At 67.3% G+C, this 225,202-nt stretch carries 215 protein-coding genes, 1 other RNA gene and 1 pseudogene (2 of these 217 only partly in view); 111 read left to right on the plus strand and 106 right to left on the minus strand.

The features are described 5' to 3' along the window. The 5 genes from Verru16B_RS04215 to rplM form a co-directional block, all read right to left on the minus strand. Positions 1-96 carry the beginning of a homospermidine synthase gene (locus Verru16B_RS04215; RefSeq protein WP_069961117.1) on the minus strand. 1,356 nt of this gene lie to the left of the window's left edge, so only the first 96 of its 1,452 coding nucleotides appear in the window; its start codon is at positions 94-96; its stop codon lies beyond the left edge, outside the window. 244 nt (positions 97-340) lie between these two features. Beyond that, positions 341-1,573, minus strand: a complete 1,233-nt coding sequence (gene argJ, locus Verru16B_RS04220; protein WP_069961118.1) for a bifunctional glutamate N-acetyltransferase/amino-acid acetyltransferase ArgJ — start codon at positions 1,571-1,573, stop codon at positions 341-343. Between the two features lie 30 nt (positions 1,574-1,603). Further along, the gene (argC, locus tag Verru16B_RS04225) at positions 1,604-2,635 is read right to left on the minus strand and encodes an N-acetyl-gamma-glutamyl-phosphate reductase (protein WP_069961119.1); all 1,032 of its coding nucleotides are present in this window, start codon (positions 2,633-2,635) and stop codon (positions 1,604-1,606) included. 129 nt (positions 2,636-2,764) lie between these two features. After that, positions 2,765-3,163, minus strand: a complete 399-nt coding sequence (gene rpsI, locus Verru16B_RS04230; RefSeq protein WP_069961120.1) for a 30S ribosomal protein S9 — start codon at positions 3,161-3,163, stop codon at positions 2,765-2,767. A 6-nt stretch (positions 3,164-3,169) separates the two neighbouring features. Beyond that, entirely contained in the window at positions 3,170-3,592 is a 423-nt protein-coding gene (gene rplM, locus Verru16B_RS04235) for a 50S ribosomal protein L13 (protein WP_069961121.1), read from the minus strand. 194 nt (positions 3,593-3,786) lie between these two features. Between rplM and Verru16B_RS04240 the strand changes: the two genes are divergently transcribed. The 5 genes from Verru16B_RS04240 to Verru16B_RS04260 all read left to right on the plus strand — a co-directional run bounded on the left by Verru16B_RS04240 (position 3,787) and on the right by Verru16B_RS04260 (position 11,708). Beyond that, on the plus strand, positions 3,787-4,170 hold the full coding sequence (locus Verru16B_RS04240; protein ID WP_237023464.1) for a DUF423 domain-containing protein: 384 nt from the start codon (positions 3,787-3,789) through the stop codon (positions 4,168-4,170). Beyond that, positions 4,167-5,567 (plus strand): CCA tRNA nucleotidyltransferase, encoded by a 1,401-nt coding sequence (locus tag Verru16B_RS04245; protein WP_069961122.1) that lies wholly within the window; start codon positions 4,167-4,169, stop codon positions 5,565-5,567. Before Verru16B_RS04240 ends, Verru16B_RS04245 begins: the two co-directional genes overlap by 4 nt. Before the next feature lie 21 nt (positions 5,568-5,588). Further along, complete coding sequence (tal, locus tag Verru16B_RS04250) at positions 5,589-6,539, plus strand: transaldolase (protein WP_069961123.1); 951 nt, start codon at positions 5,589-5,591, stop codon at positions 6,537-6,539. 95 nt (positions 6,540-6,634) lie between these two features. Continuing rightward, a complete protein-coding gene (locus Verru16B_RS04255) occupies positions 6,635-8,578 on the plus strand; it encodes a family 20 glycosylhydrolase (RefSeq protein ID WP_069961124.1) in 1,944 nt (647 codons plus the stop codon). Between the two features lie 250 nt (positions 8,579-8,828). Continuing rightward, positions 8,829-11,708, plus strand: coding sequence for a TonB-dependent receptor (locus tag Verru16B_RS04260; protein WP_069961125.1), 2,880 nt, complete (start codon positions 8,829-8,831; stop codon positions 11,706-11,708). Between the two features lie 302 nt (positions 11,709-12,010). On the opposite strand, the gene Verru16B_RS04265 is transcribed toward Verru16B_RS04260, so the two are convergent. The 5 genes from Verru16B_RS04265 to Verru16B_RS04285 all read right to left on the minus strand — a co-directional run bounded on the left by Verru16B_RS04265 (position 12,011) and on the right by Verru16B_RS04285 (position 16,693). Continuing rightward, complete coding sequence (locus tag Verru16B_RS04265; RefSeq protein ID WP_069961126.1) at positions 12,011-13,138, minus strand: 5-(carboxyamino)imidazole ribonucleotide synthase; 1,128 nt, start codon at positions 13,136-13,138, stop codon at positions 12,011-12,013. 72 nt (positions 13,139-13,210) lie between these two features. Next, positions 13,211-13,699 carry a 5-(carboxyamino)imidazole ribonucleotide mutase gene (gene purE / locus Verru16B_RS04270; protein ID WP_069961127.1) on the minus strand — a complete coding sequence of 163 codons (489 nt, stop codon included), beginning with the start codon at positions 13,697-13,699 and terminating at the stop codon, positions 13,211-13,213. Between the two features lie 95 nt (positions 13,700-13,794). Next, positions 13,795-15,555, minus strand: a complete 1,761-nt coding sequence (locus Verru16B_RS04275; protein ID WP_069961128.1) for an RDD family protein — start codon at positions 15,553-15,555, stop codon at positions 13,795-13,797. Positions 15,556-15,565: 10 nt separating this feature from the next. Continuing rightward, complete coding sequence (locus tag Verru16B_RS04280) at positions 15,566-16,147, minus strand: hypothetical protein (RefSeq protein ID WP_157772200.1); 582 nt, start codon at positions 16,145-16,147, stop codon at positions 15,566-15,568. A 21-nt stretch (positions 16,148-16,168) separates the two neighbouring features. After that, positions 16,169-16,693: an RNA polymerase sigma factor gene (locus tag Verru16B_RS04285; protein WP_069961130.1), complete on the minus strand. Its 525-nt coding sequence runs from the start codon at positions 16,691-16,693 to the stop codon at positions 16,169-16,171. 281 nt (positions 16,694-16,974) lie between these two features. On the opposite strand from Verru16B_RS04285, the gene pruA reads away from it, so the two are divergent. Beyond that, a complete protein-coding gene (gene pruA / locus Verru16B_RS04290) occupies positions 16,975-19,956 on the plus strand; it encodes an L-glutamate gamma-semialdehyde dehydrogenase (protein ID WP_069963592.1) in 2,982 nt (993 codons plus the stop codon). A gap of 6 nt (positions 19,957-19,962) precedes the next feature. Here the strand turns inward: pruA and Verru16B_RS04295 are convergent, their stop codons facing one another. From Verru16B_RS04295 to Verru16B_RS04325, 7 genes are all read right to left on the minus strand, one after another. Then, the gene (locus Verru16B_RS04295) at positions 19,963-21,273 is read right to left on the minus strand and encodes an Nramp family divalent metal transporter (protein WP_083270095.1); all 1,311 of its coding nucleotides are present in this window, start codon (positions 21,271-21,273) and stop codon (positions 19,963-19,965) included. 73 nt (positions 21,274-21,346) lie between these two features. Beyond that, positions 21,347-23,101: a solute symporter family protein gene (locus tag Verru16B_RS04300; RefSeq protein ID WP_218918811.1), complete on the minus strand. Its 1,755-nt coding sequence runs from the start codon at positions 23,099-23,101 to the stop codon at positions 21,347-21,349. Beyond that, entirely contained in the window at positions 23,101-23,409 is a 309-nt protein-coding gene (locus Verru16B_RS04305; protein ID WP_069961132.1) for a DUF485 domain-containing protein, read from the minus strand. The genes Verru16B_RS04300 and Verru16B_RS04305 overlap by 1 nt, the downstream gene beginning before the upstream one ends. An 80-nt stretch (positions 23,410-23,489) precedes the next feature. After that, complete coding sequence (locus Verru16B_RS04310; protein WP_069961133.1) at positions 23,490-24,332, minus strand: HDOD domain-containing protein; 843 nt, start codon at positions 24,330-24,332, stop codon at positions 23,490-23,492. Between the two features lie 129 nt (positions 24,333-24,461). After that, positions 24,462-25,214, minus strand: coding sequence for a hypothetical protein (locus Verru16B_RS04315; RefSeq protein WP_069961134.1), 753 nt, complete (start codon positions 25,212-25,214; stop codon positions 24,462-24,464). Positions 25,215-25,277: 63 nt separating this feature from the next. Continuing rightward, entirely contained in the window at positions 25,278-27,104 is a 1,827-nt protein-coding gene (locus Verru16B_RS04320) for a phosphoenolpyruvate carboxykinase (GTP) (protein ID WP_069961135.1), read from the minus strand. Between the two features lie 182 nt (positions 27,105-27,286). Further along, positions 27,287-28,195, minus strand: coding sequence for a cation diffusion facilitator family transporter (locus Verru16B_RS04325; RefSeq protein ID WP_237023465.1), 909 nt, complete (start codon positions 28,193-28,195; stop codon positions 27,287-27,289). 88 nt (positions 28,196-28,283) lie between these two features. Here Verru16B_RS04325 and Verru16B_RS04330 point away from each other — a divergent pair, with 88 nt between their 5' ends. Next, the gene (locus tag Verru16B_RS04330; RefSeq protein WP_069961136.1) at positions 28,284-28,739 is read left to right on the plus strand and encodes an acetolactate synthase; all 456 of its coding nucleotides are present in this window, start codon (positions 28,284-28,286) and stop codon (positions 28,737-28,739) included. Between the two features lie 9 nt (positions 28,740-28,748). Here the strand turns inward: Verru16B_RS04330 and Verru16B_RS04335 are convergent, their stop codons facing one another. The 13 genes from Verru16B_RS04335 to zigA form a co-directional block, all read right to left on the minus strand. Next, on the minus strand, positions 28,749-29,240 hold the full coding sequence (locus tag Verru16B_RS04335) for a DUF3299 domain-containing protein (protein ID WP_069961137.1): 492 nt from the start codon (positions 29,238-29,240) through the stop codon (positions 28,749-28,751). 93 nt (positions 29,241-29,333) lie between these two features. Further along, positions 29,334-29,804 (minus strand): hypothetical protein, encoded by a 471-nt coding sequence (locus Verru16B_RS04340; protein WP_157772202.1) that lies wholly within the window; start codon positions 29,802-29,804, stop codon positions 29,334-29,336. Positions 29,805-29,887: 83 nt separating this feature from the next. Then, a complete protein-coding gene (locus tag Verru16B_RS04345) occupies positions 29,888-31,246 on the minus strand; it encodes a CobW family GTP-binding protein (RefSeq protein WP_069961139.1) in 1,359 nt (452 codons plus the stop codon). A 13-nt stretch (positions 31,247-31,259) separates the two neighbouring features. Beyond that, entirely contained in the window at positions 31,260-31,988 is a 729-nt protein-coding gene (locus tag Verru16B_RS04350; RefSeq protein ID WP_069961140.1) for a phosphatase PAP2 family protein, read from the minus strand. After that, positions 31,985-33,511 carry a PepSY domain-containing protein gene (locus Verru16B_RS04355; protein WP_069961141.1) on the minus strand — a complete coding sequence of 509 codons (1,527 nt, stop codon included), beginning with the start codon at positions 33,509-33,511 and terminating at the stop codon, positions 31,985-31,987. The genes Verru16B_RS04350 and Verru16B_RS04355 overlap by 4 nt, the downstream gene beginning before the upstream one ends. A 43-nt stretch (positions 33,512-33,554) precedes the next feature. After that, positions 33,555-35,831: a TonB-dependent receptor gene (locus Verru16B_RS04360; RefSeq protein ID WP_069961142.1), complete on the minus strand. Its 2,277-nt coding sequence runs from the start codon at positions 35,829-35,831 to the stop codon at positions 33,555-33,557. Positions 35,832-35,931: 100 nt separating this feature from the next. Further along, entirely contained in the window at positions 35,932-36,354 is a 423-nt protein-coding gene (locus tag Verru16B_RS04365; protein WP_069961143.1) for a hypothetical protein, read from the minus strand. Between the two features lie 12 nt (positions 36,355-36,366). After that, the gene (locus tag Verru16B_RS04370; protein WP_069961144.1) at positions 36,367-37,260 is read right to left on the minus strand and encodes a metal ABC transporter permease; all 894 of its coding nucleotides are present in this window, start codon (positions 37,258-37,260) and stop codon (positions 36,367-36,369) included. Then, positions 37,257-38,000 carry a metal ABC transporter ATP-binding protein gene (locus tag Verru16B_RS04375; RefSeq protein ID WP_069961145.1) on the minus strand — a complete coding sequence of 248 codons (744 nt, stop codon included), beginning with the start codon at positions 37,998-38,000 and terminating at the stop codon, positions 37,257-37,259. The genes Verru16B_RS04370 and Verru16B_RS04375 overlap by 4 nt, the downstream gene beginning before the upstream one ends. A 5-nt stretch (positions 38,001-38,005) precedes the next feature. Beyond that, a complete protein-coding gene (locus Verru16B_RS04380) occupies positions 38,006-38,902 on the minus strand; it encodes a metal ABC transporter substrate-binding protein (protein ID WP_157772204.1) in 897 nt (298 codons plus the stop codon). Positions 38,903-38,912: 10 nt separating this feature from the next. Then, positions 38,913-39,623: a class I SAM-dependent methyltransferase gene (locus tag Verru16B_RS04385; RefSeq protein WP_069961147.1), complete on the minus strand. Its 711-nt coding sequence runs from the start codon at positions 39,621-39,623 to the stop codon at positions 38,913-38,915. 39 nt (positions 39,624-39,662) lie between these two features. Continuing rightward, positions 39,663-39,887, minus strand: coding sequence for a hypothetical protein (locus tag Verru16B_RS04390; RefSeq protein WP_069961148.1), 225 nt, complete (start codon positions 39,885-39,887; stop codon positions 39,663-39,665). A gap of 8 nt (positions 39,888-39,895) precedes the next feature. Then, positions 39,896-41,140, minus strand: coding sequence for a zinc metallochaperone GTPase ZigA (gene zigA / locus Verru16B_RS04395; RefSeq protein ID WP_237023466.1), 1,245 nt, complete (start codon positions 41,138-41,140; stop codon positions 39,896-39,898). Between the two features lie 92 nt (positions 41,141-41,232). Here zigA and Verru16B_RS04400 point away from each other — a divergent pair, with 92 nt between their 5' ends. Then, positions 41,233-41,763, plus strand: a complete 531-nt coding sequence (locus tag Verru16B_RS04400; protein WP_069961150.1) for a threonine--tRNA ligase family protein — start codon at positions 41,233-41,235, stop codon at positions 41,761-41,763. A 29-nt stretch (positions 41,764-41,792) separates the two neighbouring features. Here Verru16B_RS04400 and Verru16B_RS04405 read toward each other — a convergent pair whose 3' ends face one another. The 8 genes from Verru16B_RS04405 to Verru16B_RS04440 form a co-directional block, all read right to left on the minus strand. Next, a complete protein-coding gene (locus Verru16B_RS04405; protein ID WP_069961151.1) occupies positions 41,793-42,566 on the minus strand; it encodes an ABC transporter ATP-binding protein in 774 nt (257 codons plus the stop codon). Further along, positions 42,566-43,609 carry a FecCD family ABC transporter permease gene (locus tag Verru16B_RS04410; protein ID WP_069961152.1) on the minus strand — a complete coding sequence of 348 codons (1,044 nt, stop codon included), beginning with the start codon at positions 43,607-43,609 and terminating at the stop codon, positions 42,566-42,568. Before Verru16B_RS04410 ends, Verru16B_RS04405 begins: the two co-directional genes overlap by 1 nt. Next, the gene (locus Verru16B_RS04415; protein ID WP_069961153.1) at positions 43,606-44,820 is read right to left on the minus strand and encodes an ABC transporter substrate-binding protein; all 1,215 of its coding nucleotides are present in this window, start codon (positions 44,818-44,820) and stop codon (positions 43,606-43,608) included. Before Verru16B_RS04415 ends, Verru16B_RS04410 begins: the two co-directional genes overlap by 4 nt. Continuing rightward, positions 44,810-47,026: a TonB-dependent receptor gene (locus Verru16B_RS04420; RefSeq protein WP_069961154.1), complete on the minus strand. Its 2,217-nt coding sequence runs from the start codon at positions 47,024-47,026 to the stop codon at positions 44,810-44,812. Before Verru16B_RS04420 ends, Verru16B_RS04415 begins: the two co-directional genes overlap by 11 nt. Before the next feature lie 117 nt (positions 47,027-47,143). After that, positions 47,144-47,482 (minus strand): hypothetical protein, encoded by a 339-nt coding sequence (locus Verru16B_RS04425; RefSeq protein ID WP_157772206.1) that lies wholly within the window; start codon positions 47,480-47,482, stop codon positions 47,144-47,146. Positions 47,483-47,545: 63 nt separating this feature from the next. Next, on the minus strand, positions 47,546-49,657 hold the full coding sequence (locus Verru16B_RS04430) for a TonB-dependent receptor (protein ID WP_069961156.1): 2,112 nt from the start codon (positions 49,655-49,657) through the stop codon (positions 47,546-47,548). A 108-nt stretch (positions 49,658-49,765) separates the two neighbouring features. Further along, on the minus strand, positions 49,766-50,122 hold the full coding sequence (locus tag Verru16B_RS04435) for a hypothetical protein (protein ID WP_069961157.1): 357 nt from the start codon (positions 50,120-50,122) through the stop codon (positions 49,766-49,768). A gap of 55 nt (positions 50,123-50,177) precedes the next feature. Then, positions 50,178-50,882 (minus strand): hypothetical protein, encoded by a 705-nt coding sequence (locus tag Verru16B_RS04440; RefSeq protein WP_069961158.1) that lies wholly within the window; start codon positions 50,880-50,882, stop codon positions 50,178-50,180. Positions 50,883-51,064: 182 nt separating this feature from the next. On the opposite strand from Verru16B_RS04440, the gene Verru16B_RS04445 reads away from it, so the two are divergent. Next, positions 51,065-51,601, plus strand: a complete 537-nt coding sequence (locus Verru16B_RS04445; protein WP_069961159.1) for a peroxiredoxin family protein — start codon at positions 51,065-51,067, stop codon at positions 51,599-51,601. A 25-nt stretch (positions 51,602-51,626) separates the two neighbouring features. On the opposite strand, the gene Verru16B_RS04450 is transcribed toward Verru16B_RS04445, so the two are convergent. The 4 genes from Verru16B_RS04450 to Verru16B_RS04465 all read right to left on the minus strand — a co-directional run bounded on the left by Verru16B_RS04450 (position 51,627) and on the right by Verru16B_RS04465 (position 56,666). After that, positions 51,627-52,826, minus strand: coding sequence for an ABC transporter permease (locus Verru16B_RS04450; protein ID WP_069961160.1), 1,200 nt, complete (start codon positions 52,824-52,826; stop codon positions 51,627-51,629). A 10-nt stretch (positions 52,827-52,836) separates the two neighbouring features. Beyond that, positions 52,837-53,502: an ABC transporter ATP-binding protein gene (locus tag Verru16B_RS04455; RefSeq protein WP_069961161.1), complete on the minus strand. Its 666-nt coding sequence runs from the start codon at positions 53,500-53,502 to the stop codon at positions 52,837-52,839. 153 nt (positions 53,503-53,655) lie between these two features. Next, positions 53,656-55,860, minus strand: coding sequence for a sodium-translocating pyrophosphatase (locus Verru16B_RS04460; RefSeq protein WP_069961162.1), 2,205 nt, complete (start codon positions 55,858-55,860; stop codon positions 53,656-53,658). 32 nt (positions 55,861-55,892) lie between these two features. After that, a complete protein-coding gene (locus tag Verru16B_RS04465; protein ID WP_069961163.1) occupies positions 55,893-56,666 on the minus strand; it encodes a hypothetical protein in 774 nt (257 codons plus the stop codon). 251 nt (positions 56,667-56,917) lie between these two features. Between Verru16B_RS04465 and rhlP the strand changes: the two genes are divergently transcribed. Both rhlP and rrtA read left to right on the plus strand, forming a co-directional pair. Then, positions 56,918-57,826 (plus strand): rhombotarget lipoprotein, encoded by a 909-nt coding sequence (gene rhlP, locus Verru16B_RS04470; protein WP_069961164.1) that lies wholly within the window; start codon positions 56,918-56,920, stop codon positions 57,824-57,826. A gap of 43 nt (positions 57,827-57,869) precedes the next feature. Continuing rightward, positions 57,870-58,496 (plus strand): rhombosortase, encoded by a 627-nt coding sequence (gene rrtA, locus Verru16B_RS04475; RefSeq protein ID WP_069961165.1) that lies wholly within the window; start codon positions 57,870-57,872, stop codon positions 58,494-58,496. A 142-nt stretch (positions 58,497-58,638) separates the two neighbouring features. Here rrtA and Verru16B_RS04480 read toward each other — a convergent pair whose 3' ends face one another. Next, complete coding sequence (locus Verru16B_RS04480; protein ID WP_083270098.1) at positions 58,639-59,523, minus strand: NAD(P)-dependent oxidoreductase; 885 nt, start codon at positions 59,521-59,523, stop codon at positions 58,639-58,641. Positions 59,524-59,569: 46 nt separating this feature from the next. Next, on the minus strand, positions 59,570-60,340 hold the full coding sequence (locus Verru16B_RS04485; protein ID WP_069961166.1) for a sialate O-acetylesterase: 771 nt from the start codon (positions 60,338-60,340) through the stop codon (positions 59,570-59,572). Between the two features lie 220 nt (positions 60,341-60,560). Here Verru16B_RS04485 and Verru16B_RS19190 point away from each other — a divergent pair. The 5 genes and pseudogenes from Verru16B_RS19190 to Verru16B_RS04510 all read left to right on the plus strand — a co-directional run. Then, positions 60,561-61,391: pseudogene (locus tag Verru16B_RS19190) on the plus strand (DUF885 family protein); the annotation flags it as partial. Between the two features lie 104 nt (positions 61,392-61,495). Then, positions 61,496-62,230, plus strand: coding sequence for a DUF885 domain-containing protein (locus Verru16B_RS19195; RefSeq protein WP_335617966.1), 735 nt, complete (start codon positions 61,496-61,498; stop codon positions 62,228-62,230). 81 nt (positions 62,231-62,311) lie between these two features. After that, a complete protein-coding gene (locus Verru16B_RS04500; RefSeq protein ID WP_069961169.1) occupies positions 62,312-63,730 on the plus strand; it encodes a PQQ-dependent sugar dehydrogenase in 1,419 nt (472 codons plus the stop codon). A gap of 339 nt (positions 63,731-64,069) precedes the next feature. Continuing rightward, a complete protein-coding gene (locus tag Verru16B_RS04505; protein WP_169829274.1) occupies positions 64,070-66,433 on the plus strand; it encodes a TonB-dependent siderophore receptor in 2,364 nt (787 codons plus the stop codon). A gap of 159 nt (positions 66,434-66,592) precedes the next feature. Further along, positions 66,593-67,465: an AraC family transcriptional regulator gene (locus Verru16B_RS04510; protein ID WP_069961171.1), complete on the plus strand. Its 873-nt coding sequence runs from the start codon at positions 66,593-66,595 to the stop codon at positions 67,463-67,465. A 6-nt stretch (positions 67,466-67,471) separates the two neighbouring features. Here Verru16B_RS04510 and Verru16B_RS04515 read toward each other — a convergent pair whose 3' ends face one another. From Verru16B_RS04515 to Verru16B_RS04555, 9 genes are read right to left on the minus strand one after another with little or no spacing between them, the layout of a single operon-like run. Then, a complete protein-coding gene (locus Verru16B_RS04515; RefSeq protein ID WP_069961172.1) occupies positions 67,472-67,918 on the minus strand; it encodes a DUF5069 domain-containing protein in 447 nt (148 codons plus the stop codon). A gap of 53 nt (positions 67,919-67,971) precedes the next feature. Then, a complete protein-coding gene (locus Verru16B_RS04520; protein WP_069961173.1) occupies positions 67,972-69,225 on the minus strand; it encodes a hypothetical protein in 1,254 nt (417 codons plus the stop codon). A gap of 12 nt (positions 69,226-69,237) precedes the next feature. Next, a complete protein-coding gene (locus tag Verru16B_RS04525) occupies positions 69,238-70,449 on the minus strand; it encodes a hypothetical protein (protein ID WP_069961174.1) in 1,212 nt (403 codons plus the stop codon). Further along, positions 70,446-71,843 carry a tetratricopeptide repeat protein gene (locus Verru16B_RS04530; RefSeq protein WP_069961175.1) on the minus strand — a complete coding sequence of 466 codons (1,398 nt, stop codon included), beginning with the start codon at positions 71,841-71,843 and terminating at the stop codon, positions 70,446-70,448. The genes Verru16B_RS04525 and Verru16B_RS04530 overlap by 4 nt, the downstream gene beginning before the upstream one ends. 3 nt (positions 71,844-71,846) lie before the next feature. Further along, positions 71,847-72,584 carry an energy transducer TonB gene (locus Verru16B_RS04535; protein ID WP_069961176.1) on the minus strand — a complete coding sequence of 246 codons (738 nt, stop codon included), beginning with the start codon at positions 72,582-72,584 and terminating at the stop codon, positions 71,847-71,849. 3 nt (positions 72,585-72,587) lie between these two features. Further along, positions 72,588-73,001 carry an ExbD/TolR family protein gene (locus tag Verru16B_RS04540; RefSeq protein WP_069961177.1) on the minus strand — a complete coding sequence of 138 codons (414 nt, stop codon included), beginning with the start codon at positions 72,999-73,001 and terminating at the stop codon, positions 72,588-72,590. After that, positions 72,998-73,483: a MotA/TolQ/ExbB proton channel family protein gene (locus Verru16B_RS04545; RefSeq protein WP_069961178.1), complete on the minus strand. Its 486-nt coding sequence runs from the start codon at positions 73,481-73,483 to the stop codon at positions 72,998-73,000. Before Verru16B_RS04545 ends, Verru16B_RS04540 begins: the two co-directional genes overlap by 4 nt. Further along, entirely contained in the window at positions 73,480-74,907 is a 1,428-nt protein-coding gene (locus Verru16B_RS04550; protein ID WP_069961179.1) for a MotA/TolQ/ExbB proton channel family protein, read from the minus strand. The genes Verru16B_RS04545 and Verru16B_RS04550 overlap by 4 nt, the downstream gene beginning before the upstream one ends. A gap of 8 nt (positions 74,908-74,915) precedes the next feature. Further along, positions 74,916-75,698 carry a DUF3450 family protein gene (locus Verru16B_RS04555; RefSeq protein ID WP_083270100.1) on the minus strand — a complete coding sequence of 261 codons (783 nt, stop codon included), beginning with the start codon at positions 75,696-75,698 and terminating at the stop codon, positions 74,916-74,918. A 203-nt stretch (positions 75,699-75,901) separates the two neighbouring features. On the opposite strand from Verru16B_RS04555, the gene Verru16B_RS04560 reads away from it, so the two are divergent. Next, positions 75,902-76,891 (plus strand): aldo/keto reductase, encoded by a 990-nt coding sequence (locus Verru16B_RS04560; RefSeq protein ID WP_069963596.1) that lies wholly within the window; start codon positions 75,902-75,904, stop codon positions 76,889-76,891. Between the two features lie 24 nt (positions 76,892-76,915). Further along, complete coding sequence (locus Verru16B_RS04565) at positions 76,916-77,290, plus strand: hypothetical protein (protein WP_069961181.1); 375 nt, start codon at positions 76,916-76,918, stop codon at positions 77,288-77,290. A 70-nt stretch (positions 77,291-77,360) separates the two neighbouring features. Here the strand turns inward: Verru16B_RS04565 and Verru16B_RS04570 are convergent, their stop codons facing one another. Then, on the minus strand, positions 77,361-77,621 hold the full coding sequence (locus Verru16B_RS04570; RefSeq protein WP_069961182.1) for a hypothetical protein: 261 nt from the start codon (positions 77,619-77,621) through the stop codon (positions 77,361-77,363). 113 nt (positions 77,622-77,734) lie between these two features. Here Verru16B_RS04570 and Verru16B_RS04575 point away from each other — a divergent pair, with 113 nt between their 5' ends. Next, positions 77,735-79,024 carry a hypothetical protein gene (locus Verru16B_RS04575; RefSeq protein ID WP_069961183.1) on the plus strand — a complete coding sequence of 430 codons (1,290 nt, stop codon included), beginning with the start codon at positions 77,735-77,737 and terminating at the stop codon, positions 79,022-79,024. A 94-nt stretch (positions 79,025-79,118) separates the two neighbouring features. On the opposite strand, the gene Verru16B_RS18230 is transcribed toward Verru16B_RS04575, so the two are convergent. After that, a complete protein-coding gene (locus tag Verru16B_RS18230; RefSeq protein ID WP_157772208.1) occupies positions 79,119-79,319 on the minus strand; it encodes a SlyX family protein in 201 nt (66 codons plus the stop codon). Positions 79,320-79,371: 52 nt separating this feature from the next. Between Verru16B_RS18230 and Verru16B_RS04585 the strand changes: the two genes are divergently transcribed. Next, positions 79,372-80,598, plus strand: coding sequence for an alkaline phosphatase family protein (locus tag Verru16B_RS04585; RefSeq protein WP_069961185.1), 1,227 nt, complete (start codon positions 79,372-79,374; stop codon positions 80,596-80,598). 4 nt (positions 80,599-80,602) lie between these two features. On the opposite strand, the gene Verru16B_RS04590 is transcribed toward Verru16B_RS04585, so the two are convergent. From Verru16B_RS04590 to Verru16B_RS04600, 3 genes are all read right to left on the minus strand, one after another. Beyond that, entirely contained in the window at positions 80,603-81,205 is a 603-nt protein-coding gene (locus tag Verru16B_RS04590; protein ID WP_069961186.1) for a response regulator, read from the minus strand. Further along, positions 81,202-86,799 carry a PAS domain S-box protein gene (locus Verru16B_RS04595; RefSeq protein ID WP_157772210.1) on the minus strand — a complete coding sequence of 1,866 codons (5,598 nt, stop codon included), beginning with the start codon at positions 86,797-86,799 and terminating at the stop codon, positions 81,202-81,204. Before Verru16B_RS04595 ends, Verru16B_RS04590 begins: the two co-directional genes overlap by 4 nt. Positions 86,800-86,874: 75 nt before the next feature. Beyond that, positions 86,875-89,139, minus strand: a complete 2,265-nt coding sequence (locus Verru16B_RS04600) for a thioredoxin domain-containing protein (protein WP_069961188.1) — start codon at positions 89,137-89,139, stop codon at positions 86,875-86,877. A 115-nt stretch (positions 89,140-89,254) separates the two neighbouring features. Here Verru16B_RS04600 and Verru16B_RS04605 point away from each other — a divergent pair, with 115 nt between their 5' ends. Together Verru16B_RS04605 and abc-f are read left to right on the plus strand one after the other, a co-directional pair. Further along, complete coding sequence (locus Verru16B_RS04605; RefSeq protein WP_069961189.1) at positions 89,255-90,121, plus strand: NAD-dependent epimerase/dehydratase family protein; 867 nt, start codon at positions 89,255-89,257, stop codon at positions 90,119-90,121. A 168-nt stretch (positions 90,122-90,289) separates the two neighbouring features. Then, a complete protein-coding gene (gene abc-f / locus Verru16B_RS04610; protein WP_069963597.1) occupies positions 90,290-92,146 on the plus strand; it encodes a ribosomal protection-like ABC-F family protein in 1,857 nt (618 codons plus the stop codon). A 31-nt stretch (positions 92,147-92,177) separates the two neighbouring features. On the opposite strand, the gene Verru16B_RS04615 is transcribed toward abc-f, so the two are convergent. Then, positions 92,178-92,528, minus strand: coding sequence for a winged helix-turn-helix transcriptional regulator (locus Verru16B_RS04615; protein WP_069961190.1), 351 nt, complete (start codon positions 92,526-92,528; stop codon positions 92,178-92,180). A gap of 66 nt (positions 92,529-92,594) precedes the next feature. On the opposite strand from Verru16B_RS04615, the gene Verru16B_RS04620 reads away from it, so the two are divergent. Continuing rightward, positions 92,595-93,203, plus strand: a complete 609-nt coding sequence (locus Verru16B_RS04620; RefSeq protein ID WP_069961191.1) for a DinB family protein — start codon at positions 92,595-92,597, stop codon at positions 93,201-93,203. Next, complete coding sequence (locus tag Verru16B_RS04625; protein WP_069961192.1) at positions 93,200-94,591, plus strand: MFS transporter; 1,392 nt, start codon at positions 93,200-93,202, stop codon at positions 94,589-94,591. The genes Verru16B_RS04620 and Verru16B_RS04625 overlap by 4 nt, the downstream gene beginning before the upstream one ends. Here Verru16B_RS04625 and Verru16B_RS04630 read toward each other — a convergent pair whose 3' ends face one another. The 8 genes from Verru16B_RS04630 to Verru16B_RS04660 form a co-directional block, all read right to left on the minus strand. Then, a complete protein-coding gene (locus Verru16B_RS04630; protein WP_069961193.1) occupies positions 94,592-94,927 on the minus strand; it encodes an antibiotic biosynthesis monooxygenase family protein in 336 nt (111 codons plus the stop codon). It lies immediately after the preceding gene. 98 nt (positions 94,928-95,025) lie between these two features. After that, positions 95,026-95,772: a class I SAM-dependent methyltransferase gene (locus Verru16B_RS04635; protein WP_069961194.1), complete on the minus strand. Its 747-nt coding sequence runs from the start codon at positions 95,770-95,772 to the stop codon at positions 95,026-95,028. 395 nt (positions 95,773-96,167) lie between these two features. Then, positions 96,168-96,656, minus strand: a complete 489-nt coding sequence (locus tag Verru16B_RS04640; RefSeq protein ID WP_069961195.1) for a hypothetical protein — start codon at positions 96,654-96,656, stop codon at positions 96,168-96,170. Positions 96,657-96,931: 275 nt separating this feature from the next. Continuing rightward, on the minus strand, positions 96,932-98,152 hold the full coding sequence (locus Verru16B_RS04645; protein WP_069961196.1) for an ABC transporter permease: 1,221 nt from the start codon (positions 98,150-98,152) through the stop codon (positions 96,932-96,934). A gap of 10 nt (positions 98,153-98,162) precedes the next feature. Beyond that, positions 98,163-98,924, minus strand: a complete 762-nt coding sequence (locus Verru16B_RS04650) for an ABC transporter ATP-binding protein (RefSeq protein ID WP_069961197.1) — start codon at positions 98,922-98,924, stop codon at positions 98,163-98,165. Positions 98,925-98,926: 2 nt separating this feature from the next. Then, on the minus strand, positions 98,927-99,094 hold the full coding sequence (locus tag Verru16B_RS18235) for a hypothetical protein (protein ID WP_157772212.1): 168 nt from the start codon (positions 99,092-99,094) through the stop codon (positions 98,927-98,929). Between the two features lie 7 nt (positions 99,095-99,101). Continuing rightward, on the minus strand, positions 99,102-99,830 hold the full coding sequence (locus Verru16B_RS04655) for a LytR/AlgR family response regulator transcription factor (protein ID WP_069961198.1): 729 nt from the start codon (positions 99,828-99,830) through the stop codon (positions 99,102-99,104). Next, a complete protein-coding gene (locus Verru16B_RS04660) occupies positions 99,827-101,038 on the minus strand; it encodes a sensor histidine kinase (protein ID WP_069961199.1) in 1,212 nt (403 codons plus the stop codon). The genes Verru16B_RS04655 and Verru16B_RS04660 overlap by 4 nt, the downstream gene beginning before the upstream one ends. A 178-nt stretch (positions 101,039-101,216) precedes the next feature. On the opposite strand from Verru16B_RS04660, the gene Verru16B_RS04665 reads away from it, so the two are divergent. After that, positions 101,217-102,173, plus strand: coding sequence for a ribokinase (locus tag Verru16B_RS04665; RefSeq protein ID WP_069963598.1), 957 nt, complete (start codon positions 101,217-101,219; stop codon positions 102,171-102,173). 25 nt (positions 102,174-102,198) lie between these two features. Here Verru16B_RS04665 and Verru16B_RS04670 read toward each other — a convergent pair whose 3' ends face one another. Next, on the minus strand, positions 102,199-102,591 hold the full coding sequence (locus Verru16B_RS04670) for a VOC family protein (protein ID WP_069963599.1): 393 nt from the start codon (positions 102,589-102,591) through the stop codon (positions 102,199-102,201). Between the two features lie 74 nt (positions 102,592-102,665). Between Verru16B_RS04670 and Verru16B_RS04675 the strand changes: the two genes are divergently transcribed. Beyond that, positions 102,666-103,154 (plus strand): YdeI/OmpD-associated family protein, encoded by a 489-nt coding sequence (locus tag Verru16B_RS04675; protein WP_069961200.1) that lies wholly within the window; start codon positions 102,666-102,668, stop codon positions 103,152-103,154. A gap of 50 nt (positions 103,155-103,204) precedes the next feature. Further along, positions 103,205-103,624, plus strand: a complete 420-nt coding sequence (locus Verru16B_RS04680) for a c-type cytochrome (RefSeq protein WP_069961201.1) — start codon at positions 103,205-103,207, stop codon at positions 103,622-103,624. A 37-nt stretch (positions 103,625-103,661) separates the two neighbouring features. Here Verru16B_RS04680 and Verru16B_RS04685 read toward each other — a convergent pair whose 3' ends face one another. The 6 genes from Verru16B_RS04685 to deoC form a co-directional block, all read right to left on the minus strand. After that, on the minus strand, positions 103,662-104,057 hold the full coding sequence (locus Verru16B_RS04685; protein ID WP_069961202.1) for a hypothetical protein: 396 nt from the start codon (positions 104,055-104,057) through the stop codon (positions 103,662-103,664). Between the two features lies 1 nt (position 104,058). Next, positions 104,059-104,925: an aldehyde dehydrogenase family protein gene (locus Verru16B_RS04690; RefSeq protein ID WP_069961203.1), complete on the minus strand. Its 867-nt coding sequence runs from the start codon at positions 104,923-104,925 to the stop codon at positions 104,059-104,061. 12 nt (positions 104,926-104,937) lie between these two features. Further along, positions 104,938-106,302, minus strand: coding sequence for a POT family MFS transporter (locus Verru16B_RS04695; RefSeq protein ID WP_069961204.1), 1,365 nt, complete (start codon positions 106,300-106,302; stop codon positions 104,938-104,940). 5 nt (positions 106,303-106,307) lie between these two features. Beyond that, positions 106,308-106,571, minus strand: coding sequence for a zinc ribbon domain-containing protein (locus Verru16B_RS04700; RefSeq protein ID WP_069961205.1), 264 nt, complete (start codon positions 106,569-106,571; stop codon positions 106,308-106,310). A gap of 4 nt (positions 106,572-106,575) precedes the next feature. Continuing rightward, a complete protein-coding gene (locus tag Verru16B_RS04705; RefSeq protein WP_083270103.1) occupies positions 106,576-108,075 on the minus strand; it encodes an aldehyde dehydrogenase family protein in 1,500 nt (499 codons plus the stop codon). Positions 108,076-108,163: 88 nt separating this feature from the next. Next, positions 108,164-109,102: a deoxyribose-phosphate aldolase gene (gene deoC, locus Verru16B_RS04710; RefSeq protein ID WP_069961206.1), complete on the minus strand. Its 939-nt coding sequence runs from the start codon at positions 109,100-109,102 to the stop codon at positions 108,164-108,166. A 106-nt stretch (positions 109,103-109,208) separates the two neighbouring features. Here deoC and Verru16B_RS04715 point away from each other — a divergent pair, with 106 nt between their 5' ends. The 5 genes from Verru16B_RS04715 to Verru16B_RS04735 all read left to right on the plus strand — a co-directional run bounded on the left by Verru16B_RS04715 (position 109,209) and on the right by Verru16B_RS04735 (position 112,538). Further along, positions 109,209-109,757 carry a hypothetical protein gene (locus Verru16B_RS04715; RefSeq protein WP_069961207.1) on the plus strand — a complete coding sequence of 183 codons (549 nt, stop codon included), beginning with the start codon at positions 109,209-109,211 and terminating at the stop codon, positions 109,755-109,757. 25 nt (positions 109,758-109,782) lie between these two features. After that, positions 109,783-110,172, plus strand: a complete 390-nt coding sequence (locus Verru16B_RS04720) for an acyl-CoA thioesterase (protein ID WP_069961208.1) — start codon at positions 109,783-109,785, stop codon at positions 110,170-110,172. 16 nt (positions 110,173-110,188) lie between these two features. Then, on the plus strand, positions 110,189-110,653 hold the full coding sequence (locus tag Verru16B_RS04725) for a nuclear transport factor 2 family protein (protein ID WP_083270104.1): 465 nt from the start codon (positions 110,189-110,191) through the stop codon (positions 110,651-110,653). A 120-nt stretch (positions 110,654-110,773) separates the two neighbouring features. Continuing rightward, entirely contained in the window at positions 110,774-111,655 is an 882-nt protein-coding gene (gene rarD, locus Verru16B_RS04730; protein WP_237023467.1) for an EamA family transporter RarD, read from the plus strand. Positions 111,656-111,734: 79 nt separating this feature from the next. Further along, positions 111,735-112,538, plus strand: a complete 804-nt coding sequence (locus Verru16B_RS04735) for a GDSL-type esterase/lipase family protein (protein WP_083270105.1) — start codon at positions 111,735-111,737, stop codon at positions 112,536-112,538. Between the two features lie 108 nt (positions 112,539-112,646). Here the strand turns inward: Verru16B_RS04735 and Verru16B_RS04740 are convergent, their stop codons facing one another. From Verru16B_RS04740 to Verru16B_RS04755, 4 genes are all read right to left on the minus strand, one after another. After that, positions 112,647-113,114 carry an FKBP-type peptidyl-prolyl cis-trans isomerase gene (locus Verru16B_RS04740; protein ID WP_069961210.1) on the minus strand — a complete coding sequence of 156 codons (468 nt, stop codon included), beginning with the start codon at positions 113,112-113,114 and terminating at the stop codon, positions 112,647-112,649. Between the two features lie 11 nt (positions 113,115-113,125). Next, positions 113,126-114,154: a D-alanyl-D-alanine carboxypeptidase family protein gene (locus Verru16B_RS04745; RefSeq protein ID WP_069961211.1), complete on the minus strand. Its 1,029-nt coding sequence runs from the start codon at positions 114,152-114,154 to the stop codon at positions 113,126-113,128. A gap of 152 nt (positions 114,155-114,306) precedes the next feature. After that, positions 114,307-114,699 carry an RNA recognition motif domain-containing protein gene (locus Verru16B_RS04750; protein WP_069961212.1) on the minus strand — a complete coding sequence of 131 codons (393 nt, stop codon included), beginning with the start codon at positions 114,697-114,699 and terminating at the stop codon, positions 114,307-114,309. Between the two features lie 230 nt (positions 114,700-114,929). Continuing rightward, positions 114,930-115,370, minus strand: a complete 441-nt coding sequence (locus Verru16B_RS04755; RefSeq protein WP_069961213.1) for an acyl-CoA thioesterase — start codon at positions 115,368-115,370, stop codon at positions 114,930-114,932. Between the two features lie 126 nt (positions 115,371-115,496). Between Verru16B_RS04755 and Verru16B_RS04760 the strand changes: the two genes are divergently transcribed. The 11 genes from Verru16B_RS04760 (at position 115,497) to Verru16B_RS04805 (ending at position 125,016) form a co-directional block, all read left to right on the plus strand. Continuing rightward, entirely contained in the window at positions 115,497-116,117 is a 621-nt protein-coding gene (locus tag Verru16B_RS04760; protein WP_157772214.1) for a TetR/AcrR family transcriptional regulator, read from the plus strand. A gap of 240 nt (positions 116,118-116,357) precedes the next feature. After that, the gene (locus Verru16B_RS18240) at positions 116,358-116,522 is read left to right on the plus strand and encodes a hypothetical protein (protein WP_157772216.1); all 165 of its coding nucleotides are present in this window, start codon (positions 116,358-116,360) and stop codon (positions 116,520-116,522) included. Between the two features lie 105 nt (positions 116,523-116,627). Continuing rightward, positions 116,628-117,764 (plus strand): acyl-CoA desaturase, encoded by a 1,137-nt coding sequence (locus Verru16B_RS04765; protein ID WP_069961215.1) that lies wholly within the window; start codon positions 116,628-116,630, stop codon positions 117,762-117,764. A gap of 150 nt (positions 117,765-117,914) precedes the next feature. Then, the gene (locus Verru16B_RS04770) at positions 117,915-119,201 is read left to right on the plus strand and encodes an NAD(P)/FAD-dependent oxidoreductase (RefSeq protein WP_069961216.1); all 1,287 of its coding nucleotides are present in this window, start codon (positions 117,915-117,917) and stop codon (positions 119,199-119,201) included. 84 nt (positions 119,202-119,285) lie between these two features. Further along, positions 119,286-120,200, plus strand: coding sequence for a DUF1365 domain-containing protein (locus Verru16B_RS04775; RefSeq protein ID WP_083270107.1), 915 nt, complete (start codon positions 119,286-119,288; stop codon positions 120,198-120,200). After that, a complete protein-coding gene (locus tag Verru16B_RS04780; protein WP_069961218.1) occupies positions 120,197-121,495 on the plus strand; it encodes an SAM-dependent methyltransferase in 1,299 nt (432 codons plus the stop codon). The genes Verru16B_RS04775 and Verru16B_RS04780 overlap by 4 nt, the downstream gene beginning before the upstream one ends. Continuing rightward, positions 121,492-121,890, plus strand: a complete 399-nt coding sequence (locus tag Verru16B_RS18245; RefSeq protein ID WP_069961219.1) for a DUF1475 family protein — start codon at positions 121,492-121,494, stop codon at positions 121,888-121,890. The genes Verru16B_RS04780 and Verru16B_RS18245 overlap by 4 nt, the downstream gene beginning before the upstream one ends. Continuing rightward, positions 121,887-122,381, plus strand: coding sequence for a DUF2062 domain-containing protein (locus tag Verru16B_RS04790; protein WP_069961220.1), 495 nt, complete (start codon positions 121,887-121,889; stop codon positions 122,379-122,381). The genes Verru16B_RS18245 and Verru16B_RS04790 overlap by 4 nt, the downstream gene beginning before the upstream one ends. Positions 122,382-122,390: 9 nt before the next feature. Beyond that, a complete protein-coding gene (locus Verru16B_RS04795; RefSeq protein ID WP_069961221.1) occupies positions 122,391-123,194 on the plus strand; it encodes a DUF1295 domain-containing protein in 804 nt (267 codons plus the stop codon). Between the two features lie 56 nt (positions 123,195-123,250). Beyond that, on the plus strand, positions 123,251-124,270 hold the full coding sequence (locus tag Verru16B_RS04800) for an SAM-dependent methyltransferase (protein ID WP_069961222.1): 1,020 nt from the start codon (positions 123,251-123,253) through the stop codon (positions 124,268-124,270). Next, positions 124,267-125,016, plus strand: a complete 750-nt coding sequence (locus Verru16B_RS04805) for a tetratricopeptide repeat protein (RefSeq protein ID WP_083270108.1) — start codon at positions 124,267-124,269, stop codon at positions 125,014-125,016. Before Verru16B_RS04800 ends, Verru16B_RS04805 begins: the two co-directional genes overlap by 4 nt. A gap of 23 nt (positions 125,017-125,039) precedes the next feature. Here Verru16B_RS04805 and Verru16B_RS04810 read toward each other — a convergent pair whose 3' ends face one another. The 3 genes from Verru16B_RS04810 to Verru16B_RS04820 all read right to left on the minus strand — a co-directional run bounded on the left by Verru16B_RS04810 (position 125,040) and on the right by Verru16B_RS04820 (position 127,460). Continuing rightward, on the minus strand, positions 125,040-125,927 hold the full coding sequence (locus Verru16B_RS04810) for a DMT family transporter (protein ID WP_069961224.1): 888 nt from the start codon (positions 125,925-125,927) through the stop codon (positions 125,040-125,042). A 60-nt stretch (positions 125,928-125,987) separates the two neighbouring features. Then, positions 125,988-126,482 carry a TlpA family protein disulfide reductase gene (locus Verru16B_RS04815; protein WP_069961225.1) on the minus strand — a complete coding sequence of 165 codons (495 nt, stop codon included), beginning with the start codon at positions 126,480-126,482 and terminating at the stop codon, positions 125,988-125,990. Between the two features lie 69 nt (positions 126,483-126,551). Next, a complete protein-coding gene (locus tag Verru16B_RS04820; RefSeq protein ID WP_069961226.1) occupies positions 126,552-127,460 on the minus strand; it encodes a LysR family transcriptional regulator in 909 nt (302 codons plus the stop codon). Positions 127,461-127,531: 71 nt separating this feature from the next. On the opposite strand from Verru16B_RS04820, the gene Verru16B_RS04825 reads away from it, so the two are divergent. The 4 genes from Verru16B_RS04825 to Verru16B_RS04840 all read left to right on the plus strand — a co-directional run bounded on the left by Verru16B_RS04825 (position 127,532) and on the right by Verru16B_RS04840 (position 131,135). Then, positions 127,532-128,224 (plus strand): YggS family pyridoxal phosphate-dependent enzyme, encoded by a 693-nt coding sequence (locus tag Verru16B_RS04825; RefSeq protein ID WP_069961227.1) that lies wholly within the window; start codon positions 127,532-127,534, stop codon positions 128,222-128,224. Positions 128,225-128,317: 93 nt separating this feature from the next. Continuing rightward, the gene (locus Verru16B_RS04830; RefSeq protein WP_069961228.1) at positions 128,318-129,187 is read left to right on the plus strand and encodes a transglutaminase-like domain-containing protein; all 870 of its coding nucleotides are present in this window, start codon (positions 128,318-128,320) and stop codon (positions 129,185-129,187) included. Between the two features lie 131 nt (positions 129,188-129,318). After that, positions 129,319-130,227, plus strand: coding sequence for a shikimate dehydrogenase (gene aroE, locus Verru16B_RS04835; RefSeq protein WP_069961229.1), 909 nt, complete (start codon positions 129,319-129,321; stop codon positions 130,225-130,227). Then, positions 130,224-131,135, plus strand: coding sequence for a prepilin peptidase (locus tag Verru16B_RS04840; protein ID WP_069961230.1), 912 nt, complete (start codon positions 130,224-130,226; stop codon positions 131,133-131,135). The genes aroE and Verru16B_RS04840 overlap by 4 nt, the downstream gene beginning before the upstream one ends. On the opposite strand, the gene Verru16B_RS04845 is transcribed toward Verru16B_RS04840, so the two are convergent. Both Verru16B_RS04845 and ygfZ read right to left on the minus strand, forming a co-directional pair. Continuing rightward, on the minus strand, positions 131,127-131,336 hold the full coding sequence (locus Verru16B_RS04845) for a hypothetical protein (protein ID WP_069961231.1): 210 nt from the start codon (positions 131,334-131,336) through the stop codon (positions 131,127-131,129). The two genes, Verru16B_RS04840 and Verru16B_RS04845, sit on opposite strands and share 9 nt — an antisense overlap. Then, the gene (gene ygfZ, locus Verru16B_RS04850; protein ID WP_169829275.1) at positions 131,329-132,156 is read right to left on the minus strand and encodes a CAF17-like 4Fe-4S cluster assembly/insertion protein YgfZ; all 828 of its coding nucleotides are present in this window, start codon (positions 132,154-132,156) and stop codon (positions 131,329-131,331) included. The genes Verru16B_RS04845 and ygfZ overlap by 8 nt, the downstream gene beginning before the upstream one ends. A 324-nt stretch (positions 132,157-132,480) precedes the next feature. Here ygfZ and Verru16B_RS04855 point away from each other — a divergent pair, with 324 nt between their 5' ends. Next, complete coding sequence (locus Verru16B_RS04855; RefSeq protein ID WP_069961233.1) at positions 132,481-133,536, plus strand: 3-deoxy-7-phosphoheptulonate synthase; 1,056 nt, start codon at positions 132,481-132,483, stop codon at positions 133,534-133,536. Between the two features lie 105 nt (positions 133,537-133,641). Further along, complete coding sequence (locus tag Verru16B_RS04860; RefSeq protein WP_069961234.1) at positions 133,642-134,625, plus strand: malate dehydrogenase; 984 nt, start codon at positions 133,642-133,644, stop codon at positions 134,623-134,625. A 133-nt stretch (positions 134,626-134,758) separates the two neighbouring features. Here the strand turns inward: Verru16B_RS04860 and Verru16B_RS04865 are convergent, their stop codons facing one another. Together Verru16B_RS04865 and Verru16B_RS04870 are read right to left on the minus strand one after the other, a co-directional pair. Continuing rightward, positions 134,759-135,463 carry a hypothetical protein gene (locus Verru16B_RS04865; protein WP_069961235.1) on the minus strand — a complete coding sequence of 235 codons (705 nt, stop codon included), beginning with the start codon at positions 135,461-135,463 and terminating at the stop codon, positions 134,759-134,761. Between the two features lie 162 nt (positions 135,464-135,625). After that, positions 135,626-135,889 (minus strand): hypothetical protein, encoded by a 264-nt coding sequence (locus Verru16B_RS04870; protein ID WP_069961236.1) that lies wholly within the window; start codon positions 135,887-135,889, stop codon positions 135,626-135,628. An 89-nt stretch (positions 135,890-135,978) separates the two neighbouring features. Here Verru16B_RS04870 and Verru16B_RS04875 point away from each other — a divergent pair, with 89 nt between their 5' ends. The 11 genes from Verru16B_RS04875 (at position 135,979) to Verru16B_RS04920 (ending at position 149,447) form a co-directional block, all read left to right on the plus strand. After that, positions 135,979-136,374: a (deoxy)nucleoside triphosphate pyrophosphohydrolase gene (locus tag Verru16B_RS04875; RefSeq protein ID WP_237023468.1), complete on the plus strand. Its 396-nt coding sequence runs from the start codon at positions 135,979-135,981 to the stop codon at positions 136,372-136,374. A gap of 119 nt (positions 136,375-136,493) precedes the next feature. Next, positions 136,494-137,366 carry a DUF2911 domain-containing protein gene (locus tag Verru16B_RS04880; RefSeq protein WP_069961238.1) on the plus strand — a complete coding sequence of 291 codons (873 nt, stop codon included), beginning with the start codon at positions 136,494-136,496 and terminating at the stop codon, positions 137,364-137,366. After that, complete coding sequence (locus Verru16B_RS04885; RefSeq protein ID WP_083270111.1) at positions 137,366-139,885, plus strand: PIG-L family deacetylase; 2,520 nt, start codon at positions 137,366-137,368, stop codon at positions 139,883-139,885. The genes Verru16B_RS04880 and Verru16B_RS04885 overlap by 1 nt, the downstream gene beginning before the upstream one ends. After that, positions 139,882-140,016, plus strand: coding sequence for a hypothetical protein (locus Verru16B_RS19030; protein WP_257785153.1), 135 nt, complete (start codon positions 139,882-139,884; stop codon positions 140,014-140,016). The genes Verru16B_RS04885 and Verru16B_RS19030 overlap by 4 nt, the downstream gene beginning before the upstream one ends. After that, complete coding sequence (locus Verru16B_RS04890; protein ID WP_069961239.1) at positions 140,013-141,719, plus strand: sodium:solute symporter family protein; 1,707 nt, start codon at positions 140,013-140,015, stop codon at positions 141,717-141,719. The genes Verru16B_RS19030 and Verru16B_RS04890 overlap by 4 nt, the downstream gene beginning before the upstream one ends. A gap of 38 nt (positions 141,720-141,757) precedes the next feature. Continuing rightward, complete coding sequence (locus tag Verru16B_RS04895; RefSeq protein ID WP_169829276.1) at positions 141,758-142,534, plus strand: hypothetical protein; 777 nt, start codon at positions 141,758-141,760, stop codon at positions 142,532-142,534. Next, positions 142,531-143,673 (plus strand): N-acetyl-alpha-D-glucosaminyl L-malate synthase BshA, encoded by a 1,143-nt coding sequence (bshA, locus tag Verru16B_RS04900; RefSeq protein WP_083270112.1) that lies wholly within the window; start codon positions 142,531-142,533, stop codon positions 143,671-143,673. Before Verru16B_RS04895 ends, bshA begins: the two co-directional genes overlap by 4 nt. 161 nt (positions 143,674-143,834) lie before the next feature. After that, positions 143,835-144,189: a transfer-messenger RNA gene (gene ssrA, locus Verru16B_RS04905) on the plus strand. Between the two features lie 168 nt (positions 144,190-144,357). Further along, positions 144,358-147,453 (plus strand): sensor histidine kinase, encoded by a 3,096-nt coding sequence (locus Verru16B_RS04910; RefSeq protein ID WP_083270113.1) that lies wholly within the window; start codon positions 144,358-144,360, stop codon positions 147,451-147,453. After that, on the plus strand, positions 147,450-148,082 hold the full coding sequence (locus Verru16B_RS04915) for a response regulator (RefSeq protein ID WP_069961241.1): 633 nt from the start codon (positions 147,450-147,452) through the stop codon (positions 148,080-148,082). Before Verru16B_RS04910 ends, Verru16B_RS04915 begins: the two co-directional genes overlap by 4 nt. 132 nt (positions 148,083-148,214) lie before the next feature. Continuing rightward, positions 148,215-149,447, plus strand: a complete 1,233-nt coding sequence (locus tag Verru16B_RS04920; protein WP_083270114.1) for a LacI family DNA-binding transcriptional regulator — start codon at positions 148,215-148,217, stop codon at positions 149,445-149,447. A gap of 34 nt (positions 149,448-149,481) precedes the next feature. Here Verru16B_RS04920 and Verru16B_RS04925 read toward each other — a convergent pair whose 3' ends face one another. The 5 genes from Verru16B_RS04925 to Verru16B_RS04945 form a co-directional block, all read right to left on the minus strand. Then, positions 149,482-150,738 (minus strand): hypothetical protein, encoded by a 1,257-nt coding sequence (locus tag Verru16B_RS04925; protein WP_069961243.1) that lies wholly within the window; start codon positions 150,736-150,738, stop codon positions 149,482-149,484. 28 nt (positions 150,739-150,766) lie between these two features. Continuing rightward, positions 150,767-153,502, minus strand: a complete 2,736-nt coding sequence (gene galB / locus Verru16B_RS04930) for a beta-galactosidase GalB (protein ID WP_069961244.1) — start codon at positions 153,500-153,502, stop codon at positions 150,767-150,769. Between the two features lie 163 nt (positions 153,503-153,665). Then, the gene (locus Verru16B_RS04935; protein WP_069961245.1) at positions 153,666-157,415 is read right to left on the minus strand and encodes a TonB-dependent receptor plug domain-containing protein; all 3,750 of its coding nucleotides are present in this window, start codon (positions 157,413-157,415) and stop codon (positions 153,666-153,668) included. Positions 157,416-157,803: 388 nt separating this feature from the next. Continuing rightward, positions 157,804-158,415 (minus strand): CAP domain-containing protein, encoded by a 612-nt coding sequence (locus tag Verru16B_RS04940; protein WP_157772218.1) that lies wholly within the window; start codon positions 158,413-158,415, stop codon positions 157,804-157,806. 26 nt (positions 158,416-158,441) lie between these two features. Next, positions 158,442-159,380 (minus strand): MBL fold metallo-hydrolase, encoded by a 939-nt coding sequence (locus tag Verru16B_RS04945; RefSeq protein ID WP_069961247.1) that lies wholly within the window; start codon positions 159,378-159,380, stop codon positions 158,442-158,444. A gap of 102 nt (positions 159,381-159,482) precedes the next feature. On the opposite strand from Verru16B_RS04945, the gene Verru16B_RS04950 reads away from it, so the two are divergent. The 6 genes from Verru16B_RS04950 (at position 159,483) to malQ (ending at position 167,641) form a co-directional block, all read left to right on the plus strand. Next, positions 159,483-160,115, plus strand: coding sequence for an RNA polymerase sigma factor (locus Verru16B_RS04950; protein ID WP_083270115.1), 633 nt, complete (start codon positions 159,483-159,485; stop codon positions 160,113-160,115). Positions 160,116-160,183: 68 nt separating this feature from the next. Then, positions 160,184-161,101, plus strand: a complete 918-nt coding sequence (locus tag Verru16B_RS19095) for a zf-HC2 domain-containing protein (protein ID WP_069961248.1) — start codon at positions 160,184-160,186, stop codon at positions 161,099-161,101. Continuing rightward, the gene (locus Verru16B_RS04960) at positions 161,098-162,138 is read left to right on the plus strand and encodes a DUF4097 family beta strand repeat-containing protein (protein ID WP_069961249.1); all 1,041 of its coding nucleotides are present in this window, start codon (positions 161,098-161,100) and stop codon (positions 162,136-162,138) included. Before Verru16B_RS19095 ends, Verru16B_RS04960 begins: the two co-directional genes overlap by 4 nt. 135 nt (positions 162,139-162,273) lie before the next feature. After that, on the plus strand, positions 162,274-164,844 hold the full coding sequence (locus tag Verru16B_RS04965; RefSeq protein ID WP_069961250.1) for a hybrid sensor histidine kinase/response regulator: 2,571 nt from the start codon (positions 162,274-162,276) through the stop codon (positions 164,842-164,844). A gap of 5 nt (positions 164,845-164,849) precedes the next feature. Beyond that, entirely contained in the window at positions 164,850-165,995 is a 1,146-nt protein-coding gene (locus tag Verru16B_RS04970; RefSeq protein ID WP_069961251.1) for a DUF3667 domain-containing protein, read from the plus strand. A gap of 71 nt (positions 165,996-166,066) precedes the next feature. After that, positions 166,067-167,641 (plus strand): 4-alpha-glucanotransferase, encoded by a 1,575-nt coding sequence (malQ, locus tag Verru16B_RS04975; protein WP_237023469.1) that lies wholly within the window; start codon positions 166,067-166,069, stop codon positions 167,639-167,641. 314 nt (positions 167,642-167,955) lie between these two features. On the opposite strand, the gene Verru16B_RS04980 is transcribed toward malQ, so the two are convergent. Then, positions 167,956-168,687 carry a YebC/PmpR family DNA-binding transcriptional regulator gene (locus tag Verru16B_RS04980; RefSeq protein ID WP_069961252.1) on the minus strand — a complete coding sequence of 244 codons (732 nt, stop codon included), beginning with the start codon at positions 168,685-168,687 and terminating at the stop codon, positions 167,956-167,958. Between the two features lie 88 nt (positions 168,688-168,775). On the opposite strand from Verru16B_RS04980, the gene Verru16B_RS04985 reads away from it, so the two are divergent. Both Verru16B_RS04985 and Verru16B_RS04990 read left to right on the plus strand, forming a co-directional pair. Beyond that, a complete protein-coding gene (locus Verru16B_RS04985) occupies positions 168,776-169,342 on the plus strand; it encodes a DNA-3-methyladenine glycosylase I (protein WP_069961253.1) in 567 nt (188 codons plus the stop codon). A gap of 117 nt (positions 169,343-169,459) precedes the next feature. Further along, a complete protein-coding gene (locus Verru16B_RS04990; RefSeq protein WP_069961254.1) occupies positions 169,460-170,356 on the plus strand; it encodes a DMT family transporter in 897 nt (298 codons plus the stop codon). A 10-nt stretch (positions 170,357-170,366) separates the two neighbouring features. On the opposite strand, the gene Verru16B_RS04995 is transcribed toward Verru16B_RS04990, so the two are convergent. Together Verru16B_RS04995 and Verru16B_RS05000 are read right to left on the minus strand one after the other, a co-directional pair. Then, entirely contained in the window at positions 170,367-170,855 is a 489-nt protein-coding gene (locus Verru16B_RS04995; protein ID WP_069961255.1) for a RidA family protein, read from the minus strand. Between the two features lie 4 nt (positions 170,856-170,859). Next, complete coding sequence (locus Verru16B_RS05000; RefSeq protein WP_157772220.1) at positions 170,860-172,416, minus strand: flavin monoamine oxidase family protein; 1,557 nt, start codon at positions 172,414-172,416, stop codon at positions 170,860-170,862. Positions 172,417-172,568: 152 nt separating this feature from the next. Here Verru16B_RS05000 and Verru16B_RS05005 point away from each other — a divergent pair, with 152 nt between their 5' ends. The 5 genes from Verru16B_RS05005 (at position 172,569) to upp (ending at position 177,134) form a co-directional block, all read left to right on the plus strand. Next, positions 172,569-172,841, plus strand: coding sequence for a hypothetical protein (locus Verru16B_RS05005; RefSeq protein ID WP_069961257.1), 273 nt, complete (start codon positions 172,569-172,571; stop codon positions 172,839-172,841). Between the two features lie 20 nt (positions 172,842-172,861). After that, positions 172,862-173,317 (plus strand): DUF5069 domain-containing protein, encoded by a 456-nt coding sequence (locus Verru16B_RS05010; RefSeq protein ID WP_069961258.1) that lies wholly within the window; start codon positions 172,862-172,864, stop codon positions 173,315-173,317. A gap of 7 nt (positions 173,318-173,324) precedes the next feature. Then, positions 173,325-175,718, plus strand: a complete 2,394-nt coding sequence (locus Verru16B_RS05015) for a penicillin acylase family protein (RefSeq protein WP_069961259.1) — start codon at positions 173,325-173,327, stop codon at positions 175,716-175,718. 69 nt (positions 175,719-175,787) lie between these two features. Next, positions 175,788-176,423, plus strand: a complete 636-nt coding sequence (locus Verru16B_RS05020) for a hypothetical protein (protein WP_157772224.1) — start codon at positions 175,788-175,790, stop codon at positions 176,421-176,423. Positions 176,424-176,516: 93 nt separating this feature from the next. Further along, positions 176,517-177,134 carry a uracil phosphoribosyltransferase gene (gene upp / locus Verru16B_RS05025; RefSeq protein WP_069961261.1) on the plus strand — a complete coding sequence of 206 codons (618 nt, stop codon included), beginning with the start codon at positions 176,517-176,519 and terminating at the stop codon, positions 177,132-177,134. 84 nt (positions 177,135-177,218) lie between these two features. On the opposite strand, the gene Verru16B_RS05030 is transcribed toward upp, so the two are convergent. Next, positions 177,219-178,718, minus strand: coding sequence for a Gfo/Idh/MocA family protein (locus Verru16B_RS05030; protein ID WP_069961262.1), 1,500 nt, complete (start codon positions 178,716-178,718; stop codon positions 177,219-177,221). A gap of 104 nt (positions 178,719-178,822) precedes the next feature. Between Verru16B_RS05030 and Verru16B_RS05035 the strand changes: the two genes are divergently transcribed. From Verru16B_RS05035 to Verru16B_RS05065, 7 genes are all read left to right on the plus strand, one after another. Further along, positions 178,823-179,155, plus strand: a complete 333-nt coding sequence (locus tag Verru16B_RS05035; RefSeq protein WP_069961263.1) for a nucleoside triphosphate pyrophosphohydrolase family protein — start codon at positions 178,823-178,825, stop codon at positions 179,153-179,155. Between the two features lie 160 nt (positions 179,156-179,315). Further along, the gene (locus Verru16B_RS05040; protein WP_069961264.1) at positions 179,316-180,206 is read left to right on the plus strand and encodes a class I SAM-dependent methyltransferase; all 891 of its coding nucleotides are present in this window, start codon (positions 179,316-179,318) and stop codon (positions 180,204-180,206) included. A 2-nt stretch (positions 180,207-180,208) separates the two neighbouring features. Then, positions 180,209-181,219 (plus strand): lipid A deacylase LpxR family protein, encoded by a 1,011-nt coding sequence (locus Verru16B_RS05045; protein WP_069961265.1) that lies wholly within the window; start codon positions 180,209-180,211, stop codon positions 181,217-181,219. Between the two features lie 5 nt (positions 181,220-181,224). Further along, positions 181,225-181,953, plus strand: coding sequence for a sugar isomerase domain-containing protein (locus tag Verru16B_RS05050; protein ID WP_069961266.1), 729 nt, complete (start codon positions 181,225-181,227; stop codon positions 181,951-181,953). An 83-nt stretch (positions 181,954-182,036) separates the two neighbouring features. Continuing rightward, positions 182,037-182,996, plus strand: coding sequence for an N-acetylglucosamine kinase (locus Verru16B_RS05055; protein ID WP_069961267.1), 960 nt, complete (start codon positions 182,037-182,039; stop codon positions 182,994-182,996). A 36-nt stretch (positions 182,997-183,032) separates the two neighbouring features. Continuing rightward, complete coding sequence (locus tag Verru16B_RS05060) at positions 183,033-183,926, plus strand: 3-methyladenine DNA glycosylase (RefSeq protein ID WP_069961268.1); 894 nt, start codon at positions 183,033-183,035, stop codon at positions 183,924-183,926. A 99-nt stretch (positions 183,927-184,025) separates the two neighbouring features. Then, positions 184,026-184,484 carry a hypothetical protein gene (locus Verru16B_RS05065; protein ID WP_069961269.1) on the plus strand — a complete coding sequence of 153 codons (459 nt, stop codon included), beginning with the start codon at positions 184,026-184,028 and terminating at the stop codon, positions 184,482-184,484. Between the two features lie 19 nt (positions 184,485-184,503). On the opposite strand, the gene Verru16B_RS18590 is transcribed toward Verru16B_RS05065, so the two are convergent. After that, entirely contained in the window at positions 184,504-186,096 is a 1,593-nt protein-coding gene (locus Verru16B_RS18590; protein WP_069961270.1) for a hypothetical protein, read from the minus strand. A 100-nt stretch (positions 186,097-186,196) separates the two neighbouring features. Here Verru16B_RS18590 and Verru16B_RS05075 point away from each other — a divergent pair, with 100 nt between their 5' ends. Then, on the plus strand, positions 186,197-187,303 hold the full coding sequence (locus Verru16B_RS05075; RefSeq protein ID WP_237023470.1) for a hypothetical protein: 1,107 nt from the start codon (positions 186,197-186,199) through the stop codon (positions 187,301-187,303). Positions 187,304-187,399: 96 nt separating this feature from the next. Next, positions 187,400-187,927, plus strand: coding sequence for a methyltransferase family protein (locus Verru16B_RS05080; RefSeq protein WP_069961271.1), 528 nt, complete (start codon positions 187,400-187,402; stop codon positions 187,925-187,927). Positions 187,928-187,944: 17 nt separating this feature from the next. Here Verru16B_RS05080 and Verru16B_RS05085 read toward each other — a convergent pair whose 3' ends face one another. Then, complete coding sequence (locus Verru16B_RS05085; RefSeq protein WP_069961272.1) at positions 187,945-188,406, minus strand: DUF5069 domain-containing protein; 462 nt, start codon at positions 188,404-188,406, stop codon at positions 187,945-187,947. 111 nt (positions 188,407-188,517) lie between these two features. Then, positions 188,518-188,853 carry a glutaredoxin family protein gene (locus Verru16B_RS05090; RefSeq protein WP_069961273.1) on the minus strand — a complete coding sequence of 112 codons (336 nt, stop codon included), beginning with the start codon at positions 188,851-188,853 and terminating at the stop codon, positions 188,518-188,520. Positions 188,854-188,947: 94 nt separating this feature from the next. Between Verru16B_RS05090 and Verru16B_RS05095 the strand changes: the two genes are divergently transcribed. From Verru16B_RS05095 to recA, 3 genes are all read left to right on the plus strand, one after another. Continuing rightward, positions 188,948-189,964, plus strand: coding sequence for a DUF2891 domain-containing protein (locus Verru16B_RS05095; RefSeq protein WP_069961274.1), 1,017 nt, complete (start codon positions 188,948-188,950; stop codon positions 189,962-189,964). Between the two features lie 159 nt (positions 189,965-190,123). Further along, positions 190,124-190,477 carry a DMT family protein gene (locus Verru16B_RS05100; protein ID WP_069961275.1) on the plus strand — a complete coding sequence of 118 codons (354 nt, stop codon included), beginning with the start codon at positions 190,124-190,126 and terminating at the stop codon, positions 190,475-190,477. A gap of 120 nt (positions 190,478-190,597) precedes the next feature. After that, positions 190,598-191,680, plus strand: a complete 1,083-nt coding sequence (gene recA, locus Verru16B_RS05105) for a recombinase RecA (RefSeq protein WP_069961276.1) — start codon at positions 190,598-190,600, stop codon at positions 191,678-191,680. Positions 191,681-191,759: 79 nt separating this feature from the next. On the opposite strand, the gene pdxH is transcribed toward recA, so the two are convergent. Beyond that, entirely contained in the window at positions 191,760-192,341 is a 582-nt protein-coding gene (gene pdxH, locus Verru16B_RS05110; RefSeq protein WP_069961277.1) for a pyridoxamine 5'-phosphate oxidase, read from the minus strand. 124 nt (positions 192,342-192,465) lie between these two features. On the opposite strand from pdxH, the gene Verru16B_RS05115 reads away from it, so the two are divergent. The 7 genes from Verru16B_RS05115 to trmB all read left to right on the plus strand — a co-directional run bounded on the left by Verru16B_RS05115 (position 192,466) and on the right by trmB (position 200,106). Next, a complete protein-coding gene (locus Verru16B_RS05115; RefSeq protein ID WP_069961278.1) occupies positions 192,466-192,921 on the plus strand; it encodes an SRPBCC family protein in 456 nt (151 codons plus the stop codon). A gap of 92 nt (positions 192,922-193,013) precedes the next feature. Next, complete coding sequence (locus tag Verru16B_RS05120) at positions 193,014-193,799, plus strand: tetratricopeptide repeat protein (protein WP_069961279.1); 786 nt, start codon at positions 193,014-193,016, stop codon at positions 193,797-193,799. Positions 193,800-193,843: 44 nt separating this feature from the next. Beyond that, positions 193,844-195,196, plus strand: coding sequence for a tRNA uridine-5-carboxymethylaminomethyl(34) synthesis GTPase MnmE (gene mnmE, locus Verru16B_RS05125; RefSeq protein ID WP_069961280.1), 1,353 nt, complete (start codon positions 193,844-193,846; stop codon positions 195,194-195,196). A gap of 42 nt (positions 195,197-195,238) precedes the next feature. Continuing rightward, positions 195,239-197,119 (plus strand): tRNA uridine-5-carboxymethylaminomethyl(34) synthesis enzyme MnmG, encoded by a 1,881-nt coding sequence (gene mnmG, locus Verru16B_RS05130; RefSeq protein ID WP_069961281.1) that lies wholly within the window; start codon positions 195,239-195,241, stop codon positions 197,117-197,119. A gap of 248 nt (positions 197,120-197,367) precedes the next feature. After that, entirely contained in the window at positions 197,368-198,069 is a 702-nt protein-coding gene (locus tag Verru16B_RS05135; protein ID WP_069961282.1) for a response regulator, read from the plus strand. Next, positions 198,066-199,337, plus strand: coding sequence for a sensor histidine kinase (locus Verru16B_RS05140; RefSeq protein ID WP_069961283.1), 1,272 nt, complete (start codon positions 198,066-198,068; stop codon positions 199,335-199,337). The genes Verru16B_RS05135 and Verru16B_RS05140 overlap by 4 nt, the downstream gene beginning before the upstream one ends. Before the next feature lie 142 nt (positions 199,338-199,479). Continuing rightward, a complete protein-coding gene (trmB, locus tag Verru16B_RS05145; protein ID WP_069961284.1) occupies positions 199,480-200,106 on the plus strand; it encodes a tRNA (guanine(46)-N(7))-methyltransferase TrmB in 627 nt (208 codons plus the stop codon). 12 nt (positions 200,107-200,118) lie between these two features. Here trmB and Verru16B_RS18250 read toward each other — a convergent pair whose 3' ends face one another. After that, complete coding sequence (locus Verru16B_RS18250; RefSeq protein WP_157772227.1) at positions 200,119-200,283, minus strand: hypothetical protein; 165 nt, start codon at positions 200,281-200,283, stop codon at positions 200,119-200,121. Between the two features lie 197 nt (positions 200,284-200,480). On the opposite strand from Verru16B_RS18250, the gene Verru16B_RS05150 reads away from it, so the two are divergent. From Verru16B_RS05150 to Verru16B_RS18255, 11 genes are all read left to right on the plus strand, one after another. After that, the gene (locus Verru16B_RS05150) at positions 200,481-201,347 is read left to right on the plus strand and encodes a F0F1 ATP synthase subunit A (RefSeq protein WP_069961285.1); all 867 of its coding nucleotides are present in this window, start codon (positions 200,481-200,483) and stop codon (positions 201,345-201,347) included. 67 nt (positions 201,348-201,414) lie between these two features. After that, the gene (locus Verru16B_RS05155) at positions 201,415-201,624 is read left to right on the plus strand and encodes an ATP synthase F0 subunit C (RefSeq protein ID WP_069961286.1); all 210 of its coding nucleotides are present in this window, start codon (positions 201,415-201,417) and stop codon (positions 201,622-201,624) included. 61 nt (positions 201,625-201,685) lie between these two features. Continuing rightward, positions 201,686-202,261 (plus strand): F0F1 ATP synthase subunit B, encoded by a 576-nt coding sequence (gene atpF / locus Verru16B_RS05160; protein WP_069961287.1) that lies wholly within the window; start codon positions 201,686-201,688, stop codon positions 202,259-202,261. A 41-nt stretch (positions 202,262-202,302) separates the two neighbouring features. Beyond that, a complete protein-coding gene (locus tag Verru16B_RS05165; protein WP_069961288.1) occupies positions 202,303-202,689 on the plus strand; it encodes a F0F1 ATP synthase subunit delta in 387 nt (128 codons plus the stop codon). Positions 202,690-202,720: 31 nt separating this feature from the next. Further along, complete coding sequence (atpA, locus tag Verru16B_RS05170; RefSeq protein ID WP_069961289.1) at positions 202,721-204,250, plus strand: F0F1 ATP synthase subunit alpha; 1,530 nt, start codon at positions 202,721-202,723, stop codon at positions 204,248-204,250. 41 nt (positions 204,251-204,291) lie between these two features. Then, positions 204,292-205,164 (plus strand): ATP synthase F1 subunit gamma, encoded by an 873-nt coding sequence (gene atpG, locus Verru16B_RS05175; RefSeq protein WP_069961290.1) that lies wholly within the window; start codon positions 204,292-204,294, stop codon positions 205,162-205,164. A 72-nt stretch (positions 205,165-205,236) separates the two neighbouring features. Next, positions 205,237-206,658 (plus strand): F0F1 ATP synthase subunit beta, encoded by a 1,422-nt coding sequence (gene atpD / locus Verru16B_RS05180; RefSeq protein WP_069961291.1) that lies wholly within the window; start codon positions 205,237-205,239, stop codon positions 206,656-206,658. 6 nt (positions 206,659-206,664) lie between these two features. Beyond that, positions 206,665-207,072, plus strand: a complete 408-nt coding sequence (atpC, locus tag Verru16B_RS05185) for an ATP synthase F1 subunit epsilon (RefSeq protein ID WP_069961292.1) — start codon at positions 206,665-206,667, stop codon at positions 207,070-207,072. 78 nt (positions 207,073-207,150) lie between these two features. Beyond that, the gene (locus Verru16B_RS05190; RefSeq protein WP_069961293.1) at positions 207,151-207,405 is read left to right on the plus strand and encodes a FeoA family protein; all 255 of its coding nucleotides are present in this window, start codon (positions 207,151-207,153) and stop codon (positions 207,403-207,405) included. Further along, complete coding sequence (feoB, locus tag Verru16B_RS05195; protein ID WP_099093258.1) at positions 207,402-209,540, plus strand: ferrous iron transport protein B; 2,139 nt, start codon at positions 207,402-207,404, stop codon at positions 209,538-209,540. The genes Verru16B_RS05190 and feoB overlap by 4 nt, the downstream gene beginning before the upstream one ends. Positions 209,541-209,618: 78 nt before the next feature. Then, the gene (locus tag Verru16B_RS18255) at positions 209,619-209,789 is read left to right on the plus strand and encodes a FeoB-associated Cys-rich membrane protein (RefSeq protein WP_157772229.1); all 171 of its coding nucleotides are present in this window, start codon (positions 209,619-209,621) and stop codon (positions 209,787-209,789) included. Positions 209,790-209,926: 137 nt separating this feature from the next. On the opposite strand, the gene Verru16B_RS05200 is transcribed toward Verru16B_RS18255, so the two are convergent. The 3 genes from Verru16B_RS05200 to Verru16B_RS05210 form a co-directional block, all read right to left on the minus strand. Continuing rightward, positions 209,927-213,235: a PPi-type phosphoenolpyruvate carboxykinase family protein gene (locus tag Verru16B_RS05200; RefSeq protein WP_069961294.1), complete on the minus strand. Its 3,309-nt coding sequence runs from the start codon at positions 213,233-213,235 to the stop codon at positions 209,927-209,929. Between the two features lie 76 nt (positions 213,236-213,311). Continuing rightward, positions 213,312-215,687, minus strand: a complete 2,376-nt coding sequence (locus Verru16B_RS05205) for an ATP-binding protein (RefSeq protein ID WP_069961295.1) — start codon at positions 215,685-215,687, stop codon at positions 213,312-213,314. After that, positions 215,684-216,235 (minus strand): heme NO-binding domain-containing protein, encoded by a 552-nt coding sequence (locus Verru16B_RS05210; RefSeq protein WP_069961296.1) that lies wholly within the window; start codon positions 216,233-216,235, stop codon positions 215,684-215,686. Before Verru16B_RS05210 ends, Verru16B_RS05205 begins: the two co-directional genes overlap by 4 nt. Before the next feature lie 142 nt (positions 216,236-216,377). On the opposite strand from Verru16B_RS05210, the gene Verru16B_RS05215 reads away from it, so the two are divergent. Continuing rightward, positions 216,378-217,379, plus strand: coding sequence for a zinc-binding dehydrogenase (locus tag Verru16B_RS05215; protein ID WP_069961297.1), 1,002 nt, complete (start codon positions 216,378-216,380; stop codon positions 217,377-217,379). On the opposite strand, the gene Verru16B_RS05220 is transcribed toward Verru16B_RS05215, so the two are convergent. After that, complete coding sequence (locus Verru16B_RS05220) at positions 217,369-217,791, minus strand: hypothetical protein (protein WP_069963609.1); 423 nt, start codon at positions 217,789-217,791, stop codon at positions 217,369-217,371. The genes Verru16B_RS05215 and Verru16B_RS05220 overlap by 11 nt on opposite strands. A 118-nt stretch (positions 217,792-217,909) precedes the next feature. On the opposite strand from Verru16B_RS05220, the gene Verru16B_RS05225 reads away from it, so the two are divergent. Genes Verru16B_RS05225 through Verru16B_RS05245 form a run of 5 tightly spaced genes read left to right on the plus strand, consistent with a single transcriptional unit; the run spans position 217,910 to position 221,555 of the window. Then, positions 217,910-218,347: a DUF1232 domain-containing protein gene (locus Verru16B_RS05225; protein ID WP_157772231.1), complete on the plus strand. Its 438-nt coding sequence runs from the start codon at positions 217,910-217,912 to the stop codon at positions 218,345-218,347. 10 nt (positions 218,348-218,357) lie between these two features. Next, complete coding sequence (locus tag Verru16B_RS05230; protein ID WP_069961299.1) at positions 218,358-219,371, plus strand: TerC family protein; 1,014 nt, start codon at positions 218,358-218,360, stop codon at positions 219,369-219,371. A 6-nt stretch (positions 219,372-219,377) separates the two neighbouring features. Continuing rightward, positions 219,378-220,229 carry an ion transporter gene (locus Verru16B_RS05235; RefSeq protein ID WP_069961300.1) on the plus strand — a complete coding sequence of 284 codons (852 nt, stop codon included), beginning with the start codon at positions 219,378-219,380 and terminating at the stop codon, positions 220,227-220,229. A 24-nt stretch (positions 220,230-220,253) separates the two neighbouring features. Continuing rightward, on the plus strand, positions 220,254-221,249 hold the full coding sequence (locus Verru16B_RS05240; protein ID WP_069961301.1) for a sodium-dependent bicarbonate transport family permease: 996 nt from the start codon (positions 220,254-220,256) through the stop codon (positions 221,247-221,249). A gap of 3 nt (positions 221,250-221,252) precedes the next feature. Further along, entirely contained in the window at positions 221,253-221,555 is a 303-nt protein-coding gene (locus Verru16B_RS05245; RefSeq protein ID WP_069961302.1) for a P-II family nitrogen regulator, read from the plus strand. Here Verru16B_RS05245 and Verru16B_RS05250 read toward each other — a convergent pair. From Verru16B_RS05250 to queC, 3 genes are read right to left on the minus strand one after another with little or no spacing between them, the layout of a single operon-like run. After that, a complete protein-coding gene (locus tag Verru16B_RS05250; protein ID WP_069961303.1) occupies positions 221,552-222,199 on the minus strand; it encodes an exopolysaccharide biosynthesis protein in 648 nt (215 codons plus the stop codon). The genes Verru16B_RS05245 and Verru16B_RS05250 overlap by 4 nt on opposite strands. Continuing rightward, a complete protein-coding gene (locus Verru16B_RS05255) occupies positions 222,196-222,888 on the minus strand; it encodes a 7-carboxy-7-deazaguanine synthase QueE (RefSeq protein WP_069961304.1) in 693 nt (230 codons plus the stop codon). Before Verru16B_RS05255 ends, Verru16B_RS05250 begins: the two co-directional genes overlap by 4 nt. Before the next feature lie 48 nt (positions 222,889-222,936). Next, the gene (queC, locus tag Verru16B_RS05260; protein ID WP_069961305.1) at positions 222,937-223,626 is read right to left on the minus strand and encodes a 7-cyano-7-deazaguanine synthase QueC; all 690 of its coding nucleotides are present in this window, start codon (positions 223,624-223,626) and stop codon (positions 222,937-222,939) included. A 113-nt stretch (positions 223,627-223,739) separates the two neighbouring features. Here queC and Verru16B_RS05265 point away from each other — a divergent pair, with 113 nt between their 5' ends. Both Verru16B_RS05265 and Verru16B_RS05270 read left to right on the plus strand, forming a co-directional pair. Continuing rightward, a complete protein-coding gene (locus Verru16B_RS05265; RefSeq protein ID WP_069961306.1) occupies positions 223,740-224,429 on the plus strand; it encodes a glycerophosphodiester phosphodiesterase in 690 nt (229 codons plus the stop codon). A gap of 45 nt (positions 224,430-224,474) precedes the next feature. Next, positions 224,475-225,202 carry the 5' portion of a histone deacetylase family protein gene (locus Verru16B_RS05270; RefSeq protein ID WP_069961307.1) on the plus strand. It continues 130 nt past the right edge of the window, so the window shows 728 of its 858 coding nt (coding positions 1-728); its start codon is at positions 224,475-224,477; the stop codon falls past the right edge of the window.

Here is a 225,202-nt window from a genome sequence, read left to right on the forward strand (position 1 = left end):
CGCCGGCACCTTGAGGTGCTGGAAGAGGATCGGGAGGGTGCACTCGGCCACGGCGCCGTAGCCGACGAACAGGATTTTGTTTTGGAAGGATAGCATGATGCGTAACGTTGGATTTTGCGGTGATCTTGACGTGGGCCGCGCGGCGAAAACCGGCGCGGAGCGTCAAAAAATATTGGGATGTATGTGGGGGGCTAGCGTCGGTGACTGCAAGCGATTTGTGAGTGACGAACGGGTGGCGGAAAGGGCGGAGCCGAGCTCAGGGTTTCCTGCAGGGTGGGCGCTGGCGCCGACCTGACGCGCGAGGTCGTCGCCCCGCGACGACTCTACAACCGGGCAAGGCTTACTCGCTCTTGTTGTAGTTCACGTAGCCCTCGGTGAGGTCGCTCGCGAGCAGGCGGAACGACGCCTTGCCGAGGTGGAGGTTGAGCGTGATGGTGAAGCGGCGGGCCTTCACGATCTCCTTCCACTTTGGCTTGAGCTCGGGATGCGGCTGGCCGGCGGTCATGGCGGGCGTGTCGTTGTAAAGGATGTCGAGCTTGGCCTCGACCAGCTTGGCCTTGGCGTAGCCGGCGGCGTCGGCAAGCCGGCCCCAGTTGGGGTCCTCGCCGTACCAGGAGGATTTCACCAGCAGGGAGTTGCCGATGGCGCGGGCGACCTTTTCGGCGTCCTCGGAGGAGGCGGCGCCGAGGACCTTCACCTCGACGACCTTGGTGATCTTCTCGCCGTCGGCCACGATCTTCTCGGCCAGGGCTTCGCAGGCCTTCCAGACCGCCTCGGCGAAGAGGACGCGCAGCTCGCGCGGGCTCTTGTCGCCCACGCTGACGCCGGAGTGACCGTTGGCCAGCATGAGGACGGTGTCGTTGGTGCTCATGTCGCCGTCGACGGTGATGCAGTTGAAGGTGCCGCCGACGGCCTCGGAGAGGGTCTTCTGGAGGAAGCTGCGCGGCACGGAGAAATCGGTGGCGAGAAAGGCCAGCATGGTGGCCATGTTGGGCTGGATCATGCCCGCGCCCTTGGCGATGCCGGAGACGAAGTGCTTCTTGCCGTCGTAGGTGAAGCTGACGGTGACGGTCTTGGGCTTCGTGTCGGAGGTGAGGATGGCCGAGGCGGCCTTGGTGCCGTGCTCGGGGCTGCGGCCCTTGTCGGTGACGGTGCGCTCGAGGCCCTTGAGGAGCTTCGGCATGGGCAGCGGCTGGCCGATGCGGCCGGTGGAGCAGACGAAGAACTGGTCGGGCTTGAGGTTGAGCGAGGCGGCGATGCGCGTGGCGGTAAGCTGGGCGTCCTTGAGCCCGGCGGGGCCGGTGCAGGCGTTGGCGTTGCCGGAATTGGCGACGATGCCGTGGAAGGGGCCGCCGTGCGCGAGGTGTTTCTGGCAAAGGAGCACGGGGGCGGCCTTGACCTGGTTGGTCGTGAAGGTACCGGCGGCGGTGCAGGGGCGGAGGGAGAACAGCAGCGCGAGGTCGAGCCGCTTGAGGTCGTTCTTATCGCGGATATCGCAGGCCACGCCGGCGGCTTCGAAACCGGGGACATCGGTGATGCCGGCGCTGTCAGGGGTAACGGTCAGATGGGTCATTGAAGGTGGAAGGGGGATGCGGCGCCGGGATCAGACGAGGCCCGCCGTCTCCGGCAGGCCAAGCCACAGGTTCATGATCTGGACGGCCTGGCCGCTGGCGCCCTTCACGAGGTTGTCGACCGCGGAGGTGAGGATGAAGTTGCCGGTGCGGGGGTCGTGCACGGCGGACAGGTCGAGCCGGTTGGTGCCGGTGACATAGGCGGAGTCGGGCGTCTCGCCGGAAGCGAGAATCGAGATGAAGGGCTTGCCGGCGTAGGCGGCGCGCCACGCCGCGTAGAGGGACTCGATCGTCGCGCCGGGGGCGGCGGGGACGGTCGTGGTCGTGATGATGCCGCGGCGCATGGGGGCGAGGTGCGGGTTGAACTGGAGGACGATCTTCGCGCCGGCGAAACCGGACAGCTGTTCCTCGATCTCGGCCAGGTGGCGGTGCTTGGTGAGGCCGTAGGCCTTGGCGCTCTCGGCGCGCTCGGCGTAGAGGTATTGTTCCTCGGCCTTCTTGCCGGCGCCGCTGACGCCGGAGAAGGAGTTCACGACAATGTGATCCTTGGCCACGATCCCGGCCTTGAGCAGCGGGGCCAGCGGCACGATGGTGCTGGTCGGGTAGCAGCCGGGGGCGGCGGCAAGCTTGATCTCGGATTTCCATTTCGGATCCGTGAGCTCGGGCAGGACGAAACGGGCCGACGGGAGCAGGCCGGGCGCGTGGTGGGTGCCGTAGTACTTCTCGTAGGTCGCGAGGTCGGCGATGCGGAAATCGGCGCTGAGGTCCACCACCTTGCGGCCGGCGGGGACCAAAGCCTGGGCAAAATCAGCGGCGGCGCCATGCGGCAGCGCCAGGAACCAGAGATCCACGTCGGCGCGGGCGGCGGTGCTGGCGGGGTCGGAATTGGTGAACCGCAGCTGCTCGGCCGCGGTGCCGCGGAGGGCGGGGATGACCTGGGCGACGGGTTTATCCGCGTGCTGGCGTGACGTGACCGCCGTCAGTTTGACCTGCGGGTGCCCGAGGAGGAGCTTGACCAGAACTTCGCCGGAGTAGCCCGACGCGCCGACGATGCCGACATTCATGAAAGGGAGGAGCTAGAGATAGGGATTCCCGCGGGGGAATCGAGAAGTTTCCGTGTGACGGCCGGGCAACAAAAAAGCGGAGGCCGCGAGGCGCTCCGCTTGGGTGAGTCGGGATTCCAGGTAAGCGGTTTAGCGCTTGGAGAACTGGAAGCGCTTGCGGGCGCCGGGCTGGCCGGGCTTCTTGCGCTCTTTCTCGCGGGGGTCACGGGTGAGGTGGCCGGCCTTCTTGAGGGTGACGCGGAGCTCGGGATTGAACTTGAGGAGGGCGCGGGCGATGCCGTGGGCGACGGCGCCCGACTGGCTGCTGATGCCGCCGCCAGCGACGTTCACGATCACGTCGAACTTCTCCTTGGCGTCGGCGGTCGTCAGGGGGGCGAGGGCGCGGCGCACGAAGTTCTCGTGGGTGAAGTAGGTCTCGAACTTGCGGTCGTTGACCGAGGTCTTGCCGGAGCCCGCGATGATGCGGACGCGGGCGGTGGAGGACTTGCGGCGGCCGGTGCCGAGGAAAACGGAGGTTTCAGCGCTCATGGTTACTTAAAGCTTAACGGGGTTCTGGGCCTCGTGGTCGTGGGTGGCACCGGGGAAAACGCGGAGCTTGGTCAGCATCTTGGCGGCCAGGCGGTTCTTCGGGAGCATGCCCTTGACGGCCTGCTTGATGATGAACTCGGGCTTCTGGACGCGGACGTCGGCGAGCTTACGGTACTTTTCGCCACCGACGTAGCCGGAGAACGACATGTATTCGGTGTGCTCTTCCTTCTTACCGGTCAGGACGACCTTGCCGGCATTGATGACGATCACGAAATCACCGGTATCGACGTGGGGCGTGTAAGTGGGCTTGTGACGGCCGCGAAGGATGTTGGCGGCTTTAACGGCGAGACGGCCCAGCACTTTGCCTTCGGCATCGATCAGATACCACTTGGGCTGCACAGTCTCTTTCTTGGCCAGATAGGTTTTCATTTGCGGAAAGGGGCCAAAAGGAAGGATTCCGGCATACCCTGTCAACACCCAACCTTTCACATTTCTAATCCGACCGGTTTTGCCCGGGAAAATCCGGCAAGAACCGGCCGCTCCACCCTCTTCCAGGGCCCCGAAGTCGGGTCTGCTTCAAACCGTGTTTGTTTTTCCACGGAGTTGCCAGCACACTGTTTTCCATGATGAAGACCTCTGGCCAAAAATTACTGGTTGCCGCCGCCTTGCTCGGGTTCACGGGGGTGGCGTTGGGAGCCTTTGGCGCTCATGGCCTTAAGCAAACTCTGGAAGCGACCGGACAACTCAAAAACTGGGAAAAAGCCGTGTTTTACCAGTTGGTCCATGCGGTGGCCCTGCTGGCGCTGACCGGCCGACCGCTCCCCGCCTTGGGGAAGATCGGGGGATGCTGGATTTTCGGCGTAGCCTGCTTCTCGGGCTCTCTATATTGGATCGCGCTCGGCGGGCCGATCAAGGGCCTGTGGCCGGTCACCCCGCTGGGCGGATTGGCGCTGCTGGCGGGCTGGGCCATGCTGGCTTGGTCCGCTTTCCGCCAAAAAGACGCATGAAACTTCCCCCTCCGCTCCAAGCCGCCCTGACCGCGCTGCGTTCCGCCGGCGGTCGCCCGCGCCTGGTCGGGGGCAGCGTGCGCGACTGGCTGCTCGGCCTCGAGGCCAAGGATTTCGACATTGAGGTCTATGGGATGGATTACGAAGCCATGGGCCGGGCACTGGCGGCTTTCGGGCCGACCGATGTGGTCGGGCGCAGTTTCGGGGTGGTCAAGGTGCGGATTGCGGGCGCGGAGTACGATTTCTCGCTGCCCCGCCGCGAATCCAAGACCGGGGCCGGCCACCGCGGCTTCGTCGTGGCGCCTGATTCCACCCTCACCGAGGCCGAGGCGGCGGCGCGGCGGGATTTCACGGTCAACGCGATCGCCTACGACCCGCTCGAGGACCGGATCCTGGATTTTCACCACGGGGTGGCGGACCTGAAGAAAAAGATCCTGCGCCACACGAGCCCCGCCTTCACGGAGGATCCCTTGCGGGTGCTCCGGGCCTTCCAGTTTGCCGCGCGGTTTGAATTCACGCTGGCCCCCGAGACCGCGGTGCTCTGTCACTCGATTCGCGACACCAACGCCGAATTGCCCGTCGAGCGCGTTTGGGGGGAATGGGAAAAGTGGGCCGTGAAGTCAGCCAAACCCTCCCTCGGCCTGACCATTCTCAAACAGACCGGCTGGCTGCAGCACTATCCCGAGATCGCGGCCCTCGACGGCCTGCCCCAGGAACCCGAGTGGCACCCGGAAGGCGACGTCTTTGTGCATACCGGCCACTGCTTGGACGCGTTGGTCCGGCTCGACTCCTGGCGAAAGGGAACTCCGGCCACCCGGCGCATGCTTTCCTTGGCGGTGCTGGCGCACGACTTCGGCAAGGCGGGCACGACCAAGCAGGCCGAGCGGCGCGGACGGCTGCGGTGGACCAGTCCGGAACACGAGGCCGCCGGCGGCCCGCTGGCCGAAACGTTCCTGCCCCGCATCGGCGCCCCGCTCGACCTCATCACTTTCGTCCGACCACTCGTCGTGAACCATCTCCTGCACCACGATGGCCCGGCCGAATATCGCGACACGACCGTGCGCCGGCTCGCGCGCAAGGTCGCGCCCGCCACCCTCGACGACCTGATGGCCGTGATGTGGTCGGACCACCTGGGCCGGCCGCCGCTCGTCTCGGCCGAGACGGAGAAGCGCCTGGGCTTCCTGCGCCAGGCCGCCCAGAAGCTCGCCCTGGAGCATGCCGCCCCCAAACCGATCGTCCTCGGCCGCCACCTGATCGCCTTGGGCCGCAAGCCCGGCCCGGACTTCGGCCCCGCGCTGGATGCCGCCTTCGAATCCCAACTCGACGGCGCCTTCGCCGACGAACCGGGCGGCCTGGAATGGCTGAAAAACTATTTGCGGGCCCATCCCTCGCTTTAATCTGTCCATCCACGCATCCCCATGAGCACCCCCAACCAGCTCGAGCAACTCAAGCAGTTCACCGTCGTCGTCGCTGATACCGGCGACTTCGCCAGCATGAAGCAGTTCGCCCCGCGCGACGCCACCACCAACCCCAGCCTCATCCTCAAGGCCGCGGCCATGCCCGACTATGCCTGGCTCATCGACCGGGCCATCCAGGAGGCGGGCCCGTCCGCCGCCACCGGCCAGGTGATCGACCGCCTGCTGGTGCTCTTCGGGCTCGAGATCCTGAAAATCGTGCCCGGCCGCGTGTCAACCGAGGTGGACGCCCGCCTCTCCTTCGATCGCGACGGCACCGTGGCCAAGGCCCACGAGATCATCGCGCTGTACGAGAAGGCCGGCATCCCCCGTGAGCGCATCCTCATCAAGATCGCCTCGACCTGGGAAGGCATCAAGGCGGCCGAGCTCCTGCAGCGGGAGCAGATCAACTGCAACCTCACCCTGCTCTTCTCCTTCGCCCAGGCCGTGGCCTGCGCCGAGGCGGGCATCCGGCTCATCTCGCCCTTCGTCGGCCGCATCCTTGACTGGCACAAGAAAAGCACCGGCCGGGACTTTGCCCCCACCGAGGATCCGGGCGTGAAGTCCGTCACGCAGATCTACACCTACTACAAGAAATTCGGCCACGCCACCGAGGTGATGGGCGCCTCGTTCCGCAACCGCGGCGAGATCACCGAACTCGCCGGCTGCGACCTGCTGACGATCGCCCCGCCCCTGCTCGCCGAATTGCAGGCGAGCACCGAACCGCTCGCGCGCAAACTCGATCCTGCCGCCGCGCGGGTCGCGGATTTGAAAAAAATCTCCTTCGACGAAGCCAGCTTCCGCTTCGCGCTGAACGAGGATGCCATGGCCACGGAGAAGACGGCCGAGGGCATCCGCCTGTTCTCCGCCGACATCGTGAAGCTCGAGCAGCTGATCGTGCAGAAACGAGGCTGAGCTGCTGCGGTCACCGCGGTTCCCGCCCGCGGCGCCGGTAGGGGCTTGCTTGCAGGCGATGCTTGGGCCGGAATTGCCGGCACGCAGGCTCCCCCATGGCAAAATCCGAGGCACCCCCAACCCTAGTTCGCGCCTTTCAGTGGGACCTCGCCCGCCAGGTTGAGCGCCTGGATTTCCTGAAGAAGCTCCTCCCCCGCTACGCCGCGTGGGGCTACCAGGAACTCTACCTCCACCTGGAGGATGCCATCCACTACCCGAGCCTGCCGGGTATCGGCCGCGAGGATGCCTACACCCATGCCGCACTCGGCGAACTCGTCGCAGCCGCGACCCGCTGCGGCATCCGGGTCGTGCCCATCGTCAACCTGCTCGGCCACACCCAGTACCTCATCAAGCATCCCGACCTCCGCGACCTCAATGAGCTGCGCGACGAACGCGGCGGGCCGCGGCCGCAAGGCCAGGTTTGCCCGCTCCACCCTCGCCTGCCGGAGATTGCCGGGAAACTGCTCCACGATCTGGCCCCCTATTGCACTGCCGGCAAGGTCCACGTCGGCTTGGACGAATCATTCCACCTCGGGAAGTGCCCGCGCTGCCGCGAGGAAGTCGCCCGGATCGGCCTCGGGGGTCACTTTGCCGGCCACGTCAACCGCCTGCACCAGCAGGTCACCGAGCTCGGCCTGCAAATGGGGATCTGGGCCGACATGCTTTATTTCGTCCCGGAGGCCATTCCGCTGCTGCCGGCCGGAATCACCGCCTACGACTGGTATTATTATCCTTTCCGCCGGAAGCCGAAGGTCGAGTTCTACAACTTTGCCGAACGCGACCTGCACCCGGCCCTGAAAAAACAAGGCATCGCCTACTATGGCTGCCCGATGAACGGCGCGTTCCGGCATGAACCGCTGCCGGTCTACGGCGACCGGCTGGCCAACATTCGCTCCTGGTGGCAACGCTGCCAGAACGTCGGGGCCGAAGGCCTGCTCATCACCTCTTGGGAAGCCAACCGGCTCGCCCTCGAGACCGCCACGGTGGTTGACGCCGCCGCCGCCAGCCTCTGGCTGGAGCCCGGTCCCGACGACGCCACCACGATGCTGACGCGGGGTTTGGCCCGCCTGGGGGTCGGTCCACCGGCCCGCGCCCAGGCGCGAGCGCTGCTGGCGGCGGATGACCATGCCTTTTCCGGCTACGCGCGTTGGCAGATCAATGACCGCTGGGATGTCCTCGCGGGCACCGAACCGCTGAAAAGGTATGACACCGACCGGCGTTTCTACACCCGACTGCATGCCGCGGCATATTCGTGGAACGAGGCCTTTGCGGCCGCGCTGGGTTTCCGGCTCTACCTGGCCGAACGCGATGTCTTCGTGCGGCAGGCCGCCCGGGATGTGTTTCGGCTGAGACGCCTGCTGGCCCGGTCCGATCAAGCAGGCCTCGAGGCCCTACATGCCGCCATGGGCCGGAACGCCGACGATTTTGCCCCCGCGTTGGACGCGGGGATCGCCGCCGCCCGCGCCATGAGGCGGCACAGCCGTGACCGCCGGCGTCCGGGCCAGAATGAAGCCCTTCTCCGGAAAGACCGCGCGCGCCTACAAGTCTGGCGACGCTGGCTCACCAAAATCAGCCACGACCCCACGGCCATTGGGGCAGCCACTCCGGTATGCGGGGCGTGGCAACTCCAGCTCATGGTCCATAATTTTACCCCGGCCGTTCAGAAAGTGATTGTTGAACAACGGGTAAACGATGAAGCCTGGCAGGAAATCGCCAGCCGATACACGATCGAGTTTCGGGCCGAAGCCGCCCGATCGCACTCGCGTATCGTCCGCGAATTGACGGTTCCCATCCCCCATCCCGACTGCCCACTGCGACTACGGGTGGGCGGGGTCGGCGAAGTCATGGTCTCCCGGGTCACGTTGACCGACGGCATCCAGGTGTATCAGGCCTTGCCGCCCAAGCGCCGGAAACGGCTTGGATTGAAGGCGCCGCAGGCCGGTTTCCCGGATCTGACGGCGGCGGACAGCCGGTCGGCATGGTTGATCCGCTGGTTATAAGGGAGGTCGGGCGGCTATTAGCTGCGGGTTAAGGCACCTGAAGTTTGCGACGAAACGCCATAATTTCAGGTTGAATGTATGACACGGGCGTGTTTTGTGCTTCACGAACACATTACAGAGTGGCCGCTGCAAATCGGCGTTCTGTCCTAACACAACACACAACCCACTAACTATGAACGCTCGTTCCGTTAGCAATAACGGGGTGCTTCGTGCACTCACGCGCATCCGCCAAGCGGCTGGTGCTTTTACAATGGCGCTCGTGCTCTCCCTTGCCTTCTCGGTAAGCAGCACGACGGTCTTCGCTCAGCAAACCGCCGGCGCGATCTACGGTAAAGTTGCCGCTGGATCCACGGTCACGGTCGAAAGCACCGGCACGGGCTACAAGCGCTCCGCCACCGCCTCGGCTGAAGGTAATTACCGCATCGGCTCCCTGCCCCCCGGCACCTACAAGGTGACCTACAGCGACGGCAGCGCGACCCAGACCAAGGAAGCCGATGTGGCCATCGGCTCTAGCACCCTGGTGGGTTCTGAAACCGGCGTCCTTGAGCTCGAGAAGTTCGTCGTCGGCGGTCTTTCCGTCAACCCGGTCGACTTCAGCAGCACGGAGTCGGTTTCCGTGTTCAACGAGAAGCAGATCGACCTCCTCCCGATCGCCCGCAACCCGAGCTCGATCGCCCTGCTCGCCCCCGGCACCACGCTGGGTGACACGGCCTTCGGCAACCTCGTCTCCTTCGGTGGCGCCTCCGTCGCGGAGAACGCTTACTTCGTGAACGGTTTCAACATCAGCAATTTCCGTAACGGTCTCGATCCGGCCACCGTGCCCTTCGAGTTCTACAGCCAGTTCGAAGTCAAGACCGGCGCCTATTCCGCCGAGTTCGGCCGTTCGACCGGTGGCGTGATCAGCGCCTCCACCAAGAGCGGTACCAACGAGTACAAGGCCGGCGCCAACGTCTACTTCCAGCCCAGCAGCGGCTACGAAAACCGCCCGGATTCCTACTACAAGGATGCCGCCGGTCAGATGCAGCTCCTCACCTACAACGGTGGCGACAAGCGCGAGCAACTGACCTCCAACGTCTTCGCCAGCGGCCCCCTCCTGAAGAACAAGATCTTCTTCTACGGCCTCTATCAGACCCGTGACATCAGCCAGACTGACGTCATCAGCGCGGGAACGCAGATCCTCACCCAGGAATCCGATGATCCGTTCTGGGGCGCCAAGCTCGATATCGTTCCCTTCGACAACCACCGCCTGGAGTTCACCGCCTTCAAGGACAAGTCCCGCGTCACCGGCACGCAGTATCCCTACGTGTTCGCCAACCGGGCCGTCGACCGCACCGCCACGCCTTCCTACCAGTACACGGATCGCGGCGGCGAGACGAAGATCGGCCGCTACACCGGCACCTTCTTCGAGAATCTGACGATCTCCGCCCTCTACGGCAAGAGCGAGCAGGACCTGACCGACAGCGGTTCGCTCGACACGACCCCCTACGTCCTCGACGGCCGCAGCGGTCCGTTGAATTACGTCACGGGTAATCCGAACGGCACGATCGCGACCGCTTCCGATGAGCGCGAGGCCATGCGTCTTGACGCCGAGTATACCTTCACCCTGGCCGGCAACCACCGTCTCCGCGCGGGTTTCGACCGTGAAGACAATATCTCGAAGGACGTGACCACGTATTCCGGCAATGTCTACTTCCGGTACTACAACGTGCCCAGCAGCGGCGTCGTCAACGGCGCCACCGTCACCGGCTCGAACGTCGGTTATGTCCGCGAGCGCCTCCTCCAGCAGGGTGGCAACTTCAAGGTCAAGTCCGATGCCTGGTACCTTGAGGACAATTGGACCCTGATGAATGACCGCCTCAATCTGCGTCTCGGCGTGCGCAATGAGTCCTTCGAGAATCTCAACGGCGCCGATGAGTCCTTCATCACCATCAAGGATCAGAAAGCCCCTCGCCTCGGCGCCTCCTACGACCTCTTCGGCAACAAGAAGACCAAGGTCTACATGAACTTCGGCCGCTACCACCTGCCGGTCGCGTCGAACACCAACGTCCGCCTCGCCGGCGGCGAGCTCTTCACCCAAGACTTCTACGTGCTTAACTCCGTAGGGGCTGACGGCCTGCCGGTCAAAGGCGCCAAGCTGGGCGGAACGGTTGTTCTCGGCGACGGCACCGTGGGTGACACCCGCACGCTGGTCGACCTCGACATCGCCTCGATGTACCAGGACGAGTGGGTCCTCGGTGCGCAGCACGCCCTCTCCAAGGACCTGCTGGTCGGCGTCCGCTTCACCAGCCGTGAAATCGCCGGCACCGCCATGGATGACATGCTGGTCGACCACGCCCTCACGGAGTGGGCCCACGCCAACGGCTTCCCGGCCTTCGATGGCAGCGGCCTGAACCACTACGTCCTCGCCAACCCCGGCCGCGCGATCCGCACGTTCTGGGACTTCAGCGAGAACGGCACCCTCGAGGCCAACGAAGAGGCGATCCTGACCACCGACATGCTCGATTATCCCGAGGCCATCCGCAAATATTACGCGGTCGAGCTCACCCTCGAGAAGGTCTGGAACGGCAAATGGAGCGCGCAGGCTTCCTACACCTGGTCGCAGTCCTATGGTAACTACGAAGGTTGGGTTCTCTCCGACAACGGCCAGGATGATGCCGGCATCACCCAGCTGTTCGACACCCCTGACCTGACGATCAACACCTACGGCAAGCTCCCGAACGACCGCCGCCACCAGTTCAAGGCCTTCGGCGCCTACGCCCTGACCCCGGAACTCTCCCTCGGCGTCAATATGCTGCTCTCCAGCGGCCGTCCGATCAACCAACTGGTTCCGTATGACGACGCGATCCTGGGCGGCGCTTATGGCGTTTCCTACCTCGGCGTACCGCGTGGTTCGGCCGGCACGACCGACTGGCAGTTCAACACCGACCTGTCGCTCGTCTACCGCCCCAAGTGGAGCAAGGACCGTCTGACCTTCACCTTCGATATGTTCAACGTCCTCAACGGCCGCGCCGTGACCGAGGTGTTTGAATCGTATCAGGACGACGGCGGCGACCTCGACTACCGCTACGGCGCCCCGACGTCCTGGCAGGCCCCGCGCTACATGCGCCTGTCCGCCAGCTTCGAGTACTAAGCTGATCTAGGATTGGTTCTCTCAACTCCCGCCCACCAGGGCGGGAGTTTTTTTTGGCCCACCTGCTCGCGAACGGCAGGTGGAACCCGGCCTCCGGACGGGTTGTTCCAATGCCCGTCGCCAAAGCGGAGCTCGTCCTGGTCGCTGGTTGTCCGGCCGCTTGATCCGATTCCGGGTGGGCGGCTAGCTCGCTCGCGCCACGAGGACCGCATACCCTTCGTGGCGCCAGCAAGCTAGCCGCCCACGGGTCGGGTACGATGCGTGCCGCCCGACCCACCGGTCTCCTCGCGCCGGAGCCTGTCTCAGCCCAGCAAGGCGGCCTTCGCCACCCGAGCCTGTTCGAGCGCCGAATCCACGTCCGCCGCCAGCACGTTGAAATGCCCCATCTTGCGCCCGGGCCGCGCCTCGGCTTTTCCGTAAAGATGGAGGTGGATGCCGGGGCGCGCCTGCAGGCCCGCCCAGTCCGGCTCGCCCTTCGCCCACACGTCACCCAGCAGATTGACCATGACCACCGGCGAGGTCAGCGCCACGGAACCGAGCGGCAGCCCGCAAATGGCCCGCGCCTGCTGCTCAAACTGCGACGTCACACACGCATCCATCGTGTAGTGCCCGCTGTTGTGCGTCCGCGGCGCGAGCTCATTGATCAGCACGGCGCCGGACTTGGTCACGAAAAATTCCACCCCCAGCACGCCCACGAGTCCGATTTTCTCGGCCACGACACCGGCCATGGCTTCCGCCGCCGCGGTGATCGCCGGATCCAGCCGGGCCGGCACGATCGAGAAATCGAGGATATGGTTCGCATGGAGATTCTCCGCCACGGGAAAAACCGCCGTCTCCCCGTTCACGGAACGCGCCACCACCGCCGAGACTTCGCCGGCGAAATCCACGAACTGCTCGATCACGACCGGCTGGCCGGCAAAGCGCGCCACCGCGGCCGGCACATCCGCCGCCGTCATCACCTTCAACTGCCCCTTGCCGTCGTAGCCGAAGTCCGCCGTCTTCACCACGCAGGGCACCCCGACCTCCCGGATGCCGGCCACCAGGTCACCCCCGGCCGCCACCTCAGCGAAACGCGCGTGCGGGAAACCGTGCTGCTTCAGCCAGTTTTTCTCCCGGGAACGGTTTTGGGCCGTCGCCAGCACCCGCCAGTCCGGCCGCAACGACGTGAGCCCCTCGATCGCGCGCAAGGGGGCCGAGGGCACGTTCTCAAATTCGTAGGTCACCACATCGCACTCGCGGGCGAAGGCCGACAGCGCCGCGATATCCTCGTACGCCGCGTTGATCTCCTTGTCCGCCACCGCGCCGGCCGGACACTGCGCCTGCGGCTCGTAGACGTGGATCCGGCCACCCAGCCGTTTGACGGCCTGCGCCAGCATGCGGCCCAGCTGGCCGCCGCCCAGCACCCCGATTGTTTTACCCTGAAGGATCATCGTTTGAACCACAAAAGGCACGGTGAGGCTGAGGCGAACAAACCTATTCTCAGCGTCTTTGCGCCACCGGGGTTAAGCCGGCAGTTTGGTCTTCAGGACCTTCTTGGTCTGGGCCGACCGGAAAGCCGTCCACGCCCGCTTCGTTTTCGGGTCGCTCTGCGCCAGCAGCGACGCGGCGAACAGGGCGGCATTGATGGCCCCGGCCTTGCCGATGGCAAACGTGGCCACCGGCACGCCGCCCGGCATCTGGGCGATGGAGAGCAGGGAATCCAGGCCCTTGAGGGTCTTCGATTCCACCGGCACCCCGAGCACGGGCAGGGTCGTGAGCGAGGCGGTCATCCCCGGCAGGTGGGCGGCCCCGCCAGCGCCGGCGATGATGAGTTTCAACCCGCGCTTCTCGGCCGATTCGGCGTAGCTCACCATGAGCTTCGGGGTGCGGTGGGCACTGACCACGCGTTTCTCATACGGAACCCCGAGCGCATCCAACGTCGTCGTGGCATGCTGCATGGTCTCCCAATCCGAGGAGCTGCCCATGATGATTCCAACCAGTGCTTTCGCCATAGGCTACAAGGCTGTAGGGGACAAAGGCCGCCTTCGGCAAACGAAAAGGCAGGGCCCGTGGGCCCTGCCGGAAATCGGTGCGGTTCTCGGGTCGGTTACAGCAGCGCCGTGCCCTTCGGCACCTTCACGATGGTCGTGCCGGCGATCTTGTCGTGCCAGCTCTGCTTCTCGTCGTCGAAAGCCACCCAGATGAAGCCCAACCCGGCCACCGCCAGGGAAAGGAACGCGCCCAGGGCCCGCACCACCGCCACGCTCCAGTCGAGCGGCCGGTCGTCCAGCCGCACCACTTTCAGGCCGCAGACGATGCCGCCGATGGTCGTGCCCTTGGTGGCCCACATGGCCACGTTGTAAACCGCGAACCACAGCGGGAAGGCTCCGCCGAAGCTGAAGAGCCAGCCGAGCATGCCTTCGAGCAGACCGAAGAGGATACCCACGAGAACCACGTCCAGCAGCGTCGCGGCGATGCGGATCCAGAACCCGGCCCGGGGCAGCGTGACCGCTGAGATGACCGGCGGGGCGGCGGAGACCGGCGGCGGCATCGCCTCGGTGGAGCCAGCCAGTCCTGCCACCATCTGGTCGCGTGCGGCCGGCGCGGGGACCGCCACCGGCTTGGGCGGACGGCTGGCCTCGATCTGGCGGATGATGGTGTAGACCACCACGCCCAGGCCCAGGATACCGAGCAGCTTGTAAGTGATGAAGCCCAGGACCGGAACCGTGTAGAGCCCGAGCACGATCGTGCCGCCGATCAGCACGCCGAACACCGGATGGGCCAGCGGGCCATCACCCAGCAGCTTGGTGAACCGCCGGCCGAGCCAGGCCAGCATCACGATCTTGCCGAAGATGGCGGCGAGGAACAGTCCGAGCGAAAACACCGGGATGAGCACGAAGCCGATCGCAATGAAACAGAGCAGGGCCAGGAGAATGTAGGCCACGGGCGTGAGCAACAGGGTCAGCAGCGCGGCCAGCAACGAGGAGCCGGGCCGTTGCTCGAGCGTCTCGGCACACTTCACCACGCCACCCGGGGCCAGCAGGGCGATGAGCACGTAGAAACCAAGAAAGCCTGCGGCCACCATCCAGGCCCAGAACAGATCACGGTGGAAGGCTAGCGGGCGGGCATAGAGCACGCACTCGGTGAACCAGGTGGTCAGCGCGCTGAAATCGAAATGACGGCCCGCAACGGCAATGTTCTGCACATTGCCGCGCACCACGGCCTTGGGGTCGCGGGTGATTTGCCCGCCGACGCAGACCATCTCCCCGTCCACAATCGCCTCGGGCCCAAGCTCGATGTTCCCGAGCACGGCCACCACCTCTCCCTGCACGTGGCCGTTCACATAGGTGTTGCCCATGACCGAGACCACGGAATCGCCCACCGTGCCGCCGGTCACCCGGCTGCTGCCCAGCACGGAGACCACCGCCTCCTGCACTTTGCCGGCGGAGGTGGAGGAACCGAGGATCGAGATCACCGCCTCGGCCTCATCGCCCGCCGCCAGAATGCTGTCGCTGCCGAAACTGACCCGCTCGTTGCCCTGCCGGCGCCGCGAGTGCTGCTGTTCAGAATCGGAGTCTTGCTCCTCCGCGACGGCAGGTTCCTGCCCTTCGGTCGAGCCCAGCTCGCGCATCTCGCCTTCCGCCGCAACGGGGGCGTCCGCAACTTCCGCTGTCCCTGCCTCCGGCGCGGCTGTCGATTCAGGCTCGGCGGGGAGCGGGGGGGTGGCGGGGGCTTCCGCCGGCGCGTGGGGGGACTCGAGGGCAACAGGGGCGGGCGTGTTTTCCTGGGCGTGCGTAACCGGGCCGAGCGTCAGGCCGAGGGTCAGCAGCAGGAACAGAAAAGAGGAGAGGTGACGAACTGTCTTCATGGAAAGGATCTTAATGATGGCGATAGAGGTAGCGGTAGGCGGCGGTGCCGAGACCGACAAAGGTGGCGTACATCGCGGTGACAAAGGCCAGGCCGCCATAGAGCCAGAGCGGCGGGATGCCGGCGACCAGCTGGTGGATGAAATGGTAGGTCCAGGCGACCGCCCCGGTGAGGCGGGTGATCCAGCCGAAGCCGGAAGCGATTTCCTGCACGACGGCGTCGCCCGCCGCGCCTTGGCTGAGCAGATAGAAGGCCGCGATGGCCGCACCCGCCACGCCGGTGGCCCCGGCCAGGAAAGCCGCCCGCACGGGCGCGGGCCAGTAGCTCCAGCTCTTGTGGTACCAGGCGATGGCGGCCCGGCGCTCGATCTCCGCCAGGACTCGGCCCTCGAGGCTGCGCGGGGCGCGGCGCATCGGCAGGGCCCGCAGTTCGCGGTGGATGCTCGCCTCAAGCTGGGCCGGCGCCAACGCGCCCGCGGTCGTGCGGGCCTCGACGGCGGCCTGGAGGCGCGCCTCAAAACCGGCCGGCGCCTTCCGCGGCGGCAGGGCCCGCAGTTCGCGGTGGATGAATTTCTCGAGGTCTTCGGGTGACATTTTGGGGTCCATGGGGCACCTTCAGGTTTGAAATTGTTCGTGGCTGGCGCCGCTGCGCACCAGCACCTTGGCCAGGGCCTCGCGGCCCCGGAGGATGTCGGTCTTCACTTTGCTGAGCGACACGCCGAGCTTCTTCGCGATGTCCTCGTAGGGCAGGTCCTCGAAATGATAAAGCACCAGCGGGATCCGCTGGTGGTCGGGGAGCTTTTCCAGGGCCCGCTCAATCCATTCGCGCCGCTCGCTGGAATCGACTCCGCTGAAAAAGGTGTCGGGGGCGGCGAACTCCACTTCCTTCTCCTCACCCTCGTCACTGCGATGCACGAGATCCGAGAAAAAGCTCCAGCGCTTCTTGTAGCGCTGGATGTGGTTGATCGAAAGGTTGGTCGCCACGGTCTTGAGCCACCCGCCGGCCGTGGGGCTGGAACGGAGATTGTCGAAGTGCTCGTGGGCCTTGATGAACACATCCTGCGCAATATCCTCCGCCTGCGTCTCGTTGCCAATGAGACGCACGGCCGTGGAATAGACCATGTCTTGGTAGTTGCGCATGAACGTGGTGAAGTCGAGCGGGGGGGTTATTCCCTGGGTAGGTGTTTGCACTGTGAGATCGTCATTCACGCTAAGAACACGGCGCCACGTCACCGAGTTGCAGAAAGCTACTACCCCGCAAATCTCTTTGCGCCAAGCTTATAAGAATTTTCCAGGGTAAGACGCCCCCGTTTCTGCGCCCTACCTAAACACCGGGATTAGGCTGCGTGTTGTCGTAGTCCATGACCGCCGTGCCCTTGCGTATTTATGACACCGGCAAAGACTCGGGCAAAAAATCCCCCATGTCTGCCTTTCTCCCCCCTGACACCACCCTCGAAAGCGCGATCAAGTCCAAGGGCGAACAGCTCTTCGCCCTCATGGACCAGCAGCCGCCCCCGGCCCTGTTCTCCAAGAAGGGCGCCTACGCCCGCCTGATGGAGTGGTCCATGAAGGACCCCGTCTTCAAGACCCAGCTCTTCCGCTTCGTCGACGTCCTGCCCTCGCTGAACTCGTCCGCCGAGATCGTCCGCCACCTGCAGGAATACCTCGGCGACAAGGCCGTCGAGCTCAACCCCGCCCTCAAGGCCGGCCTCGCCGCCTCCTCCTTCGCCCCCGCCCTCGTCGCCACGCCGGTCAAGGCGCAGATCGTGGACATGGCCAGCCAGTTCGTCGCCGGCGAAACCGGCGAGGACCTGCTCAAGCAGATCAAACGCAACACCAAGCTCGGCCTCGCCACCACCATCGACCTCCTCGGCGAGACCGTCCTCAACGACGCCGAGGCCGACGTGTTCCTCCAGCGCAACCTCGAGATCCTCGACTCGGTCTCGAAGTTCTACGCGAAGGAGCCGACGCCCTCCTTCAGCGACCTCGGACCCAAGGGGCCCCTGCCCCGCCTCAATCTCTCGGTCAAGATCTCCGCCCTCACCCCCGACGTCCACCCGGCCGACCCGGAGAATTCCATCGCCGCGCTCAAGGAGCGCTTCCGCCCGATTCTCCGCCGCGCCGCCGCGGTCGGCGCGCTCATCAACTTCGACATGGAGAGCTACAAGCTGAAGGACCTCACCCTCCAGCTCTTCAAGTCCATCTTCGAGGAGCCCGAGTTCCGTCAGCAGCCGGCCATCGGCATCGCCATCCAGGCCTACCTGCGCGACTGCGAGTCCGACCTCCGGGACCTCGTCGCCTGGGCCCGCCGGCACAACCGCCCGCTCAGCGTCCGCCTCGTCAAGGGCGCCTACTGGGACTACGAGACCATCATCGCCCAGCAGCGCGACTGGCCGGTCCCGGTCTGGCAGAAGAAGCCCGAGTCCGACGCCAACTACGAGAAGCTCTCCCTTTTCCTGCTCGAGAACATCGACATCGTCACGCCGAACTTCGCCTCGCACAACGTCCGCTCCTGCGCCCACGTCATCGCGCAGGCCGAGCGCCTCGGCATCGACCCGCGCGCCTACGAGTTCCAGGCGCTCTACGGCATGGCCGACGAGCTGAAGTTGTCGCTCCTCCAGATGGGCCACCGCGTCCGCGAATACTGCGCCATCGGCGAACTGCTCCCCGGCATGGCCTACCTCGTCCGCCGCCTCCTCGAGAACACTTCCAACGAGGGCTTCCTCCGCATCAAGAACATGGGCGAGGCCACCAAGGACCAGCTCCTCGGCAACCCCGTCAACGCCATCGCCGCCGCACCCGAACCGCTGGCACGCAAGCCGCATGCCGCCGGCGCCTTCGTCAATGCCGCCAACACCGACTACACGCAGGCCGCCAACCGCGACAAGCAGCGCGCCGCGCTCACCGCCTGCACGGCGCAGCTCGGCAAGAAGTGGCCGCTGATCATCAACGGTAAGAAGATTACCGACCGCGCCTACATTCCTTCCGTCAACCCGGCCAAGCCCTCGCAAATCATCGGGTCCTGGGCCCGCGCCACCGTCGCCGACGCCGAGTCCGCCGTCGCGGCCTCCGTGGCCGCTTTCCCGAAATGGCGCAGCACGCCAATCGACGACCGCGCCAGGATCCTCGAGCGCGCCGCCGACCTCATGGAGTCGCGCCGCCTCGAGCTGAATTCCCTCCTCATCCTCGAAGCCGGCAAGCCCTGGATCGAGGCCGACGGCGACATTTCCGAGGCGATCGACTTCTGCCGCTTCTACGCCGTCGAGATGCGCAAGCTCGCGAAGCCCGTTGTCACCCAGTCCGTCCCCGGCGAGCGCTGCGTGCAGACCTGGACGCCCCGCGGCGTCGGCGTCGCGATCGCGCCGTGGAACTTCCCGTTGGCCATTCTCACCGGCCTCGTCGTCGCCCCGCTCGTCGCGGGCAACTGCGTCATCATGAAACCCGCCGAGCAGACGTCCGTCATCGGCGCCGTGCTGATGGACCTCCTCGTCGAATCCGGCGTCCCCGCCGGCGTGCTGCACTTCGTCCCCGGCTTCGGCGAAGACGTCGGAGCCCACCTGGTCGGCCACCCGCAGGTCGATTTCGTCGCCTTCACCGGCTCGCGCGCCGTCGGCTGCAAGATCTGGGAAACCGCCGGTAAGACCCAACCCGGCCAGCAGACCCTGAAGAAGGTCGTCTGCGAGATGGGCGGCAAGAACGCGCTCGTCATCGACAACGACGCCGACCTCGACGAAGCCATCCCGGCCGCGCTCTACAGCGCCTTCGGTTTCAGCGGCCAGAAATGCTCCGCACTTTCCCGCCTGATCGTTCTCGACGAGGTGTATGACCATTTCATCGAGCGCTTCGTCTCGGCCTGCGGGTCGTATCCCATCGGCGACCCGGCCCAGCCCGGCACCATCCTCGGCCCGGTGATCGACGCCGACGCGCAGAAGAAAATCCTCGGCATAATCGAACAGGGCAAAAAGGAGGCGAAGCTCGCCTTCCAAGGCACCGCACCCGCCGAAGGCTACTTTGTGCCGGCGACCGTCTTCGTGAACGTAAAGCCGGAGCACAGCATCGCCCGCGAGGAGATCTTCGGGCCGGTCGTCGCCGTCCTCCGCGCCAAGAACCTCGACGAGGCCTTCGCCCTCGTGAACGGCACTGACTACGCCCTCACCGGCGGCCTCTTCTCCCGCAGCCCGAAGGCCTTGGAGCGCGCCCAAAACGAGATGCTCGTCGGCAACCTCTACCTCAACCGCGCCTGCACCGGCGCCATCGTCGAGCGCCACCCGTTCGGCGGCTTCAAGATGTCCGGGGGCGGCACCAAGGCCGGCGGCAAGGGTTATCTCGAGAATTTCCTCTTCCCCCGCTCGGTCGCCGAGAACGTCATGCGCCGCGGCTTCACTCCCCCGGAGGAAGCCTGATGCCTCTCACCCCCGCAAGGCGCTGATGACCTGGTAGAGGCCCAGGGCGGCCATCAAGGTGGAGGCGATGATCAGGCTGACGACGGAGAACCGGCCGGCCCGCAGGTCGCGGTGTGGGTTGGTGAAGTGATAGTAGATGGCCGCCCCCGCGAGGAACGGCAGCATCAGCCCCTGCCCCACCGCGCCGATGAAGACGAGGCTGACCGGGGCGCCGACCAGCATGAACACCGTCGTGAACGCCACCGGCAGCGCCACGCACATGTATTTCAACCAGCGCAGTCGCTCGGCGCTGTCCCGGTAACGCTTGATCTTGAAGAGATCCAGCGCGTCGACCGCCAGGCGCGCATTGGAGGCCGTCGCCCCGAAGATCGTTGAGTAGAGCACCGCAAACGCGCCAACCAGGAACATCCAGAAGCTCCATTCGCCGAAGACCTCGCGATACATGAGCGACAGGGTCTCGATCATCTGCGAGTTCTCCACTTTCACGTTCTTCGCGTACAGAATCGCTGCACCGAGCAGGTAAAACGCCAGCGTAGTGCTCGTGTAGAGGCCGAAGGAGACCCAGGCATCCAGGCGCATGATCTTCAGCCACCCTTTGGCGTTCTCCCGCCAGGCCGCGGTGCCGTCATCCGGCCCGATGTTCTTCGCGTAGCCTTTCTCGAGGCACCAATAGGGATAATAGATCAGCTCCGACGCACCGACGCCGATGATGCCGAAGGCCGCGAACGCGGTGACCAACTTGTCCGGCAGACCCAGGGTGAAGCCGGAGGCCAGCTGCGCGCCGGTCACGGCGTAGGTGGTCTTCTGCAGCAGCCCGACCGCAATCAGCGTCGCGAGGGTAAATAGGGCCACGAACGCCGTGGACAGGTTTTCCACCAGCTTGTACCGCCCGACCACGAGCAGCACGGCGCAGCTCCCGCCGATCAGCACCGCCAGCAGGTTGATCGGGAGAGTCATCCCGCCGAGCGCAAAGACGCGCGCCACCCCGCCCACCATCCCCGCCACCTGGAAGACGAGCGACAGGTACATCGCCAGCCACAGCCAGAGCACCCACGAAACCACCGCCCGCGGACCGGGCAGGGTATTGAGCGACGCCAGGGTCGTCTGGCCGCGCAGCACGGCATGGCGGCCGAGCTCGATCTGCACGAAAACCTTCAGCAGGCAGCCCAGGATGATGAACCAAAGCAGCTTGAACCCGGCCTCCGCCCCGAGCTTGGGGGTGACAATCAGCTCACCGGAGCCGACGATCACCGCGCTGATGATCAGGCCGGGGCCGAGTTGGCGCAGGACGCCGCCCAGCGAACGGGGCGGCGGCATACGTCCGGGGGGTACAGCCGGCGTGGAGGCACTCATGGGGTGCCGGACACTGGGGCGAAAAACACCCCGGCCGTCAATGCCCCATGCCCGTCTGGTGCTCCTGGATGTATTCCTGCTTGAGCCCGAGCTTCTCGGGCGCGTGCAGGACCAGCATCTTCATGCGGATGTCGGCCGGCACCCGCACCGCCGTCAGCTTGGAGACGACGATCATGAGGCCGATCGCCAGCGGCACGGTCCAGATGGCCGGCTGCTCGCAGAGGATGCGCAGCAGCGGGTTGGCCTTCCAGAATTCCGCCAGGTTCACGACCTTGAGGTCGCTCAGGTTGATGATCGTCGTGCAGGCCAGCGCCGCGAGGCCGCCGCCCAGCATGCCCGTGGCCGCGCCCTGCATCGTCATGCCGCGCCACCAGACGCTCATGAAGAGCAGCGGGAAATAACTGGCCGCCGCGATGGCGAAGGCCTGGCCCACCATGAAGTTGATCTGCAGTTGCTCGACCTGCGAGCCGAGCGCGATGGCCACCGCGCCGATGATGACGGCGGAGACCTTGAACATGAACATCCGCTCGGCCGGGGTGGATTTCGGCCGCAGGATGCGTCCGTAGACGTCGTGCGCCAACGCACCGGTCATCGAGACCAGCAGGCCGCTGAAGGTGCTCATGAACGCGGCGAAAGCTCCGGCGCAGGTGATGCCGCTCAGGATGCTGCCCCAGAGGCCGCCCACCATGCGTGGCAGTTCCAGCACGACCTTGTCGGTGCCCTTGGCCCCGGTCGCGGCGTACAGCTCGGGCATGAGGTTACGCCCGATCACGCCGAAGACCGGCGGAAACACATAGAAGACCCCGATCAGGATCATCACCCACATCGTCGTCTTCTTGGCCGCGACGCCGTCGGGGTTGGTGTAGAACCGCACGAGGATGTGCGGCAGGCCGGCCGTGCCGCACACGAGCGCGATGATCAGCGAATAGGTGTAGAGCAGCGAATAGGGCTTCGCCGCCTCGTCGGACAAACCGGCCGCCTTGGCCGCCTTGGTCGTGAGCGGGCCGAAGGGCGAGATCCACGCGGTGTCCGCCGGCGCCTTGGCCGTCAGCGGCTGGCGCTGGACCTCGTCGCCCGCCGTCACCCCGGCCACGAGGGCGGCCGGATCCCGCCCGTCATTCGCCGCGAGGTGTTTGCCGTAGAAACCGTAGACCGACATCACCACGAAGATCGGTACGCAGATGGCAAACATCTTGATCCAATACTGGACCGCCTGGACCAGCGTGATGCCCTTCATGCCGCCGAGCGCCACGTTGAGCGTGATGACCGCACCGACCAGCACCACCCCACCCCAGTAGGGCATGCCCGGGAAAATGTAGGCGAGGGTCGTGCCCGCGCCCTTCATCTGCGGCATCGTGTAGAAGAACCCGATGAAAAGGACGAAGCACACGGCGATCTTGCGGAAGAGCGGCGAATCAAACCGGCCCTCGGCGAAGTCCGGAATCGTGTAGGCACCGAACCGGCGCAGCGGCCCGGCGATGAAAAGGAGCAGGAACAGGTAACCGCAGGCGTAACACACCGGGTACCACAGGGCGTCATAGCCCGATGACATCACCATGCCGGCCACGCCCATGAAGGAGGCGGCGGACAGGTACTCGCCGGAGATCGCCGAGGCGTTCCAGCCCACGGAGACCGAGCGGCCGGCGACAAAGAAATCGCTGGCCGTCTTGGAGGTCTTGGCGGACCGGAAGCCCATCCAGACCGTCACCACGACGGTGATGAACGAGAAGCTGAAGATCCACGGATCGACGCCGCCAAACATGCTGGCGAGGGGCAATGACAGGGCATGCATCACTCGGTCCTCCCTTCTTTCACCTGCCGGACCTCATCCTCTTCCAGCCAGATCGAGCGCTTGATGAAGATCCAGGAAATGGCCCAGACCGCCGGAAAAAACAGCACGCCCAGGATCAGCCAGGTCAGGGTAAAACCAAAGACCCGGGTCGCCATCAGGCCGGGCGCGAAATAATTCGCCAGCGGCAGGCCCAGCAACACCACCAGAAAGGCGGCGGCACAGGCGATGGAAAGCTTCAGTTGCCGGCGCATCAGCGTATGCAAAAACTCCTCGCTGTGCACCCTGTCGTGGGGGGTCGGGGTGGGCATGAACCCCGCAGCATGGGGATGAGCCTGAGCCTGACAACTCCCGTTCTAGGCCAACACTAGTCCGGTCCGGTCGGCCCGCCTCACGCTGCCTGCGACCACTCCAGCAGCGCAAACCGGGCGAACTGCCGCCGGGCATCCGCCTCGGCGCCTTCCAGCAGATCGGGGTCGATGCCTACCTGGGCGAGCAGGTCCGCATCACGCCGCCAGCGGGTGACTTCACCCGGCAGCGCACAACCCCAGGTCGCGGCGAAACTGCACGCGAGGTGCAAGGTCGCGGCCCCGGCACTGAACTCCCCCGCACTTTCCGGCTGCGGGTGGGTGCACACCGCCCCGGCGATCTCGACGGGGAACCGCCAGTGGTCGAGCAGCACCGCCGTCGCCTCCGGGGCCGTCGTCCCATGCATGGCTTTTTCCCACCCAAAAACATCCGGCTGGGCCTCCTCACCGGGATAGGTCACGCCGCCGCTGTGGTTGTTGAGGATGATCTTGCCGAGGTTGCGGAGCAGGCCCGCCGAATACGCCGCCGGCGCATTGCCCCCCGCGCGTTCGGCAAAGGCCGAGGCGAGTGAACCCACCGCGACCGCGTTTTCCCACAGCCGGCCGGCCGGAATCCCGTAAAGCATCAGGTCGCCCTGGAACACCTGGCGCGAGACGATCAGGCCGACGAGCTGGTGGATCTCGCCAAAACCCACCCGGGCCACGGCCTCGTCCAAGGACTGACTGCGGCTCCTCAGCCCGTACATCGCGCTGTTGCTGAGCTTGATGATCTGGAAGGTCAGGGCCGGGTCCACGCGCAACAGCTCCACGATCTCGTCGAGATCGCCGTCCGCCTGGTCCAGCAACCCGCGCAACCGGCCGAAGATGCCGAGGGCGGGCGGCAGCTTGCTGCCAAGAGTGATGATGGTATCGCGGCCCAGGCTCATGACAGAGGGGTGGTGCCGCTCAATCGGCACAACCCGCCCCCACTGTAGCCTTAACGCCCGCCCGCTCCGGTTGGCACCCCCTTGTTACGCACGATGCCGCCGCGACCCCGCTGCGGTTCGCCCCCGACCTCAAAAATCCAGATAATTCAAATCCTGCAGCTTTACCTGGAACCGCTCGTCAAACGGCGTCACCCGCTTGAATTCCGTCCGCTCCGCAGTGAACGCACCACCCACCTTGATGAGCAATACCGTGGCCTCCCCCTGCCCGCTCACCACCTGGACCACCGGGCTGTGCTCCACAGTCGGGCGGGCAAACTGAATGCGAGCTCCACCTTTCTTCACCTTGGCGACCAGCGCCATCCGCATCGGCTCGCGCAGGACAATGTCGATGCTCGCGAGCCGCCAGGGCTCCGGCGTCACCGTGACCAGCACCTGGAATTTCTCCGGGGGCAGCTTCTCGTTGTTTTCCTTCCGCAGCGGCACCTCGTAGACCGTCGTGGTGGTATCGGACCGCGTCACGACCGCCCGGTCCAGCTGGAGGAATTCACTCAGCTTGATCCGCTTGTTGCCCTCCTTCGTCATCTGGCGGCGGAACTTCTTCTTGGCCTTCTCGCTGGCCGGCCGGCCCTCCTCCTCCAGCAACAACCACCGATCCTCCGGCGCCAGCGAGGGATCGAAGCGGTACACCTTGCTCTCCTGGGTGACGCCTTTCCGGTCCGTGCTGGTGACCCGCTCGGTGTAGGCCCACCGGTCCCGCTCCTGGGCGAAGGCCTGCAAGGCCTCGGCCAGCGGCGCGGGCGCGCTCGCCAGCAGGTCCGCCGTGGCGGCCCCGGCGTTCAGCCCCGGCCCGAGCAGGATCAGCCAGAAAAAGAAACGGCGCATGATCGTGAGACCATGCGCCGGAAAACCGTTCCGGCAAGCGCCGGCGGATGAACGGGGATCCGCTCAGAGCAGGCGGCAGATGAGCAGTTCGCGCTCGAACATCATCTCCTTGGGCAGGTGGGCGTGCACGTCCAGGAAGAGCTCCTCGTGGCTGAGCACCTCGGTGCGCCACGCGGCGCGGTCCACGGACTGCAGCTCGTCGAACTTCTCCTTCGGGAAATCCAGGCCCTTCCAATCGATGTCCTCGTAGCGGGGCATCCAGCCGATGGGGGTTTCCTTGGCCCGGCCGCCGCCGCGGGCGCGGTCGACGATCCACTTGAGGACGCGCATGTTCTCCGAGAAGCCCGGCCACATGAACTTGCCGTCCTTGTCCTTGCGGAACCAGTTCACGTGGAAGACGCGCGGGGTCTCGCTGATGAGCTTCTGCATCTTGATCCAGTGCCGGAAGTAGTCGCCCATGTGGTAGCCGCAGAAGGGCAGCATGGCCATCGGGTCGCGGCGCACCTTGCCGATCGTGCCGGCGGCGGCGGCGGTCATCTCCGAGCCCATGGTGGCGCCGGTATAGACGCCGCCCGACCAGTTGAAGGCCTGGTAGATGAGCGGCATGGTCGTGGCGCGGCGGCCACCGAAGATGAAGGCGCTGATTGGCACGCCCTCGGGCTTCTCCCAGTCGGGATCGATCGTGGGGCACTGCGAGGCGGGGGCGGTGAAGCGCGAATTCGCGTGCGCGGCCTTGACGCCCTTCTCCTTCGCCAGTGCGGGGGTCCACTCGTTGCCCTGCCAGTCGATGAGGTGCGCGGGCGCGTCATCGGTCATGCCCTCCCACCACACGCCGCCGTCATCGGTCAGGCCGACGTTGGTGAAGATGGTATTCTTCGCCAGCGAGGCCATGGCGTTGGGGTTGGTCTGCATGCTCGTGCCCGGGGCCACGCCGAAGAAGCCGGCCTCGGGGTTGATGGCCCGCAGGCGGCCCTCCGCGTCGGGCTTGATCCAGGCGATGTCGTCACCGACGGTCCACACCTTCCAGCCCTGTTTCTGGAAGTGTGGGGGCGGGATGAGCATCGCGAAGTTGGTCTTGCCGCAGGCGCTGGGGAAGGCGGCGGCCACGTAGGTCTTCTCGCCCTGCGGGTTCTCGACGCCGAGGATGAGCATGTGCTCGGCCATCCAGCCCTCGTCGCGCGCCATCGCGCTGGCGATACGGAGGGCGAAGCACTTCTTGCCGAGCAGGGCGTTGCCGCCGTAACCGGAGCCGTAGCTCCAGATCTCGCGGGACTCCGGGAAGTGGACGATGTACTTCTCCTTGTTGCAGGGCCACGCCACGTCCTTCTGCCCCTTCTTGAGCGGCGCACCGACGGAATGGATGCAGGGGACGACGCGCTTGAAGTCGGCGTCGATCAGCTCGAACACCTTTTTGCCGATGCGGGCCATGATGCGCATGTTCACCACGACGTAGGGCGAGTCGGTCAGCTCCACGCCGATCTGCGACATGGGCGAGCCGATCGGGCCCATGCTGTAAGGCAGCACGTACATCGTGCGGCCCTTCATGCAGCCGTTGAACAGGCCCTTGAGCGTCTTGCGCATCTCAAAGGGATTGACCCAGTTGTTGGTCGGGCCGGCGCTGTCCTTGGAGAGGGAGCAGATGTAGGTCCGGTCCTCGACGCGCGCGACGTCGCCCGGGTCGGAGCGCGCCAGGAAGCAGCCGGGCCACTTCTTCTGGTTGAGCTTGATGAAGGTGCCGGCGTCCACCATCTGGGCGCACAGCGCGTCGTTTTCCGCCTGGGACCCGTCCACCCAATGGATGGCGTCGGGCTTGCACAGGGCAGCCATCTTGTTCACCCAGCGAATAAGATTCGGGTTGTTGCTCAAGGGGGTGCTTTCAGCAGTTTTCATGACACGAACAAGCTACCTCCGCCCCCCCGGGTAGTAAACGGGAAAGGCTGGGCACGCCTTGTGAATCTCACGCGGCCTTTTGCGGAGCAGCATTAAACTCACGCATGGATTGACCAACGACCGGTGGGCGCCGGGGACAATATATGCAGATTGAATGCAACCCCGCGGCGGGCGAACCCAAATCAGGTCTGCTGGTCCGGCTCCACGTGCACCGTGACGTCGCTGATCGCATGCGTCCCCGAGGCCGTGAGTGCGTCCTTCACCGCGTGCGCGATGGCGTGGCCCTCGCGCACGCTCAGACCGCCATCCACCCGCACCTGGATGTCCACGAGGTGGCTGAGGCCGCTCTTGCGCACCCGCACCTTGTCCAAGGCCGCGACGCCCGGCACCGCGAGGGCGAGGGCCCGCACCTCGCGTTCGAAATTCTCCGGCGCGGCCGTGTCCATTACGTCGCCCAGCGCTTTCTTCAGCATGCCGAGTCCGTTGAAGGCGATGATCACGCAGGCAAACAGCGCGGCCCAATCATCGGCCGTCTCCCAACCCGGGCCGCCCCAGATCGCGATGCTGATGCCGATAAAGGCCGCCGCGGAGGTCATGGCGTCCGACCAATGGTGCAGCGCCTCGATGCCGAGCGCCGTGCTGCCCACCTCCTCGCCCGCCGCCCCCATGCGTCGCGAGAACCACAGTTTGGCGGCGATCACCGCTGCCAGCACCAGCAATGTCCACCAGGCGGGCCCCTGGTGCGGGGTGTTGATCTCCCGCACGGCATGCCACGCCACCCAGCCTGCCATCAGGAAAATGAAGGCCGCCACCATCAGGCCGGAGAGCGACTCGGCCTTGCCGTGGCCATAAGGGTGATCCTCGTCCGGCGGCCGCGCCGCCACCTGGAAACCGGCCCACACCAGCAGGGACGAAAGGATGTCGAGCAGCGACTCGGCCGCGTCCGCGATCAGGGCGTAGGTGTGGCCGAAAACGCCTCCAGCCAGCTTCACCGCCGCCAGCACCGCGTTCAGCACGATGCCCCGCAACACCAGCCGCGCACTCTCGTGCGCCCGGCGGGCCGTGCGGGCATGGGTTTCGGGCAGAACCATCCCAACAGCCTGCCCCCTCGCCAGCGCCGGCACAAGGCGGCATTGACCGTCCACCGCCCCGGGTGTAGGGTCCCGCCCAGATCCTCCGATGTCCGATACCGCCGCACCCGTCGCCGCCGAGCCCGTCAAACAATTCTCCGTGTTCATCGAGAACCGGGTTGGCCGCCTGCACGACCTCGTCGCCCTGCTCGCGCAACACAACATCCACCTCATGGCGATGACCACCATCGACCAGACCGACACCGCGCTGGACCGCATGATCGTGGACGACCCCGATCGGGCCCGCGAGCTCATGGCGGCCAACAATTTCTTCTTCACGGAGTGCGATGTCCTCGCGGTGGAGTTCCGGGATGAGTCCCAGCTCAAGGACGTGCTCAACGCCCTGATCACCGTCGAGTGCAACATCCACTACGCCTATGCCTTCCTGGTGCGGCCCAAGGGCCGCTCGGCGCTCGCCATGAGCGTGGAGGACCTCGACCTCGCCGCCAGCGCGCTCAACACCCGCGGCTTCAAGGTCCTCTCGCAGCGGGATATCTCGCGCTGACGCGGCGCGTCAGCCCTTCGTCTCCACCCGGCGGTCGCCCTTCAGCAGGTAGAGCCCGGTCAGGTAGCCACCCTCGTAGAGCTGGCCCACCGCGAGCGTGCCCTCGAACGTGATCGGCACATCCATCAGGGGCGCGACGCCCTTGCCGTTCATCTTCACCACGACCCACTCGTTGACCTTCGGCATCACGCCGTAGCAACACATCATCGGATCCTTCACCAACAGAAATTCCGTCACCAGGCCTTCCTCCATCTTCACGGGCAGCATGAAGCCCGTCACCGCGACCTTCTTCGCGTCGAGTTCCCTCACCGCGGCCGGGATCTGGGCGTCGGCTTCCTTCGCCTTGGACTCGTCCGGCGGGGCGGTGAACTCGTACGAGGCCAGCCGCTCGAAACCCACCGCAATGGCCGGCTCATCGGCCGTCCGGCCGGGGGTCGCGATCGCCAAGAGCAGGCCGGCCAGCAGGAGAGGACGGAGGGACGGGGAGAGCGGAGCTTTCATGAGCACGGGTAAAAGAGGGAGGACGGCGGGAAACTGTCGCGAAACCTAGCCGGTTTCACCCCGCCGTCAAAAGCTTTGGTCGACCGGCGTGCCTCAGCCCTGCGGGTGAAAATGGAACGTGATGTCGCGGAACACGGTGTCGCGCACCTTGATGGCCTTCACCACGCCGTCGAAGTGTCCTACGGCACCCAGCCACCCGGCCTCGCCCTCGAACGCCGCCGTGTCCCCGGATTTCTCCCCGGTCATCTCGTTGGCCACCGCCCGCAGCGTGATCGTACGCTGGGCCCCGCCCGCCTCCTGCACGTCGAACAGGGCCATGCTGACGCGCACGAAGTTCTCGGCGTGCCCGTCCAGCACCCAGGCCTGCAGCACGCCGCGCGTCGCATCGTATTTGAACTCGAGGTTGAACTGATGCTCGCCGACCTCGACCAGCTGTCCGCCCATCAGCGGCCGGTGGGCATGGCCGGAACCGGACTCGTGCTCATGCCCGGCATGAGCATCGGTCGGAGCGGGAGCGCTTTCCTTCCGGCCGCACCCTGTGGCCGACACGGACAGAAGAACCAACAGAGACAGAAAGGCTTTCATCGGAGAATCGGTTAGGAATGAAAGTGAATACAAATGGAGCGGGTTGGCCAGTGCTTCCTGCCTCAGCGGCAAAGGCAGGAGGCGAAGCCGGCGGATAATTCCGCACGGTCGAGGTTTCGCCCAATGAACACAAAGGTGTTCTTCCGGGGCTCGGAACCCCAGGGCCGGTCGAAGCGCCCATCGAACAACATGTGTACGCCTTGGAAAACCAGACGGTTTTCCGTTCCGCGCACCGCCAACACCCCCTTGCTGCGGAAGATGTCATTCCCCTTCGTGCGCAAAAGCTCGCCCAGCCAGGCGTTGAGGCGCTTGCCGTCCACGTCGCCGGGGAATTCGAGACCGACGGAGGTCACGGCCTCGTCGTGTTCATGGTCGGGTTTGAGCGCCTCCTGCCGGGCCGGTGTCACAGGGCCACCCTCGACCAGCAGGGTGGCCGCGAATTCGTCGGGATGGTGCTGGGTGAAAAGGGCATACCAACCGGAGGCCGGGATCCTGATCTGGAAGATCTGGTCCGCCGCCGGCAAGGCGAGCCGCTGCCGGCCCTGCGCGGGATCAATGATGCCGCCCTCCGCCAGCCGGTGCGGCGGCTCGGCGAACAACCGCACGGCCGTCTCCTTGGCGGCGGCAACGGGTGCGGAACCGGGGCCGGGGATGGGCACCAGCGCCAGATCCATGGTCGGATCCGGTCCCGCCTCCAGCCGGTAGACCAGCTCACCCGGCGCGAGCTGGTAAAGCCCCATCCACTCGAACGGGTATTCGGGCTCGAGAAAATTCGGGGCCATCTCGCTGGCGCGGCTGAGGTTGAACCCACCCACCTCCAGCACGTGCCGGAGCGGCACCTCGGCCTGCACGGCGCGATGCACGCGGGCGGCGGCGTTCATTTTCCGCAACCGCGCCTCAAGTACGGCCAACTCGTCCGGGCTGACGAGGTCGGTCTTGTTCAGCACGATCACATCGGCGAAGGCCACCTGGGCGCGGGCCTCGTCGCTGTCGTCAAGGTGCAGCCCCAGGTGTTTCGCGTCCACGAGCGTGACGATGGCGTCAAGCTGGTAGCGTTCCTTGATGTCCGCCGCGGTGAAAAACGTCTGCGCCACCGGCCCGGGATCGGCTAGGCCGGTAGTCTCGATTACGACGGCATCGAGCGGGTCCTTGCGCTTGGCGAGACGCTCAAGGATGCGGATGAGGTCGCCACGCACGGTGCAGCAGATGCAGCCGTTGTTCATCTCGAACAGCTCCTCGTCGCTCTGGATGACGAGTTGGTGGTCGATGCCGACCTCCCCGAACTCATTCTCGATGACGGCAATCTTCCGGCCGTGTTGTTCCGTGAGAATGCGATTGAGCAACGTGGTCTTCCCGGCGCCGAGGAAGCCGGTGAGGACGGTGACGGGGATGCGAGTGAGGACAGGTTGGTCGTCGGACATGGGAGGGTTGGGTCTAGGGTTGGGAGGAAACGGAAAGGCTGCGGAAACGCGCCGCCTCGACACGAAGGACGGGAAGTTCCTTCTGGAAACGAGGGGAAGAGAGGAAGGCTCGGGCGAGCCGCTCGCCGGCGATGAGTCCGGCGCTCACGTCGCTTGGATAATGGTGCCCGCCCCAGATCCGCATCCACCCCTGACGACGGATTTCAGCCTCCAGCCGGGGCCGGCATTCCGGGTGCAGCTCCGCGAGCAGGAGACCGAGGTTGTAGAAACTCCACACCTTGGCACTGGGATAGGATCCGATGTCGGTGCGGGTGCCGAGCAGGCGCACCCTTTCGTCCCGGTTCGGCGGCCGCGACCGCGGGTAGGCCTGGCGGGCGGCCGCGAGAAAGGCCTCGAAATCCGCCCGCACCCCGGCGAGCACCCGGTAGGTTTCCGGACGGTTGACGGCATTGAAGTGCGGGCCGAGCACATCGCGGATGAACTCATCCCACGGCCGGTCGCCGTGGGCTTTGGCGTCGGTAAATTCCGCCTCGCTCAGGCGGCTCTGCACCCAAAGCACCGTTTCCAGATCGGCGAGATCCTCCGGCGATCCGGGCGCCGGTGGCGGCGGCAACAGCGTCGCCACCGGTGCCTCCGCCAGAGTAAGGTAGGCCGAGACGGTGCTTTGGGCGGTTTGCGCTCCGGCGATCGCCCAGAGGAGCAGGACGGTGGAGGAGATCCGGATGAGGTGGCGGCGTTTCATGGGGAGGAAGACGATTGCGGGCGGGAAAACTCCGCCCGCAGCCGGCGCACACCGACCACGACGCCGAGCACGGAAAGCGACAGGCCGCCGGCGCAGAAGGCGATGACCACGACATCCCAAAGCGGACGACGCGACCACAGCCACCACCAGTCGAAGGAATGGAGTCCGTTGTAGAGCCAGCGGAAGACGCGGTTGGTCCGCGTACTCCGGTCGAGGACCTGGCCGGTGGCAATGTCGAGGTGGAACCAGGTCGCCTCCGCATCCGCAAATCGCACCCGCAGGACCGGCAGCGGGCGCGTGCCGGTCTCGGGGTGGCGGCTGTAGTAGTAGTCGTCGTATTCGGCGAGCACCTTGGATTCCACCACCCGTGCTTCCGGCCGGAGTTCCGGGGCCCGGGCGAGGAGGGCGGCGACGGTTGGCGGCCGCAGCGGTGCATCGGCCCGGGCCGCCACCAGCGTAGTGGTGCCGTCGCGCCGCGTGGCGCGATAGAGCGGCTGTCCGTCGTAGTGGTGCAATGCCGCCTCGACGGTGCCCGCGGGCAGGACCGGCAGCGCCGTGAACGCCACGGCATCGAAACGCGTGCCAGCCAGCACGGCTGTCTCGGTTGCAGTGGGGGCGCGCGGCGGGTTGAGTTGGCCGGGATTCATGGACATCCAGCCGCTGAAGACCCAGGTGAGCGTGACTACCCCGAACACGGCACCGGTGACATAGTGCCAGCGGACGAGACGCTGCTGGATTGTGCGGGTTTCCGGCACCCGCCGCCGCGCCCGCAGCACACCGACCCAGAGACCGCTGAGCGCGAGCACGCAGCCGGTGGCGGCGACGATGTCCACCCCCCAGGCCCAGGCGTCGGGATATTGCCGCAAAACGTGCGGATAGAGGTAGTGCGTGACCGCGCCGAAATAGTTCAGCACCCGCTCGCGCCGCGTGCTGTCGCGCACCACCTCGGCCGTGGACGACGACACGTAAACTTCCGTGCCGGCCGGATCGTCGTAGGCAAAGTGGTGCAGCGGACGGTGGGCATTGAGCGCAGACGAGACGGCCCATTGGTCGGACTGGATCGTGCCGAGGAAGCGCGGTTGGGTGCCGGGGCGGAAGGCGCGCGCCGCCGCCGCCGCCTGCTCCGCGGTGGCGCGGCCCAGCTTCTCGCCGTTGTGGGCGAAGACCACCGCCGGCTGCGCCGGACCCGACGTGAACACATAGGCCGGGCGGCCCAGGATCTGCGCCAGGCGGACGCCGTCCGGCTGCACCGGAGCCGCCGGATCCGGGAGCGCGAGCGGCACGTTGCGCGTCGGCGTGCCGCGCTCGGCGAAATCGCCGGCGACGAGCGCACGCGTCGCGCCGCGCGGCGTGAACCGCGCGGCGGAGAAGTCCAGTTCCGCCGCCGCCGCCAGCCGTTCGGGCCGGGTCAGCTGCGGATATTCCACATACATCATGAAGAATCCGCTGCAGAACCACGCGGCGAAGAACAGGCAGAGCCCGATGCCCAGCCAGCGGTGGAGGAGATGAAGTTGGCGTTTCATGGCGGAGGCGACCGGCGGGTGACGCCGCCGGTCACGCGCGGGGTCAGAACCGGGCCCGGGCGGTCAGCTCGACGCTGAGCGGATCGGCGAGCCGCTGGAGCACGCCGCCATAGATCGAGGTGTCGGAATACAGCTCGTCGAGCAGGTTGCGCCCGCGCAGCGTGAAGGTCCAGGCACCGACCCGGCGACCCACCGCCGCCTCGAGCTCGGTGTAGGCATCGAGGGTGATCGAGTTGTTGTTGTTGGCGTAGGTTTCGCCCACATGGCGGGGTCCGCCGGAGAGAAACCAACCTCCGCCCAGCTCGTAGCTGCCCCAGAGGCTGGCGATGACCTTGGGCACCCCGACCGGCGTGTTGCCGGCGCGACTGACCCGGCCCTGGTCGCCCACGGTGGCCACGCCGGTATTCTCGATGAACTGGTCGAACTCCGCCTCAGTCCACGCAAAGGCGGCCTCAAGCCGCAACCGCTTCGTCGGGGCGACGGACAACGCGAGTTCAAGGCCTTGGGAATGCTGTGCCCCGACGGACTGGGTGACGAAGGCGCCGGTGGTGCTGTCGCGGGTCGTGGTCGCCAGGTCGCGGCGGTCGATACGGTAGATGGCGGCGGTGAGATCGGCGCGACCGTCCCAGAACGTGCTCTTGAGACCGGCTTCCCATTGCACTCCCTTCTGCATCGGCAGGGCCAGCGAAGCGGCGGCCGTCGGGAGGGACACGAGCTGCGTGGCCGGTTCCTGCGCGTAACTGTAGCTGGCGTAGAGTGCGGTGGCCGGGGTCAGGTCATGAACCATCCCGGCGCGCCACGTCAGCGGCCGGTAGGTCTTGGTCGCGACCAACTGCGTGATGCCGCGAGTGGGGTCGTTGCGGGTGGTGCGCTGGACATCGAGATGGTCTAGCCGCAGGCCGGTGACGAGCGTCAGATCGGGCCGGAGCTTGAGCGCATCCTCGGCGAAGAAGGCCGCGGTCTTCACCACGACGTCGCGATCCCGCGTGAGCGCGTAGGTCTGGAGCCGGCCCGGGTCGAAGCCGGTGAGCGACACCCCGCCGGCGGGCAGGTCCGTGGTGGGCCGGTCGGGGAAACCACTGGGATTGATGCCTCGCTCGTAGCGGACGCGAGAGACGTCCACGCCGGCGAGGAGCTTGTTGGCCATGTCGCCAAGAGCGCGGTCGAACTGGAGCTCGGTGCGGTTGCCCAGCATCCAGTCGTTGCGGTAGGCCTGCCAGATGAAGTCACGTTGCACGAGCTGCGTGGCGGAGTTCCAGCGGTAGCGCTCGAAGTTCTCGCTCTGCAGGAAGTGGTGAACGCCGTAGAGCGTGTTGCGCAGCCGGAGGTCGGGCGCGAGCGTGGCTTCGGCGAGCAGCCGCAGGCGCACGTTCACCGAATCCGCGGAGGCGTCGGTGATGTTGTAGTTCTGCCGGCGGGAGCGCGGGTCGATGCGCGGGTTGATGAGGCGGTCGGTGTTGGGATTGGCCACCCCTTGCAAAATCGGGGCGCCGGGCAGCAGCGTGTTCTGCACCCCGTCATGCCGCACCGGTGTGCCGTAGTAGGGCTCGAACTGATCCTCGGTGTAGGTGGCGAAGAAGTTCAGGCTGAGCCGCTCCGTGGCACGCCAGCCCAGCGCGAGGGAGGCGTTGAAAAGCTCGGTCTGGTTGCGGTCCACGTAGCCGGCGCTCGTCGAGGTCGAGACGTCGGCGCGATAGGCCAGTCCCGGCGCGAGGGTGCCGCCGGTCCCGACGCCCGCGCGGAAGGAGCCCCAAGAACCTGCGGCGAACAGCAGATCGGTGCGCGCGACACCGTCCGGTTGCTTTGAGACGTAGTTGATGGAGCCGCCGATGGCCCCTTCGCCGAAGAGCACGGAGGACGGACCCTTGAGCACCTCGACCCGGTCGAGGTTGAAGGCGTCCACCGGCCGCTCGCTCTGCGACTGGGTGTTCATGCGGACGCCGTCGAAGAGGATCGTGACCTGGTTGCCGCTGAGTCCGCGCATGGTGTAGCGCGGGATCGAGCCGACCCCGAGACCGCCCTGCACGCCGACGACGGAGTTGACGGTTTCGACGGTGGTGCGAAGCCCGCGGGCGGAGATGACCTCCTGGGTCATCACGTTGAGGCTGGCGGGGACCTCGCGCAGCGAGAGGCCGAGTCGCGAGCCGGTGCCGGACGTCGCGTCGAGCGGCAGGGTGAAAGCGTCGGCCTTCTCGGCCTTGGTGACGAACTTTTCGAGTTGGATCACGCCCGGGTCGGGCGCCGCGGTCGTGGTTTGGGCGCGTGCCGCGGTCGCGGCGCAGGCAATGAAGGAAAGAAGGAAAGAAAAACGGAGATTCATGTGGGTTGGGTGGTTGGGAGGATCGTCGCGCGAAGGCGCACAGAGCGGAGCAAACGTGCCGCCCGCCCCTATTGCGGGCGGCGGGACAACAGAGGACGCTTCAACCCAACGGCGGCGCCTGCGCCGGCCGATGCCAATAATCCGGACGCCCGGCCAACATCCCGAGACAGACCCTGCCCCACTCGCGGATCGCGACGAGCGGATAGGAAAGGGGCAACACGGCCAGGATCAGGACAGTCAGGCCCTGTGCAAACAGCGTGACTGCGCAAACATGGTCGGGCTCCCCGACGGGGGCAGTGCAACCGGCCGGTCCTTTCGCCGCAGAGCCCAGCGGAATCGCAAAGGGATGCGGCGCTCCCTCGGCCACAACCTCCCGCGGATGCCCGCAGTCGTCATGCCCATGAATCCACGCGTGCCAGGCGGGACTGGCCGACAGCAGCCCCAGCGCCAGCACGAGCGCCGCCAGAAAGGCGGCGGTGCTTCGGGCCAGGAAACCGGGAGAAGGGGTGGACGTGAGGCGCATGCCGGTGTCAGTTTAATCCGTGGTGTGGCGCACGGTGTGCCGTTCGTGCCGGGCGCGGCGCAGAGCAGCCAGCAACCCATACCGCGGGCTGCCCACGGCGGACATGAGGAACCCCGCGCCGAGGCACAGCACGATGGCCGGTCCGCTAGCGAGGCCGGTGTGATAGCTAAGGAGGAGGCCCACGGTGGATCCGACCATGCCCGCGCCGACCGAGCACCCGAGCATGCCGCCGAAGCGGTCGCACCAGAGGTAGGCGGTGGCGGCCGGCAACAGGAAAAGCCCCAGCGCCAGGATCACGCCCATGGTCTGGAGCGCGGCCACCAAATTGAGCACCGCCAGAGCCAGGAATCCGAGATGAAACCAGCCGCCACCGAGGCCCGCGGTGCGGGCGAACACCGGATCAAAGACCTCAAGGATGATCCCGCGCCGGAAGAGACCGAAACCCGCGACAGTCAGTGCGGTGGCCCCGGCGGTGAACCAGAGATCGGCCGGCGCCACCCCGAGCACGTGGCCGAAAAGAAAATGGAGCAGGTCCACCCGGGTGCCCGCATGGCTCACCAGGGCGATGCCACCGGCGTAGGCGATCAGGAAAAAAGCCCCGAAGGCGGCGTCTTCCTTCAACCGGGTCAGCCGGCTCAGCAAGGCGCTGCCCAGCGCGGTGAGCAGTCCGGCCAGCAACGCGCCCAGCAGCAACGCCCCGGGGCCACGGCCGAGCAGGAACCAGCTGGCCGCTAGTCCGGGCAGCAACGAGTGCGAAAGAGCGTCCCCCATCAGGGACATGCGGCGCAGGACCAGCACGCTGCCGAGCATGCCCCCGCTCACGCTGAGCAGCAGCGCCGAGCCCAGCCCGCGCTGCATGAAGCCGTAGTGCCAGGGCTCGCTGAGCATGTTCCAGACGGCGCTCATGGGCGGGCTCCCAGCACCGGGATGCGTTGGCGGTAGGCCGCGGCGAGATTGTCGTCGGTCAACACGGCGTCGACCGACCCCGCCGCGACCAGGCGCGTGTCCAGCAGCAGGGCATGGGCGAAATGCACCCGCACGAGCGGCAGGTCGTGCACGGCGGCGATCACGGTGCGTCCCTGCCCCCGCCAGCGGTGCAGCAGATGCAGGAGTTCGGCGGTGGCCGCGAGGTCGAGCCCTGTGAACGGCTCGTCGAGAAGGAAAATGTCCGCCCCCTGCGCGACGGCCCGCGCGAGGAACATGCGTTGTTGCTGCCCGCCGGACAGCCGGCGGATCTGTTCGCCCCCGAAGGCGGTCAGGTCGAGCTCCTCCAGCGCCTCGTCCACGCGCTGCCAGTCGGCGGCGGTGAGCCGCCCGAAATACCCCCGCACCGGCCAGCGGCCCTGGGCCACCACTTCGCGGACGGAGACCGGAAAATCCCATTCCACCTCCGCGCGCTGCGGCAGGTAGGCCAGCCGCGGATGCAGGTGGCTGGGGTGCCGGTCGCCCAGCCGCACCTCCCCCCGGGTCAACGGCAGCCAGCCCAGCAAGGCCTTGAGCAAAGTGCTCTTGCCGGCTCCGTTGGGGCCAACCAGGGCGACCAGGCCGCCACAGGGAATCTGGGCCGTGACGCGCTCCAAGGCGCACCGCGCCCCGTAGTGCACGGTGATCTCGTGCAGGCGGAAGATGTCGTGGGATGATTCCATGCGGGTCAGCGCAGCGCCTGCACGATGATCGTGAGGTTGTGCCGCATCAGCGCCTCGTAGGTCTGGGCCTCGTCCGCGCCCAGGCCGTCGGCGTGGAGCGTGCCGCCGAGCCGGACCCCGGTTTCGCGGATCACGGCCTCGACGAGGCGGTTTTGCGACGAACTCTCGGCGAACACGGCCTTGATCCGATGCCGCCGGATCAAGTCGATGATGCGCGCCAGCTGGCGCGCATCCGCCTCCTCCGCCGTGCTCAGCCCGATCAGCGGATGGACCGCAAACCCATGCTCGCGGGCCAGGTAGCCGAAGGCGTCGTGCGTGGTCACCAGGTGACGGCGGTCCGACGGCAGTCCCGCCACCAGGGCGACGGACCACTCCCGCAGCTCCTCGAGACGCGCGCGATACGCCGCCGCGTTGCGGGCGAATTCCTCCGCCCGGGCCGGCCGGAGCCGGGACATTTCCCCGGCGACCACCTCCACCGCCGCCTGCACCTGGGTCAGGCCGTGCCACCAATGGGGATCGGGTTCTTCGGCGATCTGCCGGAAGTCGGGGCCGTGTGGAACCGCGCCTTGAAGGAGGCCGGGCAGCCGCGGACCCACCTCAATCAACCGGCCGGGAACGACCACCGCACCGAGGCGGTTCAGGTAGGTTTCCAAACCCAGACCACCGGCCAGCACGAGGTCGGCTTGCTCCAGCAGCCGCATATCGGCCGGCGTTGGCTCGAAAAGATGCGGATCGACGCCCGGCCGGACGAGCCCGGTGACCTCGACCCGGGATCCGCCCACCGAACGGACAATCTCCGTGAGCACCGTGTGCAAACTGACCACGCGCAGCGGCGCGACGGGCGATTCCGAACGCAATGAGCCGGCCAAAGCCAGACCAAGAATAAATAGACGCAGGATCATGAGAAAGGGCTCAAGGCAGGATGGACTTGCGCCGCGCAAACCAGGCATGGATCAGAAGAGACTGGGAAATACGCACCGGCCGGTCGAAACCGGCTTCGACCAGCAGGGCTTCCATCACCGGCGCGGCCAACAGCGCCATGTCATGCTCATAGGTGGCAAACATGGCCTGAATCTGGGCCTCGCTCGCCCCGACATGCCGCATCATCTGCGACCAGACACCGAGCAAACGTTCGTGCTGCCCATCTGGCGCGGTGATCAGATCGGCCGTGATGAGCAGGCCGTCGGGCCGCAGGCGCCGCGCGATTTCGCGGAAGAACTCCGTGCGCCGCGCCCGGTCGGTGATGAATTGAGAAACGAGGACCGAGGTGGCCGCGTCGAAAGGCTCCCCCGCTGGCACTTCGTGGATGAAGCAGGAATGAAACTCGCAGCGGTCGGCGACGCCCGCCTCGGCCGCCTTCCGCCGGCAGACGTCCAGCATGGGCGCGGAGGGATCGACCGCGACGAAGCGCCAGCCCGGAAAGAACCGGGCCAGCGCGAGCAGCTCCGCCCCGGTGCCGACACCCACGCAGAGCACGCGCGCGGCGGCGGGCAGCTGCTGCAGCACGAACCGCATCTGCAAGTGCAGGCTGTCACGCAACGGCGCCAGCGGCGCCCAGCGGTCGTCGTAGACCGCCGCGTGCTGCGCGTCAAAGGCGTTGGGTGAGGAACACGATTGGCTCATGGAATGGTAAGCAACAGACGGGGAATGCAAAGGAAAGCCTCAGGCGAGGCCCAGCTCCCGCTGCGCCTGGGAAAACCAGACGAGCAGGTTGCGATGATGCGCCTCGCCGTAGAGGCGGCGCAGCTCGCGCGTGTGCGGATCATTCGTGTCGTTCAGGGCGGCGAGCCGGGCGGTCACAAAGGCGGGGGACAGTTCAATCCCGCACTTCACGGTGATGCAGTGCCGCCAGCCGGCGTAGGTGGAGGGGATGATTTCGTCGTTCATGGTTGGTTTCACTCCCATTTCGGGAACGGATCCTCGTAGGCGGACCAACGGCGGGGGCCGCGGGCAAATTCGTCGTCGGTGAGCAGGCAGGCGTCGAGCTGGGCGGTGAGCGCGGCCCGGTCCATGGCGTCGGTGCCAATGAACACGATCTCCTGGCGCCGATCGCCATAGGGTTCGTGCCATTTCAACTGGATCGAGTTCAGCGATGCCGGCGAGGCCGGCCACTCGTTTTTCGGGGTGTCGGCCCACCAGTTGCCGATCTGCTCCACCCGTCGGATGCCGCCCGCCTGCGACCACTCCCCCACCCACGCCATGCGCGTGGCCAGCCAGAAGAAACCCTTCGAGCGGATGACGTTCGCCGGCGCCCTCGAGGCCCAGGCATGGAAACGGGCCGGATGAAACGGCCGGCGGGCGCGATAGACAAAGCTGTTGATGCCGTATTCCTCCGTCTCGGGATGGACCTGCCCGCGCAGCGTCCGCAGCCAGAGCGGAAACTTGCTGGCGTGCTCCATCGAGAAACGGCGGGAATTGACGATTTCGCGCACCGGCACGCGGCCGTGCTCGGCGAAAAGGAAGTGCGCGTCGGGATTGAGCGTGCGGACCAGGTGCGTCACGAGCTCGAGCTCCTCCGGCTTCAGCAGGTCGCATTTGTTGAGGATGATCACGTCGGCAAACTCGATCTGCTCGGCGAGCAGCGTGGCCAGCGTGCGGGTGTCGCTGGCGTCGGTGGCCTGGCCGCGCTGGAAGAGCGAATCGTCGGAGCAGTAGTCCTTGAGGAAATGGTAGCCGTCCACGACGGTCACCATCGTGTCGAGGCGGGCGACGTCGCCGAGGCTGACGCCGTCCTCGCCGGCAAAGGTGAAGGTCTCGGCCACGGGCAGCGGCTCGGCGACGCCGGTGGACTCGATGACGAGGTAGTCGAAACGGCCTTCCTTCGCGAGGCGGGCGACCTCGACGAGCAGGTCCTCGCGCAGGGTGCAGCAGATGCAACCGTTGGAGAGTTCGACGATCTTTTCGCTGCGCTGGGCGACGGCCGCGGCGCCCTTGCCCACCAGCGCGGCGTCGATGTTCACCTCGGCCATGTCGTTCACGATGAGCGCCACGCGCAGTCCCTCGCGGTTGGCGAGGATGTGGTTGAGGAGGGTCGTTTTGCCGGCGCCGAGGAAGCCGGAAAGCACGGTGACGGGGAGGCGGCGGTCGGTGGTTTCGACCTCCATTACGCCCGTGGCAGCGGAAGGATTGGGGGGATTCATGCGGTGGGAACCTGGAGCATAGCAAAGTCGTCAAGGGGGGTCGAACCGGCCGCCCGCGGCGGGGGGCTTGACGGCTTTGCTAGGGTGGACGCGTGGAAACGAGTTTCATCACCCTGCACAAGGCCAAGCACCTGCTCTCGCATGTGCTGGTGGTGGCGGGCGCGCGCCGCTGGCCGCGGGCGCTGCTCGGGGAGAGCGGGGAGACGGCGACGGGGTTCTACGCCGACTTCGGCCTGATCGACCCGCCCGACGAGATCGAGCGGGGACTGTTGGCCGAGGAGATGGGGCGCGTGCTGGCGGGTTTTCAGATCTTCCGCGACGTGCAGCTCACGCCCCGCGAGGCCCGGGAGCGCTTTGCCGGCCAACCCTGGAAACAGCAGCAGGTGGCCGTGCTCGCGGAACTGGGCGAGCGCATCGGCTGCTACGAGCTCGACGGTTTTCTCGACGTCTGCGACTGCGCCATCAAGTCCCCCCGCGAATTGCGGGCCGTGCATCCGGAGAAGTTCCTGCTGACGGCCGCCGAGACCGTGCTCTGGCGCGACCGCACGGCCACGCGCCGCCTGGTGCGGATCACGGGCGAGATCTTCCCCGCTCCGCCACCTTGCGAGTGCTGCGTGCCGTGAGCCAGCCACGGAGATGAAACTGCATGCGATCATCTTGCTGATCTGAGTTCAAACCGCCCCAAGCGCTCCGAGAAAACCACCTCGCGGGTGTCGAAGGCGCGGCCGATGGCTCCGGCGGACACCAACTCAGGGGTCGTGCCCGTCACCAGTCCGCCCTGGCCGCCCAACAGCCAGATCGTGTCGGCCAGTTGCAGCGATAGATCAAGGTCGTGACTGGAGAGGATCACCGAGGCCCCAGATGTGCGCGCGTGCTCACGCAGCAGCGTCATCACCTCGACCCGTCCCGGCAGGTCGAGGAAGGCGGTGATTTCGTCCAGCAGCAGCAGCCGGGCGTCCTGCGCCATGGCCCGCGCAATCATCACGCGCTGGCGCTCGCCGTCGCTGAGGTCGTCGAAGAGCCGGCCGCGAAAGGCCGCCGCCCCCGCCCGGGCAAAGGCGGATGTGATGCGGGCGTGATCGTCCGCTGTTAGCCGCCCCGTCCAGCCGGTGAACGGCTGGCGTCCCAGGGCCACGACGTCGTCCGCGGTCAAACCGGGGCTGGAGGCCCGCTCGGTCAGGACCACGGCGATCCGCCTGGCCCGCTCGGCGGCGGGTAGGCGGTCGACCTCGTCGCCCTGCACTCGCACGCAGCCGGCCAGCGGCGGCAACAATCCTGCCAGCGTGCGCAGCAGCGTGGACTTGCCGGCGCCGTTGCGGCCGAGGACGCAGACAAAGCGTCCGGCTTCGGTGTGCAGCGACACCGGGGCAAGCACCGCGCCGCGCGCGCCGGGATAGCCAACGGATAAATCTGAGGTGGTGAGCATCAGCGGCTTCCTCGCATTGACGGAGAATAGATCAGGAGGGCGATCACCACCGGGGCCCCGACGATGGCGAGCACCGCGTTGAGGTGCAGGAAGTGTTGCGGCCAGGGCAGGTGCACGACGAGGTCCGCCGCGAGGGCCAGCGCCGCGCCGGCGAGGGCCGCCAGCGGGAGCAGCGAGCCCACCCTCGCTGTGCCCGCAAGGGCCCGCGCAAAGTGCGGCACAATCAAGCCGACAAAGGTCACCGGCCCACAATAGGCCGTCACCGGTGCCACGAGCAGGACCGCCGCCGCCAGCGTGCCGACGCGCACCCGGCCAAGATCCACGCCCAACGATCGCGCATAGGTCTCGCCCAGCAGGAGCGACGTCAGCGGCTTGGCCACGAGCACCGCGCCGATCAGGCCGAGCACCACCGGCGCGGCGAGCACGGGCAGCTCACCGGTCGTCACCCCGGCGAAATTACCGTCGTTCCAGCCGGAATAGATCCGGCCGCCGGCGCGGCTGGCGAAGTGCATGATCACACTCACGAGTCCCTGCGACGTGAACCACGTCATCAGGCCGACCACGAGGAGCGACACCGTATTCAGTCGCCGTCCGAGCATCAGCATCAGCGAGGCGGCGACCGCGACCCCGATCCCGGCGGCCACGGTAAGACTCAGGCCCTGGAAGGCCCCGAGAAACGACAACGCCGCCGGCCCGGCGAAGGCCGCCGCCGCGACGGCCAGCGCCACGCCAAGTTGGCCGCCAGCCGTAAGCCCGAGCGACCACGGATCGGCCATCGGGTTGCGAAACAACGCTTGCATCAGGACCCCACCGACCCCGAGCGCCGCTCCGGCGAGCAACGCGGTGGCGATGCGCGGCAACCGGATCTCCCGCACAATTTGCCGGGAGATGTCGTCCCGCTCCGGTGAGAAAAGGGCCGACCCAATCTCCCCGGGCGGCAACCACACGTGCCCAATGGCCAGCGCGAGATAGCCAAGCACGAGCACGAGTGCCACTAGGCCGGCACTTCCGGCCACGACGCGTTTGTTTGTTATTCCGGTCATGGGGACGAGGCGACAGTGCGCACGGGTTCGAGATAGCGGAAAGGTTCCGGCCGCAGTTCCGGGTGCAGCGCCTTGATGATGTCGCCCAGCAGGTAGTCCGGGCGCAGAATGCCGATCTCGTAGATCTCGTAGGCATCGCGTTCCCGCTTCTGGCGTCCGGTCACGGCAAAGACCCGGCCCTCCCGCCAAGCCTTGAAGCGCCGCAAGACGCGCTCGTCCGGATAAGCCTTCGAATGCGGGTCGCCGCTTACCCAGACATCAGCCTCCGTCCCCTGGCGCAGCAACGCCTCGGTTGAAAGCCATGAGAAGTTGTCCCGCCTCAGGTCGTCGGACTCACCGAGCAGCAGTTCGGCATGGGCGTCGTGGATCTGGTGCGCATCGGCGTTCCGCACGGTGACCGCCCACTTGTCACCTGCTCCAGGCCAGGCCCAGAGCAGGCGCTGGCGAGGCTGGGTGGCAGCCAGCGCCTTGAGGCGCGCATACTCGGAGTCGACTTCGGCGACGAAATGTTCCGCCTCGGCCTCGCGGCCGGTGAGCAGGCCGACGAGGCGAACGTATTCCGTCCGGCCGAGGCAGGTCGGCTCCGCCTCGACGAACATGGGCACGACCGGAATGCCTAACGCCTGGAGCCTTGGGATGGACTCGGCGTGGGAAATATCGCCCAGAGCCATTAGAAACACCTCCGGCCGCGCCGCCACGAGCGCGTCCATCACCGGCGGGCTGTGCCAGCCATAGCCGACCTGAGCGAGTTCGCCGGATTTTACCCGCGCATGAATCGCATCGTCATAGGAGAACGTGCCGCCGACGGCCACGAGCCGGTCGGCCACGCCGAGTACGTTCAGCATGGCCTCGTGCGAGGTGTAGTTTACGGCCACGCGCCGCACCGGGGTGCGGATGATCGGCGCACCAGCGAGATCGGGCGGCAACGCGGGGAGCGTGGCCTCGCGCGGCACCAGGATGAGCCGGGCGGTCTGTTCCTGCCCGCCGGCAGCGGCTCCCCAACTCACGATCGAGGCGCGCAGGGTCACCACGCGATATCCGGCTCCCTCCTCAACCGTGAAGGTGCGCGCATGCCGGAGCGGCAGCACTGTGTGTGTCGACGCGACCGCGGCCACGGCGCCAGGCTCGGGCGCACGCCCGCAGCCCGCCGCGACCAGCAGGATCGCGGCGAGGATGCCCGGAAGGAAGGGAGCGGTGCGCTCAGAACGCATAGCGCAGGGTGGTCAGGAACTGCCGGGGCGCTCCAGGATACGCTTCCACGGGTTCGCGGCTCGTGCCGCGCAAGAGGTTGTATTCCTTGTCGAAGGCATTTCGGACTACGACGCTCCACTCCCATTGCGAGGCCTGCTTGGGCCGCCAGGTGAGGCTGATGTTCGCCAAGCCGTGGGCACCGTCCACCAGCTGGTTCAATCCATCAACCGGATAGTCGCCGACGTAGTCATACCACGCGCTCAGCGCGAGGCCGGCCGCCGGAAGATTTTTCGTGAGGCCGAAAGAGAACTGGTGCTTAGGCACGCGCACCACGCTCTTGCCCGAGAGGTCGATCTCCTCGCCGGTGAACTCGTCCACGATAAAGCGATTCTTGATCCACTTCGCGTCGGTATAGGTGTAACTGGCGAAGCCACTCAAGCCCTCCGCAACGGCGCGCAAATCAAAGCGCGCCTGCAGTTCCAAACCTTCGGCACGCTGCTTACCGGCGTTGATGGTCTTGGTCGCGACGCCATCGGCGACGTATTGGAGCAAATCCTGGCGTTCGAGGCGATATACCGTGGCGGTCAGCCCCAGCGCACGGTCGAAGAACTCACCCTTCACCCCGACCTCGAAGTTACGGGCTGTTTCGGGCTTGAGCGTGGTGTCACGTCCGCCGAATGACCAGACCGGCCCGAACGCCGGACTGAAGCCCTCGCCGTAGGCGAAATACGTGCTAAGCTGCGGCGTCCACTGGTAGAGCGCGGAAAACTTCGGACTGAGGTTGTCGTCGCTATCGGCTTTTCGACTGCCGGGGAGCGTGACGGTGCCGTTTTCCTCTGTCGTCGGACCAAAGGCCACGTCGCGTTCGAAGCGATCGAGCCGCGCGCCGACCGTGAGCGTCAGGCGGTCGGTCGCCTTGAACTCATCCTGCACAAACAGCGCCCCGACCTTCACGTCGGTGTCTGCGTCCAGCAAGCGGTCCTGGATCCAGTCCGCCTTGTTCAGTAGCGCGCCGGTGCGGTAGCTGCGGAACTGGTTGTAGAAGTAGAAATCAAACGTGGCGAAATCGAAGCCGTATTGGCCCGTCCAGGTCTCGCGATCCTGGCTGGCGATCCATTCATGGTTAGCCCCGACCAGCAGGTGGTTGCGGGCGGTCTTCCAGGACACCTGCGCCTCGGCGAAGGTGGTTTGATCCGAGCCGTCGCCCCGAAAGCCGTTCCAGCGGATCGTCTCCGCAACTTCGTCAAATCCCTCGTTGAAACCGCCGTTGTAGAGCGAGTCATTGTCGCGGTGGTGGAGCGTGAACGTCGCCTCCACGGCGTCGCTGACCGCGAGCTTCGCCCTGGCCGTCCCGAACCATAGCGTGCGTTCGGAACGGGCGTCATCGATGTTGGTGTTGGCCTCGCGCCCGCCCGTGACCGCGACGATGCTGCCGTCGGCGCGCAGCGGGAGGTGGCTGGCGATCTGCTGCTCGGTGTCGGAGTAGCTCCCGGAGAGCGTCAGTTCCAGTTTCGGCGTCACCTGCCACACGTCCTTCAGAAAGGCCGAGGAGGAGCGGCGCGCCGTGCGGTCGCGCCAGCCGTCGCCGCGTTCGTGACCGAGGCGCACGAGCAGGCGGTTGGTGTCACTCACGGGCGTGCCGTAGACGAGCGAGGGGGCGAAGTAGTTGTTGCTGCCGTAAGAGAGAGTCAGTTCCCCGGCAGCCTGGTCGCCGACCTCGCGGGTGGAATACGCGACCGCACCGCTCACCCCGCCGCGGCCATAGAGCGCGGAAACCGGACCGCGCACGACTTCGACGCGATCCACCGCGCCATACGGCACCGATTCCAAGAGGACCTCGTCGTCCGGCGTCACAAAGGGCACGCCGTCGAGCAGGAGGAGGAAAGTGTCGTTGAGGTGACGCTCTGGCGCACCGCGGATGACGAGGGCGGCCTCGACGCCGGATTGTTCCTGGCGGAGGGTCACGCCGGGCACGCCGACGAGCTCCTCGCCGATCCGGAGGAGGCCCTTGTTTTCGCGGTCCTTGAGGGACACGACGGAGACACTGGCCGGAACTTCAATGAGTGGCTTTTCGGTGCGGGTCGCTGACACCACGAGGGTGTCGAGCTTCACGAACGGGTCGGCGATTTTGACACCGGGTTCGGCCGGAGGCAGCTGGACCTGGGCGATCGCGAACGAGGTCGTGAACGCAAGGGAAGGAACAAGGCGGGAAAGACGGAGATTCATGGTGATGGGCTGAAGGGCTGGGAGAGTTCCTGCGGTCGCAGCACGCCGCGACCGGACATACGGAAACAAGCGGGTGCGCCGCGGACAGCGCGGCGCACCCACACACACAACTACCAATCAGACCACCGGCGGCGCGTGCGACGGCACGTGCCGGTAGCGCGGCCGGGCCGCGCGGAAGGTCTCGGACAAACCGCCGGGAACGGTTGCGAAGGTCGGTTGCTCAACGACGGGCAGCCTCCAGACCACCAACGGGAGCACCCCGTGACAAAAAAGTGTGACCGCGCAACCCGCCTCCTCCGCCGCGGCGGGCGCTTCATCGGTGTGATGATGCTCGCAGGCGTGGGTCTCGTCGCCTGCATGGCCGTGCAGCCAGACGTGGACCGCCGGCGAGGCGGCGGCCACGGTCAGAAGCAGCACAAGCCCCGCCCCCACCCCGGCGATGATTCGCCGGGACAAGGAGGGCTGAGGTGGGACGGATAACTTCACGCGGCTTTACTTATAGCAAAGTCGTCAAGCACCTCAGAAGCTGAAGCGCACGCCGGCGGTGAAGTTCCGGCCGGGCAGCGGGGCGAGGTCCTTCAGGAAGGAGGCGTGCACGCGGGCGGTCTCGTCGAGGAGGTTGCGGCCCTGCACGAACAGCTCGCCGTGGGTCCGGCCGGCGGTGAAGCGCCAAGCGGTGCCGATACCAACCATGTCGTAGGCGGGCGAGGCGGTCTCGCCGGGGGCGAGGCGGTCCGCTTTGACCACGTGCCGCCAATCGGCCGACACGGACCACGGGCCGTGCTGCCAGTCGAAGCCCAAGCCGAGGCGCACCGGCGTGGTGCGCGGCAACGGCGTGTCGTCCGACGTGTTCGTCGCCCGCACGCTGTCGGCCATCACCCGGACATCGGCGACCGTCTCCTTGGTCTCGTGCAGATGGAACACCAGCTCGGCCTCGGCGCCGTAGAGCTCGGCGTCGCGCTGCACAAAGGCGTAGACGGGCAGGCCGTCCTCCTCGGCCCCGGTGGCCGCCTCGTAGATGTAGCCGTCGAAGCGGTTCAAAAACACGCTGAGCTCGCCCGTGACCGCGCCGCGGCGGTGGCGGTAGCTAAGGTCGAGGCCGCGGGACTGCTCGGTGCCCAACGTGGGATCGCCCAGCTCGTAGGCGCCGGTGCCGGCATGCGGACCGTCAGCGTAGAGTTCCTGCGCGTTGGGGGCACGCTCATTGGCCGACGCCGACAAGGCCAGGCTGCCCGCCTCGCTCACGCGCCAGATCAGGCCGGCCGTGAAGGTCTCCCCCGTGTGGCGGCGCGCCGGCAGGCCGGAGACGGCTGCGGGCGTGATCTTCTGCCATTCGACGCGGGCGCCGAACTGCGCCGTCCAGTCACCCCGCCCGCGTTCCTCATAGAGGAAGACGGCCTGCTGCCGCGTCACGGACGGCGGCATGAAGGCCTCCGCACCGGCCGCGGCGAAATCACTCCGGGCAAATTGCCAGCCGAGGGCGCCCTCGAAGTCACCGACCTTCTCGTGCAGCAGCTCGAGCCGGCCCTCATGGGCCTGGTTGGTGAAACGGGTGCCGATCTCGTCCCCCTCGAGCTCGGTATGCTCATAGTCTGCCACGCCCAACTGGAAGCGGGCGGCGCGCAGGAGACCCACGGGGGCCAGCCACTCGCCGTGCACGTCCCCGCGGCGCTGCCGCAGATCGATGCGCACGCCGCCGTGCTCGTCATGACCTGCGTCCTCATCCTCCGCCTCGCCGGCCGCGGGCTCCTCCTCGTGATGCTCGTGGCCGGGCACGCCATACAGGGAGTCCAAACCGCTGTAGCTGAAGCCGAGGTGGCCCCGGCCGCCGATGTAGCTCAGGCCGAAGGCGGCGCCGTTCGTCTCCGTCGCGGTGTTGGGCAGCGTGCCGAAGGCCGGGGCCTCCTCCTCGTGCTCCTCGCCGGCGTGTTCTGCCTCCTCAAGTTCATGCTCGGCGCGCAGGGCCGCCGTCTCCGCAAAGCCGGGGATGTCGATGTCCCCCGTCAGGCGGCGGAAACCGTCGAGCCGCCAGGCAAACTGGCCGGCGGCGCCGGTCAGGACGCCGGCCGTCGTACGCTCGTCGGCCGCGGTGTCACCCCGCACCTCGAGCCGGCCCGTGACGGGTCCGGCCGGCAGGGCCTCGGGAATACGGCCGTCGATGACGTTGACCACGCCGCCGATGGCGCCGCCGCCGTAAAGCAAGGCGGCCGGGCCGCGCACGACCTCGACGCGGTCGATCAGCAGGGGATCCAGGCTCACGGCGTGGTCGGGGCTCACGACGGAGGCGTCGAGCGTGCCGACGCCGCCCGTGAGCACACGGATGCGGTCGCCGCCGAGGCCGCGGATGACCGGCCGGCTGGCGCCAGGCCCGAAATAGGTGGAGTCCACGCCGGGCAGACCGGCGAGTGTTTCCCCGAGGGTGCCCTGCTGGCGCCGCGCGAGGGCGTCGCCTGCCAGCACGTGGGTCGGTGCGCTGATTTCATCGGCGCCGCGGGCGAGCGGACTGGCCGTGACGACCAGATCGTCGAGATGGAGCGGGTCCGCCGGCGGGGCCGGCGGCACGGTTTGGGCGCGCCCCGCGACTGCGGCGAGCGCCAGAAAGGTAAGGGAAAAGGAATGACGGAAAGACATGACGGAGCTGGGTTGAGGAAGACCGGGGCGCGGCAAGGCGCAGCCCGGACCAAGAGACGGAAAACGGCCAGGGCGCCACGCGCCTCAGCCGGAACGGTTCGGTTCAACTCAGGCCGCCGGCGGCGCGTGCGACGGCACGAGCCGGTAACGGGGCGACAAAGCCACGACCTCATCGGTCGCGCGCAGCGTCAGGCCGGCCACGGTGGGCCGCGCCAGGATCAGCAGGAACAGCACCAGCAGGGTCATCGCCCCCTGGGCAAAAAGCGTCACCGCACAGGCATGGTCCGCATCGCCGACCGGGGCATCGGGCCCGGGATGCGCACAGCCGGCTTGCCCGGCATCGGGCGCGGCGTGCAACCCGGCGTGCAACCCGGGGCTAGCGGCCAGGACCGCCAGCACCAGCACGCACAACGCCGCCACCAGGGCGGTGGCGCGGGTCAGCGGGTGCTCGGCGGGACGGGACATGCGGGAGAAGAAGGACGGGGACGCGTGCGTGTCAAATGAAGTGTGGGACCCGGCCTCAGCCGTGCGCGTGGAAATGCTCGACCAGGATGAACGCCCCGCCGCAGAGGATGAGCAGGGTGCCAAGGACCTGGGCCTCGCATTTTTCCAGCCACTTGAAGCGCACCCGCTCGACCCCCAGCAGCGTCAGCCAGGTGAACAGCAGCATCGCCGCCCAGGTGCCGGCCGCGAGGAGCACGCTGAGGAGCGTCACGCCGCCCCAGCCGAACTGCACGCCCGCCAGATAGACCGGGAGCAGCCCCTCGCAGGGGGAAAAGGTCAGCATCGTGAACAGGCCGCTGATGGCCGCCCAGTCGCTGGTGCGGGCGACCGGTTTTGCCGGCTCATGGTGATGGCCGTGCCCATGATCGTGCTGGCAGTGTCCCTCGATCCACTCGCCATGCCCGTGGGTCCACCCGCGCCAGTGCCGGACGAGGATGAGGACGCCGATGGCGATCAGCGCGCCGCCCGCCAGATAGGGGAAGGTCTCGACCCAGTGCTCGTCGATCTGGAGGCCGAACCAGGCCAGCGCCAGGCCGATCGCCGTCATCACCAGCAGGTGACCGCCCGAGCAAAGCGTCACGATCGCCAGGGTCCGCCCCCGGGACCAACCCTGGGCCCGCGCCACCACCACGAAGGGCAGCCAGTGCGTCGGGATCGCGGCATGGATGAACGCGACCGAGAGGCCGGTGGCGGCGAGGGTGAGGAAGGCGGCGAGATCCATGCTGGGAAGGTGTAGGCGGACCCACCCTACCAAAGTCGTCAAGCCCCCTTGTGGCCGGGAACGCCCGATTGGGCCGCCTTGAGGCCGTTAGGCGACCCGGTCCGCTTTCTTGACCGACGCTGGAATAAGCCAGCTCGCCGAACCTCTTCCCTCTACATCCGCTCCGCCGACTCCCCTAGCCTATGAAAACGCTCCTCTGTCTCCTTTCCCTGCTGGCCCCCGCCTGGCTCGCCGCCGAACAACCGGGGCTCAAGGTCGGCGAAACCGCGCCGGATTTCACGCTCGCCAGCTCGGCCGGCGGATCCCTCTCGCTCAAGACCGCCCTCGCCCAGGGCCCGGTCGCCCTGATTTTCGTGCGCTCGGCCGACTGGTGCCCCTTTTGCCGCCGGCAGCTCGAGGACCTGCAAACCGCCCGCGCAGCCATCGAGGCCGCCGGCGTCCAGCTGATCGCCGTGAGCTACGATGCCCCGGCCACGGGCGCCGCGGCGGCGAAAAAGCTCGGCCTCATCTACCCGCTCCTCGCCGACCCCGACAGCAAAGTGATCTCCGCCTACGGCATCCTCAACCACGAGGTCAGCGGCAAGGGCGCCGGCATCGCGCACCCCGTCGCCTATATTCTCGACCGTCAGGGCGTCATCCGCGCGAAGCTCATGCGCGACAACTACCGCGACCGCCCCGAGAGCGCGGAGCTCATCGCCGCAGCCAAAGCACTCCCGTAGGATCGATCCAAGTCCGGTCCGGCCCTCACGAGACCGGGGCGATCGTCTCGGCCACCGGCACGCGGTATGCCTTGATCGCCGGCACGAGGCCGCCCAGGGCGCACAACCCGACGAAGGTCGCCGGGCCCCACCAGAAGATCGGATTCCATTTCAGCGGCTCCAGCACCACGCCCGTTTGCGCCTGGATGATGCCGGCCACGACCGCGGCAAAGGCGGCGAACACCGCGAAACCCGCGACCGCGCCGAGCAGGCCGATGACGGCCGCCTCGCCCACCACGGCGCCGAAGACGGTCCGCCGCCGCGCCCCGAGCGCGCGCAGGATGGCGATGTCGCGCTGGCGGGCGCTCATGGAATTGTAGATGCTCACCAGCACCGAGGCCGACGCCACCGCTGCGACCACCCACGCGAGAAGCGTCAGCACCTGGTCCACCCAGCTGATCTTGTTGAACAGGTCGGCCACGATGGCGCCGATGGGATAGGCAAAGGTCATTTTGTTACCCTGCTTGTTGATCATCATGTCGAGCATGAGGCCGGCCGTGGGTGCGCGCAGCTGGATGAGCACGGCGCTCACGTCATTGGCGGCGCGCGCATCGTGTCCGCCCATCGTCTGCACGCCCGCCAGCGGGATCCAGATCACCCGGTCCACCGGCGTGCCGGTCGGCTCGAGGATGGCGGTGATCGTGTAGGTTTCCTCATGCTGCGCCTTCGGATCGAAGGCCAGCCCGTGGTAGGGTTGAAAGGTGTCGCCCGCCTTCCAGCCCAGCTGTTTTGCCGCATAGGCGCCGACGACCGCCTCCCGCGTGCCCTCGGCGAACAGCTTGCCGCCGGGGGCGACCGCGTAATTCCGCCCGGGCCGGTACTCGACCGCGAACAAGGCGGGCAGCGTGCCCACGATGCGCCAGCCCTCGTAGTTGTCGCCCACGGCGATCGGGATGGCCGTCTTGATCGCCGGGTGGCGGCGGATGCCCTCGTAGTCGGCCGCGGCCAGGTTGCCCGGCGAGGCCTCGAGGTGGAAGATGGCGTTGAGCACCAGCTGCAGCTTCGACCCGCGCGCGCCGAGCACGGCGTCAAACCCGGAGTTGGTCGCGGCGAACACGGACTGCGACTGCGTCTTCACCACCCACACCGTGAGCAGCAGCCCGGCCGCGAGCGCGATGCTCCCGGCCGTCACGAGCGTCGAGAGCGCGTGCTGGCGGAGGCTGCGGTAGATGAGGTTGAGAATCATTCAGGGTATATCATGACGCGGCCGGACGTTCGACCCGGTTCAGCTGGGTGAAATCGGTGACACCCTCGAACTGGCTCAACACCCCCTCGTCGTGGCTCACCAGCAGGAGCGCGGCCCCTTCCTCGCGGCAAACCTCGCGGATGAGCGCCAGCGCCTCGCGGCTGTTCCGCGCATCGAGGTTGCCCGTCGGCTCGTCGGCGAGCACCAGCTTCGGCCGGTTGGCCAGCGCGCGGGCCACGGCCACGCGCTGCTGCTGGCCGGTCGAGAGCTGCCGGGGGAAATGCGCCAGCTTGTCGCCGAGCCCCACCCGCCGGAGCAGCGCGGTCGCATGCGCCCGGTCCACGCCGCGGCCGAAGGCCATGCCGAGTTCCACGTTCTCGAGGACCGTGTGCCCCTGCAGCAGATTGAAGGTCTGGAATATGTAGCCGATGGTCTCGGCCCGCAACCGGTCGCGCCCCGCCTCGCCGAGACTCGCGAGGTCGCGGCCGGCCAGCTCGATGCGGCCGGCGTCGGGGGCGAGGATGCCGGCGAGGAGATGCAGGAAGGTCGTCTTGCCCGACCCGCTTTCCCCGCGGAGCGCCACCTGCGCGCCCGCTTCGAGGCCAAACGCCGCCACGTCCACCACACGGTGGGGGCCGTAGGCCTTGGTCAGATCACGGACGGCAAGGAGGGACATCGGCGGGAAGGGGAAGACACCACGGAGGCTCAGGACACGCGAAACGTCAATGGCCGGATGCTCCGCCCGCCGCACGGCGGGTCAAAAAAGCGCGCCGGCGGTCAGGCCGGCGCGCGGGGGGGAACACACAACCAACAATTCTGGCCCGAGGGCTTAGAAGAGAGTGTAGGCAATGTTCACGCCGGCGGTGACGATTGAAACCATGCTCATCAGCTTGATGAGGATGTTGAGGCTCGGACCGGCCGTGTCCTTGAAGGGATCGCCGACCGTGTCGCCAATGATGGCGGCCTTGTGGGCCAGGGAGCCCTTGCCGCCGTGGTGACCTTCCTCGATGTACTTCTTGGCGTTGTCCCACGCGCCGCCGGAGTTGGCCATGAAGACCGCGAGCACGAAACCGGTGGAGAGGGCGCCGCCGAGCAAGCCGAACACGCCGGGCACGCCGAAGATGAGACCCGTGGCGATCGGGATGATGACGGCGAGGAGCGAGGGGATGATCATCTCCCGCTGCGCCCCGGCGGTCGAGATCGCGACGCACCGCGCGTAGTCCGGCAGGTCCTTGCCCTGGAGGATGCCGGGCTTGGCCTTGAACTGGCGGCGGACCTCCTCGACCATGCTGGCGGCGGCGCGGCCGACGGCGTTGATGGTGAGCCCGCAGAACACGAAGGAAACCATCGAGCCCAGGAACATGCCGAGCAGGACCTTGGGGTTCATCAGGTTCACCTCGAAATGATTCATGAACTCGGTGAGCGTGGCCGTGGCCGTGGGCACCGCCACGCCGGCGACCTCCATCGTGACCTGGCCGGCATGGATCATGGCGATCTTCAGTTCCTCGACGTAGGAGGCGAGCAGCGCAAGGGCTGTGAGGGCGGCCGAACCGATGGCAAACCCCTTGCCGGTGGCGGCGGTGGTGTTGCCCAGCGAATCGAGCGCGTCGGTGCGCTTGCGGACCTCGGGGTCGAGGCCGGCCATCTCGGCGTTGCCGCCGGCGTTGTCGGCGATGGGGCCGTAGGCGTCGGTGGCGAGCGTGATGCCCAGGGTGGAGAGCATGCCGACCGCGGCGATGCCGACGCCGTAGAGGCCCATGGCCATGCTGGCCGGGGAGAAATGCCAGCTGCCGGCGGCGAAGCAGTAGGACAGGGCCGTGCCGATCACGATGGCGACGACGGGGACCACGGTGGAGAGCATGCCCGTGCCGAGACCGGAAATGATCACGGTGGCGGGGCCGGTGGTGGCATTGTCCGCAATGCCCTTGGTCGGGCTGTATTCCTGCGAGGTGAAATACTCGGTGACCTTGCCGATCACCAGGCCGGTGATGAGGCCCGTGACGATGGCGCCCCAGATGCCAACGTAGTTGGGCAGGTCGAGCTGGCGCAGCACGACGTAGGAGAAAACGAGGATGAGGGCCGAGCTCAGGTTGATGCCGCGGCCGAGGGCGTTGAGCAGGTCGCGCTGCGTCGAGCCGGATTTCACGCGCACGGCATACATGCCGATGATCGAGAAGACCGTGCCGATGGCGGCGACGACCATCGGCGCGATGACGGCCTTGTAGGCGTTGGCCGGGTCGCCCGCCTGGGCGTAGGCGGCCGCGCCCAGCGCGGCGGTGGCGAGGATGGAACCGACGTAGGACTCGTAAAGGTCGGCGCCCATGCCGGCGACATCGCCGACGTTGTCGCCGACGTTGTCGGCGATCGTGGCGGGGTTGCGCGGGTCGTCCTCGGGGATGCCGGCCTCGACCTTGCCGACCAGGTCGGCGCCGACGTCGGCGGCCTTGGTGAAGATGCCGCCGCCCACGCGGGCGAACAGCGCCTGCAGCGAGGCGCCCATGCCGAAGGTCAGCATGGTGGTGGTGATCAAAAGGAGCTTGTGGGCCGGATCGGCGTCCTCGACGTAGTGGCTCAGTACGAGGAACCAGACAGAGATGTCGAGGAGGGCGAGGCCGACGACAACCAGCCCCATGACCGCGCCACTCCGGAAGGCGAGGCGGAGGCCGGCATCCAGCGAGTGGCTGGCGGCATGGGCGACGCGCGCCGCGGCGTAGGTCGCGGTCTTCATGCCGAAGAACCCAGCCAGGCCGGAGAAAAAGCCGCCGGTGAGGAAGGCGAAGGGCACCCAGTGATTCTGCAGGTTGAGCCCGTACGCGAGCCAGGCGAACAGGAGGGTCAGCACCAGGAAGAAGATGCCGACTACCTTGTATTGCTGGCGCAGGTAGGCCATGGCGCCGGCGCGCACATGGGAGGCGATCTCCACCATGCGGGGAGTGCCTTCCGGGGCGGCCTTCATGCTGCGGTAGAAAAGGGCCGCGACGCCCAGGGCGAGGAGCGAGGAGGCAGGGGTGAGCCAGAACAAGGACGATTGCATTGAACGGGGGGGTTAGGGGAAAAAGCCGGGCCTCAGGCGCCGAAGGAACTGAGCGCGGAGCGCCACCACGGGAAAAACTCGGTCTCGAGTTGATGCTGGGTGGGCATGGGGAAATAGACGAACTTGCCGCCGACGCCGGCCAGGTAGATGCCGCCGGTCAGGGTCCGGAACAGCACATCCTGCTGGAGGTAGCGGATGACCGTCTTGGTGGGCTTGCCGTGTTTGAGCCGGAGCTCGCGGAGACAGTCGCGCAGATGCTCGAGATTCGGATAGGGCAGGTTGTCCACGTCCGTGGCCTCGGGGTCATCCCCCAGACGGTCGAGCTTCAGCTCGGCGAAAACCAGGGCGGGCAGGGAGACGGGCGCGGCCGGATCGGTGATGTGCGCGGCGAACTCGCGGGGTTCGAAGGCGCTGACGACACGCGGGGTCACCGGGCAGAACTCCTGATAAAGGTGGAAACGCGGGCCCGGGTTGGTCTGGTACGGCGCCGGCTTGAGCGAGAGGACGCGGCCGTCATCGGCGGTGAGGTGGACGGACTCGATGGCCTCGAGGGGAGTGTGCTCCAACACGCGGTAGATGGACAGATAGAGCGAGCGCCGCGGGTTGCGCTCGGCCATGCGGCGGGCGACATCACCAGTGATCTGCGTGGCGGCGTAGGCGTCGTTAAGCTTGAAGAAGATGGCCTGGCCGCGCGCGCGTTTCTTGGTGCCGGTGGCGATGTAGGAGCCGAACTCCTCGGGGGTCAGGTGCGATGCCACCAGGGATTCGGGCATCAGCGAGATATAGAGATGATTGGGGTGGCTCATGGCGGGGGTGGGGCTGGGAGCGCCGACCGATGTCGGCATCGGCCATCATCCTGCCAGAAAATGCAAACGGGTGCCGCGCACGGTTTGCGATGTGCCGTGCGCGAATTGCGCGGGCCGCCATGTGGCCAAAACCCCGCCGCGCTTTCGCGCGTGCGGCGGGCGAACCGGGCCCGGCCCATCAAAATTACCGATGTCGCGCATCAGGTTTATCAACTAACACCCGCGCCGTGAACCCGGCTAAAGTCGCGGGCATGCACTCCCCTCTCCTCCCCCGCCCCGGCCTCCGCCGCCTGCTCCTGCCCGCTCTCGCTGTCGCGCTCGCCTTCAGCCTCGCCGGCTGCGTCGGCATGTGGGGCCAGCGCCGCCACCACGAGTCCAGCAGCGTCGTCCAGTTCCTCTACCCCGACCAGGACCTACCCTTCGTGCAACCGGCCATTCCCACGCTGCGTCTGCCGCTGCGGATCGGCGTGGCCTTTGTGCCGGCGGGCTTGTCCGGCGGTCGCGGCTTCAGTCACATTCAGGCCAATTTCACCGAACTGCAGAAGACCGAGCTCATGCGCAAGGTGTCCGCCCAGTTCAAGACCCTGCCCTTTGTTCAATCCATCGAGATCATCCCGGCCACCTACCTGCGACCGGGCGGCGGCTTCACCAATCTCGACCAGCTGCGCACGATGCTCGGCATCGATGTGATCGCGCTGATCGCCTACGATCAGGCCCAGAGTTCGGACGACACCGAGGCAAGCCTGGCTTACTGGACCATCGTCGGCAGCTATGTTGTCCCGGGGCAGCGCAACTCCACCCACACGCTCATGGAGGCCGCGGTCTACGACATCCCCAGCCGCAGCCTCCTCTTCCGTGCCCCCGGCACGAGCACGATCCAGAATCACGCCACTCTTGTCCGCAACGCCCACGAGCTGAAAAAATCCTCCGCCGCCGGCATCGAGCAAGCCTCGGCCCAGATGACGGCGGCCCTCGCCCAGGAACTTGAACTCTTTAAGGTCCGGGCCCGGGAGGAACCGGCCACGGTCAAGATCGAGCACAAGCCGGGCTACACCGGCGGCGGCTCCCTGGATGCCGGTTTCAGCCTGGTGCTGCTCGTCCTGCTTGGCACGGCGGGGGTGCGCGCGGTGCAGGGCAAGCATCCCCATGCCCGCAAATGAACCAGACTGCTGGGCTGTGTCTCCGAACCCCGCTCTGCCATTGATGAAGACCCTGCGCGTTCCGCTGCTGCTGTTTGTCCTGCCCGCGGTGCTGCTGGCGTTTGCTCCCGCGCGACACGGGCTGGTCCTCCTTGATCGTTCCGCGGTGGCCGCCGGCGAGGTCTGGCGGCTGTGGACCGGGCACTGGGTTCATTTCTCCGCCTCGCACCTGGGCTGGAACCTCGCCGTGCTCCTCGCTGCCGGGACCTGGCTGGAGCGCCAACGCCCCGGCCTTCTGCTGCGTCACACCGTGATCGCCGCCCCGCTCATCGGTCTGGCTGTCCTCATCGGCGAACCGGCACTGCAGGCCTATGGCGGATTGTCCGGCCTGGCCACCAGCGTCGTCGTGCTGCTCGGCCTGCACCAGCTTCGCTCCGGAGGGGCCTCACGCTGGCTCTGGACAGGATTGCTTGCCCTTGTGGCGGTCAAAACGACGGGTGATGCCATCCGCGCGGAGACCTCGCTGGTCGCCTTTGCGCTACCCGGGGTGCGCCTCTCGACCACCGCCCACTTCGCCGGGGCGCTCAGCGCCCTCCTGCACGAGGGCCTGGGCTGCCTCCGTCGTTCGAAAATGACACCGCCGGGACCCGTGACGGGCTCCCGGCGGCAAGATTCCGGCTATTACCCCTAACAGCCAGAGGGACACACAAACCTACTAACACCCCCTTAATCGGCACGCGCCGACGCGGGCCGCGACTTTTTTCATTTTCCGCGCAAAAATGTAACAGAGCCCGGAAAATTACCCGCGGATGAACGCGGAAACCTCGCCCGCCTCACCCGTGCCGGCCCTTGAAGGTCAGCTCGGCCACGCCGCTCTTGTCGAGGCCGCCCAGACCCAGCGCCACCATCCGGTCGAACTGCGCCTTGGTCGCCTCCGCAAGCGGCAATTTCAGCCCGGCCTCACGCCCCAGCTGCGCGGCTATGCCCGAGTCCTTGGCGGCATGCGCCCCGGAGAAATAACAGTCGTGCGCCCGATGCTGCATGTCCTCGCCGTCCGTCTTCAGCACCTGCGAGTTGGCTCCGGTCTGCGCAAAAACCTCGCGCAGCAGGTCCAGGTCGAGCCCGAGCGCCGCCCCCAGCCCCAGGCCCTCGGCCAGACCCGCGGTGTTGATGTTCATCACCATGTTCACCAGCGCCTTCACCTGGGCGGCCTGCCCCGCGGGCCCGATGTAACGGGGCGTCGCGCTGAGTTTTTCCAGCACGGGCCGCACCCGCTCATACCCGGCCCGGTCGCCCCCGCACATGAGATAAAGCGTCCCATTGCGCGCCTGCGGGATCGAGGACGCCATGCAGCCTTCCAGCGACACCGCCCCCGCGGCCCGGGCCCGCCGCTCCACCTCGACATGGGTGGCGGGCGAAATCGTGGCGCAGTTGACGAACACTTTGCCCCGCGCCCCGGACAACAAGGAATCACCCGCCTCCGGAAACACCGCGAGTTGCGCGGCATCGTCGGTCACGACCGTGAAGATAATCTCGGCGGCGGCTGTCACCTCCGCCAGCCGGGTCACGGCCGTCGCTCCCAGCTCCGCCGCGAGCACCGCCGCGCCGGCCGAGTTCACATCGTACACCGCCGTGACGGGGTAACCACAGTCCTTGAGGCGGCGGGCCATGTTGGCCCCCATGCGACCGACCCCGACAAAGGCGATTTTTTCGTTCATGATAATTCAGGATTTCCGTGGGTGATAGTGAGGTTCAGACACTCGCTTAGTGAGCCCGGGCCTTTAGGGTCAGCCACGCCGCGGCATAGCGGCGGCCGAGTTCGCGGAAGCCGGGCGACTCGAAGTGGAGGACCTCCGGTTCCTCCGGCCGGCCGGGTAACCCTTCCGACGAAACCAAGGCGCATTGCGGGACCAAGCCGGGCAACTCGCGGATCGCCGCATTCACCGGTCCTTCATTCGGACAAAAGCGCCCGATCTCGCCGACGATCACCGGCACCTCCGGCGCGTCGAGGTCGGTCCGCAGCTGGGCGATGAAACTCTGGAATCGGGCCGCGTAGGTCGCCACCTTGTCCGGCGCGCGGTCCGACTCCCCCTGGTGCCAGAGGATGCCGGCGAGTTGCCCGTGCTTGCGCGCCTCCCGGGCGCGCGCCAGGGCATTCACGTAATGGGGCGAACCCGGCGCCCACTCGTCCAGGGCGCTGCCCCCGAAGGCCGCCGGGATGAGCCCGATGGCCTGGCCCGGGTTGGCCTCCGCGATGACCGCGCCGAAGGTCTTCCCCAGTCCGGTCCCGATGCGCTCGGGTTTGTCGAAATGCAGCGGGTCCACCGCCGGCACCCACGCCAGGTCCCGATTCAATACCCACACCCGCGGATGCGGCGCCCGGTCCTCCGCCTCGACCCGGCCGCGGCCGGCCATGTTGGACTGCCCGATGAGCAAAAAGAGCTTCAAGTCGGCGGGGACGGTTTCGGTGGCGACCAACGGCATGGCGGAAAAAAGCAGGAGCGCCGGCAGGACAAACACGGGGTGACGGGGCATGGGCGCAGTGTGGGCACGACCTGCGACGGCGCAAGCGGGCGCTGGCGGTGGGTGGAGGCCGAGATCAAGCTCTCCCGCTGGACTTCATCCCGGTGACCGCTAGCCTCCGCCCATGCTGATCCCCCGCCCGCGGCTCCTGCTGGCCGCCCTGTTCCCGGTGCTCGTCTTCGCCTCGGACCCCGCCTTCGACTCCTGGGTGGACCAGCTCACCACCGCGTCTATGCGAGCCGACCCGAGTGGGGCCACCCGCACGCAGTTCTTCACGGGCGCGGAGCAGGATGCCCTCGACCGGCAGCTCACCCCGATCACCCCCGCCTACCGGGCGGAGCAGCTGGCCTTTGCCCGTGACGCGCTGGCGGAGCTGGCGCGATTCGACCGCGCCAAGCTCGATCCCCAGCAGGTCGCCTCCGCACGCGTGATCGAGTGGGACCTGCAGGAACGCGTGAAGGCCGCACCGTTCGAGGACCACCGCTTTGTGTTCAACCAGTTCTGGGGCCTGCACGTGACGCTGGTCAATTTCCTCAGCCAGACCCACCCCGTCCGCCACCGGCGCGACATCGAGAACTACCTCGCGCGCCTCACGCTCGTGGCCGGGCAGATCGACGAGGGCGTGGCCCAGGCGCGGGAGGCAGCGACCCGCGGCTTCCTGATGCCCGACTTCATCACCCGGTCCGCGCTCGGCCAGTTCGACCGTTTCCTCGACGCCGAACCCGCCCAGAACGTGCTCGTCACATCGCTCGCCGAGCGCGCCGCGAAGCTCGCCGACCTGCCGGCCGACGACCGCACCGCCCTGGTCGCCGCGGCCACGCAAACCGTGCGCGAACAGATCATCCCCGCCTTCAGCCGCGCCCGGGCGCTGTTGCAGGAGCAATTGCCGCTCACCACCGCCGACGCCGGCCTCTGGCGCCTGCCGGGCGGCGAGGCCGCCTACGCGGTCCGCCTCGGCTATTTCACGACGACCAGCCTGACGGCGCGCGAGATCCATGAGACGGGCCGGCGCGAGGTCGCCCGCATCGAAGCCCGGATGGACGGCCTGTTGCGGGAACTCGGTTACAAGGAAGGTTCGGTGCGCGAGCGTTTCGCCCGTCTCAACCAGGACCTCCAACCCCCGCCGCGCCCGACCCGCGCCCGGCCCTCATCGCCCGCTACCAGGCGATCCTCGATGATTCCGTCCGCCGCGCCCAAGCCCTGTTCGACCTGCAACCCCAGGCCCCCTGTGTCGTGCAACGCGAGCCCGCCTTCACCGAGAAAACCGCGGCGGCCCACTACTCCACCCCGGCGCCGGATGGTTCGCGCCCGGGAACCTTTTGGGCCCCGCTGCCCGGACCGGTATTCAAGATCCTGAACATGCGGACGCTCACCTACCACGAGGCCATCCCCGGCCATCATTACCAGCTCGCCCTGATCCAGGAGATGCAGGACCTGCCCCGGTTCCGCCGCGATCGCATCTTCGGCGCCAATTCCGCCAACGCCGAGGGCTGGGCCCTCTACGCCGAGCAACTGGCCACCGAGCACGGCTGGTACGAGGGCGACATCCCCGGTTTGCTCGGCCAACTGGATGCCGAGCTGTTTCGCGCCCAGCGCCTCGTGGCCGACACCGGCCTCCACGCCATGCGCTGGACCCGTCAGCAGGCCATCGACTACGGGATCCCGCCGCACGAGGTGGACCGGTACACAGTCATCCCCGGTCAGGCCTGTTCCTACAAGATCGGCCAGCTGAAGTTCCTGGAGCTGCGCGCCAAGGCCCGGGCCGCGCTCGGCGACCGGTTCGATCTCAAGCAATTCCACAACACCGTGCTCCGCGCCGGGGTCGTGCCGCTGTCCGTCCTTGAGACCATCGTGGACGACTGGATCGCCACCACCCTCGCCCCGGCCGCCCGCCCCGCCTGAGCCCCCCGGAGGCGCCCCGGAGGGGGCGTGTCTTTCCCGTTGCGAAAACGGTCATCGCACACACGGTGCCTGCCTACCCGCATGAAACGTACCCTCTGTGCCCTGGCCGTCCTCGGCCTCACCGCCACCCTCCCCGCCCAGCCCGCCTTGAACAAGGATGTGGCCAAGATCTATGCCGAGATCTGCGCAAACTGCCACGGCGCACAGCTGGAAGGCGGTTCCGCCCCCTCCATGCTCGATGACCAGTGGTCCAGCGGCAACGGCGACGACGCGAGCATCGCCCGCATCATCTATGACGGCTCTCTCGAGAAGGGCATGCCCGCGTTCCACTCGCTCATGTCCGAGGGCGATGTCCGCGCGATGGTCATCTTCATCCGCGAGCAACGCGCCAACCACCAGCGCAGCCGCCAGGCCAAGACCGTGCCCACCGGGACCATCACCACCACCGAACACCCCTACCGCATCGAGACCGTCGCCACCGGCCTGTCCACGCCGTGGAGCATCGCCTTCCTGCCCGGTGACCGGGTGCTGGTGACGGAAAAGACCGGCCGCCTCCGGGTCATCGAGGGCGGCCGCCTGCTCCCGCAGGCCATCAAGGGCACCCCCGCCGTGCGTGATGACGGCCAGGGCGGCCTGCTCGAGGTCGCGGTGCACCCCGACTACGCCACGAACGGCTGGATCTACCTCGCATACTCCGACCCGGCCAAGAACGCCGCCGGCAAGGAGGTCAGCCTCACCATGCTGGTGCGCGGCCGGATCAAGGCCGGCGCCTGGGTCGACGAGGAGAAAATCTGGCAGGCCCCGATCGAGTTTTATCATCCCGGCGGCGGCGTGCATTATGGCTGCCGGATCGCCTTCGACGGCCAGGGCTACCTCTATTTCTCGCACGGCGAGCGTGGCCGCGGCCCCGAGGCCCAGGAAATCCGCCGGCCCAACGGCAAGATCCACCGCATCCATGACGACGGCCGCATCCCGGCGGACAACCCCTTCGTCAACACCCCCGGCGCCTTCCCCACGATCTGGACCTACGGCAACCGCAACCCGCAGGGCCTCGATTTCGACCCGCGCACCGGCATCCTGTGGGAAACCGAGCACGGGCCGCGCGGCGGCGACGAGCTCAACATCGTGCGCCGCGGCGCCAACTACGGCTGGAACACGATCACCTTCGGCATGAACTACGACGGTTCCCCCATCACCGCCGAGACCGCGCGCGAAGGCATGGAGCAGCCCGTAACCTACTGGGTGCCCTCGATCGCCGTCTGCGGCATCGATTTCTACGAAGGCACGCTTTTCCCGAAATGGACGGGCAACCTCTTCGTAAGCTCCCTCGCGCAGCAGGAGCTCCGCCGCCTCGTCATCGACGGCGACAAGGTCGTCAGCCAGGAGGTCATCCTCAAGGGCATCGGCCGTCTCCGCGACGTGCAGTGCGCCCCTGACGGCAGCATCTACGTGGCGGTGAACGATCCCGGCGCCATCATCCGGCTGGTGCCCGCAAACTAAGACCAGAGCCGAGCGAGACCGCCTTCGATCTCGCGGCCACCCTCACCCCGATCGGTCGCCCCGGCACTCCGGGGCGTAACTGACGGCCAGCGCCCGTAATCCATCATCCCGGCGGGGCGACCTGCCGCGGCCGGCACGACCGTGCCGGCTGGCATGCGCGTTTTGTGCAATTTTCGGAGCGCGGTGGATACTTTACGCGGCCGCCGCCCGCGACAGTTACTGTCGCCACCCTCGTGCTGTTCCAGCCCTAACCCCTCGGCACCCTTGTCGGCGGGCACGACTCACCCTCGTTCCCCGCCGCCCGCCGGGACGGACCTTCGGCACGCCCAAACCAACCCCATGAATACCCAATCCCCCCGTCCGTTGCTACGCTTCACCGCGGCCGCCCTCCTTCTGGGCGCGGCCGCCGTTGCCGCCGCCCAAACCACCCCGGCCGCCCCCAAGGAGGAGGTCGTCAACCTCCCGACCTTCACCATCACCGAGGAGCCGGTGAACCCCTACATCTCCAAGCAGGCGCTCTCCTCCTCCCGCGTCGCCATGGACCTGCAGGATATCCCGCAGACCGTCTCCGTGGTCACCAGCGACTTCATCCGCGACTCCATGAGCATGCGCATGCTCGACGCCGCCAAATATGTGACCCCGGTCACCGAATCGACCCTGCCCACCGGCGGCGACCGCTACACCATCCGCGGCTTCCAGGTGTCGCATGAATTTGTCGACGGCATGGAGATCTCCGGCGCCGACGGCTACAGCGCCGCGCTGATGAGCTACAACATCGACCGCATCGAGATCATCAAGGGACCCAACGCGATCCTCGTCCCCGGCGGCGCGGCCGGCGGCCAGATGAACCCGATCACCAAGTCCCCCATCATGAAGGACCAGGCCTCCGCCACCCTGGAGCTGGCCCAGTATGTCGGCAACTCCCTCAGCTTCGACGTCAACCGCATCGTCTCGCAGGACAAGGGCATCGCCGCCCGGCTCGTCGCCGCCCTGTGGAAAAACGACGGCTACTCGAACAGCCACTTCCGCGACGGCTGGATGATCGCCCCCTCGCTCTCGTGGCAGCTTTCGCCGGCCCACAAGTTCACCGTCAAGGCCGAGATCATGCAGAACGACGAGACCAACGGCACCTTCCTGCCCATCGACCCGAGTGTCGGCAGCGACGACTACGCCGTGATCGCCCGCGGTCTCCCGCGCGACTGGTCCTTCGGCAACAGCGATGATGTCCGCCACCGCGAGACCGAGCGCCTCACCTTCGAACTGCTCTCCGAACTCGGGCAGCACGTCAGCTCCCGCCTGATGTTCACCGCCAACCACGTCGTCCGCGAGGACCAGGGCGGCACCAGCGGCTCGATCAATGGCTTCTCGATCACCCGCAACCCGACCACCGGCAAATACGAGCCCGGCGTCGTCTGGACCGTGAACCAAACCGGCCCCATCGCCCTCCCCTCCTCGACCAACGTGCCGCTGGCCGATCCCAGCACCTACGTCTTCGGCCGCACCAACGGCAGCGACCACCTCTACTACAACGAGCTCCACCTACGCAACGACTACGCCATCAAGTTCGAGGGCACCGGCTGGAAATCCACGACGATCGCCGGCCTGGCGGCCAACGGCGTGAAGACCCACTGGAAGAGCTTCCCCGCCTACAACCGCGGCAACGTGGCCAACAACAACCTCGCCGCCATCACCTTCCCCGACTGGAACCACGCCGCCCCCTCCGCCCCGGCCAATGGACAGAACCGCAAGGCCAAGCAGACGGACGCCCAGTTCTTCGTCTTTGAGAACCTCGGCCTGTTCGACGACAAGCTGCTGCTCTCCGGCGGCGTCTCCCGCTTCTACGGTACCCTCACCCGCGTGGACACCAGCGGTATCCAACCGACGCCGTTCCCGAGCTATGACCTCGCCGACACCGCCACCAGCTACGGCGCGGTCTACAAGCCCATCAAGGAAGTATCCCTCTTCTACAGCCACAACACCTCGGGCGGCACGATGCCCGGCTCGCTCAGCGCCGGCAACGTGGCGCCCACTTTCCGCGCCTCCGTCGGTGACCAGGACGAGTTTGGGGTGAAGACCTCGTTCCTCGAGGGCAAGCTCACCGCCTCGTTTGCCTACTTCGACATCACCTCGTCGAACTATGCCGTGCCGAACAGCGAGTACTACGTCCTCGTCGCCCAGGGCAATCTCGCCGCGGCCAACGCGCTGCAAAACCCGCTCTACCTCGACCTCACCTCCAAGGGCTGGGAATTCGAGGGCAGCTACACCGCCACGGCCAACCTCACCGTCATCGGCAACTACACGTCCTACAAGATGCGCCAGCCCACCGGCGTGCGCCTCCGCGGCGTGTCGGACAAGAGCTACGGCCTGTATGCCGACTACCGCTTCAACGGCGGCGCGCTGAGCGGCTTCGGCGTGAATCTCGGCCTCGACTATCGCAGTGACCTCGTGGGCGAGAACGTCAACGCGTTCACCACCACCAAGCCGCTCGCCGGCGGCGTGCTCGTGCCCCAGCAGCCCAGCTTCAAGATCGCCCCCCGCACGGTCATGAACCTCGGCTTCACCTACCGGGCCAAGGACTGGACCGCCCGGCTGCAGGTCAGCAACGCCCTCGACAAGGACTACATCATGGGCGGCATCAACCGCAACGCCATGATGGTCGCCGAGCCGCGCAACCTGAAGGCCTCGGTCACCTACAACTTCTGATCTGGCGGCCCAGGCCCCCGCTTCGCGGGGGTCGATCCGGCCGGCACCAGCCCAGGTGCCGGCCTTTTTGTGCCCCGTCTCGGACTGGCCGAATCGACCGGGGCTCGTTTACCGCGGCCCCGCCCGCACCATGGGGGCGCTTCCACCCCCCCGCACTCCATGCTGCGTTACCTGGCCAATGGCCGCATTCGTTGGAAAAATGGCATGCGCTGCAACACGCGCACCAATTGGGAGTTCTATGCCGTGATCGATGGCCGCTGCGGCGTCATGTTGCGCGACGGCCAACGCCCGGTCCTGCAGGAACACATGTTCTGGGTATTCGCCCCGGGGTGCGCCCATGCCTGGGTCGACGACGGGCACCACACCTACCACCGCCTGTCCCTGCACTTCAGCAGCGTGCCCTTCCCGCTCGACGAGCTCGTCCAGCAGAACGGCGGCTGGCTCGCCCGCCCGCTGGCGGCGGCCGACATCACCCGTCTCCTGGCCATCGCCGGCGACCTCGAGCAACACTTCTGCGCCCCGGTGATCGCCAGCCCACTGCATTTCCAGCGCGGGCTCATGGAGCTCGCCCTGCTCCTGCTCGAGGGCCACCGCCGCGCCGCGGAGCCGATGGCGCTGACCGACGTGGCCTCCTTCCGCGTCGAGCGGGCCCTGACCTGGTATACCGAACATCTCGGCCGCAATCCCTCGGTCAAGGAGGTGGCGGAAGTCGTGCACGTCTCGCCCAGCCACCTGCGCCGGCTGTTCGCCGAGGTGCGGCAGGCCAGCCCGAAGGAACTTTTCCGCCGTGTCCGGCTCGAGAAGGCGCAGGATCTCCTCGGCCGCACCAACCTCACCCTGGATGAGATTGCCCGCCGTTGCGGCTACACCACGGCCAGTCATTTCTGCCGCGATTACAAGGCGGTACACCGCTTCACCCCCTCGACCTGGCGCCGCCGGCTCATCGACCGCTTCACCCGCCCGCTCCCCGCCGGGATCGTGCCCGTGCGCGAATTCAGCGCCCGCCCCGGTGAACGCCGCCTCAAGGCCTGATCCGGATCAGGCCTTCATCGCGGGGGGCTCGCGCTCCTCGCTCTGTTCAATGAGGTCGAAGGAAGTGATGGCCGTGAGATGCTCCCAACCCGGCTCGGTCTTCACCTTGGCGTTGAAGGCCGCCACCCGGTCGTTCCAGCCGATTTTCCGGGAATGCTCGTTCCAGACCAAGGTCTGCATGCGGTTCGGCCGGAGCCCGGTGGTAAAAATCCACTCCGCGACGTCGCCGTCGGCCCGCCCGGCCGCCACCTGCGCCGCGACGTCGGCAAAAGCCACGCCGAGAAAACCGCAGAGCTGGCCATCCAGGCCGATGGAGAGGCCGTAGTTGCGATGGTAGTGCTCCGGCAGCGCGCCCGACTGCATCAGCCGGATCTTGTCGAGCATGCGCCCCAGATGATGCAGGCCGCCGACCGACTTGTCGTAGGGGGAGCGGAGACCGGCAACGCGGGGCATGGACGGTACGAAACCAGCCGGCCGGGAGGGCGCGACGCTATTTTTGCGGCCGGTCAGAGGTCTGCCAACCGCACCTTGGCCGTGCCTTCCATCGCCTTGCCCTGCGCCAGGGCGGGCAGGTAGAAGACCTCGCCCAAGGCCGCCAGCGCGGCTGGATCGTCGAGTTGCAGGCTGCAGGCCTCGTCGATGTAGGCGCCGAGCAGCGCGCCCTCCGGGGAAATCCGGACGTGGAGCGTGCGGTTGAGCTGGTCGAGGCTGAATTGCTGGCGGAGTGCCCGGGGCAGCGTGCCCGGCACGGGGGCCGCGGGCACCGTTGCCCCCTTGTGCATGCCCAGGTGATCGATGAGAAGGTATTGGTGCGCCTCCGTCCGGCTCAGCTCGACCCGCTTGGGCGACACATTCGTGGCAACCTCCCGGCCGCGATTGTAGACGTGCACCTCGGAATCGAGGTATTTGAAACCGACCGGCAGGCCCCCCTCGCGAATGCGGATGTATTTCGGCTTCGGTCCGATCGGCTCGAGGGCCTTGGCGTGGATGAGCAGGCTATCCTGGCCGGGCTTGGCCCCGCGCTCCAGGAACTTGAAGAGGATGACCACATAGGGTTCCTCCAGCTCGACCGGTGAGGAGATCTTGAAGGCCACCTCCATGGCGTCGTAGTTGGCCTCGTCGAGCTCCTGCATCATGCGGTGCGCCTGCTGGCCGGTGTTGTACCGGTCCTGGCCCATCGACGCGTTGGCCATGTCGAACTGGCGCATCGCATCGTCCAGCCGGCCCTGCGCGGCATCCGCGGCGCCTTGGGCGGCGGCGGCCCCGGCACCGCCGGCGGCGCTGGCCGCCGCCCCGGCGGACAGCGAGGCCCCCAGCGAGGCGCTGATCATGGCCCCATAGGCCAGATCCTGCACGGCGGCCGCCCCGCCCGCCGCCCCTGACTCCCGGTCGAATTTGTGCCGCGGATCGTTCGCGGGCGTGTAGCCCGGACCGGCCTCCAGGCCGTCGAGCTGCGCGGCGGCGGCCGTGAGCTTAAGGCCGTAATCCACCTTGATGCCGGTCTGACGCCGGTGCGTCGGCACCAGGAATTCCTTCTGACCGATGCGGATCTTGAGCTCGCTGCCGATCACATCCCGCACCCGATAGTACTTGCTGGACCGCTCGACATCCAGGTCGGCACCCATGAAGAGGACGTACGGCTTGGGCTCCCCGGTATCGGCCGGCACCGGCTTTTTTTTCACCGCCGCGGGCAGCGCGGGCAGCAGACAAAGGCTGAGCAGGGCGGGCCGGAGGAGGCGAAAAGGGGTGGAGGCATTCATGGTGGGAAAAACTCAGAGGGCCAGTTCGGCGACGCGCACCCGGACGACTCCTTCCATCGGCTTGCCCGCCGCGACGGCCGGTATGAAAAAGGCCCCGGCCAGCGCCGCGTTTACCGCGGCGTCGGGCTGCGGCAGGCTGGCGGCCTCGTCGACAAAAACGCCCAGCAACTTCCCTTCACGTGAAACCCGCACGTAGCACACCCGGTTCAACTGGTCCGGCTCCAGCCGGCTGCGCAGGCCGGGGGGCAAGCTGCCCGGCACCGCGGCGGCCGGCACCGTGTCTTTCTTGTGGGCCGCGAGATGTTCGATCACCAGGTACTCGCGGGCCTCGTCTCGACTGAGCTCCACCCGTTTCGACGACTCGCTGGTGGCAACCTCCTGGCCGCGGTTGTAAATGTGCACTTCATGGCGCAGGTATTTGAAACCGACCGGCATGCCGCCCTCGCGCATGTGGATGAATTGGGGCTCGGGGCCGATGGGATCCAGCGCCTTGGCGTGGATCAAGGTCGCCGTCTCGCCGGGCTTGGCGCCGCGCGGCTGGAAATCCACCACGATCACCATGTACGGATCGTCCAGCGGCTCGGGCGACGAAACCAGGAAAGAAACCTCCATCAGGTCGTAGTTCCCCTCGGCCAGCTCCAGGGCCAGTTCGTTCTGCATGCCCGGGATCGACACGTAATCGTTCGAGCCCAGCAGCTGGTTGAGGGGCACCTGCGCGGTTTTTTCCAGATCGATGATGTCCTCGTACTGCTTGCGAAACTCAGGAAATCGGACCTTGGAGAGTGAGTCCTCGGCTTCGGCTTGCCGCGCCGCACTCCAATTGCGGGCCATCTCGGCGCCGCCCTGGGCGCCGGACCGGGCGTTGTATTTGTGCCGGGGATCGGCCGCGGGCGTGTAGCCGGCGGCGCCTTGCATGGCGTCGAGCTTCACCGACAGGGGGGCGAGCTTCAACGCGCGCTGCACCTTCACGTTATTCCGCGCCATCCGGGTCCGCACAAACGTCTTCTCCCCTTTCTGCCGGATGATGAACTCGCTGCCATCGACGTCCTCGACGTCATAGTACCGCTTGCCCTGCTGCACCGAGAGGTTGGCGCCCATGTAGAGCACGTGGGACTTGTCCGCCGGCGGGGCGGCCGCCGGCTCGACCTCGGCCGTCGCACACACGTTGGCCGCTCCGCCCAACAGGAGGGCGGCCAGACCAAGGCGGGCAACGGCGGGGTTCATGGGGTGGCGGGGGTTTCGTCCGGAATGAGGGCGCGGACGCGGGCGAGGTAATCGGCGACTTCGTCGGTGTGCTCGAGGCTCAGAGCTTTGCGGAGGTGTTCGACACTGCGGGGATAGTTTCGGTTCCGAAGCTCGAGGTTCGCCAGCTCGAGGCTGGCCCGATAGGTGGCCTCGGGCACCCGGCTGGCGGCCTCAAAGACGAAGGCCGCGCGGATGTCGTCCCCCTCGCCCACATGCACCGCGCCAAGCGCCAGCAGCGCCGCACCATTCATGGGTTCGTCAGCGAGCACCGTTTCCAGGTCCCGCCGCGCCTTGGCCCAGCGCTGGGCCGCGCGGGCGATCTGGGCCTGGACGAGCAGCCGCGTGACGCGGCCGGCCGGGGTGAGGGTGGCGGGCAGGGCCTGCAGCGCGGCGAGCGCCTCGGCCGGCCGGCCCGCGGCGGCGAGGGACCGGGCGAGGCGGATGAGCTTGTCCTCCCCGGTGGCGGGCGCGAGGGGGACCAGCTTCGTGTAGATGGCCAGGGCCTCGGCGTGCAGGTTTTGCTCCGCATACAGGTCGCCGAGCAGGATGAGTTCGTCGGGGCTGGCGGCGCCGACGCCGGCCGCCAGTTCGAGCACGGTCAGGGCCTCGATCCGGCGGTTGTCGGTGAGCAGGACGTTGGCGAGGATCAGCCAGAAGCGGGACTCGCCGGGCCGGGTCTTGATCAGCGTCCGGGCGATGGCCTCCGCCCGGGCGAGCTGCCGCCCTTGCACGCAGAGCCGCAGCAGGCCCTCCTGCCAGTCGGCGTTGCCGGGGTCGCCGCTGAGCGCCTGCATGTAGGCCACCTCGGCGGCGACCAGGTTGTTCTCCTTCTCCAGACTATAGCCGAGCAAGCCGTACGTGGTGGGATCGCGGTCGCCGAGCGAGACGGACTTCGAAAACGCCTGCACGGCGTCGGCAAAGCGGTCGGTCGAGTAGTAGAGCACGCCGAGGTTGTTCCAGGCGCGGAGGAAGGTCGGGTAGCGTTCCACCGCCTTCTTGTAGCTGGCCTCCGTCTTCTCGTTTTCCCCGGCGGCGTAATAGACATTGCCGAGGATGAACTCGAAGGCCGGGCTGGCTTCCTCGCCGCCGCTGATCATGCCCTCGAGCAGGCGCAGGGCGAAGGTCGGGTTGGTGCCGAGCATGTTGACCACCTTCTCATACAACGCGTACTCCTCGGCGGTCATCTCCGGTTCGCGCTCCTTCAGGAACGAGGAGGACTCGTTGATGATCCGCTTCGGATCCAGCGCCGGGGCCTTGGCCGCGCGGCGGGCGAAGGCGTTCTGGATGTTGGAGGCATCGAGCAGTTCGGTGTCGGTCTGCGCGGCCAGCAGGACGGGCAGCAGGAGAAAGGGAAGCAGGTGGCGTGATCTCATGGCTCAGTAGGAGTCGAAGGGGGAACCGCCGGACCAGACGACGCGCACGTTCTGCTGCACGAGGCAGCGGACCTTGCGTCCCTTCTTCATGGCGGGGCTGAAGACCCAGGAGTGGCTGATGTCGTAGAGGATGATCTTGTCGAAGTGCTCGTTGCCCGAACCCTGCAGCACGCGCACGTTGCTGACGGCGCCGCGGGTATCGATGAGGATGAGTACGGAGATGCGGAGGGTGTCGGCGTTGCCCCGCACCACCGGCGGGATGTACGGCTTGGGCCGGGATACCACCAACGGGCGCTGGTCGACCTCATGCTGCTGGAAGACGCGGGAGAAATCGCCGGTGAGCTCGGTGCGCGGCTTGAACTCGGTGTAAAGCTGCGCGGGCTCGATCTTCGCCGCGGGGGCCGTGCTGTTGGTCGGGAGGAGCGTGGCGAGATCCGGCGGGACCACCGCGATGCGCACCGGGCTGTCCGTGGCGCTGACCTCCAACCCCGCAAACGGGGAGCCTGACACCGCCACCGGTGGGGTCTCGACCGGCCGCGGCGGCGGGGTCTCCAACGGCACCGACATGGCGCGCATCTCGGCGAGATCCGCCTCCTCCGCGGGCGCCTCGGTGGCCTCAAAGTGGGCGACGCCGAGGAAGAGGGCCAAGGTGACCGCCAGGCCCAGGACCACGCTCAGCGCCTCCGCCGCCGCGTTGGCGACGGCGCTCTCCGGAGGCGGCAGGGTGACGGTCTCCGCCATGGCTCAGGGCCCTTCCGCCTTGGCGGTGGCGAACTGCACCTGCTGGATGCCGGAACGTTTCGCCTCGGTGTAGACCTGTGCGAACACCCCCAGGTCCGAGGCGGCGTCGCCGCGCACGATGAGCGAGGGCGAGCGGCCCACCGCGGCCTGCTTGAGCACGGCGGCGACCTGGTCGGTCCGGATCTCCTGCCCGTCGAACCAGATGCGGTTGTCCGCGGTGATGGCGATGAGCAGGGCATTCTGGTCGCTGCTGAGGGCGCCGATCACGTCGGGCTTCTGCACCTCGACGCCGGGGTCGTTCACGAACGAGCTGCTGACCATCAGGAAAATCACCAGCACCATGATGCAATCCACCATCGGCACCATGTCGATGTGCGTGGTCTCGAACCGGTGCTGACCCTGGGCGCGGCGGATCATGGGCGGCCTCCTGTCGGGACCGCGTGCCGTTCGAGCCGGTTGACCGTCTGCACCTGGCTGTTGACCTCGCGGTGGGCGAGGTAGACCAGCAGCATGGCCGGGATCGCGACCGTCAGGCCCGATTCCGTCGCGGCCAGCACCTCGGAGATGCCGCTCGCGAGGCCCTCCATGGATTTTTCGCCGGCCGCGGCCGAGAGGCTCTCGAAGGTCTTCTCCATGCCGCTGACCGTGCCCAGCAGGCCGAGCAGCGGCGCGGCGGCGATCATCGGCCCGATGGCCGCCCGCTGGCGGCGGAAGGATTCCCGCGCCTCGGTCTGCAGGCTATGGCGGGCGGCCCGGGACAGGGGCTGGCGCAGTTGCCGGCGCAGCCGCCACAGGGAAAACAGCAGCCGGAAGCACCGCGAATAGAGCACGACCGACAGCGTGATGATGACCGGCATCACCCATCCGCCCCGGTCGATCAACTGGAGCAGGGCGTTCACCGGGCCACCTCCGCCGGGGTGAGGCCGCTCTGGGCCGAGCTGGCCGCCGTGACAAACTCCAGTGCCTGGCGCTCGAGCCGCGCCATGTTCTTGTTGATGCGGTGGGCGAGGAAGCCGTGGACGACGAGGGCAGGGATGGCCACGGCCAGACCCAACTCGGTCGCCACCAGCACCTCGGAGATGCCGCTGGAGAGTTTGGCCGCGTTGCCCGTGCCGAAGACGGTGATGAGGGTGAAGGTCTTGACCATGCCCACGACCGTACCCAGCAGACCCATGAGCGGGGCGGCGGTGGCGATGACCGCCAGCAGGGGCAGCCGGCGCTCAAAGTGCAGCCGTTGGCCGAGCAGCACGGCCTCGAGGCGTTCCTCAAGGATGTTGACGGGGGCGTCGAGGTGCTTGAGGCCCTCGGCAAAGATCTCGCGCGTGGTGCGGCTCAGGCCGCCCACCGCCGCCTGCGCCTCGGCGCGGGCCCCGCTGGCGACCGCCCGCAGACACGCCGGCACGCGCGCCGAGCCGTCCACCCGCATGGCGGCGACGTCGATGAACTTGTGGATCATCAGCAGCAGCGCCACGAGGCCGACCAGCACGATGGCAAAGGCCACCTTGCCGCCCTTCGCGATGTGCTCGAGCACGGTACCCCCGGTCTGCTGGAGCCGGAGGGCCTTGCCGCCGGATGAATCGACCGGCAGCGAGCCGAGGCGGCCCGCAAACAGCGCCGCGCTTTCGGCGGCCGACCATGCGGCCTGAGGATAATAGACCGGCTGGCGGGAGCCTTCGCGCAGGCGCACGGCGCCCGCCGGACCGCCGGCCGCCGGTTGAAAGAACACTTCGGGGCCGACGAAGGCCAGGGTGCCGTCCTGAACCAGATTGTCGGCGGCGTTCATCGCGCGGCCGGCCACGAGCTGGCCGCCCAGCGCGCGCTCGGTGCGCTCCAGCAGGAAGCCCGCGATGTCCAGCGCGGCCGGTCCACCCGTGCCCGCGGCGGCCGCGGTCTCGAGGGCCTGTTGCAGTTCCTGCAGGCGTTCCGTCACCAGGCCCTCACCTCCCGGCGGCAGGCCCTCGGTCAGGGCCTTCAGGGCGTCGCCGGCGAGGGTCGTCACGTAGGCCCCGGTCTTCCGCACGTCCTCGATGTCGCGCAGGATACGACGCTTGGTGGCGACGGACTCCTCCTGCCCCGTGGTCAGGCGGATGGCCTCCCGCTCCAGCGTGATGATGCGGTCCTCGGTCGCCCGCAGCTCCTGGAGCAGCGGGGCCTTCTCGCCCGCGATGCGTTCCCGCGTACGGTTCAGCTCCTCGTTGGCCTGGCGGAGCCGGTTTGCGTAGTCGGTCGCGGCGCGTTTGAGCGCATCATCGAAATTGTCGGCGCCCGCGAGACCGGTCAGCAAGGTGCACGCGAGCAGGGCGGAGAAAAAGTGTTTCTTCATGGCCGGGTTCAACGGGCGGGTTTGAGCCGGGCGGGGATGGAAACAAACTGGGGGTCGGCCTCGTCGAGGCGGATGGCCATCAGGGTGGCGACGGCCGGCGCGGCACCGGGCAGCGGTTCCCACTGCCAGCGTTCGGTGCCGGGCGTGCCCAGCCAGGCCTTGCCGGCGGCCCGGTCGAGGGCGTAGCCCTGGCCCAGGCCCCAGTAGATCACGTCCACCGCCTTGGGGCCGGCCTCCCCCTCGAGCGTGAGCACCTCCTCGCCGTGCGTGAGGGTGTGGTTGAACTGGGCGCAGCGGTTGAGCACCGTCATCACCAGCTGCATGCGCTCAGCGGGACTGGCCGCCGGGTTGGCGAGACTCCGGTACGACATCTCCAGTGCGTCGGCCAGGCGGGGGGGGAGCAACGGGCGGAGCCGGACGATCTTCTCGGTCAGCGCGATCAGGCGGGTTTCGGTGGCCTGCAGGCTTTCGCGTGAAGTGGTGAGCTTGGCGTTCAGCGCGGCTTGTTCGGCGCGCTCCTCGGCGGTGACGGCGAGCAGGTGATCCCGGCGGTCCTGCAGGCGCTCCGCCCGCTCCTTCAGGGCGTTGAGGGTGGAGCCGAGCATCGCCCGGTCCTGCGTCCACGCGGTCTCGAGGCGCACGGTCTCGGCGCGGGTCTTGACCCACTCCGAGGCGGTTTTCCCGACCTCCTGAATCGGATCGGCGGCGCGAGCCAGGCCGGCGGCGAGCAGGCCGGCACAAAAAAACAACGGTCCTCGGACCAGACGGTGGAGTGAGGCTGGGATGGGCATGGGGTCCTCGACGAGGCACCCACACGACAAAGCGCAGGCGCTTGGGGGGTTGGGAAAGCGCCAACAGAGCACTCCCATGCGCCGGGGGAGTCAATTTGGAACGCCCCCGTCCATCCGTCACACGTTAGACCGAATGAAGGGTGATGGGCGCGCAACCCGACAATCGGTTTTCCTTTCGCGGACTTTCGTGCATCGAGTCTTCCATGCAATACCGCCCCTTCGGCCGCCATGGCATCCCCTGCTCGGAGATTGGTTTCGGCGCCTGGGCCATCGGCTCCCACTGGGGGGCCCAGGCCGACACCGATTCCCTCGCCGCCCTGCACCGGGCGCTGGATCTCGGTTGCACGTTCATCGACACCGCCGCCGGCTACGGTGACGGCCACAGCGAAAAACTCATCGCGCAGGTGCTCCACGACCGCCGCGCGGCGGGCAAGACGGCCCGGGTCTTCGTCGCCACCAAGACGCCACCCGCCGCCGGCCCCTGGCCACCCTCACCCTATTGCCGGGCCGAGGACCGCTACCCGGAGAAATACCTGCGCGAGAACATCGCGGCGCGGCTCGCGAATCTAGGCACGACCAAGCTCGACCTGCTCCAGCTGCATACCTGGACCCGGGCCTGGAACCGCGACCCCGTCCCCTTCAAGATCCTCCGCCAGCTCCAGCAGGAGGGTCTCGTCGGCCTCATCGGCGTCTCCACGCCCGAGCAGGATCAGAACAGCGTGATCGACCTGATGCGCGGGGGCTGGATCGATTCCGTCCAGGTGATCTACAACCTTTTCGAGCAGGAACCCGCCGCCGAGCTGCTCGACGTCGCCGCCGAGCACGGCGTGGCGGTCATCGTGCGCGTGGCCTTCGACGAGGGCGCGCTCACCGGCAAGTTCACCGCCGCCACGACTTTCGGGCCCGACGATTTCCGCGCGAGCTACTTCGCCGGCGACCGCATCGGCCGGGCCGTGGCCCGCGCCGACGCGATCAAGCCCGACCTGGCGGGCACCGGCTACACCCTGCCGCAGGCCGCGCTCAAGTGGGTGCTCGCCCATCCGGCGGTCTCGACCGTGATTCCCGGCATCCGCAGTGTCGCCCAGGCTGAGGCCAACTGCGGCGTGAGCGACCTGCCCGCGATGCCCGCCGCCCTGGTGGAAAAACTCCGCCGCCACAACTGGCGGCGCGGCGTCTGGTACGGGGGCAAATAAACCGCCGGCCCGCACCCGCAGCCCATGAATCCCTTCGCCCTGCTCGCCCCCCTCTTTCTCGCCCTCGAGGTCTGGCAGCTCGTGCTCAGCGAGCGTTACCTGGGCGTGAAGCAGATCCGCGTGAACGCCGATCCCCGCGCCCTGCCCATGGCGGGTTGGATGGCGGCCGGCTGGGCGGGCGGGCTGCTCGCCTATTATGTCTGGATGTTCACCCTCCTGCTCCACCCGGTCGGCCGCGCGCAGGGCGTGGTCCTGCTCGTCGTCACCGCCCTGGGCTACGCGGTCCGCACGACCTGCAGCCTGAAATGGGTGCTGGTCGTCCTGACGTTCGAAGGCTCCGTCCGCATCGGCATGCTGATCTCGCTGTTCGGCAGCACCTGGCGCCGCCTGATGATGTGAGCAGGAGGGCCGCTTCGCCCGCCAGCTTCCCGACTGATCTTGGGGCCACGGCGGCCTCGCCGTGGACGCCCTACCCCCGCGGTCCCGGCTCCGGCTGCGACTGGGCGAAAAAATCCTGCGCCGCCGCGAGCAGCTTGCCGTACTGGCCGTAGTCACCCGCCCACGAGTTCGGCACGCAGATCCGCTTGATCACCCCGCGGCCCACGCGGTCGGGCGCCTCGCCGTCGGGCGTCAACTCCAGCGTGAACTTCGGATCGTGGGTGTGCACCACATAGTGCCGTGCGCGCCCCTGGCGTTCCCGGTCAATCCGCACGAAGTGGGGGAAGTTCATCGCTGAGCCGCAGCTTGCCGCGGCCGGCCCGCCGCTCAAGGCCCAACTGGACCGGTTTAGCCTTGAGCCAACGGCCTCCTCCGGCGAAAACCTGCCTGCGCGCGACTCGCCCTATGAATCTCGACCCCGCCCCCCGTCCGTCCAAGCTGGTTTACCTTTCGATTGATGCCGGCTTGTTGGTCACCGCCCTGATCATCGTTTATTTCGCGAAGGATCCCTACGCCCCCCTGCCCTTCGTCAGCGCCGTGCTCTGCGTCGTGCTCGCCGCGATCATCGGCCTCGTTCCCTTCCTGATCGAATACGCCGCCGACTCCGCGGAATACGTGCAGGCCGAGCGCGGCCGCGTGGCCGAGCAGGTGCAGCGCCTCCACGCCGCCGGCGAGAGCCTCGCCCGCGCCGCCGCCCAGATCAAGGCCGTCGAGGAGGCCGTGCACAAGACCGCCCATGCCGCCGAGAACCTGCCCTACCGCATGCAGGAAAAACTCGCCGAGTTCAACGAGGCCCTCGCCGCCAAGGACAATGACGATCGCGAGGCGCTCGAGCGCGAGCTCGAGGAATTGCGCGCCGCCAACTCCACCGCCCTCAAGGCCGCCGCCGACAAGATTGCCAAGGCCACCGCCGAGTGGACCGCCCTCGAGGCCGCCAGCCGCAAGTCACTCGACGCCGCCCACGATACTTCCACCAAGCTCACCGACCGCCTCCACGCCGCCCTGGGCCAGCTCGATGCCCGCGTCGCCGACCTGAACAAGGCCGCCGCCGCGGTGCCGGTAAAGGCGGTCTCTGAACGCCGCGAGGCACCGCCGCTTCCGCCGGAGCCCGTCGCCGAGACACCCACCCCCGTGGTCGTGGTATCCTCGCCGGAAGCTCCGGCCGCCCGCCCTGAGCCCGTCGAAGGGGCCCGCCCTGAGCCCATCGAAGGGGTCATCGAATCCGTCACTTTCAGCGAAACCACCGGCAAACCGGCCAGCGAGGAAACCAAGCCGAAGAAGCCCCGCGCCCCGCGCAAGCCGAAGCCCGAGGACACTCTCGCCGCCCTGTCCGCCGACCCCGCTCCGACTGAATCCGGGCCCGCCGCCGCGGCGGACGAGGAGCCGGCCTCCATCGCGGAGGAAGCCCCCGCCAAGCCCGAATCCTCCGCCTCCTCCGATGGCGCCACCCGCCTGCTCGTCACCGCCTACATCGGCATTGGCAACAAGCTCTACCTCCGCGGCGAGGGCCCGGGGCTCAGCTGGGACAAGGGCGTGCCCATGCAATTCGTCTCCATCGGCAAATGGGGCTGGGCCTCGCACGACGCCACCGGTCCGGTGAAGTGCAAACTCTACAAGAACGACGACACCGCCGCCCTCTCCGGTGAGGTCACCCTCGAGCCCGGCCAGCACGTCGAGGTCACGGCGCTGTTCTGAGTTCCGGCTGTAGCGGCGGTCTATGACCGCCGTGAGGCACGGTCCTCGCTCGCAACGACGGCCATAGACCGCCGCTACAGCCAGGAGCACCCCCTCAATAATGCGGCGGGCGCTCGTCCGGCGCCTCGCCGGTTTCGGTTCCGCCCGCGGCGCGGGTGCGCAGCACGACCACTTCCTGCCGCAGCTTCGCCAGCTCATCCGCCAGCTCCAGCATCACCTTGTCCTGTTCCGCCTGGTGCCGGTGCAGGTGCGCGTAACGTTCTTCCAGTCGGGTGATGCGGTCGAGATCGGCCATGGACCGGACAATGTGCATTGCCGGACCGCACTCAAACCCTAGTTTCCCCCGCATGCGCCGCGTCCCCCTCCTTCTGCTGCTCCTCGCCAGCCTTGGGCTCATTTCCTGCACGACGCCCGGGACCGGTCCCGCCGCAGGTCCGCTGATCCTGGTCTCCATCGACGGTTTCCGGTGGGACTACCTGGAGAAATACGACGCGCCCGTGCTCCGTCGGCTGGCCGCCGCCGGCGTGCACGCGCGCCGGATGACGCCGAGCTTCCCCTCCAAGACCTTCCCCAACCACTACACGATCGTCACGGGGCTGCGGCCGCAGCGCCATGGCATCGTGGCCAATAGCTTCTACGATCCCGCGCTCAACGACACCTTCGGCATGCCGCGCAAGGAGGAGGTCTGGTGGTCGGGCGGCGAGCCCCTCTGGATCACCGCGGAAAAGCAGGACGTGCGCACCGCCATCTATTTCTGGCCCGGTTCGGAATCCTCCCTGCAGGGCCGGCGCCCGACGCAATTCCAGCCCTTTCAAAAGAACCGGCTGACCACCGAGCGCGTGGACGGGGCCCTCGCCTGGCTGGACCGGCCCGCCGCCGAGCGCCCGCGCTTCCTCGCCCTGTACCTTGAGCACCTCGACATCGCCGGCCACGCCCACGGGCCCGACGCGCCGGAGACCGCCGCCGCGGTGAAGGAAGCCGACGATGCCATCGCCCGGCTGCTCGCGGGTCTGGAAAAACTCGGCCTGCGCGATTCCGCCAACCTTGTCATCGTCTCCGACCACGGTATGTCCGCGGCCAGCCCGGACCGCGTGGTGTTCTTCGAGGATTTGATGGACCTGTCCCTCGTCTCGGTCGAGGCCGCCGGCCCGTACGGCGGGGTGCGGCCCAAAGCCGGCGTGGACCCCGCCGCCCTCGTCGCCTCGATCCGCGCCCACGCGCCGCCGCAGGTGCAGGTCTATCGGCGCGAGGACATGCCCGCGCGCCTGCACTACAACCACGGCGACCGCGTGCCGCCGATCCTGCTGCTGATGGACGATGGGTGGAGCATCGAGCAAAAGCCCGGGTGGCCGGCCTTGCGGGCCCGCTATTCCAAGGGCAACCACGGCTGGGACCCCGCCCTGCCCAGCATGGGCGCGCTGTTCATCGCGACGGGCCCGGCCTTCCGGCGGGGCACGCAACTCGCGGACGTGGACAACGTGGACGTGTACGACCTGCTTTGCGCGGTGCTCGGCATCACGCCGGCCCCGAACGACGGTACCACCAAACTCACCCGCGCCGCCCTGCGGCCCTGAACGGTTACGGGTTTACCCGGCGGACCTGCGGATAGGGCGGCGGCTCCACCCCGAGATCCCGCATCTGAGGCACGATGACCCGGTCGTAGCAATCCGGGCACACGCCATGGCTGAAACTGGCGCCGGTCTGCCGGCCGATGTACTCCTCGACCTGACTCCAGTAATTCTGGTCGTCCCGCAGCTTCCGGCAGTACCCGCAGATGGGGATGATCTCCTCCAGCTGGCGCACCTGCGTGGCGTAGTTCAGGATGCGCTCGGCCACGTGCAGTCGCGCCTTGAGCTCGGCCACCTTGGCCGGCTTCGCGAGAAAATCGTCGACCCCCGCGCTCATGGCCTGATCCAGGTTCTCCCCACTGGCCGACAGGTTCGAGAGCAGGATGAAATAGGTGTACTCGCCCCCCGTCCCGCGGATGCGCCGGCAGAGTTCGAGGCCATCGAGTCCGGGCATCATCCAGTCGCTGATCACGACGCGGGTCGGCGCCTGCTGGAACTGCGTCCAGCCCTCGAGCCCGCTCATCGCGAGGGTCGGCTCATGGCCCAGCACCTTGAGCGAGGCCGACAACAACGTGGCGGCAATGGGGTCGTCCTCGACAATTTGGATTCTCATGGGACGGAAGGCGGGCGCAGGGCGCGCAAAGCGTCCTGTACCAACTGCCATTGCCGGTCAAGTCCCGAGCCATGCCCGTCGGCGGCCGCCCAGTCGCCTGCGTGCGCCGCCTGCTCAAGCCCGAGCAGCAGCGCCCGCAGCGGCCCGGCACCCAGGCTGGCCGCGCTGCCGGCGAGTCGGTGGGCCAGCGAGGCCACCTCAGCGGCGTGGCGGGCCTCGAGCTCGCTCCGCAACCGCCCCAGGCTGGGCGGCATCTCCTGGAGAAACTTGTCCGCCAGCAGCTCCAGCAAGGTCTCGCCCGGCCGGGTCCCGGGCAGCGCCCGCAGCTCCGCCAGCTGGCCCGCATCCAGGATCGCCGGTGCCGCCACCGGTGGCGCATTCTCCGGGGTGGCCAGCGTGACCGCCACGCCGTAGCGCTGGAGCACCACCTGCAGTGCCTCGAGCCGCAGGGGTTTGGACAGATAATCATCCATGCCGGCATCCAGGCACTTCTGCCGGTCCCGGGCCTGCGCATGCGCCGTGAGCGCGATGATCGGCACGCGCTCGCGGGCCGACCCGGCGGCCCCGGCCCGGATCTGGCGCGTCGCCTCATAACCGTCCAGCCGGGGCATCTGGCAGTCCATCAACACCAGTGCATAATGCTCCCGGGCCAGTTGGCCGATGGCCGCCTGCCCGTCACCCACAATGGTATGGGCCACCCCCATCTTGCCCAGCAGCAGGCGCATCACCAGCTGGTTGGCCTCGTTGTCCTCGGCCACCAGAATGCGCAGGGTCGCCGGTAGGTCGGCCACCGGCGCGGCGGGGGCCGGCAGGGCCGGGCCCGGCGGCGGCATGGCCAGTTCCAACTCGACCCAGAACACCGAACCCCGGCCCGGCTCGCTCTCGACACCGATGCGGCCCCCCATCAACTCGACCAGCTGCCGCGAGATGGCCAAGCCCAGCCCCGTGCCGCCGTAGCGCCGCGTGGTCGAGCCGTCGGCCTGGGTGAAGGGCTGGAACAGCCGCGCCCGCTGCGCCGCCGTGATGCCGATGCCGGTGTCACGCACCTCGAGGCGGAATGCGTAGCGCCCCGGGCCCGTGGGCGGACTCGGCCGCACGACCACCGTGACGGTGCCCCGCTCGGTGAACTTCATCGCATTGCCCACCAGGTTGACCAGCACCTGCTGCAACCGCCCGGCATCACCGTGCAATCGCGCCGGCAGCCCGGCCGGCAGGTCGCTCTCCAAGGCCAGCACACCGGCCACGGCCCGCGGGGCCATGAGCGCCAGCGTCTGATCCACCTGCTCCGTCAGGTTAAACTCCCCTTCCGTCAGGCTCAGTTTGCCCGCCTCGATTTTCGCGAAATCCAGCAGGTCGTCGATGATCGTGAGCAAGTTCCGGGCGCTCGACTGGATCACGCGGCCCATCTGCTGCTGTTCCTCCGCCAGGGTCGTGTCCATGAGCAGGTCGGCCATGCCCAACACCCCGTTCATCGGGGTGCGGATCTCATGGCTCACGTTGGCGAGAAATTCCGACTTCAGCTTCGACGCCGCCAGCGCCTGGTCACGGGCGGCCGACAGACTTTGTTCCAGCTCCTTCCGGCGGGTGATATCGATGGCCACCCCCACCAGCCAGAAATCTCCGGAACTGAGAGGCGAAATGGAGACCGTTTCATTGATCCACGTGACGGCCCCCTCGTTCCGGAGCTGAAACTCCTGCGTGTATCCCCGCTTGCCGCCGAGCAGCGCATCCCGCGCCCGGCGGTCCATCTCGGCCATTTCGGGCACATTGCGGTTGTTCCAAAGCCCCCAGTGCTCTTCGGGCATACATTCCCCGGCGATCCGTTGGAGCAGGCCCGAAGGCTGATAGGTGAAGCGCCACTTCCACTCGGTCCCCACGATGGTGACCTTGGCTTCCCAAACCAGGCAGTCCGCCTGCCCCAGGACGCGTTGCAGCCGCTCCTCGCTTTCGCGCAGGGCCATTTCCTGCTGCCGTTTCTGAGTCACGTCCGAAAAGCTGGCCACCACGGCCTTCAGGTGACCCTTCTCATCCAGGATCCCCTCCGTGTTCACCGACAGCCAGCTGATGGCGCCGTCGGTCTTGCGGACCCCCATGATCACGCCGCGCAAGGATTTCCCGGTCATGCGGGTGAGAGTCGCCGGATGATGGTCCGGATGGCAGGGGGTGCCGTCCGCGTTCAAGGCCTGCCAGCGCGAGTCAAAGGACGTCAGGCCCATCATCTGGGCCCGGGACAGGCCGAGGATCGTTTCGGCGGCGTCGTTGCATTCGATGATCCGGCCACTGGCATCGTGCAACACCAGGCCCTCGGCCATGGAGCGGAATACATCCTTCAATCGTTGCTCGCTGGCCGCCTGCCGCACTTCGCTCTCGCGCACCTCGGTGATATCCCGGTTCACCCCGACCATGCGCACCGGCCGGCCCTCCAGGTTGCAAACCACCATTTCGGCCGCCTGAATGACACGACTGGCCCCGTCGGAATACCGCCGGATGACGAACTCCCGCTGGGAGCGACCCCGTTGCTGGATGGTGTTCTGCAAAATCCCTTCCTGCCGGGCAACCTCGGCGGGCGACATAGCCCCCGTCCAAACCTGGTAATCCACGACGCCGCCGTCGTCCGGCCGTCCATAAATCACCTGCATCTGCCGATCCCAGTTGACTTGATGGTTGGCCAAGTCCCAGTCCCACACCCCCAGTCCGGCGACGGAGGCCGCCAGACGCAGCCGCTCTTCGCTCTCGGCGAGCGCCTCCACCGCCCGTTTGCTTTCGGTGACATCGGCAAAGCTGGCCACCACCGCGTGGAGCGTGCCGTTTTCATCCCGGATCACCTCCGTATTGACGGAGAGCCAACGGATCGGGCCGTCGGGCCTCCTGATCCCCAGAATCACGCCCCGCTGGGGTATCCCCGTCCGCAGCGTCACCATCGCGGGCAAATCCTCGCCTTGGTAGGGGCTGCCGTCCTCCTTCAACGCCTGCCACCGGCGATCCGCGGTTTCCAAACCCAGCAACTGCAAGCGGGACAGGCCCAGGATGCTCTCGGCGGCGGCATTGCACTCGATGATCCGACCTTGCCCGTCCTGCAGCACCAGGCCCTCCGTCATGGAGCGGAAAATTTCACTCAGCTGCCGCTGGCTGGTCACCAGCGCCTGCTCCGCCTGCTGCCGGGCCGTGATGTCCTCAATCTGCGCGATGAAATGCAGCGGCGCGCCGGTCAGGTCGCGCACCAGCGTCACCGTGAGGCGGGCATGCACGATGCGGCCGTCCTGGTGGATGTAGCGTTTCTCTATCTGATAGTGCCGGTGGCGCCCCTGCAGCAGATCATCCACCTTTGTGAGGTCCGTTTGCAGGTCCTCCGGATGCGTCACTTCCTGAAAGGTCCGCGTGCTCAGCTGCTCCTCGGTGTAGCCCAGCATGTCACCCAGCACCCGGTTGACTTGCAGCCAGCGGCCGTCGAGCCCCACCAACGCCATGCCGATGCCGGCAAAATCGAAGGCGTTGCGGAAGCGTTCCTCGGTGGCACCCAGCGTTTGCTCGAGCTGCTTGCGATCCGTCACATCAATGACCACACCCACCAGCCAGAAATGTCCCGCCTCCTGCCGCCGGACCGCCACCGTCTCGCGCAGCCAGGTGACGCGGTTGTCCTGCACCAGCTGGAATTCCTGGACGTAGCCGTTCAGGCCCTGCTCCATCGCGTCGCGGCTCCGGCGGTTCATCTCCTCCTGTTCCGGGATTTTGAAATTATACCACAGGCCCGCGCGCGGCTCGGCGACCTGCCCCGCGGTCAGCCGTCGATAGAGGCCGGAAGGATACACGGACATCCGCCAGGCCCAATCGGTGGGCTGGAGGGTCACCTGGGCCTCCCAAACGAGGCACTCGGCGTGCCCGAGCACCTGCCCCAGCCGCTCTTCACTCCGCTTCACGGCCACCTCAGCCCGCTTGTATTCGGTCAGATCCTGGGCCACCCCCAGGAAACCGGATATCTTGCCGTCGTGGTCCCGTAACGCGGTCACACTCAGCCGCACCGGAAAGCGCGAGCCATCCTTGCGCACATAGGTCCACTCCCTTTCGTCGGCCGAGCCTTCCCGGGCCCGGGCCACAAAGGCCTCGAAACCCGGTTCGATCCGCCGGTTGAGCTGGACCGAAAGCTCGGCGGCCCGGGCGGAAATTTCCTCGCTGAGATGGATCAATGCAGGTGTCTGCCGGCCAACCATCTCCTCGCGCCGGTAACCGAGCATCTGCGTCGCTCCCGCGTTGAATTCATGGATGAGGCCGTCCGGCCCGGTCGCGATGATCGCCAGCACCGTGCCATCCAGCACGGCGCGTTGCACGCGGTTCGCATCGGTCAGCTCCTGCTCCGCCCGCTGCCGCGCGCGCATCGAACGGATGGTGAGCACCGAGCTGCCAGCCATGACCCCCGCCACGAGGATGCCGCCGATGACCAGGATCACGCGGACATTCATCTCCATGGTCTGCTGCAGGCGCAGGCTGCGGCGGTGGAGCAGGTCCTCCTCCGCCAGCATCTCCTCCGCCACGACGACGAGCCGGCCCGTGCGCGCCACGGGCAGGCCCTGGAGAAAGCGCGCGGCCGCGGTCAGGCCGTGTTGCCGGTAATTTTCCGCGAGGGACTCGGCTTCCGCAATCTTGAAACCCGCCAGCCGCTGCACCTCGGCCAGCCGTTCCTCCTGCCGAGACTGGCCGCGCACGAGACCGGGCAGGGCCGCCAGTTGCACCTGCATCTCCGCGGCGTGCACCCGGACGCGGGCCCCAAAGCCTTCCTCGCCCGTGAGCACGAAGGCGCGCGCGGTGGATTCCATGCGGGCGACCCGTGAGACCAGGTTGTTGATCGCCGCGCGTGACTCCTGGGCCCGGGTGACCATCCGGTTGGCCTCGATCAGCTGCGTGGCGCCCACGATCATGAAAATCGCTAGGGAGATCATCAGGGCGAGCGAGGCCCCCGCGAGGACCCGCGGGCCATTGTCCGCCAGCTTTCCCCCCAGTTGCAGGTATAGGCCCAGGCCGAGCACGAGCAGACCGAGCGCGGTCGGGATCGCCATGTTGCGCACATCCATGGTCCCCTCCAACAGGACGATGACGGCATAATGCAGCAGCGGCAGTAGGCTCATGCCGATCAGGAAGCCGGCATGGGTCCGCCACATCCGGCGGGTGGCCCAGCGCGTACCCGTGAGCGCGAACGTCAGCCCGGCCAGCAGGAAGGCGAGCGTCGCATGCGGCGCGATGCGGCCGGGGATCCAGAGGAAAAGACTAGTCTGTTGCGGCCAGAACAGCTGGTTGATGCCGGCCGGCCAGCCGGTCAGGGTTTCCAGAAAAATCAGGCTGGTGATCCCGACCAAAAGCCACCCGACCACCCGCGCCACCGCGGTGACCCGCCACGACCAGCCCAGCAGGCCGCAACCGCAGAGAAGCAGGCAGACACCGGCGTTCATGTTCGCCTCCGCCCCGTGCGGCACAAAGCTGCGCGCGACGGGCCAGTCCAGCACATGGCCGGCGATGATCAACCCGGCCAAAGCCAGCACGAGGCTGCCGCAAATGCGCAGCCAGCGGGTCGGTGCCGTGGACAGGGGAAAGGGAGCTGGCAAGGGTGTGTCCTAGAATCGACACATTGCGGCGCCTGTAAAGTCGTCTTGCGCCCCACCACCCACCGCCCGGCGCCCTCAGCCGGGGAGCAGCGCGGCCCGCAGCGCCACCGGATCCCCCACGGGTGCCTGACAGGCGAAACGCTCACAGACATAGGCGGTGACACGGCCGGCTTGCCGGTTCATCCCCGCCAGGTAGGGCCGGCGGGCGGCCAGCCAGGCCTGGCCGGCGGCCCCGTCGAGCGCCAGAATGGCCCGGCGCGGGCCGAGGGCCTCATGCAGCACGGCGGTCATGGCCTGGAATTCCGGTGAGTGCGGATCGCCCGCCAGGACCACGGTGCGCGGATCCGCCAGCGCCAGCTCAATCGCGCCGAGCATCTGCGGCAACGCCTGGGGCAGACGGGACCACTGCGACCGCAGCGCCCCGATGGCTTTCAGCGCCCGGTCCCGATAACTGTCGCCGGCCCCGGGGTCAGCAACCCCGGCTGCCTCGCCGAGCATCCAATCCAATCGGAGCAGATTCATTGCCGCCACCGAGTTGGGCGCCGGCTCCGCCCCGTCGTAATCCTCCTTCAGCCGCACGATCACCGTCGGGTCATCGGCCCGGGAATTAAAATACCCGCCCCGGGCGTCGTCCCAGAAGTGCTCGTTCATCTTGGCCTGCAACACCTCGGCCCACTGTAGCCAGCGGATCTGAAACCCCGCCTCATAGAGATCGAGCAGGCCTTGAATCAGATACGCGTAATCCTCGGCAAAGCCCGGAATGTCGCTCCGCCCCTCGCGCCAGCTGCGGTAAAGCAGGCCCGTCGCCGGGTCGTAAAGCTCGCGCGCGATGAATTCCGCCGCCCGCGTGGCCGCGCCCAGATAGCCGGGAGCCGCGGCGACCCCGCCGCGGGATTCGGGCCCCGGGGCCGGGGCACCCCCAAGGATTTGTTGGCCCCGCGCCAGCGCCGAGATCATCAGCCCGTTCCACGCCGTGAGGATCTTGTCATCGCGGTGCGGACGCGGGCGCTTGGCCCGCTCCAGGCGCAGTTTCTCCAGGCAACCCAGCAGCTTCTCCTCCGCCGCAGCCACGGGCAGCTTGAACAACTCCGCCGTGCGCGCCAGCGGACGCAGCTGCCGCAGCACGTTCTTGCCGCCAAATTCGCCATGCGGATCGGATGCGACATTGCCGTCCGGTTTCACATCGTAGTGCCCACAGAAAAATTCCGCGTCCGTGCCCAACACGGTTTCAATCTCGGCCTTGGTCCAAACATAGAACGCACCCTCCGCGTGGGCTGCTTTCTTGTCACTTGATCCTTGATCCTTGTCACTTCGCGCCGTCTCGAGTGGCGCGCTGTCCGCGTCCTCCGCCGAATAGAATCCACCCTGCGGGCTGGTGAGGTCGCGCGCCACGTAGTCAAAGATGTCCCGCGCCGCCCAGCCGAACACCGGCAGCCCCGTCGCCTGCTGCGCCTCGAGGCAGTTCAGTGCGATGAGCGCCTGATCGTAGAGCATCTTCTCGAAGTGCGGCACGTGCCACTCCGCATCGACCGAGTACCGGTGAAAGCCGCCGCCCAGGTGATCATGCAGCCCGCCCTCGATCATCCGCTGCAGGGTCGTGGCCGCCATGCCAATCGCGGTCTGCCCGAGGTCGGTGGCCGCGCCCTGCAGCGCCGCCGACCGGAAGAGAAAATCCAGGATCGAGGCCCGCGGGAACTTCGGCGCGCCGCCGAAGCCGCCCCAGCGCGCATCGTGCGCCTCGTAGAAATACTGGAAGCATTTTTCGAAGGCCTCGCCCGCCGCCTCGTGCAGGGGCACCGGCTCGCCCGCGGGTTTCTCTTCGCGGCCCGCCCCGTCGACCGCATAGCGCCGCAGGGCCTGCACGACTTCCTCCGCGCCGGTCTCGATCTTCTCCCGCGACGTGCCCCAGTGGACGGCGATGGTGGTGAGCAGGGTGAGGAAACCCGGCCGGCCGTGCCGGTCCTCCTTCGGAAAATAGGTGCCGCCAAAAAACGGTTTGCCCTCCGGCGTCAGCCACACGCTCATCGGCCAGCCGCCGGAACCGGTCGTCTGCTGGACATAGGTCATGTACACGCGGTCGAGATCGGGCCGCTCCTCGCGGTCCAGCTTCACCGGCACAAAGTCGCGGTTGAGGACCGCGGCCACGGCCGGATCCTCAAATGACTCGTGCGCCATGACATGGCACCAGTGGCAGGTTGAATAGCCGATGCTGAGGAAAACCGGTTTCCCCTCGTTCCGGGCCTGCGCCAGCGCGGCCTCACCCCAGGGCCGCCAGTCCACGGGATTGTCGGCGTGTTGACGGAGGTAGGGGGATTTTTCGGCGGCCAGGAGATTGGGCATGCGGCAAAGTCGCGCAATTTCCCCCGGTGGCAAAGCGAATGTTAGCCCGCGCCCGGCGGACAATGTCATTGCGGATCAGGTGACCCCGGACAGGTTGCCTTGCATCACCCCACCCATGTCCTCCAAGCGCATCATCGTCACCGGCGGCAGCGGCAAGGCCGGCCACTGGATCATCCGCCACTTCCTCGAGCAGGGCTACGACGTCACCAACGTGGACACCCGCCGCCCGGCGCAGCCGCTCTGCCGCACCCTCGTCGCCGACCTCACGCAGCTCGGACAGGTCGTGTCGGCCTTCTCGCCCCACAGCACGGGCAACCGCGCCCCCTTCGCCGGCGTCGTCCACATGGCCGCCATCCCGCGCGCCCACGAAAATCCGAACGACGAGATCTTCCGCGTCAACAGCCTCACCACCTACAACGTCCTCGAGGCCTGCGGCCTGCTCGGCATCAAGAAGGCCGTCGTTGCCTCCAGCGAGTCGTCCTACGGGATCTGCTTCGCCGATAAATTTTTCGCCCCGCAGTACCTGCCGGTCGATGAGGCGCACCCGCAGCTGCCTGAGGACACGTACGGCCTCACCAAGGTCGTGAACGAGGCCACCGCCGCCATGTTCCACCGTCGCGACGGCACGCAGATCATCTCGTTCCGCATCGGCAACGTCGTGTGCCCCGAGGACTATGCGGGCCTCCGGGCGCGTTTCGCCCACCCGGAGGACCGCCTCCGCATCCTCTGGTCCTACATCGACTCGCGCGATCTCGCGGCCGGCTGCCGTCTCGCCATCGAAAAGGACGGCCTCGGCTGCGAGCCGGTCATCATCGCGGCCGATGACACCTCCTCGAACCTGCCCACCGCCGAACTCATCGCCCGCTTCCTGCCTGGCCAGCAGGCTTTCAAGTCCCCCCTCCCCGGCCGCACCGCCCTGATCTCCAACGCCCGGCTCAAGCAGCTCCTCGGCTGGAAACAGGAGCATTTCTTCCCGCTTTAACTTGGTGATGAGTCTCCTTCCGGCCGCGACCGGCTGTCGCTAATTCCTGTGGGGTCGTCGCTTGCGGCGACCTCGGCCACGAGTTGGGGGCAAGCCCCGACCCTGCAAATTCGCCGCGAAAACCCGCCATTGACGGCGACCCAGCGGCCGGGCTCACTGACCGATTCCATGCTGACCCTGGCCGACGTTTCCAAGTCCTACGGTACCCGCGAGCTCTTCTCCGAGGTATCGCTCTTCGTCGCGCGCACGGATCGCTTCGGTCTCGTCGGCCCCAACGGCGCGGGCAAGTCCACCCTCTTCAACCTCATCCTCGGCGAGGAACAGGCCGACGAGGGCACCATCGAGTGGGAGCGCGGCGCCGACTTCGGCTACCTCCCCCAGGAAAGCGCGCCCATCGGCGAGGAGACCGTCATCCAGATCGCCACCAGCGGCAAGAAACTCGTGCCCGAGACCGACGACGATTACGACATCGACTGGACCCTCGAGCCCCGCGCCAAGAAGATCCTCGCCGGCCTCGGCTTCCGCGAGACCGACCACGACAAGCAGGCCAAGTCCTTCTCCGGCGGCTGGGTCATGCGCGCCCACCTCGCCCGCCTCCTCGTCAGCGAGCCCGCGTTGCTCATGCTCGACGAGCCGACCAACCACCTCGATCTCGAGGCCCTGCTCTGGTTCCAGGACTACCTCACCCGCTATCCCGGCGGCCTGGTCATCATCTCCCACGATCGCGAATTCCTGAACGTCCTCTGCACCGGCATCCTCGAGCTGCGCGGCGGCACGCTCAACAAGTACACCGGCAACTACGACGACTACCTGAACGAGAAGGACGCCCGCAAGGAGCAGCAGGCCGCCGTCTTCAAGAACCAGCAGCGCGAGATCGCCCACCTCCAGAAGTTCGTCGACCGCTTCGGCGCCAAGGCCTCCATGGCCTCCCGCGCCAAGTCCAAGGAGAAGCAGATCGAACGCCTCAAGGATGTCGCCGTCGAGGAACCCTGGGAGGACCTCCAGCGCATCAATTTCCGTTTCCCCCAGCCCCCGCGCTCCGGGCTCCGCGTGGTCAACCTCAAGAACGTGCACCAGGCCTATGGCGACCATGTCGTCTACCAGGACCTGAACTTCGACGCCGAGCGCGGCCAGAAGATCGTGCTCGTCGGCCCCAACGGCGCGGGCAAGTCCACGCTGCTCAAGATCCTCGCCGACGTGATCCCGATCCAGGGCGGATCCCGCGAGCTCGGCAGCAACGTCATCCCCGGCTACTTCGCGCAAAACCGCGCCGACAACCTCAAGCTCGACCTCACCGTGTTCGAGAACGTGATGGAGCTGCGGACCAACGAGAACCAGCTCACCGAACAGCAGGCCCGCGCCGTGCTCGGCGGCTTCCTCTTTCGCAAGGACGACGTCCACAAGAAGGTCAGCGTGCTCTCCGGCGGCGAAAAGTCCCGCCTCGCCCTCGCCCGCCTGCTCGTCAACCCGCCCAACCTGCTCCTGATGGACGAGCCGACGACCCACCTCGACATCCCGTCGATCGACGCGCTTGTGGGCGCGCTCAAGCAGTACGAGGGCACCTTCATCTTCATCAGCCACGACGTGTATTTCATCCGCGCCCTCGCGCAGACGGTGCTGCACGTCCACTCGGGTCGCCTCACGCCCTACGCCGGCAACTACGACTACTACCTCGAGAAATCCAAGGCCTCGAACGCCCGCGCCGCCCTCACCGCCGGCTTCACCGACGCCCGCCCGAAGCAGGCCGCCGCGGCCGCCAAGGCCCCGAGCTCCGAGCCCAAAGCTGCGCCGGTGGATGTGAAGAAGCTCCGCATCGAGGTCGGCAAGCTCGAGCAGCGCGTGAGCGAGCTCGAGACCAAGCAGGGCGAGATCACCGCCGCGCTGGAGTCGCCCGACACCTACGCCGACAAGGGCAAGTTCCACCACCTGAACAAGGAACTCAGCGTGGTCGTCGACCAGCTCTCCACCGCCACCGCGGAGTGGGAGAAAGCCGCCACCCGTCTGGCGGCAGCCGAGAAAGCCTGAGCGGTCTCCGCCTTCCCCGGCCCGGCCTGAGTCAACGGCCGAGCTTAACCTTCGTTCCCTTTTCCCACGCCAGGCCCCAGTCGCGCATGGCGGCCAGGATGGGCTTCATGGCCTTGCCTTTTTCGGTCAGCCGGTACGCGGGGTGACGCGACCCATCGGCCGCGGCCGTGAGCTCCACGATGCCGCTCGCCTGCAACCGGCCGAGCCGGTCGGTGAGAATGTTGGTCGGTATCCCCTCCGGTGAGGCGGCAAAATCCTTGAACCGCTCCGACCCCAGCACGAGGTCCCGCACGACCAGCAGGGTCCAGCGATCGCCGAAGATGTCCAGGCCGCAGGCCACGGGACAGGGGGAACGTCGGTCGGGGGAGGTCGCGGCAGCCATGCCCGAAATCTAGGACCCGAGAATTTACTTGCAACTCGCAACTTATCTTACTTGCGTTTTGCAAGCATGACTTCCCTGCCCCCTACCTCTCCCCGCCTCGCGCCGCCCGGCGCGGGCCTGCCCAAGCCCGAGCTGCTCGTGGCCAACCTGATGTTCCACGGCGGCCGTATGTTCACCGGCCGCGGCCAGGCCGAGGCGATGATCCACGCCGAGTGCGACGCCCTCATCGCGCTCGCCGGCGACTGCGACCCGGCCGCGGGCGCGCGACCGGTGCTGATCCCGCGGCTGCCCGGCCTGGAGGACAGCAGCCGGCACTGGTCGGTCTTCATGACGCTCGAGCACCTGCGGATCGTGAACGCGGCGGTCACCGAGACCATCGGTCTCCTGGCCGCCGGCCAGATCCCGGCGCAACCGGCCAGCACCGCCGCGGTCAAGCCCGCCCCGGGGATCGACGCGCGGGTGATCAAGGCCTTTGGCCGCGGCTGTAACGAACTCACCCTGGCGGCCGCCGCCGTGCCGGAGCTACGCACCGCCCACCGCTTCCCCCACCCGTGGTTCGGTCCGCTCGATGCGGCGGGCTGGTATTTCCTCGCGGCGTTCCACCTCCGCCTGCACCGGCGGCAGGTGGAGACTATCCTCCGCCATCTCGCCCTCAAACCGACGGCGGCCGCATGAACCCGCCGGGCGCCGCCGGGCCTTCCCGCACCCTGGCCCTGGCGTGCGCGACGGTGTTTCTGGTCTCCTTCGACGCCACCGCCCTGGTCGCGGCGTTCACGGCGTTGCGGGCGCACTTCGCCGCCACCACGCCGGAGGCGCTGTCGTGGATCCTGAACGCCTACACCCTCGTCTACGCCGCCCTGCTCGCACCCCTGGGTGGCTGGGCCGATCGCCGCGGCCGCAAATCCGCCGTCCTGCTCGGCCTCACCGTATTTACCGCAGCCTCGGTCCTGAGCGGCCTTGCCACCTCGCCGGCCACTTTGATCGCGGGTCGGGTACTGCAGGCGGTCGGCGCAGCCTGGCTCACCCCCGCCACCCTGGCCTTGGCCCTCGACGCCGGTCCGCGGGAAAAACGCGCGCAGGCTGTCAGCCTCTGGGGCGCCTCCGGGGCGCTGGCCGCCGCCGTCGGCCCGGCCCTGGGTTCCTGGCTGGTCGACACCGTGTCTTGGCGGGCGATCTTCTGGGTTAACGTGCCACTCGGACTCCTGCTGCTCCATCTTGGCCGCCGGCAGCTGCCTGAATCCACCGTCGGCCGCTCACCGGTCCGGACGGACTGGCCCGGCGCGATCCTCCTCAGCGCGGCCGGCAGCCTGCTCGTGCTGGGCATCGTGCGGGCCAACGCGGTTGGCTGGCTGTCCGTCCCCACCGGGGCCAGCCTCGGCGCCGGCCTGCTGCTCACCCTGGCTTTCGTGGCTTGGGCCCGCGGCCGGCCGCACGCCGCCGTCGATCTGCGGCTGTTCGCGGATGGGAACTTCCGTCTGGCGAATCTCGGGACGCTGCTGTTCGGCGCCTGCTTCGGGATGATGTTCCTGGCGTTCTACCTCTTCATGACCGGGGTCTGGCACTATTCCCCCAGCCGCGCCGGGCTCGCCGCGGTGGTCGGACCGCTCGTGGTGGTGCCGTTTGCCCTGCTCGGGGGGAATATCGCGAGCCGTCGCGGCTATCGGCCGGTGTTGGTGGCGGGCGGATTGCTGTATGCCGCGGGACAGCTCTGGTATTTTTTGCGGGTGGGCGCGCACCCCGCCTACCTGGCGGCGTGGCTGCCGGGCCAGCTGGCCACGGGCGCGGCGATCGGCTTTGTGCTGCCCGGTTTGGCGGGTGTGGCCGTGGCAAATCTGCCCGCGTCTTTGCTCGCCTCGGGCAACGCCGTGAACCAAGCCATCCGCCAGCTCGGCATGGCCCTCGGGATCGCCGGTGCGGTGACGCTGGCCGGCCACAGCCGCGTCCAACTCGCCGACTTTCAGCCAATCTACTTGCTGCTCGCCGGCGGCGGCCTCGTCACCGCATTGCTGGCGCTTCCGCTCAAGGTCCTGCCGGGCGGTCCGGCCAGACGATCGCTGCCCTGATCAGGGTTTGCCATAGGCGCGTTCCACCTTGGCGATGCGCACCTGGTAGTCGTCATACCACGCCTGTTGTCCCGCCCGCTGCGCCTGCTGGTGGTCGGGGTCGCGTTTCCAGGCGCGGATCGACTCTTCGTCACGCCAGTAGGAGACGGTGATCCCGAGGCCGTCGGCGCCCCGCGCGCTCTCGACGCCGAGAAATCCCGGCTGCGTGGCGGCCAGCGCGACCATGCGCGCGGCCATGGCGTCGTAGCCCCGGTCGCCGTCCGTGCGGCGCGAGGTAAAGATGACGGCGTAATAAGGCGGCTCGGGGGTGGCGGACCCTTGGACAGGTTGGTTCATCGGAAAGGCAGGAATGAAGTTAAACGCGGAGGACGCGCAGCCCTCGGAGCATGACCCCAGTCCGTTTTTGTGCTTTTTGCGCTTTTTGTGGCCATGCTTCAGGTGGTCTGCGGGTTGAGCACCAGCATGGAGCTGCTGCCGACGAAGAACTCGTAGTTCACCTTGCGCACCTCGGTGGTGATCCCGAGCGCACCGAGTTCCCCCCGCAGGCGGTCGAGCTCGGCGTAAGGCTTGCCGCCCGGGCCGACGAGCGGGTGGATGCGCACCTCGCCGTGGCTCACGCGCGCCAGCTCGGCGCAGGCGGTGACGTGCCAGGCGAAGTCGAAACGCGTGGCATAGATGAAGAGCAGGTGGGCGCAGAGCACCAGGTCGAAGGCCCCGTCGAGGAACGGCAGCAGCGGGAGCGACGCCCGCACGTAGCGGCCGTGCCGCCCGTTGCCCTCGTAGTCGGCAAGGAACCGCGCCGCGGCCGCCCGCCGGTCCGTCTCCGCCGCGTCGAAGGTCGGGAAGGTCTTGAACCGGAACAGCCGCCGTTTCTCGCGGATTTGCTCGAACATGCGCGCGTAGTCGTCGCGGACCCGCGCGGCGAGCTCGGCGTGCGGCCGGTCGTAGAGCGGGTCCACCGCCACGGCGTCCACGCCGCGACGCCGCGCCTCGGCGGTGAAGGACGACGGGCCGGCCGCAACATCGAGCACGGCCCGGCCGCGCAGGGCGCTCGGGTCGAGGGCGAAGAAGCGGCCGTATTCGTCGAGCGTGCGCCCGAAGAAGGAGACGGCGGGCAGGTCGAGGGTCGACGCGGCCGCGGCCGGCCGGACCCGCGGGGTGGGCCGGGGTGGGGTGGTCACTGGGGATAGGGTGGGTGCGAGCGTGGGCATGGCATGATCAGGTCTGGTTGCGTTGGTGTTCGGGACGGGAAAATAAAAAACCCGACTCGGAAGAGTCGGGCTCGGGTAGTGGGGGAGTTTTTGCTTTTTGCTTTGTTTACGCGGAGTGCGCGTGATCCCTGCTACGCCGAGCCTTGGTAATCCACCAGGCGCGTTTAGCCATGGCCATGACGGCCACGGAAGACGAACGGCGAAGGTTGGAGCAGGAACTCACGGACGCGTTGATGGGGAGCCGGCGGGCCGCGGGCAAGCGGAAATTTTTATGGCCGCCCCGCATCGATGCAGCCCGTGACGAAGGATTCCTTCCGGCGTTCCTCGTTCCCTGGCGCATGCGCCGGTCAGAATTTGTCGGACCGTCAGGCGGACTTGCCCCCGGACAGGAGGTTGCGCGCGGCGGCAAAAGGGCCGGTGGCGCGGGCCCGGGCCGGGACCGGCGCGGGCATGGCCTTGGCGGCCAGTTCCTGTTCGCGGACCTTCACCCAGGCCTCGCGCCGGGAAACCTCCTGCTCGCGGATCATCAGCTGGTCCTCGCGCTCCTTGAGCGCCATGCGATCGTCGCTCAGGCCCCGGCGGGCGGCCTCGAGCAACGCATGCGCCCGGTCATATTTCTCCCAGGCCGCATCGATATTGCCCCGGTCGGCGCTGTTGCTGAAGCGATAATGCTGGTTGGTGCTCTCCGGGGGACGGGTCTGTTGGCTATGCTCGATCAGCAGGCGGAGGCGCTGCTCGTATTCCTTGAGACTGGCTTCCTTCTCATGCATGGCCTCCATGTCGGTGGAGAGTTGGGTGCGAAGTTTCTCGAGGTGGGAGACCTCGGTGCTGCCCTGGGTGTGTGTCGGGTTCATGGCGGTGTGGGACGCGACCTTAGCAGGGATGTTGCCTGTCGCCTAGAGGCCGGGGGGGCATTTACCCGGCCTTTACCGCTGATGACCCGTGTTTTACGTAATTGTAAAGAAACGCCCGCCCCTGCGGCGCGGGGGCGAAACCGGCTTGGCGGCAAGATATCTCGCGTCGCCATCGCCGGAATCGCCGGCCAGCCCACGCCGCCCGCGGGAGCCACGACCAAAAAAGAAAGCCGCGCGGAGGCCGCGCGGCTTTCGACACACACTCACTAACAAGATTAAGCCCGGAACATCACATCCTCGCGGTTGAACATCCAGACACACAAGGCCAGGGCCCCGGCAGCAAAAGCCGCGGTCGAACCAAAGATGAGTGCGAGGTAACCCCAGTGCCAGACGCCGGAGAGCATCTCCTTGCAGGCGAGACAGACGTTGAGGATGGGGATCAGCGCCGTCTTCGCACTGAGCTCGATGCCGGGCAGCATGCCCATCATCGCGGGGAGCAACACGACGATGATCAGCGGCGAGACGTAGCTCTGCGCCTCCTTGTAGCTCTTGGCGAAGAGCGAGATCGTGAGCAGGATCGCGGCAAAGAACGTGGCCACCGGCGCGATCATGGCGAAGACCCCCAAGATGCCCGCCGGATCGATGACCGGCACAAACCCGCCGCCCCCGGCTGCCGCCGCGCCGCCGCCCTTGCCGGCCAGCATGCTGCCGCCCAGGATGATGCTGGCCGCGGTCGAGACCAGGGTCAGCGCGATGGTGGCAATGGAGGCCGTCATCACCATGAGGAACTTCCCGAGCACGATGTTCACCCGGTGGACCGGGCTGCAGAGCAGCGTCTCCATGGTGCCGCGCTCCTTCTCACCGGCGGTCAGGTCGATCGCCGGGTACATTGCGCCGGTGAAGCACAGGATGATGATGATGTAGGGCACGAGACCGCCGATGATGTTGCCCCCGACCTTCGCCGGCGGGGCGACATTCTGCTGCTTGATCTCAAACGGATGCACCAGGTCCGCCGGAAGCCCGCGGGCCGTGAGCCGCGTCTCCACCGTCTTTTCCCGCAGGTTGCGGAAAAAGCGCTCCACCTCGCCCACGCCCATGGAGGATTTCATCTCCCCCTGATAATGATAGAGCGTGACCGTGCGGGCCTCCCCGTTCTGCAGAGCGGCCTCGAAACCCTCCGGGATCTCCACCGCGAGGCGGATGTGCTTCTCCGAGATCATCTTTTTGAAATCCATGTACGGCTCGACGAGCTTGAACTTCGGGTCGGCCTTGAGGGCGGCCACCACGGCCGGCGAGTCCGCCCCGCCGAGAACCACCAGCGAAGTCGCCTCCGCCTTGGCCTGCCGCATGACCTTGGACATGACGTAACCCGCCCCGAACATGATGACGGGCATGAGGAGCGTCGGGACGACGATCATCGAGATCAGCGTGCGCCGGTCGCGTAGCGAATCCTTCAGCTCCTTGAGGTAGATCGTGACGATGGTGTGCCAGTTCATGGGGGATTGCTCAGGTTTTCAGGGCGGCGGCCAGCGCGGCCTCGCCGCCGACGGCCTTCACAAAGATCTCTTCCATGTCGCGCTCGCCGAACCGGGCCTGCAACTCCGGGAGCGTGCCTTCCGCCACCAGCCGGCCGCCGTGGATGATGCCGATGGTGTCGCACAGCTTCTCGACCTCGCTCATCACGTGGGTCGAATAGATCACCGTCTTGCCGCGGTCGCGGCAGTCGCGGACAAACTTCACGATCGAGCGGGCCGTCATGACATCGAGACCAAGCGTCGGCTCGTCGAAAATCATCACCGCCGGATCATGGATGAGCGTGCGGGCAATCGAGGTCTTCTGCTTCATGCCGGTGGAAAACTTGTCGCAGCGCCGGTCGAGGAATTCATGCATGTCGAGCTCATCGGCCAGATGCTTGATCCGCGCGGCGATCGCCGCCTCGGTCATGCCGTTGAGACGGCCGAAATACGTGATCATCTCCCGGGCCGTAAGCCGCCCGTAGAGGGCCGTGCTGGCCGCCAGGAACCCGACATTGGCGCGGACGAGCTCCGGGGCCGTGCCGGCGTCGTGCCCGGCGACTGTGCAGGATCCGCTGGTCGGTTTGAGCAGCGTGGCCAGCATCCGCAGGGTGGTGGTCTTGCCCGCGCCGTTGGCCCCGAGGAGACCGTAGATCCTGCCCGGCTGGCAGGTGAAGGACACCTCCGCCGCGGCCGTGATGAGGCCGCGCTTCTTGTCCTTGAAGGTCTTGGTGAGTTGACGGGCTTCGATCATGGTCAGCAGCCGAAACGGCGGTGGTTGAGGACCAGGCCAAACACGAGGGCGAGCGCCGCGCCGACCGCGATGCCGGTCGCCGGCCCGTTGGAAACGCTGAGCGCGACGCCCACGCCCACGCCGACGGCGACGCCGCGGAGGTTGAAGGGAGGTTTTTTCGTTTGGTTCATGGGAAAATCACAGGCTCATGCGCTCGCGGAAGTCCTGCGCCTGGCGGCGGGAGAGCTCCACCTTCAGGCCGCCCTTCAGCTTCACCAGCAGGCCGCCGCTGAACCAGGGCTCGATGCCCTCGACCCAGGTCAGGTTGATGACCTGCTTGCGGTTGGCCCGGAAGAAGTGCCGCGAATCCAGCCGCTCCTCCATCGCGGTGAGCGAGCGGAAGAGCTGCGGCTTCTGGTCATCAAAATAGAGGCGCGTGTAGTTCCCCTCGGACTCGAGCAACCGGATGCTCTTCACCGGGACAAACCAGCAGCGGTCGCCCTCGCGCACGAACACCTTGTCCTCCAGCGCGAGCCGCGTGGTCGGGACGGGCGCGCCGCCGGGCGTGGTGGGCGTCTCGCGCGCCCGCAGCCGCTCCAGCGCCGCGATGAGCCGGTTGGGGTCCACCGGCTTCAGCAGGTAGTCGAGCGCGTTGAACTCAAAGGCTTTCACCGCAAACTCATCGTAGGCGGTGGTGAAGATCACGGCCGGCAGCGGCGGCTCGAGCCGCTCCAGCAGGCTGAAACCGTCGGCCCCGGGCATTTGCACGTCGAGGAAGAGCAGGCCGGGCTTGAGCGCGGCGACTTTCTCGAGCGCATCCTCCACATCCACGGCCTCGCCGACGATCTCGATGTCGGGATGCGCCGCCAGCAGGCGGCGGAGTTCGTTGCGCGCCAGGCGCTCGTCGTCGATCAGGAGGGCTTTCATCGGTTGCCTTTGGCGGTCGCCGGCCGGCCGGGAATGAGCACGTGGGCGGTTACACAACCCGCCGGGCCGGCAGACAGGCTGAGCCGGGCGCGATCGCCGAAAAGAAGCTGCAGGCGCTCCGAGGCGTTGCGCAGGCCGACGCCGGTGGAGGAGCCGGCCATCGCCGCCGGAGCGCTCACCGGACCCGCCAGGTCGCCGGGATTGCTGACCCGGATGTGCAGGTCGTCACCCTCCAACGCCGCCGTGATCGTGATCTCGCCACCTTCCCGGCGCACCGAGATGCCGTACTTGACGGCATTCTCGACCAGGGTCTGCAGCAGCATCGGCGGCACCGGGAGATGGCGCACCGTCTCGGACACCGCCCAACGCACCCGGAGGCGGGCCTCATGGCGGATCATCTCGAGCGCCAGGTAATCCTCCACGATGCGGACCTCCTCCTCCAGCGGGACCGTCTCCTGCTGGCCGGATTGAAGGGAGTAACGCAACATGTTGGCCAGGCGGGTCACCGATTCACGGGCCCGCGGGGCATCTTCGTCAATCAGGGCGCGCAGGCTGTTGAGGGAGTTGAACAGGAAGTGCGGGTTGACCTGCGACTTGAGGGCGCGGAGCTCCGCTTCCTTGGCGCTGGTGGCCAGCCGGAGTTGCTCCAGCTGCATGCGGCGCAAGCGCTCGAAGACGTGGTAGATGAAGTAGAGGCTGAACCAGCCGCAGAACAGCAATACGCCGTTGATCGTCGAAGCCACGAAGCCGAGCCGCAGCGTGATCTGGCTCGAGGTCCAGGGTTCGTCCAGCACGCCGTAGATGTAGCCGTAGCCGACCACCGACCAGGCCAGCGACATCAGCGCCGCCAGCCCCAGCAGCCGCGGCACGAGGGGCGCCCAGCCGAGTTGCAGCCAGCCCCAGCGCCGGATCAGGGCCCGCACATAATGCGTGAGCAGCAGACCCTGCAGGATGATCATCACGAGGATCGCCCGGTCGTGCAGCGGGGTGTCGGACTGCTTGTCCACCGCATCCTGGTAAAAAAGCTGCATGGCCAACAAACCACCCCAGCCCGCCGCCTGGCACAGGACATAGAGCCGGTGTTTGGCGCGCTCCAGCTTGGCTTCAGGGTCGGCGGTCATCGCCCGCGAGCGAACCACGGGAACCGGGCCGGCGGCAAGACCGACCGGCCGGGCATAGCGGGCGCTGATGGTGCGGGTGACGGACATCGCCGCAAGCTGGGGTCGGTGGCCCGCGCGGCCACGGTGGATTGGACGAACGGTCACCCCCGGGCGATAAACGGCGGACCCAAGCCACGTGCCCGGGAAAAAACGCCGGGTCGGGAAAAACCCCTTTACCCGCCCCAGCCCGCCGCGCACGCTGCCGGCCGTCCCTCCCGCCCAGCCCATGAAAGCCCGTGTCGTCATTGTCGGCAGCTACGTCCAGGACCTCGCGTTTTATGTGGAGGCTTTTCCGGGTCCCGGTGACTGCGTGCTTGCCGAACTGCGGCCCGGTGCCGGGGGCAAGGGCTTCAACCAGGCCGTGGCCGCGACCCGCGCCGGAGCCCCCACCCTCTTCGTCGGCGCCATCGGTCAGGACAGCGCCGGCGCCCACGCCCGCGAGTTTGCCCGCCGAAACGGCGTCCAGACGGAATTCATCCTGAAAAAGAAGGAGCCCACCGGGGCCGCCTCCATCGCCGTCAACCACGCCGGGCAAAACCAGATCATGGTCGCGCTCGGCGCCAACCTCGCCCTGCACGTCCGCGACCTGCCGGTGCGCCCGCTCGCCGCCGCCGACGTCGTCCTCTGCCAGGCCGAGAGCGACATGAAGACCGCCGCCCACGTCCTGCGGGTGGCCCGGCGCCACGGGGCGGTGACGGTCTTCAACCCCGCGCCCATGCACCCCGGGGTCGACCTGGCCATCCTCCGCCACGTCGAGGTGCTGATCCCCAACGAGGCCGAGTTTGTCAGCCTGGTGAACCGCTCCCCCCGCAGTGGCGTGAAGAATTTCACCGTCGAGGCCCTGCACCGCCTCGCCCCCGACCGCCTGCACACCCTCTGCCGCTCGTTCAATGTGCCGATCGTCATCGTGACCCTGGGCGCCCGCGGCTGCTTTGTCTCCCAACCCGACGTGTATGCCCGCGTGCAGGCGCATGAGGTCGACCCCGTGGATACCGCCGGCGCGGGTGACGCCTTCGTGGGCGGCTTTGCGGCGGGCCTGGTAAAATTCAACAAGAACATCATCGAGGCCGTCCACTTTGCCAACGCCGTGGCCGCCCTGGCCGTCACGCAGCACGGCACCGCCCCGGCCATGCCTACGGCCCGTGAAATCGCCCGCTTCCTGCGCCGCCGCGACCATGCATGAGTGCCCCGGCGGCGCCGGCGCCGCGTCAGCAACCCGGACCGTCACCCGGCTGGTAAAGGGCGGCAACCGCGCCGGCGGGATCGCGGATCACCGCCATCTTCGCGCCGCCCATTTCCTTCGCGTCGCGGATGATCTGGCCGCCTTTGGCCTGGCAGGCGGCCAGCGCCGCCGCGAGGTCGGGCACCGTGATGTAAACCAGCCACTGTGCGGGCAGGTCGGCGTTCGGTCCGCGCGCATGACAGATACCCGCCGCGGGCATTTCCGCCCCGGGCGGCATCATGCAGAAGTCCTCATAACCATCCATCGCCACGGGCATCACGCCCCAGCCCGCCACCGCCGCATAGAAGTCCTTGACGCCGACAGCGTCCGGAACCGTCAGATCCGCCCAGGAGATCGTGCCTGTCTTGGGTTTTTCCATGCCCGCCATGCTGGCCGCCTCCCCGCGGCGCGCAACGCTGCCAGCGTCTCGGCCTGCAGCTATAATCCCCGTTCATGAGTCCTGCCCCTTTCCGCGCCAAACTCTACAAGGTCGCCCTGATCCACTGGGTCGACCTGCCGAAACGCGACATCGACGCGCTGGCCCTACCCCGCGCCGACATCAAGGGCGGGGGCCTGGGCCTGAACGCGCTGCTCCGCTTCAACGACGATCTCGACCGCGTCACCTTGCTCCCCTGCAAGCGCGGGCGCTACAAACTCGCGTTCAAGGCCGAGCTCCTGCGCGCGGCGGAGGTCCACGCCGGGGACACGATCGACTTCACCCTCGCCCCCGACACCGCCTCGCGTGAGCCCGATCTGCCCGGCGAGCTGGCCCGCGCCTTCCAAAACCGGCCTGAACTCCGGGTCCGCTGGCTGGCCCACAGCGTGGCGATCCGCCGCCAAGTGGTGCGCTACATCACGGATGCCCGGACGGCGGAGACCCAGGCCAAGCGCTGCTGGATCTTCATCGAGCGCCTGGCCGAAACCGGCAAACTGTCGGGCTGAAAAAATTCTGTAACCCCGGGTTTTTTGCGGGGTATTACCGACTCTCACCCATGAAATCCACGCCCTCCCCTCGTTCATTCCTCCTCCTGCTGGCCGCCGCGGCCCTGCCCCTGACCGGCGCCGAAACGGCCGATGCGCTCATCGAGCGCGGCCGTTACCTGGTCCATGACGTCGCCGGTTGTGTCGACTGTCACTCGCCCCGCGACGAAAAAGGCCAGTTCCTCGCCGACCGGCACCTGACCGGCGCGGTCCTGGGCTTCGCGCCCACGGTGCCGATGCCCTGGGCCCCCGCCGCCCCGTCGATCGCGGGACTCGAAGGCTACACCACCGAGCAGGCGGTGACGTTCCTCATGACCGGCACCCGGCCCAGCGGTGTACCGCCGCTGCCGCCCATGCCGGCCTACCGCCTCAATCAGGCGGACGCCCGGGCTGTCGTCGCCTACCTGCAGTCGCTGGCGAAAAAATCCTGAGCCGTCACATCAGCGCGCCGGCGGCGTGGTGGCCCGGTCAATCCGGCCGCGCCGCCAGCTTGCCGGCGAACAACGGCATGAACTGCATCACCCCGAGGACGCCCAGGACAAACAGGTCGTCGCGGTAGGGTCCGCCGAGAAAAATACCCAGGAGACCGCAGCCCTCGGCCAGGGCCAGGCCGACGATGTACACCGGCAGGGCGCGGTTCACCTCGGTGTAGCGCGGCAGCACGAGCCAGCGGAGGATGATGCTCACGAACAGCGGGACCAGACCGACCAGGTTTTGCCACGCGACCGCGTCGGCCGCCGGTTGGACCGGACCGCGTCCGAGGAAAAAGTAGATCACGACCAGCCCGTTGAGGATCGCACCCCAGATGATCCACCACACGAGCAGCTGGGTCTTGTTGGCGGGGAGATGCGGCGTGTTTTGCATGTCAGGCGCCGATCGGATGCCACGTGGTCTTGAACTCCAGCGTGTCGCGCAGTTCGTAGAGGCCCTGGGCCCGGTCGGCGTACCAGTCCACGGCGTCCTCGGCCTTGAGGAGCTTCACGCGTTTCACGCTGTCGGCGGCACCGAGCTTGAGGGTCTTGCGTTCGTCGGCGTTCGCCACCCCCGTGATGGCGCGCAGATGGGTGTGCGTCGCGAGGGTCGGCACGATTTCCTTGCGGAAGCCCGTGAGGAGGTTGACCACGCCGCCGGGCAGGTCGCTGGTGGCGAGCATCTCGCCGAGCACGATGGCCGGATAGGGCTGGGTGGAGGAGGCCAGCGCGACGACCGTGTTGCCGCTGGTGATGGCGGGGGTCAGCAGCGAGACCAGCGCGAGCAGGGGAGCCTCGTCGGGGGCGAGGACGCCCACGATGCCCATCGGCTCGGTGACGGTGAAGTTGAAGTGCGGCGACGCCACCGGGTTCACGCTGCCGAGCACCTGCTCGTACTTGTCGGCCCAGCCGGCGTAGTGGATGAGGCGGTCGATGGTGGCGGTGATTTCCTTCGTCGCGGCCGCCGGGCGGGCGCCGCCCACGGCCAGGGCATCCGCCATGTCGGCCTGGCGGGCCTCGAGCATCTCGGCGAGGCGGTAGAGGATCTGGCCCCGGTTGTAGGGCGTGCGCTTCGCCCAGCCGGGACCGGCCTTGGCGGCGGCCTCGACGGCGTTGCGCAGGTCCTTGCGCGTGCACTGGGGGATGTTGGCGAAGAATTTTCCCGTGGCATCCGCGAGCGGGAATGTGCGCGCGCTCTCGGAGCGGATAAAGGCGCCGCCGACGTAAACCTTTGGCGTTTTGGTGATGGGGAGGCGGGTCATGGGAGGATGGGGTCAGGTGGCGGCCGGCGCCTCGTCCTGCAGGTAGGTCTTGGGCGTGTAGAGGCGCGCGACAAACACGTAGACGACCGCGGTCAGCAGGCAGAGGCCGACAAAAAAGAGGTAGAACCAGGCGCCCGGCAGCTTGGAGGATCCGTCCGCATTGGCGATGAACTTGTGGACCAGCGCGGTGAAGAGGTTGCCGGCGGAGATCGCCCACATGTAGAGCACCATCACGATCGATTTCATGCGCTTCGGCGCCTGGGTGTAGGCGAACTCCAGCGCCGTCACCGACACCATGACCTCGCCCGTGGACAGCAGCAGGAAGGCCGGCACCTGCCAGATGATGTGGGGCCGCAACCCGGCCGTGATCTGCGATTCGATCCAGGCGGCGATGATAAACGACACCGCCGTCACCACCAGCCCGAGGCCGATCTTGCGCAGCTCGGTGAGCGGAAAGACGCGGCTGATGAGCGGAAAAAGCACGTAATTGCACACCACGATCATCGCGAGGATGAACACGCTGTTCAGCGTCTGGATCTGGGCGGAGAGGATCTCGAAATTGTAGCCCAGGACCGAGACCTGCCGGTCCATCTTCTCCGCCTGCAGCACCCATTCGCTCCCGCTCTGGTCCCACAAGGACCAGAAGATGGCGACGAAGACATAGATCGCGGCAATCCGGCCGATGGCGGAAAAACCCTCGCGGTTGAAGTTCTCGCGGAAAAACGAGCGGCCGGCCGGCGGGATGTGCACGAACTTGTAGCGCCCCGCCCAGAATATGACTGCCGCGATGCCCATCAGGATGCCCGGGACGCCAAAAGCCCAACCGGGGCCCGCATACTTGAGCAGCAGCGGCGTGAGCGGGATCGAGATCATGGAACCCGCGTTGATCGCAAAATAAAACCACCCAAAGGCCTTCGACAGGAGGTGCTGGTTGCGCGCGCCGAACTGGTCGCCGACGATCGCGGACACGCAGGGCTTGATGCCCCCCATGCCGATGGCGACCAGGATCAGACCGGAGGTCAGCCCCAGCCGGGTCTCATCCAGTGCCAGCGCCAGGTGTCCGCCGCAGTAGATCAACGAAAGCCAGAAGATCGTGCGGTACTTGCCGAAGAACACGTCGGCGAGGATGGCGCCGGCCACGGGCAGGAAATAACCGAGCGACAGGAACAGGTGGTATTGCTGGTTGGCCTCGTTTTCCGACATCACCGCCAGCGCCCCGGTGGCGTCGCGGAGGTACTGCGTCATGAACACGACCAGGATGGCGCGCATCCCGTAGAAGCTGAACCGCTCGGCCGCCTCCGTGGCGATGATGTAGGGGATGCCCGGGGGCATCTGGTCCGTCTTGAGCGGCGCCGTGATGAGTTTTTTGTCGTCCATGTAGATCAGCGGAAAAGGAAGGTGATGATCAGCGCCCCGAGGGTGAGAAAAGCCACGACCGGCCAAAGCCAGCGCGGCGCGCGCCGCGGCGATGCGGGCGGCTCGTCGTCGAAGGCGGCGTCCGGCAGGTCGAGCCCGTCATAACGCGTGGCCTCCTCGTTCCACCCCGAGCGCTCGTCCGCCCCGCAACCCGGGCACGCGCGCGCGCCGCGCGGCACGGCTTCGCCGCAGACGGGGCATTCGGTGGGAGGAACGAAGGCATGGGGCATCGCGTCAGATGAGCTGGCAATAATCGAGCAACCCCTGGCGGCCGCCCTCGCGGCCGAAGCCGCTTTCCTTGTAGCCGCCGAAGGGCGACGCGGGATCGAACTTGTTGTAGGTGTTGGCCCAGACGACGCCCGCCTTGAGCTCCGTGCTCAGCTTGAGGATGCGCGAACCCTTGTCGGTCCACACCCCGGCGCTCAGGCCGTAAGCGGTGTTGTTCGCCTTCTCGACCGCCTCCTCGGGCGTGCGGAAGGTCAGGATGCTGAGCACCGGCCCGAAGATCTCCTCCCGGGCGATGCGATGGCTCATGCTGACGCCCGAAAACACCGTCGGGCGGAAGTAGTACCCCTTCGCGGGCAGCTGGCCGGGGGGCTGGTACATCGCGGCCCCCTCCTTCACGCCGGCGGCGACGAGCTTCGTGATGCGTGTGAGCTGCTCCTTCGAGTTGATGGCGCCGATGTCGGTGTTCTTGTCGAGCGGGTCGCCGACGCGCAGCGTGCGGATGCGGGTCTTCAGCTTGGCGAGCACGGCGGCGGCCACGGGTTCGTGGACCAGCAGGCGCGAACCGGCGCAGCAGACGTGACCTTGGTTGAAGAAGATGCCGTTGACGATGCCCTCCACGGCCTGGTCGAGCGGCGCGTCGTCGAACACGATGTTGGCCGCCTTGCCGCCGAGCTCCATGGTCATCTTCTTGTCCGTGCCGGCCAGCGAGCGCATGATGATCTTGCCCACCTCGGTCGAGCCGGTGAAGGCGACCTTCGCGGCTGTGGGGTGGTTCATCACCGCCGCGCCCGTGTCGCCGAATCCGGTGACGATGTTGACCGTGCCGGGCGGGAGCCCGGCGTCCTGGATGATCTCGGCGAATTTCAGCGCGGTGACACTGGTGGTCTCGGCCGGCTTGATGACCACCGTGTTGCCCATGGCCAGTGCGGGGGCGATCTTCCACGCGAGCATCAACAGGGGGAAATTCCAGGGAATGACCTGACCGACCACGCCCAGCGGCGCCACCTTCCGGCCGGGCGCCACGTAGTCGAGCTTGTCGGCCCAGCCGGCGTGATAGAAGAAATGCGCGGCCGCCATCGGCACATCAAAGTCGCGCGATTCCTTGATGGGTTTGCCGCCGTCCATGGTCTCGGCCACGGCAAACTCCCGGGCGCGGTCCTGCAGCAGGCGGGCGAGGCGGAAGATGTACTTCGCACGCTCCTTGCCCGGCATTTTTCCCCAGGTCGTGTCGAACGCTTTCTTGGCCGCCACGTAGGCGGCATCCACGTCGGCGGCATTGGCCTGGGCGATCTCGGCGAGCTTCGTCTCGTTGGCCGGGTTGATGGAGTCGAAATACTTGCCCGCCGTGGGCGCGACGAACCGGCCGCCGATGAACAGGTCATAGCGCGGCTTCAACCGCGGGTCGGCGGTCTCGGGCGCGGGATCAAATTCCCAGAGATCGCCGAAGATGAGCGCGGGCGCGGGCCGGGCGGCGGAACGTTTCTTGGGGGAAGTGAGTGTTGCCATTTTTTGAATCACCGAGGTCCAAAGCCCGCCAAGGTGTAACCTCGGGTTTCTCTGTGCCCTCTGTGTCTCCGTGGTTAATTGAAAAGGATTAGTAGGATTCGGCGGCTTCGCTGAAGTAATACGGGGCCTGGTAGGCGCCGGTGCGTTCCTTCTCCAGCTGGCGGACGAGGTCGTTGAGCAGCGCCGAGGCGCCAAAGCGGTAGTGGGTGTTATTGAGCCACGTGTCGCCCAGCGTCTCCTTGACGGCGACGAGAAAGGTAAGCGCCTGCTTGGCCGTGCGGATGCCGCCGGCGGGCTTCATCGCGATCGCGAGACCCGTCTCGAGGTAAAAGTCGCGGATGGCCTCGAGCATCACCTGGTTGTTGCCAAGGGTCGCGTTCAACGTGGTCTTGCCGGTGCTCGTCTTGATGAAATCGCCGGGTCGCAGGACGCGCATCGCCAGGAAGGACGCGCCCCGGATGTTGTCGTAGGTCTCAAGTTCGCTGACCTCGAGGATGACCTTGAGGGTCGCCGCGCCGCAGGCATCACGCACCGCGACAATCTCATCCTGGACGCGCGCGAATTCACCCGCGAGGAACGCCCCGCGGTTGATCACCATGTCGATCTCGTCCGCCCCGTCGGCCACGGCCGCCTTCACCTCCGCCAGCCGCGTGCGCAGCGGCGCCTGGCCGGACGGAAAGGCGGTGGCGACCGACGCGATGCGCACGGCGCTGTCGCCGCCCAGTGCGCGGCGCGCGTGTTTCACCATTGCGGGATAGACGCACACTGCGGCGACCGGAGGGATCGCGGGATCGTCGTGCGGGCGCCGCGCCTTCTGGCAGAGCGCGGCCACCTTGCCCGGCGTGTCTTTGCCCTCGAGGGTCGTCAGGTCGACCATCGTGACCGCGGTCTTCAGGCCCCAGAGCTTGGCGTGCTTCTTGATGCTGCGGGTGCCATATTTCGCGACCCGTTCCTCGATGCCCACCTGATCGACCGGGCCGATCTCGTTGAACAAACGCCGGAACCCGGCCTGTGCTTGGACTGCCATTGTGGGCGGGAATATCCGGTCATAAGCGCCCGAAAACAATGTCAAAGTCGGTCCGGCCCACCGCGCCCGCGATGGACATTGCGGCGACCCGCGCCAGACTCGCCCCATGCCTGACCTGCTTGACCAGCTTGCCGGGGGTGACCCGCTCACCTTAGGACGGACCGCCGCGGTGGCCGCGTCCGTGCTGGCGCAGCCCGAACTGATCGACGCGTTGTTTGACGGAGTTGCCGATGACGATGAAGCCATCCGCAACCGATCCATGGACGCCCTCGAGCGGATTTCCTCCCGGCGACCCGAGCTGCTGCGGCCCTACAAACGCGAGTTGCTCACCCGTGTGGTCCGGATCGGGCATTGGTCCGTGCGTTCCCACCTCTGCCAGGTTCTGGCGCGGCTGGACAACTACACCCCCGTCGAACGGCGTCGCGCGATCACCACCGTCGGCGGCTGGCTCCATGACCGGAGCAGCATCGTCAAGGCGGTCGCCCTCGACTGCGCCGTGCAGCTGAGCCTCGCCCCCGGATTCGCCCCGGAGCGGGCCGCGGCCACCAGGCTGGTGAACGAGTGCGTCCAGCACGGCGGGACCCCGGCCTTGCGCGCCCGGGCCCGCAAGCTGCAACGGCAGCTCGCCAAACTTGCGCCCCCGGCCCGGGCCTGATTGCCTGCGGTCCAGGATCCCCACCATGTCCGATGCCCCGACCTATCCCCCCCGCGGCGAACTTGTCATCCGTACGATCGCGATGCCGGCCAACACCAATTCCAACGGTGACATGTTCGGCGGCTGGCTGGTCTCCCAGATGGACCTCGGCGGCGCCATCCTGGCCCGTAACACCGCCCGGAGCCGCATCACGACCGTCGCGATCGATGCCATGTCGTTTCACGATCCGGTCTACGTCGGGGATATCGTCAGCTGTCATGCCTTGCTCGGCAAAACCGGCCGTACCTCGATGCGCATCGAGGTCGAGGCCTGGGCCCAGCGCCACAAGGGCGGCGAACACGTGCGCGTGACCACCGGCATCTTCACCTACGTCGCGATCGACGACCACGGCCGGCCCCAACCGGTCCATCGCTAGTTTCCCTCCGCGCCGCATGCGCTCCATCACCCTCCCAAAACTCTTCCTGTTTGGCCTCGCGCTGGCCGCCGGACTGTTCGCCCGCGCCAGCGAGGCGGAGGTGCTGGCCGCTGTCCGCGCCGCCGATGACGCGCGCATCGCCGCCACGCTCGCCGTCGATGCGACCCGGCTCGACGCGATCCTGTCCGACGAGCTGCATTACGCCCACTCCAGCGGGGTGATCGATTCCAAGGCTTCCCTCCTCGAGTCGCTCACCAGCCGCCGCGTGGTCTATGAGTCGGTGGAGCATGTCGCCCGCGACTTCGTGGCCGCCGGTCCCGGCCTCGTGCTCATGCGCGGTCGGATGCTCGTGCGGGTCGGCAGCGCCACCCAGCGAAACCTGATCGACCTGAACTACCTCGCCGTGTGGCGGGAGGAAGGCGGTCGCTGGCGTTTCCTCGCCTGGCAATCCAGTCGCAATCCGGCCCCGGCCAAGCCGTGACGCTGTATCGGCCCGAATTCACGGGCGTTGGCGCGCACCTGATTTGACGCCGGCACCCCGGCCCCGCAAGGTGCCGGCTTGTCCACCCTCCCCCCTAATTCCGCACGATCCGGCAACGGCGTGGCTGCCGCCGCCGCCGGTTTCCTGCTGTGGGGCATCGTGCCGATCTATTGGAAGCAGATGCAGGGCGTGTCGGCGCCCGAGCTGATCGCCCACCGCATTGTCTGGTCGCTGCTTTTTCTCTGCGGCATCCTCGCGTGGCAGCGCAAGTTCGCCTCGCTGCGCCCCGCCTTCGCCGGGGTCCGCGCCGCCGGGCTGACCTTCGCCAGCGCCCTCCTCATCACCGTCAACTGGACCGTCTACGTGTGGGCGGTGAATGCCGGTCACATCCTGGAAACCAGCCTCGGTTATTTCCTCGTACCGCTCATGAACGTCGCGATCGGGTCGTTCCTGCTCCATGAGAAGCTTCGCCCCTTGCAGTGGGGCGCGATCGGTCTGGCCGCGCTCGGTGTCGTCCTGTTGCTGCTGCGGGTCGGTCACTTCCCGTGGATCGCGCTGGTCATCGCCAGCACCTGGGCCGCCTACGGGCTCTTGAAAAAGCAGTCGGCCCAGGGCCCGATCGCCGGTCTCACGGCCGAAACCATCGTCCTCTTTCCCGTCGCCGCCGGCTTGCTCCTGTGGCTGGCGGCGCACGGCGGCGGCGCACTCGGGCATGCCCCCGCGCGCACCCAGGCCTTTGTGCTCAGCGCCGGCGTGATCACCGCCGTGCCCCTGCTGCTCTTTGCCTACGGCGCCCAACGGATGCGGCTGACCTCGCTTGGCCTGCTCCAATACCTCGCCCCGTCCGTGCAGTTCCTGATCGGGCTCTTCGTCTACCGCGAACCGTTCGATGCGGCGCGCTTCCAGGCCTTCGGGCTCATCTGGGCGGGTTTGGTCGTCTACTCCGCCGACACCTTCTGGGCCCAGCGCCGCCAGCTCCTCCGCGCCGCCGGCATGACCTGAGCCGGAACGCCAAGGCGCTGGCATGGTGCCGCCCGGCGCTTGCGTGGGTGGCGACCCGGCGCTTCACTGACGTCACCCCATGAAAAACCGCCTCCCCCTGCTCCCGCTGGCGCTGGCCGCGCTTTGCTCCCTCGCGCTCGCCCAACCCGCAACCCCGCCCGCCCCGGCTCCCGCTGCGCCGGTCGTCGCCGACGCACCCCCGCCCCTGCCGGATGCCTCCGCGCCGATCCCCAAGACCGGCAACGCCCGCTTCTTCGAAATGCACGAGTCTTTCCTCGCCCGGGGCAAGAGCGGCCCGATCGGCGTGCTGTTCCTCGGCGACTCCATTACCGAGGGTTGGCGCGGGGCCCCGCACATTTGGGAGCACTATTTCGGCCAATACCAGCCCGCCAACTTCGGCATCGGCGGCGACCAGACCCAGCACGTGATCTGGCGCATCGAGAACGGCGAGCTCGACGGCATCAGCCCGAAGGTCGTCGTCCTCATGATCGGCACCAACAACTCCGCCCGGCACTCCGGCGAGCAGATCGCCGACGGGGTCAAAAAGATCGTCGAACTGACCCGCGCGAAGATCCCCGGCGTGAAGGTCCTGCTGCTCGCCATCCTGCCGCGCGACGCCCGCCGCAATGCCGACGGGTTGATCACCGAGGCCGCCATCGCGGACGCCACCAAGCGTGTGGCCGCCAATGACCGCGCCAACGCCCTCCTCGCCCCGCTCGACGACGGCGTGAACGTGCGGTTCCTCAACACCAACGCCCTCTTCCTCGGACGCGATGGCCGGATTCCGTGGACCCTCATGCCCGACCAGTTGCATCTCACCGCCGCAGGCTACCAGCTCTGGGCCGAGGCGATTGCCAAGCCGCTCGCCGAGATGATGAAGTGAGAATTGAGGTGACACCTGCGCTCCGCGCAGGTGCTTATGGCTCCGCGTCCACCGAACCCCGACATGGTCGCCGCGGCTCCAGCCAGGCATTCATGCCCTTCGCCGGACTTACTTCAGGTCCTTGCCGAAATCGAGCAGCTCCATCTCGAACACGAGCGTGGCGTAGCGCTTGATGCCGGGCGGCCGGCCCTTGGCCCCGTAGGCCAGCTCGGGCGGGACGATCAGGAGCCACTTCTCCCCCTTCGTCATCTTTTGCAGTGCCTCCTCCCAGCCCTCGATCAGGTCGCCCCGGTCGATGCGCACCTTGAGCGGATTCTCCGCGGTGTTCTGGTCGAAGATTTTTCCGTCGAGCAGCATGCCCTTGTAGACCACGCTGACCTTCATGCCCGTCTTCGGCATGCCGGCGGCGGGATCCCCGGCTTTCAACACGATGTAGCGCAGGCCGGTGAAGGTCTTCTTGGCCTCGGGCCAGCGCTGTTCGACGATCTCCAGGTCCTCGGGCGGCAGTTTTTCCCGCTGGGCCAGGAGCGGACTGGCGGCGAAGAGGGCGAGGCAGAGGCAGAGGAGCGGACGCATGGTGGGGGTAATCACGGTTTCTTTTCGGGAGGAATGACGCGGAAAATGACCACCGGTTCCTTCGGCGTCGAGGCTTGTTCGGCCCGGGCGGCCGGCGCGGGATCGGCCGGCACGGTCTTGACCGTGGGCATGGGCGCGGCCTTGGCGGGCGGCGCCGCCGGCGCCGGGGCCGGCGCGGCAACCGACACCACGGGCATCGCCGGCGGCACTGTGGCGAAGCCGCGCTCGAGCAACTCGCGGGCCTTCACGTCGCGCACGACCCGCTGCTCGCTGCCGAGCACGACGGCGATGAGCCGACGGCCGTTGCGTTCGGCCGTGGCCGCGAGCGAGAAACCACCCGCGCTGAAATACCCGGTCTTGAGTCCGTCACATCCCGGGAAGGCGGTGAGTAGGCCGTTGTGGTTGCGCATGATGAAGGGTTCCGCCGCGACCTCCCGGAAGGCGCGCTCCTTGATCGAGCTGTAACGCAGCACCTGGCCGTGCCGGATCAGTTCGCGCGAGAGCCGGGCGAGATCACGCGCGGTCGTGACATCCGGAGACTGGCCCTTGCTGGGCGGCAGACCGTGTGGGGAATGGAAGGTCGTGCTGGTCATGCCGAGCGCGCGGGCCTTCGCGTTCATGAGCTCGACAAACGCCTCGCGCGAACCGGCCGCATGGGTGGCCAGGGCCACGGCGGCATCATTGGCCGACTGGATCATCAGCGCGTGCAGCAGGTCATCCACCGTGAAGACCTCGCCCTGCTTGAGGTAGACCTGCGAGCCGCCGGTGCGCGCCGCCTCGGCCGACACCGTCACCGGGTCGGTCAGGGCGATCCGGCCGGATTCTACCTGGTCGATCACCACGAAGAAGGTCATCAGCTTGGTGATGCTCGCCGGAAACCCGCGCGCATCGGCATTCTCCTCGATCAACACGGCCCCCGTCGCGGCATCGGTGACGATGGCACTGAGGTAGGGATTGCGGGAAACCTTCTCGATGGCGAATGAGGCGACCGCCGTCCCGGCGACCAGTCCCACCACCACCACGCGCTGCAGGAAATTCATCCGCGCAAGGCAGTGACCGGAAACCGGCAACGCAATATCAATTCAAGCCATCCTGCTCACGGCCATGCCTGGGGGCCCACCGGGCATAAAAAAAGGCGGAGCCCGGAGGCTCCGCCTTGAAAGTGGATTTTCGCCGAAGGCGAAAGTCGGAATTAGTAACGGTCGCGACCGCCGCCACCGCCGCCGCCGCCGAAACCGCCACGGCCGCCGCCGCCGAAGCCGCCACGGCGCTCGCCGCCGAAGCCGCCACGACCGCCGCCGCCGCCGCCGTAGCCGCCGCCGGCCGGACGATCTTCCTTCGGACGGGCCTCATTGACCTGGAGAGCGCGGCCGCCGAAATCGACGCCGTTGGTCTTCTCAATGGCCATCTTGGCCTCTTCCGGGGTGCCCATGGTGACGAACGCGAAACCGCGGGGGCGGCCGGTCATCTTGTCCATGGCGACATAGGTGTCGGTCACGGTGCCGAACTGGCCGAAATGGGCGCGGAGTTCGTCATCGGTGGTCTTGAACGATAGGTTTCCAACGTAGAGTTTGGAATTGCTCATGTGATAAATCGTAGATCCTTCGCCATCTGCCAGTCTGTTCCCAACGTGGGTTTCGAAATCATCACTTAAGCCAAACGCTCAGCCAACGACTCACCAGTTCCTGTCATCAAACGCTATCTCTAACGAGGGGCGTAAGAACGCCGATGCAGGGCGCGCTTGCAAGGGAATTTTTTTAGCAGGGTCGTCAACCCACTGCCCGACAGGGAGTTGAATTTAGACGTGGCTCCCGATTAAATCGAGTATTTCCGCCGGATCGCATCCGGGATCCGCACCGGGCGGGTCGTCTCCAGCGAGATCATCACGTAGTCAAACCAGCCGTCGCACACACGTTTGCCGTCGGGTCGACGTTCAATCTCGAACTGCAACCGCAGGCCAATGAGCGTGAATTTCTCGATCCAGCAGCGCACGGTCATCTTGTCACCCAGGGTGAGCGATCGCCGGAAATTCATCTGGGTCGCCGCGATAACCCAACCAAATCCGAGCTGCTGAAATTCCGCCATCGGCATGCCATAGCAGCGCTCCATCTGGTCAAACCGGGCGGCGAGCACGTAATCCATGTACCGGCTGCTATGCACATGCTGGTACATGTCGATGTCGTCCGGCCGCACCGCCAGTTCGCTCTCGAATTTGGCGTACACCAAGCCCGGCTCCACCGCCTCTGCCGCATCCATGCCTGATTTTGCTTCGTCCACCTCCGCAAACTGCGATCCCGAAGCGGCCGCTCCAAGGCAAATCGGTGCGCCACCAAGGGAATCCTAGCTTGAATGTATTATTTGTTTCATACAAGTGTTTGCCTCATGGCCTCAAGCTCTTCCGCCACCCCTGCGAGGATATTAGCTGCTGCTGAAGCGCTATTTGCAGACAATGGATACGCCAACATCACCTTGCGGCAGATCACGGCTCACGCCGGGGTAAACCTGGCCGCGGTCAACTACCACTTCTTCGATAAGGAAACGCTGTACCGGGAACTGCTCACGCAGCGCCTGCGGCAGATCAATCATCAACGCGCGGTCTTGCTGGAGGCCGCCGAGGCCCGGGCACCGGACGGTCTGGCGCCGCTGGATGAAATCATGGATGCCCTCGCCCGGCCCGCCTTTCTGCCCGAGGGGGCCTTCACCCCTGCCAGTGCCCGCCTCCTTGGCCGCGTTCTGCTTGAGCAGGCTACCTTGACCGAGGGTCTGTTGCAGCAGGAATTTCAACCCATGATGACCCGTATCGGCCAGGCCTTGCGTCGTCACCAACCCGGCCTGCCCCCGGCGGATTTCCTCTGGCGCTTCAGTTTCATCGTCGGCGCTCTGCACCACTCACTCGCCACCCTGCCCAATATGCATGCCCTGACCCAAGGGATCTGCCGGGACAACGATGCCAATGCCGCTCTCGGCAGTTTTACAAAATTCGCCATCGCGGCGATGCGCTAGCAGCCACCCGCAGAGGGTCGGGCTGTAAATCCGATCACCCGGACTGACGAAACGGGGCGGTATGCAGATATTTCGTCTCCGTCCTTGTCACCGCGAAATATCTGCCTCACTTAGCCCCCAGCAGCGCTGACCACGCTGCGGCGGTTTCCCTGAAACTTCGCACCCCTGACCCGGGTTAGAGGACGACAGGAACAAAGACCCGCCACCCGCGCTCTGAACCAGCGCGCCCGACACCAAGCCATGCTCACCGCCATCATCATCCTTGCCTTGCTTTCCCTCCTCGTTGCCACCGAGGGGGATCCCGCGAACCCGACTGTCGAGACCAACGCGGAAAAGCCGGTGCGCCCGGCCGGTCAGAACGGGGCTGAGGGCAAGGCCGACAAGCGCTGCCGCCTCGCCGCTTAGGCTGTCGCCCCGCCGCCCAGCGGCTCCCATGGCGGTAAGATAACTTAGGGAAACCTGGCTTGCGCTTCCGGAAGGCTTTCATTCCCTACCGGCTCACAACCTTCCATGCGCCGTTTCTTCGCCTCCCTTGTCCAGTGGATTGATTCCGACTACTCCGTCGAATCACCTGATGCCATCCGCGCCCAGCCCGATGGCGTGAATCTCGTCCGCTGCATTCCCTTCATCATCCTGCATCTCGGCTGCCTCGGGGTCATCTGGGTCGGCTGGAGCTGGTTCGCCGTCTGGACCGCGGTCGCCCTCTACTTCCTCCGGATGTTCGCGGTCACGGGTATCTTCCACCGCTATTTCTCGCACAAGACCTACAGCACTTCCCGTTTCGGCCAGTTCCTGCTCGCCCTCTGGACCGGCACCACCGTCCAGCGCGGCCCGCTCTGGTGGGCCTACCACCACCGGCACCACCACCAGCATTCGGACGAACCGGAAGACGCCCACTCGCCGCACGTGCACGGCTTCCTCTGGTCGCACATCGGCTGGATCACCAGCAAGCGCAACTTCCCGACCGACTACTCCAAGGTCAAGGATCTCGCCAAATTCCCCGAGCTCGTCTGGCTGAACCGGTTCGACATCGTGGTGCCCGTCCTCTTCGCCACCGGCCTCTTCGGCCTCGGCCGCTACCTGGAACACGCCGCCCCCGGCCTCGGCACCTCCGGCGCCCAGCTTCTCGTCTGGGGTTTCTTCATCAGCACCACCTTCCTGTTCCACGGCACGGCCTCGATCAACTCGTTCACCCACCTGTGGGGCAAGCGCCGCTTCAACACCACCGACGACTCCCGCAACAGCTTCATCCTTGCGCTCGTGTGCCTCGGTGAGGGTTGGCACAACAACCACCACCGCTACCAGTCCTCGACCCGCAACGGTTTCTACTGGTGGGAAATCGATCCCACCTACTACGGCCTGAAGCTGCTCTCCTGGACCGGTTTCATCTGGGGCCTCAAGCCCGTGCCCGCCTCCATCTACGAGGAAGCCGCGCAAATCGCCCACCACGACACCATCCGACGCTTCAGCACCTCCTCCGTGCAGCACGAGATCAACACCCTGCGCAAGGTCGTGCCGACCGCCGCCGCCATCGCCATAGCCACGGTGAATTCCCCCGAGGTCGCCAGTCAGCTGAAGAAGGACGGCCCGGCGATCCACAAGGACGTCGCCGAGCAGACCGAACACCCCGGCACGGACCAGCAGTAAGGCCAATCCCAGGCTGGCCACCGCCCCCGCCCCGCGCGCCTCCCGCCGCGGGGCTTTTCTTTGAATCCGCCGCCCCGTGCCGGGCGTAGCTTGCCACGTGCGCCCGTCCGGAATTACACCTCCTGCCATCAAAACCCGCCCCGCCCTGCGATGACCAAACTCGCCATCATCGGCACCGGTATCTCCGGCCTGGGCTGCGCCCATTTCCTGCACCGCCACTTCGACGTCACCCTCTTTGAGCAGAACGGTTACGTCGGCGGCCACACCAACACCGTGACCGTGCCCGAGGCCGGCACCGGCCGTCCGCTGCCCATTGACACCGGCTTCATGGTGTTCAACTACGCGACTTACCCGCAGCTGACCCGCCTCTTCGCCGCGCTGAACGTCCCGGTGAAGAAGACCGACATGTCGTTCAGTGTGCGCCACGAGGACACCGGTCTCGAATTCTGCGGCTCCTCCCTCAACCACCTCTTCGCCCAGCGCCGCAACCTCCTCCGCCCGTCCTTCTACCGGATGCTCTTCCAGATCGACCGCTTCAACCGCGATGCGATCGCCGCCCTGGACGACCCGGCCCTCGATACGCAAACCCTCGCCGACTACGTGCGTGCCCGCGGCTACGGCGCGGACTTCCTCGATCTCTACCTCGTGCCGATGAGCAGCGCGGTCTGGTCCACTCCGCCCGACAAGATGCTCCTCTTCCCCGCCCGGGCGCTGCTGCGTTTTTTCCACAACCACGGCTTCCTTGGGCTCAACACCCAGCACCAGTGGTGGACGGTCGACGGCGGCGCGCAGGAATACGTCAAGCGACTCACCGCGCCCTGGGCCGACCGCATCCGCCGCACGGCCCGCGTCACCCGCGTCACCCGCGGCCCGGTCGGCACCTTCGTCACCACCGCCGACGGCATCACCCAGCGCTTCGACAAGGTCATTCTCGCCGCCCACGGCCACGAATCCCTCGCCCTGCTCGCCGACCCCACCCCCGACGAGGCCCGCCTCCTCCGCGAATTTCAGTACCAGGCCAACACCGCCACGCTGCACACCGATGCCTCGGTCATGCCCCGGACCAAGCTCGCCTGGTCAGCTTGGAACTATTCGCTCGCCCGCGACGCCACCGGCCGCCTCGAGCCCATGACCATCTACTGGATGAACCGCCTGCAGGGAGTCTCCGAACGGGAAAACTACTTCGTCTCCATCAACCGGCCCGATCGCATCGCGCCCGATCGCATCCTCAAGACCATCTCCTACGAGCATCCGCTCTTCACCCTCGGGGCGGTCCGGGCCCAAACCGAGATCCCCGCCCTCAACGCGGCCGCCCGCGGCACCACGGAGACCTATTTTTGCGGCGCCTGGACCCGCTATGGCTTCCACGAGGACGGTTTCCTCTCGGCCGTGAACCTGTCCGGGCTCCTGTTGGCGCGGGATCCCTGGACCGGGTGAGACGCTTGTCCCCGAGCCGGTTAAGTGTATCGTAGTCAGAATCTCCTGCATCTGTTTGCCGGAACCGCCCGTAATCCTTCCTCGGTGAATTCCTGTCTCTACGAGTGCCATGTCATGCACGCCCGTTTTGCGCCCAAGGCGCACCGGTTCGTGTATCGCATTTTCCTCTTCGCCTTCGACCTCGACGAGCTCGACACCCTCCACCGCAAGCTGCGCCTGTTCTCCTGGAACCACCGCAACCTCTATTCCTTCCGCGACACCGATTTCCTCCCTACCGGTGAAAAACTGCATAACCCCGGTGGCGAACAACCCGCGGCCGCGATCAACCCGCCCACCCCCGCCGCCAGCGTGGCCCGCACCCTGAAGCAACGGGTGATCGCCCACCTCGCCACCCAAGGGGTCGATCTGACGGGTGGCCGCGTGCTGCTCGTCACCCTGCCTCGCGTGATGGGCTACCTCTTCAACCCCGTCTCGTTCTATTTCTGCTACGACCGCGCCGGCAGCCCCGTCGCCGCCCTCGCCGAGGTCACCAACACGTTCAAGGAAATGAAGCCCTACGTCCTCGGTCCGGATACCCGCCGTGACGGCGCCTTCACCTTGCGCGTCCCCAAGCATTTCTACGTCTCCCCGTTCAGTGACGTCGATGTCGCCTTCGACTTCACGCTCCGCGCCCCCGGCGAGCGTCTCGCCGTCCAGATCGACGACTACGTCGGCGCCCAGCGCACGCTGACCAGCACGCTCGCGGGCCCGCGTCAGCCGCTCACCGACGGACGCCTCGCCTGGTTCACGCTCAAATACCCGCTCATCACCCTGCGCGTGATCAGCCTTATCCACTGGCATGCTTTCCGCCTCTGGCTGAAAAAACTGCCTTGGTTCGCCAAGGCCGCCCGTGCCGCCGACCAGCGCGATCTTTATCGACCGCATGCCTCGCTGGCGGTGCCGGTCCCGTCCGGCGCCATCCTTTCCTCCCCGTCCCTCGCCCCTTCGCCCAAAGCATGAGTTCCACCGCCTCCACCGCTTCCGCCTCCCTTTCCGCCCGCCCCGTCAGCTTCGCCGAGCGCGCCGTTCTCGCCTCTTTCGCCGCCCTGCCGCTCGGCCGCCTGCAGCTGGACCTCCCCGACGGCTCCGTCCGCATCTTCGGCGACCCCGCCCTGGCCACCGCCGACCTGGCCCCCCACGTCACCAACCACGCCTCCCTCCGCGTGCGCCGACCGGCTTTCTTCAAAAAGTGCCTGCTCCACGGCGACATCGGTTTTGCCGAATCGTTTATCGACGGAGACTGGGAAACCCCCGACCTCACCGCCGTGGTCGCGTGGTTCGTGCTGAACCACCGCCAGGCTCCTACCCTGTCCGGCTCCCATCACGCCCGCTCGCTCGTCCTGAATTTCCTGCGCTTCGCGGACCGCCTCGGCCACCTGCTCCGGCCCAACGACCGCGCCACCGCGCGCCGCAACATCGCCGAGCACTACGACCTCTCCAACGACTTCTTCGCCCTGTGGCTCGACGAATCCATGATGTACTCGGCCGCCCGCTGGGAACGCGCCGACGCCACCCTGCGCGAGGCCCAGGACGCCAAGAATGACGCCCTCTGCCGCCACTTGCGCCTCCAGCCCACCGACCACGTCCTCGAGATCGGCACCGGCTGGGGCGGCTGGAGCATCCACGCCGCGTCCCGGTACGGCTGCCGGGTCACCACCGTCACCATCTCCCGCCAGCAACACGACCTTGCGGTGAAACGCATCGCCGCCGCAGGTCTCGCCGACCGCATCGAGGTGCGGATGCAGGACTACCGCGACATCACCGGCGCCTTCGACAAGATCGTCTCGATTGAGATGCTTGAGGCCGTCGGACACCAATATCTCCCGGACTACGCCGCCGCCTGCCACCGCCTGCTCAAGCCCGACGGCCTGCTCGCCCTCCAGTTCATCACCGTGCCCGACCACCGTTACGCGGCGCTGCGCTCGGGCGTGGACTTCATCCAAAAGCACATCTTCCCCGGCTCGCTGCTGTTGTCGGTCAACCGGCTGAACTCGCTGCTCAGCGAAAAGGGCGGCTTCGTCCTGCACGCCTTCGACGATTTTGGCAGCGACTACGCGCAAACCCTCCGGGCCTGGCGGGCCAGCTTCGCCGCCAAGCTCGACCAGGTCCGCGCCCTCGGCTTTGACGAGCGGTTCATCCGCAAGTGGCACTACTACCTGTGCTACTGCGAGGCCGCCTTCGCCCTGCGCCACATCTCCGTCGTCCACACCCTGCACTCGCGCGCCAACAACCTCGCGCTGTCCTCCCGCGCATGATCTGGTTCCTGCGCCTCCTCTTCGTCGTCGTCATCGGCTCGATGCTCTGGGTCACGAGCTGGGCCAGCCTGCACCAGCCCCTCGGGGACTTTGCCCGCAGCGCCACGTTCCGCGACCCCTGGGTGATCGCCACCCTCTTTGATGCCTACTGGGCCTTCATCACGTTCTACGTGTGGATCGCCTGGAAGGAACAGTCCCTCGCCGCCCGCGTCCTGTGGTTCGTCGCCGTCATCCTGCTCGGCAACTTGGCGATGGCCGCCTACATGCTCCGCGAACTTTGCCCCGGCCCGGCCGATGGCCGGCTCACGGACATCTTCACCCGCCGCAATCCCGGCACCCTCCTGCTGCCCGGCCTGTTGACCGCCGCCGCCGTGGGCGTCTACCTGCTGGCGTGACCACCGCCGCTCCCGCCCGCTCTTTCTGGCAACGCCGAGTGCGGGATCCCCTGCTGGCGCTGTTCACCCAGGGCATCACCCCCGACAAGGTCGCCGCCACCCTCGCCGTCGGCACCGCCTGCTCCTTGTTTCCCTTTCTCGGCTTCACCGCCGCCCTCAACCTCGCGGTCGGACTCCGGCTGCGCATGAACCAACCCATCATGCAGGTGTTAAACCAGCTCCTCGGTCCCCTGCACCTGGTCATGATCGTCGTCTACGTCCGCCTCGGCGAATGGCTCTGGCACGCCCAGGACGAGCGCTTCACCCTCACCGAAATGCTCCGGGTCTTCCGGGAGGAAACCTTCGTCTCGTTCCTCCAGCGTTTCGGCTGGACCGGCGTCCATGCCTTCAGCGCCTGGGCCTTGACGGCCCCGCTGCTCGTGGCGGTACTCTACTACGCCCTCCGGCCCCCTCTGCGCCGGCTGGCGTCCAGCACCCGGGCCCAAGCGTAACTTTCCCCGATGGCCCCGCTCCCCCTCCTTTTCCTTGCCTTGGCCGGACTCTGCGCGCTCTTCGCGTTGCTCTGGTTGGTTTGCCGCCGCCTGGACAACTACGGGTTTGTGGACGTGGCCTGGTCGTATGCGTTCGCGGTCTTGGCGGTCTTCTACGCCTGGTTCGGCCCCGGCTGGTACCTGCGCCGCTTCACCCTGGCCGCCATGGCCTTGCTCTGGAGCCTGCGGTTGGGCACCCACCTGCTGAAACGCGTGGCAGCCCACCATCCCGTCGAGGACGGCCGCTACCTGCAGTTGCGCAAGGATTGGGCCGGCAACTTCGGGCCGAAGATGTTTGGATTTTTCCAGCTCCAAGCCGCGTCCGTCGTGCTGCTCGGCGCGGCGTTTCTCCTGCCGGTGTTCAATCCCGCCCCGCGCTTCCACCTGCTGGAAATCATCGGCGTCTGCCTGTGGTTCGCCGCGCTCTACGGTGAAGCCATGGCCGACGCCCAGCTCGCGGGATTCAAGCGCAACGCGGCCAACAAGGGCCAGGTGTGCGCCGTCGGTCTCTGGCGCTTCAGCCGCCACCCGAACTATTTCTTCGAGTGGCTGATCTGGGTCGCGTTCTTCATCTTTGCCCTCGCTTCCCCCTGGGGCTGGCTGGCCGTGATCGGCCCGGCCAGCATCCTCTACCTCCTGCTGCGCGTGACCGGTATCCCGCTCACCGAGGAGCAGGCCGTCCGCTCCAAGGGCGACGCCTACCGCCGCTACCAGCAGACGACGAGCGCCTTCATCCCCTGGTTTCCCAAATCATCCACCGCGAAGGACGTGTAGTTGCGCGCCAGCCCCGTCCCTCGCGGCGCGGCCCCACCCTCGCAGTCAAATTTCCCATGATCGATCTGCTGCTCAAAAAAAACCTCCTGCCCGACTGGCTCATCCGCGTCGGCATCCGCCGGCTGTTGCGCCAGCGCCTGCAGGAAATCGACCACCCGTCGCCCGACCTGCAGGTGGCCCAATTTGCTGAATCGCTACGCTCCCTGCCGATCGCGATCAATACGGCCGAGTCCAAGGAACAGCATTACGAGGTCCCGACGCGATTCTACCAACTTTGCCTGGGCCCGCGCCTGAAGTACTCCTCCTGCTACTACGAGCGGGGCGACGAGACCCTCGCCATCGCCGAGGAACGCATGCTCGCCTTGACCTGCGAGCGCGCGCGGCTCGCCGACGGCCTCGACATCCTCGAACTCGGCTGCGGCTGGGGTTCGCTCACCCTCTGGATGGCGGAGCGTTATCCCCGCGCCCGCATCACCGGCGTCTCGCACTCCCGCACGCAGCGCGAGCACATCCTCGGCGAGGCCCGGCGCCGCGGCCTGGCCAACGTCCAGATCCTGACCTGTGACATGAACGACTTCGCCCCGGCCGCCGCCGCCTACGACCGCGTGGTTTCGGTCGAGATGTTCGAGCACATGAAGAACTGGCCGCGCCTGATGGCGACCGTCGCCCACGCGCTCCGCGCCGAGGGGTTGTTCTTCGCCCACGTCTTCACCCACGCCCGCTTCGCCTACCACTTCGAGGTGCGCGACGAGTCGGACTGGATGAGCCGCTACTTTTTCACCGGCGGCATGATGCCGGCCCACGGGCTCTTTCCCTGCTTTCAGGACGACCTCAAGCTCGTCTCCGACTGGAAGGTCAACGGCCAGCACTACGCCCAGACCGCCGAGCACTGGCTGCAGAACATGGACGCCCACCGCGCCGAGATCATGCCGCTCTTCGCCGAGACCTACGGCGCCGCGCACGCCCGCCAGTGGTGGGCCTACTGGCGCGTCTTCTACCTCGCCTGCGCCGAGCTCTGGTGGTTCCGCTCGGGCGACGAATGGCTCGTCAGCCACTACCTGTTCCGCAAACCGTGAACCGGCTCACCACCCTGCTCCTACTGTTGGCCCTCGGCGTGACCCTGGGCGCCGCCTCCGCCGGCACTCCGCTTGATGAGGCCTTGGCCGCCGAGGCGCGGCTGGATTCAGCGCGCGCCCTGACTCTGTTCCAGCAGGCCGCCGCCGGGCAGCCGGACGACGCCTTCCTCCTCTACAAGATCGCCAAGCAGTACTCGGACCAGGTGCCAGACCAGACGACGGACGAGGCAAAAATCGACTACGCCCGCCGCGCCCTCGGCTATGCGCAGCGCGCCTTTGCCTTGGAGCCGACCAACGCCGTCTACGCCCTCTCGCTCGCGATCTGTCACGGCCACCTCGCCGCCAGCAGCGACGTGCGCACGCGGGTGGAAATGTCGCGCCTGATCAAGGAGGATGCCGAGCGCGCCCTCCGCCTCGACCCGGACTACGCCTGGGCCCATCACGTGCTCGGCCGCTGGCACTACGAGATCGCCTCGCTCGGTCCGACCGCCCGGTTCTTCGCCCGGCTGTTCTACGGCGGCATCCCGACCGCCTCGGTGGACGAGGGCATCATCCATCTCCGTCGGGCCACCGCCCTCGAGCCCACCGAACTCAACCATTGGATCTACCTGGGCTTTGCCTACGCCGCCGCCGATCGGACGGCCGAGTCTCGGGCCGCCTGGGAACGCGGCCTCGCCCTGCCTGACCGCAGCAAGCACGACGGGGTCGCGAAGCGCCGCGCGCGCGAGGCCCTGGCCCGGGGCTAGACTCCCGGTCCGCCGGCGCCGGCTCACACCAACACGAGCACGATGGCCGCCAGCATCAGGCCACCCCCGACCAGCCGGAGGCGCAACACCCGCGGGTCCAGGTGCTGCTCCTGGCTGTGAAACCAGTGACCGATGGCCCAGACGACGAGCACGCTGACCAGTCCGCGCGCGCTATAAACAATGTTCACGGCGGTGGCGCCGCCCCAAATGCCGATGGCCAGCACGATGCCGGCGTTGTTCAAGGCCATCAGGACTGAACCCACCCCGACCCACCGCCACGACGAACCGTTCATCGCGCGCAAGGGCGCGCTGAAAAAGGGAATCAGAGCCAGCGAGTAGACACCTACCCAGCCAAACATCGCCGGGGCAAACGCGGCTGCCCCCCACGCGGGCGCCCACTTCTGGATGAACACGTCGCCCAGGCCGTAAAACGACGCGCTCAGCCAGGCGAGCAGCACCGTCCGTCCGATCATCCGCGGGACGACCGTCCCCTTGCCCAGATGCAGCAACAGCACGGCGGCCGTGCTCAGCCCGGCCCCGACCCACCAGCGCCAGGGCATGTCCCCGGCGTTGAACAGGACCGTGAAGAGCGCCACCATGAGCACCTTGGTCCCCATGACTGGCGTCGTGACCGTCACATCCCCATGCTTGAGGGCCAGAAAGATGCTCGCCTGACCGAGCAGGAAAAACGCGGCCGCCAGCGCCGGCTGCCAATAGAGCTCCAGCGCGACCACCGGACGCCCGGCCGCCAGCCAAAAAGGCAGGAAAGCCAGGCCCGCCGTCCAGTTCGCCACGAAAGTCGTGCGCCAGACCCCCACACCGAGCTCGGCCGCCCGCTTGAAGGCGAGTGCCGCCAGCACGTAGGTGAAGGCGCACGCCAGCGGGATCAGCAGGTGCCAGGAGAAGGACATCGCCCAGCAGGGAGCCGCACCTGGCCACGCGGCTCAAATCTAATCCGGCCGCCTCGGCGGTCAGAGCGCCTTCTGCACCAGCTCCTCGTACTTGTCGTGCGCCCAGGCGCCGCTCTTCTGGTGGATGATCCGGCCGTCACGACCGATCAGGAACGTGGTGGGAATGGAATTGAAACCCCCGAACGCGTCCACGGCTTCGTTGTCACCCATGACGATGGTGTAATCCATGCCGCGCGCCTCGACGAATTTCTTCACGTGGGCCGGGCCCTTCTGGTCGAGCGACACCCCGACGATCACGAGGCCGTCCTTGCCGTATTTCTTCTGCAACGCGATGTAGCCCGGGATCTCCTGGATGCAGGGGCCGCACCACGTGGCCCAGAAGTCCACGACGACCACCTTGCCCTTGAGGGCCGCGAGGCTGACCTCGGCGCCGGCGAGATCCTTGAACACGAGCGCCGGGGCGGCCTGGCCGGTCAGGGTGCCCTGGGCCAGGGCGGCGGCGGGCAGCAGCCCGAGGCAAAGGATCACGCAGAGGGAGCGGAGGAGTGTTTTCATGGGATCAAAATAGGAGGCACGAAGCGGACGTTTGTTCCCGCCTGGCGTGACCTGGTCGCCCGCGGGCGCTCAGGCCTTGGTGGCGGCCTCGGCGGCCGCGCCCTCGGTGGCGAGCATCTCGACGAACTTCCGCATCGCGGGCGTGAGCACGCGGCCCTTGCGGTGGAGGATCGCGAGCGGGCGGGTGAACTCCTTGCCCTTGAACGGCACGATCGCGAGCGTGCCCTGCCGCAGCTCCTGCTGCACCGTGGCCTGCGGGACGATGGCGATGCCGTGGTCGATCTCCACCGCGCGCTTCACCGTCTCAATGTTGTCGAATTCCATCACCGGGGTGATCTCCAGCTTGTTGTCCCGGAAAATCGTGTCCACCGCCTTGCGGGTCGGGATGTCGGGGTCGAAGCCGATGAATTTCTGGCCGGCGAGCGTCTTGAGGTCGACCTCCGTGCCCTTGGCGAGCGCGTGGTTGGGGTGCGTGATGAGCACGAGCCGGTCGTTGCGGAACGGCAGCATCTCGATCTGGCGGTGCTTCTGCGGGAAGGCGACCAGGCCGAAGTCCACCGCGTTGTGCAGGATGTCCTCGTACACCAGGTTGGAACGGCGGTACTCGATGCGCACGTTCACCGAGGGAAAAGCGTGCAGGAAGTTTTTCACGTAGGGCGGCAGCTCGTGCAGGCCGATCGAGTAGATGGTCGAGATCCGGATCGTGCCGCTGATGACCTTCTTCATCTCCTGCAGCTCGCTCTCGAGCTTCTCATACACGTGCAGGATTTCCTTCGCCGACTCGTAGATCCGCTGCCCCTCGCGCGTCAGGTTGAACTGCTTCTGACTGCGATCAATCATCAGCGTCTTGAAGTTGCGTTCCATGGCCCGCGCCTGCTGGCTGACGGCGGATTGCGTGATGCCATTGAGTTTGGCCGCCTTGGAAAAGCTTTTGGTTTCGACCAGGTCGGCGAAGATTTTGAAGTTCTCGATTTGCATGCCGCGTGTATTATTCCGACGCAGCATAAACCTTACTTATCGCCAATCCATCCTAAAAGCTCTGCTCATAGATGTTTATCGAATACGATATCTTTTCCCAACGGGCTGATGCATTGCGCGCGCGAATAGCCTCCGCCTGCGCCACGGCCGGTCGCAACCCCGCGGAGGTCACGCTCTTACCCGTGACCAAGACCCACCCCGCCGCCGCGGCCGACTACGCTGCCCGCTACGGTTTTGCCGCCGTGGGCGAGAACCGCGTGCAGGAAGCGGCCGAAAAACGCCCCCTCGCCCCCGCCACTCTCCGCTGGGAGCTCATCGGCCACCTCCAGTCCAACAAGGCCCGGCTCGCCGTCACCCACTTCGCCCGCATCCAGAGCGTGGACAGCGAGAAACTCCTCCTCGTCCTCGACCGCGCCGCCGGCGAACTCGGCAAAAAACTGCCTGTGCTCCTCCAGATCAACGCCGGCAACGATCCCGCCAAATTCGGCGTCGACCCCGCCGACGCCCCCCGCCTGCTGGAATCCGCCCTCGCCCTCCCCCACCTGCAAGTGGACGGTCTGATGACCATCGCCCCGCTCTCCGACGACCCGACCGTAGCCCGGCGGACCTTTGCGAATTTACGCACGATCCGCGACCAACTCGTCACCCACACCGGGGCCACCCTGCGGGAACTCTCCATGGGCATGACCGGCGACCTCGAGGCCGCGGTCCTGGAGGGCAGCACGCTCGTGCGCATCGGCACCGCCCTCTACGGGCCGCGGTAACGGGGGACGGCCCCGACCGACGCTAGAAAAATATTCATCCCGGCCCCCACTTTCCCCGTTGCCCCGCCGGGTGATCCGATTTCGCTCACATACGTGGATGCGTCACCCTTCACGGCCGAGCAACGGGCGGCCCTCACCGGCCTGCTCGATGACCCGTCGCCGGTGGTGCGCCAGTCCCTGCTCGTGCATTTCGCCCGGCACGGCCGCGCCAGCGTCGATTTTCTCCGCCACGTCGCCAGCCAGCCCGACCCCGCCCTGGCCCTGCATGCCCAAAATTTCCTGCGGGAGCTCAACTTCGCCGATCCGGTCGCCGAGTTCCGCGGTTTCATCCGCTCGCTCAACTACGAGCTCGAGACCGGCGCCCTCCTCCTCAGCCGCACGATCAACCCCGACCTCGACATTGGGGCGAACTGCACCCGCCTCGACACCCTGGCCGCCCGCTGCCGCGAACTCATCGCCGAGCCCGCCACCGTCCGCGACAAGTGCCGCGTGATCAACCGCGTCCTCTTCCACGAGTACGCCCTCCGCGGCAACACCGAGCACTACGCCGACCCGCTCAACAGCTTCCTCGACCAGGTCCTGATCCGGCGCCAAGGCCTGCCGATCTCCCTGTCCATCGTTTATCTCCTGGTGGCCGAGCGCCTCGGCCTCACGCTCGAGCCCGTCGGCCTGCCCGGCCATTTCCTGGTCGGTTGCTACGCCGAGGACCTGCCGTTCTACATCGATGCCTTCAACGGCGGCCGCTTCCTCGCCGCCAGCGAGGCCGTCGCCCTCGTGCGCCAGCAGACCGACCACCCCACCCTCGCCGACCTGGCTCCCACACCCATCCGCGAGGTGCTCTGCCGCTGCTGCCGCAATCTCGTGCATCATTACTCCGCGGCCCAGGACCCCGACCGCGCCCGCCTCTTCGCCGAGTTCGTCGCCGAGTTCGAGTCCACCTACGAGCGCCACGCCCAGCCGTAGAGCGCCTGGCGGCGGGGTGCCCCCACCCCGCGGAACGCCAGTCACGCCACGCCTCACCGGGTGCAGACACCCCGCCGGCTAAAGATCAGGCTCGTTCTCCGTGGCGAAACGGATTTCCCTCCCGAGGCCGCATGAGCGCCGCCGAGTCCACCCACACCCTCGACCATCTGTCCGCCTGGACGCATGCCGGTCCCTCCCTCGCCGTGCTCGGCCACCCGATCCGGCACTCGGTGAGCCCGGCCATGCACAACGCCGCCCTCGCCGCCCTCGCCGCCCGCGACCCTGCCTACGCCGCCTGGAAATATTTCCGCTTCGAGGTGCCCCCCGCCGAACTGGCCGCCGCCCTCCCCCGGTTCCATGCCGCCGGCTTCCACGGCCTCAACCTCACCGTGCCGCACAAGATCCTCGCCTTTGATCTGGTCGCGGAGATCGATCCGTCCGCCACCGCCATCGGTGCCGTCAACACCCTGCTCCGTACCGCCACCGGCTGGCGCGGCTACAACACCGACGGCCACGGCCTGGCCGCCGCCCTCCACGCCGATCTCGGCGTGGACCTCGCCGGCGCAGACGTCGTGCTCCTTGGCGCCGGCGGCGCGGCCCGCGGCGCCGCGGTCGAATGCCTGCGGAAAAAATGCGCCTCGCTCTGGATCGCCAATCGCACCCGCGCCAATCTCGATGCCCTCCTGGCGGCCCTGCGCCCGCTCGCCGGCACGATCCCGGTGTATGGTTTCGATCCGGTGCATCCCCCCGCCGCGCTCCCCGCCGGCGCCGTGGTGATCAACGCCACCTCCGCCGGCCTCAAGCCCGGCGAGCCCGCGCCAATCGCATTGCCCCGCCTCCCCGCCGGCCTCAGGGTCTACGACATGGTCTATAACCCGCCGCAAACCGCCCTGCTGCGCGACGCCGCGGCGCGCGGCCTGTCCCACGCGAACGGCCTCTCCATGCTCGTGCATCAGGGCGCGCGCTCCCTCGAAATCTGGACCGGCGTCACCGCGCCGGTGTCCGTGATGCACGCGGCCGCCACCGCCGCCCTCGCATGATCGACCACCTGCAGGAAATCAACCTCATCGCCCCCTGGTTCTTCCCGCTCTGGGTCGGGCTGACCGGCGCGTGCATCGGCAGCTTTCTCAATGTCTGCATCTACCGCATCCCGCAGGGCCGGTCGGTGGTGACACCCCGCTCGCACTGTGGCTGTGGCACGATGATCGCCTGGTACGACAATATTCCGGTCCTCAGCTGGTTTCTGCTGCGCGGCCGGGCGCGCTGCTGTGGCCGGCCTTTCAGTTTCCGTTACCCCGCCATCGAGCTGCTGACCGCGGCGCTCTTCGTCGCCTGCTGGCGACTCTTCCCACCCGGCCAGGCGTTCGCCGGGGCCGTACTCTGCTGCATCGTGATCTGCGCCCACTTCATCGATCACGATCACATGATCATCCCCGACGTGTTCACGCTCGGCGGGGCCGCGGTGGGTGTGCTCCTCTCCCTCCTCCTGCCCTCCCTCCACGGCCACACGCACGAAATCTGGCTGGTCGCCGGCCTGCGCTCCGGGGTCGATGCCGTCCTCGGCGTCTTCATCGGCTCCGCCCTCATTCTCTGGGTCGCCCTCTTCGCCGAGGTCCTCCTCAAGAAGGAAGCCATGGGCTTCGGCGACGTGAAATACCTCGGCGCCCTCGGCGCCTTTGTCGGCTGGCAGGGTGCGGTCTTTGGCCTGTTCGGCGGCGCCATCCTGGGCTGCATCTGGTTTATCGGGGCCTACGGCTGGCAGAAGCTCACCGGTCGGGCCTCCCCGGTCGCCCTGCCTGCCGAAACCCCGGAAGGCCAGCCCGCCGAACTCGGCTTCGGCGTCCACGTCCCCTTCGGCCCCATGCTCGGCCTGGCCGCGCTGATCTACTTCTTCTGGGCCCACCGGATGGTCGACGCCTACTTCGCGGAACTGGCGCTGCTACTGTGACCCCGGCGCCGGCGGCACCTTGCCCTGGCGGCCGTCCACCAGGATCTGGAGCAACTGGGCCAGCGCGGCCTCGCGGCTGATCCCCCGCTCCGCGGCCCGCTGGTCCGCGCGCTTCAACAGCTGACTCGCCATGGTCGCGGCCTGCTCCGGCGGGGCGCCGAGCCGGACACACAGGGTCGTGATTTTCTCGAGCTCAGACACGGCGGAGAATCGTGAGACTACCCTCGCCCCCGGGCGCGAGGCCCAGCGGCGCGGCCGGATCAAGCTGCACGAGCGAGAGCATCGCCATCGCAAGAAAATTGCCCCCGTCCGCCGCGCCAGACCGCACCTCGCCGGCCTTGCGTTCGCCCTGGTACAAAACTGTGCCCGGCGCCGGCGGCGCACCCACGCCACCCACCACATGCAGCGCGCGGCGCACCTGGCCGAGATTCTTCAAACGCGCCATTACTTCCTGTCCCAGGTAACAGCCCTTCGTGTAGGAAATCGCGACCTCGTCGAGGGCGCCCTCGGCCGGCAGATCGCGCGGACCGAGATCGGCGGGTACACTTGGCATCCCCGCGCGCAACCGCGCCAGTTCCGCGGCCGCGCGGTCACCCACGACGGCAAAGTGTCTGACCTGCGCGAGCAGCGCTTCCGCCTGCGCGGCCGGCACGAGGATTTCCCCGGCGCCCACCCCGGCGCGACGACTCGGAAACCCCACCGCACCCACCGGCAAAGGGAACACGGGTTTATTGTCGCCCCACAACAGCACGCTGACCCACTCGCCCGTCTCGTCGTGCAGCTCCACTTCATCCGCGATCAAGTATGCTTCGAGGCGCGCTTGGAGCACCGCCGCTGGTGCAGTAAGGGAAATCACTAGGTATTCATTCTCGGCTATCTGTTGGATATGACTGTCGGCCAATACTTTGCCTTTTTGATCCAGCCAAAGCCCGTAGCACGGACCCATTTTCGCCTGTTTCAGGTCCTGCGTGAACTGTCCCTGCAAATAGCTATTAGCATCAGGCCCTCGGACGCGGAGCACAGCTGATGTAAACTTTAAGTCGTTGTCTGTCAGTAGATAGTTCACTGCATTTCTGGGCCTATAGTTGGCACGGGACCAGCTTTATCAAGTGTGTTCTCTGAAAAGTCCTGCGAACCATTTGACGGAAGGCAGGAACAAAGTATCAGTCTCCATATCCAATTTAAACACTTCTCCCGCCTAGCGGGAGTTTTGGGGTAACTAAGAAAGCAATGGCCGGTCGTGTAGGGGTACACGACCGGCCTTTTCTTTGCCCAAGTTCCAGAGTGCGTCACGAACCAAGCCGAGGCTTGCCCCGCCCGGGACCCTTTGCAGGGTTGGCCCCCTGTGCAGAAAACATCGGACATCAATGTCGTCGAAACCCGGGCCCTGCCTTCGCCGGCCGCCCTCCTGAGCGAGATCCCCAAGACCGAATCCCAGGCCGAGTTCATCGCCAAGGCCCGCAGCGAGATCCACCGGCTCATCTTCACCGACGACAAGCGCTTCCTGCTTATCATCGGCCCGTGCTCGATCCACGACCCCGAGGCCGGTCGCGACTATGCCCGCCGCCTCGCCGCCCTCTCCCGCGAGGTCTCCGACCGGATCATGATCGTCATGCGGGTCTACTTCGAGAAACCCCGCACGACCGTCGGCTGGAAGGGCCTCGTCATGGACCCGCACCTCGACGGCTCCCACGACATCGCCGCCGGCCTGCGCCTCGGGCGGATGTTCCTGCGCGACGTGCTCGATCTCGGCCTCCCCACCGCCACCGAGTTTCTCGACCCGATCACACCGCAATATGTGGCCGACCTCGTCTGCTGGGGCGCCATCGGCGCCCGAACCACCGAGTCACAGACGCACCGCCAAATGGCCTCCGGCCTGTCCATGCCCCTCGGTTTCAAGAATGGCACCGACGGCTCGATCCAGACCGCCATCAACGCCATCAAGGCCGCCGGCCAGCCGCAGACTTTCCTCGGCATCAACCTCGACGGCGCCTCATCCGCCATTGTCACCCGCGGCAATCCCAACTGTCACATCGTCCTCCGCGGCGGCGCCGGTGGCCCCAACTATTCTCCTGAACACATCGTCCGCACCGAGGAGATCCTCGCCAAGGCCGGGCTGCCGAAATCCATCCTCGTCGACTGCTCGCACGACAACTCCGCCAAGAAGCCCGAGCTCCAGCCCGACGTGATGCGTGCCCTCCTCGCCCAGATCACCGCCGGCAACCACTCCATCATGGGCGCCATGGTCGAGAGCAACCTCGGCGCCGGCAGCCAGCCTTTCCCGCAGCCCAAGGAAAAACTCCGCTATGGCGTGAGCATCACCGACGGCTGCATTGACTGGACCGCCACGGAGGTCATGGTCCGCGAGATCCACGCCACCCTCGCTCCGCTCTTTCGCTGAGCCGGGTACCGCGGTCGCCACGTTCCCTCCAAAACCGCCCAGCCTTCCGCAATTCGTGCGTTTCACCGCACCCGGTTTTCTGGTTAACTCTTTCCCCTCAACCCTATGAAAGCACCCATTCGTGTCGCAGTCACCGGCGCCGCCGGCCAGATCGGTTACGCTCTCCTCTTCCGCATCGCCTCCGGCGCGATGTTCGGCCCTGACCAACCGGTCATCCTCCAGCTCATCGAGGCCCCGATCGAGAAGGCGCTCCTCGCCCTCAAGGGCGTCGCCATGGAGCTCGACGACTGCGCCTTCCCGCTGCTCAAGGGCATCGTCCAGACCTCCGACGCCAGCGTCGGCTTCAAGGACGCCAACTGGTGCCTGCTCATCGGCGCCAAACCCCGCGGCCCCGGCATGGAGCGCGCCGACCTCCTCAAGGATAACGGCAAGATCTTCATTGAGCAGGGCAAGATCATCGACGCCGTCGCCGCGGCCGATGCCCGCGTTGCCGTCGTCGGCAACCCCGCCAACACGAACTGCATGATCGCCGCCTCCCAGGCCAAGCGCCTCCCGGCCGACCGCTTCACCGCCATGGTGCGCCTCGACCAGAACCGCGCCCAGACCCAGCTCGCCCAGAAGGCCGGCGTCGACCTCACCGCCGTGAAGGACATCTTCATCTACGGCAACCACAGCCCCACCATGTTCCCGGCCTTCGCCCACGCGACGATCAACGGCCAGCCCGCCGCCTCGGTCATCAACGACCAGGCCTGGCTCCAGGGACCGTTCTGCGAGACCGTCGGCAAACGCGGCGCCGCCATCATCGCCGCCCGCGGCCTGTCCTCGGCCGCCTCGGCCGCCAATGCCCTCGTCGACCATGTCCGCTCCCTGGTGACCCCCGGCGCCATCCACTCGATCGCCGTGAAGTCCAACGGCCTCTACGGCTTCGACGCCAACGTCTGGGCCGGCATGCCCGTGAAGACCACCACCCCCGGCAGCTACGAGGTCATCACCGGCTACGCCATGGATGATTTCGCCAAGGCCAAGATCGCCACGACCAACAAGGAGCTCGTCGACGAGCGCGCCTTCGTGGCCGACATGATCAAGTGACGCGTAGCGTCATCCTGAGCCTGTCGAAGGATTCATCTCTCTCAAGGCGGCCCACTTCGGGCCGCCTTTTTTTGTAGGGGCGTGGCTTGACCACGCCCTTCGCGGGCAGACGCAAGGTCCGTCCCAACAAAAATTACAACAGCCCCGCCAGCACCCGGTCCTTCGTCAGCGCAAACGCCGCCCGCACCGCCAGAAACGCCGTCACCATCTCGCGTGGCGAACCCGCCCGCGGAAATCGCATCTCCAGCGTCGCCCCGTCGCACACGACCTCCGCCGCCACGCCCTCGACCGCCAGCGTGCACTGCCGGCAATCCGACGGATAACTCACCGTCATCGCATCCCCCGCCGGCCGGGCCTCCACCGCGTCTATCACCGCCTCGACCTTCACGCCCTTCGCCAGCGCGAACACGATCGTCGAAAAGGTCCCGGCAAACAACCGGTCGAATTCCTCCAGCTCCACCAGCTCGCCGCTGCGCAGGCTGTGCAGCGTCCGCGACACCCGATAACCCGACGGATCCTCGCGCTCCAAGGCGTAGGCGATTTCCAGCGTGAAATCCTTCGCCGTCAGCACCGCCGTCGGGCTCGTGATGTCCAGCGCCAGGTCCGCCCGCTTGTAGCCGAGCGCTTCCTTCGCCCGCTGGTAGAAATCCTCGCCCTCGCTCGCCAGTTCCGTGGCGCATAGCTTGCCCAGGAAAGCCGTCGTCACCGCGTTGACCGCATCCGGCACCGTGTGATGCGGCTTCCGGAATCCCGCCAGATTCCTGACCGCACCCGTGCCGTGCCCCAGCAGGCTGACCTGGGAGACGAACTTCTTTTCACGATCCGGCGTTTTGCCCATGCCCCGCGAGTGAGGCAGGCGACCGGGAGCGCCGCCAGAAAATATGCCGTCCGCCCAGCCGCATCTCCTCCATCTCGTTCAGGGCCGGTCTCCGCCCGGCCTTTCCTCCACCCCAAAAACAAAAAACGGCGGCCCGAAGGCCGCCGTTTCTTCTTCCACCGCTCAGGCCGTGACGACGTTCGGCTCCTTGCTGCGGAAAAGTTTAACCAACCCGATCACGCACAGGACCGGAATCCAGATGGGCGACAAGGCGACGGTCAGCGCCAGCAGCACCGCCACCAGCAGGGCCACGAGCGAGAGCCCGATGGAACCCAGCACCGCCGCCGCGATCAGGCCGACAATAGCCCCGATGAAAATCACCGGGCTGAGCTTGATCGCCACGATAAGCAGCGCCGCGATCAGCAGGACTTTGAGGAAAGTTTTCATAAGTGATGGAATAACACTCCCCGCCCGCGAAAAGTTGCACCCGGCTGATAATGCCTTGTCGCCCGGATTCTTCCGTGTGTGCTCAGCCCGTGGCCACCGCCCAACCCGTCCCCGTCGTCTGTGCCGTCATCGAGCAGGCGGGCCGCGTGCTCATCGCGCAACGGCCGCTCACCAAGCTCCTGCCTCTCAAATGGGAGTTCCCCGGCGGCAAGGTTGAACCCGGCGAGGACCCCGCCGCCGCCATCATCCGCGAAATCCGCGAGGAACTCGGCTGCACGGTCGTCATCTCCCGGGCCCTCACGCCCTTCATCCACGACTACAAGACGGTGGTCATTCAGATGATCCCGTTTGTCTGCACCCTGGCGCCCGGTTCGCACCCGCCCCACCCCCACGAACATGTCGCGATCGCCTGGCTGCCACCCGTGGAACTGCGGGCCTATGACCTCGCCGCCGCCGATTGGCCCGTGGTGGCCGCACTGACGTAATTCCTGCCCCCGTCCGCCCAAGCGGCCGCTGCTCGATTGATAGTGCGCCGTATGCCGCAGGCCGGTGCTTGTCCTTTACCCGCTTCTGGTTATATCCTGCGCACCTTCTTTCCACCCCCATGAACAACCACCTGTTCCGCACCAGCGTCGCCCTTCTCGGCGGCCTCTGTCTCGCCGCCGGCCTCTACGCCCAAGCCCCCAAGATCAATTTCCCGGCCGCCAGCCCGGCCGCGACGGTCACCCAGCGCGTCGGCCTCACCGACATCCAGATCAACTACAACCGCCCCGGCGCCAAGGGCCGCAAGGTCTTCGGTGGCCTGGTGCCCTACGACCACATCTGGCGCACGGGTGCCAACACCGCCACCAAGATCTCCTTCAGCACCCCCGTGAAGCTCAACGGCACCGAGGTTCCCGCCGGCACCTACGAGCTCTTCACCATCCCCGGCGTCGATGAGTGGACCGTCATCATCCACCAGAACATGTCGCAGTGGGGCGCCTACGCCTACGACGCGAAGAACGACGTCGCCCGCATCAAGGCCAAGCCCACCACCCTCCAGTCCCACCTCGAGACCCTCGCCATCGGCGTCAACGACCTGCGTGACGAGTCCGCCACCCTCATCATCGCCTGGGAAAAGGTCCGCGTCGACGTGACCATCACCGTGGACGTGAAGTCCACGCTCGTCCCCCAGATCGAGGCCGTCATGGCCGCCGGCGGCGACAAGCTCCCCTACGCCTCCGCTTCCATGTATTACCTCGAGAACGGTCTCGACCTCGCCAAGGCCGCCGCGTGGATGGACGCCGCCATCGCCGCCCAGCCCGACGCCTTCTACCTCGTCTACCGCAAGGCCCTCATCCTCGAAAAAATGGGCGACAAGGCCGGCGCCATCGCCACCGCGCAGAAATCCATCGAGGGCGCCAACCTCGCGCCCAGCCCCGCGCTCAAGGAAGAATACCTCGGCCTGAACCAAGCCCTCATGGCCCGCCTGCAGTGATGAGCGCCGGTGCCCCTACGCGGCCCGCCGCGCACCTGGCCGCTCTCACCGTTGGCCTCCTCGCCTTGGCCTCTCCGGCCCCCGCCGAAGAACCCGGCCGTACCCCGGCGATCGTGCAGCAGCTCCGTACTTTCGCCAGCACCGGCACCGTGCTGCACCTCGCCGCTCACCCGGACGACGAGAACACCCAGCTGATCACCGCCATGGCGCGCGGCCGCGGTTACCGTGCGGCCTACCTCTCCATCACCCGGGGCGATGGCGGCCAGAATGAGTCCGGCCCAGAGTTCGGCGAGAAACTCGGCCTGGCCCGCACCCAAGAACTGCTCGCCGCCCGTCGCCACGACGGCGGCCGCCAGTTCTTCACGCGCGCGATCGATTACGGCTATTCCAAATCTCCCGAGGAGGCCCTGCGCATCTGGGACCACGCCGCCGCCCTGGGCGACGTGGTGCGCGTCATCCGCCAATTTCGGCCCGACGTCATCATCACCCGCTTCCCCATCCCGCCGGGCAGCGGCGGCCATGGCCAGCATACCGCCTCCGCCATGCTGGCGGTCGAGGCCTTTAACCTCGCCGGCGATCCCACCGCCTATCCCGAGCAAATCGCCGAAGGCCTGCTCCCTTGGTCGCCCAAACGCCTCGGCTGGAACAGCTGGGCCGGCCGGAGTACCGGGGGCCTGACCGGGCCGACCATCGAATTTGATATCGGTGGCGCGGATCCGGTGACCGGCGAGCCCTTCGGCACCATCGCCAACCAGAGCCGCGGCATGCACAAGACCCAGGGACTCGGTATCTTCGCCGCGCGCACGGGCGGTCCCGGCCCCAATCTGCAGACGTTCCTGTTGCTCGCCGGCGATCCGCCGACCACGGACATCATGGACGGCGTTGACACCACCTGGGCCCGTTTTCCGAGCGGGGCCGCCCTCATCCCGGTCATCGACGAGATCATCGCCCAGTTTCGCCCGGCCGATCCCGCCGCCAGCGTGCCCTCCCTCCTCGCCCTGCGCAGCCGGCTCGACACCCTGCCCGCCGACCCCTTGGTGCGGGAAAAGCGCGGCGATCTCGACCGCATCATCCAGGCCTGCCTCGGTCTCACCGTCGAATCCTTCCTCCCCCGCGCCGAGGTCGTCCCCGGGGAAAAACTGGCGCTCCGCCATGAGGTCTTCATCACCGCAACCACACCCGTCCGCTGGATCGCGCTCCGCTACCCGCTCAACCAGTCAGAGTCGAAGGTTCGCACCACGCTGACCCCGGGGTCCGTTACCGCCCACGCCAGCACCCAATTCCTGCCGGCCACCACCTTGCCCAGCCACCCCTACTGGCTGCGCGACGAAGGCACGGCCGGCATGTTCCAGGTCGCCACGCCCTCCCTGATCGGCGCGCCGGAAAATCCGCCGGTCTTTCCCGTCGAGTTCATCTTCGAGATCGACGGCAAGGTCCTCGTCATCCCCGACCAACCCGTCCAGATCGTTGCCGGTGCACCCGAGGCGCAGCAACGCCGCCCCCTCGCGGCCATCCCTCCGGTCTCTCTCGGCTTCGCCCATCCGATGGAGCTCTTTGCCACCGGGGCCACGAAGCAGGTCACCGTCGAGGTCACCGCCGCCCGCGCGCAGACCGCCGGATCCCTACAACTCGAGGCCGCCGGCTGGACTATCCGGCCATCCGCCCAGTCGTTCACCCTCGCCGCCAGCGGCGACAAGGTCGCGCTGACTTTCGAGGTCACCGCCCCCGCCCAACCCGGCACCGCCCAGCTTTCCGCCTCCGCGAAGATCGGGACCGTCACCTACGGCACCGAACGGTTCGTGCTCAGTTACCCCCATCTGCCCGTTCAACTGCTCCAGCGCCCGGCTCGCAGCCAGGTCGTCGCCTTGGAGGTGCAAACCCGCGGCCGGCGCGTCGGTTATCTCCCGGGGGCCGGCGACAGCACAGCCGAAAGCCTGGTCCAGCTCGGCTACGAAGTCGTCACCCTCAGCGGCCCCGACCTTTCGCCGGAGAAACTCGCCGGGTTCGATGCCGTGGTCATCGGCGTGCGCGCCTTCAACGACCGCGACGACCTCGCCGCCAATCTGCCGGGGCTCTTCGCCTGGGTCGAGGCCGGCGGAACCGTGATCGCCCAGTACAACCGCCCCAACAATCTCAAAGCCACCGCTCTGGGACCCTATCCGCTCTCGATCGAGGGACCGGCCCCGCAGCTCCGCGTGACCGATGAAGACGCCCCCGTCACCTTCCTCGCCCCCGATCACCCGGTGCTCAATACGCCGAACAAGATCACGGATGCCGATTTCACCGGCTGGGTCCAGGAACGCGGCGCCTATTTCCCCAGCAGCTGGGATGAGGCAAAATACACGGCGATCCTGGCGATGAACGATCCCGGCGAGGCCCCGCTGAAAAGCAGCCTGCTCGTCGCCCAACACGGCAAGGGTTGGTTCGTCTACACTGGCCTTTCCTTCTTCCGGCAGCTCCCCGCCGGCCACCCCGGCGCCCACCGCCTCTTCGCCAACCTCGTGTCCCTCGGCCGATGACGCCCGAACCCCCCGATGACGCCCCCGGTGTCCCCGGCTTCCGCACGTGGCGGGGGGTCTACTGGTTCGTCCTCGGCTGCTTCGTCCTTGTCGTCCTCGCGCTGACGCTCTTCTCGCGCTTATTCGCATGACGACCCTCGACTGGATCGTCCTCTTGGGAACCATGCTCGGCATCGCGGGCTACGGCGCCTGGCGCACGCGCCACACCGCGCAGCTCGACACCTACATGAAGGGCAGCCGCACCACCGGCTGGTTCACCATCGGCCTCTCCGTCGCCGCCACCCAGGCCAGCACGATCACCTACCTCTCGCTGCCCGGCCAGGCCTACGAAAACGGCATCGCTTTCATCCAGAATTATTTTGGCCTGCCGCTCGCGCTCATCCTCGTCTGCGCCGTCTTCCTGCCGATCTACCGGAAGCTCGGCGTCTACACCGCCTACGAATACCTCGGCCAGCGCTTCGACCAGAAAACCCGCCTGCTCGGCGCCGGCGTGTTCCTCCTGCAGCGCGGCCTGCAGAGCGGCATCACGATCTACGCGCCGTCCATCATCCTCGCCACCGTGTTCGGCTGGCGCCTCGACTTCATCATCATTGGCATCGGCCTGGTCGCCATCATCTACACCGTCACCGGCGGCAGCGTGGCCGTCAGCCTCACCCAACAGTGGCAGATGGCCGTCATCTTCGGCGGCATGCTCACGGCCTTCATCATCCTGCTCACCAAGCTCCCCGACCACGCCACCGCCATCGCCGGCGCCATGGGCAAACTGCAGGCCGTGGACTACTCGGTTGACCCGCAGGTGCGCTACACCCTCTGGAGCGGTCTGCTCGGCGGCTTTTTCCTTTCCCTTTCCTACTTCGGCACCGACCAGACCCAGGTCCAGCGCTACATCGGCGGATCCGCCCTGCGCGAGGGCCGGCTCGGCCTGATGTTCAACGCCGTGCTCAAGATCCCGATGCAGTTCTTCATCGTGATGCTCGGCGCGCTGCTCTTCGTCTTCTACCAGTTCCAGCCCGACACCCCGCTCGTCTTCAACCGCGCCGCCTGGGAACAGCAGGTCAACGGCGCCCGCGGCGCGGAGTTCCGTGCCCTCGAGGCCCAGCACGCCACCCTGCACGCCGACAAGCTGGCCAAGATCCAGTCCTGGGTGGCCGCGCGCGATCGCGGCGACCCCGCTGCCGAGACCCAGGCGCGGGCCGCGGTGGCCCAAGCCCAGCAAGCCTCCGAATCCGTTCGCGTGCAGGCCCGCACCGCCCTCGCCGCCGCCGCGCCCGAGACGAAACGCACCCGCGACTCCGACTTCGTCTTCATCACCTTCATCACCACCCAGCTGCCCTCCGGCCTGGTCGGCCTGCTCATCGCCGTGATGTTCGCCTCCGCCCTCGGCTCCAAGGCCTCCGAACTCAACGCCCTCGGCACCACTACCACCATCGACCTCTGGCGCCACCTCCGCCCGCTCGCGGCACATGATGAGCAGCGCAACGTCCGCATCGCCAAAGCGTTCACCGCCTTGTGGGGACTGTTTGCCATCAGCTTCGCGCTCTTCGTCAGTTTCGCCGAAAGCCTCATCGAGGCGCTGAACATCGTGGCCTCCATCTTTTATCCCACCCTGCTCGGCATCTTCATCGTGGCCTTCTTCGTGAAGCGGGTCGGCGGCACCGCCGTCTTCTGGGCCGCGCTCACCGCCCAGGCCGTGGTCCTCGCCATCTTCTTCGCCGGCAAGGCCTGGCCCGCCCACGAAATCGGCTACCTCTGGCTCAATCCCATCGGCTGCGCCGCCTGCGTGCTCTTCAGCCTCCTCTTCCAAGCTGTACTCCCCAAGCGGCAGACCGGCTGAGCGCCTCACTTCTTCCTGCTTAATTCTTCCTTCTTCCTTTGCCCGCCTCCCCCATCATCTGCTTTGGCCAGCAACCCTGCGGTTTCTTTCCGCGGCGCTTCCTCTACGCCAAGTTCGTGACCGCCCGGCGCCTCCAGGCCGAGATCGGCGGCGAGATCGTTTTTTTCTACCACGACAGCGACCATGACCCGCGCGAGACCCAGACCACCCTGCGGCACCGCAAGACCGACGCCCCCACGACCCTGAACTTCACCTTCGCCAACAAGGTCCAGCGCAAGTGGTCCCCGCTCGCCGCCAAGCGCATCCCCGCCGACTGGCCCGCACACACCGCCCGGCAGCTCGGCGCCTACGTCAGCCCCGCCGCCGCCACCGTCTTCAAGGGCGTGCAGGCCGCCACCGTCGCGGATTTCTGCCTCGAGATGTATCGCGGCCTCGGCCTGCTCGACGGGATCCGCGTGGTCCGCTCCGCCGATCCCGCCGTGCGCCGCGCGGCCTGCGACATCACCGACTGCTTTGTCGACGTCCCGTACGAGGGTGAAACCGTCCGGGCCCGCCGGATGCCCGACGGCTCGCTCTGCCTGCACGAAGGCGGCGACTCCTACGTGCAGCTTCCCTCCAGCGCCTTCACCAAGGAACAAGTCAGCCCCACGCGGGACACACGATTGCGCTGGATGCAATCCGTGCTTCACTGCACTCACTACATCGCCGGCGCCGGTGAGCAGGCCTACCTGAACCAGGCCGACGCCCCCGAGATCTCTTTCCTAACCCGCGACCCCATTGACCGCTTCGATGAAGCCTGGACCGATTACCCATGACTGACCGTGCCCTGCGCATCGGCATCACCTGCCACCCTTCCGTGGGCGGCAGCGGCATCCTCGCCTCCGAGCTCGGCGAGGAGCTGGCCCAGCGCGGCCACGAGGTCCACTTCATCAGCCACGCCCCGCCCTTCCGCATGCCGCGCAACCGCGAGCGGGTCCACTTCCACCCGGTCCGCGTCAACGATTACGATCTCTTCAAGTATCCCGACTACACCCTGCCGCTGTCCGTGAAGATGGCCGAGGTCGCCGCCGCGCACGCCCTCGACATCCTCCACGTCCACTACGCTGTGCCACACGCCACCGCCGCGATGCTGGCGATGTCGATGTTGCCGCCGGACCGACGCCCGCGCGTGATTGTGACGCTGCACGGGACCGATGTCATGCTGCTCGGCAGCGACGCCGGCTACGGCCCGGCGATCAAGCATGCCCTGGAGGCCGCCGACGGCGTCACCACCGTCTCGCAATTTCTGCAAGGGCAGGTCCGGACCCACCTCGGTTTCACCGGATCCGTCGAGGTCATCCCTAATTTCTTCGCCCCGCAGCCACCCACCCGCACCCGCGATGCCGTGCGGGCCGACCTCGGCCTTGAGCCCGGCGAGGCCATGCTCCTGCACGCCTCAAACCTCCGCCCGGTGAAACGCATCGATCTCCTGCTGCAGACGATCGCGCAGATCCGCCCCCGCGAATCCTTCAAGCTCGTCGTGCTCGCGGGCGGGGACTTCACCCCCTTCGCAGCCGAGGCCGCCAAGCTCGGCCTCACCGACCGCATTGTGGTGCGCGAGAACGTCACCGCCATCGAGGACTACCTCAATGCCGCGGATGCGGCCCTCTTCACCTCCGAGCTCGAGAGCTTCTGCCTGAGCATCCTCGAGGCCATGACCTTCGATTGCCCCAGCGCCGCCTTCGCCGTCGGCGGCATTCCCGAAGTCGTCGAGTCCGGCCTGCACGGCCTGCTCGTCCCGTTCGGTGACACCGCCGCCCTCGCCCGCGCGATCGAGATTCTCATTGCGGATCCCGTCCGCCGCGCCGCCTTGGGCAAGGCCGGCCGCGAGCGCGCCATCGCCCTTTTCTCCGCCGACCGCATTGTCGGCCGCTACGAACAGTATTACCGCGGCCTCTGCGCCGCAAAGGGATAAGCCTCATCGCGGGCGGGGAGCTTGCATTCGTGGTCGCCTGTGGCAAGTTGACCGATCCCACCGCTGGCCCTGAGCCTGTCGAATGGGCTGTTCTTTGACGGTGCACCACTGCATCGGTCGTCATGGTCCTTCTCACTTGGAACTTGTTACTTTCTTCCTTTGGGGGTGTTCCGGATTCGACCCTTGGTTAGAGTGCGCAGCTGCCTGTCGAGAGCCGAAGGCCTCTCGTAAATCCCCCTTCGAACAAAACAAACGGCAATAACGAAGAAATGCTAATGGCCGCCTAAGTGCGGTCACGTTTTCACTCCGACTCCTGCTAGGGGATGAAAACGTCGACAGCAGGAATAGCGGTTGAGGGCCGTCATGACCTCGCCGCCGTATCTTCAACCATGGCTGGCCAAAGGGGAAGCGCGCGTCCACGCGTCCCTCGAGGCGAGATCCAAACCGACGCTATATAGGTAGATGCTGCGTGCGAAGGCCTGGGGCACAGGGGTTCAACTCCCCTCACCTCCACCAATCAAAAACCCCGCGCCGCAAGCGCGGGGTTTTTGATTGGTGCCGCGCCGCTGCCCGGCGGAGGCGGGCCTGCGCCCGCGAAAACCATGCTGGGGCGGGAAGATTCCCCTCTCCTGCCCGTCGCAAAACATCTTGCGCCCGGCTGCGCGCTGCGGCCTGTATTTATCCATGCCCCTTCCTGGTGTCAGCCCGTCCGTGCCGGGCGGCCCAACCGAACGGACCCCCGCGTGCCGCCGGCTGAGCCGGATCGTCCGCACCTGGTGCTGGGGCGGCCTGCTCGCGGCGTCCTCCCTGACCCGCCTGCACGCCCAAGCCGAGGCCGGCGGCGAACTCGGGCTGCCGTTCACCCGCTTCTATTCCTTCGAGGAAATCGGCCACGCCTCGCGCGGCATGCGCCTGGGCTTCGACCCGCTCGGCCGGATCGCCATGACCCGCGGCGGCTCCTGCATCGTGCTCAACGACACGGACTGGATCGACATCGCCAACCGCACCGGCAACGGCACCGTCATGCAGCGCCTCGTCTTTGCCCCCGATGGCGAGGCCTATTTCGGCGCCTTCGGCCTGTGGGGTGTCGCCCGCATGAACGGCGGCCGGCTCGAGCCGCTGGCGCTGGTCCCACCCACCGCACCCAAGTGGACGCGCATCACCAATTTCAATGAGGTGGTCGCCGCCCCGGGCAAGGTCTGGTTCGCCGGGCTCAACGGGGTCGTCCATTGGGACCGCACCACCGGGCGGCACGCGTACTTCGAGATCCCCGGCATCTCGCGCGTTTTCCTCCTCGGCGACCGCCTTTATTTCTCGTCCTACGCCGCCGGCATCGGCGCGCTGGATCCCGCGCAGGAAACCGTGGAAAAAATCCGCACCCCCCTGGCCGAGGGCGTCGAGATCGACCAGGCCACGGCGTTCGACGAGACCCGGGTGCTCACCACCGACATCGACGGACGCCTCCGTTTCTTTGACGGACGGGATTTCACGCCCTTCCCCGGCCCCCTCGGCGAACGACCGCTGGGCCGGGCCACCGCCCTGACGCGCCTGCCCGACGGCAATGTCGCCCTCGCGATCAACGGCCTGGGCCTTTACCTGGTGTCGCCGACCGGGCAGATCCTCATCGCCCTGACGACACCGGACTACCACCGCGTGACCGACCTGGCCGCGCGCGAAAACGGTGTGCTCTGGGCGGTCAACGAAACCGGCATCGAAAAAATCCTCTATAAGAGCCCGTTGACCGTCTTCGGCCAGCGCCAGGGCCTCCCCCTCAGCTGGCCCCAGTTGGTGCGCTGGAACGGCCGCATCGTCGTCGCCTCCGGTGGCCGGCTGTATGAAACCATCGCCGGCCCCCCGGGGGAAACCACCCGCTTCCGCCTGATGGCGGAACAGCCGGCCGCCAGCGGCGTATGGGGCCTGGCCGCCGCCGGACCGGAATTGCTGATCGGCACCAACCAGGGCGTCCAACGCCGCGGTCCCGACGGCGGCTTTACGCCCGTCATCGCGGGCATGGACGTCGCCCGTCTCGTCCACGTGAACGGCACCGTCTATGTCCTGGGCACCACGGAAATCGCCGCGCTGCGCCAGGTGGACGGCCGGTGGACGGAGTGCGCCCCCCGCGTCCGGGGCGTGGGCTACCCGATGATCGTCCACGGCACCAACCACGCCGCCTGGATCGAGCTCGGACCCAACCGCGCCGCCCGGGTGCACCACCGCGACGGCACGCTCCAGGTCCGGGTGTTCGAGGAATTTCCCTGGAGCTCCGCCCGCTGGATCAACATCGGCTGGGCGGGCTCGACGGTCGCGCTGAGCGGACTGCCCGACGGACGACTCTTCTTCGACGAGGAGACAGAGTCGCTGATCCCCGCGCCCCCCTTGGGCCGGATCCTCGACCAGGCGCCGTTTCCGGTCACCCGCTTCCGGCAGGATGCCGACGGCACCCTCTGGGGCACGCACGACGAGGGTCTGCTCACCATCCGGCTCGCCGGTGACCAACCCGTGTTCGATGCCGAAACCTTCGGCAAGGTCCCGGATCGCTTCCCCCTCGCCCAGTTGCTGGCCGACGGCGACATCTGGCTGGTCACTGGCCAGTCGCTGTATCACGTGAACCAGACTTTCCCGGCGCGGCCGAAACCCGCCTTCCAGCCGACGCTCGTGTCGCTGACCAACGGACGGACCGACCGCGAGCTGCTCTCCCAACCCGGCCGCCCGACCGGCCTGCCGGTCCTCCCGTATCAGGACAACAGCCTCGTGCTGCGTTTTTTCTCCGGCAGCTACGCCTCGCGCCAGCCCCCGGCCTATACGTTCCGGTTGTACCACGGAAACGACAGCCGGATCGTGCTGGGCAACCGCTCCCTGCTGACGCTCACCAACCTCCGCGAGGGCCAGTATCGCCTCGAAGCCACACTCACCGGCACCCGGGTGCCGGCCGGTCCGCCGCTGGCCTTCGCCTTCGAGATCGCCCCGCCCTGGTACCGCACCGCCTACGCCTATGCGCTTTATGCCGCCGCCTTGGCCGGTCTCATCGCCGGTCTCATGTGGTGGTCGGCCCACCGCTCCCGCTCGCGCAACGTCGTGCTCGAAAAACTGGTCGCCGACCGCACCAACGAGCTCCGCGCGGCCATGCAGCAGCTCAACGAGGAAACCCGCAACACCGCCACCCTCGCCGAGCGCGACCGCCTCGCCGGCGAGATCCACGACAGCCTGCAGCAGGGCCTCAGCGGGCTCATGCTGCAGCTCGATGCCACCCTGAAACTCGCGGACCTGACCGACGACGTGCGCTCCCGCCTGCTCGTCGCCCGCAACATGGTTTCCTTCACCCGGCACGAGGTGCAGCACGCCGTCTGGGACATGGAGACCCCGCTGCTCGAGGGCACCGAGCTCGGCGACGCCCTCAAGAAGATAACAGGCCTGATTGGTCCGGGTGCCGTGAACGTCCAGATCCGCGTCACCGGCGCGGTCCAGGCCCTGCCGTCGGCCACGAAGCACCACCTCCTGCGCATCGCCCAGGAGGCCATCACCAACGCCGTGCGCCATGCCGCCGCCCACGCCATCACCATCCTGCTCGCCTATGAACCCGCCGGCGTCCGGCTGGAAGTGACCGACGATGGCAACGGTTTCGTGCCCAGCGAGGTCCTCACCAAGGGCCTCGGCCATTTCGGCCTGCGCGGGCTGCGCGGCCGCGCCGGCAAGATCGGCGGAGAACTCCAGATCCAAAGCGCCCCGGGGCAGGGCACCACGGTCCGGGTCTGGGTGCCGAGCCTTCAACCTGTCGTATGATCACCGCCGTCAAAAAAATCCGGATCCTCCTCGTCGATGATCACATCGTCATGCGCATGGGTCTTGTTACCGCCACCGGCGGCGAACCCGACATGGAGGTGGTGGCAGAGGCGGACAACGGCACCGAGGCCATCCAGGCCTACCGCCTGCACTGGCCCGACGTGGTCGTCCTCGACCTGCGCATGCCCGGCCTCAACGGCGTCGAGACCATCCGCCTGCTGCGCGAGGAATTTCGTGACGCCCGCGTGCTGGTGTTCAGCAATTACGCGGGCGGCGAGGAGGTCTTCCAGACCTTCCGCGCCGGCGCCTGCGGTTTTGTCGTCAAGGAGATGCCTTTGGAACGCCTGCTGGAGGCCATCCGCAAGGTGCACCAAGGCGAACATTACATTCCCGCGGAGATCTCGGCCCGCCTGAGCGGCCGCGTTCTTTCGCAACTCTCCTCGCGCGAGGTCGAGGTGCTCACCCTGATTGCCCAAGGCCTCAGCAACAAGGAAATCGCCGCCCGCTTGAACCTCGTGGAAGGGACCGTGAAGGTCCACGTGACCAACATCCTCGCCAAGCTGCATGTCTCGGACCGCACCCAGGCGATTCTCGCCGGCGTCAAACAAGGCATCATCCAGCTCGAATAGCGCGAAGGGGCGGCCCGCTCAGTCAACGGTTGATATAACCAAGGGGATAGCGGGGGCATAACCATCGGCCGGTTGCATGCCGTCCTTTCCCCTTGGAGGTTAGCGGTCCACCCCACCCCGGACCAAGCGACCATGCGTTTACCCCGACGTTCGCCCGCGTCTACAGCACGCCCCCCCCTTGATGTTGCCCAGCAGCCGGGCCCGGCCTGCGCCCCCGACAGCAGCACCCTGGCATCGGACGGGGCACCGAGAAAAGCCCGCGTCACCCAGACCGATATTGCCCGCGTCGCCCGCGTGCACAACACGACGGTTTCACTCGCCCTGCGCAACTCTCCCTTGATCCCCGCCGCCACGCGCGACCGGATCCAGGCGCTGGCCCGCCAGCTCGGCTACTGTCCTGACCCGGCCTTGCAGGCCTTGGTGGCCTACCGCAAGGGCTGCCGTCCGCACGCCACCGGCGAGACCCTCGCCTATGTCACCCGCTGGCACACCCAATGGGGTTGGAGCCGCCTGCCCGCCGAGGGCACCCATTACCTGGCCGCCAAACAAAAGGCGGAGGAACTCGGGTACCATCTCGAACATTTCTGGCTCGGTGAACCCGGCATGAATCCCCGCCGGCTCGACCAGGTGCTGCTGCACCGCGGCATCCGCGGCGTCATTTTCGGCGCCGCCCATGCCGCGTGCGAGGATCTCACCGAACTGAGCTGGTCCCGGCTCTGCGCGGTCCGAATCAGCGGTCTGCCCCTGACACCGCCCCTGCACCACATCACCCTCGATCCGGTCGCCGTCATCCGGCTCGCGATGCAGCACGTCCTGTTCGCCGGCTACCGCCGCATCGGCCTCGTGCTCCCCCAGACCTGGGACAAGCTCACCGATCAGGTCTGGTCCGCCGCGTTCCAAGCCGAGCAATTCCGCTGCCACCTGAAGGACCGCCTGCCGGTGCTCCAGTTGCAGGGTCCCCCCGAGGAGGCCGAGGCGGCCGGCCTGTCCTCGCACGACGCGGCCAATGACGCGGCTTCGTTGTTGTTCTGGTACCGCCAATACCGGCCGGAGGTGGTCCTGGGCACCACGCCGACCATGCTCCAGCACATCCGGCAGAGCGGCTTTCAGGTTCCCCATGATTTTGCCTATGCCAATCTGCTGATGCCGGCCGCGACCCCCGGCCATGCGGGCGTCCGGGTGAACCACGCCCGGGTGGGCGAACTCGCGGTGGAGATGCTCGCCGGCCAGCTGCAGCAAAATGCCCTCGGCGTGCCGGCGATCGCGACCGTCACGTCGGTTGGCGGCACCTGGTGCGAGGGTGCTTCCCTGCCCACCCCCGCCTCCGTTCCGGCAATCGCGCCGACCCTGATTTCGTCCAGCTGATCGCACCCCGGTTTGGGCGATTGGATGAGATGCGTCAGCGCGGCGGTTCCAGCTGCAGCGGCAGCAGCGATTCCACCGGCTTGCCCGCCGCCAGCGCGGGCGCGAACCGCAAGGTCTTCAGCACGGCGACCAGCCCGGCATCGGACGCCGGTTGCTTCCCCGCGGCATCGGCGAACACCGCCGTCACCCAGCCGTTCCGATCCACCCGGACATGCCAGGTGCGACGCCCTTGTTCCGCGGGTAGCGTGGCCCACGCCGCTTCCACGAGCACCGGATCCATCGGGCTGGCCGGCAACGTGTGGCCCCGGTGGTTCGCGATGTACTCGAAAATCCGAAATTCCTGCGCCTCCGCCTCGGTCACCTCGACCCGCTTGCGGGACAGATTGGTCGCCACCTCCTCGCCGCGGTCGTACACGTGGACATCCCAGCTTTCGAGCACGTAGCCCGGCGGCAGTCCGCCCTGCAGGGCACGCACCTTGCGGGTGCTCCCGGCCGCCATCGGACCCAGCGGCTTGACGTAGGTCCACTTGCGGGTGTCGCCCGTCCGGCTGCCCGGGTCGCGGATCAGCGCGATGAGCGCGTAATAGGGCCGCTCCAGGTCGCGCTCCGCGCGGATCTCAAACCCAAGGCGAATCGCGTCAAACCTTTCCTCCCCCACCGCCCCCTGGCTGCGCTCGAGCAGACTGGAACTGTATCCCGCCCCTTGCACGGCCTGCGTCACGGCCTGTTCGGCCGCGGCCAGCCGGCCCTGGGCCTGCGCGAGCATCTGACCGGCGGCGGCCCGATCCTCGGGATTGCCGGCGGCGGCCACGGCGGCTCCCGCCCCGGCCACCGACTGGTCGGCCCGCATGCGCTCACCCTGCGCGATGTCCGCCACCGCCGACTCGCCGGCCGCCAGCGTGACATTCCGGGCCATGCCGGCAAAGGGATCGCTGCCTTCCGCGTACGCCCGTTCCGCCTTCAAGCCGTCGATGGCCACCCTCGCGGCGCTTAACTTCAACACGTCCTTGATCCGGATGTCCGTCACCCGGCGGTGCGGGATCTCGACGGACCTTCCCTCCCGATCGACGATGAGGGCGTGATCCGTGGCCTCCCGCAAAGGATGCAGACTCCGGTCCAGTTCAACGGAGATATCGGCCCCCATGAACAGGACCTGGGTCTTGGCAGTTTCGCCCGAGGCGGGTGCGCCCACCGGATCGGAAGCGAGCAGGGTGACGCTGATCAGCGGGCACAACGCCACGAGGAAGCGGACGTTCAGACCGCGGGAGGGGATACGAACGGGAGCATTCATGTTTTTTGGGGCGGGGGGCAAGGGTCGATCAGGGTCCGACCCGGCGGGTGGTGATGATCGTGGTCGCGGCCCGCAGGCCCTCACCGGCGGCATGGAGCCGGATCTCGCCGGCTTCGCCGGGCTTGGCGCGCACGATCACCAGACAGAGGCCGCTGAAGGCCTCGCGTGTCGGTGAGGGAAAGGGCTCGAGGTTGGTCGGGTCGCCGTTGTCCGTCGCCACGATCTCCCCCGGTCCCTCGATCGTGAAATGGAGGCGGTGGGTGGCGCGCGGGGTGGTCACGCCATCCGCATCGACCACCCGCACGGTGACGAAGGCCAGATCCCGTCCGTCGGCCCGGATGGACGTGCGGTCGGGCTGCAGTGCCAAAGCGGACGCCGCCCCGGCGGTGCGCACCGTTTCCCGGGCCCACTCGCGGCCGGCCTGGTAGGCGACGACTTCCAGCTGCCCGGGCTCATAGACCACGTCGTCCCAGCGCAGGCGGTATTCGTAGGCGCCTTTCTTTTTGCGGCCGAGCGAACGGCCGTTAAGGAACAGCTCGGCCTCGTCACCCGAGGTGAACACGTGCACGGGCGTAACCTCACCCACCCGCTCCGGCCAGGTCCAATGCGGCAGGAGATGAACCATCGGATGATCCGGCCGCCAGCGTGACTGGTAGAGAAAGAACCGGTCCTTCTTGAACCCCGCGAGGTCGATCATGCCGCAATAAGAGCTGCGCGCCGAATAGTAGGGCGTCGGTTCGCCCAGGTAGTCCCATCCGGTCCAGACAAACTCACCGGCCACGTAGGGATGGCGGTCCAGCGAGCCGAACACCTTGTCCGCCGTGGACCCGAAATCCACCGCGTGCAGCTCATAGGCGCTCACGTGCGCGAGCTTCGAATCGCCGCCGCGGCCGTCGCGCACCGGCGCGCTGACCAACGGCGACACGGGGAAGAAGTAAACGCCCCGGCTGCTGAACGCCGACGCCGACTCGCTGCTCAGCACGACCTTGTCAGGAAACTTCGCATGAAAGAACGGATATTGCGGCGGCGTCCGGATACGGTCCGTCCCCTCGAACTCGGGTTCCTGCCGGATACCCTCGCCCTGATAGTTCAGGCTGATCACGTCGACCTCGGCCGGCAGCGGCATGTCGGGTTTGGCCCAGTTCATGGCGGTGGTCGTGGGCCGCGTGGGATCCTCCTCGCGCGTGATCTGGTGCAGCCGCCGCGCGACCGCCGCGCCGGCCGCGTCGGTGTATTGCTCGCCGACCTCGTTGCCGATGCTCCACAGGATCACCGACGGGTGGTTGCGGTCGCGCCGCACGAGGGCGCGCATGTCGGGCTCCGACCAATCCGGGAAGATCAGATGGAAATCGAGTGGGGTCTTCTTCCGCTCCCACACATCGAAGGACTCGTTCACGACCAGGAAACCCAGGCGATCGGTTAGTTCCAGCAACTCAGGCGCGGGTGGGTTGTGGCTCAGCCGGACCGCGTTGCAGCCCATCTCGGCCAGGATTTCCAGCTGGCGCTCGGCGGCTCGGACGTTGAACGCCGCACCCAGCGCACCCAGGTCGTGGTGCTGGTTCACGCCCTGCAAACGGATGGGTTCGCCGTTCAACATCACCCCGCGCACCGGATCGAAGCGCAGGTCGCGGATGCCAAACCGCGTTTCCTGGGTGTCCACGACCTGGCCGGCGTGCGACACGGTGGTGACCGCGAGATAGCGGTGTGGCGTCTGCGTGGGCGGCGGGCCCCAGCGTTTCGGATTCGCGAGCACCACGGAGCCCTGCGTGGTGGCTCGCTCGCCGGCGGCGAACGTGAGTTCGACCGGCGCGATCCGCGCGACCGGCCCGCCCGTGCGCCGATCCATGGCGTCGAGCTCGAACAGTTCGCTGGCCACCCGGACGGTGGCCGTCCCGGCGGACGCGTTCGCCAGGGTCACGGCAAGGTTAATCGTGGCGCGGTCCGCGCTGACCTCGGGGGTCGTCACAAACACGCCCCACTGGTCCACCTGCAAGGGATGCGTCTTCGTCAGCCAGACCTGGCGGTAGAGACCGCCGCCGGGATACCAGCGGGACGAGGCCGGCGGATTGTCGAGGCGGATGGCGAGCTGGTTGACGCCGCCGGGCACGACGTGCGACGTGAGATCCACGCGCCACGAGGCATAACCGAAGGGCCAGCCGCCCACGAGCCGGCCGTTGAGCCAGACGGTCGCATAGGCCATCGCCCCGTCGACCTCCAGATAGATGCTCTTGCCCGCGTCACTCGCGGGGATGTCGAGTTTCCTGCGATACCAACCAATGCCCCAACTCGGCAACCGGCCCATGCCGCCGACATCACCGTCGCGGATGAAGGGGCCGGCAATCGCCCAATCGTGCGGGAGCGTGACCGCTTGCCAGGCCTGATCGTCGAAGCCGGCCTGCACATAAGCCACATCTGCACCCGGATCGCCGGCTGGCCGGACATGATGCCGGGCGGGATCCTTGATGAAGGGGTTGGCCGTGGGCAGAATCCACGGCTTCAAGACGGTCCGGGCCGCCGCCGCGATCCGCGCGGCTTCTTCCGGCCGCGCATCGGCCGGGCCGTCATCGCGCCGCGCCGAGACTTCGGGCCGCACATCATAACGCAGATCCACGGTGGTGCCGGGCGGATCATCGTGCTGATAACGCCAGCCCTCGTTGAGCGGGAGACGTTCGCGTGGTGATGCGGCGGCGATCACGGCCGGGAGCAGGCACACGATCGGAAACAGGCGGAGTCTCCAGCTGAGGATACGGGTAAAAGTAATCATGGGAGAGAGCGGGACGAGACTGGCTGAATTCCGCGGCAGTCCGAGCCTTCGCGGTTTCAGAGAATGCAGCGTTGGTTGGGTCGTCACGCGGCGGAATAAAAAAAGATCCCCGGATCCGACTGACGGATCCGGGGACCAGACTACCTCATTAATACACCAAGCATCAGAAGGAGAACGAATTCGTCACGAACCACTCCTGGGCGGGAGCGATGCGGACCGAGGCCCAGGTGCGGCCGTCGGGTTGGACCGAGATCGGAATGAGCCCGTTGCCCTGGCCCACGTTGCGGATGTTCAGCTGGATCCGCCAATTGATCTTCTCGTTGATCTTGCGCTCGTAGCCGGTCCAGAGATCCACGGACCCTTCGGAGGGACCGTAGTAGGGCTGGCTCAGGTCAAAGCTGGCGAGACCGCCCGTGCCCGGGATCACCGGGTAGCCGATCACGACCTTGTCCTGCCAGCGGTAGCTGCCGCCGACGCTCACGTTCTTGAGGAAGCCCTCGCGGAACGTGTAGTTCGTCACGACATTGTAGCGCCACTTGCGGAGTTCGGAGGCGGCGGTGCTTTCCTGCAGCTTGAGGAGCGTGTACTGGCCGCGCCACGGGAGCCACGCCTGGCGCAGCTCGTTGCCCGCGGAGTAGTCCGAGTTGAAGCGGACCAGGTCGCCGCCGGGGCCGGCCATCAGGGTGTCCATGTAGGCCACCAACTCGTCGAGGACCGGGCCGCCCACGTTGGTGCGGACGGCGGTGGTCTTCGACGCGTTGATCGCGATGCGCCAGTTCGGCACCGGGTTCGCGGTGAACTCCATCTCATAGCCCTTCGACTGGGTGTCCGCGGTGACCGCGAAACCCGAAAGCAAGGGGGCCGTGCGATAGTCGTACACGCTGGCCGGATTCGGCAGGATGGGGCTGGCCTCATACTGGCCGCGGGTCTGCAGCGCCGCCTGGGTGGTCGGACCGGCGCCGTAGTTCCACGCTTGGAAGAAGCCCTTGTCCGCGAGCCAGACCTGCATGTCGTTGATCGCCTTGATGGAGGCATCACGACGGGTGTTGGCTTCCGTGACGGTTTCCAGCCGGGAGCCGGCGGGACCGGAGGCGAGCGCGCCCGAGGCCACCGGGCGGCCGGTGGTCGTGTTCACGTAGACGGGATCCCACAGGTAGCGCTGGCCGGTGTACGGATTGAGATTCGTCTGGCCGGCGGTGGACCAGGCATAGGCCGACATGTAATAGGTCTTGATGTTGCGCCAGTTCAGGGCGTCGCGGATGGTGCCGTAGATGCCGCTGTTATCCAGCGGGGTGCTGGCGCCGGCGAGGGCCGTCTCGTACTTTCTCACGCTGAGCGAGTACTTGCCGTCCTTCGTGCCGAGCAGCACGCCGTATTCCTTCGTCTCGCCGGTCGGGTTGGAGATCGAGTTGCCGTAGATGTCGCGGCGCAGGTCGGTCACCTGGAAGTTGTTCGACTTGTTGTACGACAGACTGACGTTGAGCGGCAGCGCATCGCGCTCGAAGAGCTTGTTCAGGTGCACCACCACGCCACCGGCGGTCGAGTGATCCTTGAAGATCTGGGTCGCGGGGAAATCGGCCGGCAGCATGTAGATCGTAGGATCCAGGTTGAGGGCACCGCGATTGGCGGCCCCGCTCAGCGGCTTGGCGGTGACGCTCTTGCTCTTCACCTCGTCGTAGCGCCAGCCCGCGGTGGCGACGATGGCGTCGTTCCACAGGAAGCCCTGCCACGAACCGGCATAGGACTTGGTCTGCCGCAGGCTCTTCGTCGCCGCGGTGACCAGCGTCGGGTCCGCGCCGTTGTCGTAGCGCAGCAGATTATTCCGGAAGGTGCTGTTCCAGCCGACATAGTTGGCCGGATTGGACGCCTCCGTGAGCTGGGGATAGACCGCGCCGGTGGTCGGGTTGATCACCGGGGCGCCGTTGAAGATGCTCTGCAGGTTGGCCGGGACATTCCACGGCGTGCTGGGGTTGACGCCGTTCGGGTTCAGCCAGGTCGAGGCGAACTGGTAGATGTTGCCGTCCTCCAGCGTCACGTTGGAGCCGATGCCGGGGATATAGGCGCCGGCGGCGGTGCTCGCGCTGGCGAGCGAGGGCCCGAGGTAAATGACCGCCACCGGGGGCAGGTTGGTGATGCCGTCCGGATTGCCCTGCAGCTTGTAGGCTGCATAGGCCGCGGAGTTGGCGTACATCTGCCACGAGCGGTTCTCGGTGTTGTACTTCTCGCCACTATAGACGCCGTTGAAGCGGTGCTTGCCCAGGATCTTGGTCAGGAGACCGTCGCGATCCAGGAAATCGCCGGCGCGTAGTTCGCCGAAGAGGGAGGCGCGGACGTACTCGCGGTCGCTTTCATAGGAATTGCCACGGCCCGGGCCGCCGGCGACGAAGGGCCGGCCGAAGTTGCTGTTGGCCACGCCGGGGTTGCTGGTGTTGTTCGGGCCCGTGACGTAATCCTGGAAGTTCTGGAGCACGTCGATGTTGAGCGTCGGGTTGCCGAGCAGCGCCTCGCCGCCGCGGTCGTACTTCTGGCGGTCGTAGGTCAGTTGCACGCCCAGGCGGTCGTTGAAGGCGGTCTGGCTCAGGTCGATGTTGTACGCATCCCAGCCTTCCCACTCCTTCTTGTTCGGGCCGTCGATCAGCTGGTTGTAGAAGTCGAAGACCGACGGGTCCTGCAACGACATGTTGCGGTACTGGCCGTACTGGTAGTTGGTCAGACGCGCGTTGTTCGCGTACGAGTTGAAGCTGGTGAGATTGGAGAACACGTCCGCATAGCGCTGGCCCGTGACCGAGGTGGAGGCACCCTGCGGATTGCCGGCGGCGTTGAGCGCCCCGGTGTTCACGTACCCGCCGTAGATGCGATAGAGCTGGCTGCTCGAGCCATCGATCAACCACAGCGGTTGCTGCTGGTTGACGAGACCACCCAGCCAGGCGCTGTAATTCGCCGCGGCCGAACCAATGGTGTAGCCATTGGGGACCGAGAGCTTGCCCATGCCGCCTTCCATGTTGTTCGGATCGAGATTAATCGGGCGGAACCAGGGCGTGATGCTGTCCTGCGGCGGGATGTTGCGCGGGCGGTTGGCGTCGATGTCACCGTGTTCATACTTCAGCTTGATGCTGGTGTGAAATGACGGCCCGAAGAGCTTCGGGTCGAAACGCAGGGCGCCGTAGATGCGCTCGTCTTCCTGAAAGGCCGGGTTCTGCTGGTACTTCTCGTGGTTCCAGAGGCCGTCGAGGCGCACGGCGAGCACGTCCTTGATCAGGACCTGGTTCACGTCGAGGCTGACGCGCTTGGAGCCGTAGGAGCCGAAGCGGAACTCGACGTTGCCGCGATCGCGGAACGCGGCGCCGTTGAGCGAGGCGTTGACGATGCCGGCCGGGCTGCCCAGGCCGAAGAGGATCGAGTTGGGTCCGCGCTGGATGTCGATGCGATCAACGTTGTAGCCATCCCACGGGATGTCGGTCGTGAAGAAGTCACGGGTGTTGTCCGCCGCGGCGAGGCCGCGCACGCGCTGGGCGCCACCGGGGGCGCGCAGCGTACCGGTCTCGTCCACGCTGGTGCCGTTGCCCAAGCCGGCATAGGTGCCGCGGGTGCCGGCCACCTCGGCGTTGGTCGTGTATTGCAGGAGCGTCGAGTTGTCGGTCGCGCCGATGTCCTTCATGAATTCCTTCGTGATGACGGAAATGGCCGAGCCGACATCCCGCAGGTCCGTGCGGATGCGGGTGCCCGCGAGGGTGGAGGTGGCGACGTAGCCCGAGTCCTCGTCCGCCGTCACTTCAAACGGGGAGAGTTGGAGCACCTCCTCGCTTTCCGGGGCGGTGTTGGTCGGGGCAGGCGTGGTAGTCTGGGCAAGCAGGCTCGGTCCGGAGGCCAGCGCTGCGACAAGGGTGAACACGACGGTTCTGGTAGTCTTCATGGGTTGGGGTGATGCTGGGTGCCCACAAGATGCGAGGCCGCGAAGCCACTGGGTAACAAGGGACGCAAAACGCCGTATCTTGGGGGTCTCCAACCAGAAGCGATCCGTCAACGGCACCGCAATGGGGGGGGCATTCATACTTCTGAATCCGGGCCGGTGCGTCCGACCAGAGCCCGCTTTCGGCATTCAGTGAGATGTTGCGCTAGTTTATATATTATAACGTTTTACGCAGGTCTATTTCAGCATCCCCACCACGTCACTCCCTCCAGTCTAATGTGCGTACAAGCCCGGCAACCCGGACGACCCCTTGGATGCGTCGGCGGGCGCTTACTTATACCCTATATATATACCCGGACAGCGTCCCCGGCCCGAGGCGGCCGAGCCGTGCTTATCGCGGCGTGAAAAACACCTGCACGGCGTAGATCTGCTCATGCCGGGAACCCACACTGCGGCAGGGCCGGGTGGCGCAGCCCAGGGACTGCAGCTCGGGATTCACGATGTTCGCCCGATGCGGTGGTGAGTTCATCCAGGACCGCACCACCTCCTCGGCAAAACCGGCATAGGTGCGCGTCACCACCGGCAACTTCGTGTCGAGGTGGTAATATTCCTGGCGACCCTCGCGCGTCCTGACCCCGACCTGCGTGCGGCCCGGCGGCAGATCGAACCCGTTCAGCCGCGCCAGGTTTTCCGCCACCTGCCGGTAATGCAGACCCACGGCCCGCACCCGGTCGGCCGGGGTCGCGGTCAGTGGCAGCGGATTCTCGTGGATCAGCTCCCCCTGCACCACCCCGATTGCCGCCTTCAGTTCGGCGGCATTGTCCAACTCCGGGACATGCGTGAAGGCCGGCAGACCCAGCTGCAGCCGGACCCGGTTGGTCTCGTGGAAAATGGCCGCGTTCAGGAGGACCGGGTCGAACGCGGCAAAGTCGATCCGGGCCTGCACCTCGGGCCGCCGGACGAATTCCTCCGGCGTCAGCTCCGCCGCCATCGGGACCGCCATCGCTAGAAAGATGAGCAACCACCCGGTCATGCGTTAGTCAGCTCGTCGTAGGCCACGGCCAGATTCCCCGGCAAGCGATTCCCCCGGCCGGGCGGCACATGGAAGTCGGGAAAACCCGGGAGATTCTCCAACTGCATGATCTCGGCCTTCGCCTGGCCGGCGGCGATCCCCCGCTCCACATGGATCAGCAAGGCCGAGAGGTAATCGCGGAAAACCAACAGGTCCGCCGTCGTGCCGGTCACGCCGAACTTCTCCTGACCGTGACCGAACACATAGATCGCATCCCGGGGATACTCCGCCGCGATCTTCTCCAGCACATTGACCCACGCGCGGATGCTGGCGCCACCGGGCCGGTCGATCACCGGGTACATGCGGTTGAACAGGAGGTCGCCGAGGTGCACCACGTTCGCTTCCACGAACTGCACCACGATGTCACCCCGCGTATGCGCGGGTCCGAGATACCGGGCGCTGATCGTCTCGTCGCCGAACCCCTGCATGAATCCATCGGTGAAACGCAGGTTCGGCAACAGCGCCGGATCCAGCACCCGCTGGTCAGCGGCGGCCCGCGCCCGCATCAACTCGGGGACGTGGGCATGGGCGACGATGGATTTCGTCACGGGCCGCAACGTGGGATTGCCCCCCACATGGTCACCGTGGTGGTGGGTATTGATCACCGTGTCGATCATCCGGCCGTCCCTCCCGGGCAGGTCCCGCAGGAAAATCTCTGCCGTCGCGGGAAACTGCGTGTCCACCACCGCCAGCGCGTCCGCATTCACCAACCAGCCGATAGTGCCGCCCTGCCCCGTGAAAATTCCAACATTGCGCCGCAAGGTCTTGAACGCCGTGGCCGGTGGCGGCGGGGCGGTCGGGACGGTCGGAGGGGTCTGGCCCAGGATCGTCCCCGGCCCCAACAGGCTGAGCGAGGCCGCTGCCCCGGAACGAATTAAGAATTCCCGGCGGTTCATGCCCGTAGCCTAGCCAGCCCCGCCCGACCCGCCAGTGATATTTCCTGTAACCCCGGGCCTCACCCCCGGTTATACCCTCCGTCCATCCCATGATCCCTCGCCATGTTTCTCGCCTCCGTCACCGAATTCCGAGTTTCCTCCGTCGCCTCACCGGTTAGCCTGCCCGTCACCGTGGACGCCGACTCCGACCATGAACTCATGATTGCCGTGCGCGCGGGCGAGATCCGCCGCCTGGGCGAACTCTTCGAGCGCTACCACAAGCCGCTCTACGGCTTCTTCGTGCGCCTGACCAATCAGCCTTCCGCCAGTGAGGATCTCGTCCAGATCGTCTTCTACCGCATCCTGAAATACCGCCACACCTACCGCGACGAGGGCAAATTCTCCGCCTGGATCTACCACCTCGCCCGCAAGGTCGCCGCCGACCACTTCCGCAAGCACGCACGCACCCCGACCCCGGCTGATCCGACCGACTTCCACGACCAGCCTGACCAGGATCCCGCCCCCGACACCCAGGCCGGCACCGCCGACGACCTCGCGCTCATGCGCCGCGCCCTCGCCCGCGTCAGCCACGAACACCGCGAGGTCCTCGTCCTCGCGCGCCTCCAACACCTCAACCACCAGGAAATCGCCCGCCTCCTCGACTGCTCTGTCGGCGCCGTCAAGGTCCGCGCCCACCGCGCCCTCAAGGAACTCCGCGAGGTCTATTTCAAGATCCGCAAGGAACAGGCCGCCTGACCGGCGAAACCACCCGCCTCGGCCCGCCCCCCAACTCCGCTCTCCGCTTCCCGAACCTCGATCCTCCCATGAACTGCCAACGCGTCCAGGACCACTTCATCGACTACCAGGACGGCACCCTCGCGGCCGAAGACTCCGCCGCCCTCCGCGCCCACCTCGCCTCCTGCCCCACCTGCCAGCGCGAGTGGTCCGCCCTCCAGGAAATCACCCGCAAGCTCGAAGCCCTCCCCGCCGCCGAGGAACCCTCGCCGCGCCTCCGCGAGCAGTTCTACGCCATGCTGGAGACGCACCAGCGGGAAGCCGACAGCGTCAGCCCCTTCGCCCTCGCCCGAAGCCGGCTCGACCGCTTTTTCGCCGCCCTCCTTCCGTCCACACCCGCCCTCCAATTCGCCGGCGCCCTCGCCGCGCTCGCGGTCGGGGTGTTCACCGGCGCGCGCTACCTCACCCCGCCGCCCTCGGCTGCCGCCCCGGTCGCCGTCGTGGACCAGGCCGCCCAGCAGAAGATCGCCGACCTCGAGGCCCAGGTGAAGGACATGGGCAGCCTCGTCGCCGCCTCCCTCCTCCAGCAGAAATCCACCAGCGAGCGCATCACCACCATGCTCGCCACCATGGACCTCAAGAGCCCCGACCGCCGCGTGCTTACCGATGTGGTCAGCGCCCTCGCCCTCGACCCGTCGGTCAACGTTCGCCTCGCCGCGGTCGAGGCCCTCACCGACCACGCCGACCAGGCCGTCGTGCGCCAGGGCCTGCTCGCCGCCCTCACCCGCGAGACCGCCCCGCTGGTCCAGGTCGCCATCATCGAACTGCTCGCTGACGTGCGGGAATTCGACGCCGCCCCCCTCTTCGAGCGCCTCAGTCGCGACGAGGCCACCGACCAGAACGTCCGCGACTCCGCCCGCCGCGGCCTCGCCGTCCTGCGCACCCCCTCACCCACTGACCCTCTCAAAAATAACAATCCGTCCAACCCCGCTCCCGCCGTCTCATGAAAATCTTGTCCCGCTCCACCCTCCGCCTGACCAGCCTGCTCGCCGCCGCGACCCTGCTGCTCGCGCCCGCCGTCCGCGCCCAGGACGACGAACCTGCCGGCGCCACCGCCCGCGTGAAGTTCTCCGATCCCGCCAAGCCCGGCACCCTCCGCCTCATCCTCCCCTGGGCCGAGGCCCGCATCACCGGCACCGATGGCTCCGAGGTCGTCGTCACCTCCTCGCTCGACCAGAAGGGCCGCGCCGAGGTGGACAGTGACGGCTTCCGCCGCCTCGACGAGGACGTGACCTTCGAACTCATCGAAAAGGACAACATCGCCTCCATCTCGATCGCCGGCGACAACCTGTGGGCCACCCACGGCGCCGAGTTCGAGATCCAGGTCCCGCGCAACACCAATCTCGTCATCCGCACCGAGATCGGCGGCGACCTCGATGTCGAGGGCGTCGAGGGCGACCTCGACATCAGCTGCATGAACGGTGAGGTCAACCTCACCGACATCGCCAGCTCCGCCGTGGTCAACAGCATGAACGGCGAGATCCGCGCCAGCTTCAAGCACGCCCCCGTCAAGGCCGTGTCCCTCTCCTCGATGAACGGCGAGATCGACGTCCATCTCCCCGGCGACACGAAGGCCAACCTCCGCATGCGCACCCACAACGGCTCCATCCGCACGAACTTCCCCGCCGGGGTGCTCGCAACCAAGACCGAGAACGTCTCTGCCCGTACCTCGATTGCGGCCGACAGCCGCGAGGGCCAGCGCGAGCTCCAGCGCGAGCTCGCCAAACTCGGGCGGGAACAGGCCCAGCTCGCCAAGGAGGCCGCCCGCGCCGCCGTCGAGGAGGCCCGGCTGGCGATGGAGGTGGCGGTCGAGACCCGGGTCGAGACCGAGGTCCGCGCCGGCGCCCCCGTGCCGCCGGTCCCCCCGGTGCCGCCCATGCCCAACTTCGGCGGCAAATCCATCGTCGGCACGCTCAACGGCGGCGGCGTCGACATCAAGCTGACCTCGATGAACGGCACGATCACGCTGCGCGCCGCCAAATAATCGGTCGCCCAATCACGGCTTATTCCGGCCGGCCTGCGGGCCGGCCGTTTTATTTTCAGTTGCGCGGCCCGCGCACGCGACCCAAGGTCCGCGCTCACCGGCGTCCGCCCGACCCGACCCGGTTTCGGTCACCTAATGCCGGTCAATCACCTTCAGATTATCCTCCTGCTGCATGCCGCGTTTGGCGGCGTTTTTCTTTTCCTGCACTGGCAGCACCCCGCTCGGTTTTCCCGCCTCCTCGGCCAGGCCTGGCTCCTCGAGGCCTTCCGCACCGCCCTTCTCCTCCCGGAAATCAACGGTCTCGGCGGCTGGTCGCACCACTGGTACACCCTTTCCGACGCCACCAACCTGCTCGCGACCTGGTGGCTGCTGGCGGGCTGCGCCGATCTCGCCCGGGTGCGGCTGCCCGCCTGGCTCGGACGCGTGGCGCTGGGCGCCGGCGTGCCGGTCATCCTGCTGTTCCGCTACGTGCTGCCCGACCTCGTCGCGGACCGGATGGGTCTGCCCTACCTGACTGCCTTCCGGTACTGCAATATCACCGAACTGGTGCTGCTCTTTGTCCCGGTCACAGCCGCCCGCGTCACCGTGCTGGTCTGGTTCTACCGCCTCTGGCGCGAGGAGCGGCTCCCGGGCGCCGGGATCGCCATCGTGTTCGGCGTGCCCTACGCGGTGTTCGCCTTGGCGGTCCCGCTCCAGATGTACTTCGAGTATTACCCGGCCTGGATCTCGTTCTTCTGGTTCGCCCGCGTGCTCGGTTTTTCCCTCGGTCTCGTGATGCTTGTGCTCAGCCAGCAGATGGCCGCCCTGCGCCACAGCGAACACCGGCTGGCCTCCGCCCAGGCCAGCGCCCGCCTCGGCAGCTGGGACTACGATGTCGCCGGCGGCCAGGCCGCCTGGTCCGTCGCCCTCTTCCGCCTACTCGGCCGCGATCCCGCCGCCGGCCCGCTGGACTGGTCCGGCCTGACCGCCAGCCTGCATCCCGACGACCGCGCGGAATTCACCCGGCTCGCCGACCTCGCGCGCACCGAGCTGCGGCCCACCGCGGGTGAACACCGCCTGCTCCAGCCCGAAACCCCCGCAACCTGGGTCGAGTGCCGCCACGATCCCGTCACCGGGCCCGGGGGCCGCCTGCTGCGCCTGACCGGCACCATGCAGGATATCACCGCGCGCAAACGGGCCGAAGCCCGGCTCCGCGAACAGGCCTTCATCATCGACCACGCCCCGTTCGCCATCGTCATCACCGACCTGGCGCACCGCATCACCTACGCCAACGAGGGCGCGGCCCGGCTCCAGGGCCTGACCCGCGACCAGCTGCTCGGCCGGACCGCCGAACAGGCCTTCTCCCCCACCGCGATGGCCAAGATCGTCGCGGGCCGCGAGATCACGCTGGCCACCGGCCGCTGGCAGGGCGAGGTGCCGCTCACCACCCCCGACGGCTCGGCCCGCATCGTGGAATACTACATGAGCCTCATCCGCGACGACCGCGACCGCGTCATCGCCCGTCTCAGCATCGGGGTGGACGTCACCGAGAAGAAACAGATCGCCGAGCAGCTGCTCCGCTCGCAACGGATGGAGCATCTCGGGTTGCTCGTCGCGGGCATCGCCCACGACCTGAACAACATTCTCTCCCCCTCCCTCCTCGTCGCCCCTTTCATGCGCCCGCTCGTCACCAAACCCTCCGAACATGCCTTCCTCGACAGCGTCGAGCGCAGCGCCGAACGCGGTGCCGCGCTCGTCAAGCAGATCATGCTTTTCGCCCAGGGCCGCGGCGAGGGCCACATCCCGGTGAAGCCCGGCAGCCTCGCCCGCGAGCTGGTCAGCCTCGTCCGTGAGACCTTCCCCCGTTCCCTCACCTTCGAGGAGCACATCGCCGCCGACCTCTGGCCGGTGAACGCCAACCCCACGCAGCTGCACCAGGTGCTGCTCAATCTCCTGGTCAACGCCCGCGACGCGCTCAACGGCCACGGCGTGCTCACCCTGCGCCTGACCAACCGCTCGCTGGACGACGCCGCGGCCGACCGGATCGCGGGCGCCCGCCCCGGGGCCTACGTGTGCTTCGAGATCGGTGACACCGGACCCGGCATCCCACCCGAGGTGCTCCCGCGCATCTGGGAACCCTTCTTCACCACCAAGGAACCCGGCAAGGGCACCGGGCTGGGCCTTTCCACCGTGCGTGGCATCGTCAGCAGCCACCTCGGCTTCTGCGAGGTGCAGACCGCGCCCGGCGAAGGCACCGTCTTCCGCGTCTACCTGCCGGCCGCCACCGCCGCCGATGACCACACACCCCGGAGCGCCCACCCCTTCCTTCCCCGTGCCCACGGCGAGCTCATCCTCGTGGTCGACGACGAACCCGGCGTCCGCGAGCTGCTCAACGCCGTCCTGGTCAACCACGGCTACCAGGTCCTCACCGCGCGCGACGGCATCGAGGGCATCAACATCTTTTCCGCCCAGCAGGCCCAGGTCGCCCTCGTCATCACCGACATGCAGATGCCCCACGGCCGGGGCGATTCCTTCGCCGGCCTGCTCCGCCTCATCCGGCCCGACATCCGCGTCCTCTACATCAGCGGTCTGAGCGCCGAGGAATCCGGCCGGCCACCCCAGGCCGCCGGCACCGAGGATCCCTTCCTGCTCAAGCCCTTCAAGCCCGCCGTGCTGCTCGCGGCGGTCCACAAGTTGCTCCACCCCGACGCGCTGGTTAACCCCTGATCCGCATGTCCCTTGATCCCGAGCCGCCGGATCCGCCCGAGCTCGCCGTCCCCCCGGTCGACGCCGCTTTCGCCGCGGACCAGGCCGCGGCGCATGCCACCGGGGCGGCCGGCCACCACGGGCCGTTTCACACCCATTGCGAGAACTGCGCCACGCCGCTCGCCGGCCCTTACTGCCACCACTGCGGCCAGCACGACTTCGAGTTCCACCGCTCCTTCTGGCATGTCTTCCTCGAGGGCCTGGAAAGCTTCCTGCACTTCGACTCCAAGCTCTTCCACACCGTCGCCACGCTGTGCTTTCGCCCGGGGCGCCTGACCGCCGCGTTCAACGCCGGCAAACGCGCCTCCCAGATGCCGCCGCTGCGGCTCTACATCTTCGTCAGCCTCGTCTTCTTCTTCCTCTTTTTCCTCGATAACCACACCCCGGATCAGCTCGTAGGCGGGACCGGCGACGCCGCCACCCCCACGCGGCCCGCGGATGCGGCCGAGATCAAGCAGGCCTGGCGCGACGTGGGCACCGCCTTGACCGGCGAGTCCGGGGGCAAACGCACCGTCGATCGGGTACGCGAGGCCGCGGAGAAGACCCGCGTGGCCGCCCAAGTCGAACCCGCGCCCGCCGCCGATTCGACCGGGGCGCCCGGCGAGCCCAACGGCCTGAAGATCCGGACCGTCCCCATCGAGGACCCGGACTCCCCTTTTCTCCACTGGCTGCAGGCCCAGGGCCAGCGCGCGTCCGACCCGGCCCAGCAGCGCCTGATGGTCGACAAATTCCTGCACGCGCTGCCCAAGATGCTGCTCATCTGCCTGCCCATTTTCGCCCTCTTCACGCGCGTGCTGTTTCGCCGGGCCGGCCTCGTCTATCTCCAGCATCTCGTCCTCGCCCTGCATTTCCACACGCTCATCTTCCTTTGGGCCATGCTGCGGGATGGCTGGGGCTTTCTCGCCGATCTGGCCAGTCCCTCCCTGGCGGGCCTGCTGCGGGGCGTGTTCAACCTCTGGCTTTTTCTGTACCCCTTCCTGATGTTTCGCCACCTCTTCGCCGGCTCGTGGGTGAAGACGATCATCAAGACCGGCCTGCTGGCCGGACTGTACGCGTGCACGCTGATGCTGGCCGCGATGGTCAGCGGTTTCATCATCTTCGCGCTGCTCTGAACCCCCGGGCCGGCCGGCGCCGGGGAAATCAGGCTCGCGCCCCGGGCGGCGCGCGTGCTTGTTTCCGTGCCGTGCCCGCACCGCGCAAATCCGCTCCCTCCGCCCTCCCGATCCTGTCCGCCGCGCCCGCGGCCCCGCTGTTCAACTGGCTGCAGGAGCGCAGCGCCGGCGTGCTGCTGCACCCCACCGCACTCCCCGGTAACCAGGGTTGCGGGGTGCTCGACCAGCACGCGGTCCGCTTCCTCGATTTCCTCCAGGCCGCCGGCTGCCGCTCCTGGCAGGTCTGCCCCCTCGGCCCCACCGGCTACGGCGACTCACCCTACCAGTGCTACTCCGCCTTCGCCGGCAACCCGAACCTCGTGGACCTGGCGCCGCTCGTGCGCTTCGGCCTCCTCCCCGCCAGCGAACTCACCGCCTTCGCCGCGCTGCCGGTCGATCACGTGGACTTCGAGGCGATCGCGCGCCTCAAGCCGCGCCTGCTGCAGACCGCCCACGCCCTCTTCCGGCAGAAACAGCCGGCCCTGCCCTACGGCGACTACGCGGCCTTCTGCCGGCGCGAGGCCCACTGGCTCGACAACTACGCCTTCTTCCGCGCCCTGAAGGATCACTTCGGCGGCCGCCCCTGGTGGGAATGGCCCGCCGCGGAACGCGATCACCCCCGCGCCCTGAAATCCCCGCTCCGCACGAAGCTCGCCGTCGAGACGGATGCCTGGCGCTTCGGCCAGTACCTCTTCTTCGGCCAGTGGACCCAGCTGCGCGCCGCCGCCCGCGACCGCGGCATCAGCATCATCGGCGACCTGCCGATCTTCGTTGCCGGCGACTCGGCCGATGCCTGGGCCGGTCCGCATCTCTTCGAGCTCGACCCCGCCACGCTGCAGCCGGTCGCGGTGGCCGGGGTCCCGCCGGATTATTTCTCGGCCGACGGCCAGATGTGGGGCAACCCGCTCTATGCTTGGGCCGCGCACCGCGCCGACGGCTACGCGTGGTGGTGCGCCCGCCTCCGCGCGTCGCTCGCCCAATGCGACATCGTCCGCATCGACCATTTCCGCGGCTTTGACGCCTACTGGCGCATCCCGCTGCCCGCCGCGAACGCCCGCGCGGGCGAATGGCGGCCCGGCCCGGGCCTCGAGCTCTTCCGCGCCTTCCAGCGGGCGCTGCCCGGCGCGCGCATCATCGCGGAGGATCTCGGCATCCTCACCGACTCCGTCAACACGCTGCGTGACGCCACCGGCCTGCCCGGCATGCTGGTCCTCCAGTTTGCGTTCGGCGGCGACGCGCGGAACTCCTACCTGCCGCACCAGGCCCCGCGCAACGCCGTCGTTTATTCCGGCACGCACGACAACGACACCACCGTCGGCTGGTATCGCGCCGCGTCCGAACACGAGCGCGATCACGTGCGCCGTTACCTGCGCGTGTCGGGCGACGACATCGCGTGGGACTTCATCCGCGCGTGCTACGCCAGTCCCGCGCGCCTCGCGGTCGTGCCGCTGCCGGATCTGTTTTCCCTCGGCAGCGAGGCGCGTTTCAACACGCCCGGCGTCGCGAGTGGCAACTGGCGCTGGCGCGTGCGCGCCGATGCGATCGAAAAACTTTTCGGCGGCGCCGCGGTTTATCTGCGCGAGCTCGCCGCGTTGTACGGCCGCTGATTTCATTTTTTCGCGCGCGAAAAAAAATCACCCGACTGTAAAATTGTGCGTGCATCGCGCACGCGGTTCTTCTAAAAAGTTTTCATGGCCAAGAAAAAACCTGCCAAGAAGAAGGCTAAAAAAGCCGGCAAAAAGAAGAAGTAACTTCGGTTACCCTTCGTTCTTCTCTCGACGCTGGTCACCCCAACTAGCGTTTTTTTTAAAAACCCCGCTGCCGTCATTGGCGCGGGGTTTTTATTTTTCCCCTCTGAAATCCAGCGAAAATCAGCCGCGATGGAACGCGGGCGACCTCGCCCGCGGGTTTCCATCCGCGCCTACTTCACCGCCGCCCACACGCGCTGCACGTCGTCGTGCTCCGACAACTCGTGCAGGAATTCGCCCACCTCCGCGCGGCCGGCGTCGTCCAGCTCGGGGAACTGCTTCGGCAGGTAACCCAGTTCGGCGGTGACCACCGACCAGCCGTGCTCCTTGAGCCAGGTGGCGACGGCGTGCACGCCGGTGCGGTCGGAAATGAAGCGCGCGCCGGTCGCCCCCTCGGGGATGTCGTCGTTCTCCGCGTGGCTGAGCGGCGAAAAATCATTGGCGCCGGCCTCGATCGCCGCGCCCTCCAGGTCGGTGCCGGGCGCCGCCGTGTGCGCCTCGACCATGCCCACATGGTCGAAGAGAAACTTGTTGCTGTGCGCGGCCCCCAGCACGCCCTTCTTGAACAACACCCGGATCTCGGGCGCCGTGCGCTGCTGGTTGTCGGTGTAGACTTCCACGATCACGGGCACCTTGTGCGGCGCGTAGCCCTCGTACACCACGTGGTCGAGGCTGCTCTTGTCCCCGCCCGTGCCCGCGCCCTTGGCGATGGCCCGCTCGATGACATCCCGGGTGACGCTGGCCTTGCGCGCCTTCTCGAGCGCGGCGAACAGCCGCGCGTTGCCCGCGGGATCACCGCCGCCGAGTTTCGCGGCCACGGTGATTTCCTTCACCAGCTTGCCGACCACCTGGCCCTTCTTGAGGTTGACGATTGCGCGTTTCGCGTGAAGCCATTGACGTCCCATAAGGGGTGCAGACTACGACACCTGCCCGGCCGGCCGCAAGTCTGCTGACAGACCGCTGTCAGGACCGCCTGTTATACCTCTCCCCACTATGAAACGCTGTCCCTGGGCCGAGGCCGAGCTGCACCACCACTACCACGACACCGAGTGGGGCGTGCCGTCGCATGACGACCGCCATCTCTTCGAGCTGATCCTCCTTGAGGGCGCGCAGGCCGGCCTGAGCTGGGCCGCGATTCTGCACCGCCGCGAGGGCTACCGCGAAGCCTTGGATGGCTTCGATGCGGCCACCATCGCCCGCTACGACGAACGGAAACTGGCCCGCCTGCTGGCCGACCCGCGCATCATCCGCAACCGGCTCAAGGTGCAGTCCACGGTCATCAACGCCCGCGCCTTCCTCGCCATCCAGGCCGAGTTCGGCTCCTTCGACCGCTACCTCTGGGCTTTTGTCGACGGGCGACCCGTCCTGAACCACCGCCAGACCTCGGCGGAGGTACCAACCCGCACCCCGCTGTCCGACACCCTGAGCCGGGACCTGAAAACCCGCGGCTTCAAATTCGTCGGCACCACGATCTGTTACGCCTATCTGCAAGCCACCGGCCTGGTGAACGATCACCTCGTGTCCTGCCCGCGCCACGCCGCCTGCGCGCATCTAACTTGAATTAGTGGGCGAGGTCTCCGCTCGTGCGCGGCTTAAGTCTGGAACCTGGGTGGGATCTGGAAATCCCGCCCTACAGGTGTTGCATCCCCATGCGCCCGCCGTCACATCTCGCGATCCTTGCCCTGGGTCCTCGCCAGCCTCATCTCCGCCCTCTTTCTCGGGTTCTATGACCTGAGCAAGAAACACGCGCTGCGCGACAATGCCGTCCTGCCCGTGCTCTTTGCCGGCACCCTCTGCGGCGCGGCCGTGTGGCTGGTGCTGCTCCTCGCCGGTCTGGCCGCCCCCGGCGCCGTGCCCGCGGCCTTCATCCCAGAGCCGCTGACACCCGCCCAACACGGGCTCGTGTTCCTCAAATCCTTCATCGTCGCCTCCTCCTGGGCGTTCACCTATTTCGGCATCAAGCATCTGCCGCTTTCGCTCGCCGCGCCCATCCGCGCCACCGGGCCGCTCTGGACGCTGACCGGCGCGCTCCTTGTGCTGGGTGAGCGCCCGGCCTGGCTGGAGACCGCCGGCATCCTGATCACCCTCACCTCCTTCTACGGCCTGTCCGTCGCCGGCCGGAATGAGGGCGTCCATTTTCACCGCAACAAATGGGTCGGCTGCATGATTGCCGGCACCCTCTGCGGCGCGGTGAGCGGGCTCTACGACAAATACCTGCTCGGCACCGTCGGCCTGAGCGCCGCCGCCGTGCAGGCCTGGTTCACCCTCTACCTGCCGGTGGTGCTACTGCCGCTCATCATCGGCTGGTGGCGCCGCTGGTGGCCGCGCAACGAGTTCCACTGGCGCTGGAGCATCCCGCTGATCGCGCTCACCCTGCTCGTCGCCGACTACGTGTATTTCGAGGCCTTGCGCGACCCGGAGGCACTCGTCTCGGTCGTCTCCAGCCTGCGCCGCGGCAGCACGCTCGTGGCCTTCGCCGGCGGGATCTGGCTGTTCCACGAGGCCCGCGGCGCCGCCAAGCTTCCCGCCGTGCTCGGAATCGTCGCCGGCATCGTGCTCACCGTGCTCGGGTGACCGGTCCGCGTCAGGGTTGCGCCGGGTAGGCCGCAAAGGCCTCGATCTCGATCAACCAGTCCGGGCTCACCAGCGCGGACACCGCCAGCGTCGAGCGCGCGGTCTTCCGCGGATTCTCCGCGTTGTTGAAATATTCCCCGTAGGCCTTGAACCAGCCCGGGAAGTCCGGCTTGCCGTCCTTCGCCGCATCCGGCGTGAGGTAGACGCGGAGGTACACCACGTCCTTCAGCGTGAGCCCCTGCTCCGCGAGCACCGCCTCGATGTTCTTCAGGCAGCTGACGCCCTGCGTGTAGGTGTCGCCGTAGCGCTCATACACCGTCTTGCCGTCCTTGTTGATCTGGGTCGGCACCGTGCCGCTGGTCCAGAACACCGCGCGGCCGGCGGGCAGGGCGACCCCCGAGGCGATGGACCAGTCCGGTCGGCCGGTGAGGATCACCTCGGTCGGCGCGGCGGCGCGCAACAGGGCGGCGGTGGCAAGCAGGAGGATCAGTTTTTTCATGGGGTCAGGTGGTTTGGGAGCGAGCGTGGAGGAGGGCGCAGGCGCGGTGGGCGGCGACGAAGGCGCCCGCCTGCCAGCCATTGAGGTTCGAGGTCCAGTCCCCCGCAAAATAAAACGGTCCGTCCGCGACGCGCAGCACCTGTTGCGCCGCCTCGAAGCTCGCGGCGCTCTCCCAGCGCATCCACGGCGCCTCGTTGTAGGCCACGCGGTGCCAGGCCACGGAAAAGGAATTCTCGAATTCCGCCGGATACTGCGGGTGGATGCGCGCGCCTTGCTCGAGGGCCACCCGTTCGCGCTCCGCCGGGGTCCGGTCGTCCAGCAGCTCCCGGGCGCCGCCAAAGTGATAATAACCGACCAGCACCCCGGGGCCCGCCGCCCCAAAGCGATCAAAGGGATAATACACCTGACCGATGGGGTCGTCGGTTTTGGAACTGCCGCTGTAGATGTCGTCGTCTTCCTCCCAGAACCGGCGCTTGAACTGCAGGCCAATCTTGCCGGAGAGGGCGGCCTGCGGCGCGTTCAACGCCGCGACGGTCGGGGCGGAAAAATCCGCGGGCAGCCGGCGCAACAGCGTCGGCGGCAGCGTGCAGATGCAGAAATCACCCTCGATTTCCTGCCGGGCGCCGTCGCGGGCCGCGTCCGTGTAGCCGATGCGCACCCCGCCGTCGGCCGTGCGCCGGATGTCCTTCACCTCGCACTGGTAGCGCACGACGCCATCGAGCCGCTCGGCAAACCCGTAGGCGATCCGGTCCATGCCGCCCACCGGCGTCAGCATCGTGGGCTGCTGGTGGTAGTCCTTGAGAAAGTCCAGGCTCTGCCCGTAACCCGCCTTCACCAACGCCTCGAGCTCCAGCGGCGTGGTCGGCTCGCCCGGCCCGCCCAGCGCCCCGGGTGAATTGGTGTACCCGCGGCTGTGCTCGAGGTGGGTGGGCGTGTCCGAATTGTCCCCGGACCGGGCGTAGACCAGGTCGGCGTTGAGCCGGCCCTCGCCCCGCAGGTACTCGATGAAGCGCTCGCGATCCTCGGCCGTCAGCTCCTGGTCCAGTTCACCGCGCCGGACCACCTTGGCCAGCAACTCGGAGGTATGGCCGCTCAGGTCGGCGAGGACCTCGCGGATGCGCAGCTTCGGGTGCCCGCGCCGGACGATGTAGGCGGCCTCGTTGAAATTGCTGAACATGGTGAGCGGGATGCCGAATTCCCGGCAATAGCCCAGCGTCGTCGTGTGGTGGTGCGAGATCCGCATCGGCCCGGCGTTGAGAAAATGCCCGTCGGCAAAGGCGCAGACCTGTCGCGGATTCCCGAGCTCGGTCTCCTCGGTCCCGCGCCGCACCGTCCAGTTCCGCCCGCCCGGCCGGGTCCGGGCCTCCAGCACCGTGCAGTCATAGCCCAGGCGCCCAAGTTCATAGGCCGCGCTGAGCCCGGCCATGCCACCGCCGAGGATGATCACGCGCCGGCGGCGCCCCGCCGGTCCCGCCAGCCGCAGGTGAAATCGTTCCTCCCGGGCCAGGAGGTTCAGCCCGAACATCGACCCGAGCACGGCACCGCCGCCGTAGCGGGCCATCCGGGAAATAAATTGCCGACGGGTCACTCCGGACAAGCCAGGACGGTGGTGCATGCCCCACCTAAGCAGGGCCCGGTCCAACGACCAAGCCAGATTCTCCGCGCTGGGTCCGGCTTTGCATTTGCTCCGCCCCGCGCTAAGGTGGGCGCCGGATGTTCGCCAATTTGCTCCAGTTCCTCTCCCCCCGCGACCCCGCTGACTTCGACCGGGCCTTCGTCACCTCAGTGCAGGTCAAGCGGCCCCTGCCCCGCGACCCGCGCGCCGAGCGGTTCATCCTCCTCTGCTGGGGTCTGATCGCCGTAAAACATGTGGCGGTGATCTGGGCCGTGACTCACTACGCCGTGCCTTTTCACCAGCTCTGGGTCAACTTCCCCACCTTCCTCCTCGGGCTCGTCGCCACCTGGGCTTATTACGCCGGCGATTAAGCCCGCTCACCCCACACCTTATGCCTCACGTCCCTGGTCTCCGCAGCCCCTACGTCAAGGTCGGCCGTCTCGTCTACTTCGGCCGCATGCTCGACAAGATCCGCCTCCAGGCCGCCGGCCAGCTCCCCCTCGGCGACTACGGCGCCAACCTCGGCAAGGGCTTCGACGGCCGGGCCTGCAGTTTTCTCCGCGTCGCCTACGACGACCTGAAGGCCCGTATGCTCGCCGGCGATCTCGACGACGCCGCGCTGCTCGCCTGGTGCCACGAACGGGGCGGCCCGCGCACCGATGAGGAATGCGAGGTCTGGAACGGTTTCATGATCAAGCGCGGCTGGCGCGACGCCGCGGCCGAGGTGCTGGCCAAGCGCATCGAGGAAAGCGGCCTCGGCGCCGCCCCGGTCTTCACCATGTTTGACTACCTCGACTACGACGAGGGCCGGGCCTCCGCCGCCGACCGGCCCTGGGAAAAGAGCTGATCCGCCCGTGACCGACCCGCTCTGGAAACGCCTGCAGCTGCTCGTCTCCGTCCTGAGTGTCGTGCTCGTCCTCGCCTTGCTGGTCGCCGGGGTGTTCGCCTGGCGCATGCGCGGCAGCCTGGCCGTGCTCGACGGCCAGCTCTCCATTCCCGGTCTCACGGCCCCGGTTAAGATCGAACGCGACGCGCTGGGCATCCCCACCCTGACCGGCGCCTCCCGCACTGATGTCGCCCGCGCGACGGGTTTCGTCCACGCGCAGGACCGCTTCTTCCAGATGGATCTGCTGCGCCGCAGCGGAGCGGGCGAACTCGCGGCCCTGGTCGGCCCCGCCGCCGTACCCCTCGACCAGGCCCACCGGCTCCACGGCTTTCGCCGCACCGCGGAAAAGGCCCTCGCCCGGCTTGAGCCCGGTCCGCGCGCCGTCCTCGAGGCCTACACCGTCGGGGTCAATGCCGGGCTCGCCGTCCTCCCGCAATCCCCGTGGGAATATGCGGTGCTCCGCACGGCGCCCGAGCCGTGGCGCGCCGAGGACAGCCTGCTAGTCATCTACGCCATGTGGTTCGACCTGCAGGATGCGACCGGCAGCTTCGAACTGAGCCTGGGCACCCTGCGCGAAAGCCTCGGCGGCCTCGGCGCCAATTTCTTCGCCCCGCGCGGCACCTCGTGGGACTCCGCCCTCGACGGCAGCACGTTCCCCGCCGCCCCGCTGCCGCCCCTCCGTCTCCCATCCGCCACCCCGGACGCCCCGCCCACGGCCCACACCGTCTCGGAGCGCCTGCCCGTCGGCTCCAACAGCATGGCCGTGGCCGGCACCCACACCGCCGGCGGTGCCGCCCTGCTCGGGAACGACATGCATCTTGGCCTGCATACCCCCAACATCTGGTATCGCGCCGTGCTCGCCTGGACGGATCCGGCCGGTACGCCTCGCCGCGTGGTCGGCGTCACCCTGCCTGGCACCCCGGCCGTCGTCGTCGGCAGCAACGGTCACGTCGCCTGGGGTTACACGGTTTCCTATGCCGACACCTCCGATGTGGTGATCGTCGAGACGGAGACCACGGCCGAGGCCTTTTACCGCACGCCCACCGGCTACAAGGAAATCGAGCACCGCCGCGAGACGATCGCCGTCAAAGGCGGCGAACCCGTCACCTTCACGGCGCGCTGGACCGAGTGGGGGCCCCTCTTTGCCGCGGCGGGCAGCGGGCAATTCCACGCCCTGCGCTGGAACGCCCACGACCCCGAGGCGACCGACCTGACGGTCCTCGAGCTCGAAACCGCCCCCACCGTGGAAACGGCCCTCGCCATCGGCCGGCGCGCCGGCCTGCCCAACCTTAACCTGCTCGCCGCTGACTCCGCCGGTTCGATCGGCTGGACCCTGACTGGACGGATCCCGCGGCGCGTCGGCTACGACGGACGCCTCCCGGTCTCCTGGTCCTTCGGCGACCGCGCCTGGGCCGGCTGGCTCGCGCCCGATGAGATCCCCGCCATCGTCAATCCGCCCGACGGCTTTCTCTGGACCGCCAACCAACGCCTGGTGGGCGGCGAGGCCTACGCCAAGCTCGGCGACGGTGGCTACTTCACCGGCGCCCGCGGCGCCCAGGTCCGCGACGGCCTCCGCCAACTCGTCGCATCCGGCCAGCCCGCGCAACCGGCCGACCTGCTCGCCATCCAACTCGACGACCGCGCCCTGTTTCTCGCACGCTGGCAGAAAGCCTTGCTCACCGTGCTGACCGACGAAGCCGTCGCCGCCCGCTCAGCCCGCGGGGACCTGCGCGAGGCGGTGCGCGCGTGGGACGGGCGCGCAAGCGTCGACTCCGCCGCCTACCGCCTGGTGCGCCTGTGGCGGCTCAAACTCGCCGCCCGGGCCTTCGCCCCGTTCTTCGATCGGGCCGGCGCCACCGAACCCCGTTTTTCCTCGGGCAACTTCCAGTATGAGGACGCCCTCTGGCAGCTCGTGCAGGAACGGCCCGACCGCCTGCTCAATCCCGCGCACGATTCCTGGGAGGCCTTGCTTCTGGCGGCGGCCGACGACGTCCTGGCCGAGACCGAACGCGCCGGCATCTCCCCCACCCGTTTCACGCAGGGAGCGGCCAACACCCTGCGCATGCGCCATCCTTTCAGCCGTCTGCTTCCTGATTTTCTGGCCGGCTTCCTCGACATGCCGGCCCAGCCGCTCCCCGGCGGCAGCGACCTGCCCCGCATGCAACAGGCCTCGTTCGGTGCCAGCCAGCGGATGGTCGTCGCCCCCGGCCGCGAAACCGAGGGCCTCTTCCACATGCCCGGCGGCCAGAGCGCCCACCCCTTCTCCCCCTTCTACCGCGCCGGCCACGACGCCTGGGTGAAGGGCGAGCCCACGCCACTCCTCCCCGGCCCGGTACAGCACACGCTGATACTCAATCCGTGATTCGTATCTGAACATCAGGCTTGTTGGCTTAGGCTGCCGGAGGTACAGGACGTGCGGGCCATTAACATCATGAAGTCTTTGCGTCCGGCTCTTGCGTTGATCCTGATCGCCGTCGTCGCCGGGTTTCTCGCCTGGGGCTACCGCCAGTTTGACCGCGGGGCCACCATCCCCCTGATCGACCGCAATGATCCCGTGTATGCGGACGTGCTCGTGCATCTTGATCGCCGAGCCCTGTTCACGCTGACGGGGCTTCCCAACCGGTCGCTCGAGGATGTGAGTGCGGAGCGTCTGCAAGTAGTCCAGCAACTATCCCGCGCCCGCCTTTCCCAAGCCGTTTACGAAGCAAGTATTGCGCGCGTGCAATCCCGCGCGGGCCAGGCCGTGCGCATCGAGGTTGACCCCTATCGCTGGGCCGGAAGGAAACTCGAACGCCAGGTGATGCACGAATGCAGTTCTCGCGATGACGCGGAGCAGCAGCGGCGGATCCGGAACTTTTTCATGGATTTTGGCACTCCCCGGCAGGTGCTTACCGTCACCACGCGGACGGAACAGATCGATGGCAGTCCGCTCGCCGTCTATTCCATCCGGCATGATTTCGGCGGCTGGAACGTGATCCCGATGTCTGTCGGCTCGTTGCTTCCCGCGTCGCATCTCGTGCTCTACGCGCCCTTCCAACAGTGGTTCCCGGTGCCTGATCAGCAGTAATCCAAAGACGCTTCCCCGCACGGGATCAGACCACTTATTGAGCGTTGAATGTTGGATGTTGATTGTTGAACGTTCCAGTGGCCTCCGCCGCCCATGCCTCTCCACGTCCTGAACCACCCGCTCGGCACCCATGTGCTGACCCACCTGCGCGACAAGACCACCAAGCCCGCGCTGTTCCGCACCCTCAGCTACCAGATCGCCCTGCTCCTCTCCCTCGAGGCCACCCGCGATCTCGCCACGGAGGAAAAGAAGATCGAGACCCCGATGGAGCCGATGACCGGCCGCGTCCTCGCGCGCCCGCTCGTGATCGTGCCCATCCTGCGCGCGGGCCTCGGCATGGTGCAGCCCTTCCAGGATATCTACCCCGATGTCTCCATCGGCTACGTCGGCCTCGAGCGCGACCACACCACCGCCATCGCCCGCAGCTATTACTGCAAGCTCCCCCCGCTCGACGGGCGGCGCACCATCGTGGTCGACCCGATGCTCGCCACCGGCGGCTCGGCGGCGCAGGCGATTGACGTCGTCAAGGCCGCCGGCGCCCGCGAAATCGTCTTCGTCTGCATCGTCGCCGCGCCCGAGGGCGTCGCCACCCTGTCCCAGGCCCATCCCGAGGTTCCCATCCACGCCGGCGTCCTCGACCGCCAACTCAACGCGAAGAAGTACATCATGCCCGGCCTCGGGGACTTCGGCGACCGGCTCTACGGCACCTGACCGCCGCCCGCCGCGGTTGCGCGTGCGCTTTTGTGCGGTCGCCCCGAGCGGCCGTTTTCGGGTCCGAGGTCTTGCCTCCACCCGTCACGCCAGCGCTGGCACGATGTATGGCGCCCGGTCCGTGCGCTTGAGCAGCGCGTTCGCCACGGCCGCCCCTTCACCGATGCACCGCTCGGTCGCGGCATCCACCGTGAGCAGGGCGCCCAGCACCACCGGCGTCCGCCCGAGATCCACCGCGTTGGCGGCGACGTGCTCGGTCATCCGGCCGTAGGCTTCGGCCAGCGCGGCGTCGCCCTCGAGGCTCTCGCGGATCTCCCCTTCCGGGGCCGCGCGACCGAGGGCGTGCGAGATGCCGCCCAGATGACCGAGCGCGCTCGAGAGGTGCGCTTCCTCGATCTGGCCGTAGAGCTCGGCCGTCTTCCGGCTGCGCACGACATCGATGAAATTCTGCATCAGTCGATCTTCGCCGCGGAACTCGCGCAGCCGCTTGCCCTCCCGGTCGTAGGCGGCGGCCGCAAAATACTCCGGCACCACAATGGAGCCGCCCTCACAGTCGATCACGTTGCCGATCCGGACCCCGCGGTATTCGTCCATCGAGGCCGCCAGCGCCCCGGCCGCCTCGGCGCCGACTGCGCCCGGTTTACCTTCGTCGGGATCCTGCTTCGCCGGCAGGCCGCGCACCTCGAAAATCAGCGGGGCGGTGGGAAAATCATGCACCACAACCTGCGTGTTGGGCGTCTCGCCATCATCGACGTAACCCAGCCGGCCGCCGATGCTCAGCGTGTGCCGCGGCAGTCCCGGCTCGCCCAGGAACAGGCGCGCCACGTCCATCTGGTGGATCCCCTGGTTGCCGATGTCGCCGTTGCCGTAGGCGTTGAACCAGTGCCAGTCGTAATGGAAGCGTCCGCGCCGCGGCGCCTCAACGGGCGCCGGCCCGAGCCAGAGATCGTAATTGAGGCCGGCCGGCACCGCCTGCGGTCCCGTGGTGCGCCCGATGCTCTTGCGGCGCTTGTAACAAAAACCCCGCGACGCGGTGATCGGGCCGAGATGCCCCGCCCGCACCCACGCCACCGCCTCGTGCAGACCGGCGCCGGAACGCATCTGCGTGCCCGCCTGCACCACGCGGTTGTATTTCGTCGCCGCCGCCACCAATTGGCGCCCCTCCCAGAGGGTGTGCGAAACGGGTTTCTCCACGAAGACGTCCTTGCCCGCCTGACAGGCCCAGATGCCCATCAGCGCATGCCAGTGATTCGGGGTGGCAATGGTGATGGCGTCGATGTCCGGCGAGTCCAACAACGCGCGCACATCGGTATATTTCACCGGCGTCAGCCCGTCTTGCGCGAGTCCCGCCGCCGTGCGTTCGAGCACCGCCGGATCCAGGTCACAGATCGCCACGATCCGCACGCCCGCCACCGCCCGGAGGCTGGTCAGGTGGTGCCGACCCCGGCCGTTGAGGCCGACGACCGCCACGCGCACGTCTGCGTTGGCTCCCGCCACCTGCGCCCAGGAGCGCGCGCTCCAGACGGTCGTGGCGGCGGCCAGCGTGGCGGTTTTCAGGAAGTCACGACGGGTCGGGGATTTCATGCGGACCAAGGGGGTTGGGGTTCAGTCTACGTACAACCGGACCGCCCGCCCCGCAAACGGAATTCTTGCCGTGTCTTTTTTCCGATCCGTGACAGACCGGGTCCATGGAATTGTCCCAGCTCTCCACCCGCGCGCTCCAGATCCGGGAACGCTTCGCCGCCCACGAACAAGCCCGCGCCGGCCGCAGCTGGACCCGCGAGGAAATCATGCAGGGCTTCGTCGGCGATGTCGGCGACCTCATGAAACTCGTCATGGCCAAGGCCGGCGCCCGCCCGATCGCCGAGGTCGACCGCAAGCTCGCCCATGAACTCAGCGACTGCCTGTGGAGCGTGCTCGTGCTGGCCCAGCTCTATAACGTGGACCTCGAGCGGGAATTCCTGGGCACGATGGCTGAGATCGAGGCCAAACTTCAGGCTCCCCCGCCGGCGAAACCCTGAAGGACGGCCCCCCATCATCTTCAATGCGGCGCAGCCTCCAAGACCTGTGGGCGGCCGGCTCAGCTGACCGCCGCCGGGTCTACGGCCCGACCGGATTCCCCCCGGCCCCGCCCGTGATTTGGCATTTGGCGTTTGGCTTTTTCCCCCTCTACTACGCCGCATGACCATTGCACGCCCAGGCCTGATTGTCGCCGACCGCTGGCAGGATTACCGCCTGCTCGACTGCGGCGACGGCATGAAGCAGGAGCAGTGGGGCCGCTACAACCTCGTGCGCCCCGATCCCCAGATCATCTGGCCCAAGACCGGCGGCAAGTCCTGGACCAACTGGGACGGCTTCTACCACCGCAGCGAGACCGGCGGCGGCAAGTGGGAATACCGCCAGCAATTGCCCGAGCACTGGACCGTCCGCTACGGCGCCCTCACCTTCAAGATCCATCCCACCAGCTTCAAGCACACCGGCCTCTTTCCGGAACAGGCGGTCAACTGGGACTGGTTCTCCCAGAAGATCCGTGACGCCCGCGCCGCCGGCCGCGAGATCAGCGTGCTCAACCTCTTCGGCTACACCGGCGCCGCCTCGGTCGCCGCCGCCGCCGCCGGCGCCAGCGTCTGCCACGTGGACGCCGCCGAGGGCATGGTGAAATGGTGCCGCGAAAACGCGACCCTCTCCGGCCTCGCCGACGCGCCGGTCCGCTACATCACCGACGACTGCATGAAATTCGTCCGCCGCGAGATCAAGCGCGGCCGCAAGTACGACGCCATCATCATGGATCCGCCGACCTACGGCCGCGGCAGCACCGGGGAGATGTGGAAGCTCGAGGACCACCTGTGGGGCCTGCTCAGCGAGTGCAAACAGGTACTGAGCGACCGCCCGCTGTTCTTCCTGATCAACGCCTACACCGCCCGCCTCTCCCCTTCCGTGGTGATCAACCTCCTCGACGGCCTGATGCACGACGCCGGCGGCCACATCCACGGCGGCGAGGTGGGCCTGCCCATCCAGAAGGATGGCAAGATCCTCCCTTGCGGGATCTACGGCCGCTGGGAGTCCGCCTGACCATGAAACGCCTTCTCCTTTTGCTGCCCCTCCTCGTGACGGGCGCCGCCGCCGACTTCCTCCCGGCCTTCCGCTTCCGGCACAGCACCGTCAGCGTGGTCAGCGAGAACGACAAATACTTCGCCGGCACCGACCGCCACTACACCAATGGCTTCAAGCTGACCTGGCTGGGCGAGACCGACCTCAACCAGTCCAAGGAATTCGTGCAGACGGCCGCGCGCCTCATCCCGTGGATGGATCCCCTGCACCAGGACTGGCACTACAAGGTCGGCTCCGCCCTCGGCCACAACACCTACACCCCGACCTACACCGACACGCCGGCCCTCCAACCCGACGACCGGCCCTACGCCGGCTGGCTCTACGGCTCGATCCTCCTGCACGCGCAGGTGGAGAATCAGCTCCGCCTGGTCGAGCTCTCCGTGGGCATCATCGGTCCCTCCGCCCTCGGTGAACAGATTCAAAACACCTGGCACGACGTGATCAACGTCCCCCACGCCGAAGGCTGGGCCCACCAGTTGCACGACGAACCCGGCCTTCAGCTGTCCTGGGAGCGCCGCTACCGCACCAAGCAGTGGAACGAGTCGACCGGCTCGCGGCTCGGCATCGATCTGATGTTCCGCCATCGCGTCACCCTGGGCAATGTCGCCACCCACCTCGCCGGCGGCGCAGTTGTGCGCGTGGGCTGGCGCCTGCCGGCGGATTTCGGCGCCGACCTGATCCGCCCCGGCGGCGGCAACATGGCGAACGACGGCTCGCCCGACCGTTTCTCCGCGTACACCTACGCCAGCGGCGAGGTGCGCGCCGTGGCCCGCGACCTCTTCCTCGACGGCAACACGTGGCGCGACAGCCCCTCGGTCCGCAAGCGCCCGGTCGTCGCCGACCTCAGCCTCGGTTTCGTTCTCCACTGGCCCGAATTCCAGATCGCTTACACCCAGAACTACCGCACCAAAGATTTTTACGGCCAACGCCGCCGCGATGTGTTTGGGTCCGTGGGCCTCTCCTACTCCCGCTGAAACCCATGGCCTCGATCGCCGACACCTACTACGCCACCGCCACCGCCCTGCTGGCCCGCGCCCGTGAACAGAACGCCCCGCGCCTCAAGCAACTCGGCGCGATCCTCGGGGCCTCCGTCGCCGGCGGCGGCGTGATCCACACCTTCGGCAGCGGCCACAGCGAGGTCATCGGCCGCGAGATCATCGGCCGCGCCGGCGGCCTCGTCTGCGTCAGCGGCCTCTTCGACCCCACCGGCGGCTTCATCGAGAACATGGTCGGCTACGGCACCAAGCTCGCCGAGCGCTACGACCGCCAGTACGGCCTCCTCGCCGGCGAGACCATCATCGTCATCTCCAACTCCGGCAAGAATTCTTCCCCCATCGAGGTCGCCCTCTACGCGAAGCAAAAGGGGATGACCGTCATCGGCCTGACTTCTGTCGCGATGTCCTCGACCGCCGCCACCGTCCACCCCGGCGGCAAAAAACTTCACGAGGTCTGCGACCATGTGTTGGACAACCTCGGCCTCCCCGGCGACGCCATCGCCCCCGTGACCGACGGCGTGATGGCCGGACCGACGTCCACCCTCATCGGCGCCACGCTCCTGAACCTGCTCATGCTCGAGACCATCGACTGGCTCAAGGCCGGCGGCCATGCCCTCCCGATCCTCCGCAGCCAGAACATGCCCGACGCCATCGCCTACAACCGCACCCTCGGCGCGAAATACAAGGGCCGCCTCAGCCGCCAGCTGGCGTAGGCTTGGGTCACAGAGATCACCGAATCCAAACCTGAGACCACCGAGCCAGTTCTCCGTGCCCTGCTCCTAACTCTGCGCTCTCTGTGTCTCACTCTGCTTTCAAGATCGGCGTCGACGGCGGCGGCACCAAGACGGAGCTCATCCTCGTCGATGCCACCAGCACCGTCGTCGCGCGACACCTCGCGCCCGGTTGCAACCCCAGCCAGACCGGCCCGGACCAAGCCCGGGAGATTCTCCGCGCCGGCCTCCAAGCCCTGCTCGCCGCCTATCCCGTCTCCGGCCTCCCCCCTTCGGTCTCCGCCCTGCATCTCTATATGGCCGGCTCCCCCCTGTTCTGGCGCGAGGTGGCGGACTCCCTCACCGGCTATGGCCCCGTGGTGACCGGTCCCGATTCGCTGCCCGTGCTCGAACTCGCCACCGCCGGCGCCCCCGGCCTGGTGCTCCACGCCGGCACTGGTTCGTTCGTGGCCGCGCGCGCGCCCGGCGGCTCCGTCCACTACGCCGGTGGCCTCGGCTGGAAACTGGGCGACGCCGGCAGCGGCTTCGACCTCGGCCGCCGCGCAATCGCGTACGCCCTGCTGGAACTGCAGGCCCGCTCCGCCACCGAGACCAGGCCCCTCTCGCCGCTCACCGCGGCGCTCCAGGCTCACACCGGCCTGCCCGACTACGCCACGCACTCCCGCTTCTTCTACAACGACCCGGCGGCCAACGCCACGATCTCCGCGTTTGCCCCCCGCGTGCTCGAACTCGCCGAACACGACTGCGGCCCCGCCCAGCAGGTCGTCGCCGACTCGGTGACCGATCTCGCCCGCCTCGCCGACCAGGTCATCCACCGCCTGTTCCCGGCGGATCCTCAACCAAGTCGAGCGGGCATCTCTTATCCTCCCCCGCTGCCCTGCGGCGTGAGCGGCCGCATCCTCAATTCCGTCCCCGCCGGCTTCGCCCTCCGCTCGCTGGTCGCCAAGCTGCGCTGGCCGGTGACCCTCACCTTTATCACCGCCGCCCCGTCCGAGGGCGTGCGGCGCCTGCTCGGCAAGCTGTAGGAGTCTGTTTACCCCCGTCCGGCTCCCCAACCTCGCTTGCAAGCAAGCCCCCACAGTGCCGCGCTCACCCTGCTGGCCGAGCCCGACTGGCGTGCCCGCCAGTCCGCGCACGAGGCGCGCGTACGCGCGTGGACCGATCCGCACCAGGCCCGCCAAGCGCGCGGCGAGAAGCACCCGGTGGAGGACTTCCTGTTCGAATACTACCGCTTCCGCCCGAGCTGGCTGCGCCGCTGGCATCCCGGACCGGATGTCGTGCTGCTGGGCGAGAGCGCCCGCGAGTTCCTGCGCTGGCCGGAGTATCACGAGTCCGATGGCGGCATCGCCCTCAACGTGGCCGCCTTCGAGGCGAAGCGGCGCGACTCCCTCGTCTGGCTGCTCGGTCTGCTCCGCGCCACCGCGGAGCGTCCGCCGATGTTCGCCTGCTTCGGCCTGCACGAGTGGGCGATGGTTTACCGCCAGACGCCCGACGAGGTGCGGCACAACGCCTGGCCGCTGCGCTTCCCGCCCGACGAGCTCGCCCGCATCGTCGAGGCCCAGCCGGTCCGCTGCTCCCACTTCGACGCATTCCGATTCTTCACTCCGCCGGCCCGGCCGCTCAACCGTCTCCAGCCCGAGCGATCCACCGTCACGCAGCTTGAACAGCGCGGCTGCCTCCACGCCAACATGGACCTCTACAAGTGGGCGTTCAAACTCGCCCCCTTCACCCCCGCGGAACTCACCGCCGACTGCTTCGCCCTCGCGCGCGACATCCGCGAGGTCGACATGCGCGCGAGCCCCTACGACCTCGCCCGGCTCGGCTATCCGCCCATTGGGATCGAAACCCCTGAGGGGCGCGCCACCTACGAAACCCACCAGCGCGCCTTCGCCGACCGCAGCCAGCCCCTCCGCGCCCGCCTGATCGCGCTCTGCGCGCGCCTCCTCGCCCCCTGAACCCCTGATGCGTTGAAACCTACCCCCTTCTGCGCGCTATCCCCTTCCCTTGTTTTGCCCCACTTGAATTCCGACGCTCCCACCCCATCCATCCTCCCCATGTCCACCCCCGCCCCCGGTTCCCTGCTCATTGACGAGGTCGAACGCCTCTTTCCTTCCTACTTGGAGGATCCGGTCGATCGCGACATGTCGCGCGGCAATGCCGCCGTCGCCGTAATCGAGCCGGATGGACGGATCCACGGACGCATCTTCGGGACCGAGGCCGCCCGCGGCCAGTGGTGCCTCGGCATCGCGCACCGGAAGCTCGCGCAGGTCTGGCGCACCGGCTACGCGACCGGCCATTTCGAGACCCTGGTCTTTGCGGGAAAACTCGACGAGGGGAAATTCGGCGTGAACCGCCCCGACTTCATCGGCTGGGAGGGCGGCGTGCCGCTCGAGGATGCCTCGGGTCGTCTGTACGCCGCCGCCTTCTCCGGCTTCCGCGGGGTGAAGGACATCGAGATCCTCGCCCGTGCCGCGGTCGCGGCCGGCCTGCGCGTGCGCCAGAATCCCAGCTGAGCTCCGGGTGGACCCGCCTTCAAGGCGAGGTCGCGCGCCCCGGCACCAGCCGCGCGCCGAAGCAGGCGAAGCTGATGCCCCGGGCCGTGTTGGCCGCGCCCTCCTGCGCCGGCGGCGCCGGGCTGCGGAGTTCCAGCGCCAGGCCGCCCCTTGCCGCCGGCAAGGACGGCAACGTGATCCACTCCGGCCGGTCTCCGATGCGCCCCTGCCAGACGCGGACGCCGGCATGCCAAACCTCCAGCGCACGAGGCGTCACCCCGCGCACCTGCAGCTCGACCTGCACGTGCGACTGATGCGGCCAAACGCGGAACGACAGGCCGCCCTCGCCTTCACACCACGACCAGCGCCACCGGTTGTTCCATTCGGCCACCGACCAGCGGGCATCGGTCTCCAGCACATAGCTCGTCCGTCCCGCCGCCGCGCTGGTCAGCAGGTGCGGCGCGCCCGGTGCGGCGTGAAACGACCAGAGTCCGCTCACCACTGAAAGGTTGCCCAGCAGCAGCCACCCCAGCGCCGCCCGCCGCCGCGCCGCGAGCACATTGAAAACCAGGGCCACCGGCAGCAGCACGCGCGAATACGCCCCGGGCAACCCCTCCCAGACCGCCGGGCCGAGCACGGCGCCAAGCAGCACGAAGAGCAGGCCCACCCGCCACCACGGGCTGCGGGTTTCGCGAAAACACAGCAGGTAGGCGGCCTGCCCGGTGAGCGCCACCAGATCAAGCCAGCCACACAGCAACAAGCCGCGGTTCGCCTCCACCCCGGTCGACCGCCACAGCTCGCGCCACTCTCCCAGCCAGCCGACCAGCGGCAGCGTGACGTTTTCACTCCCCGCGCTGGAGGGACCCACCGACCGCTGCACATAACTCCACCACACCACCAAGGGCAGTCCGGCCAGCAACGCCAGCAGGCCGCGTCGCACCCAGAGGCCGCGGGGCGTTTTCCCCTCGGGCCACCACGCGCCGGCGCCCAGCAAGGCCGTCTCGCGCGCCAGTCCGGCCAGTCCCAGACAGAGCGCGGCGGTCTTCTCCCGCCCCCGCTCGATCAAAAGCAGGCCGCCGGCCAGCAATGTGGTCGCGGCCAGGTCCGTCAACGCCAGTCGCACGCTGGCCAGCGTGCCGCTGGCGAGCAGCACCGCCGCCCAGGCCGCGGTGTTCCGCCAGCCCCCGGCCGCCGGCAACACGCGCCAGAGGATTCCGGCCAGCCCAAACCAGACGATGACATTGAGCCAGGCATACGCGTGGACGGCGGCCACCGGCGCCCCGCCGCCCGCCACCCACGCCACCGCGCTGAGCAAAATCCGGCGCGCGCGGTACCCGAGATCGTCCACCGCCGTGGCGAGCTCCGGGTCCCGCAGGGCGGGACTGGTCGCGATCTGCGCATAATAGGCGCCGTCGTAGCGTCCCGCCTCGCGATGGATGAAGACCGGCGCATCGCGCAGGCTCGCGGGCAGCAGCGCCTCCGTGACCGGGTCGGCCTGGAGCAACGAGGTGAACCCGTAATACGGCGACCAGAAGCGCGCGATGAGCAGCGCAAACGCCACCAGCAGGGCCCCGCGCGCCACGCGGTTCCCGGTCGCCGCGGAGGGCAGGTGTGCGCGCAAACGATCGAACATCCCGCGCACCACAAGGCGGGACCGGCCCCGACGCAACCCCGGAGCAGCCGGCCCCGCGGGTGTTGCCACGGGCTCGGCACCGGTCCAAGGTGGCGGGCCGATGGAAGACACGCCCGCCCAGACCCCCGCGTTGCGCACGCGCAAAAAACCGAGCTACCCCATCGGCGAGGGCCTGCGCGCCTACCTGAAAAAATTCCGGCGCGAGCGCGACCTGCCGGTCACCTACGAGCGGCTCCGCCACTTCCACGAGGCCGTCCCCATCATGGACGGCACCGGCCGGCCCACGCTGTGGGACTCGGTCGCCTACCGCGCCGAGGACATCCCCGCGCTCAACGAGGATCTCAAGCGCATCTACGCGTTGCTGCGCGTCGACGGCGATTTCTCGGTCATGCAGCACCTCTACATCGACCGGGTGGACTTCTGCACCTTCGGCAACTCGATGCCGTTCCGCATCCGGATCGTTAACGCGTTCAACGACAATCCCGACTACTTCTACATCAAGAAGGCCGACGCCTCGCGCATCTACGGCCTCGAGCTCGAGCACCTGCTCTCGCCCAACCGCCTCAACTTCCTCACCCACGGCAACACCCTGATCGAGGAGCACATCGCGGGCGTGCCGGGCGACATTTTCAGCGTCCGCTGGCTCAACAGTCCGGAGATCAAACCCATCCGCATCGCCAAGGAGCTGGTGAAGTTCAACGAGCGCTGCTTCGTGCGCCTGCTCGGCGACATGCGCAGCTACAACTACGTCGTCGTGCTCACGCCCGACTTCGAGGGCTGGCAGGTGCGCATCCGCGCCATGGACTTCGACCAGCAGTCCTACCACGGCCGCAAAAACTTCTACCTGCCGCAGTTCTTCAAGGAAAACTCCGCCCTCGCCCAGTTCTGCGTCAAGCACCTCCACCCCCAGACCGCGCTGCAATACCAGCGCGAGGAACAGTCGCTCATGCTGGCCCGCGCCGAGGTCGCGTCGGTCCGGCTCCACTCGCTGCTCGATGTCATGGAGCGCGACCCCATCGCGCCCGATGAAAACGTGCAGACACTGCGCACGGGGCTGGCGGAGCACTTCAAGTCCGACCGCTACCACCGTTGCACCAGCATGGGGGCGCTGGTGCGCGAGAACCTCGAGATGCTCCGCCGCTACCACGGCATGGGCCTGGGCTCGCTCGGCGCCGACCTGATGATGCAGCCGCCGGCGGCTCCCTGATCCCGCGGGAAATCCGCCCGGCGCCCGGCGCGAGACATATCGCGTTACGGGGTTGATCCCGTCGGGACGCGCCGTCAATTTCCCGCCGGGCCACGCATGAAACCCTTCTGGCTGCTGCTCAAGAACCTCCTGTACCTGCTCGTCGTGCCCGGCGTAATCGCCGGCTGGCTGCCCCTGCGGGTGTTTGAGCGGCGCCCCCGCTGGCCCGCCACGTGGGGCTGGGCGGAGTGGACCGGCATCGGCCTCGCGCTGGCCGGGGCCGCGGTGTTTCTACACAGTGTCTGGGTGCTCGCGCGGCGCGGCCAGGGCACGCCGGCGTTTTTCGATCCGCCGCGGAAATTCACGAAGCGCGGGCCTTACCGGTGGGTCCGCAACCCGATGTATTGTGCGTTGTTCGCCCTCGTCGCGGGCGAGGCGCTCTTTTTCCGCTCGTGGCACATCGCCGTGTATTGGGTGTGCCTCGTCTGCGTCCTGCACCTGCTGGTCGTGCTGCACGAGGAACGCGAACTGCGTTTCCGCCACGGGGCCGTCTACGAGGATTACAAGCGCGAGGTGCCCCGCTGGCTGCCGCGCAAGCCCCGGCCCGTGCTCCAGACCGTGCCCCCGTTCGGCCCGCGCGGTTAAGGCGCCGCGGATCTGCCCTACTCGATCCGCCCCTCGTCAAAGTCCATCAGGTCCACGATGCTGATGATGTCGGCGGTGCGGTCGGGACAGCCCATGGCCGTGAGCGCCTCCTTGAGGAAATCCCGCCCGGCGGGCGTCATGCCCTTCTGCACATACTCGCGGTTCCATTTCGCCGCGCGGACGTCCGCCGGGAAGAGGGCCCGCAGCTTCGCGTCGATCTCGGCCTCGCCGGCGGACTCGTGCACGATTTTTTCCACCGCGGCGGGATCCACCCCCAGATGCAGGCAGAGGAACCGGTCCATGCCGCGCTTGTAGTTCTTGGCGTAACTGGCCGGCAGCGCCCCGTGCGCCTTGACGTATTGGCACTTGGCGATGAACCGAGGCAGGTGCAGCAGGCCGGTGGCCGCATGCGGCAGGTAGGCTGAGGGCAGATCGCGCAGGACTTCGCCGGAGGATCCGGGGATGGGTTTCGAGGGCATGGGGACGGGTTCAGTGCTAGGGGCGAAGCGCCCGGAGCCAAGCCCGCAAAAAGGCCGGACTCACGGGAGTCCGGCCGGAAAGCGGGGGCGCTGTGTTTTTCGGACCGGGGCTCAGAAGAACCGCACCGGCTTCGCCTGCATCGCGGCATGCTCGGCGTCGGAGCAGCCGGCGTTGGTGGCGACATCCACCGCCGCGTCGTTCGCCTTGATCAGGTTGTTGGCGAGCATGTAGTTCTCAACTTCCTCGCCGGAAATGTCGGCCAGCATCACGCCGTCGATCTCCACGCAGGGGGAGAGCGGCTGCCCGGACTTGCGCACCATCTCCTCATAGTTGGCGCGGTTGTTGATGATGTCGATGTCCTCGAAGGCGAGACCGTGCTTGCGCATGATGGCGCGCACCCCGTTGGACCAGCCGCAGGACGGCTTGAGATAGGCTTTGATGTTCATGGATGAAAATTCGTGGAAATTTACAGACGGCACAACTTATGCGGTGTTATTTCTACTTCAACTTATTCTTTCACTCCGCCTAGTCTGATCGTCCGTGTCCTCCTCCTTTCCCGTTCTCTCCCCCCAGCAGGCCTCCGAATTCGCCCGCCTGGGTCTGGCCAACGTCAGCCGCGAATACCCGCACCTGCTGCAGCACGCCCTCAACGCGCCCGAGGACGCCCGGACGCCCCGCCAGTTGCACCCGGCCTTTTACGGCAGCTACGACTGGCACTCCTGCGTCCACCAGCACTGCATGCTGGCCCGGCTGGCGCGGCTGTTCCCCGACCTGCCCGAGCGGGCCGAGATCGACCGCGTGCTGGCCGCCCACCTTTCGGCCGAAAACATCGCCGCCGAGACCGCCTACTTCACCGCCCCCGGCCGCAGCTTCTTCGAGCGCCCTTACGGCTGGGCCTGGCTGCTCAAGCTGGCCGAGGAACTCCAGCGGCACGACGCCACGCTCGCCCGGAACCTGGCCCCGCTGGTCGCGGTGGTGCGCGCCGGCCTGCTCGCCTACCTGCCCGCCCTCACCCACCCCGTCCGCCACGGCGTGCACAACAACACGGCCTTTGCCGTCAAGCTCGCCCTCGACTACGCCCGCGCGGCCGACGACCAGGAGCTGAAGCTTTTCTGCACCAGCCGCATGGCCTACTGGTTCGGCCATGACACCGACTACGGCGCCCGGTGGGAACCCTCCGGCGAGGACTTCCTCTCCCCCGCCCTCACCGAGGCCGAGGTGATGGCCGCCGTGCTGCCGCCCGACAACTTCAGCCGCTGGCTCAGCCGCTTCCTGCCCAACCTGCACACGGGCGAGCCGGTCAAGCTCTTCACGCCCGTGCGCGTCAGCAACCCCTCCGACCCGAAGATCGCCCACCTCATCGGCCTCAACCTCAACCGCGCCTGGTGCTGGCGCCGCATCAGCCTCGCCCTCGCCGAGTCCGACCCGCGGCAGACCCGGGCCCGCGAGGCCGCCGTCCGCCACCTCGAGGCCGCCCTGCCGATGATCGACGTCAGCGACTTTAACCGCGCCCACTGGCTGGCCTCGTTCGCGGTCTACGCCCTGACCGAATCCTGACCCCCGTGGGCGGCCAGCTTGCTGGCGCCACACCGTCGGCATCGAATCCGTGGCGCGAGCAAGCTCGCCGCCCACCCCTGGTCTCCGTCCATGGCGCCCCCGGATTCGTGATTGGCCCTGGCCGAGGAACCCCTAACGACTAACCCCGAACCCAATCCCATGAGCACCATCCTGCTACTGACCCTGTCCAATATCTTCATGACCTTCGCGTGGTACGGTCACCTGAAGTTTTTCCACGACAAGCCGCTCTGGGCCACGATCCTCCTCTCCTGGGGCATCGCCTTCTTCGAATACTGCCTGATGGTGCCGGCCAACCGCTACGGCTTCGGCAAGTTCACCGGCTACGAACTCAAGATCATGCAGGAGGTCATCACCCTCGTCGTCTTCGTCGCCTTCGCCTGGCTCGTGCTCGGGGAAAAACTCAAGTGGAACTACGCCGTCAGCCTCGCCTGCCTCGCGCTGGCCGCCTGGTTCGCCTTCGGCGTGAACCGCCCGCCTGCCCCCGCCGCCTGAGTTTAGGCGGTTTTTTTGCACTCCGTCCTTGCCCGGCCGGGACCCGGGGCAAATGTCTCCTGACATACGGCTGTCATCCCTCTCTGCTAAGCTGTCCCTTTAACCCTTCACCCGCTTCCCATGTCCAAAGCTGATAAGTCCAAGTCCGACTCGCGCGTCGCCACCGCCGAGAAATCCGCCAACCCCGCCCGCGAGAAAAACATCGAGCTCGCTGTCTCCTCCATCACGAAGCAATTCGGCGACGGCTCGATCATGCGGCTGGGCAGCAACAGCAAGATGAAGGTCGAGACCCTCTCGACCGGCTCCCTGGCCATCGACCTCATGCTCGGCGTCGGCGGCCTGCCCAAGGGCCGCATCGTCGAGATCTACGGCCCGGAATCCTCCGGCAAAACCACCTTCTGTCTCAGCGTCATCGCCGAGGCCCAGCGCCAAGGCGGCCTCGCCGCCTTCATCGACGTCGAACACGCCCTCGACCCGAAATACGCCAAGGTCGTCGGCGTCAGCCTCGACGACCTCCTCGTCTCCCAGCCCGACTCCGGTGAGGACGCGCTCAACATCATGGAGACCCTCATCCGCTCCAATTCCATCGACGTCATCATCCTCGACTCCGTCGCCGCCCTCATCACCAAGGCCGAGCTCGACGGCCAGATGGGCGACATGACCATGGGCAGCCAGGCCCGCCTGATGTCGCAGGCCATGCGCCGCCTCACCTCCGTCGTCAGCAAGACGAACTGCGTGTGTATTTTCACCAACCAGATCCGCGAAAAGATCGGCGTGATGTTCGGCAACCCCGAGACCACCTCCGGCGGCCGCGCGCTGAAATTCTTCTCCTCCATCCGCCTCGACATCCGCCGCAAGGACCAGCTCAAGACCCCCGACGGCAAGGTCATCGGCAACCGCACCAAGATCAAGGCGGTCAAGAACAAGGTCGCCCCGCCGTTCACCGAGTGCGAGTTCGACATCATGTACGACGAGGGCATCTCCGCCACCGGCTCGCTCCTCGACCTCGGCCTCGACCACAAGGTCCTGGAAAAGAAGGGCGCGTGGATCGCCTTCAACGGCGAGCTCGTCGGCCAGGGCCGCGAAGCCGCCAAGGAGGCCTTCAAGACGAACCCCGACCTCGCCGCCAAGGTGAAGGCCGGCATCCTCGAGAAGGTCAGCGTCAAGGGCGGCGACTCCGTCACCGGCGACAAGGAAGACTGAGTCCGCCGCGCCGCCGCTCGTTTTGATTTTCAACCCGCGCCCGACCGGCGCGGGTTTTTCATTTTAGGGAAAAATCAGCTTACGGAAACAGCCACTCGTGATGCCACGCCGACCCGATCAGCGTGAAACGCTGCCGGTCGTGGTGCCGGAAGGGCCGCTGGTGCCAGAACTCGATCTGCGTCGGCACGACGCGGAAACCAGACCAGAAGGGCGGCCGCGGCACGGTGCCGACCCCGAAGCGCATCGCCTCCTTCGTCACCGCCTGCTCCAGCTCGTAACGCCCGTTCATCGGGCGCGACTGGTGCGAGGCCCAGGCCCCGAGCTGGCTCAACCGCGGCCGCGTCGCGAAATACGCATCCGCCTCGGCCTCGGTCGTCGCCTCCGCCTTGCCACTCACGCGCACCTGCCGCTCCAGCGCGGGCCAGTGCAGGCACAGCTCGGCCCGCGGATTCGCCCGCAGGTCGTCGGCCTTGGGGCTGTCGAGGTTCGTGTAGAACACGAAGCCGCGCGCGTCCGCGTGCTTGAGCAACACCATGCGCACCGCCGGCCGGCCCGTCGCATCGGCCGTGGCCAGCGCCATCGCGGTCGGGTCGCCTTTCTCCCGGTCGCGGGCCTCGGCAAACCATTCCTGAAAAAGCCGGTGGGGGTCGGGCAGTTGCATGGCGCCATTTTCGCAGAGACCGGCGGCGGGCTCTGCGCCCGGCTTGGCGGACCATGCGCATGCCTTGCGCGCCCGATCGCGGCACCCGGCGCGACCCGCCACCCGTAAGTATAACCATCCGCCCATGCCTCGCCTGCTCTACACCCAGTTCATCCCCGCCGATCCGGCCGCGGTCTGGGAATTCTTCGCCACGCCCCGCAACCTCGACGAACTCACCCCGCCCGAGGTGAAGTTCCAGATCCTGAGCGAACTGCCCGCCCGGATGTACGCCGGCCAGCTGATCGCTTACCGCATCTCCCCCGCCGCCGGGATCTGGCTCAACTGGCTGACCGAGATCCGTCACGTGCGCGAGGGGGCCTACTTCGTCGATGAACAACGCGCCGGCCCCTACCGCTTCTGGTATCACGAGCATCATTTCGCGCCCGCCCCCGGCGGCGTGACCATGACCGACCGCGTCCACTACGAGGTCGGCTGGGGCCCCTTCGGCTGGCTCGCCGACCGACTCTGGGTCCGCGCCCAGCTGGAACGCATCTTTGCCTACCGCCGCCAGCGGGTCGCCGCGCTCTTCGGCGGCGCCTGATGCGCGGTCGCGGGGATAATCCCCGCGGCCCGCCTTGCCAAATCCAGCGGGCGGACCAAGGTGCTGCCGTCTGGTTCACCCCTCCCCGTCCCATGCGCCGATTCGCTTTCCTTGGTCTGCTGCTGCTCGCGCTCGGCGCCACCACCGGCCTTGCCGCCAAGGCAGACGCCGCGGCGAAGATCACCCCGCCCGAATTGATTTCCAAGGGCGCCGCCGCCCCCGCGTGGAAAAATCTCCAGCAACTCCGGGCCCTCGCCGCGCAAGGCGACCCGGCGGCGTGCTTCGCCCTCGGCACGCGCCTGCTCGAGGGGGATGACGAACTCGCGCGCGATCCCGCGCAGGCCCGCACCCTGCTCGAAACGGCCGCCGCGGGCGGCGTGGCCGACGCCCACTTCCGGCTCGGGAAAATCTATCACGACGGCCAGGATGTCCCGCGTGACTACGCGCGGACGCTGGAACATTATATCGCCGCCGCGCGCCTCGGCATCCCCGAGGCCCAACACAACCTCGGCGCCATGTTCGTCAGCGCCCGCGGCGTGAAACGCGATCTGGTCGAGGGCCTCGCCTGGCTCCTGGTGGCCGAGCAATCCGGCGCCGGTTCCCCGGCCGCCCAACAGGTGCGGGAACGCCTCGCCCAACGTCCCGCTGATCTCCGGGCGGCCGAAACCCGCGCGCAGGAAATCGCCGCCGACCTGCCCAACGCCACGGTGCGCTTTGGTCCCGCCCCGCTCGCCGCCCCGCCACCGGTGTCAGCCGCGGCCCCCGTGATCACCTCTCCCGCGGCTCCGCTCCCCGCCTTGGTCAGGCCCAAAATGGATCCGATCGGGCCCATCAAGCTCGACGTGCCCACCTCGGCGCCCCCGCCGGCGCCGCGGTGATTTTCCCTTTTGCGTTCACCCGGCCGTTCGCTTGGGTGGGGCGAATGTCGTTCCCCTCTGATGCCATCGCCGCTCTCGCCACGCCCGTGGGCACCTCGGCGATCGCGGTCGTGCGGGCCAGCGGCGCGCAGGTCCCGGCGCTCGTGACCGCGATTTTCGGCGAGACTCCCCCGCCCCGTCTGGCCCGGCATGCGGACTACAAGGATATCGCCGGCCGGCTCGTGGACGACGTACTGTTCACCTTTTTCGCCGCGCCAAACTCGTTTACCGGCGAAGACACCGTCGAGATCTCCTGTCACGGCAACCCGTTCATCGCACAACGGATCCTCGAGGACCTCTTCGCCCGCGGTTGCCGGCCGGCTGAGCCGGGCGAATTCAGCAAGCGTGCCTTCCTGCACGGCCGCCTGGATCTCACGCAGGCTGAAGCCGTGATGGACCTGATCCATGCCCGCAGCGAACGCGCCCTGACCGCGGCCAACCAGCAGCTGCGCGGCTCCCTCGGCCGGCAGATGGACTCCCTTATCTCGCAGCTGATCAATGTATTGGCGATGGTTGAGGCCTATATCGATTTCCCCGAAGAAGATCTGCCGGCGGAAGACCGCGCCGCCGTCCTGCGCTCCTTGGCCCAGCTGAAAACGGACACCAATCGCCTGCTCGCCACCAGCCACTACGGCGCGATGTTGCGCGATGGCATCAAGACGGTGATCCTCGGCGAACCCAACGCCGGCAAAAGCAGCCTGCTCAACCGTCTCGTGGGCCGTGAACGCGCCCTGGTCAGCCCCGAGCCCGGCACCACGCGTGATTACCTCGAGGAACGCGTGCTGGTGGGTGCGCATGCCCTGCGCCTGATCGACACCGCGGGCCTCAACCCCAGCCCCACGTCCCTCGAGCAGCGGGGGATTGAAAAAACCCTCGAGCAGGCCGCGGAGGCGGATCTGTTTCTCTGGGTCATCGATGGCACCCGCCCCTTGCCCGTGCTGCCCCCGGCGACCGCCCAACGACTCACCCCGGAAAACACCCTCGCCGTCTTCAACAAGGCCGATCTCGGCGGCGGCCAAGTGTCCGTTCCCACCCTGCCCTTTCCCACGCTCCGCGTGTCCGCACTCACCGGGCTCGGTTTCGACCAACTGCCACCCGCCATCGCCCAACTGGCCGACGCCTTTCAAAATCAGGTCGGCTCGGAAATCATCGCGATCAACGCCCGCCATGCTCATGCGCTCGAACAGGCGCGGGCCTGTCTGGATTCAGCCGCCACCAAGCTGGCGGACGGAGTCGATACAGCGCTCGTGGCCAGTGACTTGCGCGGGACGATGGACGCCTACGGCCAGATTTCCGGCAAAATCGACCACGAACGCGTGTTGGACCAGCTCTTCGCCACCTTCTGCATCGGAAAATAGTACTATATCAAAATATAGCATTTTTCACCCCAGCTCTTTCCCGTGATTTTCAACCAAACCCCGTTCGACGTGATCGTCTGTGGCGCCGGCCACGCCGGCGTCGAGGCGTGTCTGGCCGCGGCGCGAACCGGGGCCTCCACCCTGTTGTTGACGGGTAATATCGATACGATCGCCCAGATGAGTTGCAACCCGGCCATCGGCGGCCAGGCCAAGGGTCAGATCGTCCGGGAAATCGACGCGCTGGGCGGCGAGATGGCCATCAACACCGATGTGACCGGCATCCAGTTCCGGTTGCTCAATGAATCGAAGGGACCCGCCGTCCAGTCCCCCCGGGCCCAATGCGATAAGAAGGCCTATCAATTCCGGCTGAAGCACACGCTGGAGCTGCAAGCGAACCTGCAGGTCTTCCAAGCCACCGTCACCGGCCTGATCTTCAAGGATGGTAAGGTCGTCGGCTGCCGGACCAACCTGGATATCGAATTCCTGGCCCGGACTGTCGTGATTACCACCGGCACCTTCTTGCGCGGCCTGATGCATGTCGGCCAAAATAAGAACGAAGGGGGCCGGTTGGGCGACTTCAGCGCCAAGACGCTTTCAAGCAGCCTACTGGAAGCCGGCATCGAGCTCCAACGCCTCAAGACCGGCACGCCGCCCCGGATTCTGGGCCGGAGCATCGCCTTCGGCGGACTCCAGGAACAGAAGGGGGATGCCGAACCCACACTGTTTGCCTTCCACGATACCCGGGACCCCGAGGACTTGTTCCACGTGGAACGGACCGGGGAGCAACGCTTGGGTTGGAAGCCAGGCAGTGAGCAGGTATCCTGTTGGATGACCCATACCACACCGGAATCCGAGCGCATTGTCCGGGAGAACCTGCATAAGTCCGCGATGTACTCCGGGGAGATTGCCGGGGTGGGGCCCCGGTACTGTCCGAGTATCGAGGACAAGTTCGTCCGCTTCGCCGACAAGCCCCGGCATTTGCTTTTTCTGGAGCCCGAAGGCCGGAATACCAATGAGTATTACATCAACGGCCTCTCCACGAGCTTGCCGTTTGATGTCCAGGTGGCGTTGGTCCACAGCATCCCGGGTCTGGAACAGGCCCAGATCCTGCGTCCCGCCTACGCGGTCGAGTACGACTTCGCCCCGCCCACCCAGATGTTTCCGTCGCTCGAGTCCCGGAAGGTCGAAAACCTCTTTCTGGCCGGCCAGATCAACGGCACGTCCGGTTATGAAGAGGCCGCGGCCCAAGGCCTGGTCGCCGGCGTCAACGCGGCGCGGAAGGCGAGGGGAGAAGCCCCGCTCATCATTCAACGCCATGAAGCCTACATCGGCGTCCTGATTGATGATCTGGTGACGAAGGGCACGAGCGAGCCCTACCGCATGTTTACCAGCCGGGCTGAGCATCGGCTGCTCTTCAATCACGCGAGTGCGGAATTGAGGTTAAACCACCACGCTAAAGAGTGTAATCTGCTTTCTAGCAGTCGTTTAGGCAGAATCGAGGCGAAGATTCGCGCCGTGCTCCACTGGCAGCACACCCTCGAACACACCAAAACCCACGGCGGCACCTGGGCCGACACCATTCGGCGCTTATCCGCCGCTGAACTCCCCCCGGAATTTTTAGCCCAACCCAAGGAAGTCCGCGACGAAACCCTCTATCGGGTTACCTACCGTGGCTACCTGGAACGGGAAAATCGGCAGATCGAGAAGCTCAAGGGGGTCGAGCGCATCCGCCTGCCCGATGCCATCGACTACCTGAAAATTCCCGGACTCCGTCGCGAGAGCGCCCTGAAGCTCCAGCAATTCCGCCCCACGAACCTCGGCCAAGCCGGTCGCATCAGCGGCGTGAACCCTGCGGACCTGAGCATTCTCATGGTCCTGCTCGCCGCCGACAAGACCACCCCCCCGCCCCCGGCGGAAACCTAGCCCGGTTTCAAAGCGGGCCGGGCCCGGTCTTTTTATCCGGGCGATTCGGGCCAGGACGCGCCACGCCCACTCCGGACCAGCAGAACCCGGCCCAACTCCACCCGCATGGCTGCCATAAGCCTTGCGCCTCGACCCTGCCATTTGGAATTTCTCACCGGACCCGCCCGGTGCGTGATATCGGTGTGACATTCAGGTGACGCCGGGCTAATTCACTGGAACGCGCCCTGCGGGCCGCTACTTCACTCCTCATGGATAAGAAAAAGATCCTCGTGGTCGACGACGAGCCGGATGTCACGGACTTGGTCGCATATCATTTGAAGGCAAAGGCGTTCCACGTGGAAACGCTCAACGACGCCACGGCCAGCATCGCCAAGGCCCGGAGCTATCAGCCCGATCTGATTATATTGGACATAATGATGCCGGATCTCAGCGGCATCCAAGTCTGCCGCATCCTGCGCGCCGACCCCAAGCTCGCCAAGGTTCCGATCATCTTCCTGACCGCCAAGGCCGAGGCCCACGACCGCATCGAAGGCCTGGAATCCGGGGCCGATGACTACCTGAGCAAGCCCTTCAGTCCGAAGGAACTCGTCCTCCGCGTCGAATCCATCCTCCGCCGCGTCGCCGCCCCGCTCGAACCCGTTAGCACCAAGCTCCGCGTGGGGGACATCCAGCTCGACAGCGACACCCATCGCGTGACCGTCAAGGGCGCCGTCCTTGATCTTACCGCCACCGAGTTCAAGCTCCTGCGCATCATGATGGAACGCCAGGGCCGGGTGCAGACCCGCGAACACCTTCTGCTCAACGTGTGGAATTACTCGACCGAGATCGAGACCCGCACCGTCGATACCCACGTCCGCCGCCTGCGCGAGAAGCTCGGCACCGAGGCCGGCTGGATTGAAACCATCCGCGGCGTGGGCTACCGGATCGCGGACAAGAAACTGCCCGCATGATGGTCCTGCTGCTCGTCGTCCTGGCCCTCGCGCTCGGCTTCGCGCTGCGCGCGCTGCTGAAGCAGAAACGCGCGCACACGGAACTGGAAAACGCCGTGCGCCGCGGCCAGCCGCTCCTCCACGAGGACGGCCCCGCCAGCCAGCTCCCGGGCTGGCACGCCCTCACGGAGGAGGTGAACCGGCTCATCACCGAGAACGCCTCCCTCCGCCAGCAGCACACCGACCAGCTCGCTCAGCTCGAGGCCACGCTCGGCAATCTCCGCGAGGCCGTCCTCATCGTCGACGGCGCCAACTACATCCACCTCGCGAATCGTGCGCTGCGCGAGATCTTCCCCGGCGCCCGCGACCTCATCAACCTGCGTCTCGAGCTGATCGTGCGCAGCGGACCCTTCCTCGAGTACGTCCGCGCCACCCGCGACGGTGCCCCGCTCGCCCGCCAGGAATTCGAGATCATCGAGGGCGACAACACCCTCTGGATCGAGGCCTCCGGCGCGCCGATCCCGTCGCCGGACGGCAAGTCGCAGTGGGCCCTCTTCGTCATCCACGACATGACCAACCAGCGGAAGCTCGAGCGCATGCGCCGCGACTTCGTGGCCAACGCCTCGCACGAGCTGCGCACACCCCTGAGCATCATCAAGGGCTACGTCGAGACCCTCGTCGACGGGCACCAGACGATGGAGGTCGCCGACCGCGACAAGTTCCTGCGCACCATCCAGCGCCACAGCGACCGCCTCAAGTCCATCATCGACGACCTGCTCACGCTCTCGCGCCTTGAGTCCGCCACCCTCGGCGTGAAGTTCGCGTCCCTCGACATCGCCCAGTACCTCGAGGACCTCGCCGAGGAATACCGCCGCCGCCCGCAGGCCACGGACCATGAGATCGTGGTCAACTTCCCGGGCAAACTCGGCCCGTTCGAGGGTGACGACGAGAAGCTGGTTCACGTCTTTGGCAACCTCGTGGAGAATGCCCTCAAATACACCCCGAAGGGTTCGCGCATCGAGCTCGGCGCCACGGCCGCCGGCGCCGACGAGGTGGAGTTCTTCGTGCGCGACAACGGTCCCGGCATCCCCGCGGCCGACCTGCCGCACATCTTCGAGCGCTTCTACCGCGTGGAAAAGGGCCGCTCGCGCGAAACCGGCGGCACGGGCCTCGGCCTCAGCATCGTGAAACACATCGTGCAGCTCCACGGCGGCCGCGTGTGGGCCGAAAATCGCGCCGAGGGCGGCCTGGTGATTTTCGTGCGCCTGCCGCGCCAGCGGAAGGAGTAGGCCGTGAAAGCTCCCCAGCTCCGTCAGGCTTGAACCTCGGTTTTCGCGCGTCGGATTTCTTTGGCGTTTGGCCGCGTCCCCCGATGCGGTCCGGTGCTTTGCTCTTGGCGTTTGACCACTTTCCCGGCCAATAGGCGGCCGCATGGGTTTTAAACCGGAATTCGTCGAGCACGTCACCCAGCGCCGCACCGCGCTGCGCACGGAGCTGGCCGCCTTGCTCCCGCCCACCGCCGCCCTCGTGCTCGAGCTCGGCTGCGGCCACGGCCACTTCCTCGCCCGCTACGCCGCCGAGCACCCCGGCAAACTCTGCGTGGGCGTGGACATGATCAACGACCGCATCGCCCGCGCCCGGCGCAAGGCCCAGCGTGCCCGGCTGCCCAACTGCCATTTCGTTCGTGCCGAGGCCCGCGAATTCATCGAATCCCTGCCTCCGGGCGTCACCTTCGCCGAGATCTGGGTCCTGTTTCCCGATCCCTGGCCCAAGAAACGCCACCACAAGCACCGCCTGCTCCAGCCCGAGTTCTTCGAGTTCCTGTCCAACCGGGCCGGGGAGGGCGCCCGCCTCTATTTCCGCACCGACTTTGCCGGGTATTTCGAGGCCGTGGCGGCCTTCATCCCCGGCCTGAAAACTTGGCAACCCGACCCGGCCGCCCCCTGGGCCCTGGAACACGAAACCGTCTTCCAAGCTCGGGCCCCGAGCTACCAGTCCCTCGTCGCGGTCCGGACTGCCCAGCCCGCCACCCCGGTCGCCTCCACCGCTCCCGCCTGAGGCCCGGCTCCCTTAGAGGACGTCCAACCACACCAGCAGGAACAGCTGCGCCACCGCCGTCAGGGCCAGCAGGGCCCAGGTCGTCTGCATGAAGCCGTTCCGGGCCAGTTTCCGCTCCCCATTGGCGTACCGGGGCTGGGCCGTCCGGGATAATAGGGTAGGGGTGGGGGATTCCATGTTTTACAAGTGGCCGCCTCGGGCCTGCGTGGCAAGCACGCCCTCTACTTCCCCGCATAAGCACCCCTCAGCCGCGTTCCCGTCACCCCTAATTTACCGTTTTGCCGATGAATATCTCATTTCCAAGGTTGACGCATCGCCGGCCCAAAACCTACCTAATTACCCCTTTATCCCCCGACACACCTCCTGCCGGAACCATGCTGCGCCCCACTAAACTCCTTTGCCTCGCCGTGCTCGCGACCGCGACCCTGGCTCACGCCAGCGACAGTGGAGTCGCTCCGGCTGCCTCGAACCTGATCGAGGGCCTGCCGATCACCAACAGCATGGCCACCGGCTGGGCGGTTTCCGCCTTCATCATCGGTCTCATCCTCTTCGCCGTCCGCAAGCCGCAGATCCTCCCCACCAAGAGCCAGGCCGTGTTCGAGTCCATGCTGGAGGCCCTGCGCGATCTCTTCGAACCCATCGTCGGCAAAAAGGCTTTCCCCGCCGCCTTCCCGCTGCTCGTCACCTTTTTCATCTTCATCCTGATTCAAAACTGGATGGGCCTGATGCCCGGCGTCGGCACCATCGGCACCGAGCGCGGCTTCAGCGACGGCAGTCATACGTTTACGCCTTGGGTTCGTCCGTTCACCGCCGACTTCAACGGCACCATCGCTCTCGCCCTCGTCTCCTTCGGCGCCTGGCTCATCATTGTCTTCAAGTACGCCGGCCCGAAGCTCATCCTCTGGGACCTCTTCGGCAACAAGGCCGAGAAATCCGAGACGCCCGGCTGGCTCTACCCGATCCTCTCGCTCGTCTTCCTGATCGTCGGCTTCATCGAGGTCTTCTCCATCATCATCCGTCCGTTCACCCTCTCCGTGCGTCTCTTCGGCAACGTGTTCGGCGGCGAGAATCTCCTGCACGGCACCAGCTTCCTGTTCATCTTCTACTTCATGGAGCTCCTCGTCGGCCTCATCCAGGCCATCGTCTTCACCCTCCTCTCCTCCGTCTACATCGGCCTCATCTGCAACCATGGCGATGACCACGACCACGCGGAGGGGCACGGCGCCGGGGCGCACCACTAGACTTTACCGCCGGGAGCGTGCCTCGCGTGCGCACGGCGGCAACCGCAACCACAACTCCATCCACCATATGTATCCCATCCTCGCTGAAATCACTGGCAACATCGCCAGCGCGTTCGGTCTCCTCGGCGCCGCCCTCGGCGTCGGTCTCATCGGCCAGAAGGCCGCCGAAGCCGTCGGCCGCAACCCCGGCGCTTCCGGCAAGATCCTCGTCCAGGCCATCATCGGCATGGCGCTCGCCGAAGGTCTCGGCATCCTGGCCCTGTTCCTCGCGAAGTAATTCCCCCGTTTAACCGGCGGCGCGCCGGCCTCACCGCCCGCGCCGCCAACCCTTTTCCGCCATGCTGACCCTCCTGCTCGCCACGGTCGAAACCACCGCCCACTCCGCCGAAGCCGCCGGCCCCATCGAGGGCCTGCGCCAGACCTTCGTGCACTTTGGCGTCGAGCCGAAGTACCTCGTGATGCAGGTGATCAGCTTCCTGATCCTCTTCGGCGTCCTCTACAAGTTCGGCATCAAGCCGACCATCGCCACGATGGAGGAGCGCAATAACAAGATCGCCGCCGGCCTCAAGCACGCCGAGGAAACCCAGGCCCGCCTCGCCGCCGCCCAGCAGGAAAGCGCCGCCCTCATCCGCGCCGCCCAGGTCGAGGCCAACAAGGCCATCGAGGAGGCCCGCAAGGCCGCCAAGGAATTTGGCGACAAGCAGCAGGCCGACGCCATCGCGCGCGCCGCCGACCTCCTCGCCAAGGCCCAGCAGTCCATCGAGCTCGAGCACAAGAAAATGCTCGACCAGGCCCGCACCGAGATCGCCCGCCTCGTCGTCAAGACCACCGAGCAGGTCCTCGCCAAGAAACTCTCCGACGCCGACCGCGCCGCCTACAACGAGGCCGCGACGAAAGAACTCTCCGTCCTCTGAGTCACCTTTGCGCTTAGCCCTAGCTTTTTTAGCTCCCCTCCATGGCCGCCGACAAACAAACCAAGCTCCTCGCCAAGCAGCTCTTCAAGCTGAGTGTCGTCAACGGCGTCGTCTCGCCCGAGCAGGTCGCCGGCGTCCTCGGCTGGGTCGAGAAGCACTCACCCCGCCGCCCCGTCGCCCTCCTCAAGGCCTACCACCACCGCATCGCCATTGAGCTCGCCAAGTCGCGCGCCGAGATCGAGCACGCCGGCCCGGTCAGCGACGCCACCCTCAAGCAAATCGAGGCCGCCATGACCAAGCGCTACGCGCGCACCGTCACCGCCTCGGCCAAGCCGAACCCCTCGCTGCTCGCCGGCCTCCGCGTTCGCGTCGGTTCCGATGTCTACGAGTCCTCCGTCGCCAGCCAGCTCGCCAAACTTTCCGTCTAACCCTGCTTCCCGCTAACTTTTCCCCCGCGCCATGAGCAACGTCATCGAACAAATCGAACAACAGATCGCCAAACTCTCGACCAAGGCGGTCCGCAAGAACACCGGTGTCATCCGCACCATCGCCGACGGCGTCGCCAAGATCGAGGGCCTCTCCGACGTCATGTACAACGAGATGGTGTCGTTCCCCGGCGGGGTCATCGGCATCGCGCTCAACCTTGAGGAGGACGAGGTCGGCTGCGTCATTCTCGGCGACGTCTCCCAGCTCAAGCAGGGCGACGAGGTCGCCACCACCGGCAAGCTCCTCTCCCTCCCCGTCGGCAAGGCCCTCCTCGGCCGCGTGGTCGACGCCCTCGGCCGCCCCATCGACGGCAAGGGCCCGATCGACGCCAAGGAATCCTACCCGGTCGAGAAGATCGCCCCCGGCATCATCGTCCGCAAGTCCGTCTCCCAGCCCCTCTTCACCGGCATCATGGCCATCGACTCCATGATCCCGATCGGCCGCGGCCAGCGCGAGCTGATCATCGGCGATCGCGGCACGGGCAAGACCACCATCTGCGTCGACACCATCATCAACCAGGCCCGCATCAACAAGGTCGGCCTCGCCTCGGGCGACAAGAGCTTCCGCCCCGTCTACTCCATCTACGTCGCCATCGGCCAGAAGCAGTCCAACGTCGTCCGCACCATCGCCGCCCTCGAGGCCGCCGACGCCCTGCAGTACACCATCATCGTCGCCGCCCCGGCCGCCGACAACCCGGCCAACCAGTACCTCGCCCCGTTCTCCGGCGCCGCCCTCGGCGAGTGGTTCATGGAAAACGGCATGGACGCCCTGATCGTCTATGACGATCTCTCCAAGCACGCCGTCGCCTACCGCCAGATCTCGCTCATCCTGAAGCGCCCCTCCGGCCGCGAGGCGTACCCGGGCGACGTGTTCTACCTCCACTCCCGCCTCCTCGAGCGCTCCGCCCGCCTCGACGGCAAGGGCTCGCTCACCGCGCTGCCCGTCATCGAGACTCAGGCCGGCGACGTGTCCGCCTACATCCCGACCAACGTGATCTCGATCACCGACGGCCAGATCTTCCTCGAGACCGACCTCTTCAACCAGGGCATCCGCCCCGCGGTGTCCGTCGGTCTCTCCGTCTCGCGCGTCGGTTCCTCCGCCCAGATCAAGGTCACCAAGCAGGTCGGCGGCAAACTCAAGGGCGAGCTGGCCCAGTTCCGCGAACTCGCGGCCTTCGCCCAGTTCGGCTCCGACCTCGACGCCAAGACCAAGGCCACCCTCGACCGCGGCGCCCGCATCGTCGAGCTCTTCAAGCAGCCGCAGCTCAACCCGCTCGCCATCGAGGTGCAGGCCTCCATCCTCTGGGTCCTCCAGAAGAACTACTTCGATTCCATCGAGGTGAAGCACATCGTGACGGCCGCCAACTCGCTCAAGGATTTCCTCACCAGCCGCAAGGTCGACCTCCTCACGAAGATCCGCACCGAGGCCAAGCTCACCGACGAGATCGAGGCCGGCCTCAAGGCCGCCGCCGACGAGTGGAAGTCCACCTTCAGCGCGAAGTGATTCTGCTCAGATCTGAAATCTCAAATCTGAAATCCTAGCCCATGGCTTCCCTCCGCGACATCCGCCGACGCATCAAGTCGGTCAAGAACACCCGCCAGATCACCAAGGCGATGGAGCTCGTGGCCGCGTCGAAGATGAAGAAGGCGCAGCAGGCCGCCCTCGCGGGCCGCGCCTACGCCGGCCTCATGGCCGAGATGCTCGCCGCCGTCGCCGGCCGCGTCGAGGAAAGCCAGCACCCGTTCCTCGCCCGCCGCGAGGTCAAGGTCCGCGGCATCATCCTCGTCACCTCCGACAAGGGCCTCTGCGGCCCGCTCAACGCCAACCTCTTCAAGCTCGTCACCGAGGTGAAGGGCCCCGCCAAGTACGCCGTCATCGGCCGCAAGGGCGCCCAGTTCATCGCCCGCACCAAGCGCACGCTCCTCGCCGACTTCACCGTCACCGACCGCGTGGGCTTCACCGAGGTCCGCACCGTCGCCGAGTTCATGGTCAAGCAGTACCTCGAGGGCGTCGTCGACACCGTCGAGCTGATCTACCCGCACTTCCGCAACACCCTCGTCCAGACGCCGACCAACCTCCCGCTGCTCCCACTCGAGAGCCTCGCGGCCGTCGTCGCCGACCTGCACTCCGATTCCGGCCAGACCGCCAAGGCCGACGAGCGTGAGATCCTCTTCGAACCCGACGCCGAGACCGTCCTCGAGTCCCTGCTCCCGCTCTACGTCAACCGCGAGATCTACCAGCACGTCCTCGACGCCAAGGCCTCCGAGCACTCCTCGCGCATGGTCGCGATGAAGACCGCCAAGGACAACGCCACGAAGCTCATCGGCGACCTCACCCTCGAGTACAACAAGGCCCGCCAGGCCGGCATCACCCAGGAAATCCTCGAGATCGCCGCCGCCTCGTTCTCCGCCAACTGATCCCACCCCTTTACCAACCCACTTGTAGGAGCCTGCTTGCAGGCGACTTCCTCCACCACCGCCCCATCCGTCATGAGTAATTCAGGCAAAATCGTCCAAGTCATCGGCGCCGTCGTAGACGTCCAGTTCGCCGAGAGCACCATCCCGCCCATCTACCAGGCGCTCGTCGTCGACTACACCGTCGCGGGCAAGAAGGAGTCCCTGACCCTCGAGGTGCAGCAGCATCTCGGCGAGGGCCTCGTGCGCGCCATCGCCATGTCCTCCACCGAGGGCCTCGTGCGCGGCTACCCCGTGACCGACACCGGCGCGCCCATCACCGTCCCGGTCGGCGAGGGCATCCTCGGCCGCATCTTCGACGTCACCGGCACCCCCGTCGACGGCAAGGGCCCGGTCCCGCACACCAAGCGCTACCCGATTCACCGTCCCGCCCCGGCCCTCGCCGAGCAGGACACCAAGGCCGAGATCCTCGAGACCGGCATCAAGGTCATCGACCTCATCTGCCCGTTCATCAAGGGCGGCAAGGCGGGCGCGTTCGGCGGCGCCGGCGTCGGCAAGACCGTCGTCATTCTCGAGCTCATCAACAACATCGCCAAGGCCCACGGCGGCTACTCCGTGTTCGCGGGCGTCGGCGAGCGTTCCCGTGAAGGTAACGATCTCTACCACGAAATGTCCGAGGCCGGCGTCATCGACCAGAAGGACCTCAGCAAGTCCAAGGTCGCGCTGGTGTACGGCCAGATGAACGAGCCCCCGGGTGCCCGTATGCGCGTCGCCCTCTCGGCCCTCGCGATGACCGAGTACTTCCGCGACGAGAAGAACCAGGACGTGCTCCTCTTCATCGACAACATCTTCCGCTTCTCGCAGGCCGGTTCCGAGGTGTCCGCCCTCCTCGGCCGCTCGCCGTCCGCGGTGGGTTACCAGCCGACGCTCTCCAACGAGATGGGCCTCCTGCAGGAGCGCATCACCTCGACGAAGAAGGGTTCCATCACCTCCGTGCAGGCCGTGTACGTGCCCGCCGACGATTTGACCGACCCGGCGCCCGCTAACACCTTCGCGCACTTGGACTCCACCATCGTGCTCGAGCGCTCCATCGCCGAACTCGGCATCTATCCCGCCGTCGATCCGCTCGCCTCCGTGTCCAAGGCCCTCCAGCCCGACATCGTCGGCGAGGAGCACTACAAGGTCGCCCGCGAGGTCCAGCGCGTCCTCCAGCGCTACAAGGATCTCCAGGACATCATCGCCATTCTCGGTCTCGATGAGCTCTCCCCCGAGGACAAGCTCACCGTCTACCGCGCCCGCAAGATCCAGCGTCTCCTCTCGCAGCCGTTCGCGGTCGCCGAGGTGTTCACCGGCACGCCGGGCAAGTACGTCCCCGTCAAGGAGACCGTCCGCGGCTTCAAGATGCTGCTCGACGGCGAACTCGACCACATCGGCGAGACCGACTTCTACATGAAGGGCGGCATCGACGAGGTCATCGCCGCGGCCGGCAAGAAATAACCCGCCATGCCCCTCACACTCGAAATCGTCACGCCTGAGGCGAAGGTGTATTCCGACACCATCGACTCCGTCGTCATCCCGACGGTCGAGGGCGAGATCGGCGTCCTCCCGGGCCACATCCCCCTGCTCACCCAGGTCGAGGATGGCGAGCTCCGCGTCACCAAGGGTGCGGCCACGCAGCTCCTCGTCGTCAGCGGCGGCTTCGCCCAGATCGACGGCGACCGCGTCCGCATCCTCGCCGAGAACGCCATCAACGAGGAGAAGATCGACGAGCATGCCGTCGAGGCCGCCCTCAAGCGCGCCGAGGAACAGCTCCGCGAGGCCAAGGACATGGATCCCCAGCAGTACGAACAGCTCCAGAGCATGGTCCGCTACTCCGGCGTCCAGCTCGCGGTGAAACGTAAAAAGCGCTAAGTCTCTCGGCCCCGGTCAACCCTTGTTTGACCCGGGGCTTTTTTATGCTTCTGTCCTGATACTCAGTCTCAGCTTCAAATGTCCGCATCCCTCAGAAACTTATCCCCCCTTTGCCAGCTTCTGCCCGGCACCACGGGCCGGGTCTGTCAGCTGACGGGCGACGACAGTTTCTGCCAGCGCGTCCGCGAGATGGGTTTCGGCGAGGCCGCCCTCGTCACCAAGATTTCCGGCACCAGCACCACCCTTTGCCTCGTCAACGGCACCCGCATCGCCCTGAACCACCGGGCCGCGATGAGCATCCTGGTCGAGCCGCTTCCCGATAACGCGCGGTGAAACTCCCGTCGCACATCACGCCGCCGCCGCGCCGGCGTCCGACGACGGTCCACGACCGCACCCCGGTGTACGCCATCGTCGGCAATCCGAACTGCGGCAAGACCACCCTCTTCAACGCCCTCACCGGCTTGCGCCAGAAGGTCGGCAACTACCCCGGCGTCACCGTCGAAAAAAAGATGGGCACGACGTGGTCCCAACACGGCCGCCCGATCCAGATCATCGACCTGCCCGGCGCCTACTCGCTCGCCGCCCGCTCGCCGGATGAGGCCGTCCTGCGCGACGTGCTCCTCGGCCGCCGCGCCGACACCCCGCAACCCGACCGCATCATCTGCGTCGTCGACGCCGCGAATCTCGAACGCAACCTCTACCTCGTCCACCAGATCCTTGATCTCGGCCGACCGGTCATCATCGCGCTCAACATGATGGACATGGCGTCCAGCGCCGGCCTCAAAGTCGACCCCGCCGAGCTCGAGGGCGCGCTCGGCATCCCCGTCATCGCCTGCGAAGCCGTGCGCGGTCGTGGTCTCGTCGAATTGAAGGTCGCCATGAGCCGCGTCGAGCTGCCCCTCGCGCGTCATCGTTGGGACGTGCCCGCGCCGATCGCTCCCGCCGTCGCGGAACTGCAGGCGTCGCTGTCCGACGCGGACCAGCGCTCGCCCCTCGTCGCCCGCGCCGAGGCCCTGCTCCTGCTGACCGATTTCGACACCGTGCGCGTCGCTGGCTCCACGCCGCTCAGCCCGCGCACCCACGAGATCCTCGACCAATGGCGCCGCCGCTGGACCGCGGAGGGCGCCGATTGGTCCGCCGCCCTCATCCGCACCCGCTACGACGCCATCCGCGAACTCTGCCGCAACGTCATCGTCCGTCCCGGCACGATGGGCCCCTCGCTCTCGGACCGTATCGATGCCGTCCTCTGCCACTCCGTCGGCGGCTGGGCGGTCTTCGCCGTCATCATGGCGGCGCTCTTCTATTCCATCTTCTCCCTCGCCGAGGCGCCGATGGATTTCATCGACGGCCAAGTCGCCGCCCTCGGCGACTGGGTCAAGGGCGCGATGGCCGCGGGCGACCTGCGCGACCTGCTCACCGACGGCATCATCGGCGGGGTGGGCGGCGTGGTCATCTTCCTGCCGCAGATCCTGATCTTGTTTTTCTTCGTGGGCCTGCTCGAGAGCACGGGCTACATGGCGCGCGCCGCCTTCATCATGGACCGCCCGATGAGCAAGGTCGGCCTCAACGGCCGCTCCTTCATCCCGCTGCTCGGCTCCTACGCCTGCGCCATCCCGGGCATCATGGCCACGCGCACGATCGAGAACGCCAAGGACCGCCTCGTCACCATCCTCGTTGCCCCGCTCATGAGTTGCTCGGCCCGTCTGCCGGTCTACCTGCTCATGATCGCCATGCTCCTGCCGGACGACACCATGTCGGCCGGGCTCAAGACCGGCATCATGCTCCTCATGTATGCCCTCGGCACCACCGGGGTGTTCTTCTTCGCCTGGCTCTTCAAGCGCACGCTCGTCCGCGGCGCGCCGCAACACATGATCATGGAGCTGCCGGCCTACCAGCCGCCCCGCTTCAAGGACATCCTCCGCCACATGGTCGAGCGCGGCTGGCTCTTCCTCAAGAACGCCGGCACCATCATCCTCGCCATCTCCATCGTGCTCTGGGCGCTGACCACCTACCCGAAGCACCCGAACCCAGCCGCCACCTCGACCGAGCAGATCGCCCACAGCTTCGCCGGCCGCGCCGGCCACCTGCTCGAGCCGGTCATCCAGCCGCTCGGCTTCGACTGGCGCATCGGCATCGGCCTCATCACCTCCTTCGCGGCCCGCGAGGTCTTTGTCAGCTCGATGGGCGTGATCTTCGGCGTCGAGGGCGCGGAGGACGACACCACGCCGTTGCGTGACGCGTTGCGCGGCGCGCGCTGGCCCGACGGGGCCCCGCTCTTCACGCCGCTCGTCTGCCTGACCCTGATGGTCTTCTACGTCTTCGCGATGCAGTGCATGGCCACCCTTGCCGTGGTGAAGCGCGAGACCAACTCCTGGCGCTGGCCGCTTTTCCAGATCTTCTACCTCACCGGCACCGCCTGGGTCCTCTGCCTGATCCTCTACCAAACCGGTCGCGCTTTGGGCTATTGATTAAGCACAGAGGTCCCAGAGAAATAACCTGAAAATACTTCTGCTCTGTGCTCTCAGTGCATCCGTGGTTCAAATAGAATGTCTTCCTCCCTCCAATCCCTGATCGCCCTCGCCCTCGTCGCGCTCGCCGCGGCGTTCCTGCTGCGCTCCTGGCTGCGGAAGAAAAAGACCCCCGGCTGCGGCAGCACCGGCGACTGCGGCGCCATCAGCCCCGAGGTGAAGGCCCTGCAGGCGAAACTGAAACGGTAAGCACCCGGTTGTGGTCGGTGAGTTCGCCCGTTCGACCAGCTCAGGGCCCCGAGCCTGTCGTGGGGCTCACGCCACGAACCACATGCCGCCGTGGCGCGAGCAAGCTCGCGGCCCACCAAGCGGAATAGTATCTGTGATCAAGCCAGCGGCTGCCGGCCCAGCGTGCCCTTGAGCGAGTCCACGTAGCCGGCGGCCGAGACCTTCGCCAGCTCGGCGCGGGCGGCGGTGAGGCGCTGCGCCAGACCGAGGTTGGTCGTGACCGCAGCATTGACCGGGTCGGCGCTGAATTTTTCCAGCGTCGCCACATGCCGCGTCCAGAGGGCGATGTCGGCCTCCTGTTTCGATTTGAGGCGGGCGGCATACCAGTCGCTGGCGAGCAGGGCCTCGCGGGTGAAGAGCGCGCGCACCTCGGGGGCGGTGGCGCCCTTGCCCTCGAAATTCCCGTGCGCCATGATGTGCAGCAGGGCCTTCAGCGGCGGGCAGGCCAGCGCGATCGTGCCGTCGGCAAAGTAGCTCTGCGCGACGCGCTCGTGCGTGGCGCAGATGTTGTCCATGCCGTCGGCAAAGGTCGCCATGTCCTGCAGCTCCGGCCGCAGCATCTCGGTCGTGAAGATGGAGTGGGGGTGGGTGAACACCCGGCCGAAGAACACGCGGGTGAACTTCGCCGTGATGCGGAACCCGAGCCGGCTGGCGAGGACCGTGCGGCCCTCCCATTCGAAATCCTGGCATTGCTCGAGGTAGCCGTGATCGTAGAGGAACTTCGGGTCGCGCTCCGCCGCCGTCATGCGGCTCCACACCTCGGGCACGAGCAGGCTCACGTCATGGTCGACGCGCGCCTTCGGGCCGACGTAACCGGCGGCCGAGATGAACGCGGGCTGCGCCGTCAGGATCTGCGAGACCAGCGTGGCGTTCAGGTCGAAGATGGCGGGCAGGCAGTTGAACGGGCCCTTCGTCAGCGCGCCTTCGGAACCGGCGCCGGTGGTCGAGGGCGACTTGCCGGTCATGGAACTGATGTACTCCATGAACAGCTCCGGCAGCTCCATATGGTGGATCGGGCCGTAGACGGCGAGCGAACGGATGCGGGCCGCGGCCTCGGGCGGGTTGTTCCGCCGGCCGGGGACGACGGCGTCCACGGGCGTGAGCACCGGCGCGTCGGCCGCGAGGCGGCGGTGCAGGCGCGCGGCCATCTTCGAGAGATGCACACCACGGGCGTCAATCAGGTCGGGACGAAGCTGCAGATAACGCGGGTTCTTCGAGGGCTTGCCGTCCACGATGCGCGGGTGCGCGGAGGAGACGAACCAGGCCGGGCCCGGCTCGCCAGCCGCGGCGGCGCGCACCAACTGCTTCATCGGCGCGGTGTACTTCGAGAAGCCAATGGCCTCATCGACCAGCGCCCGGGCGTCGGCCTGGCCAAGCGGCTCGAAGTTGGAGATGAAGTTGTCGGGCTGGGACAGCTCCTGCTCGGTGAGCTTGTCGTAACCGCGGTGGATGGCCTCGTCGGGCCGCTGGAAGAGCCGCGTCTCGCAGTTCTCCACGTATTTCCGCGAGGGCTCGGCGAGGGTGGCGCCCGGGACGACGACGGATGCCGTGATGTCGTCCTCCATCTGGATCTTGTAGGCGGGGTGGTAGTCCTCGCGCAGCCCGAACACGCGCCACGCGCCATCCGCATCGTAGCCGATGCGCAGGTAGCTGGCGCTGAGCTTGCGGTTGTCGCACTTCAGCTCGTTGCCGGGGTTGCCGTTGATCAGGTCCACCGTGAAGTGGGCGCGCCAGTCATCGCCCCAGGCGGAGGCATAGTGCCGTTTCACCACGAAGACGATTTCCTTGAGATACTGCGGGATGGAGCGCAGCCAGGTGTTGTATTCCTCGGTGTACTCGCGCTCGGCCGGTGTCAGCAGCTTGATGACGGAACCGAGCGAGCGCTCGGGGCTGAGGATGGGGCGGGCGTCGGACCCGCGCTTGGCGGCGTCCCGGAAGCGCGTGGAGTAGTCGCGGTTGATCAGCGCGGCCACGCGGTCCATGTCTTGCTCGAAGTCGGCCACGAAGATCGGGCCGGGGAGGATGGCGTCGGAGATGGGTTTCGAGATCTCGGACTTGCCGCCGCCCGACACGGTGCACGGCTTGTGGCAGAGCGTGCCCTCGGCCACGGTGCCGACGAGGTGCCAGGCGCTGTGCGCCGGCGGCTGCTCGATGTGGACCTTGTAACCGGAGGGCCGCACGTAGGTGCGGCCGGCCATGAGCGGGATCCGCTGCGGCTGGCCGTCGCGCGTCCAGCTCACCGTCTGCGCGTTCAGGTCGAAGGCCACGTCCTCGGGCACGTAGAGGATGTCGGCGAACTCCCGGTCCACCGCGTAACCCTCGGGCTTCACCTCCATCTGGTGGGCGTACTGCGTGCACACCTCGGCAAAGGAATGGCCGCGTTGCTGCACATGGAGGTTGCCGGAAAATTCCTCGCCCAGGTCGTAGGCCGGGTAGACCAGCGCACCGCCGGCGTGCTCCTCCTCGGCCAGGCCGAAGAGGTTCGCCGAGTAGCTGATCTGGGTCTTCACCTCTTTCTTGCAGTAACCGTAGTAATTGTCGGCGATGAGCGTCACGACCACGCCCGCGGCGTCGCGCGCGCAGATCTTGAAGGCGGAGCCGCCGTTGTAGCGCTCGTCCTCGTTTTTCCAGCACATGCCGTCGCGCCGCTGGCGCGCCGTGGCCTGGTCATAATGGGGCAGGCCGAGATCCTTCTTCCGGCACGTGGTGAGGTGCGGGGCCAGGATCACGCAACCCGAGTGGCCGGTCCAGCCGGCGGGATGCAGGGCGGCGTCGTTTTCCGGCAGCGTCGGGTCGCCCGCGTTGCCGAAGATGCTCTCGACGAAATCGAGGTTGGAGACCAGCGCGCCGGGGACGAAGAACCGGACCTCCATGCGCTTCTCGACGCCGAAGCCGGGGACGGCGGGGACCACAAGCGGCCGCAGCAGGAGCGAGACGAAGCAGGTGGTGCCTTGGGCGTCCGTCGCCGTGTAGGGCAGGCGGGCGAGGTCGGCCGGCGGCCGCAGGGCCTGGGCGAGCAGGCGCACAAAGGCGACCGGGGGGACGCCCAGCTTGTCGTCCGGCACGGGCAGGCCACCCTCCACCACATGGAACACGCCCTGGGTGGTGCGGCGGTCGCTGGCCGGGTTGTGCAACACGCCGTTGCGCAGCCGGTAGCTTTTCAGCAGCGACGACTCGTGTTGGTCGCCGGCGCGCGGCAGGGACAGGGCCCGGGCCATGCCGGCCTCGTCGAGCGCGAAGGTCTGGCCCGGCAGGCGCGGCACCGCCTCGATGGCGCCAAAGGTGTGGTCGAGCCAGGCTTGGATGCGGCCGTCCACCGGGGCGGAGCGGGGCAGGCGGCGGGGCGCCAGCTCGGTCAACCGGTTCTGGATATGTTGCAGGAGCTCGGGGCGTTGATCGTGGTTCATGCGCGGCGGCCTAGAAAATCCCGGCACGGCCGGACCGGTTCAAGCGCATACCGTGCCACAAGCAAGTTTGCGCGATTTATGCCAACCTTTGCGCAGGGCCGTCTTGGCGCAGCGGGGCCGGGCCGGACCGGACCGCGACCACCTGATCCAGGCAGGCCGCCAGCTCGCTGAGCATGACGGGTTTACTCAGGTAGGCGCTGGCGCCGGCGGCGATACAGCGGTCCCGGTCGCCATTCATGGCCATGGCCGTGAGCGCAATGATGGGGATATGCGCCACTTGGGGGTCGGCGCGGATCCGGCGAATGGCTTCCAACCCGTCGACGCCCGGCATCTGCACATCCATGACGATGATATCCGGGCACAGGGCCGTGGCCATCTGCACCGCCTCCTCGCCTTGGGTGGCGAGCGAGGTCCGGTAACCCTGGGCCTGCAGGTAACCCAGCAGCATCTTCTGGTTCGCTTCGTTGTCTTCGGCCACCAACACATGGATCGCCCCGTTGGGCACCCGGGGACGGGCCGCCGGCGCCGGGACCTGACCCGGCGTCACCGCGATCGGCGGGTGGCTGAACCGGACCTGGGGCAAAAACACGCTGAACCGGCTGCCTTGCCCGGGCTCGCTGTCGAGGCTGAGCGTCCCGCCGTGCATCGCCACCATGCGGCGCACCAAGGCGAGACCGAGGCCGGTCCCCTCGTAGCGCCGGGCCAGCCGGCTGTCGATCTGCTCAAACGGCTGGAAGATGCGGTCGAAATCCGCCCGGGCGATGCCGATGCCGGTGTCCCACACGGTGAACCGCACCCCGCCGGCCACCGGGTCCGCGACGACCTCCAGGCCCACGCGGCCGCCCTCCGGCGTGAACTTCACCGCGTTGCTCAGGAGATTCACCAGGACCTGCTTCAACCGGCGGTGGTCCGCCTGGACGGTCTCCAGCGTGGGATCGACGGTGCAGGTCAGCTCCAGCTTCTTGCGCATCGCCTGCTCCCGCACGAAGCGCACGCTTGACTGCGCCGCGGGCTCGATCGGCACCTCCTCAACCTGCAGGTCCAGCTTCCCGGCCTCGATCTTGGAGAGGTCGAGGATGTCGTTGATCAGCGCCAGCAGGTGGCGGCCGCTTTCCTCGACAATCCCCATCATCTCGAGCTGCGACGCATTCAGCGGGCCGTGCAACTGGTCCCGCATGACCTCCGCCATGCCCAGTACCGCGTTCAGCGGCGTGCGCAGCTCGTGGCTCATCGCGGCCAGGAACTCGTCCTTCAGCCGGGCGGCCCGCGACAGGTCCGCGTTGGCCAGCTCGGTGGCATCGCGCGCCGCGCGTAGGCTGTGCTCGGCCTCCTGCTGGCGGGTGACATCCTCCTGGACGCCGATGTAGTGGGTCAGCAAACCGGTGGGATCGCGCACCGGCGCCACCGTCAGCTGGTTCCAGAAGCTGGTGCCGTCCTTGCGGTAGTTCTTGATCGTGACGTTGACCGGCTGACCCGTGCGGATGGCATCGCGCAAGGCGCCGACGGTTTCCGTGTCGGTGTCGTCGCCCTGGAGAAACTTGCAGTTCCGACCCATCACCTCGTCGGCCTGATAGCCGGTGAGGCGCTCGAACGCCGGGTTGCAGTAGATGATGGGCCAGTTCGGCTGCAGGGCGTCCGCGATCACGATGCCATTGGCCGCCGCGTTGAGCGCGCGGTTGTGCACCTGGAGCGCCTGCTGCATGCGGCGCTGCTCTTCCACCCGTTCGTTCAGGGCCTGCACCGTCTTGGAGAGCGTCTCGGTCCGCTCGCGCACCTTCTCCTCCAGCGCGACCTGCACCCGCTGGCGCTCCCGATCCAGCCAGTGGCGCGCGAAGATCCGGTTGATCTGCGAAGTGACCTGCGGGATCAGGCCCAGCATCGGCTCGTCCGGCGCATGCCGCCGGATGGAAAACAACTCGATGACCGCCATGCCGCCCACGCTCGGCGTGACCGGGAAGGCGTAACCGCACACCAGCCCGCAGGCCTGCGCCGCCTCCGCGCGGGGAAAATTGCATTCATCCGCCAGCGAGGTCAGCAGCAGCGGCTCACCGCGCGCCATGACCTGGCCCGGCAAACCGGCGCCCCGCCGCAGGGTCAGCTCCCCGGTGCGCGCCTGGAAGGTCCGGCAGCGGCCCGGGTTGGCCTCGTACCACAGTCCCAGGGGCACCAGCGTATCCGTGCCGGGTTCGTTCACGTACACGTGGCCCAGCTCCCAGCCGCCGAACTCCCCGAGCTGCTGCAGGACGGAGGCCACCGCCGAGGTGAGCGTGGCGCTGGAATTGGCGGCGGAGGTGATCGCCGCCAGCAGCGCGAGTTCCGCCTGCCGGTCGTACAGGGCCCGCGTGCCCTGCTCGGCCAGTTGCTCGGCCTGCTCGCGGCTGAGCCGTTCCCGCTCCAGCTGCCGGCGCAACAGGGCGATCTCCTCCCGCAGCAACTCCCCCTCGGCACTCATGCGCCCCCCGCTGGCGCGAACCGGATGCGGAGCTCGCACTGCGGGTCGCCGCGGTGCATGCACTGGGTGTGGTCGATTGTGGCGCTCTCGCCAAAGTGGTCCGCCGCGCCGAGCAAAAGGCCCTCGGCGAAGCTGCACATCTTCCGTTTCGACCGGTAATGCATCACCAGCACCTCCGGCGAGGAGGTGTCGAAGTCAAAGTTGGGGACGTCGGCGCCGGGATACATCTTGCGCACCTCGGGATGGATCACGCTGTTCAGCGTCAGCACAAAGCTTCGCGCGTCGGTGTGCGGCGTGAACACCCGGGCGTAATGCTGGGCCAGCAGCGGGATCGCCCCGCGCCCGAACCACCGCACGATGTCGTTCGGTGGGAGGCCGAGCTGGCGCGAGGCGGCGCCGACGATCTTGAACAATTCCGCGTCCTCATAGCTCCCGAGCGAGGTGTACGCGCCCTGCAGCCCCGCCTCGGTCAACAGCGCGTCCCAGGTTTTTTCGCCGTATTGCTGGGCGACCACCTGGTGGAGGAGATGGAATACGATGCCTTTCATGGGAAAATGCGGGGCTGGCACCAGTGGATGCCGTGAGTCCAGCCCGTGGTCAACGACCCAAACCCCGCCCGCTTGAGGGGAAAATTACGGCCGGGGCCAAGACCCGGTTGTCTTTGGCCCCGCGGGCGGTAGCGTCCCCGCCATGCAAGCCGCCCTCCTTCGCGCCACGAATGAACCCGTCACCGTGCAACCGGCCCCCGATCCGGTCCCCGCCGCCGGCCAGGCCGTGGTCCGGCTCCGCGCCGCCGCCCTCAACCACCGCGACCTGTGGATCCAGCTCGGCCAGTATGCCGGCATCAAGCTGCCGCTGATTCCCGGTTCCGATGGCGCGGGGGTGGTGACGGCTGTCGGCGCCCCCGGCGACGACGCCTGGTCCGGCCGCGAGGTCATCATCAATCCCTCCCTCGACTGGGGCGACGACCCGCGTACGCAGGGCCCGGGTTTCCGCATCCTCGGCCTGCCCGACGCCGGCACCTTCGCGGAACAGATCGCCATCCCGGTGGCCAACCTCGCCTCCAAGCCCGCCCACCTCACCTGGGAGCAGGCGGCCGCCCTGCCGCTCGCCGGGCTCACGGCCTGGCGCGCGCTGTTCACCCGCGCCGGCCTGCAGTCCGGCGAAAAAATCCTCATCACCGGCATCGGTGGCGGCGCCGCCCTGTTCGCGCTGCAGTTCGCCGTGGCGGCCGGCGCCCAGGTGTGGGTCACGTCCAGCTCGCCCGAAAAAATCGCCCGGGCCCAAACCCTGGGCGCGGCCGGCGGGGTCAATTACCGGGACACCGACTGGCCCGCGACTCTCACCCGCGCGGCGGGAGGGCCGTTCGACGTCGTCCTCGACAGCGCCGGCGGCGCGGGCTTCGGGCCGCTGATCGAGCTCGTGCGGCCCGGCGGCCGCCTCGTCTTCTTCGGCGCGACCACGGGCCAACCCCCGGGGCTCGACCTCCGCAAATGTTTCTTCCGCCAGCTCACCCTGCTCGGCACCACCATGGGCTCGCCGGCTGACTTCGCGGGCATGACGGCGTTCGTGGCGCGACACCGGATCGTGCCCGTCGTCGACCGCGTGTTTCCCCTGGCGGAGACGGACCAGGCCCTCCGCCACATGGCCGCGGGGGCGCAGTTCGGCAAGATCGTGCTCGCTACGGGATGAGGAGCAGCAGCAGGACCACCCGGGCCGTCCATGCGCCCGTCCGCAGCCAGTTGCTGAGCACGAGCCGGCGGTGGGTCGCGGCCTCATAACCCGCCGCCAGCCGGCGATGCCGCGGCACCTGCAGGGCCGCCGTGGATATCCAGGCGACGGCCAGCAGGACGAGGGAGCCGAGGAAGACCGGGCCGCGCAGGCCCCCCAGCCAGAGGGCCGCAGCCGTCCCCAGCTCGGCCAGCATCAGCGGCAGGACCACGAGGCTGATGCGCGTGGCATAACGCCGGTGATAGGCGACGAATTCGGCCGGCGCCACCGCCCCAAACAAGGGGTACACGGCCAGCTGCACCACCCAGAGCACCCCCGCCATGGCCGCCGTGAAGGCCAGGTGGGCGGGGAGGAGGGCAGCGGGATCAGGCATCCCGCTGGTACGCTTGCCCCGCCCGGCCGGGCGCATGGAAAAGTGGCCGGCCTTTGCAATCCAGTCCGGCTTGTTCGCGGCCCGTCCTCCGCTTTTCTCCGCGGGAACCAAAACATCCATGAGCCAACCCGCCCCCTCTCTCGATCACTACCTCTCCACCCTGGGCGCACCCGGGCGTGAGGCCCCGCCCAGCGTCCACCTCGAGCGCGGCGCCGCCTGCGTGCAGCCCGCCGATCTGGCGCGCCTCCGGCGCATGCTGCCGGCCCTCCGCTCCAAGACCGCGCGGATCACCGATTCCACCGTCCTGCCGCGGCGCCTGGCCATCCTGATGCAATTCGTGGCCGAATCATCCCCCGCGGAGGACTCGCCGGTCCTGCGTGAGGCCGCCTTCGCCCTCTTCTACTTTCTCAAGGGCTACGACCTGATCCCCGACACCGTGCCGGAGATCGGCCTGCTCGATGACGCGCTGCTGGTGGAGACCGTCTTCCGGCGCCATGCCCCCGAACTGCGGGCCCACTGGGCCGCCCGGGGCCGGGTCTGGGCGGAAAACATCTGAGACACCTTTCATGACCTATATATCTCTCTTCCCCTTCGCCGACTACTGGTGGTTCTACGGCCTGTTCACGCTCTTTGTGCTGGGCATGCTGGCCCTCGACCTCGGCGTCTTCCACCGCGACGCCCACGTGGTGGGTTTCAAGGAGGCCCTCGGCTGGAGCGTGTTCTGGATCAGCCTCGCGCTGGTCTTCGGCTACGGGCTCTACCAGTACGGACTGTATAAGTTCCCGCTCGATCCCCGCCTGGCCGGCCTCGACCACGCCGCGCTCGCGCGCCAGACCGGACTCGAATACCTGACCGGCTTCGTCGTCGAGAAATCCCTGTCGGTGGACAACATCTTCGTGTTCGTGGTGATCTTCACCTACTTCGGCGTGCCCGCGAAGTACCAGCACCGGGTCCTCTTCTACGGCATCCTCGGCGCCCTGATCTTCCGGATCATCTTCATCAGCCTCGGCGCGGCGCTGATGCAGTTCCACTGGGTCATCTGGCTCTTCGGCGGTTTCCTCATCCTGACCGGCCTGAAGATCCTCTTCGCCCCGGAAAAACCCATGGATCCCGAGAAGAACCCGGTGATCCGGCTCCTCCGCAAACTGGTCCCGGTGACGCCGAACCTGCACGGGCAGAGCTTCCTGACCAAGATTGACGGGGTCTGGCACGCGACCCCGCTCTTCGTGTGTCTGGTCTTCATGGAGCTGACCGACATCGTCTTCGCGGTCGACTCGGTGCCGGCGATCTTCGCCCTGACGAAGGAGCCGCTGATCGTTTTCACGTCGAATGTCTTCGCGATCCTCGGCCTGCGGGCGCTGTTCTTCCTGCTCGCGGGGGTGATGCACAAGTTCCGCTTCCTCAAGTACGGCCTCGGCCTGATCCTGGTCTTCGTCGGCCTGAAGATGGTGTGGCTGAACGAGGCCTTCGGCGGCAAGTTCCCGATCACCTGGTCGCTGGGCATCATCGGCGCGCTCCTGACCGCCTCCATCGTGGCCTCCCTGGCCATCCCGGTCCGGTCCGCCCCCGCGAAAAGCTGAGCCGGCATGGTCGCACTCGCCCACCGTCTGGTCGCCCACCGGGTTTTCCAAGGGTTCATCATTGGCGTCATCCTCCTCGCCGGCGTGCTGGCCGGCGTGGAGACGGATCCCGCGTTGGTGACCGCATGGTCGCCGTGGCTGCACTGGCTCAACCGGGCGATCCTCGCGGTCTTCACGTTGGAAATCCTGCTCAAGCTCACCGCCTGCGGGCGCGAGCCGCGGCGGTATTTTGCCGACGGCTGGAATGTGTTCGACTGCCTGATCGTCGCGCTCTGCTTCCTGCCCGCCGCCGGGCCCTTCGCCGCCGTGCTGCGCCTGTCCCGGGTGCTCCGTCTGCTCCGGCTGGTGAGTGCGCTGCCGAAGCTCCAGCTGCTCGTCGGCGCCCTGTTGAAGAGCCTGTCGGCGATGGGTTACGTTTCGCTCCTGCTGGCCCTGATGTTTTATGTGTACGCCGTCGCCGGCGTCCACCTGTTTGGCCAGGCCGACCCGGCGGATTTCGGTTCGCTGCCCGCGGCCTTGTTCACCCTTTTCCGCGTGGTCACGCTCGACAACTGGGGGGATGCGTTTGAGCGCGTCGCGACGGCCGTGCCTGGCCTCGTGGTGACGTTGTACTTCGTCACCTTCATCGTGCTCGGCACGATGATCATCCTGAATCTCTTCATCGGCATCGTCATGAACAGCATGGCGGAGATGCATCGGGAGCTGGAGGAGAATCGGGCACCGGCCGCACCGGCCGCCACCGTGACGGCGGCCCTGGACGCGGTGGAGACCCAGCTGGCTGCCTTGCAGCGTCAGGTGCGGGCGGCCCGCGTTGACGCGGGGCGTTTGGTCCCACCCACGCCGGGCGCAACCGACTGAGTCCCCTGCACCCGCCCGCTCCCGATGACCCTGCTCGACGCCGTCCAAGCCAACCTGCTCTCGCCCGCGGTGCTGTTTTTCGCGCTGGGGGTCTTCGCCGCCGTCGTGCGCAGCGACCTGCGTTTTCCCGAGCCGCTCTATGCGGGTCTGACGATCTACCTGCTCGTGGCCATCGGCTTCAAGGGCGGCGTCGCCCTCGCCGAGGCCGGACTCGCCCGCGTCTGGCTGCCGGCGCTCGCGGCGATGGCCCTGGGCGCCCTGATTCCCTTCTGGACGTACCCGGTGCTGCGCCGGGTCGGCCGGCTGGCCGCGGTCGATGCCGCGGCCATCGCCGCGCACTATGGCTCGGTGAGCGCCGTCACGTTCATTGCCGCCACCAACTACCTGCAGGCCGTCGGCCAACCCTACGAAAGTTACGCCAGCGCCTTCCTGGCGGTGATGGAATCCCCCGCCATCCTCGTCGGCGTCGTGCTGGGCCGGCTCGCCAGCCCACGCGCCGCCGGGGTGGCCCCCAGCCCCGGAGGGGACGCCTCGCTCCGCGCCGTCGTGCACGAGGCGCTCTGCGGCCGCAGCGTGCTGCTGCTGGTCGGTTCACTCGTGGTGGGCGTGCTCTGCGGCCCGGCGGGCATGGCCAAGGTCGAACCGTTTTTCGTCACCCCTTTCCAGGGGGTGCTCGCGTTGTTTTTGCTGGAGATGGGCCTGGTCGCCGGCCGGCGCTTGGGTGATCTCCGCAAGGTCGGGGCCTTCCTGCTGGCGTTCGGCATGCTGGTGCCCCTCGTCAACGGTGCGCTCGGCGTGTGGGTGGGGCAGGCGACCGGGCTCGGGCTGGGTGGCGCCACGCTGCTCGGGGTGCTGGCAGCCAGCGCCTCCTACATCGCCGCGCCCGCGGCGATCCGCGTCTCGCTCCCCGATGCGAATCCCACGCTCTACCTCACGGCCTCACTGGCCATCACCTTCCCGTTCAACCTCACCCTGGGCATACCCTACTGTCATGCCCTGGCGCGCTGGCTGTACGCCTGACCCATGCAAACCCACGCGATGAAGCTCCTCACCATCGTCTGCGAGGCCCACGCCCGCGGGCCCGTGCTCGATCTGCTGCGCTCGGCCGGGGCGCACGGCTGGACCCTGTTTCCCGTCGAGGGCGAAGGCGCCGGCGGCGGCCGGCCGGCCGACATCCCCGAGTTCACCAACCTGCAGATCCAGGTCGTCGTGCGCGCCGACGTCGCCGACGTCCTGCTGGATCGTCTCGGCGCGGAATTCTTCCCGCGCTACGCCATGATCGCCTTCGCCGCCGACGTGCAGGTGCTCCGCGGCGACAAGTTCTAGCCGCGCACCCACTGGATCAGCGACTGCACCAGCGCCGTCGCGGCCTCACCGAGGAAGATGAAGAAAAACACCCCGCCCACAAAGACCACGTAGCCGGCCAGGATGAAGAAGCCGTCGCGCTCCAGCAGCCCGGCGGCGAGCAGCAGGATCGTCCAGGCGGGAAAACTGTTGCTGAACGGGATCGGCAGCGGGAGCAGGAGCGCCAGGGCCGCGAGCAGCATCAGCAGCGCGTGCAACTGGGCCAGCAGCGGCGTGTCGATCAGGAACGTGAGCCGCGGCCGGAGGAATTTCTCGAGGAAACGCAGCAGCTTCTCGGACACGCCGAACACTTTGCCGATGAACCCCGCCGGCAGTTCCTTGCGCTGGAGTTTCTTGGACAGCAACGGCCGCTGCCCGAGGGAAAGCCGCAGGGCGATCAGCGCGATCGCCAGGCCGAACGGCGTGGAGAGGCCCGGCAGCGGGATCGGGGTGATGAACGGGATCGAGAGCACCAGCACCAGCAGCAGGTAGGCGCGCCCGCCCAGCGTCTGGATGACCTCGCGGAGCGTGACCGCCCGTTCGCCGGCGCGGAGGCGCAACTCCGCCAGTTCCTCGGAGAGCTTGCGGGGCGCGAGGCGGTTGACCGGGCGGAGGCGGATTTTCATGTGCCCCGCCTGTTGCCGTAGAGCTCGATGTGCAGCCGCGGGGCGTAACGATAGCCGCGCGCCTTGCAGACCTCGCCCAGCCAGCCGGCGCGCGACCGCAGGGCCTCGATCGTCACTCCCTCCGGCATGAGCAACACCTTGCTGGGCGGGATGGCCGTGTCGGTCTCGCGCAACATCCCCTCGAGCTCCGTCACATCCGCCTCGCTGCTCACCACGAATTTCAACTGGTAGTCCTGGCACGCCATCCACGCCGTCACCACGGCGGGCTGCCAGCGCAGCTCCTCGTGTTTCCGCCGCCAGGTGTCATCGAGCCGGGCATCGGGGGCGGAGTGCTTGAGCTTGGGACTGATCGACGCCAGGTCGCAGGCGATGCCGCGCGGCAGGATCGTGCCGGCGGTCTCGATCGTGATATGATAGCCCCTTTCCTGCAGCTGGAAGGCCAGCTCATGGATGCCCGGCGCCACCATCGGCTCGCCGCCGGTCAGCACCACGTGTTTCGCCGGATGCCGCGTCACCTCGGCGAGGATCGCTTCCACTTCCATCGGCGTGCCCTCCGGCTGCCACGACGCATAGGGCGTGTCACACCAGTTGCAGCGCAGGTTGCACCCGCTGGTGCGCACAAAGACCGACGGCACGCCCATCAGCTCGCCCTCACCCTGCAGGGAATAGAAGATTTCGGAGATCAGCATGTGCTGGGTAAAGTTTCTCTCATCTAGGTCCGATAGGGCGCAGAGGGCCTATGTTTTTCCCGGCCCCGCGGGCAACGGCGGCGTGGCCTCATACTCCGTGGGATCCACCAGCCCCGCCTGCTGGAAGGCCTCGCGGCGTTCGACGCACGTGCCGCACTTGCCGCAGTGGATCTCGCCGCCCTTGTAGCACGACCAGGTGCGCCCGAAATCCACGCCCAGCCGCGCGCCCTCGGCGGCGATCTGCCCCTTGGTCAGCGCGATGAAGGGCCGGAGCAGCTGGATGCCGGCATAGGTGCCGCACCGCAGGGCCTCGCCCATCGCCGCCATGAAATTCTCGCGGCAATCCGGATAGATCGTGTGGTCCCCCGTGTGCGCCGCGATCACGAGACCCTCCGCCTCGGCGCTCTCGGCAAAACCCGCGGCCGCCGCCAGCATGATCCCGTTCCGGAACGGCACCACCGTGCGCTTCATGTTGTCGTCCGCATAGTGCCCCTCCGGGATGTCGCCGCCGGACTGCAGCAGGTCCGACGCGAACAGCTGCCCGATGAAGTCCAGCCGGATGATCCGGTGCGGCACGCCGAGGATCCGGGCCTGCTCGGCGGCGAGCGGGATCTCCCGGTGGTTGTGCTTGGACCCGTAGTCGAAGCTCAGCGCCGCCCGGACGTCATGGTGCGCCCGCGCCCAATGGAGCGCGGCCACCGAATCCATCCCGCCGGAACACAAGACGACGACTTTCATGGATAAACTTTGGCCACAAAAGGCGCAAAAGGCACAGAAATAAAAACCGCCTTCCCCTGCGCCCACGGGATTCCGGGTTGGCTTGGCCGCTTTTTGCGCCTTTTGTACCCCTTGTGGCCCCGCCCCTCATCTTCGCCCACCGCGGCGCCTCGGCCGAGTTGCCGGAGAACACCCTCGCCGCCTTCCGCCGGGCGATCGCCTTGGAGGCCGACGGCATCGAGCTCGACGTGCAGGTCACCCGGGACGGGGTGCCGGTGGTCTTCCACGACACCTCGTTGCGCCGCCTCACCGGCACCCCGGGCCACCCCGCCCGCAAAACTTGGGCGGAACTGCGCCGCCTCACGATCCACGGCCGCGAGCCCATCCCACGGCTGGCCGACGTGCTCCGCCTCACCCGCGGGCTGGTGGTCGTCCAAATCGAGCTAAAATCCGGTCCGGTCGCCCCGGTTATCCGGGCCATCCGGTCCGCCCGTGCGGAGCAATGGGTGATCCTGGCCTCCTTCCACGCCCGGCTGGTGGCCGAGGCACGGACCCTCGCCCCCGCCATCCCGCGCATGCTGATCTCCGAGGGCCGGTCCGCCCCGGCCACCCTCGTCCGCCACCTCGCCGCGTGTGGGGCGGGCGGGCTCAGCGTCAGCCACCGGGCCATCCGGTCCGCCGCGTGGGTCGGCCATTTTCATGCCCGCGGTTACGCCGTCTGGTCCTGGACCGTGAACGATCCCGCCCTGGCGGCCCGGCTGGCCGGGTGGGGGGTAGACGCCCTGCTCGGCGACGATCCGGCCTTGCTGAAAAGCGCGGTTTAGTACTCTTTGGGGACAGTTCCCATCGTCCGTAGGCGGACACCTTTGATGACCATTGTTCACGATCCCCAATGCGCTGATTACGGCTCCTCGATGCGCCCCGAGCAGCCGGCCCGGATCCTCCGCAGTCACGCCCACCTTCAGGCCGCCCATCCCACCTGGACCTGGCGCCTCCCGACCCCCGCGCCCGAGGAGATCCTCGCCTTGGCCCATCCCCCGGCCCTGCTGCAACGCCTCGGCCACGGCCCCGACCTCGACGAGGACACCCCGTATTTCCCCGGCATCCGTGAACACGCCTGTCGCGCCGCCGGCGCGGCCCTGAAGGCGGCACAGCTCGCCCAATCCGGGGAAAAGGCCTTTTCGCTGATGCGCCCCCCGGGCCACCACGCCACGCGCACGCAGGCCATGGGGTTTTGTTACCTCAATTCGATCGCCATCGCCGCCCTCCACGTCGCGGCCGCGGGCGCCAAGGTCGCCGTCTGGGACTTCGATGCCCACCACGGCAACGGCACCGAGGACATCCTCCGCGGCCGCCCCGGCCTCTTTTTCGCCTCGGTGCACCAATATCCCGGCTACCCGGGCACCGGCACCGCCTCGGCCGGCAACATCGCCAACTTCCCCGTCGCGCCCCACACCCCGCGCGAGCAACACCTCGCCGTCCTCGCCCGGTCCTGGGAAACAGTCCAGGCCTTCCAGCCCGACCTGGTGCTCGTCTCCGCCGGCTTCGACGCCTACGTCGGCGACCCGATCACGCAAATGAGCCTCGAGACCGCGGA

It is taken from the genome of Lacunisphaera limnophila, from assembly GCF_001746835.1.
Taxonomy (GTDB): domain Bacteria; phylum Verrucomicrobiota; class Verrucomicrobiia; order Opitutales; family Opitutaceae; genus Lacunisphaera; species Lacunisphaera limnophila.

Coding starts and splice junctions, on each gene's coding strand:
- argJ (WP_069961118.1), bottom strand. CDS start 1,573: ATGACCCATCTGACCGTTACCCCTGACAGCGCCGGCATCACCGATGTC.
- argC (WP_069961119.1), bottom strand. CDS start 2,635: ATGAATGTCGGCATCGTCGGCGCGTCGGGCTACTCCGGCGAAGTTCTG.
- rpsI (WP_069961120.1), bottom strand. CDS start 3,163: ATGAGCGCTGAAACCTCCGTTTTCCTCGGCACCGGCCGCCGCAAGTCC.
- rplM (WP_069961121.1), bottom strand. CDS start 3,592: ATGAAAACCTATCTGGCCAAGAAAGAGACTGTGCAGCCCAAGTGGTAT.
- Verru16B_RS04240 (WP_237023464.1), top strand. CDS start 3,787: ATGATGAAGACCTCTGGCCAAAAATTACTGGTTGCCGCCGCCTTGCTC.
- Verru16B_RS04245 (WP_069961122.1), top strand. CDS start 4,167: ATGAAACTTCCCCCTCCGCTCCAAGCCGCCCTGACCGCGCTGCGTTCC.
- tal (WP_069961123.1), top strand. CDS start 5,589: ATGAGCACCCCCAACCAGCTCGAGCAACTCAAGCAGTTCACCGTCGTC.
- Verru16B_RS04255 (WP_069961124.1), top strand. CDS start 6,635: ATGGCAAAATCCGAGGCACCCCCAACCCTAGTTCGCGCCTTTCAGTGG.
- Verru16B_RS04260 (WP_069961125.1), top strand. CDS start 8,829: ATGGCGCTCGTGCTCTCCCTTGCCTTCTCGGTAAGCAGCACGACGGTC.
- Verru16B_RS04265 (WP_069961126.1), bottom strand. CDS start 13,138: ATGATCCTTCAGGGTAAAACAATCGGGGTGCTGGGCGGCGGCCAGCTG.
- purE (WP_069961127.1), bottom strand. CDS start 13,699: ATGGCGAAAGCACTGGTTGGAATCATCATGGGCAGCTCCTCGGATTGG.
- Verru16B_RS04275 (WP_069961128.1), bottom strand. CDS start 15,555: ATGAAGACAGTTCGTCACCTCTCCTCTTTTCTGTTCCTGCTGCTGACC.
- Verru16B_RS04280 (WP_157772200.1), bottom strand. CDS start 16,147: ATGTCACCCGAAGACCTCGAGAAATTCATCCACCGCGAACTGCGGGCC.
- Verru16B_RS04285 (WP_069961130.1), bottom strand. CDS start 16,693: ATGCGCAACTACCAAGACATGGTCTATTCCACGGCCGTGCGTCTCATT.
- pruA (WP_069963592.1), top strand. CDS start 16,975: ATGTCTGCCTTTCTCCCCCCTGACACCACCCTCGAAAGCGCGATCAAG.
- Verru16B_RS04295 (WP_083270095.1), bottom strand. CDS start 21,273: ATGCCGCCGCCCCGTTCGCTGGGCGGCGTCCTGCGCCAACTCGGCCCC.
- Verru16B_RS04300 (WP_218918811.1), bottom strand. CDS start 23,101: ATGCATGCCCTGTCATTGCCCCTCGCCAGCATGTTTGGCGGCGTCGAT.
- Verru16B_RS04305 (WP_069961132.1), bottom strand. CDS start 23,409: ATGCCCACCCCGACCCCCCACGACAGGGTGCACAGCGAGGAGTTTTTG.
- Verru16B_RS04310 (WP_069961133.1), bottom strand. CDS start 24,332: ATGAGCCTGGGCCGCGATACCATCATCACTCTTGGCAGCAAGCTGCCG.
- Verru16B_RS04315 (WP_069961134.1), bottom strand. CDS start 25,214: ATGCGCCGTTTCTTTTTCTGGCTGATCCTGCTCGGGCCGGGGCTGAAC.
- Verru16B_RS04320 (WP_069961135.1), bottom strand. CDS start 27,104: ATGAAAACTGCTGAAAGCACCCCCTTGAGCAACAACCCGAATCTTATT.
- Verru16B_RS04325 (WP_237023465.1), bottom strand. CDS start 28,195: ATGGTTCTGCCCGAAACCCATGCCCGCACGGCCCGCCGGGCGCACGAG.
- Verru16B_RS04330 (WP_069961136.1), top strand. CDS start 28,284: ATGTCCGATACCGCCGCACCCGTCGCCGCCGAGCCCGTCAAACAATTC.
- Verru16B_RS04335 (WP_069961137.1), bottom strand. CDS start 29,240: ATGAAAGCTCCGCTCTCCCCGTCCCTCCGTCCTCTCCTGCTGGCCGGC.
- Verru16B_RS04345 (WP_069961139.1), bottom strand. CDS start 31,246: ATGTCCGACGACCAACCTGTCCTCACTCGCATCCCCGTCACCGTCCTC.
- Verru16B_RS04350 (WP_069961140.1), bottom strand. CDS start 31,988: ATGAAACGCCGCCACCTCATCCGGATCTCCTCCACCGTCCTGCTCCTC.
- Verru16B_RS04355 (WP_069961141.1), bottom strand. CDS start 33,511: ATGAAACGCCAACTTCATCTCCTCCACCGCTGGCTGGGCATCGGGCTC.
- Verru16B_RS04360 (WP_069961142.1), bottom strand. CDS start 35,831: ATGAATCTCCGTTTTTCTTTCCTTCTTTCCTTCATTGCCTGCGCCGCG.
- Verru16B_RS04365 (WP_069961143.1), bottom strand. CDS start 36,354: ATGCGCCTCACGTCCACCCCTTCTCCCGGTTTCCTGGCCCGAAGCACC.
- Verru16B_RS04370 (WP_069961144.1), bottom strand. CDS start 37,260: ATGAGCGCCGTCTGGAACATGCTCAGCGAGCCCTGGCACTACGGCTTC.
- Verru16B_RS04375 (WP_069961145.1), bottom strand. CDS start 38,000: ATGGAATCATCCCACGACATCTTCCGCCTGCACGAGATCACCGTGCAC.
- Verru16B_RS04380 (WP_157772204.1), bottom strand. CDS start 38,902: ATGATCCTGCGTCTATTTATTCTTGGTCTGGCTTTGGCCGGCTCATTG.
- Verru16B_RS04385 (WP_069961147.1), bottom strand. CDS start 39,623: ATGAGCCAATCGTGTTCCTCACCCAACGCCTTTGACGCGCAGCACGCG.
- Verru16B_RS04390 (WP_069961148.1), bottom strand. CDS start 39,887: ATGAACGACGAAATCATCCCCTCCACCTACGCCGGCTGGCGGCACTGC.
- zigA (WP_237023466.1), bottom strand. CDS start 41,140: ATGAATCCCCCCAATCCTTCCGCTGCCACGGGCGTAATGGAGGTCGAA.
- Verru16B_RS04405 (WP_069961151.1), bottom strand. CDS start 42,566: ATGCTCACCACCTCAGATTTATCCGTTGGCTATCCCGGCGCGCGCGGC.
- Verru16B_RS04410 (WP_069961152.1), bottom strand. CDS start 43,609: ATGACCGGAATAACAAACAAACGCGTCGTGGCCGGAAGTGCCGGCCTA.
- Verru16B_RS04415 (WP_069961153.1), bottom strand. CDS start 44,820: ATGCGTTCTGAGCGCACCGCTCCCTTCCTTCCGGGCATCCTCGCCGCG.
- Verru16B_RS04420 (WP_069961154.1), bottom strand. CDS start 47,026: ATGAATCTCCGTCTTTCCCGCCTTGTTCCTTCCCTTGCGTTCACGACC.
- Verru16B_RS04430 (WP_069961156.1), bottom strand. CDS start 49,657: ATGTCTTTCCGTCATTCCTTTTCCCTTACCTTTCTGGCGCTCGCCGCA.
- Verru16B_RS04435 (WP_069961157.1), bottom strand. CDS start 50,122: ATGTCCCGTCCCGCCGAGCACCCGCTGACCCGCGCCACCGCCCTGGTG.
- Verru16B_RS04440 (WP_069961158.1), bottom strand. CDS start 50,882: ATGGATCTCGCCGCCTTCCTCACCCTCGCCGCCACCGGCCTCTCGGTC.
- Verru16B_RS04445 (WP_069961159.1), top strand. CDS start 51,065: ATGAAAACGCTCCTCTGTCTCCTTTCCCTGCTGGCCCCCGCCTGGCTC.
- Verru16B_RS04450 (WP_069961160.1), bottom strand. CDS start 52,826: ATGATTCTCAACCTCATCTACCGCAGCCTCCGCCAGCACGCGCTCTCG.
- Verru16B_RS04455 (WP_069961161.1), bottom strand. CDS start 53,502: ATGTCCCTCCTTGCCGTCCGTGATCTGACCAAGGCCTACGGCCCCCAC.
- Verru16B_RS04460 (WP_069961162.1), bottom strand. CDS start 55,860: ATGCAATCGTCCTTGTTCTGGCTCACCCCTGCCTCCTCGCTCCTCGCC.
- Verru16B_RS04465 (WP_069961163.1), bottom strand. CDS start 56,666: ATGAGCCACCCCAATCATCTCTATATCTCGCTGATGCCCGAATCCCTG.
- rhlP (WP_069961164.1), top strand. CDS start 56,918: ATGCACTCCCCTCTCCTCCCCCGCCCCGGCCTCCGCCGCCTGCTCCTG.
- rrtA (WP_069961165.1), top strand. CDS start 57,870: ATGAAGACCCTGCGCGTTCCGCTGCTGCTGTTTGTCCTGCCCGCGGTG.
- Verru16B_RS04480 (WP_083270098.1), bottom strand. CDS start 59,523: ATGAACGAAAAAATCGCCTTTGTCGGGGTCGGTCGCATGGGGGCCAAC.
- Verru16B_RS04485 (WP_069961166.1), bottom strand. CDS start 60,340: ATGCCCCGTCACCCCGTGTTTGTCCTGCCGGCGCTCCTGCTTTTTTCC.
- Verru16B_RS04500 (WP_069961169.1), top strand. CDS start 62,312: ATGAAACGTACCCTCTGTGCCCTGGCCGTCCTCGGCCTCACCGCCACC.
- Verru16B_RS04505 (WP_169829274.1), top strand. CDS start 64,070: ATGAATACCCAATCCCCCCGTCCGTTGCTACGCTTCACCGCGGCCGCC.
- Verru16B_RS04510 (WP_069961171.1), top strand. CDS start 66,593: ATGCTGCGTTACCTGGCCAATGGCCGCATTCGTTGGAAAAATGGCATG.
- Verru16B_RS04515 (WP_069961172.1), bottom strand. CDS start 67,918: ATGCCCCGCGTTGCCGGTCTCCGCTCCCCCTACGACAAGTCGGTCGGC.
- Verru16B_RS04520 (WP_069961173.1), bottom strand. CDS start 69,225: ATGAATGCCTCCACCCCTTTTCGCCTCCTCCGGCCCGCCCTGCTCAGC.
- Verru16B_RS04525 (WP_069961174.1), bottom strand. CDS start 70,449: ATGAACCCCGCCGTTGCCCGCCTTGGTCTGGCCGCCCTCCTGTTGGGC.
- Verru16B_RS04530 (WP_069961175.1), bottom strand. CDS start 71,843: ATGAGATCACGCCACCTGCTTCCCTTTCTCCTGCTGCCCGTCCTGCTG.
- Verru16B_RS04535 (WP_069961176.1), bottom strand. CDS start 72,584: ATGGCGGAGACCGTCACCCTGCCGCCTCCGGAGAGCGCCGTCGCCAAC.
- Verru16B_RS04540 (WP_069961177.1), bottom strand. CDS start 73,001: ATGATCCGCCGCGCCCAGGGTCAGCACCGGTTCGAGACCACGCACATC.
- Verru16B_RS04550 (WP_069961179.1), bottom strand. CDS start 74,907: ATGAAGAAACACTTTTTCTCCGCCCTGCTCGCGTGCACCTTGCTGACC.
- Verru16B_RS04555 (WP_083270100.1), bottom strand. CDS start 75,698: ATGCCCATCCCAGCCTCACTCCACCGTCTGGTCCGAGGACCGTTGTTT.
- Verru16B_RS04560 (WP_069963596.1), top strand. CDS start 75,902: ATGCAATACCGCCCCTTCGGCCGCCATGGCATCCCCTGCTCGGAGATT.
- Verru16B_RS04565 (WP_069961181.1), top strand. CDS start 76,916: ATGAATCCCTTCGCCCTGCTCGCCCCCCTCTTTCTCGCCCTCGAGGTC.
- Verru16B_RS04570 (WP_069961182.1), bottom strand. CDS start 77,621: ATGAACTTCCCCCACTTCGTGCGGATTGACCGGGAACGCCAGGGGCGC.
- Verru16B_RS04575 (WP_069961183.1), top strand. CDS start 77,735: ATGAATCTCGACCCCGCCCCCCGTCCGTCCAAGCTGGTTTACCTTTCG.
- Verru16B_RS18230 (WP_157772208.1), bottom strand. CDS start 79,319: ATGGCCGATCTCGACCGCATCACCCGACTGGAAGAACGTTACGCGCAC.
- Verru16B_RS04585 (WP_069961185.1), top strand. CDS start 79,372: ATGCGCCGCGTCCCCCTCCTTCTGCTGCTCCTCGCCAGCCTTGGGCTC.
- Verru16B_RS04590 (WP_069961186.1), bottom strand. CDS start 81,205: ATGAGAATCCAAATTGTCGAGGACGACCCCATTGCCGCCACGTTGTTG.
- Verru16B_RS04600 (WP_069961188.1), bottom strand. CDS start 89,139: ATGCCCAATCTCCTGGCCGCCGAAAAATCCCCCTACCTCCGTCAACAC.
- Verru16B_RS04605 (WP_069961189.1), top strand. CDS start 89,255: ATGTCCTCCAAGCGCATCATCGTCACCGGCGGCAGCGGCAAGGCCGGC.
- abc-f (WP_069963597.1), top strand. CDS start 90,290: ATGCTGACCCTGGCCGACGTTTCCAAGTCCTACGGTACCCGCGAGCTC.
- Verru16B_RS04615 (WP_069961190.1), bottom strand. CDS start 92,528: ATGGCTGCCGCGACCTCCCCCGACCGACGTTCCCCCTGTCCCGTGGCC.
- Verru16B_RS04620 (WP_069961191.1), top strand. CDS start 92,595: ATGACTTCCCTGCCCCCTACCTCTCCCCGCCTCGCGCCGCCCGGCGCG.
- Verru16B_RS04625 (WP_069961192.1), top strand. CDS start 93,200: ATGAACCCGCCGGGCGCCGCCGGGCCTTCCCGCACCCTGGCCCTGGCG.
- Verru16B_RS04630 (WP_069961193.1), bottom strand. CDS start 94,927: ATGAACCAACCTGTCCAAGGGTCCGCCACCCCCGAGCCGCCTTATTAC.
- Verru16B_RS04640 (WP_069961195.1), bottom strand. CDS start 96,656: ATGAACCCGACACACACCCAGGGCAGCACCGAGGTCTCCCACCTCGAG.
- Verru16B_RS04645 (WP_069961196.1), bottom strand. CDS start 98,152: ATGAACTGGCACACCATCGTCACGATCTACCTCAAGGAGCTGAAGGAT.
- Verru16B_RS04650 (WP_069961197.1), bottom strand. CDS start 98,924: ATGATCGAAGCCCGTCAACTCACCAAGACCTTCAAGGACAAGAAGCGC.
- Verru16B_RS18235 (WP_157772212.1), bottom strand. CDS start 99,094: ATGAACCAAACGAAAAAACCTCCCTTCAACCTCCGCGGCGTCGCCGTC.
- Verru16B_RS04655 (WP_069961198.1), bottom strand. CDS start 99,830: ATGAAAGCCCTCCTGATCGACGACGAGCGCCTGGCGCGCAACGAACTC.
- Verru16B_RS04660 (WP_069961199.1), bottom strand. CDS start 101,038: ATGTCCGTCACCCGCACCATCAGCGCCCGCTATGCCCGGCCGGTCGGT.
- Verru16B_RS04665 (WP_069963598.1), top strand. CDS start 101,217: ATGAAAGCCCGTGTCGTCATTGTCGGCAGCTACGTCCAGGACCTCGCG.
- Verru16B_RS04670 (WP_069963599.1), bottom strand. CDS start 102,591: ATGGAAAAACCCAAGACAGGCACGATCTCCTGGGCGGATCTGACGGTT.
- Verru16B_RS04675 (WP_069961200.1), top strand. CDS start 102,666: ATGAGTCCTGCCCCTTTCCGCGCCAAACTCTACAAGGTCGCCCTGATC.
- Verru16B_RS04680 (WP_069961201.1), top strand. CDS start 103,205: ATGAAATCCACGCCCTCCCCTCGTTCATTCCTCCTCCTGCTGGCCGCC.
- Verru16B_RS04685 (WP_069961202.1), bottom strand. CDS start 104,057: ATGCAAAACACGCCGCATCTCCCCGCCAACAAGACCCAGCTGCTCGTG.
- Verru16B_RS04690 (WP_069961203.1), bottom strand. CDS start 104,925: ATGACCCGCCTCCCCATCACCAAAACGCCAAAGGTTTACGTCGGCGGC.
- Verru16B_RS04695 (WP_069961204.1), bottom strand. CDS start 106,302: ATGGACGACAAAAAACTCATCACGGCGCCGCTCAAGACGGACCAGATG.
- Verru16B_RS04700 (WP_069961205.1), bottom strand. CDS start 106,571: ATGCCCCATGCCTTCGTTCCTCCCACCGAATGCCCCGTCTGCGGCGAA.
- Verru16B_RS04705 (WP_083270103.1), bottom strand. CDS start 108,075: ATGGCAACACTCACTTCCCCCAAGAAACGTTCCGCCGCCCGGCCCGCG.
- deoC (WP_069961206.1), bottom strand. CDS start 109,102: ATGGCAGTCCAAGCACAGGCCGGGTTCCGGCGTTTGTTCAACGAGATC.
- Verru16B_RS04715 (WP_069961207.1), top strand. CDS start 109,209: ATGCCTGACCTGCTTGACCAGCTTGCCGGGGGTGACCCGCTCACCTTA.
- Verru16B_RS04720 (WP_069961208.1), top strand. CDS start 109,783: ATGTCCGATGCCCCGACCTATCCCCCCCGCGGCGAACTTGTCATCCGT.
- Verru16B_RS04725 (WP_083270104.1), top strand. CDS start 110,189: ATGCGCTCCATCACCCTCCCAAAACTCTTCCTGTTTGGCCTCGCGCTG.
- Verru16B_RS04735 (WP_083270105.1), top strand. CDS start 111,735: ATGAAAAACCGCCTCCCCCTGCTCCCGCTGGCGCTGGCCGCGCTTTGC.
- Verru16B_RS04740 (WP_069961210.1), bottom strand. CDS start 113,114: ATGCGTCCGCTCCTCTGCCTCTGCCTCGCCCTCTTCGCCGCCAGTCCG.
- Verru16B_RS04745 (WP_069961211.1), bottom strand. CDS start 114,154: ATGAATTTCCTGCAGCGCGTGGTGGTGGTGGGACTGGTCGCCGGGACG.
- Verru16B_RS04750 (WP_069961212.1), bottom strand. CDS start 114,699: ATGAGCAATTCCAAACTCTACGTTGGAAACCTATCGTTCAAGACCACC.
- Verru16B_RS04755 (WP_069961213.1), bottom strand. CDS start 115,370: ATGGATGCGGCAGAGGCGGTGGAGCCGGGCTTGGTGTACGCCAAATTC.
- Verru16B_RS04760 (WP_157772214.1), top strand. CDS start 115,497: ATGGCCTCAAGCTCTTCCGCCACCCCTGCGAGGATATTAGCTGCTGCT.
- Verru16B_RS18240 (WP_157772216.1), top strand. CDS start 116,358: ATGCTCACCGCCATCATCATCCTTGCCTTGCTTTCCCTCCTCGTTGCC.
- Verru16B_RS04765 (WP_069961215.1), top strand. CDS start 116,628: ATGCGCCGTTTCTTCGCCTCCCTTGTCCAGTGGATTGATTCCGACTAC.
- Verru16B_RS04770 (WP_069961216.1), top strand. CDS start 117,915: ATGACCAAACTCGCCATCATCGGCACCGGTATCTCCGGCCTGGGCTGC.
- Verru16B_RS04780 (WP_069961218.1), top strand. CDS start 120,197: ATGAGTTCCACCGCCTCCACCGCTTCCGCCTCCCTTTCCGCCCGCCCC.
- Verru16B_RS18245 (WP_069961219.1), top strand. CDS start 121,492: ATGATCTGGTTCCTGCGCCTCCTCTTCGTCGTCGTCATCGGCTCGATG.
- Verru16B_RS04795 (WP_069961221.1), top strand. CDS start 122,391: ATGGCCCCGCTCCCCCTCCTTTTCCTTGCCTTGGCCGGACTCTGCGCG.
- Verru16B_RS04800 (WP_069961222.1), top strand. CDS start 123,251: ATGATCGATCTGCTGCTCAAAAAAAACCTCCTGCCCGACTGGCTCATC.
- Verru16B_RS04810 (WP_069961224.1), bottom strand. CDS start 125,927: ATGTCCTTCTCCTGGCACCTGCTGATCCCGCTGGCGTGCGCCTTCACC.
- Verru16B_RS04815 (WP_069961225.1), bottom strand. CDS start 126,482: ATGAAAACACTCCTCCGCTCCCTCTGCGTGATCCTTTGCCTCGGGCTG.
- Verru16B_RS04820 (WP_069961226.1), bottom strand. CDS start 127,460: ATGCAAATCGAGAACTTCAAAATCTTCGCCGACCTGGTCGAAACCAAA.
- Verru16B_RS04825 (WP_069961227.1), top strand. CDS start 127,532: ATGTTTATCGAATACGATATCTTTTCCCAACGGGCTGATGCATTGCGC.
- aroE (WP_069961229.1), top strand. CDS start 129,319: ATGAGCGCCGCCGAGTCCACCCACACCCTCGACCATCTGTCCGCCTGG.
- Verru16B_RS04840 (WP_069961230.1), top strand. CDS start 130,224: ATGATCGACCACCTGCAGGAAATCAACCTCATCGCCCCCTGGTTCTTC.
- Verru16B_RS04860 (WP_069961234.1), top strand. CDS start 133,642: ATGAAAGCACCCATTCGTGTCGCAGTCACCGGCGCCGCCGGCCAGATC.
- Verru16B_RS04865 (WP_069961235.1), bottom strand. CDS start 135,463: ATGGGCAAAACGCCGGATCGTGAAAAGAAGTTCGTCTCCCAGGTCAGC.
- Verru16B_RS04870 (WP_069961236.1), bottom strand. CDS start 135,889: ATGAAAACTTTCCTCAAAGTCCTGCTGATCGCGGCGCTGCTTATCGTG.
- Verru16B_RS04880 (WP_069961238.1), top strand. CDS start 136,494: ATGAACAACCACCTGTTCCGCACCAGCGTCGCCCTTCTCGGCGGCCTC.
- Verru16B_RS04885 (WP_083270111.1), top strand. CDS start 137,366: ATGAGCGCCGGTGCCCCTACGCGGCCCGCCGCGCACCTGGCCGCTCTC.
- Verru16B_RS19030 (WP_257785153.1), top strand. CDS start 139,882: ATGACGCCCGAACCCCCCGATGACGCCCCCGGTGTCCCCGGCTTCCGC.
- Verru16B_RS04890 (WP_069961239.1), top strand. CDS start 140,013: ATGACGACCCTCGACTGGATCGTCCTCTTGGGAACCATGCTCGGCATC.
- bshA (WP_083270112.1), top strand. CDS start 142,531: ATGACTGACCGTGCCCTGCGCATCGGCATCACCTGCCACCCTTCCGTG.
- Verru16B_RS04910 (WP_083270113.1), top strand. CDS start 144,358: ATGCCCCTTCCTGGTGTCAGCCCGTCCGTGCCGGGCGGCCCAACCGAA.
- Verru16B_RS04915 (WP_069961241.1), top strand. CDS start 147,450: ATGATCACCGCCGTCAAAAAAATCCGGATCCTCCTCGTCGATGATCAC.
- Verru16B_RS04920 (WP_083270114.1), top strand. CDS start 148,215: ATGCGTTTACCCCGACGTTCGCCCGCGTCTACAGCACGCCCCCCCCTT.
- Verru16B_RS04925 (WP_069961243.1), bottom strand. CDS start 150,738: ATGAATGCTCCCGTTCGTATCCCCTCCCGCGGTCTGAACGTCCGCTTC.
- galB (WP_069961244.1), bottom strand. CDS start 153,502: ATGATTACTTTTACCCGTATCCTCAGCTGGAGACTCCGCCTGTTTCCG.
- Verru16B_RS04935 (WP_069961245.1), bottom strand. CDS start 157,415: ATGAAGACTACCAGAACCGTCGTGTTCACCCTTGTCGCAGCGCTGGCC.
- Verru16B_RS04940 (WP_157772218.1), bottom strand. CDS start 158,415: ATGGCGGTCCCGATGGCGGCGGAGCTGACGCCGGAGGAATTCGTCCGG.
- Verru16B_RS04945 (WP_069961247.1), bottom strand. CDS start 159,380: ATGAACCGCCGGGAATTCTTAATTCGTTCCGGGGCAGCGGCCTCGCTC.
- Verru16B_RS04950 (WP_083270115.1), top strand. CDS start 159,483: ATGTTTCTCGCCTCCGTCACCGAATTCCGAGTTTCCTCCGTCGCCTCA.
- Verru16B_RS19095 (WP_069961248.1), top strand. CDS start 160,184: ATGAACTGCCAACGCGTCCAGGACCACTTCATCGACTACCAGGACGGC.
- Verru16B_RS04960 (WP_069961249.1), top strand. CDS start 161,098: ATGAAAATCTTGTCCCGCTCCACCCTCCGCCTGACCAGCCTGCTCGCC.
- Verru16B_RS04965 (WP_069961250.1), top strand. CDS start 162,274: ATGCCGGTCAATCACCTTCAGATTATCCTCCTGCTGCATGCCGCGTTT.
- Verru16B_RS04970 (WP_069961251.1), top strand. CDS start 164,850: ATGTCCCTTGATCCCGAGCCGCCGGATCCGCCCGAGCTCGCCGTCCCC.
- Verru16B_RS04980 (WP_069961252.1), bottom strand. CDS start 168,687: ATGGGACGTCAATGGCTTCACGCGAAACGCGCAATCGTCAACCTCAAG.
- Verru16B_RS04985 (WP_069961253.1), top strand. CDS start 168,776: ATGAAACGCTGTCCCTGGGCCGAGGCCGAGCTGCACCACCACTACCAC.
- Verru16B_RS04995 (WP_069961255.1), bottom strand. CDS start 170,855: ATGAAAAAACTGATCCTCCTGCTTGCCACCGCCGCCCTGTTGCGCGCC.
- Verru16B_RS05000 (WP_157772220.1), bottom strand. CDS start 172,416: ATGGCCCGCTACGGCGGCGGTGCCGTGCTCGGGTCGATGTTCGGGCTG.
- Verru16B_RS05005 (WP_069961257.1), top strand. CDS start 172,569: ATGTTCGCCAATTTGCTCCAGTTCCTCTCCCCCCGCGACCCCGCTGAC.
- Verru16B_RS05010 (WP_069961258.1), top strand. CDS start 172,862: ATGCCTCACGTCCCTGGTCTCCGCAGCCCCTACGTCAAGGTCGGCCGT.
- Verru16B_RS05020 (WP_157772224.1), top strand. CDS start 175,788: ATGAAGTCTTTGCGTCCGGCTCTTGCGTTGATCCTGATCGCCGTCGTC.
- upp (WP_069961261.1), top strand. CDS start 176,517: ATGCCTCTCCACGTCCTGAACCACCCGCTCGGCACCCATGTGCTGACC.
- Verru16B_RS05030 (WP_069961262.1), bottom strand. CDS start 178,718: ATGAAATCCCCGACCCGTCGTGACTTCCTGAAAACCGCCACGCTGGCC.
- Verru16B_RS05035 (WP_069961263.1), top strand. CDS start 178,823: ATGGAATTGTCCCAGCTCTCCACCCGCGCGCTCCAGATCCGGGAACGC.
- Verru16B_RS05040 (WP_069961264.1), top strand. CDS start 179,316: ATGACCATTGCACGCCCAGGCCTGATTGTCGCCGACCGCTGGCAGGAT.
- Verru16B_RS05045 (WP_069961265.1), top strand. CDS start 180,209: ATGAAACGCCTTCTCCTTTTGCTGCCCCTCCTCGTGACGGGCGCCGCC.
- Verru16B_RS05050 (WP_069961266.1), top strand. CDS start 181,225: ATGGCCTCGATCGCCGACACCTACTACGCCACCGCCACCGCCCTGCTG.
- Verru16B_RS05065 (WP_069961269.1), top strand. CDS start 184,026: ATGTCCACCCCCGCCCCCGGTTCCCTGCTCATTGACGAGGTCGAACGC.
- Verru16B_RS18590 (WP_069961270.1), bottom strand. CDS start 186,096: ATGTTCGATCGTTTGCGCGCACACCTGCCCTCCGCGGCGACCGGGAAC.
- Verru16B_RS05075 (WP_237023470.1), top strand. CDS start 186,197: ATGGAAGACACGCCCGCCCAGACCCCCGCGTTGCGCACGCGCAAAAAA.
- Verru16B_RS05080 (WP_069961271.1), top strand. CDS start 187,400: ATGAAACCCTTCTGGCTGCTGCTCAAGAACCTCCTGTACCTGCTCGTC.
- Verru16B_RS05085 (WP_069961272.1), bottom strand. CDS start 188,406: ATGCCCTCGAAACCCATCCCCGGATCCTCCGGCGAAGTCCTGCGCGAT.
- Verru16B_RS05090 (WP_069961273.1), bottom strand. CDS start 188,853: ATGAACATCAAAGCCTATCTCAAGCCGTCCTGCGGCTGGTCCAACGGG.
- Verru16B_RS05100 (WP_069961275.1), top strand. CDS start 190,124: ATGAGCACCATCCTGCTACTGACCCTGTCCAATATCTTCATGACCTTC.
- recA (WP_069961276.1), top strand. CDS start 190,598: ATGTCCAAAGCTGATAAGTCCAAGTCCGACTCGCGCGTCGCCACCGCC.
- pdxH (WP_069961277.1), bottom strand. CDS start 192,341: ATGCAACTGCCCGACCCCCACCGGCTTTTTCAGGAATGGTTTGCCGAG.
- Verru16B_RS05115 (WP_069961278.1), top strand. CDS start 192,466: ATGCCTCGCCTGCTCTACACCCAGTTCATCCCCGCCGATCCGGCCGCG.
- Verru16B_RS05120 (WP_069961279.1), top strand. CDS start 193,014: ATGCGCCGATTCGCTTTCCTTGGTCTGCTGCTGCTCGCGCTCGGCGCC.
- mnmE (WP_069961280.1), top strand. CDS start 193,844: ATGTCGTTCCCCTCTGATGCCATCGCCGCTCTCGCCACGCCCGTGGGC.
- Verru16B_RS05135 (WP_069961282.1), top strand. CDS start 197,368: ATGGATAAGAAAAAGATCCTCGTGGTCGACGACGAGCCGGATGTCACG.
- Verru16B_RS05140 (WP_069961283.1), top strand. CDS start 198,066: ATGATGGTCCTGCTGCTCGTCGTCCTGGCCCTCGCGCTCGGCTTCGCG.
- trmB (WP_069961284.1), top strand. CDS start 199,480: ATGGGTTTTAAACCGGAATTCGTCGAGCACGTCACCCAGCGCCGCACC.
- Verru16B_RS18250 (WP_157772227.1), bottom strand. CDS start 200,283: ATGGAATCCCCCACCCCTACCCTATTATCCCGGACGGCCCAGCCCCGG.
- Verru16B_RS05150 (WP_069961285.1), top strand. CDS start 200,481: ATGCTGCGCCCCACTAAACTCCTTTGCCTCGCCGTGCTCGCGACCGCG.
- Verru16B_RS05155 (WP_069961286.1), top strand. CDS start 201,415: ATGTATCCCATCCTCGCTGAAATCACTGGCAACATCGCCAGCGCGTTC.
- atpF (WP_069961287.1), top strand. CDS start 201,686: ATGCTGACCCTCCTGCTCGCCACGGTCGAAACCACCGCCCACTCCGCC.
- Verru16B_RS05165 (WP_069961288.1), top strand. CDS start 202,303: ATGGCCGCCGACAAACAAACCAAGCTCCTCGCCAAGCAGCTCTTCAAG.
- atpA (WP_069961289.1), top strand. CDS start 202,721: ATGAGCAACGTCATCGAACAAATCGAACAACAGATCGCCAAACTCTCG.
- atpG (WP_069961290.1), top strand. CDS start 204,292: ATGGCTTCCCTCCGCGACATCCGCCGACGCATCAAGTCGGTCAAGAAC.
- atpD (WP_069961291.1), top strand. CDS start 205,237: ATGAGTAATTCAGGCAAAATCGTCCAAGTCATCGGCGCCGTCGTAGAC.
- atpC (WP_069961292.1), top strand. CDS start 206,665: ATGCCCCTCACACTCGAAATCGTCACGCCTGAGGCGAAGGTGTATTCC.
- Verru16B_RS05190 (WP_069961293.1), top strand. CDS start 207,151: ATGTCCGCATCCCTCAGAAACTTATCCCCCCTTTGCCAGCTTCTGCCC.
- Verru16B_RS18255 (WP_157772229.1), top strand. CDS start 209,619: ATGTCTTCCTCCCTCCAATCCCTGATCGCCCTCGCCCTCGTCGCGCTC.
- Verru16B_RS05200 (WP_069961294.1), bottom strand. CDS start 213,235: ATGAACCACGATCAACGCCCCGAGCTCCTGCAACATATCCAGAACCGG.
- Verru16B_RS05205 (WP_069961295.1), bottom strand. CDS start 215,687: ATGAGTGCCGAGGGGGAGTTGCTGCGGGAGGAGATCGCCCTGTTGCGC.
- Verru16B_RS05210 (WP_069961296.1), bottom strand. CDS start 216,235: ATGAAAGGCATCGTATTCCATCTCCTCCACCAGGTGGTCGCCCAGCAA.
- Verru16B_RS05215 (WP_069961297.1), top strand. CDS start 216,378: ATGCAAGCCGCCCTCCTTCGCGCCACGAATGAACCCGTCACCGTGCAA.
- Verru16B_RS05220 (WP_069963609.1), bottom strand. CDS start 217,791: ATGCCTGATCCCGCTGCCCTCCTCCCCGCCCACCTGGCCTTCACGGCG.
- Verru16B_RS05225 (WP_157772231.1), top strand. CDS start 217,910: ATGAGCCAACCCGCCCCCTCTCTCGATCACTACCTCTCCACCCTGGGC.
- Verru16B_RS05230 (WP_069961299.1), top strand. CDS start 218,358: ATGACCTATATATCTCTCTTCCCCTTCGCCGACTACTGGTGGTTCTAC.
- Verru16B_RS05235 (WP_069961300.1), top strand. CDS start 219,378: ATGGTCGCACTCGCCCACCGTCTGGTCGCCCACCGGGTTTTCCAAGGG.
- Verru16B_RS05240 (WP_069961301.1), top strand. CDS start 220,254: ATGACCCTGCTCGACGCCGTCCAAGCCAACCTGCTCTCGCCCGCGGTG.
- Verru16B_RS05245 (WP_069961302.1), top strand. CDS start 221,253: ATGCAAACCCACGCGATGAAGCTCCTCACCATCGTCTGCGAGGCCCAC.
- Verru16B_RS05250 (WP_069961303.1), bottom strand. CDS start 222,199: ATGAAAATCCGCCTCCGCCCGGTCAACCGCCTCGCGCCCCGCAAGCTC.
- Verru16B_RS05255 (WP_069961304.1), bottom strand. CDS start 222,888: ATGCTGATCTCCGAAATCTTCTATTCCCTGCAGGGTGAGGGCGAGCTG.
- queC (WP_069961305.1), bottom strand. CDS start 223,626: ATGAAAGTCGTCGTCTTGTGTTCCGGCGGGATGGATTCGGTGGCCGCG.